This is a genomic window from Mesoflavibacter sp. CH_XMU1422-2 (assembly GCF_037029245.1).
In the GTDB taxonomy this organism is placed as follows: Bacteria; Bacteroidota; Bacteroidia; order Flavobacteriales; family Flavobacteriaceae; genus Mesoflavibacter; species Mesoflavibacter zeaxanthinifaciens.
This window is the reverse complement of sequence record NZ_JAYMEE010000059.1, coordinates 57,672-236,703: the sequence shown is the minus strand read 5'-3', so window position 1 is coordinate 236,703 and position 179,032 is coordinate 57,672. Positions and strand designations below refer to the sequence as shown.

General features: G+C 31.0%; 192 protein-coding genes, 7 tRNA genes, 1 other RNA gene and 2 pseudogenes (1 of these 202 running past the window's edge). 90 read left to right on the top strand and 112 right to left on the bottom strand.

Annotated features, from left to right (window positions below; translation table 11 throughout):
- The first annotated feature begins 498 nt into the window (after positions 1–498).
- The 5 genes from WA340_RS08820 to WA340_RS08800 all read left to right on the top strand — a co-directional run bounded on the left by WA340_RS08820 (position 499) and on the right by WA340_RS08800 (position 3,718).
- Positions 499–1,017 carry an SMI1/KNR4 family protein gene (locus WA340_RS08820; protein WP_336128560.1) on the top strand — a complete coding sequence of 173 codons (519 nt, stop codon included), beginning with the start codon at positions 499–501 and terminating at the stop codon, positions 1,015–1,017.
- A 142-nt stretch (positions 1,018–1,159) separates the two neighbouring features.
- Positions 1,160–1,840, top strand: coding sequence for a DUF6843 domain-containing protein (locus WA340_RS08815; protein WP_336128558.1), 681 nt, complete (start codon positions 1,160–1,162; stop codon positions 1,838–1,840).
- A 156-nt stretch (positions 1,841–1,996) separates the two neighbouring features.
- The gene (locus tag WA340_RS08810; RefSeq protein ID WP_336128557.1) at positions 1,997–2,614 is read left to right on the top strand and encodes a hypothetical protein; all 618 of its coding nucleotides are present in this window, start codon (positions 1,997–1,999) and stop codon (positions 2,612–2,614) included.
- A 210-nt stretch (positions 2,615–2,824) separates the two neighbouring features.
- On the top strand, positions 2,825–3,151 hold the full coding sequence (locus WA340_RS08805; protein WP_336128555.1) for a DMT family transporter: 327 nt from the start codon (positions 2,825–2,827) through the stop codon (positions 3,149–3,151).
- A 51-nt stretch (positions 3,152–3,202) separates the two neighbouring features.
- On the top strand, positions 3,203–3,718 hold the full coding sequence (locus tag WA340_RS08800; protein ID WP_336128553.1) for a hypothetical protein: 516 nt from the start codon (positions 3,203–3,205) through the stop codon (positions 3,716–3,718).
- A 212-nt stretch (positions 3,719–3,930) separates the two neighbouring features.
- Here WA340_RS08800 and WA340_RS08795 read toward each other — a convergent pair.
- Positions 3,931–4,266, bottom strand: a pseudogene (locus tag WA340_RS08795) (winged helix-turn-helix transcriptional regulator).
- A gap of 158 nt (positions 4,267–4,424) precedes the next feature.
- Here WA340_RS08795 and WA340_RS08790 point away from each other — a divergent pair.
- On the top strand, positions 4,425–4,949 hold the full coding sequence (locus tag WA340_RS08790) for a DUF421 domain-containing protein (protein WP_336128551.1): 525 nt from the start codon (positions 4,425–4,427) through the stop codon (positions 4,947–4,949).
- 75 nt (positions 4,950–5,024) lie between these two features.
- Here WA340_RS08790 and WA340_RS08785 read toward each other — a convergent pair whose 3' ends face one another.
- Positions 5,025–5,504 (bottom strand): Dps family protein, encoded by a 480-nt coding sequence (locus WA340_RS08785; protein ID WP_336128549.1) that lies wholly within the window; start codon positions 5,502–5,504, stop codon positions 5,025–5,027.
- Between the two features lie 106 nt (positions 5,505–5,610).
- On the opposite strand from WA340_RS08785, the gene WA340_RS08780 reads away from it, so the two are divergent.
- Positions 5,611–6,549 (top strand): LysR substrate-binding domain-containing protein, encoded by a 939-nt coding sequence (locus tag WA340_RS08780; RefSeq protein ID WP_336128547.1) that lies wholly within the window; start codon positions 5,611–5,613, stop codon positions 6,547–6,549.
- Between the two features lie 32 nt (positions 6,550–6,581).
- Here WA340_RS08780 and WA340_RS08775 read toward each other — a convergent pair whose 3' ends face one another.
- From WA340_RS08775 to WA340_RS08765, 3 genes are all read right to left on the bottom strand, one after another.
- Positions 6,582–6,779 carry a hypothetical protein gene (locus WA340_RS08775; RefSeq protein ID WP_336069887.1) on the bottom strand — a complete coding sequence of 66 codons (198 nt, stop codon included), beginning with the start codon at positions 6,777–6,779 and terminating at the stop codon, positions 6,582–6,584.
- 145 nt (positions 6,780–6,924) lie between these two features.
- Positions 6,925–7,722, bottom strand: a complete 798-nt coding sequence (locus WA340_RS08770) for a TIGR00266 family protein (protein WP_336128545.1) — start codon at positions 7,720–7,722, stop codon at positions 6,925–6,927.
- Between the two features lie 60 nt (positions 7,723–7,782).
- Complete coding sequence (locus WA340_RS08765) at positions 7,783–8,241, bottom strand: DUF4442 domain-containing protein (RefSeq protein WP_336069892.1); 459 nt, start codon at positions 8,239–8,241, stop codon at positions 7,783–7,785.
- A gap of 149 nt (positions 8,242–8,390) precedes the next feature.
- On the opposite strand from WA340_RS08765, the gene WA340_RS08760 reads away from it, so the two are divergent.
- The 4 genes from WA340_RS08760 (at position 8,391) to WA340_RS08745 (ending at position 12,226) form a co-directional block, all read left to right on the top strand.
- Positions 8,391–8,837 carry a DUF4870 domain-containing protein gene (locus WA340_RS08760; RefSeq protein WP_336128543.1) on the top strand — a complete coding sequence of 149 codons (447 nt, stop codon included), beginning with the start codon at positions 8,391–8,393 and terminating at the stop codon, positions 8,835–8,837.
- A gap of 191 nt (positions 8,838–9,028) precedes the next feature.
- Positions 9,029–9,370, top strand: a complete 342-nt coding sequence (locus tag WA340_RS08755; RefSeq protein WP_027880605.1) for a PadR family transcriptional regulator — start codon at positions 9,029–9,031, stop codon at positions 9,368–9,370.
- Positions 9,367–11,226, top strand: coding sequence for a PspC domain-containing protein (locus tag WA340_RS08750; protein ID WP_336128542.1), 1,860 nt, complete (start codon positions 9,367–9,369; stop codon positions 11,224–11,226). Before WA340_RS08755 ends, WA340_RS08750 begins: the two co-directional genes overlap by 4 nt.
- 181 nt (positions 11,227–11,407) lie before the next feature.
- On the top strand, positions 11,408–12,226 hold the full coding sequence (locus tag WA340_RS08745; protein WP_336128541.1) for a GIN domain-containing protein: 819 nt from the start codon (positions 11,408–11,410) through the stop codon (positions 12,224–12,226).
- Between the two features lie 69 nt (positions 12,227–12,295).
- Here WA340_RS08745 and trxB read toward each other — a convergent pair whose 3' ends face one another.
- On the bottom strand, positions 12,296–13,279 hold the full coding sequence (gene trxB / locus WA340_RS08740; protein WP_336128540.1) for a thioredoxin-disulfide reductase: 984 nt from the start codon (positions 13,277–13,279) through the stop codon (positions 12,296–12,298).
- A 164-nt stretch (positions 13,280–13,443) separates the two neighbouring features.
- Between trxB and WA340_RS08735 the strand changes: the two genes are divergently transcribed.
- A complete protein-coding gene (locus tag WA340_RS08735) occupies positions 13,444–13,872 on the top strand; it encodes an arsenate reductase family protein (RefSeq protein ID WP_244906259.1) in 429 nt (142 codons plus the stop codon).
- A gap of 68 nt (positions 13,873–13,940) precedes the next feature.
- Here WA340_RS08735 and WA340_RS08730 read toward each other — a convergent pair whose 3' ends face one another.
- From WA340_RS08730 to WA340_RS08700, 7 genes are all read right to left on the bottom strand, one after another.
- A complete protein-coding gene (locus WA340_RS08730; RefSeq protein ID WP_304141247.1) occupies positions 13,941–14,390 on the bottom strand; it encodes a ferritin-like domain-containing protein in 450 nt (149 codons plus the stop codon).
- A 20-nt stretch (positions 14,391–14,410) separates the two neighbouring features.
- A complete protein-coding gene (locus WA340_RS08725) occupies positions 14,411–14,572 on the bottom strand; it encodes a DUF1328 domain-containing protein (protein WP_081653208.1) in 162 nt (53 codons plus the stop codon).
- A gap of 166 nt (positions 14,573–14,738) precedes the next feature.
- Positions 14,739–15,827: a DNA topoisomerase IB gene (locus WA340_RS08720; protein ID WP_336128538.1), complete on the bottom strand. Its 1,089-nt coding sequence runs from the start codon at positions 15,825–15,827 to the stop codon at positions 14,739–14,741.
- Entirely contained in the window at positions 15,828–16,262 is a 435-nt protein-coding gene (locus tag WA340_RS08715) for a hemerythrin domain-containing protein (protein WP_027880612.1), read from the bottom strand.
- A gap of 12 nt (positions 16,263–16,274) precedes the next feature.
- Positions 16,275–16,478, bottom strand: coding sequence for a hypothetical protein (locus WA340_RS08710; protein ID WP_027880613.1), 204 nt, complete (start codon positions 16,476–16,478; stop codon positions 16,275–16,277).
- On the bottom strand, positions 16,478–16,825 hold the full coding sequence (locus tag WA340_RS08705) for a hypothetical protein (RefSeq protein WP_336128537.1): 348 nt from the start codon (positions 16,823–16,825) through the stop codon (positions 16,478–16,480). Before WA340_RS08705 ends, WA340_RS08710 begins: the two co-directional genes overlap by 1 nt.
- Position 16,826: 1 nt before the next feature.
- Positions 16,827–17,153 carry a YtxH domain-containing protein gene (locus WA340_RS08700; protein WP_027880615.1) on the bottom strand — a complete coding sequence of 109 codons (327 nt, stop codon included), beginning with the start codon at positions 17,151–17,153 and terminating at the stop codon, positions 16,827–16,829.
- 192 nt (positions 17,154–17,345) lie between these two features.
- On the opposite strand from WA340_RS08700, the gene WA340_RS08695 reads away from it, so the two are divergent.
- From WA340_RS08695 to WA340_RS08660, 8 genes are all read left to right on the top strand, one after another.
- Positions 17,346–18,710, top strand: a complete 1,365-nt coding sequence (locus tag WA340_RS08695; protein WP_336128536.1) for an NAD-dependent succinate-semialdehyde dehydrogenase — start codon at positions 17,346–17,348, stop codon at positions 18,708–18,710.
- A 139-nt stretch (positions 18,711–18,849) separates the two neighbouring features.
- Positions 18,850–19,578 (top strand): hypothetical protein, encoded by a 729-nt coding sequence (locus WA340_RS08690; protein WP_336128534.1) that lies wholly within the window; start codon positions 18,850–18,852, stop codon positions 19,576–19,578.
- Positions 19,579–19,581: 3 nt separating this feature from the next.
- Positions 19,582–20,466 (top strand): LysR family transcriptional regulator, encoded by an 885-nt coding sequence (locus WA340_RS08685; RefSeq protein WP_336128532.1) that lies wholly within the window; start codon positions 19,582–19,584, stop codon positions 20,464–20,466.
- 78 nt (positions 20,467–20,544) lie between these two features.
- Positions 20,545–21,465: a YeiH family protein gene (locus WA340_RS08680; RefSeq protein ID WP_336128531.1), complete on the top strand. Its 921-nt coding sequence runs from the start codon at positions 20,545–20,547 to the stop codon at positions 21,463–21,465.
- A gap of 70 nt (positions 21,466–21,535) precedes the next feature.
- Complete coding sequence (locus tag WA340_RS08675; protein WP_336128530.1) at positions 21,536–22,114, top strand: TetR/AcrR family transcriptional regulator; 579 nt, start codon at positions 21,536–21,538, stop codon at positions 22,112–22,114.
- Positions 22,115–22,123: 9 nt separating this feature from the next.
- Positions 22,124–22,756 carry a nitroreductase family protein gene (locus WA340_RS08670; protein ID WP_336128529.1) on the top strand — a complete coding sequence of 211 codons (633 nt, stop codon included), beginning with the start codon at positions 22,124–22,126 and terminating at the stop codon, positions 22,754–22,756.
- 19 nt (positions 22,757–22,775) lie between these two features.
- On the top strand, positions 22,776–23,933 hold the full coding sequence (locus tag WA340_RS08665) for an iron-containing alcohol dehydrogenase (protein ID WP_336128528.1): 1,158 nt from the start codon (positions 22,776–22,778) through the stop codon (positions 23,931–23,933).
- Between the two features lie 188 nt (positions 23,934–24,121).
- A complete protein-coding gene (locus tag WA340_RS08660) occupies positions 24,122–24,643 on the top strand; it encodes a 5' nucleotidase, NT5C type (protein ID WP_336128526.1) in 522 nt (173 codons plus the stop codon).
- 16 nt (positions 24,644–24,659) lie between these two features.
- On the opposite strand, the gene gloA2 is transcribed toward WA340_RS08660, so the two are convergent.
- From gloA2 to WA340_RS08625, 7 genes are all read right to left on the bottom strand, one after another.
- Positions 24,660–25,046, bottom strand: a complete 387-nt coding sequence (gene gloA2 / locus WA340_RS08655) for an SMU1112c/YaeR family gloxylase I-like metalloprotein (RefSeq protein WP_442920769.1) — start codon at positions 25,044–25,046, stop codon at positions 24,660–24,662.
- Positions 25,046–25,447, bottom strand: a complete 402-nt coding sequence (locus WA340_RS08650; RefSeq protein WP_336128525.1) for an OsmC family protein — start codon at positions 25,445–25,447, stop codon at positions 25,046–25,048. Before WA340_RS08650 ends, gloA2 begins: the two co-directional genes overlap by 1 nt.
- Positions 25,448–25,495: 48 nt before the next feature.
- A complete protein-coding gene (locus WA340_RS08645) occupies positions 25,496–26,461 on the bottom strand; it encodes a TIGR03571 family LLM class oxidoreductase (protein ID WP_336128524.1) in 966 nt (321 codons plus the stop codon).
- A 59-nt stretch (positions 26,462–26,520) separates the two neighbouring features.
- A complete protein-coding gene (locus tag WA340_RS08640) occupies positions 26,521–27,459 on the bottom strand; it encodes an aldo/keto reductase (protein ID WP_336128523.1) in 939 nt (312 codons plus the stop codon).
- A 3-nt stretch (positions 27,460–27,462) separates the two neighbouring features.
- Positions 27,463–28,668, bottom strand: a complete 1,206-nt coding sequence (locus WA340_RS08635; protein ID WP_336128522.1) for an MFS transporter — start codon at positions 28,666–28,668, stop codon at positions 27,463–27,465.
- A gap of 2 nt (positions 28,669–28,670) precedes the next feature.
- A complete protein-coding gene (locus WA340_RS08630; RefSeq protein ID WP_336128520.1) occupies positions 28,671–29,423 on the bottom strand; it encodes a type 1 glutamine amidotransferase domain-containing protein in 753 nt (250 codons plus the stop codon).
- A gap of 124 nt (positions 29,424–29,547) precedes the next feature.
- A complete protein-coding gene (locus tag WA340_RS08625; RefSeq protein ID WP_027880630.1) occupies positions 29,548–30,120 on the bottom strand; it encodes a Crp/Fnr family transcriptional regulator in 573 nt (190 codons plus the stop codon).
- Positions 30,121–30,312: 192 nt separating this feature from the next.
- Here WA340_RS08625 and WA340_RS08620 point away from each other — a divergent pair, with 192 nt between their 5' ends.
- From WA340_RS08620 to WA340_RS08610, 3 genes are all read left to right on the top strand, one after another.
- The gene (locus tag WA340_RS08620; protein ID WP_336128519.1) at positions 30,313–30,945 is read left to right on the top strand and encodes a transglutaminase-like domain-containing protein; all 633 of its coding nucleotides are present in this window, start codon (positions 30,313–30,315) and stop codon (positions 30,943–30,945) included.
- Between the two features lie 212 nt (positions 30,946–31,157).
- Positions 31,158–32,057 (top strand): EamA family transporter, encoded by a 900-nt coding sequence (locus tag WA340_RS08615; RefSeq protein ID WP_336128518.1) that lies wholly within the window; start codon positions 31,158–31,160, stop codon positions 32,055–32,057.
- Positions 32,058–32,397: 340 nt separating this feature from the next.
- Positions 32,398–33,048 carry a hypothetical protein gene (locus tag WA340_RS08610; protein WP_336128516.1) on the top strand — a complete coding sequence of 217 codons (651 nt, stop codon included), beginning with the start codon at positions 32,398–32,400 and terminating at the stop codon, positions 33,046–33,048.
- On the opposite strand, the gene WA340_RS08605 is transcribed toward WA340_RS08610, so the two are convergent.
- From WA340_RS08605 to WA340_RS08580, 6 genes are all read right to left on the bottom strand, one after another.
- Positions 33,038–34,153, bottom strand: coding sequence for an MBL fold metallo-hydrolase (locus WA340_RS08605; RefSeq protein ID WP_336128514.1), 1,116 nt, complete (start codon positions 34,151–34,153; stop codon positions 33,038–33,040). The genes WA340_RS08610 and WA340_RS08605 overlap by 11 nt on opposite strands.
- A gap of 22 nt (positions 34,154–34,175) precedes the next feature.
- Complete coding sequence (locus WA340_RS08600; protein WP_336128512.1) at positions 34,176–36,065, bottom strand: monovalent cation:proton antiporter-2 (CPA2) family protein; 1,890 nt, start codon at positions 36,063–36,065, stop codon at positions 34,176–34,178.
- Positions 36,066–36,068: 3 nt separating this feature from the next.
- Positions 36,069–36,662 (bottom strand): NAD(P)H-dependent oxidoreductase, encoded by a 594-nt coding sequence (locus WA340_RS08595; RefSeq protein ID WP_336128510.1) that lies wholly within the window; start codon positions 36,660–36,662, stop codon positions 36,069–36,071.
- Positions 36,663–36,929: 267 nt separating this feature from the next.
- Positions 36,930–37,760, bottom strand: coding sequence for a DUF4437 domain-containing protein (locus WA340_RS08590; protein WP_336128508.1), 831 nt, complete (start codon positions 37,758–37,760; stop codon positions 36,930–36,932).
- A 20-nt stretch (positions 37,761–37,780) separates the two neighbouring features.
- A complete protein-coding gene (nfsB, locus tag WA340_RS08585; RefSeq protein WP_336128506.1) occupies positions 37,781–38,440 on the bottom strand; it encodes an oxygen-insensitive NAD(P)H nitroreductase in 660 nt (219 codons plus the stop codon).
- 447 nt (positions 38,441–38,887) lie between these two features.
- A tRNA-Pro gene (locus tag WA340_RS08580) sits at positions 38,888–38,962 on the bottom strand.
- Positions 38,963–39,078: 116 nt separating this feature from the next.
- On the opposite strand from WA340_RS08580, the gene WA340_RS08575 reads away from it, so the two are divergent.
- The 15 genes from WA340_RS08575 (at position 39,079) to lepB (ending at position 54,683) form a co-directional block, all read left to right on the top strand.
- Entirely contained in the window at positions 39,079–40,185 is a 1,107-nt protein-coding gene (locus tag WA340_RS08575; RefSeq protein ID WP_336128504.1) for a PQQ-dependent sugar dehydrogenase, read from the top strand.
- Positions 40,182–40,595 carry a c-type cytochrome gene (locus WA340_RS08570; RefSeq protein WP_336128503.1) on the top strand — a complete coding sequence of 138 codons (414 nt, stop codon included), beginning with the start codon at positions 40,182–40,184 and terminating at the stop codon, positions 40,593–40,595. Before WA340_RS08575 ends, WA340_RS08570 begins: the two co-directional genes overlap by 4 nt.
- A gap of 44 nt (positions 40,596–40,639) precedes the next feature.
- The gene (gene udk, locus WA340_RS08565) at positions 40,640–41,248 is read left to right on the top strand and encodes a uridine kinase (protein WP_106676094.1); all 609 of its coding nucleotides are present in this window, start codon (positions 40,640–40,642) and stop codon (positions 41,246–41,248) included.
- A complete protein-coding gene (locus WA340_RS08560; protein ID WP_304144964.1) occupies positions 41,245–41,544 on the top strand; it encodes an FtsB family cell division protein in 300 nt (99 codons plus the stop codon). Before udk ends, WA340_RS08560 begins: the two co-directional genes overlap by 4 nt.
- Positions 41,537–42,868, top strand: coding sequence for a methylmalonyl-CoA mutase subunit beta (locus WA340_RS08555; protein WP_336128501.1), 1,332 nt, complete (start codon positions 41,537–41,539; stop codon positions 42,866–42,868). The genes WA340_RS08560 and WA340_RS08555 overlap by 8 nt, the downstream gene beginning before the upstream one ends.
- 19 nt (positions 42,869–42,887) lie before the next feature.
- Positions 42,888–43,589, top strand: a complete 702-nt coding sequence (locus tag WA340_RS08550) for a hypothetical protein (protein WP_336128499.1) — start codon at positions 42,888–42,890, stop codon at positions 43,587–43,589.
- A gap of 1 nt (position 43,590) precedes the next feature.
- A complete protein-coding gene (locus WA340_RS08545; RefSeq protein ID WP_336128497.1) occupies positions 43,591–44,241 on the top strand; it encodes a hypothetical protein in 651 nt (216 codons plus the stop codon).
- Positions 44,241–46,364, top strand: a complete 2,124-nt coding sequence (gene scpA, locus WA340_RS08540) for a methylmalonyl-CoA mutase (RefSeq protein WP_336128495.1) — start codon at positions 44,241–44,243, stop codon at positions 46,362–46,364. Before WA340_RS08545 ends, scpA begins: the two co-directional genes overlap by 1 nt.
- A 171-nt stretch (positions 46,365–46,535) precedes the next feature.
- On the top strand, positions 46,536–49,391 hold the full coding sequence (locus tag WA340_RS08535; protein ID WP_336128493.1) for a M16 family metallopeptidase: 2,856 nt from the start codon (positions 46,536–46,538) through the stop codon (positions 49,389–49,391).
- A gap of 134 nt (positions 49,392–49,525) precedes the next feature.
- Positions 49,526–50,290, top strand: a complete 765-nt coding sequence (locus WA340_RS08530) for a ParA family protein (protein WP_027880660.1) — start codon at positions 49,526–49,528, stop codon at positions 50,288–50,290.
- A gap of 3 nt (positions 50,291–50,293) precedes the next feature.
- Entirely contained in the window at positions 50,294–51,202 is a 909-nt protein-coding gene (locus WA340_RS08525; protein ID WP_027880661.1) for a ParB/RepB/Spo0J family partition protein, read from the top strand.
- The gene (locus WA340_RS08520) at positions 51,192–51,830 is read left to right on the top strand and encodes a DUF5683 domain-containing protein (RefSeq protein ID WP_336128491.1); all 639 of its coding nucleotides are present in this window, start codon (positions 51,192–51,194) and stop codon (positions 51,828–51,830) included. Before WA340_RS08525 ends, WA340_RS08520 begins: the two co-directional genes overlap by 11 nt.
- A 48-nt stretch (positions 51,831–51,878) precedes the next feature.
- Entirely contained in the window at positions 51,879–52,577 is a 699-nt protein-coding gene (gene dapB / locus WA340_RS08515; RefSeq protein WP_336128490.1) for a 4-hydroxy-tetrahydrodipicolinate reductase, read from the top strand.
- 20 nt (positions 52,578–52,597) lie between these two features.
- A complete protein-coding gene (locus WA340_RS08510; protein ID WP_336128489.1) occupies positions 52,598–52,960 on the top strand; it encodes a four helix bundle protein in 363 nt (120 codons plus the stop codon).
- Positions 52,961–52,991: 31 nt separating this feature from the next.
- Entirely contained in the window at positions 52,992–54,683 is a 1,692-nt protein-coding gene (gene lepB / locus WA340_RS08505; RefSeq protein WP_336128487.1) for a signal peptidase I, read from the top strand.
- A gap of 2 nt (positions 54,684–54,685) precedes the next feature.
- Here lepB and WA340_RS08500 read toward each other — a convergent pair whose 3' ends face one another.
- Positions 54,686–54,859, bottom strand: coding sequence for a hypothetical protein (locus tag WA340_RS08500; RefSeq protein ID WP_304144985.1), 174 nt, complete (start codon positions 54,857–54,859; stop codon positions 54,686–54,688).
- Between the two features lie 30 nt (positions 54,860–54,889).
- Here WA340_RS08500 and WA340_RS08495 point away from each other — a divergent pair, with 30 nt between their 5' ends.
- Both WA340_RS08495 and WA340_RS08490 read left to right on the top strand, forming a co-directional pair.
- On the top strand, positions 54,890–55,516 hold the full coding sequence (locus WA340_RS08495) for a WbqC family protein (protein ID WP_336128485.1): 627 nt from the start codon (positions 54,890–54,892) through the stop codon (positions 55,514–55,516).
- Positions 55,509–55,814 (top strand): DUF6122 family protein, encoded by a 306-nt coding sequence (locus WA340_RS08490; protein WP_336128483.1) that lies wholly within the window; start codon positions 55,509–55,511, stop codon positions 55,812–55,814. The genes WA340_RS08495 and WA340_RS08490 overlap by 8 nt, the downstream gene beginning before the upstream one ends.
- Here the strand turns inward: WA340_RS08490 and WA340_RS08485 are convergent.
- The 9 genes from WA340_RS08485 to WA340_RS08445 form a co-directional block, all read right to left on the bottom strand.
- Positions 55,811–56,785, bottom strand: coding sequence for an endonuclease/exonuclease/phosphatase family protein (locus WA340_RS08485; protein ID WP_317044600.1), 975 nt, complete (start codon positions 56,783–56,785; stop codon positions 55,811–55,813). The genes WA340_RS08490 and WA340_RS08485 overlap by 4 nt on opposite strands.
- Positions 56,786–56,875: 90 nt before the next feature.
- The gene (locus tag WA340_RS08480) at positions 56,876–57,238 is read right to left on the bottom strand and encodes a four helix bundle protein (protein ID WP_304144996.1); all 363 of its coding nucleotides are present in this window, start codon (positions 57,236–57,238) and stop codon (positions 56,876–56,878) included.
- A gap of 55 nt (positions 57,239–57,293) precedes the next feature.
- Complete coding sequence (locus WA340_RS08475; RefSeq protein WP_336128477.1) at positions 57,294–58,151, bottom strand: rhomboid family intramembrane serine protease; 858 nt, start codon at positions 58,149–58,151, stop codon at positions 57,294–57,296.
- Positions 58,152–58,976, bottom strand: coding sequence for a rhomboid family intramembrane serine protease (locus WA340_RS08470; protein WP_336128476.1), 825 nt, complete (start codon positions 58,974–58,976; stop codon positions 58,152–58,154).
- A 3-nt stretch (positions 58,977–58,979) separates the two neighbouring features.
- A complete protein-coding gene (mutL, locus tag WA340_RS08465) occupies positions 58,980–60,851 on the bottom strand; it encodes a DNA mismatch repair endonuclease MutL (protein WP_336128475.1) in 1,872 nt (623 codons plus the stop codon).
- 3 nt (positions 60,852–60,854) lie between these two features.
- A complete protein-coding gene (locus tag WA340_RS08460) occupies positions 60,855–61,136 on the bottom strand; it encodes a hypothetical protein (RefSeq protein ID WP_027880671.1) in 282 nt (93 codons plus the stop codon).
- A gap of 2 nt (positions 61,137–61,138) precedes the next feature.
- Positions 61,139–61,357: a hypothetical protein gene (locus tag WA340_RS08455; RefSeq protein ID WP_336128473.1), complete on the bottom strand. Its 219-nt coding sequence runs from the start codon at positions 61,355–61,357 to the stop codon at positions 61,139–61,141.
- Between the two features lie 198 nt (positions 61,358–61,555).
- Complete coding sequence (gene ribH, locus WA340_RS08450) at positions 61,556–62,035, bottom strand: 6,7-dimethyl-8-ribityllumazine synthase (protein WP_336128472.1); 480 nt, start codon at positions 62,033–62,035, stop codon at positions 61,556–61,558.
- A gap of 6 nt (positions 62,036–62,041) precedes the next feature.
- Complete coding sequence (locus WA340_RS08445; RefSeq protein WP_336128471.1) at positions 62,042–62,812, bottom strand: tetratricopeptide repeat protein; 771 nt, start codon at positions 62,810–62,812, stop codon at positions 62,042–62,044.
- A 134-nt stretch (positions 62,813–62,946) separates the two neighbouring features.
- Between WA340_RS08445 and recF the strand changes: the two genes are divergently transcribed.
- The 4 genes from recF (at position 62,947) to WA340_RS08425 (ending at position 65,050) form a co-directional block, all read left to right on the top strand.
- Positions 62,947–64,026, top strand: a complete 1,080-nt coding sequence (gene recF / locus WA340_RS08440; protein ID WP_027880675.1) for a DNA replication/repair protein RecF — start codon at positions 62,947–62,949, stop codon at positions 64,024–64,026.
- A gap of 10 nt (positions 64,027–64,036) precedes the next feature.
- A complete protein-coding gene (locus tag WA340_RS08435) occupies positions 64,037–64,450 on the top strand; it encodes a lipocalin family protein (protein WP_336128469.1) in 414 nt (137 codons plus the stop codon).
- Positions 64,450–64,746: a DUF721 domain-containing protein gene (locus WA340_RS08430; RefSeq protein WP_027880677.1), complete on the top strand. Its 297-nt coding sequence runs from the start codon at positions 64,450–64,452 to the stop codon at positions 64,744–64,746. Before WA340_RS08435 ends, WA340_RS08430 begins: the two co-directional genes overlap by 1 nt.
- 112 nt (positions 64,747–64,858) lie before the next feature.
- Positions 64,859–65,050, top strand: coding sequence for a cold-shock protein (locus WA340_RS08425; RefSeq protein WP_027880678.1), 192 nt, complete (start codon positions 64,859–64,861; stop codon positions 65,048–65,050).
- Between the two features lie 80 nt (positions 65,051–65,130).
- On the opposite strand, the gene WA340_RS08420 is transcribed toward WA340_RS08425, so the two are convergent.
- Positions 65,131–65,550 carry a nucleoside-diphosphate kinase gene (locus WA340_RS08420; protein ID WP_027880679.1) on the bottom strand — a complete coding sequence of 140 codons (420 nt, stop codon included), beginning with the start codon at positions 65,548–65,550 and terminating at the stop codon, positions 65,131–65,133.
- A 132-nt stretch (positions 65,551–65,682) separates the two neighbouring features.
- Here WA340_RS08420 and WA340_RS08415 point away from each other — a divergent pair, with 132 nt between their 5' ends.
- The 5 genes from WA340_RS08415 (at position 65,683) to WA340_RS08395 (ending at position 70,790) form a co-directional block, all read left to right on the top strand.
- Positions 65,683–66,702: a DHH family phosphoesterase gene (locus tag WA340_RS08415; RefSeq protein ID WP_336128467.1), complete on the top strand. Its 1,020-nt coding sequence runs from the start codon at positions 65,683–65,685 to the stop codon at positions 66,700–66,702.
- A complete protein-coding gene (gene gldI, locus WA340_RS08410; RefSeq protein ID WP_336128466.1) occupies positions 66,692–67,240 on the top strand; it encodes a gliding motility-associated peptidyl-prolyl isomerase GldI in 549 nt (182 codons plus the stop codon). The genes WA340_RS08415 and gldI overlap by 11 nt, the downstream gene beginning before the upstream one ends.
- Positions 67,241–67,272: 32 nt before the next feature.
- On the top strand, positions 67,273–68,457 hold the full coding sequence (locus WA340_RS08405) for a peptidylprolyl isomerase (RefSeq protein ID WP_336128464.1): 1,185 nt from the start codon (positions 67,273–67,275) through the stop codon (positions 68,455–68,457).
- A 233-nt stretch (positions 68,458–68,690) separates the two neighbouring features.
- Positions 68,691–70,064, top strand: coding sequence for a hypothetical protein (locus WA340_RS08400; protein WP_336128462.1), 1,374 nt, complete (start codon positions 68,691–68,693; stop codon positions 70,062–70,064).
- 9 nt (positions 70,065–70,073) lie between these two features.
- The gene (locus WA340_RS08395) at positions 70,074–70,790 is read left to right on the top strand and encodes a hypothetical protein (protein ID WP_336128461.1); all 717 of its coding nucleotides are present in this window, start codon (positions 70,074–70,076) and stop codon (positions 70,788–70,790) included.
- 192 nt (positions 70,791–70,982) lie between these two features.
- Here WA340_RS08395 and WA340_RS08390 read toward each other — a convergent pair whose 3' ends face one another.
- Positions 70,983–72,443: an aminoacyl-histidine dipeptidase gene (locus tag WA340_RS08390; protein WP_336128459.1), complete on the bottom strand. Its 1,461-nt coding sequence runs from the start codon at positions 72,441–72,443 to the stop codon at positions 70,983–70,985.
- Positions 72,444–72,858: 415 nt separating this feature from the next.
- Between WA340_RS08390 and WA340_RS08385 the strand changes: the two genes are divergently transcribed.
- The 3 genes from WA340_RS08385 to WA340_RS08375 all read left to right on the top strand — a co-directional run bounded on the left by WA340_RS08385 (position 72,859) and on the right by WA340_RS08375 (position 78,326).
- Complete coding sequence (locus tag WA340_RS08385; RefSeq protein ID WP_336128457.1) at positions 72,859–73,926, top strand: DUF3810 domain-containing protein; 1,068 nt, start codon at positions 72,859–72,861, stop codon at positions 73,924–73,926.
- 84 nt (positions 73,927–74,010) lie between these two features.
- Positions 74,011–76,995 (top strand): amidohydrolase family protein, encoded by a 2,985-nt coding sequence (locus WA340_RS08380; RefSeq protein WP_336128455.1) that lies wholly within the window; start codon positions 74,011–74,013, stop codon positions 76,993–76,995.
- Between the two features lie 35 nt (positions 76,996–77,030).
- Positions 77,031–78,326, top strand: coding sequence for an amidohydrolase family protein (locus tag WA340_RS08375; protein WP_336128454.1), 1,296 nt, complete (start codon positions 77,031–77,033; stop codon positions 78,324–78,326).
- Between the two features lie 30 nt (positions 78,327–78,356).
- Here the strand turns inward: WA340_RS08375 and WA340_RS08370 are convergent, their stop codons facing one another.
- Positions 78,357–79,163: a DUF6503 family protein gene (locus WA340_RS08370; protein WP_336128452.1), complete on the bottom strand. Its 807-nt coding sequence runs from the start codon at positions 79,161–79,163 to the stop codon at positions 78,357–78,359.
- Between the two features lie 78 nt (positions 79,164–79,241).
- On the opposite strand from WA340_RS08370, the gene WA340_RS08365 reads away from it, so the two are divergent.
- Genes WA340_RS08365 through WA340_RS08355 form a run of 3 tightly spaced genes read left to right on the top strand, consistent with a single transcriptional unit; the run spans position 79,242 to position 81,708 of the window.
- Positions 79,242–80,039 (top strand): TrmH family RNA methyltransferase, encoded by a 798-nt coding sequence (locus WA340_RS08365; protein WP_336128450.1) that lies wholly within the window; start codon positions 79,242–79,244, stop codon positions 80,037–80,039.
- Positions 80,040–80,048: 9 nt separating this feature from the next.
- Entirely contained in the window at positions 80,049–81,281 is a 1,233-nt protein-coding gene (locus tag WA340_RS08360; protein ID WP_336128448.1) for a M48 family metallopeptidase, read from the top strand.
- A 55-nt stretch (positions 81,282–81,336) separates the two neighbouring features.
- Positions 81,337–81,708, top strand: a complete 372-nt coding sequence (locus WA340_RS08355; RefSeq protein ID WP_336128446.1) for a VOC family protein — start codon at positions 81,337–81,339, stop codon at positions 81,706–81,708.
- A 3-nt stretch (positions 81,709–81,711) separates the two neighbouring features.
- Here WA340_RS08355 and WA340_RS08350 read toward each other — a convergent pair whose 3' ends face one another.
- Positions 81,712–82,377 (bottom strand): M15 family metallopeptidase, encoded by a 666-nt coding sequence (locus WA340_RS08350; RefSeq protein WP_336128444.1) that lies wholly within the window; start codon positions 82,375–82,377, stop codon positions 81,712–81,714.
- A gap of 43 nt (positions 82,378–82,420) precedes the next feature.
- Here WA340_RS08350 and WA340_RS08345 point away from each other — a divergent pair, with 43 nt between their 5' ends.
- The 6 genes from WA340_RS08345 (at position 82,421) to WA340_RS08320 (ending at position 88,133) form a co-directional block, all read left to right on the top strand.
- Positions 82,421–82,780, top strand: a complete 360-nt coding sequence (locus WA340_RS08345; RefSeq protein ID WP_106676017.1) for a DoxX family protein — start codon at positions 82,421–82,423, stop codon at positions 82,778–82,780.
- A 1-nt stretch (position 82,781) separates the two neighbouring features.
- Positions 82,782–83,375: an alpha-ketoglutarate-dependent dioxygenase AlkB family protein gene (locus WA340_RS08340; RefSeq protein WP_106676015.1), complete on the top strand. Its 594-nt coding sequence runs from the start codon at positions 82,782–82,784 to the stop codon at positions 83,373–83,375.
- A gap of 383 nt (positions 83,376–83,758) precedes the next feature.
- Positions 83,759–84,682, top strand: a complete 924-nt coding sequence (locus tag WA340_RS08335; protein WP_336128441.1) for an alpha/beta hydrolase — start codon at positions 83,759–83,761, stop codon at positions 84,680–84,682.
- A 12-nt stretch (positions 84,683–84,694) separates the two neighbouring features.
- Complete coding sequence (locus WA340_RS08330) at positions 84,695–85,375, top strand: hypothetical protein (protein ID WP_223077252.1); 681 nt, start codon at positions 84,695–84,697, stop codon at positions 85,373–85,375.
- 696 nt (positions 85,376–86,071) lie between these two features.
- A complete protein-coding gene (locus WA340_RS08325) occupies positions 86,072–87,382 on the top strand; it encodes a DUF819 family protein (protein ID WP_336128440.1) in 1,311 nt (436 codons plus the stop codon).
- Between the two features lie 49 nt (positions 87,383–87,431).
- Positions 87,432–88,133 carry a DUF4369 domain-containing protein gene (locus tag WA340_RS08320; protein WP_106676007.1) on the top strand — a complete coding sequence of 234 codons (702 nt, stop codon included), beginning with the start codon at positions 87,432–87,434 and terminating at the stop codon, positions 88,131–88,133.
- Between the two features lie 110 nt (positions 88,134–88,243).
- Here the strand turns inward: WA340_RS08320 and WA340_RS08315 are convergent.
- From WA340_RS08315 to WA340_RS08295, 5 genes and pseudogenes are all read right to left on the bottom strand, one after another.
- A tRNA-Thr gene (locus tag WA340_RS08315) sits at positions 88,244–88,317 on the bottom strand.
- 56 nt (positions 88,318–88,373) lie between these two features.
- Entirely contained in the window at positions 88,374–88,643 is a 270-nt protein-coding gene (locus tag WA340_RS08310; RefSeq protein ID WP_027880698.1) for a hypothetical protein, read from the bottom strand.
- Between the two features lie 86 nt (positions 88,644–88,729).
- Complete coding sequence (locus tag WA340_RS08305) at positions 88,730–89,140, bottom strand: 6-pyruvoyl trahydropterin synthase family protein (protein ID WP_336128437.1); 411 nt, start codon at positions 89,138–89,140, stop codon at positions 88,730–88,732.
- Positions 89,141–89,143: 3 nt separating this feature from the next.
- Entirely contained in the window at positions 89,144–89,662 is a 519-nt protein-coding gene (gene idi, locus WA340_RS08300) for an isopentenyl-diphosphate Delta-isomerase (protein ID WP_336128435.1), read from the bottom strand.
- Between the two features lie 139 nt (positions 89,663–89,801).
- Positions 89,802–89,921: pseudogene (locus WA340_RS08295) on the bottom strand (OmpA family protein); the annotation flags it as partial.
- Positions 89,922–90,079: 158 nt separating this feature from the next.
- Here WA340_RS08295 and WA340_RS08290 point away from each other — a divergent pair.
- Positions 90,080–91,669: a peptide chain release factor 3 gene (locus tag WA340_RS08290; RefSeq protein ID WP_304144001.1), complete on the top strand. Its 1,590-nt coding sequence runs from the start codon at positions 90,080–90,082 to the stop codon at positions 91,667–91,669.
- A gap of 199 nt (positions 91,670–91,868) precedes the next feature.
- Here WA340_RS08290 and WA340_RS08285 read toward each other — a convergent pair whose 3' ends face one another.
- The 27 genes from WA340_RS08285 to WA340_RS08155 form a co-directional block, all read right to left on the bottom strand.
- A complete protein-coding gene (locus WA340_RS08285) occupies positions 91,869–92,189 on the bottom strand; it encodes a DUF3467 domain-containing protein (RefSeq protein ID WP_027880460.1) in 321 nt (106 codons plus the stop codon).
- A gap of 89 nt (positions 92,190–92,278) precedes the next feature.
- Positions 92,279–96,580, bottom strand: a complete 4,302-nt coding sequence (gene rpoC / locus WA340_RS08280) for a DNA-directed RNA polymerase subunit beta' (protein ID WP_336128432.1) — start codon at positions 96,578–96,580, stop codon at positions 92,279–92,281.
- 74 nt (positions 96,581–96,654) lie between these two features.
- Positions 96,655–100,467, bottom strand: a complete 3,813-nt coding sequence (gene rpoB / locus WA340_RS08275; protein WP_336128562.1) for a DNA-directed RNA polymerase subunit beta — start codon at positions 100,465–100,467, stop codon at positions 96,655–96,657.
- A gap of 124 nt (positions 100,468–100,591) precedes the next feature.
- Complete coding sequence (gene rplL, locus WA340_RS08270) at positions 100,592–100,969, bottom strand: 50S ribosomal protein L7/L12 (protein WP_336128430.1); 378 nt, start codon at positions 100,967–100,969, stop codon at positions 100,592–100,594.
- A 60-nt stretch (positions 100,970–101,029) separates the two neighbouring features.
- Positions 101,030–101,551 (bottom strand): 50S ribosomal protein L10, encoded by a 522-nt coding sequence (gene rplJ / locus WA340_RS08265; protein ID WP_304144018.1) that lies wholly within the window; start codon positions 101,549–101,551, stop codon positions 101,030–101,032.
- A gap of 19 nt (positions 101,552–101,570) precedes the next feature.
- A complete protein-coding gene (gene rplA / locus WA340_RS08260; protein ID WP_027880455.1) occupies positions 101,571–102,260 on the bottom strand; it encodes a 50S ribosomal protein L1 in 690 nt (229 codons plus the stop codon).
- A 20-nt stretch (positions 102,261–102,280) separates the two neighbouring features.
- Positions 102,281–102,721 carry a 50S ribosomal protein L11 gene (gene rplK / locus WA340_RS08255; RefSeq protein WP_027880454.1) on the bottom strand — a complete coding sequence of 147 codons (441 nt, stop codon included), beginning with the start codon at positions 102,719–102,721 and terminating at the stop codon, positions 102,281–102,283.
- A gap of 66 nt (positions 102,722–102,787) precedes the next feature.
- Positions 102,788–103,342, bottom strand: a complete 555-nt coding sequence (gene nusG, locus WA340_RS08250) for a transcription termination/antitermination protein NusG (RefSeq protein ID WP_027880453.1) — start codon at positions 103,340–103,342, stop codon at positions 102,788–102,790.
- 6 nt (positions 103,343–103,348) lie between these two features.
- Positions 103,349–103,546, bottom strand: coding sequence for a preprotein translocase subunit SecE (gene secE, locus WA340_RS08245; protein WP_027880452.1), 198 nt, complete (start codon positions 103,544–103,546; stop codon positions 103,349–103,351).
- Between the two features lie 88 nt (positions 103,547–103,634).
- Positions 103,635–103,707: transfer RNA gene (locus WA340_RS08240), tRNA-Trp, on the bottom strand.
- Between the two features lie 62 nt (positions 103,708–103,769).
- Positions 103,770–104,957, bottom strand: a complete 1,188-nt coding sequence (gene tuf / locus WA340_RS08235; protein WP_027880451.1) for an elongation factor Tu — start codon at positions 104,955–104,957, stop codon at positions 103,770–103,772.
- A gap of 66 nt (positions 104,958–105,023) precedes the next feature.
- Positions 105,024–105,095 (bottom strand) — tRNA-Thr (locus WA340_RS08230).
- A gap of 11 nt (positions 105,096–105,106) precedes the next feature.
- Positions 105,107–105,179, bottom strand: a tRNA-Gly gene (locus tag WA340_RS08225).
- 34 nt (positions 105,180–105,213) lie between these two features.
- Positions 105,214–105,295, bottom strand: a tRNA-Tyr gene (locus tag WA340_RS08220).
- Between the two features lie 62 nt (positions 105,296–105,357).
- A tRNA-Thr gene (locus tag WA340_RS08215) sits at positions 105,358–105,431 on the bottom strand.
- Between the two features lie 100 nt (positions 105,432–105,531).
- Positions 105,532–105,834 carry a ribosome hibernation-promoting factor, HPF/YfiA family gene (gene hpf / locus WA340_RS08210; RefSeq protein ID WP_027880450.1) on the bottom strand — a complete coding sequence of 101 codons (303 nt, stop codon included), beginning with the start codon at positions 105,832–105,834 and terminating at the stop codon, positions 105,532–105,534.
- Positions 105,835–105,858: 24 nt separating this feature from the next.
- The gene (locus WA340_RS08205) at positions 105,859–106,752 is read right to left on the bottom strand and encodes a tyrosine-type recombinase/integrase (protein WP_336128427.1); all 894 of its coding nucleotides are present in this window, start codon (positions 106,750–106,752) and stop codon (positions 105,859–105,861) included.
- 99 nt (positions 106,753–106,851) lie between these two features.
- Positions 106,852–107,046, bottom strand: coding sequence for a 30S ribosomal protein S21 (gene rpsU, locus WA340_RS08200; RefSeq protein WP_027880448.1), 195 nt, complete (start codon positions 107,044–107,046; stop codon positions 106,852–106,854).
- A gap of 108 nt (positions 107,047–107,154) precedes the next feature.
- A complete protein-coding gene (locus WA340_RS08195) occupies positions 107,155–108,585 on the bottom strand; it encodes a carboxypeptidase-like regulatory domain-containing protein (RefSeq protein WP_336128425.1) in 1,431 nt (476 codons plus the stop codon).
- A gap of 14 nt (positions 108,586–108,599) precedes the next feature.
- The gene (locus tag WA340_RS08190; RefSeq protein ID WP_027880446.1) at positions 108,600–109,769 is read right to left on the bottom strand and encodes an acyl-CoA dehydrogenase family protein; all 1,170 of its coding nucleotides are present in this window, start codon (positions 109,767–109,769) and stop codon (positions 108,600–108,602) included.
- A 15-nt stretch (positions 109,770–109,784) separates the two neighbouring features.
- On the bottom strand, positions 109,785–110,672 hold the full coding sequence (locus WA340_RS08185; RefSeq protein ID WP_336128423.1) for a ComEA family DNA-binding protein: 888 nt from the start codon (positions 110,670–110,672) through the stop codon (positions 109,785–109,787).
- A 14-nt stretch (positions 110,673–110,686) separates the two neighbouring features.
- Entirely contained in the window at positions 110,687–112,324 is a 1,638-nt protein-coding gene (locus WA340_RS08180; RefSeq protein WP_106678972.1) for an alanine/glycine:cation symporter family protein, read from the bottom strand.
- Positions 112,325–112,417: 93 nt separating this feature from the next.
- Positions 112,418–113,443: a potassium channel family protein gene (locus WA340_RS08175; RefSeq protein WP_336128420.1), complete on the bottom strand. Its 1,026-nt coding sequence runs from the start codon at positions 113,441–113,443 to the stop codon at positions 112,418–112,420.
- A gap of 6 nt (positions 113,444–113,449) precedes the next feature.
- Complete coding sequence (locus tag WA340_RS08170) at positions 113,450–113,677, bottom strand: PspC domain-containing protein (protein ID WP_027880442.1); 228 nt, start codon at positions 113,675–113,677, stop codon at positions 113,450–113,452.
- A 72-nt stretch (positions 113,678–113,749) separates the two neighbouring features.
- Positions 113,750–115,021, bottom strand: a complete 1,272-nt coding sequence (locus tag WA340_RS08165) for a DUF2851 family protein (protein WP_336128419.1) — start codon at positions 115,019–115,021, stop codon at positions 113,750–113,752.
- A 217-nt stretch (positions 115,022–115,238) separates the two neighbouring features.
- Positions 115,239–116,219 carry a PLP-dependent cysteine synthase family protein gene (locus WA340_RS08160; protein WP_027880440.1) on the bottom strand — a complete coding sequence of 327 codons (981 nt, stop codon included), beginning with the start codon at positions 116,217–116,219 and terminating at the stop codon, positions 115,239–115,241.
- A 413-nt stretch (positions 116,220–116,632) separates the two neighbouring features.
- Positions 116,633–117,871, bottom strand: coding sequence for an ABC transporter permease (locus tag WA340_RS08155; RefSeq protein WP_336128417.1), 1,239 nt, complete (start codon positions 117,869–117,871; stop codon positions 116,633–116,635).
- A 1-nt stretch (position 117,872) separates the two neighbouring features.
- Between WA340_RS08155 and WA340_RS08150 the strand changes: the two genes are divergently transcribed.
- A complete protein-coding gene (locus WA340_RS08150; RefSeq protein ID WP_336128416.1) occupies positions 117,873–119,165 on the top strand; it encodes an exo-beta-N-acetylmuramidase NamZ family protein in 1,293 nt (430 codons plus the stop codon).
- On the opposite strand, the gene WA340_RS08145 is transcribed toward WA340_RS08150, so the two are convergent.
- The 4 genes from WA340_RS08145 to WA340_RS08130 all read right to left on the bottom strand — a co-directional run bounded on the left by WA340_RS08145 (position 119,162) and on the right by WA340_RS08130 (position 122,736).
- Positions 119,162–120,187: a hypothetical protein gene (locus tag WA340_RS08145; protein WP_336128415.1), complete on the bottom strand. Its 1,026-nt coding sequence runs from the start codon at positions 120,185–120,187 to the stop codon at positions 119,162–119,164. The two genes, WA340_RS08150 and WA340_RS08145, sit on opposite strands and share 4 nt — an antisense overlap.
- Before the next feature lie 264 nt (positions 120,188–120,451).
- On the bottom strand, positions 120,452–121,279 hold the full coding sequence (locus WA340_RS08140; RefSeq protein ID WP_336128413.1) for a sterol desaturase family protein: 828 nt from the start codon (positions 121,277–121,279) through the stop codon (positions 120,452–120,454).
- Positions 121,280–121,306: 27 nt separating this feature from the next.
- The gene (locus WA340_RS08135; protein WP_336128411.1) at positions 121,307–122,197 is read right to left on the bottom strand and encodes a hypothetical protein; all 891 of its coding nucleotides are present in this window, start codon (positions 122,195–122,197) and stop codon (positions 121,307–121,309) included.
- 44 nt (positions 122,198–122,241) lie between these two features.
- On the bottom strand, positions 122,242–122,736 hold the full coding sequence (locus WA340_RS08130; protein ID WP_336128409.1) for a YkgJ family cysteine cluster protein: 495 nt from the start codon (positions 122,734–122,736) through the stop codon (positions 122,242–122,244).
- Positions 122,737–122,798: 62 nt separating this feature from the next.
- Here WA340_RS08130 and WA340_RS08125 point away from each other — a divergent pair, with 62 nt between their 5' ends.
- Complete coding sequence (locus WA340_RS08125) at positions 122,799–123,497, top strand: class I SAM-dependent methyltransferase (RefSeq protein WP_336128407.1); 699 nt, start codon at positions 122,799–122,801, stop codon at positions 123,495–123,497.
- Here WA340_RS08125 and WA340_RS08120 read toward each other — a convergent pair.
- The 6 genes from WA340_RS08120 to WA340_RS08095 all read right to left on the bottom strand — a co-directional run bounded on the left by WA340_RS08120 (position 123,490) and on the right by WA340_RS08095 (position 132,056).
- Positions 123,490–124,197, bottom strand: coding sequence for a hypothetical protein (locus WA340_RS08120; protein ID WP_336128405.1), 708 nt, complete (start codon positions 124,195–124,197; stop codon positions 123,490–123,492). The two genes, WA340_RS08125 and WA340_RS08120, sit on opposite strands and share 8 nt — an antisense overlap.
- Before the next feature lie 8 nt (positions 124,198–124,205).
- Positions 124,206–124,733, bottom strand: coding sequence for a DUF2059 domain-containing protein (locus tag WA340_RS08115; protein WP_336128403.1), 528 nt, complete (start codon positions 124,731–124,733; stop codon positions 124,206–124,208).
- 47 nt (positions 124,734–124,780) lie between these two features.
- Positions 124,781–126,514: a TonB-dependent receptor gene (locus WA340_RS08110; RefSeq protein ID WP_336128402.1), complete on the bottom strand. Its 1,734-nt coding sequence runs from the start codon at positions 126,512–126,514 to the stop codon at positions 124,781–124,783.
- Positions 126,515–126,544: 30 nt separating this feature from the next.
- Positions 126,545–129,565: a tetratricopeptide repeat protein gene (locus WA340_RS08105; RefSeq protein WP_336128400.1), complete on the bottom strand. Its 3,021-nt coding sequence runs from the start codon at positions 129,563–129,565 to the stop codon at positions 126,545–126,547.
- Between the two features lie 102 nt (positions 129,566–129,667).
- A complete protein-coding gene (locus tag WA340_RS08100; RefSeq protein WP_336128399.1) occupies positions 129,668–130,786 on the bottom strand; it encodes a glycosyltransferase family 2 protein in 1,119 nt (372 codons plus the stop codon).
- A gap of 1 nt (position 130,787) precedes the next feature.
- Positions 130,788–132,056: a hypothetical protein gene (locus WA340_RS08095; protein ID WP_336128397.1), complete on the bottom strand. Its 1,269-nt coding sequence runs from the start codon at positions 132,054–132,056 to the stop codon at positions 130,788–130,790.
- Positions 132,057–132,163: 107 nt separating this feature from the next.
- Between WA340_RS08095 and WA340_RS08090 the strand changes: the two genes are divergently transcribed.
- The gene (locus WA340_RS08090) at positions 132,164–132,847 is read left to right on the top strand and encodes a cell division ATP-binding protein FtsE (RefSeq protein WP_336128395.1); all 684 of its coding nucleotides are present in this window, start codon (positions 132,164–132,166) and stop codon (positions 132,845–132,847) included.
- A 6-nt stretch (positions 132,848–132,853) separates the two neighbouring features.
- Entirely contained in the window at positions 132,854–133,741 is an 888-nt protein-coding gene (locus WA340_RS08085) for a glycosyltransferase family 2 protein (RefSeq protein WP_336128393.1), read from the top strand.
- Here the strand turns inward: WA340_RS08085 and WA340_RS08080 are convergent.
- Together WA340_RS08080 and WA340_RS08075 are read right to left on the bottom strand one after the other, a co-directional pair.
- A complete protein-coding gene (locus tag WA340_RS08080) occupies positions 133,738–134,148 on the bottom strand; it encodes a sugar 3,4-ketoisomerase (protein ID WP_336128391.1) in 411 nt (136 codons plus the stop codon). The two genes, WA340_RS08085 and WA340_RS08080, sit on opposite strands and share 4 nt — an antisense overlap.
- Positions 134,149–134,973 (bottom strand): glycosyltransferase family 2 protein, encoded by an 825-nt coding sequence (locus WA340_RS08075; protein ID WP_336128390.1) that lies wholly within the window; start codon positions 134,971–134,973, stop codon positions 134,149–134,151.
- A 38-nt stretch (positions 134,974–135,011) separates the two neighbouring features.
- Between WA340_RS08075 and WA340_RS08070 the strand changes: the two genes are divergently transcribed.
- Positions 135,012–136,154, top strand: coding sequence for a glycosyltransferase (locus WA340_RS08070; protein WP_336128389.1), 1,143 nt, complete (start codon positions 135,012–135,014; stop codon positions 136,152–136,154).
- On the opposite strand, the gene WA340_RS08065 is transcribed toward WA340_RS08070, so the two are convergent.
- The 5 genes from WA340_RS08065 to typA form a co-directional block, all read right to left on the bottom strand.
- On the bottom strand, positions 136,151–137,458 hold the full coding sequence (locus WA340_RS08065; RefSeq protein ID WP_336128387.1) for an O-antigen translocase: 1,308 nt from the start codon (positions 137,456–137,458) through the stop codon (positions 136,151–136,153). The two genes, WA340_RS08070 and WA340_RS08065, sit on opposite strands and share 4 nt — an antisense overlap.
- Positions 137,459–138,556: a DegT/DnrJ/EryC1/StrS family aminotransferase gene (locus tag WA340_RS08060; RefSeq protein WP_304144102.1), complete on the bottom strand. Its 1,098-nt coding sequence runs from the start codon at positions 138,554–138,556 to the stop codon at positions 137,459–137,461.
- A complete protein-coding gene (locus WA340_RS08055) occupies positions 138,549–139,394 on the bottom strand; it encodes a FemAB family protein (RefSeq protein WP_304144104.1) in 846 nt (281 codons plus the stop codon). Before WA340_RS08055 ends, WA340_RS08060 begins: the two co-directional genes overlap by 8 nt.
- Positions 139,395–139,763: 369 nt before the next feature.
- Positions 139,764–140,531 carry a nicotinamide mononucleotide transporter gene (locus WA340_RS08050; RefSeq protein WP_336128384.1) on the bottom strand — a complete coding sequence of 256 codons (768 nt, stop codon included), beginning with the start codon at positions 140,529–140,531 and terminating at the stop codon, positions 139,764–139,766.
- A 3-nt stretch (positions 140,532–140,534) separates the two neighbouring features.
- Positions 140,535–142,334, bottom strand: coding sequence for a translational GTPase TypA (gene typA / locus WA340_RS08045; RefSeq protein WP_336128382.1), 1,800 nt, complete (start codon positions 142,332–142,334; stop codon positions 140,535–140,537).
- 291 nt (positions 142,335–142,625) lie between these two features.
- Here typA and kdsA point away from each other — a divergent pair, with 291 nt between their 5' ends.
- Positions 142,626–143,444 (top strand): 3-deoxy-8-phosphooctulonate synthase, encoded by an 819-nt coding sequence (gene kdsA, locus WA340_RS08040; protein ID WP_336128380.1) that lies wholly within the window; start codon positions 142,626–142,628, stop codon positions 143,442–143,444.
- 225 nt (positions 143,445–143,669) lie between these two features.
- Here the strand turns inward: kdsA and WA340_RS08035 are convergent, their stop codons facing one another.
- The 4 genes from WA340_RS08035 to WA340_RS08020 all read right to left on the bottom strand — a co-directional run bounded on the left by WA340_RS08035 (position 143,670) and on the right by WA340_RS08020 (position 147,785).
- Positions 143,670–144,017: a DUF1801 domain-containing protein gene (locus WA340_RS08035; RefSeq protein WP_336128378.1), complete on the bottom strand. Its 348-nt coding sequence runs from the start codon at positions 144,015–144,017 to the stop codon at positions 143,670–143,672.
- 1 nt (position 144,018) lies between these two features.
- Entirely contained in the window at positions 144,019–144,387 is a 369-nt protein-coding gene (locus tag WA340_RS08030; protein ID WP_336128376.1) for a hypothetical protein, read from the bottom strand.
- 70 nt (positions 144,388–144,457) lie between these two features.
- Complete coding sequence (locus WA340_RS08025; protein WP_304145851.1) at positions 144,458–146,518, bottom strand: hypothetical protein; 2,061 nt, start codon at positions 146,516–146,518, stop codon at positions 144,458–144,460.
- Positions 146,519–146,579: 61 nt separating this feature from the next.
- Positions 146,580–147,785: an NAD(P)-dependent oxidoreductase gene (locus WA340_RS08020; protein ID WP_304145854.1), complete on the bottom strand. Its 1,206-nt coding sequence runs from the start codon at positions 147,783–147,785 to the stop codon at positions 146,580–146,582.
- A gap of 366 nt (positions 147,786–148,151) precedes the next feature.
- Between WA340_RS08020 and ssrA the strand changes: the two genes are divergently transcribed.
- Together ssrA and WA340_RS08010 are read left to right on the top strand one after the other, a co-directional pair.
- Positions 148,152–148,549: a transfer-messenger RNA gene (gene ssrA / locus WA340_RS08015) on the top strand.
- A gap of 121 nt (positions 148,550–148,670) precedes the next feature.
- Positions 148,671–148,868, top strand: coding sequence for a hypothetical protein (locus WA340_RS08010; RefSeq protein WP_336128373.1), 198 nt, complete (start codon positions 148,671–148,673; stop codon positions 148,866–148,868).
- A 350-nt stretch (positions 148,869–149,218) separates the two neighbouring features.
- On the opposite strand, the gene WA340_RS08005 is transcribed toward WA340_RS08010, so the two are convergent.
- The 5 genes from WA340_RS08005 to WA340_RS07985 all read right to left on the bottom strand — a co-directional run bounded on the left by WA340_RS08005 (position 149,219) and on the right by WA340_RS07985 (position 153,558).
- Positions 149,219–149,584, bottom strand: coding sequence for a hypothetical protein (locus tag WA340_RS08005; protein ID WP_336128371.1), 366 nt, complete (start codon positions 149,582–149,584; stop codon positions 149,219–149,221).
- A gap of 126 nt (positions 149,585–149,710) precedes the next feature.
- Complete coding sequence (locus tag WA340_RS08000; RefSeq protein ID WP_336128369.1) at positions 149,711–150,772, bottom strand: AAA family ATPase; 1,062 nt, start codon at positions 150,770–150,772, stop codon at positions 149,711–149,713.
- Positions 150,773–150,900: 128 nt separating this feature from the next.
- Positions 150,901–151,188, bottom strand: coding sequence for a helix-turn-helix domain-containing protein (locus WA340_RS07995; RefSeq protein WP_336128368.1), 288 nt, complete (start codon positions 151,186–151,188; stop codon positions 150,901–150,903).
- Positions 151,189–151,272: 84 nt separating this feature from the next.
- A complete protein-coding gene (locus tag WA340_RS07990; protein WP_336128366.1) occupies positions 151,273–152,289 on the bottom strand; it encodes a hypothetical protein in 1,017 nt (338 codons plus the stop codon).
- Positions 152,290–152,301: 12 nt separating this feature from the next.
- Positions 152,302–153,558: a tyrosine-type recombinase/integrase gene (locus tag WA340_RS07985; RefSeq protein ID WP_336128364.1), complete on the bottom strand. Its 1,257-nt coding sequence runs from the start codon at positions 153,556–153,558 to the stop codon at positions 152,302–152,304.
- A gap of 365 nt (positions 153,559–153,923) precedes the next feature.
- Between WA340_RS07985 and WA340_RS07980 the strand changes: the two genes are divergently transcribed.
- Positions 153,924–155,495 carry a tetratricopeptide repeat-containing sensor histidine kinase gene (locus WA340_RS07980; RefSeq protein ID WP_336128363.1) on the top strand — a complete coding sequence of 524 codons (1,572 nt, stop codon included), beginning with the start codon at positions 153,924–153,926 and terminating at the stop codon, positions 155,493–155,495.
- Between the two features lies 1 nt (position 155,496).
- Entirely contained in the window at positions 155,497–156,162 is a 666-nt protein-coding gene (locus WA340_RS07975; protein ID WP_336128362.1) for a response regulator, read from the top strand.
- A gap of 201 nt (positions 156,163–156,363) precedes the next feature.
- Here the strand turns inward: WA340_RS07975 and WA340_RS07970 are convergent, their stop codons facing one another.
- The 4 genes from WA340_RS07970 to WA340_RS07955 form a co-directional block, all read right to left on the bottom strand.
- Positions 156,364–156,741, bottom strand: a complete 378-nt coding sequence (locus tag WA340_RS07970) for a rhodanese-like domain-containing protein (RefSeq protein WP_336128361.1) — start codon at positions 156,739–156,741, stop codon at positions 156,364–156,366.
- A 14-nt stretch (positions 156,742–156,755) separates the two neighbouring features.
- Positions 156,756–157,064, bottom strand: coding sequence for a rhodanese-like domain-containing protein (locus WA340_RS07965; protein ID WP_027880392.1), 309 nt, complete (start codon positions 157,062–157,064; stop codon positions 156,756–156,758).
- 105 nt (positions 157,065–157,169) lie between these two features.
- A complete protein-coding gene (locus WA340_RS07960; protein ID WP_336128359.1) occupies positions 157,170–157,781 on the bottom strand; it encodes a thioredoxin family protein in 612 nt (203 codons plus the stop codon).
- Positions 157,782–157,786: 5 nt separating this feature from the next.
- Entirely contained in the window at positions 157,787–158,272 is a 486-nt protein-coding gene (locus WA340_RS07955; RefSeq protein ID WP_336128358.1) for a TlpA disulfide reductase family protein, read from the bottom strand.
- Positions 158,273–158,537: 265 nt separating this feature from the next.
- Here WA340_RS07955 and WA340_RS07950 point away from each other — a divergent pair, with 265 nt between their 5' ends.
- The 13 genes from WA340_RS07950 (at position 158,538) to WA340_RS07890 (ending at position 168,229) form a co-directional block, all read left to right on the top strand.
- Positions 158,538–159,935, top strand: a complete 1,398-nt coding sequence (locus WA340_RS07950; protein ID WP_336128356.1) for an anthranilate synthase component I family protein — start codon at positions 158,538–158,540, stop codon at positions 159,933–159,935.
- 18 nt (positions 159,936–159,953) lie between these two features.
- Entirely contained in the window at positions 159,954–160,520 is a 567-nt protein-coding gene (locus tag WA340_RS07945; RefSeq protein WP_336128354.1) for an anthranilate synthase component II, read from the top strand.
- Positions 160,521–160,665: 145 nt separating this feature from the next.
- Positions 160,666–161,658, top strand: a complete 993-nt coding sequence (trpD, locus tag WA340_RS07940; protein ID WP_223077318.1) for an anthranilate phosphoribosyltransferase — start codon at positions 160,666–160,668, stop codon at positions 161,656–161,658.
- Between the two features lie 49 nt (positions 161,659–161,707).
- Positions 161,708–162,493, top strand: a complete 786-nt coding sequence (gene trpC, locus WA340_RS07935; protein WP_336128353.1) for an indole-3-glycerol phosphate synthase TrpC — start codon at positions 161,708–161,710, stop codon at positions 162,491–162,493.
- A 126-nt stretch (positions 162,494–162,619) separates the two neighbouring features.
- Entirely contained in the window at positions 162,620–163,270 is a 651-nt protein-coding gene (locus WA340_RS07930; protein ID WP_336128351.1) for a phosphoribosylanthranilate isomerase, read from the top strand.
- Between the two features lie 196 nt (positions 163,271–163,466).
- Positions 163,467–164,648 carry a tryptophan synthase subunit beta gene (gene trpB / locus WA340_RS07925; RefSeq protein WP_336128349.1) on the top strand — a complete coding sequence of 394 codons (1,182 nt, stop codon included), beginning with the start codon at positions 163,467–163,469 and terminating at the stop codon, positions 164,646–164,648.
- Positions 164,649–164,787: 139 nt separating this feature from the next.
- The gene (locus WA340_RS07920) at positions 164,788–164,943 is read left to right on the top strand and encodes a hypothetical protein (protein ID WP_336128348.1); all 156 of its coding nucleotides are present in this window, start codon (positions 164,788–164,790) and stop codon (positions 164,941–164,943) included.
- A 136-nt stretch (positions 164,944–165,079) separates the two neighbouring features.
- Positions 165,080–165,844, top strand: a complete 765-nt coding sequence (gene trpA, locus WA340_RS07915) for a tryptophan synthase subunit alpha (protein WP_336128347.1) — start codon at positions 165,080–165,082, stop codon at positions 165,842–165,844.
- Positions 165,845–165,890: 46 nt separating this feature from the next.
- Positions 165,891–166,298: a DUF805 domain-containing protein gene (locus WA340_RS07910; RefSeq protein ID WP_027880382.1), complete on the top strand. Its 408-nt coding sequence runs from the start codon at positions 165,891–165,893 to the stop codon at positions 166,296–166,298.
- 140 nt (positions 166,299–166,438) lie between these two features.
- Positions 166,439–166,585, top strand: coding sequence for a hypothetical protein (locus tag WA340_RS07905; RefSeq protein WP_169558272.1), 147 nt, complete (start codon positions 166,439–166,441; stop codon positions 166,583–166,585).
- Positions 166,586–166,641: 56 nt separating this feature from the next.
- Entirely contained in the window at positions 166,642–166,866 is a 225-nt protein-coding gene (locus WA340_RS07900; protein WP_027880381.1) for a hypothetical protein, read from the top strand.
- Positions 166,856–167,311, top strand: coding sequence for a tRNA (cytidine(34)-2'-O)-methyltransferase (locus tag WA340_RS07895; RefSeq protein WP_223077326.1), 456 nt, complete (start codon positions 166,856–166,858; stop codon positions 167,309–167,311). Before WA340_RS07900 ends, WA340_RS07895 begins: the two co-directional genes overlap by 11 nt.
- A 3-nt stretch (positions 167,312–167,314) precedes the next feature.
- Positions 167,315–168,229: a YitT family protein gene (locus WA340_RS07890; RefSeq protein WP_336128342.1), complete on the top strand. Its 915-nt coding sequence runs from the start codon at positions 167,315–167,317 to the stop codon at positions 168,227–168,229.
- A gap of 62 nt (positions 168,230–168,291) precedes the next feature.
- On the opposite strand, the gene WA340_RS07885 is transcribed toward WA340_RS07890, so the two are convergent.
- The 5 genes from WA340_RS07885 to WA340_RS07865 all read right to left on the bottom strand — a co-directional run bounded on the left by WA340_RS07885 (position 168,292) and on the right by WA340_RS07865 (position 171,325).
- Positions 168,292–168,522, bottom strand: a complete 231-nt coding sequence (locus tag WA340_RS07885) for a VF530 family DNA-binding protein (protein ID WP_027880378.1) — start codon at positions 168,520–168,522, stop codon at positions 168,292–168,294.
- Positions 168,522–168,737 carry a DUF6500 family protein gene (locus WA340_RS07880; RefSeq protein WP_336128340.1) on the bottom strand — a complete coding sequence of 72 codons (216 nt, stop codon included), beginning with the start codon at positions 168,735–168,737 and terminating at the stop codon, positions 168,522–168,524. Before WA340_RS07880 ends, WA340_RS07885 begins: the two co-directional genes overlap by 1 nt.
- Complete coding sequence (locus WA340_RS07875; RefSeq protein WP_336128338.1) at positions 168,738–170,033, bottom strand: DEAD/DEAH box helicase; 1,296 nt, start codon at positions 170,031–170,033, stop codon at positions 168,738–168,740.
- A gap of 119 nt (positions 170,034–170,152) precedes the next feature.
- Complete coding sequence (locus tag WA340_RS07870) at positions 170,153–170,605, bottom strand: hypothetical protein (protein WP_336128337.1); 453 nt, start codon at positions 170,603–170,605, stop codon at positions 170,153–170,155.
- Positions 170,606–170,659: 54 nt separating this feature from the next.
- Positions 170,660–171,325 (bottom strand): uracil-DNA glycosylase family protein, encoded by a 666-nt coding sequence (locus WA340_RS07865; RefSeq protein WP_336128336.1) that lies wholly within the window; start codon positions 171,323–171,325, stop codon positions 170,660–170,662.
- Positions 171,326–171,388: 63 nt separating this feature from the next.
- On the opposite strand from WA340_RS07865, the gene WA340_RS07860 reads away from it, so the two are divergent.
- Positions 171,389–171,520, top strand: a complete 132-nt coding sequence (locus tag WA340_RS07860) for a 30S ribosomal protein THX (protein ID WP_106678850.1) — start codon at positions 171,389–171,391, stop codon at positions 171,518–171,520.
- Here WA340_RS07860 and WA340_RS07855 read toward each other — a convergent pair.
- The 4 genes from WA340_RS07855 to WA340_RS07840 form a co-directional block, all read right to left on the bottom strand.
- On the bottom strand, positions 171,517–171,855 hold the full coding sequence (locus WA340_RS07855; RefSeq protein ID WP_336128335.1) for a hypothetical protein: 339 nt from the start codon (positions 171,853–171,855) through the stop codon (positions 171,517–171,519). The genes WA340_RS07860 and WA340_RS07855 overlap by 4 nt on opposite strands.
- Entirely contained in the window at positions 171,812–172,570 is a 759-nt protein-coding gene (yaaA, locus tag WA340_RS07850) for a peroxide stress protein YaaA (RefSeq protein WP_336128333.1), read from the bottom strand. The genes WA340_RS07855 and yaaA overlap by 44 nt, the downstream gene beginning before the upstream one ends.
- 221 nt (positions 172,571–172,791) lie before the next feature.
- The gene (locus WA340_RS07845; protein ID WP_336128331.1) at positions 172,792–173,835 is read right to left on the bottom strand and encodes an RluA family pseudouridine synthase; all 1,044 of its coding nucleotides are present in this window, start codon (positions 173,833–173,835) and stop codon (positions 172,792–172,794) included.
- A 3-nt stretch (positions 173,836–173,838) separates the two neighbouring features.
- Positions 173,839–174,402: a PASTA domain-containing protein gene (locus tag WA340_RS07840; RefSeq protein ID WP_336128329.1), complete on the bottom strand. Its 564-nt coding sequence runs from the start codon at positions 174,400–174,402 to the stop codon at positions 173,839–173,841.
- Between the two features lie 136 nt (positions 174,403–174,538).
- Here WA340_RS07840 and WA340_RS07835 point away from each other — a divergent pair, with 136 nt between their 5' ends.
- Genes WA340_RS07835 through coaD form a run of 3 tightly spaced genes read left to right on the top strand, consistent with a single transcriptional unit; the run spans position 174,539 to position 176,408 of the window.
- Complete coding sequence (locus WA340_RS07835; RefSeq protein ID WP_336128328.1) at positions 174,539–175,513, top strand: D-alanine--D-alanine ligase; 975 nt, start codon at positions 174,539–174,541, stop codon at positions 175,511–175,513.
- Positions 175,514–175,549: 36 nt separating this feature from the next.
- Positions 175,550–175,909, top strand: a complete 360-nt coding sequence (locus tag WA340_RS07830; RefSeq protein ID WP_336128327.1) for a four helix bundle protein — start codon at positions 175,550–175,552, stop codon at positions 175,907–175,909.
- A 43-nt stretch (positions 175,910–175,952) separates the two neighbouring features.
- On the top strand, positions 175,953–176,408 hold the full coding sequence (gene coaD / locus WA340_RS07825) for a pantetheine-phosphate adenylyltransferase (RefSeq protein WP_336128325.1): 456 nt from the start codon (positions 175,953–175,955) through the stop codon (positions 176,406–176,408).
- Between the two features lie 106 nt (positions 176,409–176,514).
- Here coaD and WA340_RS07820 read toward each other — a convergent pair whose 3' ends face one another.
- Positions 176,515–178,176: a SulP family inorganic anion transporter gene (locus WA340_RS07820; protein WP_336128323.1), complete on the bottom strand. Its 1,662-nt coding sequence runs from the start codon at positions 178,174–178,176 to the stop codon at positions 176,515–176,517.
- 96 nt (positions 178,177–178,272) lie between these two features.
- Between WA340_RS07820 and WA340_RS07815 the strand changes: the two genes are divergently transcribed.
- Positions 178,273–179,032 carry the start of a M14 family metallopeptidase gene (locus WA340_RS07815; protein ID WP_336128322.1) on the top strand. The gene runs 977 nt beyond the window's last position, so the window shows 760 of its 1,737 coding nt (coding positions 1–760); it begins with the start codon at positions 178,273–178,275; the stop codon falls past the right edge of the window.

Here is a 179,032-nt window from a genome sequence, read left to right as displayed (position 1 = left end):
TTCATTGCAATTTTCTATCTTTCAGTCTTAATCGGAAAATCGTACCGATTTTCCGCAACTGAAATTTATACGCTAACGTTGGTTACAATAGCGGAATTAAAAACTAAACGTAAAAATCGTGCGAATTCCGAACTTTGAAAACAGCGGAACTTTGCGCAAAAAAATAACGGAAACTGAATTTAATACTCGAGACCGAAACGTAACGCTGAATTGAAAAATGTAAAACGGAACTATGCGCAGAAATCAACTTGAGCGGAATTTAAAAAACGTGAATTGATTACTGCTACTCTATCGAATTCCAAAATTGCGGAATCATAACGTGGAATTGAATAGCAGAACGCAAAACAAACTCTGAATGAACCTTAAAAAACTGAAATATAACTGTAACCAACAATGTATAAATTCATTGCAATTTTCTATCTTTCAGTCTCAATCGGAAAATCGTACCGATTTTCCGCAACTGAAATTTATACGCTAACGTTGTGGTTAATTTGAAAAATGAACAGTCTACTAAAACAAATATCAGAGAAAGCGATTGAATTAGCTGATTTTGAGTTTACTCAAGAGCAGACTGAAAATAAATGGTTAGGAACTAAACCAGCATCTGAAAACGAAATACAACTGACCGAAAAAAGACTCGGAATTGATTTTCCGACTGACTTTAAACAGTTTATGTCAATCACAAACGGATTTTCTGCACCAAACGATATCGAACCGACTTTTGAGCCGATTAATAAAATTGACTTTCTGAAAAACATTGACAGTTTTATAATAGAAGCTTATAGTTTAAACGGAATTGAAAATATCGGAATACAGCTTGAAAAAAGTATTATAGTTGGAGGAATAAATCAAGAACAGTACTTTCTTCTAATTCCGCCGAATTCAACAAATGAAAAGTGGAAATACTGGAAATTTGCAAATTGGCATCCTGGAGAAGAAGAACACGAAAATTTAGAAAGTTACTTTAAGGAAGTTTTGAGCTTTTTAAACGAAACAATAGAATCGGAAAAAAACTAACCACAACACCGTGTATAATTCATTGCTAGTTATAGCCTACTTACGAAAGTCCTCGCGGACTTTCTATCTGTGATTTATTTGCTAACTTTAGTGCTTAAAACACGCAACGAAATCATACACAAACACGTTGTGTACCATTTGAATGAACCAAAGAACTAACGACATACTTTTCTACATTGGAATTGCACTTTTATTAATTGGAGCATTCGGATTGACTTTTATGGCATTCTTTGCAACCATTGGATTGCCGATTTTCATTTTGGGAATAATTTTAATTTTGGTTAGTAAAAAAAAACTCAAAATCAAACTTTATTGGATTTTAGGAACTATAGCATCAATTATAATTTTTTGGCCAGTTTGGACAAAAATTAACACAATAAAACCTGAAACCTATCTAATTCCAGAAAATTATACAGGAAAAATTAAAATAGTTTACGGACTGGATTGCGGAATAGAACCAAAAATTGAAAATGGAAGAAAAATATTGGAAATTCCAAACGATGGAATCCTCTTTGTTAAATACAAATTTAAAAGTGGAATAATAGACCACGAATACTATTCGATTGACAAAAAGGGAGAAAAAATTAAACTTGAACATTACGAAAACTATAAAGACGGAACTAAAAATGTTCCAGGAATTGGATTAGGTGCGTCTGGAAATTATCCTGGAAAAATGCCAAACGGCGGATTTTCCTCTGAATCGCCTTTAACAGTTCATTATTCAGAATTTCAAGTTATTAGAGATACGATTGTCAAATATGACTTTAAAAAGGAACAGAAATTTGACTCAATTGTTCGCAGTCGAATTGAAAAATGTAAATAAAAAACGGTACACAACACCGGCTATAGTTCATTGCTTCTAACTTTCCTTTCGGAAAGTCCTCGCAATTTTGCTATCTTCGGTTTTCGGCGGACAAATCCTGCGGATTTATCCGCAACGAAACCATAGCCAAACCGTTGGCAAACATTACACAAAACGATGCGGAAATACAAAAATGTTGAATATACAAACCCATTTGAATTACTATTCTTACTTGGTTCAACAGTAGCCATCTTTTCTGTAATAATTTTCGTGTTGAATAGAGTTATGAGTTTTGGTCTAATAAAAGGAATCTTAGCTTTTGTTCTTGCTGGAATTTATTTCTATATCTTAAAAAAGAAGTTTATAGTAAAAATCTCAGATTTTGAATTAAAATCAAATCAGTTGGAATGGGATAATAAAAATGTTAATTTTAATGATTTAGAATATTATAAAATTCATTGGATAAAAGGAGCTGGAATAAAATTTAAGTTCAAAAATGGGAAAACCTTACGAATTAGCTCAAATGATAATTTTTGCAATTCTGAGCAATTCGTGAATTTATGCCAAAATATTGACTCAAAACTATTGAAATATAATAAATGGCATATAGAAAGAAAAAGGTCGTTTTTCGAATCTAAACAAGGATATTACTTTGCAGTAATTATGTCAATCTTTTGTGTGATTGGAACTATTTACAAATCATTGACAGATAAAAAAATTAATATTGAGAATTTTGCCTTAATTTTAGTTTCATTAGGAATTATTTGGAGTGGAGTTAAATGGAAAAGAAAATAACAATCTGCCAACAATGTATAACCGAAATTACAGCAAATTTGACAACCTCAAGATCTACTAGTAATAACTTATACCGCTACTAAATTAAAACAATATTAATCTTAAGTTATATTTCAAACTTATTCAACTTTTTAATTATATCTTTAAATAGATAGATCGAACAGATCAAATAACTAAATTTGAGATTTTAATAAAAAGAATTTAATTAAGATGAATTGGTTAGTATTAATTATTGCTGGACTTTTTGAAGTTGCTTTTGCTACTTGTTTAGGTAAAGCGAAAGAATCTACTGGTAACGAAACTACTTTGTGGTATATAGGTTTTTTGATTTGTCTTAGTATTAACATGTTTCTTCTTGTAAAAGCAACTCAACAAATACCTATTGGTACAGCATATGCGGTTTGGTCAGGAATTGGAGCTGTAGGAACTGTTCTGGTTGGAGTTGTAATTTTGAAAGAACCTGCTGCCTTTTGGCGATTGTTTTTTATTACTACTCTAATTGCTTCAATTATTGGACTAAAGCTTGTATCAAATTAAAAAAGCATTTACTAAAATCTATTTGTGTACTATAACAAAATAATTAAAATTATGAGTAAAAAGGAAGTGTTTTGGTTAATTGGATCATTGATTTTAGCTTTCATCTTTAACTATATGATTTATCATTTTACTAAGCTAAATAAAATAGCTGCTTTTAATCTAAATATCTACGATACATACTTTGTTATTCCTAAATATCTTATTATTTTTTTAATAGGAAATTCAATCCTGTTTTGCATTTATATAATACGCACAATTAAAAACCGTTTTAATAATATAACTTCTAATGTAATTTTAATGCTTTCTTCATTTTTACTAATAATAATTTTTAACAAATTAGGTGTTATTATAGAAAGCATTATACAACAAAATTCTGGTTGGACTATTTATCCTCCTTTAAGTTCAGGAATCGATATCAAACAAATTGAATTGGAGGCGAAACTTAAAACTAGCACTTTTAATACAATTTCTTATCTAATTTTAATCTTTCAAACTCTGTTTATTATTTTTCTAACATATTGTGGCTTTAAAACAGGTATTCGTTTTCAAAAGAATAAACAACAGTAACATAGCGTTATTTTAGGATATAAAAAAACTTTTACACAAAAAAGCAAAAGTGCTTTAGATATTAACTATTAGAAAGTTAAGGGATTATTTTTTTATTATTTTAAACTTTGTAGATTAGATAAATCTGCTACTATCACATCGATCAATACCTTAAAAGTAGTGTTATTACAGTTTTAAAATATGTAAATAATAAAACATAAACTAATTAAACATTATTCAGAATAATTTTCAACTACAAAATCTCCCCAATTAGCTATAGATTGTATTAACGGAATTAAAGTTTTTCAAAAGTCTGTCAAGTTGTATTCTGCTTTTAAAGGTGATTTTGATGTGTAAACAATTCTATTTATTAAACCATCTTCTTCTAAAGCTTTTAATTGTAAACTTAACGTCCTTTCTTTTACTGTTGGCATACTCTTTCTTAATTCATTATATCTTAATTTTTTATCTATAAGATGATAAAGTATAACGGTCTTCCATTTTCCGCCAATTATTCCCATAGTTAAACTTGCACAACAAGGATATTCATTACCTCTAAATTTGAGCATCTTAGGTTTTACATTTGCCATCATTTATAGTTTAAATTATTTGTACAAATTTACTAACTATAATTAAAAATGAAACTATAAAAATTATAGTGTTTTATAATTTTATTAAGCTTTATTAAAAGCTAAAATCCATAACTTTAGATAAAAATTTATAACTTATGGAATGGATTTACGATATTAAAGACCCTATTTGGCAAACTGTTGTAGGCAGTTTAATTATTTTTGTAGTTATCATAATAGTTACAAGAATAATTGGTTTAAGGTCTTTTGCTAAATTTACTGCTTACGATTTTGCATTTACTGTTGCTATAGGAAGTATAATATCTTCTACTTTAACATCTAGTACTAGCATTACTCATGGTGCAGTTGCTATTACAAGTCTTTTGGTATTAACCCTTATTTCTTCATATTTACAGAAAAAAATACCAAAATTTAGTGCTTTAATTTCAAACAAACCTTTATTACTAATGGATGGTAATACCATACTTTATAATAACTTAAAACATAGTAGAATTGAAAAATCACAACTAATAGCAAAACTTAGAGAAGCTAACGTTTTGGATTTTAACCAAGTAGAAGCAGTTGTTTTAGAATCTACTGGAGATATTTCTGTATTACATAAAACTAAAGAAGGTATAGATCTGAATAAACAACTATTAGATGGTGTTAGAAAGACACCTTAATTAATAGCTAACTTTTCATACAAAAAAAGCAGTCTTTTCAGACTGCTTTTTAATTGCTATTAATCAATTTTAGGACTAGATGCTTTTACCTAACCAAGCATTCATCATCCATACAGTTTTTTCTTGTTCGGTTATAAAATCACTCATCATAGAATTTGTTCCTTCATCATTAGCCTCATCAGAAGCATTTAAAATTTCTCTTTCAATTTGTAATAATTCAGTTAAAGAATTTACTATTAATTCTACTGCATTTTCATCTTTAGATATATTCTTACCTACCGGTACTTTTGCAACACTAGAATAATCTTCAAATGTATGTAAAGGAGTTTCCCCTAGTGTTAAAACACGTTCTGCAATTTCATCTACTTTAGCATTAGCATCTGTGTATAACTCCTCAAACTTCACATGTAAATCAAAAAAGTTTTTCCCTTTAATATTCCAGTGTATTCCTCTTAAATTCTGATAATATATTTGAAAATTAGCCAATAAATCATTTAATTGGTCAGCTAAATCTTTAGTTTTTGATGGGTCTAATCCAAGACTATTTAGTTTCATATTTTATAAGTTTTAATTTCTATTACAAATTTACTGCAAATTAAACGCTCTTAATTATAAATATTATTGATAGATTTTATATTTTTATAGCCTTAAACTATTAACAATGACAATTACTCAATTATCATATGTTTTGGCTGTAGCCGAACACCAAAATTTTACAAAAGCAGCTCAAAAATGCTTCGTAACCCAACCTACTTTAAGTATGCAAATTCAAAAATTAGAGGACGAACTTGACGTCTTAATTTTTGACCGAAGCAAAAAACCTATAGAGCTAACCGAAGTTGGTAAAAAACTAGTAACACAAGCTAGAAATATTGTTAACGAATCTAATAGAATACAGGATATTGTAGACCAAGAAAAAGGATTTGTTGGTGGCGAATTTAAACTTGGTATAATACCAACCGTAATGCCAACACTACTACCAATGTTTTTAAATAATTTTGTGAAAAAGTATCCAAAAGTTAAACTTAAAATTGAAGAGCTTACTACAGAAGAAATTATTACACGTATTAACGACGGTCACCTAGACGCCGCTATTGCTGCAACACCTTTAGAACAAGAAAGCATTAAAGAGCGTGTTTTATATTTTGAACCTTTTGTTGCTTACGTACCGCAAAACCATAGATTACATAACAATAAAAAACTAGAAACATCAGATCTTGATATAAATGATATGCTTTTGTTAGAAGATGGACATTGTTTTAGAGATGGTGTTATTAATTTATGTAAAGTATTTAAAAACCATAATGACGACAAATTTCAATTAGAAAGTGGTAGTATAGAAACTTTAATCAAATTATCTAATGAAGGTTTAGGCATGACATTACTACCTTATCTACACACTTTAGATTTACCGGAAAAATCAAAGCAAAATTTAAGGTTTTTTAATGAGCCTAGTCCAGCAAGAGAAGTTAGCTTAATCTATCATAAAAGCGAACTTAAAATGCAAATTATAGAAGCTTTACAAGACGTAATCTCTGGGATAGTTAGAGGCGCAATTGCGTTTCAAAATGTAGAAATTATTAGCCCTTTAGGGAAATAAAAAAAGCGACTTTATAAGTCGCTTTTTTCTATTTAAGGATTAAGATAAATTAAACATTGATTTAGTTTTGGGTTTTGCTTTACTAAAGAGTCTATGAATACTTTAAGCTCTTCAATTTCGTAAGGTAACAAACGCTCTAAAGCCTTTTGTACCTCTCTGCAAAACAACGTGGTGTCAAAACTAACTTTTTGAAGTACAGTTTTGGTGTACTCAAACATTGCTCTTGCCATAATTAATTTTAAGTTTTAGTTAATTAAAGGTAATGTTTTTTATAGGCGAACGGTTTAAAATTACAGATTAAATGTAGCAAAAAAATTGTTTCAAAACTTAAAACCTGTGAATTTTAACAGTTAAAAAGACGTTAAAATTAGAATTTTAAAATCTATTATCTCCACCAATAATATCACCTAAACCTCCTAAAATACTACCTTCACCTTTATCTTTTCCTCCTCGAGGTAAACTTGCTAAAACACGACCTGCTAACCTACTAAATGGTAGCGATTGTATATAAACTACACCTGGTCCTTTTAAGGTTGCAAAAAATAAACCTTCGCCACCAAAAATGGTGTTTTTTATACCACCAACAAACTCAATATCATAATCTACATCTTGTGTAAAACCTACAATACAACCAGTATCTACTCTTAACGTTTCACCTGGTTGCAATACTTTTCTAGCTAAAGTTCCGCCAGCATGTACAAACGCCATTCCGTCACCTTCTAACTTTTGCATAATAAAACCTTCTCCACCAAAAAGTCCGCGTCCTAAACGCTTAGAAAACTCAATACCAACACTTACACCTTTTGCTGCACATAAAAAAGCATCTTTTTGACAAATAAATTTACCACGATACTCCATTAAATCAATAGGCACTATTTTACCTGGATATGGTGAAGCAAAACTAACGTTACGTTTACCTTGTAATACATTGTAAAATGCTGTCATAAACAAACTTTCTCCAGTAAGTAGACGTTTTCCGGCACCAAATACTTTACCTAAAAAACCTTGATCTTTTTGAGATCCATCTCCAAAAATGGTTTCCATTTTTATTCCATCATCCATCATCATAAAGCTTCCCGCTTCTGCAATAACACCTTCGTTTGGATCTAATTCTATTTCTACATACTGCATTTCTTCTCCGTAAATGCGGTAGTCTATTTCATGTGAATTCATAGTTTTTTGATTTAATGATTAACAGCTATTGGTTGTAAGATTTGTAAAAATGTTACAATGTTATTTTGACTTTAATTTAATAGACCATTCAAAATCAAAAGTAGAAACCACTACTCCATCTTGATTTACACCTTGAGATTGCATCCAAACGGTTTGACCTTCGCCAGTTTTTATAGTTTGCGCTATAGCCTGATCTATTTTATTGCCATCATTACACGTAAAAGTTATTTTTCCTGTTGCTTTTTTAGTAAAAACTGCTTTGTTAGTAGTCACTAACATTGATATTTTTTGACCACTTTCTTGAATTTTTGCAATAACCAATGCGCCTGTAGAAAACTCTGCAGCCATACCTTGTACTGCCCAAAACATTGATTTAAAAGGGTTTTGATTAATCCATTTATGTTTTACTGTTACCTCACAACTTTGGTCAGAGATTGACTTTGTCCTTACACCACAAATATAGGCAGATGGCAGTTTAAACATTGTATAAGTATTTAGTTTGCTTGGTGTTAACTTCATAATATTATTTTTGGGTTTTTGGCTAAATTATTGAAAATAATCCACAACTCAACATGTTAATAAAATGTTAAATTATAGTACTTTGTATTGCATAATACCTTCTTTTAGATATATATTTGCATAAGAAACTATTATATACTTTTAAAATCATGCTTACTAATCACCAAAAAAATCTAGCAACTATAATACATTTATCGACATTTAGTCGCTTTATTATTCCGTTTGGAAATTTTATTGGACCAATTGTTTTATGGTTGACTAATAAAGAAAAATCTGATTTTATAGATACCCATGGTAAACAGGCTATTAATTTTCAGATTAGTATTTTACTATACACCATGATTTTAGGATTATTATTTGTACCGTTTTTCTTGTTTAATGTTTTTAGTCATTTAGATTTTTTTGAAATTAACATCTTTGACGGTTTACATATTAGTTTAAATGAACCTTCGCCTCTATTTATCTTAGGTGGTAGTTTAGGTTTTGTAGCAGTAATTGGTTTTATTTTAGAAATCATTTTTATAATAAACGCTAGTATAAAAGCTAAGGATGGCGAATTTTATCAATATCCGTTTAGCATTAATTTTATTAAATAAAACATGAAACGGTTTAAAAAACAAGATAGCAAGTTAGCCTGCGTTAGGGATTGAGCAATTGTTGGAGCACATCTTTGATTGCGACTTGCGAAAGCCCGACCCAATAGGGTAACGCGATAAAAAAGAATCATCAATTTAATCAAAAATAATCATCAAAAAATGAACAGTTTAACAATAAATCTCATAAAAATATGAAGATAGAAAATACAAAAGCACAAATGCGAAAAGGTGTGTTAGAATACTGCATACTGTCTGTCTTAAAGGATGAAGACGCTTACGTTGCAGAAATTTTAGACACTTTAAAAGACGCTAAGTTGTTAGTAGTTGAAGGGACAATTTACCCATTATTAACACGACTAAAAAACGCTGGCTTACTAAGCTACCGTTGGGAAGAGTCTACTTCTGGTCCGCCACGTAAATACTACGGACTAACAGAAACTGGACATATCTTTTTAAAAGAATTAACCCAAACTTGGGACGAATTACAAAATGCAGTTAACATAGTAACACAAATTAAATCAACTAAAAAATGAATAAAACAGTCAACATAAATTTAGCAGGTATATTTTTTCATATAGATGAAGATGCATACTTAAAATTACAGCGCTATCTTGAGGCTATAAAACGTTCATTTACAGACTCTCAAGGTTGCGAAGAAATTATATCGGATATTGAGGCTAGGATTTCGGAATTATTTACAGAACGTATGAAGACCGATAGACAAGTTATTGGTAACAAAGAAGTTGAAGAGGTTATTGCCATTATGGGACAACCTGAGGATTATCTTGTTGATGACGAGATTTTTGAAGACGAACCTTCTAGCAAAACTAAAAACACTTACAGATCTAGCAGTAGTAAAAAACTATACAGAGATACAGACAACTCCTATATTGGTGGTGTGTCTGCTGGTTTAGCCCATTACTTTGGTATTGACGCTATTTGGATACGTTTAATATGGATTTTACTTGTGTTTGGTGCTGGTACTGGTGTATTCTTGTACATTTTACTTTGGATTTTAGTACCTGAAGCTAAAACAACTGCAGAAAAGCTTACCATGACTGGTGAAGCTGTAAATATTAGTAACATTGAAAAAAAAATTCGTGACGGATTTGATAGCGTAAGCGAAAATGTTAAAAACATTGATTTTCAAAAACATGCCGATAAACTAAAAGAGGGTTTTGAGCATGCGTCGGATAACATTAGTGACTCTGTAAAACGCATACCTACAAATAAAATTAAAGACAATAGTAAATCTTTTTTTGACGGTTTAGGTAATCTTATTAAAGGTGTTTTTAAAATCTTTGCAAAAATCATAGGACTATTTATTGTCTTAGCAACCATTGCTGGTACTGTTGCTTTAACTATTGGATTAATTATAGGTTCTTTTTTTAACAGCAATGTGCATTTTTTAGACAATGATTTAATGGAATTATCTACCACTAGCGGAATGTCTTTTGAGCTATTATCAATCTTAATCTTTATTGTATCAGTTATTCCGCTTATATTTTTATTCTACTTAGGTTTAAAAATATTGGTTTCAAACTTAAAACCATTAAGCAACATTGCTAAGTTTACCTTATTAGGTTTATGGCTTTTATCTTTAATAGGAATGATTACCATTTTTATCAACCAAGGATTAAGCTATAGCGAAAAAGCACCAGTAATTATAAACGAGAAGATTGAAACTATTAAAAGCACTGACACTTTAGTTTTAACAATGAAGGGTAACGATAATTTTGCTGGAGATTATTATAGACGTTATCATAATTTTAGAACTGGTTTTGATGAAAACGGAGAAAAGGTAACTTTTTCTCAAGACATAAGAGTAAATATTAAATCTACAAGTGATAGTGTTGCAAAAATTAAAGTTTTTAAATCGTCTAGAGGAAGAACTTTTGAAAGAGCCAAAGAACGTGCAAAAACTATTGATTATAACTATAACATTAATGGTAATAAGTTAGAGTTAGATAATTATTTTTTAATACCAAATGCAGAAGCTAAACGTGATCAAAAAGTAGAAGTTACAGTTTACTTACCCGAAGGAAGCGTAATTTACAACAACCCTAATACAGAAAGTTTTATAAGCTACAGTAGTTTTGATGGCTATTTAAGAGAAAATACTGGTCATTATTTTAAAATAGAACAAAACAATGCAACGTGTTTAGATTGTCCTGAACAAGATGAAGATGAAGATGAATTAAAAATTAACGTAGACTTAGATGGAGAAACCTCTAAAATTAAATTTAATGAAGATGGTTTTGAAGCCAAAGGTGAAAACTTAAAAATCAAAATAAACGATACTGTTTTTGATGCAAGTACCAAAAATGTAAAAGTCATTATAGACGACAAAGAAGGTATAAACATCACAAACACTAAAAAAGAAAAATAACCATCAATCAATCAAAAAACATCAATTATGGTCGCATTAATCGAATATATAATTAACACCATTATAGATATTTTAGTCTAAAACAACCATTATTAACCACTAAAAGTAGCTACCATCTCAAACAAAATAAAGTTTGGGATGGTTTTTGTTTATATTTGTTCATAATAATATAATTTATAAAATGAATAAAACCTTACTTCTAATTTTATGCGCACTAATATCTACACTATCTCTTGCGCAAGAAAAAGTAAAAGGTAGCAGAGTATTATCTACCAACACAACAGACATTAACCCTTTTAACAGACTATTACTAACCGAAGATTTTGAGGTAAAACTTGTAAAAGCTGAAACTGCTGCTGTAAAAATTGTAACCGACGAAAATCTTCATGATTACATCCAAATCATCGATAAAGACAGTACACTTACCTTAAAAACAACAGCAAAATTAAGATTTAAAAAACAAGAAGTTACCGTATTTTATACAGATGTTTTAAATACTATTGAATTGAAGGAAGAAGCAGAAATATTCTCTGAAAATAGTCAAAAATTTAACGATTTAACTTTAGTTACTTCAGATAACTCTAGAGCTTTTTTAACTGTTGAATGTACAATGATTAAACACATAAATGAAGGTAAAGCAAGAAATAAATTAAACATTACTGCAGATAATGTTACTTTAGAATTAAATGGTGACAGTAAAATTGAAGCATTAATTAATGCTTCTAAAATTGAAGCAGACTTACTAGAAAGTGCAGATGCTCAAATAGAAGGAGACGCTAAAGACTTAGACTTAAACGTTGATAATTCTTCTGAATTTAACGGAGAAAAACTTAGCATTAAAGACATAAACATTACAACCCTTAATCGTGCAGAGGCTAAGGTAAATGCATCTAGAGACCTTAACATAAATGCTTCTGGCACTTCAGAAATTGAAATTTATGGTAGTCCAAAAATCAATATAGAATCTTTTGAGGATAACGCCATTTTGAAGAAAAAATAAATAACTATACTGAATAAAAAAAACCGAAGCTAATTGGCTTCGGTTTTTTTTATTTAAAAAGTATTTCTTTTAATAGTTTGTAGCTGTATTAACCTCAAAAGAAGCATCTTTAGCAGCTAGGTAACGCTCTGCATCTAATGCTGCCATACAACCAGTACCTGCAGCTGTTATAGCTTGTCTATATACATGATCTGCTGCATCTCCACTTACAAAAACACCTTCTACATTTGTTTTTGATGTTCCTGGTTTAGCATTAATAATGTAACCTGTTTCATCTAAATCTAAATAATCTTTAAAGATATCTGTATTAGGTTTATGCCCAATTGCTACAAAAAATCCTGTTGCAGGTATTTCTTGCTTTTCATTAGTTTGATTGTTAAACACTCTTACACCAGTTACAACTTGTCCATCTCCTAAAACCTCATTAGTCTCTGTGTTGTATAAAATTTCTATATTTTCTGTATTTTTTACACGTTCTGCCATGATTTTAGATGCTCTAAACTCGTCACGTCTTACTAACATGGTTACTTTTTTACAAAGTTTAGAAAGGTAATGTGCTTCTTCACAAGCGCTGTCTCCTGCTCCTACAATTACAACTTCTTGGTTACGGTAGAAAAATCCATCACAAACTGCACATGCAGAAACACCACCACCAAGTTTTAGATATTTCTGTTCAGATTCTAAACCTAAATATTTTGCACTTGCTCCAGTAGAAATTATTATAGTATCGCTATGTATTTCGGTTTCATCATTAACCCAAACTTTATGTACATCTCCAGAAAAATCTACTTTAGTAATCCATCCATTTCTAATATCTGTTCCAAAACGTTCTGCTTGTGCTTGTAGCTGTAACATCATTTCTGGACCTGTAATACCTTCTGGATAACCTGGGAAGTTTTCTACATCATTTGTAGTTGTTAATTGTCCACCAGGTTGGTTACCTTGGTATAAAACAGGATTCATATTTGCTCTAGCTGCATAAATTGCTGCTGTATAACCAGCAGGACCAGAACCTATTATTAAGCACTTAACTTTTTCTATATTATCTGACATATTTAATTTCATTTTTATTGTATAACAAAAGTAGTTTTTTTAATAAAAACCTTACGTAGAAGTTATTAAAAGTTATTATCTACAAATAAATATTGTTTATGTTTTGTTGTTTTTTACATTAATTTAAGACCCTTTTACGCTAATTATTACTAACTTACGGTGATATGAAAAATAAAAACCAAATGGGAGTGATAGCTACTAACAAAAACCAAAACATTTTAATTTACAGTTCAGAAAACAGTATTGGCAAACAAGCCTTAGCTTATCTTGAAGATAGCAAAAATAAAGTGTTTACTATTGATGTAACAAAAACTAAAGTTTCTGGTACACAATGGTTAGAAATATTTCAGAATTTAAAATTACATCCTAAAGATTTTGTTAATAAAGAACATCCTGATTTTACAAAAAAGTACGATAAGGATGCTAAGTTATCTAAACAAGATTGGATTAAAATTGTGCAAAATAGTCCTGTTGTAGTGACTAATCCGGTTTTAATTGTAAAAGATAATTTTTATAAAATAGAAACACCTTCTGATATTAGAAAATATTTAGATAATAGCTCTGAAGAAATTGACGAAAAAAAACACATATGATATTTATTTTGTTATCATAAAAAAAAGGTCTGAAAATATTCAGACCTTTTTCTTTTTCTATTTAATTATTATCTTAAATCTTCTAACGATTTGATATTTGATAATCCGTTAGTGATTGTTGTTTTCTGCTTTTCTAAGATGTTTTTTGTTGATATTGGTAGTGAAGTTTCGTTTATTACGTCTTCATACTCTTCTACAGCAGATTTTTCGCCTCTAATTGCTTCTTCTAACATAGATTCTTCATTATCTGAAGAAAACACTTTTTTTACATCCATCCAAGCTCTATGTGCATCTCCAATTAAACTTCCACCTTTATCTACCTCTTGATTAAAAGATTTAATTTCTCCTTTTAATTCATGACCAAACTCATAACGCTCTTGTGCTTTTTGATTAAAATAATTTTTTAAAGCGCTATTTTCTACATTTTCTGCAGCTTTTTTAAATCCTTTTTCTGCATCATATGTTTTTTCTAATAAGTTGTTTAGTTTACTTCCTACTTGCTCTGTGTAAGTTGCCATAATTTTTGATTTTTTAGTTGTTAGTTTTCTGTGATCTCTTTGTATAAAGAACCAATGAATAAAGCAACAAATAGAAAGAAACATAGTTTTGCTATAAAAGCTAAATTTCCTGCTATGTTACCAAATCCTAAGATGGCTGCAATAAATGCTAAAAATATAAAGAGAACAGTCCAACGTAACATGTTATACTTGTGATTAATTAATAGACTTGACTTTCAAATCTTATTATAAAGATAAGGGTTACATTAACCACAAACAGCCTGTTTAACAATGGTTTAATCTAAGTTTAACGGCTATTAACAGTAAAAAATCTAATTTAAGATGCCTTTAAGATTAAAGTTGTTTTTATTAAGATAATAGTTGTGTTGTGTATGACTTTAAAAGTTCTTTTAAAGCTTTTTCGGAAGAAGTGAAATATTCTGTTTCAAGTGATTGTTTTTTTGCTTTATTAAAAAACTGTTCTATACTTCTATCTTCATAACTACTAATTATTGCTGGATGTATATAATATTTTTTACAAACATTTCTTGTGTTTCCTAATTCTTTAGCAGCAATATCTATTGCTTTAAGTATATTTTTTTTGTTTTGGTTTTTATCATTTTCTGTTCCTAATTCTAACAACGATTCAAAAAATATTATAGATGCTGCCCATGTCCTAAAATCTTTTGCAGTAAAGATGGTACCGCTTATTTCTTTTAGATATTGGTTTAATAATGTGCTATCTATTTTTTGCTTGTTTCCTTCTTGATCGTAATACTGAAATAATTCCCAACCAGGAATTTCTTCACATTTATTAACAAGTCTAATTAATTTTTTATTTCTAATTGAAACTTTGTGCTCTTTTCCTTTTTTACCTACAAACTCAAATTGAATTTTATCTTTATAAGTATTAACGTGTCTTGATCTTAACGTGGTTAGTCCATAAGTTTTATTCTTTTTTGCATATTGACTGTTACCTATTCTTATATGTGTTTCTTCCATTAATTTTACAACTAATGCTAAAACCTTAGATTTTGTCCATTGTTTTTGATCTAAATCTTGGTCTACTTTTTTTCTAATATTGGGTAGATGGTTTGCAAACAAAACCATTTTGTAGTATTTGGTTTGGTTTCGTATTTCTTTCCATTTTTGATGGTATTTATACTGTTTTCTTTGTTTTGCATCTCTACCTACTGCCTGAAGATGTGTGTTTGAAAGTGAAGAAATTTTAACTTGCCGCCAAGCTGGTGGAATTACTAAACCTTCTATTCTTTTAAGTTGAGTTTGATCTGTCAAGTTTTTCCCTTTATATTTAAATATGAAGGTTTTATTTTCTTTTAATCTTTGAATATTTAGATATGAAGGATTGGTATAAACCAAATCAAATTCTTCTATAACCTTTTCTGGTTGTAAAAGAATTTGATTGTAAAGTTTTTTATTTATTGATGTGCTTTTCACCTATAAATTTTCTATCATGTAACTTCTATATTTTTTAGCTAAGTCTTCTTTTTGCGTTTGATTAAACACTTTCCCAGCTAATTGAAAGAATGAATGTTCTTCATCTTCTAGATGATGTTCTACTTTTTCTTTTAAATCTTTAGCATATTTTAACCAAGCTGAAGAGTCATAGTCCGTATCTTCTAGCTTTTCTATAAGTTCATCAATTTCATGATGTTCTGCAATACCATGTCTGGCTTTATCTTGCATCATATCATCACTTATCAATGGTTTATAAAAATGTCTTTCTTCTGCATCTGCATGCACTTCAAGCTCTTTTTTCAATTTCTTAAAAATTGTATCACGCTTTTTTGTATCACCTGTAGTTTGTACAAGTTGATCAAGTAATTCTCTTTGCGTATCGTGGTCTTTTCTAATAGATTCAAAAATATTCATATTAATAGCGGTTTATTTTATAATTTTTTTAATTAACATCATTATTCCTACTTTGGATGCCATTTTAAAACCTGTTTGTATCCAAGTGTAAGGCTGTAAAGTATCTTTAAAGTCGCTTTTTACAACCTTAAGTTCTTCCCAAGCAATTTGCTTTTCTAATTGTAATCTATGCAAGTCCCTTTTTATATCTTCTTGTGTTTTATATTGTGTTTTCATTAGTCAAAAAAGGTTTTTGAAAGTGATGCAATGACTTTGTTATTTATCCTACTTCTAAACATATAAAACAATACAGAAATAAGTATAAATATTGCACCAACTATTAGATAACCTAATGATACGCTACCTAAAGCTTTACCTATACCGATTGCTGCAGATATTGCTAAAAACAAAAGTCCAACTAAGATAAAAGCACCAACTACTACAGCTTTTACCAACAAGCTTACAGAAGATGTAAGTTGTTGGAAAATTTTAAGTCTGTAGTACTCGTGAGATTTTTTTAAAAACTCTTCACCTTTATCTACTGCTTGACTTGAGGTTTGGTTGATTTGTTCGAATACAGACATTTTATTTCTGTAATTTTTTATTTCTTTCTTTTAAATCTTTAAGCTTCTTTTCTAAAGTAGAAATAACATCATCTGCTTTGTAACTAGCGTCAGAAACCACACTTTCTAATTGTGCATCTAAAGTTGCTTTTTTTGTTGTTAATGTATTAGCTACTTGATCTTTTAAATCCATTGCACTAGTAGCAAGATTCTCTTTAGTAGCTATAGCTTCGTCTCTTAATTTTTTTCTAGTATTACTTCCTTTATCTGGCGCAAATAAGATTCCTAAAGTTGCTCCAATTGCTCCTCCTAATAATAATCCTAATGCTGAATTTGTGTTGTTGCTCATAATAATTTTTTTTGATTGTTAATATTAATTTGAAGTGAAACGTATCATTAACGCCTCATCTCAAAATTAATAAGTATTTATTGAAATATTCTTAATAAAAATTTAAATAAACTGATAAAAGTTTGTTAAAACACATTTCATTAAAACTATTTTTACGAATAATTCATAATTTTAACACAAATAAAATTTACTATGAAAAACTCAATTATAACATCAAATCCTTACAATCAAAAAGAACTTAAAACTTACAATTTTCATACAGATAATGAGTTAAAAATAATTCTTGATAATGCACAAAACACTTTTGAGAACTGGAAAACTAAAGAAATAAAAGAGCGTACAAACCTTTTACAAAATTTAGCAAACTTATTAGAAGACAAGAAAAAAACTTATGCAAAACTAATGACTAAAGAAATGGGAAAACCAATTTCTCAAAGCATTGCAGAAATAGAAAAATGTGTTTGGCTCTGCGATTTTTATATTACTAATGCAGAAGATTTTCTTGCAGACAGTATTATTGAAACAGACGCAAAAGAAAGTTTTATTAGTTATGATCCTTTAGGCGTAGTACTAGCGGTAATGCCTTGGAATTACCCATTTTGGCAAGTAATGCGTTTTGCTGTACCTTCACTTACAGCTGGTAACGTTGGCTTGCTTAAACATGCTTCTAATGTAACTAGTACAGCATTAGCAATTCAAGATTTATTTGAAGAAGCTGGTTACCCAAAAGGATGTTTTCAAACGCTGTTAGTTAACCACGATCAAATTGAAGATATTATTGAAAACGATATTGTTAAAGCGGTTACACTAACAGGAAGCGAACCTGCAGGAAGAAGCATAGCTGCTGTAGCTGGAAAAAATCTTAAAAAAACTGTTTTAGAATTAGGAGGAAATAATGCTTGTGTGGTTTTTGACGATGCTAATTTAGATAAACACATAGATACTATGGTTAAGGCTAGAATGCAAAATACTGGTCAAAGTTGTATTGCTGCTAAACGATTTATTGTATCTGAAAAAATTTATGATCAGTTTATAAGTCGTTTTAAAGATGAAGTTTCTAAGCTAAACTCTGGTGATCCTGAAGATTCAGATACTTTTATTGGCGTTATGGCTAGAGAAGACTTAGCTGAAGAATTAGAACAACAGGTTAATAAATCTATAGACTTGGGTGCTAATATAATTTTAGGCAATAAAAGAAATAAAGCTTATTATGAACCTACCATTATTACCGATGTGACTGAAGATATGCCTGTTTTTAAAGAAGAAACCTTTGGTCCTGTTGCTGCTGTAATTAAAGCAAAAGATAACGAACATGCAATTAAGTTAGCTGCAAACTCTAGATTTGGTTTAGGTACTATGATTTTTACTGAAAACACAGATAATATTTATAATTACATAGGAGATATACCAGATGGAGCATTATTTATTAATGATATGGTAAAATCTGATCCTAGATTACCATTTGGTGGTACAAAAGCTTCTGGATATGGAAGAGAGTTATCAAAAGAAGGAATTTTAGAGTTTGTCAACAAAAAAACTGTTTATATAAAAAAGTAAAGCGACTACTTAAAACTGTTATACTACATTTGTAGCTTTTATTCATTTTCAAAATTTTGAAATCCTGTGGAATATTTAATAGTTATAAAGCTTTTAGTTGCAGTATGTTTTGTTGTAGGCTTATCGTATTTAGCAGAAAATGTTAGTCCTAAAATTGCAGGAATTTTATCAGGTTATCCAACAGGATCTGCCATTACATTATTCTTTTTTTGGATTAGAAGAATCACCCGAATTTGCTGCCGAAAGTGCCATATTTAATATGGTAGGCCTTACAGCAGCTCTTACCTTTGTATATGTTTATTACAAAGCGTCATTATACTTTAAAACGTATAATATCCTTTGGTCTTCGGTTAGTGCTATTGCTGCATATTTATTAGTTGTTTGGATATTATCGTTTTTACAGCTAAACACTTACGTAGCTATTACAATTCCTGTAATATTCGCTTTACTTTACATTAGATTATTCAAGCAAATCGAAAATATTACCATTAGCCAAAAAGTAAAATTAAATTATCGTATTCTTTTTTTACGAGCTATTTGTGCGGCTTTAATAATTTTAACCATAACCAATGCACCAAAATATTTTGCATCTAACTGGTCAGGATTATTCTCAGCGTTTCCCACTACGCTTTTTCCGTTAATGCTTATTATTCATTTTACATATTCAAAAAAACACGTACATACCATTATAAAAAATGTACCTATTGGTATGTTTTCATTAATAATCTATTCGTTAACGGTATCTATAGTTTATCCAAAATTTGGTATATATTATGGTACATTAATAGGTTTTTTTACAGCAACGTTATATCTATTAGCATACAAAAAGGTTACTTCTATATTACAAAAAACCAAAATCATAAAGTAAGTTATGCAAACAAAACTACACATATTTAAAGTCGTTGCACAACATCTAAGCTTTACTAAAGCAGCAGAACAGCTACACATCTCTCAACCTGCAATTTCAAAAACTATAAGAAACCTAGAAGAGACATATAAAACATCTTTCTTTACAAGAAAAAGAAACTCAATAAATTTAACCAAAGAAGGAAAGTCTTTTTTAATTTATGTCAATAAGATTATAGAAATTTATAATCAAATAGACGAGCAATTTCTTTATAAGAATGAAACATTTCCGGAGACTATAAATTTAGGTGTAAGCACTACTCTATCCAATTATGTTTTACCAAAAACGATTGCTAAATTTAGAAATCAATTTCCTAATACAATTTTCAATATTATTAGCGACAATACAATTGCTATTGAAGACTTAATCCTAAAAGAGACTATTAATTTTGGAATTACCGAAGGACAAAGTTCTAATCCAAAACTGCACTATTCTAAATTTATAAAAGATGAAATTGTTTTAGTTACAAACACTAATAACACTTCATTTTCTAAAGGTATTATTACAAAAAACACTTTGGTAAATTTACCTATAGCACAACGTGAATCTGGATCTGGTACAAAGAGTATTATAGATTCAACGCTGAAAATCAACAATCTTAAATTAAATAATGTAGTTGTTACCTTTAATAGTACTCAAGCTATTAAAAATTATTTATATCATTCAGAAGATTACGCACTACTTTCTATAAATGCTGTTACAGAAGACTTAATAAGTAATAGACTAAAAGTAATAGACATTAAAGATTTTACTATAAATCGATGGTTTTACTTTGTAAAACGTACAGGATACATCTCAAAACAACTTGAAAACTTGGAACGTTTTATAAAAAACAGTCATAACTTTTAGTTATGCTTAATACCAAAATAATTTGGTGTTAAATTATAGCTTAACTCTAATTTTGTATCGTTAATAAAATTTAACGGTATGAAAAATAGCTTAGCAAAACTCACTTATTTATTTATAATAACACTTTCACTTTTAGGATATTTAAGCAGTTATTTAGCGCTTATATTAGGGTTTATTTTTGTCTTAATTTTTAATAATCCTTATAAGGCTTATAATGCCAAAGCAATACATTTATTATTAAAAATAGCTGTTGTAGGCTTAGGGTTTGGTATGTTTATTACAGAGACATTACAGACAACTAAAGATGGTTTTGGACTAACCGTATTTACAATTATTCTTACATTAAGTGTTGGTATTATTTGTACTAAACTTTTAAAAATAGATTTAAAACTAGGACATCTAATCACATCCGGAACAGCAATTTGTGGTGGTAGTGCTATAGCAGCAATTGCACCTACAATTAAAGCAAAACCTAAGACAATAAGTATGGCATTAGTTATTGTTTTTTTGCTTAACTCTATTGCCTTATTTGTATTTCCTGCTTTAGGACATTATTTTAATTTAACACAAGAGCAATTTGGACTTTGGTGTGCAGTTGCTATACATGATACCAGTTCGGTTGTTGGAGCGACAATTAACTATGGTGATGAAGCTTTAAGAATCGCAACTACCGTAAAACTATCCAGAACACTATGGATTATTCCTCTTGCTATCGTCTCATTGTTTGCTTTTAAAAACTCTAATAAAAAAATTAAATTCCCTTTATTTATTCTCGCCTTTATTGTAGCTATTATTTTAAACAGTTATCATCTTATCCCAGAAAACATTTCTAACAACATCGTTATTATTGCCAAACGTTTATTAATAACTACTTTGTTTCTTGTAGGTACTTCAATTTCAATAAAAGACATTAAACAAACAGGAAGCAAACCTCTTATTCTTGGTGTATTACTATGGATTTGCATTTCTGTATTTTCGCTTATTTATATCCTTAATTAATTAAACCTTTGTTAAAAAAATAAACGTTCATTTATTTTTTAAATATCTTTGCATTGTAGAATTAAAAGTAATGGCAAAACTTCAAAAAAGCATAGACAAACGTAACGCTTTAGTTAAGGCAACTATTGATTTGGTAAACAACAATGGTTTCCATGCTACACCTATGAGTAAGATTGCTAAAATGGCTAATGTATCGCCAGCAACGATCTATTTGTATTTTGAAAACAAACAAGATTTAGTAAATCAAACCTATATTGAAGTAAAAAGTGAATACACTAAATATGCGTTTAACGGTTATAATGCCAACGCACCTGTAAAAGAAGCCTTTAAATACATCTGGAATCGTATTGCAGATTTTAAGCTTAAGCAATGCGAACACGCTTTGTTTTTAGCTCAATGTGATAATACACCAATGATAGATGAAGCTAGCAGACAAGAAGGCATTAAACATTTACAACCGTTACTAGATTTATGGGCAAAAGGTAAAGCCGAAGGTATTATAAAACCATATTCAGACTATATTTTATATGCCTACGCTATAAACCCGTTAGCTTTTTTAATGTTATCTCAAAAACGTGGCGCAATTACTTTAGATGATACACTAATTAAAAATGCTTTTGAAGCAGCTTGGAACAGTATAAAAAAATAAAAACAACCTATGGAATTATTAGATAAATTAAATTGGAGATATGCCGCTAAGGCTATGAACGGTAAAGCCGTACCAGAAGAAAAAGTAGAACGTATTTTAGAAGCTGCACGATTAGCACCAACATCTAGTGGTTTACAACCTTTCGAAATTTTTGTAGTAAAAAAACAAGACATTAAAGAACAAATTAAACCAATAGCTTGGAACCAAAGAGTTATTACAGAGTGCTCTCACCTACTCGTTTTTGCTGCTTGGGACACCTATACTGCAGATCGCATAAATTACATGTTCGATCTAACCAACGATATTCGTGGTTTTAAAAATGAAGGTTGGGAAAATTACCGTCAAATGTTACTAAACGCATATCCGCAAAAAGACGAAGAAGAAAACTTTAATCACGCGGCAAAACAGGCCTACATTGCATTTTCTCAAGCAATCGCAGCTGCTGCTTTTGAAGGTGTAGATGCAACACCAATTGAAGGTTTTGATCCTGAAGCTGTAGATAAAATTTTAGGCTTACGCGAAAAAGGCTTACGTAGTGCAGTATTGTTACCGCTTGGTTATAGAGAAGAAGAAAATGATTGGTTGGTAAATCTTGTAAAGGTTAGAAAACCTATGGAAGATTTAGTAACCGTAATTGACTAATTAAAAAAAGAGAAAGAAAATGAACAATTTTGAATTTAAAAATCCTACCAAAATCATTTTTGGAAAGGATTCAATAGAAAAACTAAAAAATCAAATACCACAAGATGCCAAAGTATTAATGCTTTATGGTGGCGGTAGTATTAAAAAAAATGGCATTTACGATAAAGTAAAAACCGCTTTAGCTAATGTAGATGTTACCGAGTTTGGTGGTATTCCTGCAAATCCAGAATATGATATTTTAATGAACGCTTTAAAAGTCATTAAAGAAGAAAACATCACCTATTTATTAGCAGTTGGTGGCGGTTCTGTAATTGATGGAACAAAATTTTTATCGGCTGCAGCAGTTTACGACGGTGACACACCTTGGGATATTTTAATAAATAAAGTACGTACAGAAAAAGGGATGCCATTTGGTACTGTATTAACCTTACCTGCTACAGGTTCTGAAATGAATTCTGGCGCAGTTATTACCAGAGAAGAAACTAAAGAAAAATTAGCTATGGGCGGACCTGGTTTATTTCCGCAGTTTTCAATATTAGATCCTTCGGTAATTACTTCTATTCCACAACGTCAATTGGCAAACGGAATAACAGATGCCTTTACACACGTATTAGAACAATACATGACCTATCCTATTGGTGCGTTATTACAAGATAGATTTGCCGAAAGTATTATGCAAACCTTAGTAGAAGTTGCTCCAAAAGTATTAGAAGACCCAACAGATTTTAAAGCGGCTTCTAACTTTATGTGGAGTTGTACTATGGCACTAAACGGACTTATACAACAAGGCGTTCCTACAGATTGGGCTATCCATATGATGGGACACGAATTAACCGCTTTATTTGGTATTGATCACGCCAGAACATTAGCAGTAATTACACCTAGCCATTACAAATATAATTTTGAAGCTAAGAAAGAAAAATTAGCTCAATACGCAGAACGTGTTTGGAATGTAACTGAAGGAAGCATTGATGATAAAGCTTATGCTGCTATTGAAAAAACCGAAGCGTTTTTCCATCAATTAGGTATAGATACTAAATTATCTGATTACACAGATAAGTATGAAGGTACTGCTGAAGAAATTGAAAAACGTTTTGAAGATCGTGGCTGGAAACTTGGTGAAAAACAAGAATTATTACCAGCAGATGCCAAGAAAATAGTAACTATGGCATACTAAATTAAAACATTAAAAAGTTTGATTATATAGCGAAACAGAGATTTAAAGTCATTTTAAATCTCTGTTTTTTTATTAATTATTACAAATATTTACAAAACAGTATTAAACTGTTAAGACTTAATTAAATATAAGGCTTGTATTTGTCAGTCTTTATTAACCTTTGTTGCTTTGTAAAAAATATTAAAACTATGACAATTTTTGTAGATATGGACGATGTACTTGCCGATACTTACGGTAAGCACATAGAACTATACAATAAAGAACACAAACAAGAGCTTTCTCTTGCACATATTAAATCTGGCGAAGTATGGCACAACGTACCAGAAATACATCAAAAAAGTATTTTACAACACGCTTACCAAGAAGGATTTTTTAGAGATTTAGAGCCTATAAAAGATGCTATCCAAGTTATGGAAGCGTTATATAACAAGCACGAAGTGTATATCGCTACTGCTGCGACTCAGTTTCCAAATTCATTAAAGGAAAAAAGTGATTGGCTAGACCAACACATGCCATTTATTACTTGGCAGCACAGAATAATGTGTGGACACAAATTTATATTAAAAGGTGATTTACTAATAGACGATCGTACTTACAATTTAGAAAAATTTGATGGTGATACATTATTATTTAACTCACCACATAATATTAACGATACTGGATATACCAGAGTATCAAGTTGGCTAGAAATTGCAGAACGTTTGTTATAATACAAATTAATAAAAGTTAAATTTCATACAGCTCAATAGGTAAATTGTCAGGATAATTAAAGAACGTAAATTTCTTGTTGGTAAAAGGATCTATTCTAACACCTTCATGAGTAATATTTTTGGAATCTAAGTATTGTAAACTTTCCTCTAAATTATTTACACCAAAAGCAATATGACGTAATCCTGTCGCTTCTGGTTGTGATACGCGTTTTGGCGGATTAGGAAACGAAAACAACTCTATTACATATTGATTGTTTAATGCTAAATCTAACTTGTAGGAATCTCGTTCTTTACGATAAACTTCATTTTTTATGCTAAAACCAAGAATGTCTGTATAAAATGCTTTTGACATTTCGTAATTTGAACAGATTATGGCAACATGATGAACGGACTGTAACTGCATTATTTTATTTGCTTAATATTACCTGTTATAGTACAAACATCTTTAACTGTATTGTAAATAGTGCCAAATTTTTCAATATTTTTTTTAAGTAAATTTAAGTTTAGATCTTCATCTTTACTGTAAATTTTTAGCTCATAAGAAATATTATCCATTCGCGGTGGTTTTTCTAAGCGCGTCGCTGTAATTTCAATTTCTGCACGTTCATATTCAAAATGCATAAACTGAGAAAAACGTTCTATATTTTTTAAAATGCAAGCAGATAATGACGATAAAAATAATTCTGCCGGATTTGGTAAAGAAAGATCAGTTTCTGAGGTTATACCGAAATCTATAGATGAAGATTTTACAGTAATAGTAGCTTTTTGATTAGCTATTGAAAATGCTTGACTTTTATATTTCATACGTAAAATTAAAAAACGGCTTAAGAACCTTCTTAAACCGCTATGAAATTAATGTATAAATTCTGGAAGCACAACTTTTTCAATTTTTGAAATCGCCTCATCCAAAGGTGTATCTGATTTTCGTAAATGTAATGCTATGTGGTTTACACCTGCCTCTTCGTAGGCTTTTAATAATTCGGTTAAATGATTAATACCAATTGCACCACCAAATCGATGTGGTTTAAATGTGGCATCATCATCTTGTAACAGATTTAAATGAAATGCCGAAATATAAGGTTTGCAAGCCTGATCTGTATCGTATAACGCTTCGCACCATCGTTTACGGTTTAAATAGGTTTCTTCTGGTGTTCTTGGATAATTAAACCAACCATTAGCATTTTTGGCAATCCACTCGAGACTTTGTCCGGAATATCCTGCAACAACTAGCGGAATCTGATGTTTTGGTTTTGGGTACACCTCAACACCTTTATTTAAAAATGGATATATGGTAGATAAATCGCTGTTGGTTTTCCAAGCCTCTTGCATAATATTAAGATGATCTCTAAACAATTTTGGTCGCTCTTGATAATCTATGCCATACATAGGAAACTCAACAGGTCTATCACCCAAACCCAAGCCTAAAATAAGTCGGCTATCACTTAGATGTTCTATCGTAGCGGTTGCTTTTGCTAGTTTTATAGGTTGATGTAATGGTGAAACTATTGCAGCTGTACCTAACAACACATTTTTAGTAGCGGCAGATAAATATCCTAAATAACTTAAGGTGTCAAATAACTGTGCGCCATCACCAAAATTAGGATCGTAAACGGGTACTTCTCTTATCCAAACTGCAGCAAAACCAGTCTTATCAATTTGTTTAACGTACTGCAAATGCTTGCTTATATCTGGCACGCCAAACGGTCTACCATCTTCCTTTCTTTTTTTATCGCCTTCTAAAGACCAGTCGTTATCTAACGGAAACTCAATACCAAGTGTCATTTTACCTGGTGTATATAGTTTATCAAAATTTTTCATAGCATTTTTTTTGAATTCAATAACATCAGGTAACTACACAGCTACCTGATGTTGTTTTGTTAAGCATTCCAGATGCTGTCTGCGGTATACGGACCGTTTTCAACTTCCCAAAACGTACCATCTATAAAACGATGATGTTTATCTAAAGCTTCAATACGTTTCATATCGTCTTCTTGCAATTCAAAATGAATGGTGTCAAAGTTTTCTTGTAGACGTTTTGGGTTAACCGATTTTGGTATTACCGAAACACCACGTTGTATATCCCAAGCCAAAAGTACTTGTGCGGCAGTCATGCTATTAGCAGTTGCGATGTCGTTAATAGTCTTGTTTTTCAACAGATTTAAATCGTCATCACCATTTGCACCAGAACCAATTGGCGCATAAGCCGTCATGTGAATGCGATGTGCTTTAGCAAATTCTAACAGTTTGTTTTGTTGTAAAAACGGATGCACTTCTACCTGAAGCATTTCGGGTAAATGTTTAGCATGATCAATAACATCTGTTAAATCATTTTGGTTGAAATTACTCATCCCAATATGCTTGGTTAAGCCTTGCTCTAAAGCATCTTCCATACCTTTCCAAGTGTCTGTAAGCGGTTTGTCTTCAAGCGGAATAAATTCTTCTGCTGTTTTAGGAAACTCAACACCTTTTTTAAAGGCAACTGGCCAATGGATTAGGTATAAATCTAAATACTCTAACTGTAAATCGTTTAAGGTGTTTTGTAACGCCGGAATAACGTTTTCTCTTCCATGAGAATCGTTCCATAATTTTGAAGTAATCCATAAGTCTTCACGTGTAACAATACCTTCTTTAATAGCATCTGTGATAGCGTTTCCTACTTCTTTTTCGTTACCATATACTGATGCACAATCAATATGTCTATATCCAATTTTTATAGCTTCGTATACCGATGTGTACACTTCGTTAGGTTCTGATCTAAAGGTACCAAGACCTAAAATCGGCATTTCATCGTTATTTCTAAATTGTAAGGTTTTCATGTTCTAAAGTTTTTCTTTTTTGTATAAAATCAAAGTGATTAAAAAGCCGACTATTACTAAAATACTACCTACCCAAGGTGTTGCACCAACACCAAGCGAAGATTCGACAATAAGTCCGCCAACATAAGCACCAATTGCAATACCTACATTAAAGGCTGCTATATTTAAAGCAGATGAAACATCTTCGGTACCTGGTAAATATTTTTCAGACATTTTTACCACATACAATTGTAAAGCAGGCACGTTAGAAAAAGCTAATATGCCCATAAAAAATAGTGTAACTACTGACCATATTTGACTTGTTGCAGTGAAGTATAAAACCACAAGTACAATAGCCTGAAGTGCAAACATTATTAAAAGAGCTTTACCTGGCTTTTTGTTAGATACTTTACCGCCAATAACATTTCCTAACGCTATTGCGATACCGTAAACTAGTAATAAAACACTCGTCATATTTGCTGAAAAACCAGTAACTTCTTCTAATAATGGTGCTAAATAAGTAAAGGTTACAAAAGTACCACCATAGCCTAAAGCTGTAATAGCAAGGACCAATAAAATAGAACGGTTTTTAAGTACTTTTAACTGATCTACAATACGAAGTGGTTTTGATGTTTTAATCGACGCTGGTACCAAAAAGTAACTTGCTACTACACCAGTAATTCCTAAAATAGCAACACCTATAAAGGTGGCACGCCACCCGAAATTTTGCCCAATATATGTTCCCAAGGGTACACCAGTAACGATTGCTACAGTTAAACCTGCAAACATTATAGAAATGGCAGAAGCACGCTTATCTTCTGGTACTAAACTAGCCGCAATAGTTGAGCCTATTGAAAAGAACACACCATGCGCAAAACCAGTTAATATTCTTGCTAAAATTAGTAAGATAAAACTTGGCGCAATAGCTGCTAATCCGTTACCAATTATAAACAATAGCATTATAGCAATTAACAGTCGTTTTCTTGCGATCTGGCTTGTTAAAGCTGTTAATACTGGCGCACCAATTGCAACACCAACTGCGTATAGACTCACTAATAAACCTGCAGAGGATATTGAGGTGTTTAAATCGTTTGCTACTGTTGGCAGTAAGCCAACAATAACAAACTCTGTAGTTCCTATACCAAATGCACTTATGGTTAATGCCCATAATGCAGCAGGTAAACTTTTACGTTTAGATTTAGTTTTTAGAATTGCTGTTTGCGTTTCCATTTTTAGTGTTTATCCTCTAAAAGTTCTACAATTTTTTCTGCTGTTAATTTTGCAGAAGCAGGATTTTGACCTGTTACTAAACGTTCATCTACGCTTACTTTTTCTTGCCACATAGCTGCTTTATCTACAGTCGCACCACGTTCAATAAGTTTGTCTTCTAATAAAAATGGTACCACATTCTCTAATTTTACATTAGCTTCTTCTTCATTTGTAAATACGCTTACCGTTTTACCTTCAACTAAATAATTACCATTAGATAATTTAATATTTACCAAAGCCGAAGGACCATGACAAACAGCTGCTATAATACCGTCGTTTTCATAAATTTTTGCAGCAATTTTTGCTAGCTTTTTATTGTTTGGAAAATCCCACATCGTACCATGTCCACCAGCATAATAAATGGCATCGTAATCTTTAGCTTTTACTTTTGAAACTTTTAATGTGTTTTGAAGTTTATTCTGAAATGTTGAATCATTCCAATATTTATTATTCACTTCATCTTTAAGATCGAAACCATCTACTGGTGGATTACCGCCTTCTGGACTTACTAAGGTGATTTCATAATTATTAGCTTCAAAAACCTCGTAAGCATGGGTAACTTCACTTAAATAATAACCTGTGTCTTTACCTGTATCACCTAATTCTTGATGACTAGAAAGCACCATTAATACGCTTGGTTTGTCTTGTTTTGTTTGTGCTATTAAGGCAATGCTAAAAAGCAAAGCAATTGCTGAGAAATAAAATCTTGTTTTCATTGTTTTGTTTTTTGGTTTAAAATTCTGATACAAAATTCAATGAAAAGCACTATTTGCGCGAGGATGTATGTCACGATTTTAAAGTGATGTATCGCAACAAAAAAATGTGATGTATATCACTTTTTTAACCTTTAAAGCGACTTAAGGTTTCTCTAGATACACCTAAATAGGCTGCAATCAGTTTTTTAGGTACGCGCTGTACTAATTTTGGAAGTTTAAATAATAAAGCGTCGTAACGTTCTTCGGCTGTTTGTGTTAATAAAGACAGGATACGCTGCTGCAAACCAATAAATCCGTAATTAGATTTTATTCGGAAGAAATTTGCCATAGCAGGAATTTTTTGACAAATGGTTTCACGACTTTCTAGAGACAGACAGAAAAACTCAGAATCTTCAATACAATCTACAAAAATTGTAGCCGGTATTTGATGCTGAAATGCGTAGTAGTCGCTAACCCAATAGTCTTCCATAGCAAACTGAAGAATGTGCTCGCTACCTTTTTCATCTACAGCATAAGATTTTATTAGTCCGTTGATAATCCAAAATTCACAATCTACAGGTTGTCCTGTTTGTATTAAAAACTGGTGTTTTTTAAGTTTTTTATGTTCAAAATGAGGTGCAATAAAATTCCACTCTTCATCAGTAAGTGTTACAATTTCTTCAAAGTGTTGTTTTAAGAGTTGGTATTTGTCTTGCATGCTGTAAAAATAGAAATTATAAAGTTACAATTCTGCATGCCTCAAACTCTATTTCATTATAGCTATCTTGAGTCCATTGGCTTAAACCTTTTAAAATTAGTTTCCACTTATTTAATATAACATTCATCGTGTGAACTAAAGAACATACTTTTGGATTATGCTGTAAGAGGCGAATTGTTATAAATTTGTAATATGAATTACACCGAAAAAACATATTACTACGATTACGACAGTCCTGTCATAAAAGATATTATAAAAGACGTCGAACATTTAAGCTCTCAACAAGATATTATAGAACAATTGTATCTAAAAGTTAGAGATGGTTGGCGTTATTTACCTTTTAATATTGGTTTAACAAAAGCGCATTTTAAAGCCAGTAATATTGCAAAAAAACCAGATGGACATTGTATTGATAAAGCCATTTTATACATTGCTTGTTTACGCGCCTTCAATATTCCTGCAAGGTTACATTTAGCTAAAGTATCTAACCACATTGCAACAGAACGTTTAGAAAAAGTGATTGGCACTAACGAGCTGGCACCTCATGGTTTGGTAGATGTATTTTATAATGGCAACTGGGTTAAATGTTCGCCTGCGTTTAATAAAGAACTATGTGCTATTTACAATGTAGATGTTTTAGATTTTAATGGTACCGAAGATGCAGTGTTGCAAGAATACAATAAAGACAATCATAAATTTATGACCTACATTGAAGATTATGGTCATTTTGAAGATGTGCCATTAGATTTTATAAGGGACACATTTAAATCGAATTACCCTAGTCTTTATGAAAGATTTAAAGATCATGATCATATTGTAATTTAAAACAAATATGGTTTGCAATCATAACTAAGTCAATATTAGCATTTTTTTTTACCTTTTTAGATAAAATTACCTATTAAATAATTACATCTACCATCCTAATCATCAGAAGATTTCTTAAATACGAAGAATATCCCTGTGTTTTGTAGTGTATAAGATAAAAAACTTTTTTAAGAAAGGTTTAAACATTGTAAAAACTTATATTCGCGCCCATTATGTGGATGTATTTAGGGCTTTTAGCAGCACTTTTTTTAGGTTTACACAACTTGTGTAAAAAACATGCGGTACGCGGTAACGAATCTTTTCCTGTATTACTAGGTACGGTAACTAGCGGATTTATATTTATTGCCACTTTCTATGTATTATCTGTTTTTTATCCAGAGTATGCACAGCAACATGGCTATAATTTTCAAAATATATCTTGGTCTCAACACGGGTTTATAGTAATAAAGTCTTTAATAATGGCTGGATCATGGCTTCTAGCCTATCAAGCTTTAAAACATTTACCCATTACTATTGTCACACCAATTAGGTCTGCTGGTCCTTTTTTCACATTTATTGGTGCTATTTTTATATATAAAGAAGCACCTAATCTTTATCAATGGATTGGCTTTTTTCTAATTATTTTTTCAGTGCTTCTTTATTCTAAAATAGGGAAAAAGGAAGGTATTGTTTTTAAGAAAAATAAATACATTTTCGCTATTATTGGTGCCACATTTTTAGGTGCTAGTAGCGGTTTATATGATAAATTTTTAATTCAGAGTTTAAATTTAAATCCACAAACATTACAATTTTGGTTTTGCTTTTACACCATTATTATTTTAATATTAATCTTAAGCATAACTTGGTTTCCTTATAAGCATAAACGAGCTGCTTTTAAATTTAGGTGGAGCATAATTGCTGTAGGTGTTTTACTTCAAGCTGCAGATTATTTTTATTTTAAAGCTCTACAAGATCCAGAAGCATTAATTATGCTTCTTTCTGCAATAAAACGAAGCCAAATTCTGATTGCTGTTTTGGTAGGAGGCATCATTTTTAAAGAACAAAATAAACGAAAAAAACTAGTGCCTCTTTTTGGGATTTTACTTGGTGTATTTTTAATATTATACGCTTAAACGTTATTTATTAATTATTCTAGAAGTTAGTTAAAAATAATCATTTTAGTTGCATATTCTAAACACTATAACAGGCTTATAGAGATCTTACATTTTAACTTTAATTTGATTACAAAAAAGTTTGAACACTTTAATTTATAGCAATTTAGAATGTTTCTATGCAAAATTATTTAAGAAAACCTTAATCTTTTTAAATAACATTAGTAACTTACATGAATGTAGACTTTAATAAATTGTTTAGGAAAAATTATTTTCATTAACATATAAAACCTTGAGCTTTTTAAATCAAAAGATATTAAACAAAATATCTATTATAAATGTATTTATAATAGTTTGTTTTATGGCCTCTATTTTTTTAAGTCTATTTAAAGAAAAAGACTCTTTAATTTACACTTTACCCTTAACAGTTATATGTTTATTAATTAAATATATTTCTGTTAAAAACACTAAAACACACATACTTTATGCACTAAGTTTAGTTTGTGTTATAATTGCTGATGTATTGATTTTTTCTAATTTTAAAACCAATTTTATCTACATAACCCTTTTAAATGGGTTGTTTTTATTATGTAATCTAGCTGTTTTAAAACGCTATTTACATGAGCAGAAAATAAAAAAAATTTTAACGCCTTCTGTTTTAATTAGTGTTGCGCTTGTGGCTTATGTGTTTTTTTATGTGCTTCGATTATTAATTGAAACATTACCCAACAATCAAGTATTTTTTGCGTTTTGTACAATGTCTTTTTTTGCAGCTTTTTTTATAGTTATAGCTCTTATTTATTTAAGTCAATTATACCAAAATGGACTAATTTTACTAATTGCAGGTATTTCTTATTTCTTTCAAATGTTTTTTAGTTTGATTAATGAATTTTTACATTATGATAAGATATTTACAACTCTTATAGTAATAAGCCATATAGTTGCTTTGTTTTTACTTACTGAATTCATTTCTGTTACAAAGCCTACAGATACTCAAATCTCTATTGATTAACTTGAAACCAAAATGGTTTATTTCCTGACGTATCAGTGTTTTTTGTATAAATAACACCTCCAATTTTGGGTACAATAAAATTTAATTTTGATTGTTCTGCAGATGTAATAAAACGCTCTACAGGATCTGTCCATGAATGCATTGCAAGTTTAAATGCGCCCCAATGTATTGGCATTACTTTTTTCGCATTTACATCCAAGCCTGCTTGAACGGTTTCTTCAGGAAACATATGTATGTCTGGCCACATTTCGTTGTACTGACCACATTCTATCATAGCGAAGTCAAACGGACCGTACTTCTTGCCTATTTCTTTAAAATGATCGGCATAACCACTATCGCCACTAAAGAAAATATTGTCATTTTTAGATTGAATTACCCACGACGACCATAGTGTTTTTGCCCTATCGGATAATCCGCGACCAGAAAAATGTTGCGCTGGTGTACACACAAATTTTAAATCGTTAAACGTAATTTCTTCCCACCAATCGAGTTCTGTAATTTTGTTTTTATCAACCTTCCATTCAAGTAAATGTGCACCAACGCCAAGTGGCATATAAAAGTGACCGACTTTATCTTTTAAAGCCTTTATCGATTCGTAATCTAAATGATCGTAATGATCGTGAGAAATTAGTACGGCATCAATTTTTGGTAATTGTTTTATGGTAATAGGTAATTCTTCAGAAAAACGCTTACTTCCTAAAGTTGGATGTGGCGCAGGAACGCTGCTTAACATAGGGTCTATTAAAATAGTTTTACCTTGTGTTTGTAGTAAAAATGTTGAATGCCCGAACCAAACTAAGCGTGTATCACCGTTGTAATTAGCAATATTTAAAGAATCAATTTTTACTGAAGTTAAATCGTGTTCTGGCTTTGTATTTGGTTGACTTTTAAAAAAACCCATTAAGGCCTTACCCATATCTTTTAAACTCATATCGAGTTTAACATCTTTGGTGTTTTTAAATACACCATCCTTATAATTTTTTGAAGTTTTATAACTTTCAATTGCTTCTTTAGATGGTTTTCCTCCAAATTGAGGACTAAATTGTAAAAATAACACTACAACCAATGCGATTGCAGCAACAACTATTACGATGCTTAACACCATTCGTTTTAAAAATTTTAAAAGTTTACGCTTCACTAGATTTTTCTAATTGCTTTCTAATATGTTCGCTATCCCAATGATTATCATAAGCTACAATACCACGTTTAAAGTCATCTTCAAGCAATTTTTCTTGCTGTTCTATTTCTTTTCTCGCCATAAACACATAATCTTCTTCTCGCTTAGGTTCAGAAGCTAACCGCCTTAAACTGGCTTCATCATACTTAATAAAATTCTGTACTTGACGATTTAAAGTATATTTTCTAAACCCTAATTTATTAAGTGCATCACTCGCCAACGCTAAAGATGTATCTAAAGTTTCACGGTAAATATTAATTACATCCAGATTTAATAACTCGTAAGCATCGTAACGGTTTTTAGTACGCACCAACATCTCAACATGCGGATATTTTTCTTTTACAATTTTACTAATGGCTTTGGCTACAGAAACTTTGTTTGTGGCACAAATAAGTAATTTAGCTTCGGCAATTCCTGCGGATTCTAACAAATCTTCGCGTGTGGCATCACCATAATACACTTCAAATCCCATTTTACGAAGGAAATCGACACGGTTAGAATCGAAATCTAAAATAGTAGCTTCTACACCATGAGAACGCAAAAATCGTCCAACCGTACTACCAAAATGTCCAAAACCAACTAAAATTACTTTTTGCGATTTAGCAATATGATCCATTGGTCGTTTTATAGATTCTTTAGTACCTACTTTTGGAAGAATTAACCGCTCATTGATCACTGCTAAAATTGGTGTTAACGACATAGATACTGCAGTTATTACTAGCATCATATCCATTTGTTCTTGCTCTAAAATATTAAGCTGAAAGGCGAACGATAACAATACAAATGCAAACTCACCTACTTGAGCTAAACTAAAAGTTAACAGCACATTTTGATCGAGTTTTAATTTGAAAATACGCCCAGTAATGAAAAGTACCAATGCTTTTATAGCAATAATAGCGATTAAAATACCACCAATTGTTAACGGACTGTTCGCAATTACCACAAAATTAATAGAGGCACCAACCGCCATAAAAAAGAGTCCGAGTAGTAGATTTTTAAAAGGTTCTAGCGTGCTTTCTAACTCGTGTTTAAATTCACTAGTTGATAATACCACACCACCTAAAAAGGCACCTAATGCAGGGCTTAAGCCTACAAATTCCATTAAATATGAAATCCCAAATACTATTAAAAACGCAGCTGCAATTAACAACTCTCTAACACCTGTTTGTGCTACTTTACGTAGCATTGGAACCACTATAAAACGACCAGCCAAAACAATAAGGACTACCGAAAATATAATTGCTAAAGTTTGTAATCCTATAGGTAAACTTTGAATTAAACTTGATGCCGAATGTGACGCCTCATTACTCGCATGTTCCGAAGAGTTACTTAATAACGGTAAAGCACCAATCATAAATATGACGATGATATCTTGAAATAATAAGATGGAAAACGAGCTTGAACCAAAGGTGGTATTCATTAATCCTTTTTCCTTTATAGTTTGCAAAGCAATTGCGGTTGATGACAGTGCTACAGCCATACCAATAGCGAGTGCAACCTGCCATTCGTAACCTAAAAATGCAAAGAACACATAAGTTAGACCAACTGTTAATGCCACTTGTATACCACCCATACCAAGTATGGATTTTCGCATGTTCCAGAAGTTTTTTGGTTCAATTTCTAGACCAATTAAAAACAGCATTACTACAACGCCAAACTCAGCAAAGTGTAAAATATCTTCGCCTTCTTCACCTATAAACCCGAACACATAAGGACCAATAAGAACACCAGCTAATAAATATCCAATTACCGAACTTAATCCCAATCGCTTTGCTATCGATACACAAATAATGGCACCAGCAAGAAAAACAATTGCTTCAAATAATAAACTTCCAGACATATGTTACGCGGTTAAAATTTCTAAATCGTTAAGAAAAGAACAATTGGATAGCTGCGTTGCCTTAAAATCAACTTGTAGCAAATCTATTAATTGTTCGTACTGGTTGGCGTAATTCAATAAATCTTCTTCAGATAAATGGTGCGTACCCATAACAGCAAAAGGTGGTAAATAATTCATACCACACAATGTAGCAGTTTGTTCAAAAGGTCTTAAAAATTCATTAATGGTGTAGGTATTATAGCCTTCTGTACAATACACTTCGCGAGATCCACCAGTAGTAATAACATTAAAAACGGTTTTATTTTGCAGTACTTTTCCGTGTGGACCGTATGCCCAATTAAACTCTAGAACTAAATCTTTCCATTGCTTTAAAATGGCTGGACTACTGTACCAATACAACGGATGATGCCAAATAACAATATCGTGTTGAAGTAGTAACTCTTGTTCTTGTTGCACATTAATATGAAAGTTGGGATAATGCTCATACAAATCGTGAAATGTTACGTGCGCCTTATCTTTTAATCGGTCGATGAGTGTTGCATTGACTCTTGATTTTTCAAATTTGGGATGTGCGAAAAGAATGAGTACTTTTTTCATTGGCTATTTTTGGTTGACTTTTAAACTTTAGTTGCTAATTATGCTTTCTGTTAAAGTTACTAATAATTTCATTTTGAATTCATCATATACATCAGGATACGCATTATTGTAACTTCCCTTATCATTGTCAAAATATGTGCCTTATTGGTTTTTATGACGTTCTGACATCATATTAATTTGATAGTGTTATAAAAAAAAGCCACACAGAATGTATTTTACATTTGGTGGCTTTTTCTGCTATTAATCAATCAAACTAAACTATAAGGTTTATTTTATTTTGAATTTACCATTTGAGCGAATGTAAATAACTGTTTCAACATCAGTTTTTAAACCTGGTGAAGCTTTTTCTTCTGCACCAAAATAAGAACCTGGTTCCAGCACATTTACGTCATCTTTTTTAGAAAATTGATGCGTTACTTTACCAGAAATAACCACAGCTCTAAAGTTTGGACTTAAGTTTTTAATTTTACCCTTGAAACCAGCTGGTAATTTTAAAAGAGTAGCACGCAGTTGATTTTTTTCGTGACTTCCCCATAAAAAAGCAGTTTCTACATTACTTTTTTCTGAAACCCATTCAATATCATTAGCGTTTAACCAAACTAAATTTGTTTTATCAACGTTCACTGGTTTTTCGCCATTATCAAACGCTTCCGATGTTGGTTTTACTAAATACGGTCCTTCTTGAATATCTAAAAACGCCATATTATCTTCAGCATCTGCAGCTGTAATATGTGCTTCGCCAGCAGGCTGTTGCCAATATGATCCGGCTGGCAACCATTGTTTTTCGGCATTTTCATCATCATTATGTAACAATCCTTTTATTACCACACCACGATAGGTTATGTTATGAATATGTGGTGGTGATGAAAATCCTTTTTTAAATTTAACTAAAAAACCTGCAGGCTCGTTTTTAGTACGGTCGCCCCAAAGCTTTCCTGCAGCGGGACTTTTGTCGCCACGTAATGGATTTAGCCAGCCCCATTCTACATTGTCTGCAGTAACAACTTCGTTTTTAGATTTTCTAGCATCTGTTGTCGGTGTTTGGGCTAATACTTTAGTCGCAACCAATAACAAAACAGCTATTATAATTTTTTTCATCACTATGGTTTTAATATGATCTATATTTCAGTGAAAATTTCACTTTCTGGTAATCTAGATTTTGGTGTTTTATCTGTAGAATTAAAGTCAGAATCTGCTCTATAGCCTATAGAAACAGCTACTAAAGCTGTGTAACCTTTTTCTCTTAACCGAAATTCTTCATCTAAAGCTTTTACATCAATACCTTCCATAGGTGTGGCATCAATTCCTAAACTCGCAACACCCAACAAAAAGCTACCGATGTTAAGGTATACTTGCTTTTCCATCCAATGATTTAAATCTTTTAAATCGTATTTATGTATGTCTGCAAATGTTTTAACAGCACCTATAAATCCGTTTTTTATGTCTTCATTTGGGAATCGTCCATTTTTATCATCTACATCTGCAATGTGTTTGTAATAATCTTCATCTGCATCTGTTTTTGCACAAAAAAGCACTACAGCTGAAGCATTAGTTACTTTAGGTTCGTTAAAATGGAAAAAACCTTGTGTTCCTTTTGCTATACGTGCTTTTCCTTCTTCAGTTTCAGCAATAATAAAATGCCAAGGTTGTAAGTTTACACTTGAAGCGCTCATTATTAATAAGCTTTTTACTTGATACATATCTTCTTTAGATATTTTTTTTGTTGGATCAAATTCTTTAGTAGTGTATCTCCAGTTAAGTGTTTCTTTTAAGTTCATTTGTTTATTTTTTGTGTTGATTCCTAATAATACTATAAAAAGTATAGTGCAAATGTAATTATAGTATGTAATGCGTACAATAACGGTCAAAAATGATAGTATGTTTTGTTATAGTAAAAAAACATGTAACCATAGCAATATCAACACATTCAACCGAATGTTAAATTTACTATAAAAAGTATAGTTGTAATATTATTAAGATTTCATTTAAAAAAATTAAAATCTTATTTCAACAAAATCAATTATGATTAAATATAATCTATATCAAATAGTCTTATAAGAAGAAATGACTATCTACTACAACAATTTAATAATGTAATTAATAAACTTGAGATCCATCTATAAGATTAATGGATGCTTTAATGTTATTTTTTATTTTTTAAAACACTTCAAGGGGAATTTAAAATAAAAAAAGCCTGAATATAAATATTCAGGCTTTAGTTTTTGTCGGGGTGGCAGGATTCGAACCTGCGACCTCCGCGTCCCAAACGCGGCGCGATAACCGGGCTACGCTACACCCCGAAAATGATTATCTTTTCAAAACATAAATTTTGTTTTGAGGGTGCAAATATAGTAGTTTTCATCAATTTAAAAACATTTTTTATTATTAAATTGTAAATTCATAAAAAAAAATGAAAATGAAATTCAAATTCGGTCCATTTATTATAATAATTATAGCCTCCTTTTTTGCTTGTGCACAAGACAAAAACCCTATAAACACAAAACATTCATATGAGGTAATTGTAAAAGACCTCAACAATCCCTGGGCATTTACTTTTCTTACTGATGAGTCAATGCTTATTAATGAAAAAGATGGTCGAATCATTCATTTTAAAAACAATAAGAAGACTGAAATTAAAAATCCACCAAAAGTATATTTAAGAGGTCAAGGTGGATTGTTAGATATTGAGCTACATCCTAATTATAAAAATAACGGATGGATTTACTTTTCTTTTGCTTCTTCTGATGGTGACGAAAATGGAGGAAACACTTCAATAATGCGTGCAAAAATTAAAAACGACAGTTTAATTAATAAAGAAATACTTTATAAAGCTGTACCAAATACTACAAAAGGACAACATTTTGGATCTAGAATTGTCTTTAAAGATGGCTACTTATTTTTTAGCATCGGAGAGCGCGGAGAAAGAGATATCAATCCTCAAGATCTAACTAGAGATGGCGGTAAAATTTATAGACTAAATGACGACGGAAGTATACCTAAAGATAATCCTTTTGTTGATACTAAAAATGCTAAAACCGCTATTTGGTCCTACGGACATCGTAATCCTCAAGGCATGAAAATTAACCCTTTTACTAACGAAATTTGGTCTCATGAACATGGACCACGCGGTGGTGACGAGATTAATATCATTAAAAAAGGTGCTAATTACGGTTGGCCAATTATTACTTACGGTATCAACTATTCTGGAACAACAATTACAGACCAAACCAAAAAAGAAGGCATGCAACAACCTTTACATTATTGGGATCCATCCATTGCTCCTTCTGGTATGGCATTTATTAATAGTGATAAATATGGAGATTGGAAAGGTAGTTTATTAGTAGGCTCTCTTAAATTTCAGTATTTAGACTTATGTACACTTGAAAAAGGAAAAGTCATTAAAGAGCAACGTCTTTTAGATGGTTTAGGTCGTGTAAGATCTGTAGAACAAGGTCCAGATGGTTATATCTATGTTGACATAGAAAACTTAGGTATTGTAAAATTAAAAAGAGATAAAGAATGAAAAAAACAGGACTAATTCTAGTTGCTTCATTATTAATAATAAGCTGCAAATCTTCAGATAAAAAAGCTAGCCCAGAATTAAAATCTTCTATTGCCCAAGGAGAAAAAGTATATCAAAATTTCTGTATAAACTGTCATATGGCTAATGGGGAAGGGATTGAAGGCGCATATCCGCCATTAGCAAATTCTGATTATTTAGAAAACAATTTAGAAGCTAGTATCAAAGGAATAAAAAACGGTATGAAAGGTAAAATTACAGTAAACGGAAAAACCTACAATAACGTTATGACTCCAATGGGTTTAAATAACCAAGAAGTAGCAGATGTGACTAACTATATTTTAAATAATTGGGGCAACAATAGTGACACATTAATTACAGGTAAAGAAGTTTCTAAAATACTACTTAAATAAGGTTGTAAATTCTTAAATTTGAACCTTAAAATTAAATAAAAACAATGCTAATTATAGGAATTGCTGGCGGAACAGGCTGCGGTAAAACAACAGTAGTTAATCAAATATTAAATGAATTACCTGAAGGCGAAGTAGGTGTAATATCTCAAGACTCATATTACAAAGACACTACTCACCTATCTTTTGACGAACGTGTTAAAATTAATTTTGATCATCCACGATCAATAGATTTTGAACTTTTAGAGCAACACTTAAAAGAATTAAGAGCTGGTAATGCCATAAACCAACCCGTATATTCTTTTATAAAACATAATCGTACAGGCGATGTTATTGTAACAAAACCTCGTAAAGTAATGATTGTTGAAGGGATTTTAATCCTTTCTCATCCAGAAATTAGAGAGCATTTTGATATCAAAATATTTGTTCATGCAGATAGTGACGAGCGTTTAATAAGACGACTAAAAAGAGATATAAAAGATCGTGGTCGTGATATAGACGAAGTATTATCACGTTACCAAAACACGTTAAAACCAATGCATCAACAGTTTATAGAACCAATGAAAGAGTATGCAGATATTATTATACCTAATAACAGATATAATACAGTTGCAGTAGACATAGTAAAAACAATAATTAACGAACGCTTAGTTTGAAATACTTAAAAAACATATACATTTTAATACTTGTTGTTTTTGTAATATGGATGGTGTTTTTTGACACCAATTCGTTAATTATACACAGTCAATATAATTCTGAAATTGACGATCTAGAAGCAGAAAAAGAATACTACAAAAAAGAAATACAAAAAGACAAAAAAGCAATAGAAGAATTAAGTCGTGAAGAAGGTATAGAAACCTTTGCACGAGAACAATACTACATGAAGCGAGACAATGAAGATATTTATATAATAGAATATCAAGACAGCCTAAAAACTAAAGAAGATGAGTAAAAAACTATTTTCAGATTTTGAACCAGTTTCTGCAAAAGCTTGGAAACAAAAAATACAGGTAGACTTAAAAGGAGCAGACTATAATGACACTTTAGTTTGGCAAACTAACGATGGTATAAATGTAAAACCATTTTACCATCAAGACACTTTAGAAAACACTTTATACATAAAACCACAAACTTGGTCTATTGGTCAAATTATATTTGCTCAAAACGCAGATGCAGCTAATAAAAAAGCAATAAATGCAATTGAAAAAGGCGCAGAAACTATAAAATTTATTATTCCTAATAATAAAGTTTCAATTTCAGAATTAATCAATAATATTGATTTACACGCTACAAACATTCAATTAGAGTTATTGTTTTTAGATCAAAACTGGATTTCAAATATTGATCAAAACATAAGTATTCAAGTAGATCCAATTCATCAATTAGTAAAAACTGGTAATTGGTTTTCTAATCTTGACAAAGATCTTGCAGCCATTAAAGATACAGTAGCACATACAGGCTGTTTAACTATAGATACTACAACCTATCAAAACGGTGGTGCAAATAACGTACAACAAATAGCCTACACTATTTTACATGCTAATGAATATTTTAATATCGTAGATGTTTCAACCATAAAAAAGGTGATTTTTAATGTTGCTGTTGGTACAAATTATTTTTTCGAAATTGCAAAACTAAGAGCGCTTAGAGCTTTATTTGACAGTATTGTTTCAGAATATAATATCTCTGCAACATGCATTATAAATGCAATTCCTTCAAAAAGAAACAAAACTATATACGATTATAATACAAACATGCTTCGTACAACAACAGAATGCATGAGTGCTGTCCTTGGCGGTGCTAATACTGTTTTTAATTTACCATATGATGCAATTTACCATAAAGACAACGCTTTTGGAGAAAGAATAGCACGAAACCAATTATTAGTATTAAAAAACGAAAGCTATTTTAATGCTGTTAACAACCCATCAGATGGTAGTTACTACATAGAAAGTTTAACAAATCAACTTGCAGAAAATAGTCTAGATCTTTTTAAAGATATTGAAGCTAACGGAGGATTGTTAAAACAATTAAAAGAAGGCACTATTCAGAAAAAAATAAAAGAAAGCGCCGCAAAAGAACAACAACAATTTGATGAACAAAAAATCATTCTTTTAGGTACCAATAAACATCCTAATAAAGAAGATAAAATGAAAAACGATTTAGAGTTATTTCCTTTTGTAAAAACCAATCCTGTTAAGACTTTAATAGAACCTATAATTGAAAAGCGTTTAGCAGAAAAACTAGAACAAGAACGATTAAAAACCGAAGAATAAACAACAAAACTAAAAAAACATGAACACACGTATTTTAAAAACTGTATTTGTATTTTTTATCGTATTAAACTTTAGCTGCAAACAAGATAACACCGAAGCTACGTTAGCAGAGTATAAATATGCAGAAAAACCAGAAACTATTAGCTGTGATCCTGCAAATGATAAGCTATTAAAAGAAGCGTTATATAGCTTTGAAAAAGATATTTTAAACCAATATGACCCAAACGGTAAAAATAAATTAAGAGCATACAGAGCTTTTGTAAATAATGCTATTTCTAATCGTGTAAAACCAGAGAACATGATGTCTTCGCACACAAAAGCTATTTTTGATGTATTAAAAACAAAATCAGATTTATGGCAAGAAGGAGCTTTAAACTATAATAGCGATTTGGTTAAATGTCTATCTCAAAACATGCAAGATCAAAGCTTAAAAACAACCTTTAACGCACTTGTAAGCACCAATAGCATGAATTACAAATTATTTGGTCCTGCATTAAGAAGTAACACATCTTACACCAGAGACGCTTATTTACAAACCTTTATAGCTTTAGATTATTACTACTCTAAGATGTTTGATTTAGATTTCTCCAAAATTAATTTAGAATTTAACGACACTAAACAAGAAGCTAATAACAAAATAGATTTTAATAAAACACCTCTTAATCTACCTAAAAAAAATAACGTAAAAAAAGCAGACGATCACGCTGGGCACAATCATTAATATGAACTTAAAAAAAATAACATATTTAATATTAATAAGTCTAGTAATTACCTCTTGCATAAACAATGTTACAGAGGTAAGCAACTGGTTAATGGTAGATAGTTCTAATATAGAAACTATAGAAGGCAGCTACCATAAGCTAGATAAAGATCCTGTTAGAATATACTTACCAAGTGTTTTTAAAAGGAAAAGTGGTGTAGAATTCGAGAAAATTTTAGACAGCATCTCTACAGACAAGAATAGTCTAAAACTTGAATATGCCAGACTAAAACAATTAAGAGAAATAGAAGGTAATTTTTATATCTATTTTGATAAAAGCACATTCTCTACTTACACAATTAACACTTTACCTTACATGCCGCTTCAAAGACAAGACGCAAAATTTTTGTTAGGCATCATAAGTCAGTCAAATAGAGAAAATGAAAACAATCTAGATTTAAAATACACAAAGGTCACTGCTAAATATGATAATTCTGTTGGACCACAAATATTTAAATCTATCTTTAAAGTAGAAGACACTAAGTCAATGGACAATCCGACCTTTTACAATTCTACTTATATAGTTTCTTACAACAACAAAACGGTTTTTATTCAATTAAGCACACCTTTTGAAGCTAACTTTGATCCGTTTTTACAAAAAATGATATTATAATGTCAAGAAAAAATCTTCAACATATAACGCTTAAAACTCAAGAAAACATAAAAGTAGACCAACAAATTTCTACTTTTAATACTGCAGAAGACATTCCTGTAAAATCTACTTACGCTAAGTCAGATACTAAGGATTTAGAACACTTAAATTTTGTTGCAGGAATAGCACCAAATCTTCGCGGACCATACAGCACAATGTATGTACGCAGACCTTGGACTATTCGCCAATACGCAGGTTTTAGCACCGCTGAAGAGAGTAATGCATTTTACAGAAGAAATCTTGAAGCTGGTCAAAAAGGTCTTTCAGTTGCTTTCGATTTAGCGACGCATCGTGGTTACGATTCTGATCACGAACGTGTAGTTGGAGACGTAGGTAAAGCTGGTGTAGCAATTGATAGCGTTGAAGATATGAAGGTTTTATTTGATCAAATTCCGTTAGATAAAATGTCTGTATCTATGACCATGAATGGTGCTGTATTACCAATCATGGCATTTTATATAGTTGCAGCCGAAGAACAAGGCGTAAAACCAGAACAATTAGCAGGAACCATTCAAAATGATATTCTAAAGGAATTTATGGTGCGTAACACTTACATTTACCCTCCAACACCTTCTATGAAAATCATTTCAGATATTTTTGAATATACTAGTCAGAATATGCCAAAGTTCAATAGTATTAGTATCTCTGGTTACCACATGCAAGAAGCTGGCGCAACTTGCGATATCGAATTAGCATATACACTTGCAGACGGATTAGAATATATTAGAAAAGGATTAGATGCAGGAATGGATATAGATACTTTTGCTCCAAGATTATCCTTCTTCTGGGCTATTGGTATGAATCATTTTATGGAAATTGCTAAAATGAGAGCTGCGAGAATGCTTTGGGCTAAATTAGTAAAGCAATTCAACCCAAAAAACTCAAAATCGCTAGCATTACGTACACATTGTCAAACTAGCGGATGGAGTTTAACTGAACAAGATCCATTCAACAATGTAGCAAGAACAACTATCGAAGCTGCAGCTGCTGCTTTTGGAGGCACACAAAGTTTACATACAAATGCATTAGATGAAGCAATAGCGTTACCAACAGATTTTTCAGCAAGAATTGCACGTAATACGCAGATTTTCTTACAAGAAGAAACACATATTACAAAAACTGTAGATCCTTGGGCAGGAAGTTATTACGTTGAAAAATTAACACATGATATTGCCGAAAAAGCTTGGGATTTAATACAAGAAGTAGAAGATCTTGGCGGTATGACAAAAGCTATAGAAGCTGGTATACCAAAACTACGTATTGAAGAAGCTGCTGCGCGTAAACAAGCAAGAATAGATTCTGGTCAAGATATTATTGTTGGCGTAAACAAGTACCAATTAGAGCAAGAAGATCCTTTACATATATTAGAAGTAGATAATCAAACGGTAAGACTTCAACAAATAGAAAGTATAAATAAAATTAAAGCAACTCGTAATACTGAAAAAGTAAAAGAAGCTTTAGAAAATTTAACCAATGCTGCAAAAACAGGTCAAGAAAATTTATTAGCTTTAGCAGTAATAGCAGCAAGAGAACGTGCTACTTTAGGTGAAATTAGTGATGCTTTAGAAACCGTTTTTGGACGCTATAAAGCCAATATAAAATCATTTTCAGGTGTGTATAGTAAAGAGATAAAAGACGACAGTAGCTTTAAAAAAGCTAGAGCATTAGCAGATACTTTTGCTGAGCAAGAAGGACGTAGACCACGTATTATGATTGCTAAAATGGGACAAGATGGTCATGATCGTGGTGCAAAAGTTGTAGCTACTGGTTACGCAGATGTTGGTTTTGATGTAGATATAGGTCCATTATTTCAAACACCTCAAGAAGCGGCAAAACAAGCAGTAGAAAATGATGTACATATTTTAGGTGTATCAAGTTTGGCTGCAGGACATAAAACTTTAGTTCCGCAGGTTATTGAAGAACTTAAAAAATATGGTCGAGAAGATATTATGGTAATTGTTGGAGGCGTTATCCCTAAACAAGATTATCAATATCTATTTGATGCTGGTGCTGTAGCCGTTTTTGGACCAGGAACAAAAATTAGCGACGCAGCTATTAAGATTTTAGAAATCTTGATAGATTAATTATAAAAAGAGCCACTAAAAAAGTGGCTTTTTTTTTATAATAAATTGAAATTCTTTCCGTTAGCTTATTGAATAAATTTTCAGTTTTAACATAAATTTCAACATTTAGTTAAACATAAATTTTATTTTTATAAACCATTCCTTACAAATTATTAATTAAAACAATCAAAAATGAAAAAATCACTATCAATTTTCACAATGGTGTTGTTTGTATTAACAGGTACTATTAAATTAAATGGGCAAACTGTTACTAAAACATCACCTAAAACAAATCAAACTTCAACATTTAATTCCACAGAAAAAATCCCTTTCAATCCAGAAGTAAAAAAAGGAGTTTTAAGTAATGGGTTAACTTATTATATTAAAAACAATGGTAAACCAGAAAACAAAGTAGAACTTAGACTTGTAGTTAAAGCTGGTTCTATTCTAGAAAATGAAGACCAAAGAGGTTTAGCTCATTTTATGGAGCACATGAACTTTAACGGAACCAAAAATTTTAAAAAGAACGAACTTGTTGATTACCTTCAAAGTATAGGAGTAAAATTTGGTGCTCACTTAAACGCATATACTAGTTTTGACGAAACCGTTTACATGCTTCCAATACCAAGTGATGATCCTGAAAAATTAGAAAAAGGATTTCAAATATTAGAAGATTGGGCACATAACGCGCTATTAACAGAAAAAGATATTGATGAAGAAAGAGGTGTTGTTTTAGAAGAATTTAGATTAGGTCAAGGTGCAGATGAAAGAATGATGCAAAACTACCTACCAAAATTAATGTATGGTTCTAAATACGCAGAAAGATTACCTATTGGAACAAAAGAAAATCTTGAAAATTTTAACTACGAAAGCTTAAGACGCTATTATAAAGATTGGTATAGACCAGATTTAATGGCTGTAATAGCTGTTGGAGATATTGATGTAGAAACTTTAGAAAATAAAATCAAATCTCATTTTGGAGGAATAAAAAATCCGGACACACCAAAACCTAGAGAAGTTTTTTACGTTCCTAATCATGATGAAACTTTTGTAGCTATAGAAACCGACAAAGAAGCTTCATTTTCTCAGGTTAGAGTACTTTTTAAAGATGAAGGCAATAGCAAAGAAGATGAAACTTTAGAAGAATTTAGACACTCTATTGTAGAATCACTTTTTTCTCAAATGATTAATAATCGTTTAGACGAACTTAGAAACAGTGAAAATCCACCATTTGTTTACGGGTATTCTTTTCATGGAGGTACATGGGCAGACACTAAAGACGCTTATCAATCTTTTGCTATGACAAGTCCAGATGGACAATTAAAAGCATTAAAAGTATTACTTGAAGAAAACGAAAGAGTAAAAAAATACGGATTTGGCCAAGGTGAATTTGAAAGAGCCAAAAAAGATTTAATCGCTAGATTAGAAAAATCTTTTAAAGACAAAGATAAAACTGAATCTAACAGAGTTTTAGGAGAATACATAAGAAACTTTTTGGTTAACGAGCCAATGCCAGGTATAGAATGGGAATACAACTTTCATAAAGAACAACTACCTACAATAAAACTAAATGAAGTAAATCAATTAATTTCTAACTATATAAAAGACACTAACAGAGTTGTAGTTTTAACAGGTCCTGATAAAGAAGATATTAAAAAAGTAACAGAAAAAGAAGTAAGAGATTTATTAGAAACCGTTAAAAACGAAGACATAAAACCTTACGAAGACAAAGAAGTAGCTTCTTCTTTAATTACAAATTTACCTCCAAAAGGTTCTATTGTAAAAGAAACACAAAATAACAAATTAGGTACCACTACCCTAACCTTAAGTAACGGCGCAACGGTTACTTTCAAAAAAACAGACTTTAAAAACGACGAAATTTTATTTGATGCCTTCAGTTTTGGTGGTAGCTCATTATATTCTGATGAAGATTACTTAGAAACAGTATTTGCTAACAATGGATTAACAGATGCTGGCGTTAATGGATTTAGCAAAGTAGATTTAGGAAAAATGATGTCAGGAAAAATTGTAAATGTAAGACCAAGAGTTGGTGGTATTACAGAAGAAATTTCAGGATCTTCAACACCAAAAGATTTTGAAGAATTGTTTCAGCTAACACATTTATATTTTACAGCATTAAATAAAGACGAAAAAGCTTTTGCTTCATATATAAATAAACAAAAAGCCTTTATTGGCAATATGTTATCAAGTCCGCAATTCTATTTTCAAGATCAATATTCTAAATTTGTATACGGCGCAAACCCAAGATATTCCGGTTTTCCAACACCAGAAAAATTAGATCAAGCTAATTATGATTTAGCTTACCAAAAGTTTAAAGAACGTTTTGCAAACGCAGGAGATTTTAAATTTTACTTTGTAGGGAACATTGATGAAAACAAAATAAAGGAATATTCAGAAAAATATTTAGCTAACTTACCATCAACAGGTAAAGAAGAGACTTATAACACAACAGATTTTAGACCACTTAGTGGATCGCATACTAAAATTGTAGAAAAAGGTACAGACCCAAAAAGTTCTGTTAGAATTGTGTATCAAGGTGAAACAACTTATGACGCAAAAGAAGATTATGCATTAAGTAGTTTAGGTGAAATTTTAACCATAAAACTAATCGAAAAACTACGTGAAGAAGAAGGCGGAGTTTATGGTGTTGGAGCTAGAGGAAATATTAATAAAATTCCTTACGGATGGTACAGCTTTAGTATTAGTTTTCCTTGTGGACCAGAAAATGTAGAAAAGCTTAAAAACGCAGCTATTGCTGAAGTTGAAAAAATTGTAGCTAACGGACCTACAGAAGAGGATTTAGCCAAAGTAAAAGAAGCACAGTTATTAGAAAGAAAAGAAGATTTAAAAGAAAACAGATTCTGGTTAAGACTTCTTAAAAATGCAGATTATGAAGATAAAGACGTAAACAAAGTCTTAGAGTATGAAAATACGGTAAATAACCTTAGTAAAGCAGACATTCAAAATGTTGCTAAAAAGTATCTTACAAACGGTTATATTTTAGGTATTCATAACCCAGAAAAATAAACAAATCCAACATTAACAAAAAAGAGGTTGCAAAGTTAAATTTGCTACCTCTTTTTTTTATTTATGTTATCAACAAAGGTTTTTATTCCTCATAAATAATTGTATTTTTACCGTTACAAAAACCAAATTGATTAATGGGTAAAATTATAGCAATTGCCAATCAAAAAGGTGGTGTTGGTAAGACAACTACCTCTGTAAACTTAGCCGCCTCTTTAGGTGTTTTAGAAAAAAAAGTTTTACTTATAGATGCAGATCCACAAGCTAATGCCACATCTGGATTAGGTATTGATGTAGAGTCTGTAGAAATTGGTACATATCAAATTTTAGAACACACTAATACAGCAAAAGAAGCTGCAATACCTACAGAAACTCCAAACCTAGACATAATACCAGCTCATATTGACCTTGTTGCTATCGAAATTGAATTAGTAGATAAAGACCAACGTGAATATATGCTTAAGAAAGCTCTTGAAGAGATAAAGGACCAATATGATTATATACTAATAGATTGCGCTCCTTCTTTAGGACTATTAACCCTTAATGCGCTAACTGCTGCAGATGCAGTAATTATTCCAATTCAGTGCGAATATTTTGCATTAGAAGGTTTAGGAAAACTATTAAACACTATTAAAAGTGTACAGAAAATACATAACAAAAATCTTGATATAGAAGGTTTACTGTTAACCATGTACGATTCGCGTTTAAGACTGTCTAATCAAGTCGTAGACGAAGTCCAAAAACACTTTAACGATATGGTATTTAGTACCATCATACAGAGAAATGTTAAACTAAGTGAAGCACCAAGTTACGGTGAAAACATTATTAATTACGACGCATCAAGTAAAGGTGCTAGCAATTACTTAAGTTTAGCTAAAGAAATTATTACAAAAAACTCCTAATTTATGGCGAAAGCAACTAAGAAACAGGCTTTAGGACGCGGACTTTCAGCATTACTGAAAGATCCAGAGAACGATATTCAATCTGCAAAAGACAAAAACGCAGACAAAGTTATAGGTAATATTGTCGAATTAGAATTAGATCAAATTGAAATGAATCCATTTCAACCACGTACTAATTTTAATGAAGAATCGCTGCGCGAATTAGCCTCGTCTATTAGAGAATTAGGTGTTATCCAACCTATTACAGTTAGAAAATTAGGCTTTGAAAAATACCAGTTAGTTTCTGGTGAAAGACGTTTTAGAGCATCAAAATTAGTTGGTTTAGAAACTGTTCCTGCGTACATAAGAATAGCTAACGATCAAGAAAGTCTAGAAATGGCATTGGTAGAAAACATCCAACGTCAAGACTTAGACCCAATAGAAATTGCTTTATCTTATCAACGTTTAATAGACGAAATTAACCTTACACAAGAGCAAATGAGTGAACGTGTAGGAAAAAAACGAAGCACCATTGCTAATTACTTACGTCTTTTAAAGTTAGATCCGATTATCCAAACAGGTATGCGCGACGGATTTTTATCTATGGGACATGGACGTGCTATTATAAATATTGAAGATCAAAATATTCAACTTGAAATCTACGAAAAGATTTTAAGTGACAAACTTTCTGTAAGACAAACCGAAAATTTAGTTCGTAATTATAATCAAACTAGCGAAGTAAAAGTTCCTGCAAAACCTACAAAAGAAGAATTACCAAAATATGTTAAAAAAGGCATCACTGCTTTTTCAGAATACTTTGGACATAAAATTGACGTTAAAGTCTCTAGCAATGGAAAAGGAAAAATCACTATTCCTTTTCATTCTGAAGAAGATTTTAACCGTATAAAAAAGCTAGTCCAAGGTGATAAATAAGCAACATATTATTACACTTCTTTGTGTTATTTTTTGCTGTATTCTTCAAGCACAAGAAGATAACAGCAATAAAAAAGCAGACACAACAAAAACCAACAAATTACCTAAAGGATTAAAGGAAAAGGACGATATAGCTTTAGCAGACTCTAGTAAAGTAAAAAAAGTTAAGCTTCCAAGAGAATATGACCCTTTAGCACCTTCTCGTGCTGCATTTTATTCTGCAATTTTACCAGGATTAGGACAAGCTTATAACGGTAAATACTGGAAAGTACCTATTGTTGTAGGGGCAATAACTACAGGTATTTTATTTTACGATCATAATAACAAACAATACAATCGTGTTAGAGATGCTTACAAGAGAAGACTTGCAGGTTTTACAGATGACGAGTTTTATGGTAGACTAACAGATGATGCACTAAGAGATGCACAACAAACATTTAGACGTAATAAAGAATTATCTTTATTAATTACATTTGGTCTTTATGCTCTAAATATTGTAGACGCAAATATAGACGCTCATTTATTACAATATAACATAGACGAAAACTTAAGTTTAAAGCCGCATTACAAACTAAATGATATTGATAATCAAGGAGATTTAGGCTTAACACTAAACTTTAAATTTTAACTTCTTATAAATTGAAGCTAATTTTAGTTTCATTTAAATACATAAAAAATGAAAATCGCATTATTAGGCTATGGTAGAATGGGTCAAGCTATTGAGCAAATTGCCATAAACCGAGGACATGATATTGTAATAAAAACAAGTAGTAATACAGGTTACAATATTAAAGAAGCAGATGTTGCTATAGATTTTAGTATTCCTAATGCTGCTTTTAATAATATTTCAAACTGTCTAAATAATGATGTGCCTGTAATCTCAGGTACAACAGGTTGGTTAGATAAATATAATGACGCTGTTTCGCTGTGCGAAAAAAATAAAGGGGCATTTATATATGCTTCAAACTTTAGCTTAGGTGTAAACATTTTTTTTGAACTAAATGAAATTTTAGCAAAAATGATGACTAAACTAGATGACTACAAGGTAGATATCGAAGAAATTCATCATACAAAAAAATTAGACGCACCAAGTGGTACTGCTATAACTTTAGCAGAAGGCGTAATAAAAAATCACAGTCAATATTCTAATTGGAAATTAGACGAAAGTACAGAAAACATACTTCCAATAACTGCAAAACGTATTCCTGATGTTCCTGGCACACACATTATTACTTATAAAAGTGATATTGACACCATAAAAATTGAACACGAAGCACACAGTAGACAAGGTTTTGCTTTAGGTGCTGTTATCGCTGCCGAGTGGATTATTGGTAAAACAGGTGTTTTTACTATGAAAGATGTGCTTTCTCTATAATGATTAATGCAGAATGAATAATGACTAAAGATTTAAAAGATAGAACAAAAAACTTTACGCATAGATGCATTAAACTATCTTTAAGTCTACCCGATAGCTATTTAGGAAATCACATTAAAAAACAGTTGATAAGATGCTCTACATCTGTAGCTCCAAATTACAGAGCTACCTGTATAGCTCAATCAAAAAAAGCTTTTATATCAAAAATTAGTATTGTTATAGAAGAAATAGATGAAAGTAATTTTTGGATTCAATTTTCTATAGATGAAAATTTAATTACTTTAGAAAAATGTAAATCTTTGTTAAAAGAGTCTGATGAGCTAACAAGAATTTTTATTTCATCTAGAAAAACTGCAAATTTGAACATTAATACTAATCAATAATAATTAGACATTAGTCAATAAAACTTAAATTATGAGTGGAACTCAGTGGATTATATTTTTCTTTATCATTCAACTTTTACACGGTTTAGCGACTTGGAAGTTATATATAAAAGCAGGAAGAAAAGCATGGGAAGCATTTGTACCTGTTTACAATGCTGTTATCTTAATGAAGATTATAAACAGACCTTGGTGGTGGACAATCCTTTTATTTTTACCAATAGTAAACCTTATCCTGTTTCCAGTAATTTGGGTAGAAACAGCAAGAAGTTTTAACAAAAACAGCACTCAAGATACTTTTTTAGCCATTATTTTATTAGGGTTTTATAACTTCTATTTAAGTTATGGCGCAAAGGACTTAAAATACAGAGAAAACAGAAGTCTACATCCTTTAACCGAACTTGGTGACTGGGTAAGTTCTATTTTATTTGCAGTTGTCGCTGCTACAATCGTTCACACTTATTTTATTCAGCCTTTTGTAATTCCTACTTCGTCTTTAGAAAAAACTTTATTGGTTGGTGATTTCTTATTTGTTAGTAAAGTAAATTATGGCGCGCGTACACCACAAACTACAGTTGCTGTGCCAATGATACACGATGCTGTTCCAGGAACTACAGTTCCTTCATACATAAAAAAACCACAATTACCATATTTTAGATTACCAGCTTTAGAAGAGATAGAACGTAACGACATTGTTGTTTTTAACTGGCCTGTAGATACGCTGGTAAATATTAATAATCCTTACGGAGAAGTTAGATACAAACCTGTAGACAAAAAGACCAATTATGTAAAACGTTGTGTGGGATTGCCTGGTGACTCTTTATCTATCAAAGAAGGTTATGTTTATATTAACGGAAAGAAAAACGAATTACCTGACAGAGCTAAACTTCAGTTTTTTTATACTGTAATTTTAAAAAACAACGTTTCACAAGAATTCTTAGATCAGTACGGAATTACAGAATACACAAGAGTATTTCAACTTAAAAAATCAATTTTTGAGAATGAAAAAGTTCAACAATACATCAAAGCAAACGGTATTAATTTAACCGTTGTTTCAGATGATGGCGACATGGTTGCTTTTAAAGGCAATGTGTCTCAAGACATGTATGATAAATTAAAAATTAATTTTTCTGATAAAGCATTAAACATTAATCTTACAGAAGAATTAGCTACAAAAATTAAGAGCAATCCTAATGTAGTTTCGCTTAAAAAAGATTTATCAACACAACCGGAAAATGATATTTTCCCGCGTACGCCAGAATATAGTTGGAATAAAGATGAATTTGGCCCAATTTACATTCCACAAGCAGGAAAGACAGTCGACTTAAATTTAGAGGTTTTACCGCTTTACAAACGCATAATTACTGCTTATGAAGGTAATACTGTAGATGTAAAAGGTAATCAAATTTTAATTAATGGTGAAGTTGCAAATACCTATACTTTTAAACAAGATTATTATTGGATGATGGGTGATAACAGACACAATAGTCAGGATGCAAGAATGTGGGGCTATGTACCATTTGACCACGTGGTTGGAAAACCTGTTTTTGTTTGGATGAGTTGGGATAGCAACGGTAAAGGATTAGACAAAATACGTTGGAACAGATTATTTACTACCGTTGGTGGCGAAGGTAAACCAACATCGTATTTTATTCCATTTTTAGTGGTATTAGGAGGTATTTTTGCATTTAATAAATTTAGAAAACGTAAGAAGAAAACAGCTTAAGTTTAGTTCATGCTTTTTTGTTCATCAAACCTTTTTTCAATTTGTTCAACAGGGTCTTTTTTTGACCTAAAACCACGATTCATACCAGAACCTATGTAGTCTTTTAACGGTTTATCAACATTTGGCAATATCAAATTTCTAAACCAGTTATTTATTGTTTTTAAAAATGAAATCATAATTTAAAAGTACAAAAAACGCATTAACAAATGAAAGCACTTCTTCATCCAACATATTTCCCTAGTATTGCACAATGTGTTGCTATTGCTAAAGCTGAAGATTTAGTGTTTGAAAAACATGATAATTTTCAAAAACAAACGTACCGTAACCGCACATATATTTATGGCGCAAATGGCAAATTACAGTTAAGCATTCCTATAATTCATAGTCATAAAAACAGACAACTATATAAGGATGTAAAAATTAGTAATACAGAAAAATGGCAACAAATACATTGGAAAAGTCTTGAAGCTGCTTATCGTACGTCTCCTTTTTTTGAATATTATGAAGATGAATTTATTCCGCTTTTCGAAAAACGTCACGAGTTTATTTATGATTTCAATTTAAAATGTTTTGAAGTTGTTAGCGATTGTCTTCAGTTAGATTTGGATATTACTTATACTGAAAGTTATCAAACAGAACATGATAATTTAAAAGACTTTAGATCACTTGTCAACGCCAGAAAAGAGCCTGATTTCAACTTTGAAAACTACAGACAAGTCTTTTTTGATAAATGTGGATATATAGATAATTTAAGTGTATTAGACTTATTGTTTAATGAAGGAACAAACGCTTTAACTTATTTAGAAAACCAAGAATTACCAACGCATGTATAAGCCAATTATACATTACGGAATTCATTTTTTATTACCGTTAATCGTTGCGCTTTTTCTTTTTAAAAACCAATGGAAAAAAGCCTATGTTATTATGATTTTAGGTATGCTAATCGATTTAGACCATTTATTAGCAACACCTATTTTTGCACCTAACAGATGTAGCATTAACTTTCATCCGCTTCACTCCTATTATGCTATTGCTATTTACATACTACTTCTAATCCCCAAAAAAACACGCTTAATTGGATTAGGCTTAGCTATACATATCTTAGCAGATAGTGTAGACTGTTTACTTTAGTTATCTTTTAAGCTTAATCTTGTCATTATAGGATAATGATCAGAATACTCTACATCAAAAGTCTTAAAACTATCTACTTCAAAACTTTGGTCTGCTAGAATAAAATCGATTCTTAAAGGGAAAAACTTAAAATCGTAAGTACGTCCAAAACCATTACCTTGCTCTTTAAAAGTATCTTTTAAATCGCCTTTTACTTGATTGTATATATAAGAAAAAGCAGAGTTATTAAAATCTCCAGAAATAATCATTTTGTAAGGAGAGTTAGATTTATGTTTCAAAAATAATTCGGCTTGAGTTTGTTGCTTTTTAAAAGTTTCACCTATACCGTTAAAAATTTTTTCACCTTCTTCTTGAGTTAAATTTTCTGCTTTAGTATTAAGTCGTAAAGATTGAAAATGTACATTATAAACTCTAACTGTATCTTTATCTTTTACAATATCTGCAAAAATGGCATTATTAGCAGTATTAGGAAAATTAATTGATCCAGAATTAATTATTGGATATTGAGAAAAAATAGCTTGACCATATTTTGTTTTTTTACCCTCTAATTTTTCAAATTTATATTTAAAAAAAGATAAATCTACAGATTGATGTGGATGAAACTCTTGTATACACAACACATCTGGTTGCTCTTTTTTTACAAAATTAGTCAGCTTAGTTTGGATGTCTTTTTCTGCTATCCAATCGTAAAGATTAAATAAGCGTACATTATAATTCATCACAGATAGACTACTTTCTATATTTTTTTCGGAGTTTGAAAACTTATAAAAGGAACCAAATAATAGATAACCAATAGCTATAACTAGTAAAGAAAGTATGAGTTGCTTTTTGACTTTAAACAACCAATACACAAAAAATAATACGTTCAATAAAATTAAAAAAGGAACACCTAAACTTAGCACAGAAAGTGTAGCAAATGTTTTTGGAGGTACATGAGGTAAAATATAAGATAACAATAGTAGAAAAGCCACAATAGAATTGAGGAAAAAAACGATTTTTTCAAAAAATTTCAACTTTTTCATACTTTTAAGTCAGATGTTTTATGACCGTTGACAGTTGTTTTAATCTGACAATGTTTTACGAAAAGCTAATAACATATTCATAAGATGAAACGAAGTCTTATAATATTCTTCAAATTTTTTTTCTTTAAAATAATGTCTTCTTTTAGCTTTGTGTAAACAAGTGATAACTTCAGCTAAAGAACGAATTGCATAACCTATAAACCTATTTTGTTCAGGATTGGATTGTCCTATTGAACCTTCAGCTATATTTAAAGCAATTGAATCTGATGCTCTTCTTAATTGTGACGAAAGATTATAAATTTCATGTTGAGGAAAGCCGTTAGAAACTGAATTCATTTCTTCTCCAAAATCCATTGACATTTGCCAAATTTTTAGCTTTTCAAATTTAAATTTCGCATCCATAAATTGAATCTTAATTAGATTATCATCCGTCTTAAGTCATCTGTCATACAACTTACTATTTTCCTGCTCTAAAAAGAAAATCTTTCTCTTCTTTAGTCAGACTATCGTAACCACTTTTACTTATTTTATCTAGAATAGTATCTATTTTCTTTTGTGTGTTTAGCTCGTTAAATTCCTTTTTATCATAACCAGCTACTTTACTTTTTGTTTTATGAACGGTTTTTAAGTTTGATTTATTATTTGGCTTAAACCAACTAGCTATATTATCCATAAAACGACCAAAACCTGCGCCTATATCATTGCCTTTTTCTAATTGTTTTGCATAAACAAAACCTAGTAAAGCTCCTCCTAAATGTGCTAAACTTCCACCTGCGTTACTACCAAACAAACCTATAATATCAAAAGCTACAAATGCTACAGCTATCCACCATAATTTTAAATTGAAAGTAAAAAATCTTATATTTTTATCGGGTAAATAAGTGCTTATAAAAATTAATAATGCACTAACGCCACCAGAAGCACCAATTAGATAAGCATTTGCTGAAAAAAAACTAGAAAAAACATTATAACCAAATAAAAAGGCTAAACCACCTACAATTATTCCTAAAAAATAAATATTAAGCGCCATTTTAGGATTGAATAAGTTCATAAATATTCTTCCTAAAAGGTACAACCAAAGCATATTAAAAATCATATGAAATAAACCAAAATGCACAAATCCATAAGTAAAGATTGTCCACGGTTTATATAATACATCATAAAAATCGCTTTGTAGTCTTAACCATTTAAAAACACTAGGAACAATAGGATTTAATATTAATGCAAGCAAAAAGATAATCACATTAATGACTATAACTTTTTCTAGCACATTAAGCCTAGCGTATTTATATTTTAATTGATCTATTTGACTCATTTATCTATCCCAACGATTTTGATTAAATTGATTTTTCTTCCAATACCACATAATAAAAAATCCGACTAAAGCACCACCAACATGCGCTAAATATGCGGTATTACTTGGACTAAAAAATGATTGTCCTGTAACAGCAGATATCACATCTAAAATAATTATCCCGGGAATAAAATATTTAGCTTTTATAGGAATTGGTAAGAAAATCATCATTAGCTCTGCATTTGGATTCATCATACCAAATGCTGCTAAAATCCCCATTATACAACCTGATGCTCCAACCATTGTACTGTTATTAATAAGTACATTTGTTTCAAAAAAAGTTTTAAAGGTGCTATCTGATAATAATGATGAAATATTATGTTCATCCATATATGGTATTATTTGCTCTTGTAATAAAGCACCTTTAAACTGTCTTCCTTCTAAAATATTAAAATTAATAATATCTGAAATAACTTCTTTTGAAAATCCTGCTTCTAATAATTGATTATAAGCGGGTAAATAATCCCAATAATATCCTGCTAACTGAAACAATGCAGCTCCTAAACCTGCAGAAAAATAGATAAACAAGAACTTATTTCTTCCTAAGCGATATTCTACGGGAGAACCAAACATCCATAACGCAAACATATTAAAAAAGATATGTCCAATACTACCGTGCATGAACATATGTGTTACTATTTGCCAAGGCTTAAAACCATCACTTGCAGGAAAATGAAGCGCAAACCATTCATAAAAAGCTTCGCCGCCACCAACAGTAACCGTTCCAATGAAAAAAATTACATTGATAATTATAAGGTGTTTTACGGTATCTGAAATTCTCATCATAACTTACATAAATTTCTTTTCAAGTTCATCTACTGTCATCGTAATAAACGTTGTTTTATTGGTCGGTGACACACTTGGTTCTTTACAAGCAAACAGCCTGTTTACTAAGTGTTCTTGCTCTGTATTTGTTAAGGTTTGTCCTGTTTTTATAGCTAAACTTTTTGCCATAGATTTTGCTAACATATCCGCTGCCGAAAAATGACTATCTGGCACTTCGTTTTCTACATCACTTATTAGCTGCTCTAAGATTATAGACACTTCGCTTTCTGGCACATTTACAGGTACGCCTGTAATCACTACAATTTCATCTTTAACATGTGTAAAGACAAATCCTGTAGCTTCTAAATCTTCTTGTAGTTGTTGAATTAATTGAATTTCTTGCTTAGAAAAATGTAATTCTAACGGAAATAATAACTGCTGACTTACGCCTTCTTTTACAGTTATATTTTGAAGGTATTCTTCATACAATACACGTTGATGTGCCTTATGCTGGTCTATAACCAACATACCCGATTTTATTGTACTTATTATAAACTTATTATTAAGCTGATATGTGGTTTGCTTATGTTCAACTTCATTTTCGTTGTCAAAAATTGAAGCGGTTTCTGGTTCGCTTTCAAAAGTTACTTCGCTAAAATTTGAAGCCGATTGATTGCCTTTAGATTCTAATCCAACATACAAACTTTCCCAAGATGTTCCTCTATCTTTTTTAAATGAAGGTGAAGTTGAAAATGAAGATGCAGATGAAGACGATTTGCTAGTAACAACTTCATCTTTAAAGGGATTAAAACTACTATCTACCTCAACTGAAGGTGCAGATTTTTGTTGATAATTATAAGGCGTATCTAAGTTGGCATCGCGTTCAAAATCTAAAACTGGTGCAATATTAAACTGTCCCAAACTATGCTTTACTGCAGATCTTAAGATGGCGTACAATGTATGCTCATCGTCAAATTTAATCTCTGTTTTTGTTGGGTGAATATTAATATCTATGGTTTGCGGATTTACCGTTAAGTTTAAAAAATAACTTGGTTGCGCACCATCTTTAAGCAAACCTTCAAACGCTGAATTTATAGCATGATTTAAATAAGCGCTTTTAATAAAACGATTATTTACAAAGAAAAACTGCTCATTACGACTTTTCTTGGCAAATTCTGGTTTACCTACAAATCCAGAAATGGTTAGTACCTCTGTAGCTTCTTCTACAGGCACTAATTTTTCGTTGGTTTTAGTCCCAAAAATATTAACTATACGCTGTCTATAATTGCTTTCTGGAAGATTAAATGTTTCGCTTCCATTATGAAACATAGAAAATGTTATACTTGGATGCGCTAATGCCACACGATGAAACTCGTCTATCACATGACGTAATTCGACAGCATTAGATTTTAAAAAATTTCGTCGTGCAGGAATATTAAAAAATAAGTTTTTTACAGCTAACGATGTTCCTTTTGGTGTTACGACTACATCTTGACTTTTAACTTCGCTACCTTCAATTTCTATACAAGTACCAAGCTCGTCATCTTCCTGTTTTGTTTTTAGCTCAACATGTGCAATTGCAGCGATACTAGCTAAAGCTTCGCCACGAAACCCTTTAGTATTTAATTGAAATAAGTCTTCTGCATTTCGGATTTTTGATGTAGCATGACGCTCAAAACTCAATCTAGCGTCGGTTGCACTCATGCCTTTTCCGTTATCGATAACTTGTATTAATGTTTTACCAGCATCTTTTACAATTAATTTTATTATTGTTGCTCCAGCATCAATTGCGTTTTCTAAAAGCTCTTTTACGACAGATGCAGGACGTTGTACTACTTCTCCTGCAGCAATTTGATTAGCAACATGATCTGGTAATAATTGAATGATATCTGCCATATTTTAATTTGGGAAGAAAATGGATAGGTCAAAACCAATAATCAATAAAAATAAAAACACTAAGACTGCAACAATTATCAAAATGCGTCTATTTGCAGCTTGATCTGGGTTATGTTTTAACTCGTCTATTGCGTTATTAAATTTTTGTTTTATGTTTTTGTTATCACCTACCGTTGTTCTAAAATCGTCAAATTTGTGTTTTATTTCATATGGGCTTCCTTCACCTTTATAATATCTTGGTGTGTAACTAAACTTTTTATTTTTTCGTCTTGTTAGAAGTCCCATAATTATTTAATTTTTGTGTCTAAGTAATACATTAAGATAGCAATAAATACTAAAAGTCCTATTAAAAGGAACAAGGTATTACTCTTTTTTCTTCCAGAAATAGAAGGTCTTGCCTCGCTCCAACTAGATTTCATACTTTCTTTTAATTGCGAAGCAGAATCGTTGTCTTTATTAAAACGAGATTTGTAAGTAAATGTTTTATTTTTTCTTTGACCAAACAATGCTAAATGGTATTACTAGTAAATTCAAATTTACTGAAAATACTAGAGATTGCTGGTTAGAGAATGCTAAAAATTGTTAACAAAAGGGAATAGTTAGCAATTAGCAATTAGCAATTAGCAATTAGCAATATTAAACAAACTATCATTGACTACACACTAAATACTGAAAACTCAATAATCAATACTCTATACCGAAATCTAAGCGTTCTCCCTTAATTGTGCCATTTTTAAGGCAGCTACAGCAGCTTCTACACCTTTATTACCATGTTTACCGCCAGAACGGTCAATTGCTTGTTGCATATTATTATCTGTAAGTACACAGAAAATTACAGGTGTTTCGTGCTGTACATTTAGATCTTTAATCCCTTGTGATACAGCATCACATACAAAGTCAAAATGCTTTGTCTCGCCTTGTATAACACTACCAATTGCAATAACAGTGTTAACCATTTGCTCTTGCATTTTTTTACTTCCGTAAATTAGCTCATAGCTACCTGGCACATGCCAAACTAAAATGTTGTCTGGTGTAACACCATGTTCTAAAAGTGTGTCTTTTGCTCCTTTTAAGAGACCTTCGGTAATATTGTCGTTCCATTCTGAAACAACAATCCCAAACCGAAATTGCTTTCCGTTTGGGATTGATGCTTTATCGTAAGCTGATAAATCTGTTGTTGCCATATTTTTTTATTTTGACATCGCTTGTGCTTTTCCTATAAATACTTCTGAGTTTTTAGCTTCAGGAGCATCTGGATAGTTATCTTTAATTTTGTTAAATAAGTCTAATGCTTTAGAAGTATTACCCATATTTAAAGCTGTTACACCTGCTTTATATAAAAACGTTGGTGTAGTAAATTCGTTTTGACGTAAGTTAGCTGCTTTTAAATAATAGTCTAAAGCCTGCTCTTCTTGGTTTAATTGCATAAACGCATCACCTATTGCTCCTTTAGCCATTGGCGCTAAAGCTTCGTCTTCACTTTTAAAATCGTCTAAGTAAGCAATTGCTTTTTCGTAGTCTTTTAAATTTAAGTATGCCATACCTGCATAGTAGTTTGCTAAGTTACCAGCATCTGTACCACTATATTGATCTACAATATCTGTTAATCCTAACTTACCTTCTCCTCCACTTAAAGCTAAATTGTATAAAGAGTCTTTATTTGCTGTAGCTGTTACAGCATCATTAAAATACTTTTTTGCTTGGTACATTTCATTCATAGCAGTTGCTTGTTTTGGTTTTGCTACAAATTGTTGGTAACCTAAGTACCCTAAAACTAAAGCAGCTACAACACCAATTACAATAAAAATGTTCTTTTGGTTTTTCTCTACAAACTCTTCTGCTTTGTTAGCAGACTCATCTAAAGTATTAAATACTTCTGCTGTTGTAGATTCTTCTTCTACTTCTATTTCTTTTTCAACTTTCGTCTTAGGTTTGTATCCTCTTTTCTTATACGTTGCCATACTTCGTTTTATTATTGCGCACAAAAATATAATTTTTCTTCATAAATAAAAGTCTATTTATTTGATATTTTTCAATAATTTGCACTTCTTATTGTGGTAACACTATTTAGCACACTTTTTTTTATATTATATCCATGATTTTAAAATCACTTTCGCTTTTAAATTATAAGAATTTTGACACCAAAACTTTTGAGTTTGACACTACTATTAATTGTCTTGTTGGTAATAATGGTGTAGGAAAAACTAATGTTTTAGATGCTATCTATCATCTTTCTTTTGGCAAAAGCTATTTTAATCCGGTCTCTTCACAGAATATTAGACATGATGAAGATTTTTTTGTTATAAATGGCGAATATGATAAAGATAATAAAACCGAAAACATTGTTGTTAGCTTAAAAAAAGGACAAAAAAAAGTTATAAAACGCAACACAAAAGCTTATGATAAATTTAGTGATCATATTGGCTTTTTACCTCTTGTAATTATTTCGCCAGCAGATAGAGATTTAATAATTGAGGGCAGCGATACCAGAAGAAAATTTATTGACAGTGTAATTAGTCAAAATGATAAAAACTACTTAAGTCATTTAATAAACTACAATAAAGTATTGGCGCAACGTAATTCGTTATTAAAATATTTTGCTGCTAACCATACGTATAACCAAGACACTATTGATGTGTATAACGAACAGTTAAACACTTATGGAACAGAAATTTTTGAAAAACGTAAAGCATTTTTAAAATCCTTTGTCCCTATTTTTAAAGAACGCTATAAAGCCATTAGCGATAATAACGAAGCTATAGATTTAGATTACAAAAGCCATCTTTTTGATGATGATTTAAATACACTTTTACGCCAAAACATAAATAAAGATAAAGCTTTACAATACACAAGTGTTGGTGTACACAAAGACGATTTAATATTTAATATTGATGATCATCCTATAAAAAAGTTTGGTAGTCAAGGACAGCAAAAATCTTTTTTAATTGCATTAAAACTAGCACAATTTGATAGTATAAAAGCCGAAAGTGGTAGTAATCCAATATTACTTTTAGATGATATTTTTGATAAGTTAGACGAAACTAGAGTTGCTCAAATTATTAAGCTAGTTGATGACGAAAATTTTGGTCAGATTTTTATAAGTGATACACACGCAGATCGTACAGAAAATGTAGTAAAACAAGTACATCAAAGCTATAAAATATTTAAACTATAATTTTTTAAAAATGAAAAAATTAATCTTTATATTCATTTTAGCAATCTTTAGTTGCTCTAAAGACAAAACACAATTCACTAATAATTTAGAAGGTTATTGGGAAATAAAAGAAGTAAAACTAAATAATGGAGTAGAAAAACAATATACTGTTAACGAAACTATTGATTATATAGAAATCACATCAGACTCTTCTGGATTTAGAAAAAAAATGAAACCTGAGTTTGATGGTACTTTTAAAACTTCAAAAAACTCAGAAACTTTCACTTTCAAAATAGAAAACGACAGTTTTAACTTACATTACAAAACACCATACCATAACTGGAAAGAAACTATTTTAGATATTTCTAAAGATGAAATGAAAGTAATAAACCAAAGCAAAGACGTATATTTATATAAACGTTACACACCAATAAAAATTCAATAATGGCCAAACGAAATAACGATATATTAAACCTACAAGATGTCTTAAAAGAATTTGTTACAGAAAATAAACTAGAAACTGGTTTAGACAAAGTACAAGTTAGAGAAGCCTGGATAAAACTTATGGGTAATGGTATTAACAACTACACTACAAATATTCAATTAAAAAGAGACACACTATATATACAATTAAGCTCTAGTGCCTTAAGAGAAGAACTAAGCTACGGAAAAGAAAAAATCATAAATCTAATTAATGAAGAGCTAGGTAAAAATATAGTTAATAAAATAGTACTCAGATAATTGAAAAATTTTTATCGTTTTTTTTATTTTTTTGAAAAATTTTAAAAATAACGTTGAGTTAATATTATAAACTCTATCTTTGACACATTATTAACAAATTTTTTTTATTACAATGGCTCAAGGCACAGTAAAATTTTTCAATGATTCTAAAGGTTATGGTTTTATAACTGAAGAAGGATCTAACAAAGACCATTTCGTTCACATCTCAGGTCTAATTGACGAAGTTAGAGAAGGAGATGAAGTAGAATTTGATCTACAAGAAGGACGTAAAGGTATGAACGCAGTAAATGTAAAAGTAGTATAATATATATTTTCTATTTAAACGATTACAAAAAAAGCCTTTCTAATTTAGAAAGGCTTTTTTAGTTATATATGTTTTATTATTTAAAACATTTCTCTTCCAGAAAAATGAAAAGCACCTTCAATAGCTGCGTTCTCATCACTATCACTACCGTGTACTGCATTTTCTCCTATAGACTCTGCGTACATTTTTCTAATAGTTCCTTCTGCAGCTTCTGCTGGATTAGTAGCACCTATTAAAGTTCTAAAGTCTTCTACTGCGTTATCTTTTTCTAAAATAGCAGCTACAATAGGACCACGTGTCATATACTCTACTAACTCACCAAAGAAAGGTCTTTCTTTGTGTATAGCATAAAATGCTTCTGCATCTTGCTTAGTCATGTGTGTTAATTTCATTGCTACGATTCTAAATCCTGAAGCATTAATTTTTTCTAAAATTGCGCCAATGTGTCCTTTTTCTACAGCATCTGGCTTAAGCATTGTAAATGTTCTATTAGTTGCCATTTTATTGTTTTAGTTTTAATTTCAACTTTTAATAACAAACCTATTTTCAGCTTGTTAATTTTGTGCAAAAGTAAGGCATTTATTAAGAAAAACAACAAATTCAATTATTAAAAAATTGTATATTCGTGCGCTATGACAAAACAAGATATTTCTGAAATTAAATCGCTTTTAGCTTCGCCTAAAAAAATAGTTATTGTAACTCACAAAAATCCTGATGGAGACGCTATTGGCTCTAGCTTGGCGTTATTTCATTACTTAACAAAAATCAATCATTTTGTAACTGTTATTACACCTAATGATTACCCAGATTTTTTAAAATGGGTTCCTGGTCAAGACTTAATTTTAAAGTTTGATTCGCAAAACAGTCAATCTGTAGAAGCTTTAAATAACGCAGATATTATCTTCACTTTAGATTTTAATGCCTTTCATAGAGCTGGAGATATGGAAAATACGCTTGCAGAAAATGAGTCGTTAAAAATTATGATAGATCATCATCAACAACCAGATCCGTACGCAAAGTATACATATAGTGATGTAAGTATGAGTTCTACCTGCGAGATGATTTATAATTTTATTGAAATGTTAGGAGATTTAGACCATTTAGATAGCAATATGGCAACAGCTATTTATTTAGGTATAATGACAGATACTGGTTCTTTCAGATTCAATTCAACAACTAGCAGAACACACCGCGTTATCGCAGATTTAATCGATAAAGGTGCTGAAAATACTTTTATTCATAATCAAGTTTATGACACCAATAGTTATAACCGTTTGCAGCTATTAGGTTGTGCGTTAAGTAACTTAAAAGTATTGCCAGAATATAGAGCTGCTTATATAACGTTGACACTAAGCGAACTTCAAAAATTTGATTACAAAAAAGGCGATACAGAAGGATTTGTAAATTACGCTTTATCATTAAATAATATTGTTTTAGCTGCTATTTTTATAGAAGACGCACAACAAAATATTGTAAAGATTTCTTTACGCTCTAAAGGAGATTTCTCTGTAAATTTAATGTCTAGATCTCATTTTGAAGGTGGCGGACATACTAATGCTGCTGGCGGAAAAAGTGATTTACCAATTAAGGAAACTGTTGAAAAATTTATTAGTATATTACCACAATACAAATCGGCATTAAATGAAGCTTAATCTTTATATATTTATCTTTTTTGGACTGCTTATTACAGCTTGCAAAAGTCCTGAAGCGCGCAAACCAATTACTGTGTCTTCTGGAAGTTTTATAGACCAATCTGTTGCACGTAATAAAGCTTTAAACCAAAAAGAAATTGAAAAAATAGAAACCATAATAGCCAATCAACCTGATAAAGAATTTAAAAATTCAGGAAACGGTTTTTGGTACTATTACAATACAAAAGTTGAAAACGATAGTTTGCAAACACCAGGTTTTGGCGATATAATTAACTTCAATTACAATGTAAAAACCTTAGATAGCAATCTTATTTACACTAAAGAAGAAATAAAAACGCAAAACTACGCTATGGATCAAGAAGAAATTTTTACTGGTCTTCGCGAAGGTTTAAAACTTCTAAAAGAAGGAGAAACTGCTACATTTTTATTCCCTTCGCAAAAAGCATATGGTTATTATGGAGACGAACACAAAATAGGTATTAACACACCTATTATGTGTCAAGTAACCGTAAATAAAATCACTAAAAATCAAGACTAAACCAAATAACAATGAACCTAATAAAAAAACAAATGAAATTTTTACTTATCGCTTTTATTGCCAGCTTTTCGGCAATGTCGTGTCAAGACAAATATCCTGATTTACCAGACGGACTTTACGCCGAGTTTAAGACCAACAAAGGTACTATGGTTGCAAAATTATTTTATGACAAAGTACCTGTTACAGTTGCTAACTTTGTAGGTCTTGCAGAAGGAACTCATCCAAAATTAGCAGATTCTTTAAAAGGAAAACCATTTTATAACGGTATTACTTTTCATAGAGTTATGGATAAATTTATGATACAAGGTGGCGACCCAACGGGAACTGGTATGGGAAGCGCAGGTTTTAAATTTTATAGCGAATTTGATACAAGTCTAAGTCACGATAAAGCAGGTATTTTATCTATGGCTAACTCTGGTGGGTTAAACACAAATGGTAGCCAATTTTTTATTACCGAAGTACCAAAAACTAATCTTGATGCTTTTTATGCAGACGGAAGTTTTAAAAACTGTAACATGCCAAGAACAAGCTGTCATGCAGTGTTTGGAGAATTAGTAAAAGGAATAGAAGTACAAGATACCATATCTAATGTAAAAACAGTACAAACAAAACCTGTAGATCCTGTTATTATTGAAGAGTTAAATATTATAAGAAAAGGTGCCGATGCAAAAGCATTTGACGCAGCAAAAGTATTTACCGAAAAAGAACCTTTATTACCTCAACGCTTAGAAGAGCAACAAGCTGCTATGCAAGAAAAAATTAAAGAGCAAGCAAAAATAGCTGGTAAAGCCTTTATCGAGAAAAATAAAGATATGGAAGGTGAAGTTATAGAGTCGCCTACTGGATTAGTGATGATTTTAAACAAAGCCAAAGGTGGTGTAACACCAAAAAGCACCGATAATGTCTTAATCCAAAGTACAGGTTACTTTGAAAACGGAAACTTATTTTACACCACAGATGCAGAAGTAGCAAAAGCTACAAACACCTATAACGAACAAGCAGATAAAGCTGGTGCTTACCAACCTTTCCCTATGATTTATAACGAGTCTGCTACATTGGTACCAGGTTTTAGAGAAGCTATGCTAAAAATGAACATTGGCGATAAAGCCCGTATTTTTGTACCAAGTTATTTAGGGTACGGACCAAACGGACGTGCGCCACGTATACCGCCAAATGCTAATTTAGTATTTGATTTAGAAATTGTTGGTATTAAATAAATACCACTAAAACATAAAATAAAAACCACCTTTTTGGGTGGTTTTTTTATAAATATACGTAGACCTACGTATTGATTTTCTTAAATAAAAATGCTAACTTCGTTTAACAATCGATAACGCGAATTGGAAACTCGCTTTATCTTTACATTGTGGTTAATATGGCTAAAACGAAAGTCAAATAATTACAACTGATAAACATTTTTTAATTATTAACTTTAAATTAATTATAACCTATGGAAAAAATCAAAAACTATTTAAAATTAGGCATTTTTCTTATTTGCCTATCTCTCTTCTTATGGAATTGTACTCTAGATGAGAAAAACAATGACTTCTCAAAAAAAGAAAATCAAATCACTTCTATTAACACTGTTTCCTTTGAAGATGCTATTTTTTCTTTTAACTCTAAAAAGGGAAAAACACAAAATACAAACGCTAGATTAAACGAAGACGTGTTTACCGTAACTCCAGATTGGAATTCTTTACAATATACAGATGCAGCTTATACAGATGCAGACTTAACTACTGCCAACTCTTCTATTAATAGAGATGGTAATTATCAAAGTCAACTTCATTTTATTAATGTCAATAATGTAATAAAAAGTGTTGTGTTTACCATATATAAAGATAATATTGATAATAATGGCAATGTTATTGATGGTAGAATATTCTTTAATGACTTAAACGGTAGGTTTTTAGATGGATATGTTATCGAAAACGGTTTATTTACAGAAAGATACGTTGTACAATCTCAAACCCAACAAGCAAGTTTATTTCCTTTTATGCTTTTACAGGAATCAAATCAAGACGATTGTTGGAATACAGATAACTTAGATATGTTTGGTAGTGGCGTTTTAGACACTGTAGATTTAGGAAGTGTATCCTTAACAACTACTGGTAATGAAGATGGTGGCGGTACAGAAGTAACTGGCGGTTATAGTGATAGCTATAATTGGTATTATTCTTCTGGTACTAGTGGCGGTGATACAACTCTTGGTAACTATCTTAACAATGCTTCTGGCGGTAATACTTTACCTTCTGGTCAAGGAGGTACTGGGCTTTCTTCTGGACAGATTAATACTGCTGCTAGCGCTGTTTTAATTGCTATGCCAATTCAACCTGATGAAGATGGTAGTTGTCCACAAGGTTACACATTAAATCCCATTACTGGTGTATGTGAATTTAAAAATATTTGGACTGATGATGAGAGTGCTCACAGAAATTTATTATGTGGTAATTACACATTTACCTCAGTAGGCAATGCATCAGTAGCTAATATATCAGGATTAGGTGTAACTTTAACCCAAGGATATGTAAGTCTTTTAAGTACTGAATTCACACAAAGTCTTTGTGTTACAATACCTAATACTATTCCTGCTCATGCTTCTGGGATTTTCAACAATGCATGGAATTTAACTATGGCGGAATTATTATCATATTTAAATTTAACACATCCCTATTCAAATCCGACTGAAATAGAGATTAAAAATATTATAATGGAGTTCTTGAATCAAAATATCAAAATTTCATCAAGTAATGTTTTAGCTTCTGTTTCACAAAATCCGTGTTTAGGTTCTATACCAACAACTGTAGCTACTTATTGCCCATAATTAAACTTTATGAAATACACTTATCAGAATTATAAAAAAATTAATAAAAACGAATTATTTTTAACTTATCCAAGATTATTCACTTTATTAAACTCATATTATCCTTTAGGTATAAGAGCAATGAATCCTGATTACAATGAGTATATTGGATTTAAAAAGCTTCAAAAATTAATTTTAACTAGTCTTAAAAATTCAAATAGTAATAAACCTAAATGGGCAAATGAATTTTTAGAAAAAGTTAAAAAAATAACTAATTGTGAAGTTATAGATACAACTTATGGTAATTCTCCTAATTATAGTGGGGAAATAATTATAGAAACATCAGAAAATTGTAGATATACAACGAAAATGATTTTTTTTGTTAGCTTTATAAATAATTATTATTCTATCCAAATAATAAAAACTGATAAACTTGTTAATTTTGAGAGTGAATTTTCACCAAATAAAACAGGGATTGGCATTCTTGAAATAGTTGTTTCTCCAACAGAAAAAAGAAACAAAAAATTATTTATAAACCTTGATAATTTGATTCGTTCAGAATTTAAAGACGCTATTTTTCTTCCTTTTAAATTTGATTTGATTAAACTTGAAGAATTTGAAACTCCTTTAAATATTACAATTGATTTTAGTAGCCCTATTAGTTCTGGCTTTTTTAATAAAGGTAATATTTTAAACGAAAAAACAAATATAATTGGTGATGTAAACTATAAACTTGAAATAATTTAATACTAACCACAACAATGTATAACCGCAATTACGGCGGATTCGACTACGTCCGAATCCACTCGGAATTGCTAACGTCAGTGCTTAACCGAAAAGTTTGCGTATATTAACCCGTAACTGACGGTTATACGAGACCGTTAAACGAAACAAAAAAAGCCCAGCAAAAACTGGGCTTTTTAATTACTATATACTTTCCTATTTCTTTGGGATGTCTTTTAAAATTTCTAACACAAATTTCCAATATTTTTGTGCAGAGCTAATTTGCGCTCGTTCATCTGGACTATGTGCGCCTTTAATGTTTGGTCCAAAACTAATCATTTCCATATCTGGGTAATTTTGTCCTAAAATACCACACTCTAATCCTGCATGGCATGCTGCAACGTGTGGTTTTTCGTTGTTTAAACGCTCGTAAACATTGGTAACCACTTTTAAGATAGATGCGTCCATATTTGGTGTCCAACCTGGATAATCTCCAGAAAACTCTACTTCGCAACCTGTTAATTCAAACGTTGCGCGTAAAGTATTAGCTAAATCTAATTTAGAACTCTCTACAGAGCTACGTGTTAAACACGCAATTTCTATCTCGCCATCTTTTATAGTTACTCGTGCAATATTATTAGACGTTTCTACTAATTCTGGTATATCTGCACTCATGCGGTATACGCCATTTAAAGCCGCATAAATTGCTCTTGTTACACCTTCTTGCACACCTAAATCCATAATTTTTTCTGGCGTCTCAGTTTTAGTGACTAAAATCTCTAAATCTGGCTCCATGGTTTTAAGTTCCTTTTTTATGGTATTGGCTTGCTCTTTCATTTCAGCTAAAAAAGCGTCTTCATGTATAGCATCTATTGCAATAATAGCCTTACTCTCTCGTGGTATAGCGTTGCGTAAACTTCCGCCTTCAATTTGAGAGATACGTAAACCAAAGTTTTCAAAACCGTCAAATAACACACGGTTCATAATTTTATTGGCGTTACCTAAACCTTCATGTATTTGCATTCCTGAATGTCCGCCTTGCAATCCTTTTACCTCAACTTGATAACCGGTTTTAAATTCTGGTGTTTCTTCTTCATCATAAGTGCGTCTTGCAGTAACATCTACGCCACCAGCACAACCAACACCAATTTCGTCATCTTCTTCGGTGTCTAAATTCAATAAAATATCACCAGTTAATAATCCGCCTTTTAATCCCATTGCGCCAGTCATACCAGTTTCTTCATCAATGGTAAATAAAGCTTCTATTGCTGGATGTGGTATATCTGTACTTTCTAAAATAGCCATAATGGTGGCAACACCTAAACCGTTATCTGCACCAAGTGTTGTTCCTTTTGCTTTTACCCAATCTCCATCTACATACATATCGATACCTTGCGTATCAAAATCAAAAACGGTATCGTTATTTTTTTGATGTACCATATCTAAATGCGATTGCATTACAATGGTTACACGATCTTCCATTCCTGCTGTTGCTGGCTTTTTGATAATTACGTTTCCTACTTCGTCTTCTATAGTTTCTAAACCTAGCTTAGCTCCAAAATCTTTCATAAATTGTATAACGCGTTCTTCTTTTTTAGAAGGTCTTGGTACAGCGTTTAAATCGGCAAATTTATTCCATAATACTTTAGGCTCTAAGGCTCTTACGTCTTGACTCATATTTTTATTTTTATTGAAACACAAAAATACAAAATGCACTATGGATTAATTACTTTTTTAAGTTGAAATTATGAGATTCTTCGCTGCGCTCTGAATGACAAGAAAAAAACATCCACATTGCTTTTGTCATTCTGAAGGAGGAACGACTGATGAATCTCTTATGATTAATATTAATTAAAAAGATTCTTCGCCTTCATTTCGACTGCGCTCAATGTGACAACTCTGAATGACAAAAAGAAACCTTTTAAATAATCACTAACCTTAGTCGCTACTCCTGATGGAAGTGGCATCCTTTTTTATTTGGTCAGTGAGCGTAGTCGAAGTGATCAAATAAAAAAGATATAACGGACAGCAGGAACTAACCTTTTAAAAAAACCTGAACGATTGGTCCTAATTTTATTTATTTTTGATGTCTATGCGAAAACACACCAAATTAATTTTAACAGGATTAATTGTACCTACCTACATTTTGGTGCAACTTGCCAAACGTTTTCCTGAATTTGTAGACCTTTATTACAGCGATGGTTTATATCCGTTTTTATCTAAATGTTTTAGATATGTTTTGGGTTGGCTACCGTTTAGTTTTGGTGATTTTGTTTATGGCGTTGGCTTAATCTTAATACTTAGATGGTTAGTTTTAAATAGAAAACGCATTTATAAAGACACCGTAAAATGGTTGTTAGATGTTGGTGCTGTTTTGGGTGTTGTGTATTTTGCGTTTCATTTACTTTGGGGATTTAATTATTATCGTAATCCTTTACACAAAAACTTAGGTTTGGAAGACGATTACACTACAGAACAACTACTTTCTGTCGCCAAAAAACTTATTGAAAAATCCAACAGTTTACAGTTGCAACTTGCTAAAAACGACACTGTAAAAGTCATTTTACCTTACACTAAAACAGAAATTTTAAAACAAACTCCAAATGGTTATAAAGTGTTGGAGAAAGAATTTCCGCATTTAGAATACCATCCAAAAAGTTTAAAAACATCGATATTTAGTTTACCGCTAACTTATATGGGCTTTAGCGGATATTTGAATCCGCTAACTAACGAAGCACAAGTAGATTATTTAATTCCGGAGTATAAATTCCCAACTACTTCTGCACACGAGATTGCACACCAATTAGGTTATGCTTTAGAAAACGAAGCTAATTTTATGGGATTTTTAGCATCTGTAAACAATCCAGATATTTATTTTAAATATTGCGGTTACACCTTTGGATTAAGACACTGCTTAAGAGAAGTCTACAAACGTAATCCTGATACTTATTTTGAATTGGTTGAAACCATAAACCCAGGTATTATCAAAAACTACCAAGAAGTACAAGACTTTTGGAATGGCTATAAAAACCCATCAGAAATTTTCTTTAAAAGCACATACACCACTTATCTAAAAGCCAATAACCAAGCAAAAGGTATGGAAAGCTACAGCTACGTAGTGGCGCTATTGGTTAACTACTTAGAGAATAAAACGCTTTAAAAAGTTAAAATTTACACTTCATTTTGAATGGGCTGCTTTAAGACTTATCTTTAGTCTCTTTAAGACTTTAAACTAACTAATCTTATGAGAAAAATCCTAAGCTTTTTAGGACTATTGTTGTGTAGTTATTCCTTTGCACAAGAGTATATTCCTAAAAATGATGGTGTAAAAACTAACACCTCTAATTACACAGCATTTACAAATGCTAAAATCTATATTACTCCAACACAAATTGTAGATAATGGTACACTTTTAATTAAAGACGGAAAAGTAGTTGCTAGTGGTAATAATGTATCTGTCCCAAAAAATGCAATAACTGTAGATGTAAGCGGTAAAACTATTTATCCTTCTTTTATTGAAACGTACAGCGATTTTGGGATGAAACCTGTTGAAAACGCTTCAAGCAATAGACAATCACCTCAATACGATGCAAGTCGTGATGGTTTTTATTGGAACGATCACATAAGACCTGACCAAAACGCTTTAGACTTTTTTGACTTTGATAGTAAAAAGGCAGAAAAATTTAGAAAAGCTGGTTTTGGTGTTGTCAACTCTCACATTGACGACGGAATTATCCAAGGTACTGGCGTATTAGTTACATTAGCGCCAGAAGGTAGTGATGCCACAAGATTATTAGACGAAAAACTAGGTCAGTTTTACGGTACTTCAAAAAGTAAAACATCACGTCAAATGTACCCAACATCTTTAATGGGTACTATGGCATTATTAAGACAAGTAAATCTTGACGCAGATTGGTACGCAAAAGGAAATATAAAAGAGAAAGATCGTGCTTTAGAAGCCTTTAATGCTAATAAAAATGAAATTCAAATTCTAAATGCTTCTAGCAAAGAAAATGTACTTCGTTTTGATAAAATCGGTGATCAATTTAATACTCAATATATTTTTATTGCTGGCGGTGATGAATACGAATGGATTAAAGACATCAAAGCAACAAACGCACAATTTATCGTACCTGTAAGTTTTCCAGATGCATATGACATGGAAGATCCACTAATGGCTAGTTCGGTTAGTTTAGCTGATTTGAAAGCATGGAATCAAGCTCCTTCAAATCCTAAAGTATTAGCAGATAACAATATTACTTTTGCTTTTACAACTCATGATTTAAAAGAAGAAAAAGACTTATTGGCTAATCTTCAAAAAGCTATAGAATATGGTTTAGATAAAACTAAAGCATTAGAAGCTTTAACAACTATTCCTGCGCAAATCATAGGCAAATCTACTCAATTAGGTCATTTAAAAACTGGCGCTTATGCTAACTTTTTAATCACTTCCGGAGATATTTTTGATAAAGAAACAACCATTTATCAAAACTGGGTAACTGGTGTTAAAGACGAAATAACACCAATGGACACCAAAGACTTACGTGGAGATTACACGTTTAAATTAAATAACACAGATTACGAGTTATCAATCTCTGGTGATATAGAAAAACTGAAGTCTAAAGTAAAAACTGAAGATAAAGAGTTAGGTTCTAAAATTAACTTTTCTAACGAATGGTTAACACTAACTTTTTCTACAATTGATACAACTAAACAAGAGTTTGTAAGAGTTGTTTCAAAAATTTCAGGTTCAGAAAACATAAAAGGAAAAGCTATTTTCCCTAACGGAAAAGAATTTGCTTTTAACGCTACTAAAAAAGCTTCAGAAAAAGCTGAAGAGAAAAAAAGCGATAAAGACGAAGATAAAGAGAGTGAAACGCCAAAACTATTCCCTGTTACATATCCTAACATGGCTTACGGTTTTACTAGCCTACCTCAACAAGAAACTATTTTATTTAAAAACGCAACGGTTTGGACTAATGAAGCTGAAGGTATTTTAGAACAAACAGACGTTTTAATTAAAAACGGAAAAATTTCTAAAATCGGTAAAAATCTTAGCGCTGGTAATGCAACAATTGTAGATGCTACAGGAAAGCATTTAACATCTGGAATTATTGACGAACATTCGCATATTGCAACTTCAAGCGTTAATGAAGCTGGTCATAATAGCACTGCAGAAGTAAGTATAGAAGACGTTTTAGATGCAGAAGACATTAATATTTACCGCAACCTTTCTGGAGGCGTTACATCTATCCAAGTACTTCACGGTTCTGCAAATCCAATTGGTGGTCGTTCGGCAATTATTAAATTAAAATGGGGAGAAACTCCAGAAAACTTAATTTACACAAACACTCCAAAATTCATCAAGTTTGCTTTAGGTGAAAATGTAAAGCAAAGTAATTGGGGCGATGATAGTAGAAACAGATTTCCACAAACCAGAATGGGTGTTGAGCAAGTTTATATGGATTATTTCCAAAGAGCAAAAGAATATGATGCGTTAAAGAAAAGTGGTAAACCTTACCGAAAAGATATCGAGTTAGAAACACTTGCTGAAATTTTAAATAAAGAACGTTTCATTTCTTGTCACTCTTACGTTCAAAGTGAAATTAATATGCTAATGAAAGTTGCAGAAAGATTCAACTTCAACATTAATACCTTCACACATATTTTAGAAGGTTACAAAGTAGCCGATAAAATGGTAGAACACGGTGTTGGCGGATCTACGTTTAGCGATTGGTGGGCATATAAATATGAGGTTAACGATGCTATTCCTTTTAACGCACCAATCATGCACAATGCTGGTGTAACGGTTGCTATTAATAGTGATGATGCCGAAATGTCTAGACGTTTAAATCAAGAAGCTGCAAAAAGTGTAAAATACGGAGATATTAGCGAAGAAGACGCTTGGAAGTTCGTGACTTTAAACCCAGCAAAATTATTACACATTGATGATCGTGTAGGAAGTATAAAAGTTGGTAAAGATGCAGATGTGGTTTTATGGTCAGATCATCCGTTATCTATTTATGCTAAAGCAGAAAAAACAATTATTGACGGTACAGTTTATTTTGATATAGAACGTGATGCACAACTTCGTGAAGCAATGGAAAAAGAAAAAAATGAATTAACCACTATGATGCTTCAAGCAAAACACAAAGGGTTAAAGACAAAACCAATAGAGAAAAAAGAAAAAGAATTATTACACTGTGACTCTGTAGAACATCAGTTTTAAAAAAGGACAACGTGTATAATCAAAACGTATAAAAAATGAAAAAACTAAATATATTAATCCTAACACTTTTGGTGAGTCTTTATGGTTTAGCACAGCAAACACCAGCACCAAAACAAACAAATGCTTACACTATAGAAGGTGCTACCTTGCATATGGGTAACGGTAATGTGATTAAAAATTCTTTAATCATGTTTGACAACGGAAAAATTACTTTTGTTGGTAGTGCTATGATGAAAATAGCCAGACAAGGCGAAGTTATAGACGCAAAAGGCAAACATGTATATCCTGGTTTTATTGCTCCTAATTCTACATTAGGTTTAGTAGAAGTAGATGCTGTAAGAGCTAGTGATGATGAAGATGAAATCGGAGCTATGAATCCACATGTACGAAGCATTATTGCTTACAACACCGAATCTAAAGTTGTAGAATCTATGCGTCCAAACGGTATTTTAATGGCGCAAATTACACCACGTGGCGGACGTATTTCTGGAACGTCAAGCATTGTACAATTAGATGCTTGGAATTGGGAAGATGCGATCATCAAAGAAGATGATGGTATTCATCTAAATTGGCCAAGAGCATATTCGCGCGGTCGTTGGTGGTTAGGAGAACCAATGGTTTTAACCGAAAACAAAAATTACAGCAAAGAAGTAGACGAATTAAAAAACTATTTTGCAGAAAACAAAGCCTATCAAGCGGGTAATACATCTCCAAAAGATATTCCTTTTGATGCTTTACAAGGTTTAATTAATGGTAATAAAACGCTTTATGTACATGTAGATAACGAAAAAGGAATTACAGACGCCATCAATTTTGCGAAAGCGCAAAACATTAAAAAGACCGTAATTGTTGGTGGTTACGAAGCTAACAACGTAACAGATTTATTAAAAGAAAATAATGTTCCTGTGCTTTTACAACGTGTACACTCGTTACCAAATAGCGGTGATGACGATTATGATTTACCATACAAATTAGCTACGCAATTGGTTGAAGCTGGTGTTTTAGTTGGATTAGAAAATGCTGGTGATATGGAACGTATGAACACTAGAAACTTACCATTTTTAGCAGGTACTACTGTTGCTTACGGATTAACTAAAGAACAAGCTTTAAGTTTAATCACTTACAACACTGCAAAGATTTTGGGTATTGATGATACTGTTGGATCTTTAGAAGTTGGTAAAGATGCTACACTATTTATTAGTGAAGGTGATGCTTTAGATATGCGTACTAACAAACTAACTAAAGCCTTTATACAAGGTAGAGATATTAGTCTTGAAACACACCAAACAGAATTAGCCAAACGCTACTCTGAAAAATATAAAAACCAATAATAAAAAAAGCGAGCTAAATGCTCGCTTTTTTTATTCTACTATTGTAGCAATTTCTGGTGCTTTAAAAGTCGCTTTTGGAACAGCTTGTTTTGTTAATTTAACGTCTATAAATTGTGTTGTTCCCATTGGTTCTGTTGGCAAATTATTTTTGTATTTGTAACGCACCATTTCAGCAGGTAATAAGATACCATTTACATCTTGCCATTTGCTATATTTTCTAAAATGAAATTCGGTAGTATCAATACCAGGTATAAAGTTTACGGTATATCCTAACCATTCCATTACGTAAGTTTCTGGGTTGTAATACACAATATATTGATCTTCTGGTGTTTCTCCTACTCCATTTTCATAAGTAAATTTAATACCAGGATATGTTTTTCCTTCAAAAGTTAATGGTTCTGCATCGCTAATGTTAATACCATCATCTCCAAACACAAAAGGCATTGCATAAAAGTAAAACATCAAATTATAATAATATTTTGGGTCGTAACCTTTGTACTCGCCTTCTTTATTATTTACATACCAAGTTTTTGTACCATCATGTCCAATCACAAAATCAGGATGTGTTATTAAAGCTTCTCTAGTTTTTAAGTTGGTTAAGGTTACTTCATTTCCGTTAGGTTTTGGCATTGTAAATTCTAAGGATTTCATTTGATTCCAAAGATCAATTCCACCATGCGCATCAAAAATTTTAGTTAATGTTTCAGGGTAAATTGAAGTTGTAACATCTAATTCTTCTTTTTTGTAATCAGTAGTAATCTCAGTTTCTTTTTTTGTTTGTTCTTTACAGTTAAAAAGAAAAACAGCAAGGGTAAGTAATAAGAAGGTTTGTTTCATGTTTATGGTTTTAGTGTTAATTTACAGTAGGTCGGTATATTGTTACAATACTTACATTTTTTAAATTACTTTTGTGTTATGACTTACAAACAAATTTCTAGCACACAAAACCAATTAATAAAACAAATTGTTTTATTAAAAGAAAAATCTAGAGAACGTCGTAAATCTGGACTTTTTGTTGTTGAAGGTTTACGCGAAATACAATTAACACTACATGGACATTACGATATAGAAACCCTTTTGTTTTATCCTGAAATTTGTCCAGAAGACAGTTTACCTAGGCTAAACGATTCTACTCAAATCATTGAAATCTCTAAAGACGTTTATCAAAAAATAGCACATAGAGATACAACTGAAGGTATTGTAGCGATTGCTAAAAGTAAATCGCATCAATTAGACAACTTGAAACTAAACAATAAAAATCCATTAATTTTAATTGCAGAAGCGCCAGAAAAACCTGGTAATATTGGTGCGTTGTTACGTACCGCAGATGCTTCAAACGTAGATGCTTTTATTTTAGCAAATCCAAAAACAGATTTGTACAATCCAAACATTATTAGATCTAGTGTTGGTTGCGTATTTACTAATACCATTGCGACTGGTAATACAAAAGATATTATCGCATTTTTAAAGTCAAATAACATCAATATTTACAGTGCTATTTTGCAGGATGCAGCATATTACCATCAACAAGATTTCACTAAAGCCAGTGCTATTGTTGTTGGTACAGAAGCAGATGGATTAAGTCAAGCTTGGCGCGAAGCTTCAACACAAAACATCATTATCCCAATGAGTGGAAAAATAGACTCTATGAATGTTTCTGTTGCTGCTGGAATTTTAGTTTTTGAAGCTAAAAGACAAAGAGATTTTATTTAAAATATTATCATGAATCACACTACCCTATTCTATATCATCATCGCCATAATAAGCATTAATTTTATTATTGATAAAATTTTAGATGCGCTTAACGCGAAACATTATAAAGATCAATTACCTGAAGAGTTACAAGATGTTTATGATGAAGACGAGTATAAAAAATCGCAACGCTACAAAGCTACAAACTATCGTTTTGGGATATTAACGTCTACATTTTCTTTTGTGCTAACGTTGGCGTTTTTCTTTTTAGACGGTTTTGCTTTTGTTGACCAATTAGCTAGACAAATTACAGACCATAATATTTTGGTAACGCTTATCTTTTTTGGAATCATAATGATAGGTAGTGATATTTTGACCACGCCATTTTCTTATTACAAAACCTTTGTGATTGAAGAACAATTTGGGTTTAATAAAACTACTAAAAAAACCTTTATTTTAGATAAAATTAAAGGTTGGTTAATGACCATAATTGTTGGCGGAATCATACTAGGCATCATCACATGGTTTTATCACACAACTAAAGATTTATTCTGGATTTATGCTTGGATTTTAGTATCTGTTTTCACCATTTTTATCAACCTATTTTATTCGCGATTAATTGTTCCTGTTTTTAATAAACAAACACCTTTAGAAGACGGAAGTTTGCGTAATTCTATTTCTAAATATGCTGAAAGTGTTGGCTTTAATCTAGATAAGATTTTTATCATTGATGGTTCTAAACGAAGCACAAAAGCTAATGCCTATTTTTCTGGTTTTGGTAACGAAAAACGTGTAACACTTTACGATACTTTAGTTAATGATTTAGATGAAGACGAAGTCGTTGCAGTTCTAGCACACGAAGTTGGTCATTACAAGAAAAAACATATTATTTTCAATTTAATTTCTTCTATTTTGCTAACAGGTTTCACACTTTTTATATTGTCTTTATTAATTGATAATCCAATGCTTTCTGAAGCTTTAGGCGTACAAGAAACAAGCTTTCATATCGGGTTAATTGCTTTTGGTATTTTATATAGTCCGCTTTCTGAAATTACAGGATTAATCATGAATTGGTTTTCTAGAAAGTTTGAATACCAAGCAGATGACTACGCAAAAAACACCTACAAAGCAGAGCCTTTAATAACTTCACTTAAAAAGTTATCTAAAAACAGTTTAAGTAATTTAACACCTCATCCTGCGTACGTGTTTATGCATTATTCGCATCCTACATTGTTAGAAAGAATTAAGAATTTAAAACAGTAACCCAATTTTGATAAAAATTACCTATCTTCAAAACTTCATTTTAAAAAATTAGATAATGAAACTTGGCGCATTTTCAGTTAGTCTAGCTGTAAAAGACATACATAAATCAAAAGCATTTTATGAAAAATTAGGCTTTACGCCTTTTGCTGGAGAGATAGAAAAAAATTATTTAATCATGAAAAATGGTAATGCGCTTGTAGGATTGTTTCAAGACATGTTTGATAAAAACATATTAACTTTTAATCCTGGTTGGGACGAAAGTGCTAATAAACTTGAAGACTTTACAGATGTAAGAGATATCCAGAAACACATCAAATCTTATCAAATACCTTTAATTACAGAAGCTGACGAAAGCAGTTCTGGTCCAGCAAGTTTTGTGATCTTAGATCCTGATGGTAATCCTGTTTTGATTGATCAGCACGTCTAAAAACTATTCTACTAAAAAATCAAAATATTGGTTTTTAAACGGTTCATTTCTTAATGTAAAATGCCACCATTCTTTCGGGTAATTTCTAAAACCGTTTTTAAGCATAACATTTTGTAAACGTTGTCTGTTAGCGATTTGTTTTTCGGTTAAATTAGTATTGCTTACCCAAGATTCTGGTCCAAAAAAATCAAAAGGAGATCCCATATCTAGTTCTTCACCAGTTTCTAAATTCACGATAGTTACATCTAAAGTGCTACCACTACTGTGCCTAGATTTTGATGCAATGTAACCTTCTTTAAATAAATTACGCTTATTTACTTTTGGGTAATAATGCATTTTCATCATTGTATCATTAACTTGTTTTGCCCAACGAACAAAATGGTTAACTGCGCGTTGTGGTCTGTAAGCATCAAAAACTTTTAAAGTTAAACCTTCTGTTTTTAAATCGGCTTGTACTTTTTTTAAAGCGTCTACTGTTTGTGCTGTAGTAATCACAACTTCGTTTACATAACCATCTATTTGTTCTCCAACAAAATTATTATCATAACAATAACGTAATTCAACTTTTAAATTAGGTAAACTATCTTGCGCATATACAAAGCCTTTAGGTAGTTGGGCAAAAGTGAGTTGAGTTATAAAATATAATAAAAGAGTTAGGCTAAATTTCATGATAAATAAATTATAGTTTAAATTTATAAAATAAAACGTTACTATGATTTATCCTTGGCATCTTTACGCTATGGCGTGTATGTATATTTTGGCTGGAATAATGCATTTTGTAAAACCTAAAATGTATATGCGCATTATGCCTAAGTATATTCCTAATCACAAATTAATGGTGTTACTTAGTGGTGTTGCCGAAATTATTCTTGGTGCAACGCTATGCTTTCCTTCAACAAAAAACACAGCTATTTATGGTATTATTTTAATGTTAGCTGTTTTTTTTACTGTTCATTTCTATATGCTTTCTAATGAAAAAGCTAGTGCAGGTTTACCAAAATGGGTTTTAATTTTACGCATTCCATTACAATTCTTTTTAATGTATTGGGCATATTTTTATTTACAATTTTAAAATGCTTTTTCCTGAAGACATATTATTAGATTTACCAGATTCTGACATTAAATACTATCCAGACTTTTTTAATAAAGAAGAAGCAGACGCCTATTTTAATTCGCTTTTAAAACACATAAATTGGCAACAAGATGATATAACTGTTTTTGGAAAAACCTACAAACAACCTAGACTAACTGCGCTTTTTGGCAACAATGGTAAGCCTTACAGCTATTCAAATATTACAATGCATCCGCATGTTTTTACAGAAGAACTACAGCAAATAAAAGATAAAGTCGAAACTAAAGTTAACACAAAATTTACCACGTGTCTTGCTAATTTATACCGAAACGGAAACGACAGTAATGGCTGGCATGCAGATAATGAAAAAGAATTAGGAAAAAATCCAATAATTGCTTCTGTTAGTTTTGGAGCAGAACGATACTTTCATTTAAAACATAGACATGATAAATCTTTAAAACAAAAACTATTACTTCAGCATGGTAGTTTACTTTTAATGCAAGGCAAAACCCAACACCATTGGTTACATCAAATTGCAAAAACTAAAAAAGATATTGGTCAGAGAATAAATCTAACCTTTAGAATTATTAAATAGAAATTATTAAAAACAAAAGAGTCAAGGTCCCTCAACCTTGACTCTATGCTATTTGGCATCTTATATATTGGTCAGATTTAGGGTCTCTATATCTAATCAAGATGCAAATATTAATTAATTAATCCATTGAACTAAAAAGTATGTAATTCTTAGTACGTATCAAACATAATATTATTTCGTTTTCAAATAGTTTAAAAACACAAATATTCGATGAAATGCACTTAATTTTAACATTTATCGATTAAAAACACAAAACAAAGGATTAAAAACACTATTTAAAATTATTAATTCGATAACTATCGATAAAATAAATTCAGTTATTTTTGTACATGTTAACACTATAAATTGGCATCTTTTTTGACAATTTTTAATTAAAAAATAATATGAAGTTTTTAGTTCTTTTTATTTCGCTTTGTTTTAGCTCTTCTCTTCTTGCACAAGAATCTAATTTTACAAAACAAGACATTTCTGTAAATAAACATATAGATGGTACATTATTAACACCAAACAATGTCAAAAAGCCTAATTTAGCTATTATAATTGCAGGATCTGGACCTACCGACAGAGATGGTAATCAAAATTTTTTAAAAAATAACAGCTTAAAAAAATTAGCTGTAAATCTTACCAATAACAATATTGCTACATACAGATATGATAAACGTATTGTTAAACAATTAAAATCTAACAATTTAGATAAAAATATAATTTTTGATCATTTTGTTACAGACGCAAAATCTGTAATAGACTATTTTAAAAGCACTAAAAACTTTAATAAAATTTATGTTATTGGGCACAGTCAAGGTAGCTTAGTTGGTATGCTAGCTGCTAAGGACCGTGCAGATGGTTTTATATCTTTAGCAGGTGCTGGACAAAGTATTGATCAAGTTATTATAGAACAAGTCAATAAAACAGCACCTAATTTTACAGAAGATACTAAACGTATATTTAAAACTTTAAAAGAAGGTAAAACAACTACAGATTATCCTATGGCATTATCTTCTATATTTAATATCGAAATCCAAAAGTTTATGATAAATTGGATGAAATATAATCCAACAGAAGTCTTAAGTACTTTAAACATACCTATTTTAGTTATAAACGGAACTAAAGATTTACAGGTAAGTGAAACTGAAGCTAAACTTTTAAAAGAAGCTAATAAAGATGCTACTTTAAAAATAATAGAAAATATGAATCACGTACTTGTTACTATAGATGGTGATGATCTAGAAAATTCAAAATCATATGCAGAAACCCAAAGACCTATTGCAGAAGGATTAATTAATACCATTTCAAATTTTATTAAATAGTATATAAACAAGTTGAAAAAAGTACTACAATTAATATTTTTAGTCATTGGATTAGTATCTTGCAAAGCTCAAGAGATTGACGGAATATGGATGTCAATTGACGATAGAGTTATTGATGAACATTATTCTTTTTCTTCAGGAATGTGGGGAATGATTATCAATTTTGATAAATCTGAAATTAAAGCTGTTCTTTCCGATTCTACATATAAATTCGAAAAAAGGCATAAAGAAATAAAAATCGTACACAATATTGACTCCATTGTGTATCCTTATAAAGTTTTAAAAAAAGATTCTATAGAAATTGAAATTGTAAAAAACACAATAACGGTCTTTAAACGATTAAACTTCGATTATCCTCTTGAATCAAGCAAATCAGAAATCGTTAATTTTTTGACTGATAATTGTGTTAGGAAATTCGGCGATTCGATTAAAATTAAATTTTCAAAAAACTATCATCCTTTAGACAAGAACAAAGAACTCCGAATGACAGAAACTATCTGGAATAATAGCCGACCATTAGTAGGAAACTGGAGTATTGGAGAAATTAATAAAAACTTCTTTATATTCATAAGTATCGAAGACACAACAGAGGAAAACATTTATCAAATAACCTCAATAAGCGCAAATACAATAAAACTAAAACCTATAAAAGAAAATTATTACGAATTAACTGAATTAAAAAACTGTTTATAACAACGTGTATAATTAATTGCGGCTGAACTTCCTATCGGAATTTAAATCTTATTAATTTTTTGGTTTACTACGAAAAATGACTGCGTCCATTTCCGCAACTAACCATACACCAACGATAAATACACTTCATACCTAAATAGAAAAAGCATCCTAAAAAGGATGCTTTTTCATACTAACCAACCAAAAATATAAGTAATCATTACTCGTTAATTAAGGTAACCACACCTTTTACTAAGTCTTCATAAATAATTACATATTATATAAATCAAATGCTGTGCCAAACTTTATTTTAACATAAAATAGAAAAAGCACCTCAAAATGAGATGCTTTTTCGTACTAACCAACCAAAAATATGAATAATCTTTGCTATTTAATTATGGTAACCACACCATAATTACGTCTTCACAAATATTACATATATTTAGTCTATATAATACTGATTTCCTTACAATTAGAATTCAAAAGTTTTGTTAAAGTTTATTACATAGAAAAAGCACCTCAAAGAGAGATGCTTTTTCATACTAACCAACCAAAAATATGAGTAATCATTACTCGTTAGATCAGGTAACCACACCTTTACCAAGTCATCATAATTAATTACACTTTAAATAAAACAAATGCTATGCCAAACTTTATTTTAAGTCCTTTTTATTACAATTTTATTTGATTATTTTGCGATAACTATAAAACTAAACTATGAACGAACCATTATTTACAAACGATACTATCGTTTTTGGAATATTAATGTTAGCACTTGGTGCTATTTTTTACACAGAGTCTTTAAAAGGTGGCTTTTGGGAGAAATTTTATAAAATAGTTCCTGGGTTATTTATGGCTTATATGCTTCCTGCTGTTTTAACTACTGTAGGTTTAATTGCTCCAGAATGGGAAACCACTAATACAGACACTGGTGAAATAACAAAACATAGCACAAATCTATATTATGTTGCAAGTAGATACCTTTTACCAGCTGCTTTGGTTTTAATGACTTTAAGTATTGATTTAAAAGGAGTCTTTAATTTAGGTTGGAAAGCTCTAATCATGTTTTTTACAGGTACAATAGGTATTGTAATTGGAGGTCCTATAGCTATTTTATTGATTTCTGCTTTTTCTCCAGAAACTGTTGGTGGTGTTGGTCCAGATGCTGTTTGGAGAGGATTATCAACCCTTGCAGGAAGCTGGATTGGTGGCGGAGCTAACCAAACTGCTATGCTAGAAATTTACGGTTATAATCAAAAACTTTATGGCGGAATGGTCTTTGTAGATATTGTTGTTGCTAATTTATGGATGGCGCTTCTTTTAATAGGAATAGGAAAAAGAAACGCTATTAACAAATGGTTAAAAGCAGATACATCTTCTATTGAATCCTTAAAAGAAAAAATGTCTTCTTTTACAGATAGCGTAAAACGTAATCCTTCTTTAACAGATTTAATGCTAATGGCTGCAATCGCTTTTGGTACTGTTAGTGTTGCCCATTTATTTGCAGGTATTTTAGCTCCTTTTTTCAAAAACATTGTTGATGGTATAGAAAACCAAACTTTAAAAAATGTATTTACCTTTTTAGACAGTTCTTTTTTCTGGATGATAAGTATTTCAACTATAATTGCCATTTTACTTTCTTTTACAAAAGCTAGAAATTATGAAGGTGCAGGCGCTAGTAAATTTGGTAGTTTATTTATCTATATTTTAGTAGCAAGTATTGGTATGAAAATGGATTTAACCTTAATATTTGACAATGTTGGTTTAATTGCAATTGGATTAGTTTGGATGTCTATTCATGCGCTACTTTTAATTTTTGTAGCAAAAATTATTAAAGCACCTTACTTTTTCCTAGCTGTAGGTAGTCAAGCAAATGTTGGTGGTGCTGCATCGGCACCTATTGTTGCTTCTGCTTTTCATCCATCATTAGCTACAGTTGGTGTACTATTAGCTGTTTTTGGTTATGCAGTTGGTACTATAGCTGCAATTGGCTGTACAATTTTAATGCAATTAGCTTCTGCTGGTTAGTATTTTTGTGATTTTTATAAGATATTTGCCCACTAAAAATTAAATAAAAATGAAAAAAATCTTAGTACTACTTCTTGTAACACTTATTTTTTCTTGCGGTGAAAGCGGAAAAAAACTTACTGTTGAAGCTACCGTTAAAGGTTTAAAAAAAGGTACTGTTTACCTAAAAAAAGTAATTGATACAACTTTAGTTACTGTAGATTCTGTAACTGTAAATGGCGATTCTAACTTTACATTACAAACAGAGATTGATGAGCCAGAAGTATTTCATTTGTATTTAGATAAAAACTCTAAAGAAAATGATCGTATATCTTTCTTTGGAGATAAAGGTGTAACCAAAATTTACACCAAATTAGAAAACTTTAATTTTTACGCTAAAATTGAAGGTTCTAAACAACAAGAACTTTACCAAGAGTATCTAGAAATGATGAATAAAATAAACAACAAAAACTTAGATGTTTTTAAAGAAAATCTAGATGCTTTAAAAAATAAAGATTCTGCTGCTATAAAGAAAACAGAAAAGGCTTTAGAAGGCTTTACAAAAAGAAAATATTTATATGCTGTTAATTTTGCTATTAATAATAAAGATAGTGAAGTTGCTCCTTATATAGCTTTATCTGAAATTTATGATGCTAGATTAAACTTACTAGATACGATTAATAAAGTACTAACACCTGAGATTAAAAACTCTAAATATGGTAAGCAGTTAGAAGACTATATAAGTAAACGAAAAGCTGAAGAAACTAAATAAAATTACATAAATAATTAAAAAAGCCATTCAAAATTGAATGGCTTTTTTTATGATTAAATATCAACTTTTATTAATAAAAAAAGCTTCTCATTTTATTGAGAAGCTTTTAGAGCCGATGGAGGGACTCGAACCCACGACCTGCTGATTACAAATCAGCTGCTCTAGCCAGCTGAGCTACATCGGCAAAGCGAGTGCAAATATAATTTGAGAAATGATATTTGCAAACTTTTTTTTAAAAAATTATCCTAATTTGTTAATTCTTTCTATTAACGCTCTACCTTTGTCTTCTAGTTCTTGTTGAATACCTTTAAAGTGAACTTTCTTATTTTCAACATCTTTAGCGTTTACTTTTGCTATTAACTCGTCAAAAGTTGTTATTGCATCATCAATAATTTTTTCACTTTCTTTTGTGTCTTTATCTGTATTTGCATATTCCCAGATATAAACTGCTTCAATAATATCTCCTAAAACGTAATTAATGTCTTTTTTTAGGTCTCTTTTATTTGCCATGATAATTAAAATTTAATTTGCGCAAAGCTACATATAAAGTTTATTATCTTCACTATATAACTTAGTTTTTGATAGTTTTATTCTAATTATTTTGAAGGATAAGTTACATAATTGCGTGGCGTTTCGTACAAAGTAACTTGTAGTTTAAATTTTGGATCTAATTTGGCTTTAATTTTATTATAAACTACGACAACTATATTTTCTGCTGTTGGATTTAAGTTTTTAAATTCTGGTACGTCTACATTTAGATTTTTATGATCAAAAGCATCTTCTACTTCTTCTTTAATGATATCTTTTAAGATTTTCATATCAATTACATAACCTGTTTCGGGATCAATATCTCCTGTTACATGTGCAATTAGCTCGTAATTATGACCATGAAAGCTTGGGTTATTACATTTACCAAATACGTCATTATTTTTGTCTTCTGTCCAGTCTTTTCTATACAGCCTATGTGCGGCATTAAAATGTGCTTTTCTGCTAACGGTTACTTTCATTGATTAATGCTTTATAAATTCGTAAAACTTTTCAAAAATAATTTTAAACCATGCGGTATATAGTTCTGGATGCAGTTCTATATCTCGCTTTACTTCGTCTAAAGACATCCATTTCCAAGCTTCGACTTCATCTTTATTAATGTTTGGCTCATCATTGTAATATCCAACCATAATGTGGTCAAATTCGTGCTCTGTAAGCCCGTTTTCAAAAGGTGCTTTATAGATAAACGATGTTTTTTCTTCTAACTCTGTTACAAAGCCCATTTCTTCCATTAAACGTCTTTTTCCTGCTGCTATGTTACTTTCGCCTTCACGTTGGTGACTGCAACAAGTATTGGTCCATAAACCTGGTGTATGGTATTTTGTTAATGCGCGTTGTTGCAACATTAACTGGTTTTTATCATTAAATACAAATACTGAAAACGCTCTATGTAGCAATGCTTTTTCATGTGCTTCCATTTTAGGCATTAATCCTATTTGCTCGTCTTTTTCGTTTACTAAAATTACTTTTTCTTCTGCCATCTTATTTTTTAAGTCTAACAAATTTACAAAATACGAAATTTGTTCTGAGTCCTTTTAGGCAATATTTAGTAATATAATTTTAGAGCATAAAAAAAGTGCTTCTCTTAAGAAGCACTTTTTTTATATTTTATTTTATGTTTTAATTGCTAGTAACAATAAACATACTTCTTCTGTTTTGTTGATGCTCTTCTTCTGAACATTTTACACCGTTAGAACAACGGTTTACTAATTTTGTCTCTCCATATCCTCTACCTGATATGATAAAATGCATTTTCTTCTATTAAAGGAAAATTCCTACAAAAAGAATGTTTACTCAATACCTTTGATATTGTTTTAATTAAAACAATATTTGACTTAGCCTACACATACTATTAAAATGTAAATAATAGCTATATATTTGCGCAAATTAAATTTTCAATGAAGTTTAAAGAAGAAATCAACAGAAGAAGGACCTTTGGTATTATCTCTCATCCTGATGCAGGAAAAACTACACTTACAGAAAAATTATTACTTTTTGGTGGTGCTATTCAAGAAGCAGGAGCTGTAAAAAGTAATAAAATAAAAAAAGGTGCTACAAGTGATTTTATGGAAATTGAACGCCAAAGAGGTATATCTGTAGCAACTTCTGTATTAGCTTTTGAGTACAATGGTATCAAAATTAATATTTTAGACACACCAGGTCATAAAGATTTTGCTGAAGACACATACCGAACACTTACTGCTGTAGACAGTGTAATTGTAGTTATAGACGTAGCTAAAGGTGTTGAGGAACAAACAGAAAAATTAGTTGAAGTATGTAGAATGCGTAATATACCAATGATTGTTTTTATCAATAAATTAGATAGAGAAGGTAAAGACGCTTTTGAATTATTAGATGAAATAGAACAAAAACTTAAATTAAAAGTTATACCGCTGAGTTTTCCTATAGGAATGGGTTATGAATTTAAAGGTATATATAACATTTGGGAACAAAATATTAACTTATTTAGTGGTGATAACAGAAAGAACATTGAAGAAACAATAGAAATTTCCGATATCAATTCTTCTGAAGTTAATAGCTTAATTGGTGATAAATCTGCCGAAACTTTAAGAGAAGAGTTAGAATTAGTTGAAGGTATTTATCCTAGTTTTGATAGAGAAGAATACCTTAATGGTAATTTACAACCTGTATTTTTTGGTTCTGCTTTAAATAACTTTGGTGTTAGAGAATTACTAGATTGTTTTGTAGATATAGCTCCAAAACCTAGAGCAAAAAACAGTGAAGAACGCTTAGTTAAACCAGATGAGAAGCAATTTACCGGTTTTGTCTTTAAAATTCATGCTAATATGGACCCTAAGCACAGAGACCGACTTGCATTTATAAAAATTGTTTCTGGTGAGTTTAAGAGAAATACTCCATACTTACACGTTAGAAATAATAAGAAAATGAAATTTTCTAGCCCTAATGCATTTTTTGCTGAAAAAAAAGAAATAGTAGATGTTTCTTATCCTGGTGATATTGTAGGATTACACGATACAGGAAACTTTAAAATTGGTGATACACTAACAGAAGGAGAAATTATAAACTATAAAGGAATACCAAGCTTTTCTCCAGAACATTTTAGATATATCAATAACGCAGACCCTTTAAAATCTAAACAATTATATAAAGGTATAGATCAATTAATGGATGAAGGTGTTGCTCAATTATTTACATTAGAATTGAATGGAAGAAAAGTAATTGGTACCGTTGGAGCACTTCAATATGAAGTGATTCAATATCGATTAGAACATGAATACGGAGCTAAATGTACCTATGAAAATTTAAATGTATATAAAGCATGTTGGGTAGATCCAGAAGATCCTAAAAATGATGAATACAAAGATTTCTTAAGAGTTAAGCAACGTTTTCTTGCAAAAGATAAACAAGGTCAACTAGTGTTTTTAGCAGACTCTGCTTTTTCTCTTCAAATGACAGAACAAAAATACCCTAGTATAAAATTTCATTATGTTTCAGAATTCAAATAACTAAAAAATCAATTTTAAGTTATTTTAAGAGATTATAATCAAAAAGATATATAATTACATTCTAATTTAGAATTTCAGCATAAAAATCTCATTAAAAAAACTTGAATTCCCCAAATAGATAAGTTAAACTTATTAAAAATTCGATTAAATATAACAAAAATCTATAAATAAAAAATCCCATCTAAATGATGGGATTTTTTTATGCTTGACCTGTTGGACCAAAATTTAATGGAATTGGTGGTTGCTCATAATCTTTAATTTCTCCATGAGCTTTTTCAAATCTATTTACATTATCACCTAAAGCTTTTAATAATCGTTTAGCATGTTGTGGTGTTAATATAATTCTAGATTTTACTTTACTTTTTGGTGTCCCTGGCATAATGCTTACAAAATCAATTACAAATTCTGATACTGAATGATTTATTATTGCAAGATTAGAATAGGTTCCTTCTGCAACTTTTTCATCTAACTCAATATTAATTTGTCCTTGTTTTTGCTTATTGTCTTTATTGTCTGACATGTTATTTTAATTTAAATAAAGAATCCTGCACAAGGCAGGATTCTTATAATTATTATAATTTATTTTAAATGATGTTTTATTTTAAGCAATTAGTTAAAGTTAACCTCTTGTTTAGCTTTCATCATTTGATCAAATTCTTCTTTAGATCCAACTATAATGTTATCATAAGATCTCATACCTGTTCCTGCTGGTATACGATGACCTACAATTACATTTTCTTTAAGACCTTCTAAAGTATCAACTTTTCCGCTTACTGCTGCCTCATTAAGAACTTTTGTTGTTTCTTGGAACGATGCTGCTGAAATAAACGACTTAGTTTGAAGTGATGCTCTTGTAATACCTTGTAAGATAGGTGTTGCTGTAGCAGGTCTAGCGTCTCTAGCTACAACTAACTTTTTATCTTCACGTTTAAGTATAGAATTTTCGTCTCTTAATTGGAAAGCAGATACTATCTGACCTTCTTTTAAGTTTGTAGAATCTCCTGCATCTTCAACTACTTTCATTCCAAAGATTTCATCATTTTCTTCGATAAAGTCTGATTTATGAATTAATTGATTTTCTAAGAATATTGTGTCTCCAGAGTCAATAATTCTAACTTTACGCATCATTTGTCTTACAACAACCTCAAAATGCTTATCATTAATTTTTACTCCTTGTAAACGGTAAACTTCTTGTACTTCATTAACTAAGTATTGTTGTACTGCAGAAGGACCTTTAATATTTAAGATATCGTTAGGTGTTACAGAACCATCAGATAACGGCATACCTGCTTTTACAAAGTCATTTTCTTGTACTAAGATTTGGTTAGATAATTTAACCAAATACTTCTTAATATCTCCTAATTTAGACTCTACAATAATCTCGCGGTTACCTCTTTTAATTTTACCAAAAGATACAACACCGTCAATTTCACTAACCACAGCTGGGTTAGAAGGGTTACGTGCTTCGAATAATTCTGTTACACGTGGTAAACCTCCTGTAATATCACCTGCTTTAGCAGATTTACGTGGTATCTTAACTAAGATTTTTCCAACCTTAATTTTCTCACCATCGTCAATCATAATGTGTGCTCCTACTGGTAAATTGTAAGAACGGATTGCTTCACCTTTACTATCTTCGATAATAAGTGTTGGTATTAATTTTTTGTTTCTTGATTCAGAAATTACTTTTTCTTGGAAACCTGTTTGCTCATCAATTTCTACTTGATAAGTAACACCTTGCTCGATATTTTCATATCTAACTTTTCCAGCAAATTCTGAAATAATTACACCGTTATATGGATCCCAAGAACAAACTACATCTCCTTTACTTAACTTATCTCCACTTTTAATAAAGATATGTGACCCGTAAGGAATATTATTTGTACTTAAAACAATACCTGTCTTTTTATCAACAAGCTTAAGTTCTGATGTACGAGAGATTACAACATCTACTTCGTTACCTTCATTATCTGTACCTTTTACTGTTTTAAGGTCATCAATTTCGGCTACACCATCAAACTTAACTATTAATTTATTTTCTTCTGAAATGTTTCCTGCAATACCTCCTACGTGGAAAGTACGAAGTGTTAACTGTGTTCCTGGCTCTCCAATAGACTGCGCTGCTACAACACCTACAGCTTCACCACGTTGAACCATTTTGTTGGTTGCTAGGTTACGACCGTAACATTGTGCACAAATACCTTTCTTAGCCTCACATGTTAATGGTGAACGTACTTCTATAGACTCTATAGGTGATTTTTCTATTTTATCAGCAATTACTTCATCAATTAATTGACCAGCTTCTACTAACACTTCTTCTGTTAATGGATCATAAACATCATTTAATGATACACGCCCAACAATTCTTTCACCTAAACTTTCTACAACTTCGTCATTCTTTTTAAGTGGTGCAACTTCTACACCTCTTAAAGTACCACAATCTTCACTATTTACAATAACGTCTTGAGATACATCTACTAAACGACGAGTTAAGTAACCTGCATCGGCTGTTTTAAGTGCGGTATCGGCAAGACCTTTACGAGCACCGTGAGTAGAGATAAAGTATTCTAAAATTGAAAGTCCTTCTTTAAAGTTAGAAAGAATTGGGTTTTCAATAATCTCTCCACCACCAGCGTTAGATTTTTTAGGTTTAGCCATTAACCCACGCATACCGGTTAACTGACGAATTTGCTCTTTAGATCCACGAGCTCCAGAATCAAGCATCATGTATACAGAGTTAAACCCTTGTTGGTCTTCTCTAATGCGTTTCATAGATAATTCTGTTAACTCGGCATTGGTAGATGTCCACTCGTCAATTACTTGGTTATAACGTTCGTTATTAGTAATTAATCCCATGTTATAGTTACCTGTAATAACATCTACTTTTTTGTTTGCAGCATCAATCATTTCTTGCTTTTCAGCAGGAATAATGATATCTCCTAAACTGAAAGATAAACCACCTCTAAAGGCAAAGTTGTATCCTAAAGTTTTTATTTCATCTAAGAACTGAGCTGTTTCTGGTACGCTAGTAACTTTTAAGATATTACCAATGATATCTCTTAAAGCTTTCTTTGTTAATACCGTGTTTATATAACCTGCAGCAGCTGGTACTTTTTCATTAAAAAGTACACGACCAACTGTAGTTTCAATAATTTGTGGTACTAACTCTCCAGCTTCATTAAAATCGATTGCTCTAACTTTAATTCCTGCGTTTAAGTCAACACGCTTTTCATTGTAAGCAATAGTCACTTCTTCTGCTGAATAAAAAGTTAAACCTTCTCCTTTTATTTGAACTTCTGGAGTAGATTTACGCTCTTTAGTCATATAATATAAACCAAGAACCATATCCTGAGATGGTACAGTAACTGGCGAACCGTTTGCAGGGTTTAAGATATTATGAGACGCTAACATAAGTAATTGCGCTTCAAGAATAGCTTCTGGACCTAATGGTAAGTGAACCGCCATTTGATCACCATCAAAATCGGCATTAAATGCAGTACACACTAATGGGTGTAACTGTATAGCTTTACCTTCTATTAATTTAGGTTGGAAAGCCTGAATACCAAGTCTGTGAAGCGTAGGAGCACGGTTTAAAAGTACTGGATGTCCTTTTAAAACATTTTCTAAAATATCCCATACTACTGGCTCTTTTTTATCTATAATTTTCTTTGCAGACTTTACAGTTTTTACAATTCCTCTCTCAATTAATTTTCTAATTACGAAAGGCTTGTATAACTCTGCTGCCATATTTTTAGGAAGACCACATTCAAATAATTTTAATTCTGGTCCTACAACAATTACAGAACGTGCTGAATAATCTACACGTTTACCAAGTAAGTTTTGACGGAAACGTCCTTGCTTACCTTTTAAAGAATCTGATAAAGATTTTAATGGTCTGTTAGAGTCTGTTTTTACAGCAGAAGATTTACGTGTGTTATCAAATAATGAATCTACAGATTCTTGTAACATACGTTTCTCATTACGTAAAATTACTTCAGGAGCTTTAATTTCTACTAATCGCTTTAAACGGTTGTTACGTATAATTACACGACGGTATAAATCATTTAAATCTGAAGTTGCAAAACGTCCTCCATCTAATGGTACTAATGGTCTTAATTCTGGTGGAATTACTGGTACCACCTTCATTATCATCCATTCTGGACGATTTTCTCTATTTTCATTAGATTCACGTAAAGCTTCAACAACTTGTAAACGTTTTAAAGCTTCTGTCTTACGTTGTTTAGAAGTTTCATTATTTGCTTTATGTCTTAACTCATAAGATAAAGCATCTAAGTCTATTCTTGATAATAATTCTATTAAACACTCTGCTCCCATTTTAGCTATAAACTTATTAGGGTCTGTGTCTTCTAAATAGTTATTATCTTGAGGAAGTGTTTCTAAAATATTTAAATACTCTTCTTCTGTTAAGAAGTCCATTTTTTGTAATGGTTCTCCTTCTTCATTTTTAGCATTACCTGGTTGAATTACTACGTAACGTTCGTAGTAAATAATCATGTCTAATTTTTTAGATGGTAATCCTAATAAATATCCTATTTTATTAGGTAAAGAACGGAAGTACCAAATATGAGCTACTGGTACTACTAAATTAATGTGCCCTACACGGTCACGACGTACTTTCTTTTCTGTTACTTCTACACCACATCGGTCACATACAATACCTTTGTAACGAATACGTTTATATTTACCACAAGCACACTCGTAATCCTTTACAGGACCAAAAATACGCTCGCAAAATAAACCATCTCTTTCTGGTTTATGAGTACGATAATTGATAGTTTCTGGTTTTAAAACTTCACCTCTAGACTCTGCTAAAATAGACTCTGGTGATGCTAAACCAATTGAGATTTTATTAAATCTCTTTACTGTATTCTTATCTTGTTTTCTAGCCATAATTTCTTATAGTATTCAGTCTCCAGCTTTCAGTATGTAGATAAACTACATACTGATTACTGACTACTATTTTTTTATTCTTCTAATCTAATGTCTAACCCTAAACCTTTTAATTCGTGCATTAATACGTTAAAAGATTCTGGTAATCCTGGTTCTGGCATAGCTTCTCCTTTTACGATTGCCTCGTAGGTTTTAGCTCTTCCGACCACGTCATCAGATTTTACTGTCAAGATTTCTCTAAGTGTACTTGATGCACCATATGCCTCTAGTGCCCAAACTTCCATCTCTCCAAAACGCTGACCTCCAAATTGTGCTTTACCACCTAATGGTTGTTGTGTAATTAAAGAGTAAGGTCCGATTGAACGTGCATGCATCTTATCATCAACCATGTGACCTAACTTAAGCATATAGATTACACCAACTGTTGCTGGTTGGTCAAAACGGTCTCCAGTTCCTCCATCATATAAATATGTATGTCCAAATCTTGGGATACCTGCTTCGTCTGTAAGCTCATTAATTTGATCTAATGTAGCACCGTCAAAGATTGGTGTAGCAAACTTTTTACCTAAATCTTGTCCTGCCCAACCAAGTACTGTTTCATAAATCTGACCAATGTTCATACGAGAAGGTACTCCTAATGGATTAAGAACGATATCTACAGGTGTTCCATCTTCTAAGAAAGGCATATCTTCTTGACGTACAATACGAGCAACAATACCTTTGTTACCATGTCGTCCTGCCATCTTATCTCCTACTTTTAGTTTACGTTTTTTAGCAATGTAAACTTTAGCTAGTTTGATAATTCCTGATGGAAGTTCATCTCCAACAGAGATAGTAAACTTCTCTCTTCTTAATGCACCTTGTAAATCATTTTCCTTAATCTTGTAGTTATGAATTAAGTCTGCTACTAATTTATTTGTATGCTCATCTGTTGTCCATGTACCACTTGTTAAATGAGTGTAGTCATCAACAGCGTTTAACATTTTAAGAGTAAACTTTTTACCTTTAGGTAAAACTTCCTCTCCTAAATCATTGTATATACCTTGAGATGTTTTTCCTCCAACAATTGTAAAAAGTTTATCAACTAAAACAGATTGTAACTCATCAAACTTAGTAGCATATAACGTTTCTAATTTTGCTATATCCTCTTTGTCTTGAGCTCTTTTACGCTTATCTTTAATTGCTCTAGAGAACAACTTCTTATTAATCACAACACCATGTAATGATGGTGATGCTTTTAGAGAAGCATCTTTTACATCTCCAGCTTTATCACCAAAAATAGCACGTAAAAGTTTTTCTTCTGGAGTTGGATCTGATTCACCTTTAGGAGTAATTTTTCCAATTAAAATATCTCCAGGTTTAACTTCTGCTCCAACGCGAATCATACCATTTTCATCTAAATCTTTAGTAGCCTCTTCTGAAACATTTGGTATGTCATTAGTTAACTCTTCGTTACCTAATTTTGTATCTCTAACTTCTAGAGAATATTCATCAATATGTATAGATGTAAATATATCTTCACGAACTACTTTTTCAGAAATCACAATCGCATCCTCAAAGTTATACCCTTTCCAAGGCATAAAGGCAACTTTCATGTTTCTACCTAAAGCTAATTCCCCTTTTTCAGTAGCATAACCTTCACTTAGTACTTGTCCTTTAACAACTTTATCTCCCTTTCTTACGATTGGTTTTAAGTTAATTGAAGTACCTTGGTTAGTTTTTCTAAACTTGATTAAAGGGTAAGATTTAACATCACTATCAAAACTTACTTTAGCTTCGTCTTCTGTACGTTCGTATTTAATTACTATTTCATTAGCGTCTACATATTCTACAACACCATTTCCTTCTGCATTAATTAATACACGAGAATCTGATGCTACCTGCTTTTCAAGACCTGTTCCTACGATAGGAGATTGAGGTCTTAATAATGGTACTGCTTGACGCATCATGTTTGATCCCATCAATGCACGGTTGGCATCATCGTGCTCTAAGAATGGAATTAAAGATGCCGAAATAGAAGAAATTTGGTTAGGCGCTACATCTGTATAATGGATTTCTTTTGGATCCATTACCGGGAAATCTCCTTCCATACGAGCAATTACTTTGTCGTGAAGGATCTTACCATTGTCATCAACTTTTACAGTTGCTTGAGCGATTAATTTTTCTTCTTCTTCTTCTGCACTTAAATATATTGGATTACCTTTGATATCTACTACTCCGTCTTCAACTTTTCTGTAAGGCGTTTCAATGAATCCCATAGAATTCACTTTTGCATACACTGAAAGTGATGAAATTAATCCAATGTTTGGACCTTCAGGAGTTTCAATAGGACAAAGTCTTCCATAGTGAGTATAGTGAACGTCACGTACCTCGAAACCTGCTCTCTCACGAGATAAACCTCCTGGTCCTAATGCAGATAAACGACGTTTGTGAGTAATCTCTGCTAATGGGTTTGTTTGATCCATAAACTGAGATAACTGGTTGGTACCAAAGAATGAATTAATTACTGAAGATAACGTCTTAGCATTAATTAAGTCTATTGGAGTAAACACTTCGTTATCACGTACATTCATACGCTCACGAATGGTACGAGCCATACGTGCTAAACCAACACCAAACTGAGATGATAATTGTTCTCCTACTGTACGTACACGACGATTTGATAAGTGATCAATATCATCAATCTCTGCTTTAGAGTTGATTAACTCGATTAAATATTTAATAATGGTAATGATATCTTCTTTAGTAAGAACTTGTTTGTCCATACCAATATCAAGACCTAATTTTTTGTTCATTCTATAACGACCTACTTCACCTAAAGAGTAACGTTGGTCAGAGAAGAATAATTTGTCAATAATACCACGTGCAGTTTCCTCATCTGGCGGTTCTGCATTACGTAATTGACGGTAAATATGTTCAACAGCTTCTTTTTCAGAATTTGTTGGATCTTTTTGAAGTGTATTATGAATAATAGCGTAATCTCCTTGTTGAGATGTTTCTTTATGTAAAAGAATAGTTTTTACTCCAACTTCAAGGATTTCTTCTATATTATCTTTATCTAATTCTGTATCACGATCTAAAACAATTTCGTTACGCTCAATAGAAACAACTTCCCCTGTATCTTCATCAACGAAATCTTCGTGCCATGTATTAAGTACACGTGCTGCTAACTTACGTCCTAAAACTTTTTTAAGTCCAGATTTAGAAACTTTAACTTCTTCTGCAAGATCAAAAATTTCTAATATATCTTTATCACGCTCAAAACCGATAGCTCTAAAAAGAGTAGTTACAGGTAACTTTTTCTTTCTATCGATGTACGCATACATTACTTGGTTAATATCTGTTGCAAATTCAATCCAAGAACCTTTGAAAGGTATAACTCTTGCTGAATATAATTTTGTTCCATTGGCATGGAAAGATTGACCAAAGAACACACCTGGTGATCTGTGTAATTGAGATACTACTACACGTTCTGCTCCGTTGATAACAAATGTACCACTAGGAGTCATGTAAGGTATTGTTCCTAAATACACATCTTGAACTATGGTTTCAAAATCTTCATGTTCAGGATCTGTACAATATAACTTTAACCTTGCTTTTAAAGGAACGCTATAAGTTAATCCTCTTTCTATACACTCTTCAATAGTGTATCTTGGTGGATCTATAAAGTAATCTAAAAATTCTAAAACAAATTGATTACGTGTGTCTGTAATTGGAAAGTTTTCTAGGAAGGTATTATATAAACCTTCATCACCTCTTTCTTCAGATTTAGTTTCTAACTGGAAAAAATCCTGAAAGGATTTAATCTGAATATCCATAAAGTCTGGGTATTCAGTTCTATTTATAATAGAAGAGAAATTTAATCTTTCAGCTTGTGTTACTAACATCAATGGACGAAATTTTGATTAAAAAAAATTGTTTGTATATAGTTAATCACTATATACGACAAATGGTTTAGGTCTAAGAGACAACTCTCCAGACCTAAACCTTTGTAAAATTTAAGTGTTAAGCTTACTTAAGCTCAACCTCTGCTCCTGCTTCTTCTAATGAAGATTTTAAGCCTTCAGCTTCGTCTTTAGAAACTCCTTCTTTGATGTTACTTGGTGCACCATCAACTAATTCTTTAGCTTCTTTTAATCCTAAACCAGTTAATTCTTTAACTAATTTTACAACTGCTAGCTTAGATGCTCCAGCTGCTTTAAGAACTACGTCGAATTCTGATTTTTCTTCTGCAGCTTCTCCACCACCAGCAGCAGGACCACCAGCAACAGCTACTGCAGCAGCAGCAGGTTCTATACCGTATTCATCTTTTAAAATAGTAGCTAACTCGTTTACTTCTTTTACTGTTAAGTTAACTAATTGTTCTGCGAAATCTTTTAAATCTGCCATTTTTCTATCGTTTTAATAATTTTTTAATTTAATATATAATTGTAAAAGTGCGTACTTTTTTTAACCTTCTCTTTCAGATAAGGTCTTAACTAAACCAGATAATGTGTTTCCACCAGATTTAAGAGCTGAAATAACATTTTTAGCTGGAGATTGTAATAATCCAATGATATCTCCTATTAATTCTTCTCTTGACTTGATGTCTACTAAAGCATCTAACTGGTCGTCTCCTAAGTAAATTGCTTCTTCTATAAAAGCACCTTTTAATAAAGGCTTTTCAGACTTTTTTCTGAAAGCTTTAATTACTTTAGCAGGAGCGTTTCCTGTTTCAGAATACATTACCGAAGTGTTACCCTTTAAAGTAGATGGTAAGTCTCCAAAATCCTTATCTGAAGCTTCCATTGCTTTTTCAAGTAATGTATTTTTCACTACTGCTAACTTTACGTTTGCTTTAAAACAAGCACGACGTAAATCTGAAGTAGCACCTGCATTTAATCCAGAAATATCTGCAATATAGATATTAGCGTTATCAGCTAATTGTGCAGTTAAGTCTTGAATTACTTGTGATTTTTCTTCTCTTGTCATAATAAAAGTTTTTAACTACTTAACCTATTTTAGTATCTATTGCAATACTTGGGCTCATGGTACTTGACATGTAAATACTTTTTACATAAGTACCTTTAGCTGCAGTTGGCTTAAGTTTAATTAATGTTGTTAATAATTCGTTTGCATTACCTGCAATTTTATCTGCACTAAATGATGCTTTACCTATTGATGCATGAACAATACCAGTTTTATCAACTCTAAAGTCTATCTTACCAGCCTTTACTTCTGTTACAGCTTTTGCTATATCCATAGTAACAGTTCCTGTTTTTGGGTTAGGCATTAAACCTCTTGGTCCTAATACACGACCTAAAGGTCCTAATTTACCCATAACGCTAGGCATTGTAATAATTACGTCTACGTCTGTCCAACCACTTTTGATTTTATCAAGGTATTCATCTAAACCAACGTAATCTGCACCTGCTTCTTTAGCTTCTTCTTCTTTGTCTGGTGTAACTAATGCTAATACTTTAACATCTTTACCTGTTCCGTGAGGAAGAGATACAACACCTCTAACCATTTGATTAGCTTTTCTAGGATCTACTCCTAATCTAACAGCTAAATCTACAGAAGCATCAAACTTGGTGTTTGTTATTTCTTTTACTAAAGCTGAAGCTTCTTCTAAAGAATATAATCTATCCTTTTCTATTTTTGCTTGAGCTTCTTTTTGTTTTCTTGTTAATCTTGCCATTTTCTTAAAATCTTTTTAGGTTAATTTGGTGCATCTCCACCTTTAACAGTTATACCCATAGATCTTGCAGTACCAGCAATCATTTTCATTGCAGAATCTAATGTAAACGCATTTAAATCTTGCATTTTATCTTCTGCAATAGTTCTGATTTGATCCCAAGAAACTTTTGCTACTTTTCTTACATGAGGTTCTCCTGAACCTTTTTTTACTTTGGCCGCTTCTAATAATTGAACTGCTGCAGGTGGTGTTTTGATTACAAAGTCAAAAGACTTGTCTTTGTAAACGGAAATCACCACTGGTAATACTTTACCAGCTTTATCTTGGGTTCTTGCGTTAAACTGCTTACAGAACTCCATGATATTAACTCCAGCAGCACCTAAAGCGGGTCCAACCGGCGGCGATGGGTTCGCTGCGCCTCCCCTTACTTGTAGTTTAACTACTTTTCCTAATTCTTTTGCCATTTTGAATAATTTAGTTTCATACTCACTTTTTGGAAGCAATGAGTACTTTCCTTAGTGTAACAATTATTATATTTTTTCAACTTGCATGTAGCTTAACTCTAATGGTGTTTTTCTTCCAAATATTTTCACCATTACTTCAAGCTTACGCTTTTCTTCGTTAATTTTTTCTATAGTACCATCAAAACCATTAAATGGTCCATCAATTACTTTTACTGTCTCTCCTACTACATAAGGTATAGCTACATTTACATCTGTATCAACAGTTAACTCATCAACTTTACCTAACATTCGGTTTACTTCAGATTGCCTTAATGGTAATGGATCACCACCTTTTGTAGCTCCTAAAAAACCAATTACATTTGTAACGGATTTAATAATATGAGGTACTTCACCAGAAAGGTTAGCTTTAATCATAATGTAACCGCTGAAATAAACTTTTTCTTTATTTATTTTTTTTCCGTTACGTATCTGAACTACCTTTTCTGTAGGCACTAATACTTGTTCAACATAATCTTGTAGTCCTAGTCTTGCAATTTCGTTTTCAATATAAGTTTTAACCTTATTTTCTTGTCCACTAACTGCTCTTACAACATACCATTTTTTTTCTCCAACTTCAGCCATTATATCTTATCCGTTTATTAGATTAAAGTATAAACTTATTACTTTACTAAAAACCGTATCTACTCCCCAAATAGCTAGTGAAAAGATGATTGAAAAAACAGCCACTAGAATAGTTAAACTTTGAGCTTCTGCCCATGGTGTCCAACTGACATTATTCTTTAGTTCTGTAAATGATTCTTTTATGTAATTTACCACTCCAGCCATAATTTTATTTATTTATGTCTCTTCTTAAAAGAGTAGACATTTTAATTTTTAAGCTCAAATAAAACCTTAAAAGATTCTATTTATTTTGCACGGGTTGAGAGACTCGAACTCCCGACACCTGGTTTTGGAGACCAGTGCTCTACCAACTGAGCTAAACCCGTTAATATAAATCAAGGCGCTTCGAAAAACGAAGCACCTTAATTTTATTTTAGCAGACTAAAACTTAATCTAAAATTTCAGTTACCTGACCAGCACCAACTGTTCTACCTCCTTCACGGATAGCGAAACGTAAACCTACGTTCATTGCAATTGGTTGAATTAACTCAACAGTGATAGTTAAGTTATCTCCTGGCATTACCATCTCTACTCCATCAGGAAGAGAAATTGTTCCTGTCACGTCAGTTGTACGTACATAGAATTGAGGACGATAGTTATTATGGAATGGAGTGTGACGTCCACCTTCTTCTTTCTTAAGAATATAAACCTCAGCTTTAAATTTAGCGTGTGGTGTTACAGATCCAGGCTTAGTGATTACCATACCTCTAGAGATTTGAGTTTTTTCAATACCTCTTAATAAGATACCTGCATTATCACCAGCTTCACCTCTATCTAATATTTGACGGAACATTTCGATACCTGTAATAGTAGAAGTTAATTTTTCAGCACCCATACCAATAATTTCTACAGGATCTCCTGTTTGAGCAACACCTGTCTCAATACGACCAGTTGCTACTGTACCACGACCCGTAATAGAGAATACATCCTCGATTGGCATTAAGAAAGGCTTATCCATATCACGAACAGGCTCTTCAATCCACTCATCTACTGCATTCATTAATTCCATTACAGTATCAACCCACTTTTGCTCACCATTAAGTGCACCTAAAGCAGAACCAGAAATTACAGGTCCATTATCTCCATCATACTCATAGAAAGATAATAACTCTCTAACTTCCATATCAACTAACTCTAAAAGCTCAGCATCATCCACCATATCTACTTTGTTTAAGAAAACAACGATACGAGGAATACCAACCTGACGACCTAATAAGATGTGCTCACGAGTTTGTGGCATAGGACCATCTGTTGCAGCAACCACTAAGATAGCACCATCCATTTGCGCAGCACCAGTTACCATGTTTTTTACGTAATCGGCGTGACCTGGACAGTCAACGTGTGCGTAGTGACGCTTTTCTGTTTGATATTCTACGTGAGAAGTATTAATTGTAATACCTCTTTCTTTTTCTTCTGGAGCGTTATCGATAGTATCGAAATCTCTTGATTCTGATAAACCTGCATCAGCTAATACTTTAGTAATAGCAGCAGTTAAAGTTGTTTTACCGTGATCTACGTGTCCAATAGTACCAATATTTAAGTGTGGTTTTGAACGATCAAAAGTTGCCTTTGCCATGTTTTAATAATTTAATCTTAGTTATATAATAATATTAGTGTATTCTAATTTTCTGTTTAAATATAGAGCCAATGACGGGATTTGAACCCGTGACCTCTTCCTTACCAAGGAAACGCTCTACCCCTGAGCTACACCGGCTTAAATATTAGAGCGGGAGACCGGGTTCGAACCGGCGACATTCAGCTTGGAAGGCTGACGCTCTACCAACTGAGCTACTCCCGCAATTATTTAAAATCCTTAATCAAGTTTAAAAAAGTGGGGAGAGCAGGATTCGAACCTGCGAAGACATAGTCAGCAGATTTACAGTCTGCCCTCGTTGGCCGCTTGAGTATCTCCCCAATTTAAACTTTTCACTCTTTATATGAACGTAAAAACTTTTATTAAGCTTTCTATCTAAACGAGCCGATGGAGGGACTCGAACCCACGACCTGCTGATTACAAATCAGCTGCTCTAGCCAGCTGAGCTACATCGGCTTTTTAACTTTTTTTACACTACAAAAAAAGCCCGCTATTTCTAACGGACTGCAAATGTATATATTTATTTTTTTATTCAAAACATTTTTTGAGAAATATTTTAAAAATGTGCTCTTAATTTTTCTTTTCGCTTTTGAAGTTGTCTTTTTAAAGAAGAAATTGCTGTATCTACTCCTTCTTCAAATGTTTTACATTGTTTTTTTACCACTAAACTATCTCCTGGTATATTTATTTTGGCTTCAAATATTTTATTTGATTTATTATTTGTGTTTTCAACTTTTAAATAGACATCTGTCTGTATGACTTTGTCATAAAATTGTTCTAGCTTATTCATTCTTCTTTGAATAAATTCTAATAATTGTGGTTTTGCGTTAAAGTTAACTGCTTGCGTGTTTACCTCCATGAGAATTAATTTTTGGTTAAACAATTAGTCCTTTTTACTTCTTGGATGTGCTTTCGCGTAAACTTTTTTTAGCTCTGCAATACTATTATGTGTATATACCTGTGTTGCTGCTAATGACGAATGCCCTAAAAGTTCTTTTACCGCATTAAGCTCTGCTCCTTGATTTAAAAGGTGCGTTGCAAATGAATGCCTGAGTATATGTGGACTTTTTTTTACTTTGCTTGAAGCTAGACTAAAGTACTCATTGATTATTCTATAAACAAGTGTTTCGTATAATTTAACACCTTTAACTGTTAATAGTAAGTAATCTTCATCTTCTATCTTCTCTAAAGACTTTCGTTTTTCTAAATACGTTTTTATACTATCTACAAGCATATTTAATAACGGAATGACACGCTCCTTATTTCTTTTACCAAGTATTTTAACAATTTTACTCTCTAAGTCTATGTTTTTTACCTTGATATTAATAAGTTCTATCCTTCTTATTCCTGTTGCGTAAAAAAGTTCGATAATAAGCTTGTTTCTTACACCTTCAAAACTATCTGCGTGACTTATTTTATTTAATACAGAATTTATTTCTTCTTCAGAAAAAGGCATTTGCACTTTTTTACTTGTTTTTAAGGCTTTGTGCTTTGCTAATGGATTAGTTTTAATGTATTCTGTTTTTATTAAAAATTTGAAAAAACTATTTAAGGATGAAATTTTTCGGTTAATACTTCTGTTAGAAATATTTTGATTGACCATTTGTATAATCCATGATCTTATTTGAGCGTAGTTAACTTCTTTTAGGTTTTCATTTTTATATTCTTCTTTTAAAAAATCTAGAAACGATTGTATGTCTTTACCATAAGCTTTTATGGTAAGCTCTGAGTAGTTTTTTTCGAGTAGTAAATAATCTAGAAATGATTGTAATAACATACGCTTGAGGATGAAATATAAATATACACTTTTAATTTTTGAACATAAAAAAATCCCACTTTATTTAAGTGGGATTTAATTTGTTTTGACTTAGAAAAATTAGATTGACTCTTGATCTCTTAGTCTTTGAATATATTGTGCTTTTTGAACTTGTGCTCTTTTAACAACTGAAGGCTTTTCGAATTGTTTACGCTCGTATAAAGCTTTACGCGCTCCTGTTCTGTCAAACTTACGCTTGTAACGTTTTAACGCTCTTTCTATATTCTCTCCGTCTTTTAATGGAATTATTAACATAGTGTCTTAACCTCCTCTCTTTTAAAATTTTGGTGTGCAAATATAGAAAGTATTTTAAATATTTCAACTTTAATTAAAAAATATTTTAATTACCTTAATTGTTGTCTTTTAATTTTTATTATAAAGTGAAGATCTTTTAGTTAAATCCTTGATAAGCTGCTCATCTTCTTCACTTTCTAATAAGGTATTGTAATTATCCCAAAATGATTTATGATAAGGTTTTTTTGCAAAAATATCTGGATCCCAATTTGATGTATTTACTTGCGATAGTTTTTCTTCGTCTAAAATTATTTCGGTAAATAATATTTCTTGCACTGTGTAATAAAAACGTTCTTCTTTGTTGTAACGTTCTTGCTCTTCTTCAGTTAAATTTTGATCATTCTTTAAACCTACGTTAACCAGTTTTGGTGTTTCGTAATAAATGTAGTTTGGATACATCTTGTCTTGATATTCCATATAACTAATCACTAATTTATGGTTGGTCTGTGTATCAAATAATCTTTTACTTCGTGTTTTTTGAGCTGGAGATGCTGCTACTAAATCGTATTCTATCTTTTTTATTGCAAAATTATCCCAGTAGATGTATATCCATCCTTTGGCATTGTAACCTTCGTTAAAAATACCTTCGGTATCTAAACCAACATACTCTCTTGATTTATCTATTTGTATTTTATAAATCTTACGTTCGTTATCTACTAATATGGTATCTAATCTAAATTTGTGCGTAGATAGTACATCTTCTCCAAATAAGGCGTCTGGACTTTTTGAGTTTCTTACTAAATTCAACTTACCTTTAAATAAACCTTCTAGCCCGTTTACTCTGGTATCATTCCATTTAATTGCTTTAACAAGAGATGATGTTTTTATAGTGTCTCTTCTTAAGTTTTTAGGTTTTAAATTAACGTTTGCATTATACTTTAGATATGTTGAGTACGCAAATAGACTATCTACATCTCTTAAATCGTAACTTTTTCTTACTTCGTCTACGTTTATTTTAAGATTATCCGTTTCGCCATTAACGTACGTTGTATCGTCATAAACAGTAATCGCACTTTCGATTAGCCATTTAAATTGTTTTTTATTTCGCTCTTTATGTCTTAAGAATCCTTTTTGAAGATACGCTTGTGATGGAAAATTTCTATCCAAACGCTCTAAAGCACGAAGCACAATACTATCACCTGTTTTTGGTCTTGGCGTTGCGTTTAACACCACTTCTTCTAAAGTAGCGACATCTTCTTCAAGAAAAACTTCAAATGAATTATCAAACTCCTCTACAGGTACTTTGTAACTTTTAAAACCTATTGAAGAAATTACTAAAGTGTCTTTAGCCATTTCTTGTGGTACTAAAAGTACAAACTTACCATCTGCGTTGGTTACTGTACCTATAGTTGTATTTTGAACGTAAACACTGGCATTTTCTATAGGCAATAAGTTAACAAAGTCTACTACTTTGTTTTTAAGCTCGTGCTGAGAAAAAGCTGAAACAGTTATTAAAAATAAAAATAATTTAAAACAATGTTTCAAGTAAGATAATTTCATATGATAGACTATTTTTACTTTGTAGCTGGTTTATAGTCTTTACCGTCTATAACCATTTTAGCTATTATTTCTCTTAATATTTCAGACGTTCCACCTCCAATTGGTCCTAAACGACTATCACGGAACAATCTTGCTAAAGGATATTCTTCCATATAACCATAACCACCTAAAAACTGTAAACAATCGTAAATAGCATCGTCTGCAACTTTAGTGGATTTTAATTTAGACATTGTTGCTTCTTTAACTACATATTCTCCTTTATCTAATCTAAAAGCAATATTGTAATTAAACGTCTTACATAATTCTAACTCTGTATAATGATCCGCAATTTTATGTCTTAATGCTTGAAATCTATCTATTGTCTTACCAAATGCTTCACGGTTTGACATGTACTCTAACGTATACTCTAAAGCATACTGTGTTCTTGCATGTGCATTTACACCCATAATTAAACGCTCTAAAGCAAAGTGCTGCATAATATATGGGAAGCCTTTATTTTCTTCACCCATTAAATTTGATGCAGGAATGGTTACATTATCAAACGCAATCTCTCCAGTATCTGATGCTCTCCAACCTAATTTATCTAATTTGGTTGCAGATACACCTGGCGTATCTCTGTCTATTAAAAATATGCTAATACCTTTATTGCCTAATTCAGGATTTGTTTTTGCCGCAACAATCAAATAATCACTGTAAATTCCATTAGTAATAAAGGTTTTAGAACCGTTAATAACATAATTATCTCCTTTTTTTATAGCTGTTGTTCTCATTCCTGCTACATCACTTCCGCCAAAAGGTTCTGTAATACATAAACAACCAATCATATCTCCAGCAATACTTCCAGATAGATATTTTTCTTTAATTGCTTCGCTTCCTTCTGCATTAAGGTGTGTCATAGCTAGGTAAGCGTGCGCCCAAATAGCTGCTGCAAAGCCTGCTGAGTTTATACGTTGTAACTCTTCTAAAAGGATAATCATATAGAAAATATCTAAATCTAATCCGCCGTACTTTTCAGGATAACTAATCCCTAAAAAGCCCATTTCGCCAAATTTATTCCAGATAAATCGCTCTATAGTTCCTGTTTTTTCCCATTTTTCGATATGTGGAACAACTTCTTTTTGTAAAAAATCGCGTAAACTGTTTCTAAATAATTGATGCTCTTCAGTGAAGTACATACTCTCCATAGCTTGTTAGTTTTTTTAATTGAGCTGTAAAGATAACTTAATTATATCAAATTTTTTAAGCGGAAAACCTTTAACTTTTTTCAAATCTTCTAAGCTAGAAAAACCATCGCGCAATGTTCTTTGTTCTATAATATTGTAAGCCACTTCGTAATCAATATATTTAATCGTCACTAACTGATCTCTTGTTGCTTTGTTGAGAGAAATTTTATTTATTTTTCTTGGAGTTTTAACCTCAAAATCAAGCTTGATATTTTCTATAACTTCTGTCGACAAACCATAAACTTCTGTAAGCTCTATCAAATCATAAAACCCATTTATTTTAGTTCTGTACTTTATTATTCTTGCAGAAAGTGCTTCTCCAACACCATAAACTTTTTGAAGCTGACTTGCGGTTGCTATGTTAATGTCTATTTTTTGCTCTGAAGTTTTTTCTTTCGCTTTCGCGGAAAAGTTTTGCGTATATTTTTTTGGTTTTGGATTAGTGACCCAATCTGGAAATTTAAAATAGGGAGAAATTTGATCTAATAAAGAATCTGAAACTTTAGTTACTTTTTGAAATTGTGTTGTAGAATTAATCCATTGATCCTGTTTCCTAAACTCTAAAAGCCTATTAATTTCATCTTGAGACATTCCTAAAGTGTAACCTTTATAATCAGTTATAAAATTTGGATTAAAAGGATAAATTTTAGGTTTACGGTTTTCAACTTCAACCTGTTTTAATGAGTCAATTTGATTGATAAAAGCAATTAACTCCTTATTGTTTTGTGTAGAAACAACTTCAGTTTTAAAGACATATTCAGAACCAAAATGAATAAACAACTGAATAATTATAATAAGAAGTAACAATAAAAAAATCCCATTTCGTTGTTGATTAGAAAACGTGAAATGGGATTTGATATTCATTTTAATATATTTTTTTACATTTCGTCTACCAAGTCTGTTGCTCCATCTTCTAAAGCGTCTTCCTTTTTATTGATAGCATTCATGTATTTTTTAAGTTCTTTTCTAATTAATGGTGATAGCATAACTACACCAATAATATTTGGCACTACCATTGCAAAAATCATTGCATCAGAAAAGTCTATTACTGCTCCTAAACTTATAGATGCACCTACAACTACAAAGAATAAAAATAAGATTTTATAGATTAAATCTGTTATTTTTCCTTTTCCAAAAAGATAAGCCCAACCTTGCATACCATAATAAGACCAAGAAATCATCGTACTAAAGGCAAATAAAATTACCGCAATTGTAAGTACAATCGAGAAGTGAGGAATTACCGTATCAAATGCTGTTGCTGTAATCTCTACACCTTCTTTTACCTCTACACCATATTGCATAAATGTACCACTAATAGCAGAAGAATCGCCTCCAAAGTTTGTAATGATAATTACTAAAGCTGTCATTGTACAAATTACTACTGTATCTACAAAAGGTTCTAATAAAGCAACGATACCTTCACTTGCAGGATATTTTGTACGTACAGCCGAGTGTGCAATTGCTGCAGAACCAACTCCAGCTTCATTAGAAAATGCACCACGACGTACACCTTGTATCATAACACCAATTAAACCACCTGCTATTCCTAATCCAGAAAATGCACCTTCAAAGATTAAAGCAAAAGCATCGTCTATTAAAGTGAAGTTGGCAAATAAAATTATTAATGCTGCTAACACATAAATACCAGCCATAAATGGTACAACTTTTTCTGTAACAGAGGCAATACGTTTAATTCCTCCAATAATAACAACTGCCACTAATGCAGCCATTACTATACCAAAGTACATACCTGCATTATCACCAGTTAAACCAAATAATTTTGTAAACTGTGCTGCTGCTTGGTTAGCCTGAAACATATTACCGCCTCCAAAAGATCCACCGATAACAAAAATTGCAAAAATAGCTGCTAATACTTTACCAACTCCTCCAGCTCCTTTTTCTTTTAAACCTTTAGATAAATAATACATTGGTCCACCGTAAACAGTTCCGTCTTCTCCTACGTCTCTATACTTTACACCTAATGTACATTCTGCAAATTTTGAAGCCATCCCTAAAAGACCTGCCACAATCATCCAAAACGTTGCTCCTGGTCCACCTATAGATAAAGCTACTGCTACACCTGCAATATTACCTAATCCTACTGTAGCAGACAATGCTGCTGTTAATGCTTGGAAGTGAGATACTTCTCCATCTGCCCCATCGTCTTTTATTGTTTCAAAAACATTTCCTCCTGGTGTTTGATCTCCGTAAAGTTTATCAACTCCATGTTTTTCGATGTCTTCGTATTTACCTTGAACAACTTTTACTGCTGTTTTAAACCCAGTAATATTGATAAATTTGAAATATATAGTAAAGAATAATGCTCCTCCAACTAGCACAAATAAAACCCACGGAATTTGAATATCATCTGTAAAAGGTATTTCTGCAAATATGCCTTCTACAAACCAGCCTGTATATTCTTTAAATACAGCGTCAAATTTTTCTGCAGTACTATCTTGTGCAAATGTGATTATTGGTATAATCAAAGTAAAAATTGAAAGAAGATATTTCTTCATAATTATTTTAAATTGTTAGTTATAAGTTTAGTTAAAGTTAGCAAGATGCAAAAAAATGATGAATTTTTAAAACATATGCTGTTAAATCAGTAGTTAGTCTAACTTGTATAGTGTGTTTAATTTATTGATTTGTTCTGGTCTTCCTAGTACTATTATTTTTGAGTTTGGCATTAACTTTTGGTCTGCTTCTGGGTTAACAATATACTCTCCATGCTCACCTTTGTAACCTATTACTGTACAACCTGTTTTGTGACGCAGGTCTAAATCTTTTATTGTTCTTGCTTGTTTTGATACATCATAAAGCTTTTCTACTTTAATTTCTTCTATATTTATGTTTGTTTCTCCAACAATAGCTAGATTATCTATAAACTCTATTAAATCTGGAACTACAACTAAAGACGCCATATGATCTCCTCCTATTCTATCTGGTAAGATTACATTGTTAGCTCCTGCTAATTTTAATTTTTCATAAGATGTCTCTTGAGATGCACGACTAATTATATGTAAGTCTTTTTTTATTTGTCTTGCTGAAAGTACAACAAATAAATTATCGGCATCGTTTGGCAGTGCTGATATTAACGTACTAGCACGGTCTATCCCTGCTTGATGCAAAACCTCATCTTCATTAGCATTACCTAAAATAAATGACATATTTTCATCTTGAAATTTGTCTATTATATCTTTATCTTTTTCTATAATAACAAAAGGCTTATTGTAAGCTAGCAATTTAGTTGCAGCTTGTTTTCCGTTTCGTCCATAACCACAAATAATAATATGATTAGACAGTGCATCAATTTTTTTCTGCATTTTCTTTTGTTTTAATTCTTCAATATTATTTCGGCTTAAAATATATTCGGTAATAACAGTAATAGCATACCCAACAATAATCACACTTGTTAAAATTAAAAACATTGTGAATATTTTTGATACATCATCTAAAGGTTGTACTTCTCCAAAACCTACCGTGGTAATAGTAATTACCGTCATGTACATTGCATCTACCCAACTATAATCTGACATGAATTTAAACCCTAAAACACCGACTATTAATAATATTACTAATAGTAAAACTGCTGTATAAACTTTTGATCTAAAAAGCTGAATAATTGGGTTAGTCATAATTTTTTATAGGTCAAAGACTGAAGTCCTTTTGGTATAAATAAGATCTTTTACGCGCATCCAAAACGCTAAGAATAAATACAATGCAAACCCAAAACCTAGAGTTACAAAAGCTAAGTACATAAAACTAGTTCGTACTACCTTAGCGCGAATACCTAATCGGTCAGCGATACGTTGACAAACATGATAACCTCTTTTTTGAAAATATAATAATGGCTTGTAAGATATTTGCATACCGCAAGTTAATTAATTTTAAGCTTTGTTTCTATATTTATTTTAAACAATTACTTATGATTGTAATATAAGTTAGTTGGTTAATAAAGTATTACCCACTGCGCATTGTAAACATTTATTTTTATTACAATATTCATTTTTAAGCTGAAGTAATGCTTGACTATGTAATGCTGAAGTTGCTTTTACATTTAACGAATCAAATTTATCGATAATACTATTTTTTTCTGCTGAAACTTGAGATAATAATTGTGTCAACTTTTCATCTATATCTTTTCCTTGTTGTTTCGCGTAGCAAAATTTAAGCGGAACAATCGTATTTATGATAAGTAAATCTATAAATGAAGTACTGATTTTTTTGCTGACTTTTTTTGAAACTTTTCCAAACGTATAATGCGTGTCCCAATACTCTGAAGTGCTTACTTTAAAAATATCATAAATATCTTCTTTAGTTTTACAGTCTATAATTTTTGAAAATAAATTTTTGTGCTGTGTATACAAATTAGCTAATTGCGACCAACGAATTGTCGGAAAATTAGGTGGACGCAACCTAAAAAACTGCATTGGTAGCACATTACTATTTTTTAACCCAAACTTTTGAGATAAAAACATATAATCTTTCTTCAACTTTAAAAAGTAAGCGTCTTGTACATCTTTTTCTAACAAACCTGCTTGTCCAAAAAATAAAGCTTCTAAATTTTGAAAACTGTTTTGCTGCTTCATCACTACCGAAAAATCAAAACTGTTTGCAACGCTTAAAAAGGCTTCTCCGTTAATTTTTAGACCAAAATTTTTAGCTAAAAGTTTAAATAATACTGCTTCCCAATTATTTTTAGATTGTTCTAAAACAACATTTATAACCTTTGCTTTTTGTTCTAAACGTTCAAAAAACAACCGTTCTAACCAGTTGTTTAATATAAAATCTGATATTTGATTTATTTCATTTTCGCAATTAATCCAAGTAGATTTACTATTAAATAATTTTTGATAATTATTTAATGCAGATAAATGCACGTACTTTTTAAGCTCTAAAGTAGGTATGGCTGTATTATCTTTTCTAAACACATCTGTATCATGTTGCCAAACTACATGTAAAATAACATTATCATAGTTTAAATCTACCTCATGGTTATGTACAAACCAGTCGCTAGATTTTATATGGATCTCTACATTTCCTGCCCAAAGTTGATCACCTATTGTTATTTGTGCATTAAAAAAGTCTGGTCCAGCATTATGGTTATGTGTTCCAAAACTTTTGATAGATACTGCTTCACCATTAGTAGTTTGAAGATTAGTTGACTCAAACTTTTTGTATTTCCAGAGGTAGTGTAGAAAGTCTTCTTGCATGCTTTGAAAATACGAATTTATTTTAAGTATTGAATTAATTGTCAATACTTAAAAAATTTCATAAAAAAACTCACAGCTAACCACTGTGAGTTTTTTTATCATATCGAACGAAAAAGAGATATCTAATTCGCAACTATGTTATTGTTATTTCTCCTTTTAGTCTAAATGAATTTGGATAATTTTACTTTAAAAGATTTCTGCTTTCGCAGGAATGGTTTTATTCAATATAACCTTTTTCGCGCATCCAATCGTCATTAAACATTTTTCCAACGTATCTACTTCCGTGATCATGAAATAAAACCACAACTACATCTTCTGGTTTAAAATGTTCTTTTAATTGTAGCACACCTTTTATTGCTGCTCCTGCACTATTACCTAAAAACATACCTTCTTCTTTGGCTAGTCTTTGTGTATAAACTGCTGCATCTTTATCGGTTACTTTTGTAAACCCATCGATGATGCTAAAATCTACATTTTCTGGTAAAATATCTTCACCAATACCTTCGGTTACGTAAGGATAGATTTCGTTTTCATCAAAGATTCCTGTTTCGTGATATTTTTTAAATACACTTCCGTAGGTATCTACTCCCCAAACTTTAACATTTGGATTTTGTTCTTTTAAATATTTTCCTACTCCAGAAATAGTACCGCCAGTACCTACACCAACCACAAAGTGTGTTACTTTACCTTCGGTTTGTTGCCAGATTTCTGGACCTGTACTTTCGTAATGTGCTTTTGCGTTACTTGGGTTATCGTATTGATTAACGTACCAACTATTTTCTATCTCTGTGCTTAATCGTTTTGATACTGAGTAATACGAACGTGGATCATCTGGTTCTACCGCAGTTGGACAAACTACAACTTCTGCACCTACAGCTTTTAAGATATCTACCTTTTCTTTACTTTGCTTATCTGCCATTACAAAAATACATTTGTATCCTTTTACAATAGCTGCTAATGCTAATCCCATACCTGTATTACCAGAAGTACCTTCTATAATTGTTCCTCCTGGTTTTAAGCGTCCGTCTGCTTCTGCATCTTCTATCATTTTAAGCGCCATACGATCTTTTACCGAATTACCTGGGTTAAATGTTTCGTATTTTGAAAGGACTAAACATGGTAATGCTTCGGTTAGCTTATTTATTTTTACTAATGGCGTGTTACCTATGGTTTCTAATATGTTGTTTGCGTAGTTCATTTGTTGTTTTTTGCGAGTGCAAAAGTACGGAATTGTTTTAGAATTAAAAGAAGTCCTTATGTTCATTTTGTATTGATACAAAACGAACCAAAAAATCATACCAAAATTAGGAAATTGCTAAAGCACCATTCATTTTCGGAATTTCGTGCTTCATGCTACGCATGGCATCTACGTTCCTTCATTCATTATTTCTGAATTTTGACAGGGAATTACATTATTATTTTGATAATAAATTTTGATTTAGGACTAACTCTTGCGGTTAAAAACGACCAATAGTGTTTACCCGTACTTCGACTACGCTCTGTATTTCACGTTAGCGATAGTAGTGGTTAGCTTTTGGCGAGGCGCGCATCGAGCCAAAACTAGTAACGGATAGCGCGACCCTTGTGGTAACGCCCAAAAAAATTTGAAATTTACTCGAAACTAATGGCTTTTACCGGTGAAATTTTTGACACTATTACCGATGGGATAATTAACATGAGTAAGCATAATACAAAAGTACCGATGTTAAGTGCGATAATGTACCCGATATTGAAATAAATTGGAACTGTTGAAACGTAATATGTTTTTGGATCAAGTGGAATTAAACCAAAATATTTTTGAAATAACAATAGGCTAATACCTATTAAATTTCCCCAAAATAATCCTTTTAAAATTAAGTAGGTTGCGTTGTATAAAAATATTTTTCGGATGCTTAAATTACTACTTCCTAATGCTTTTAAAATGCCTATCATTTGTGTGCGTTCTAAAATTAGTACTAGCAATGCGGTAATCATATTTATTCCTGCTACCAAAATCATGATACCTATAATGGCGTATGTGTTTTTATCAAAAATGGAAATCCACTCGAAAATTACAGGATGCATTTGGTCTACGGTTACTGCATTGAGTAAGGTTGGTACTTCTTCTCTTATTGCATTTCCGGTAGTTTCTAATTGATCAAAATCTTTGATAAACACCTCAAAACGTCCAACTTGATTATCATCCCATTTATTGAGTCTTTGTATATGTGTAATATCGCCAACAACATATAATTGATCAAATTCTTTTAATCCTGAATTGTATATACCTACAATTTGAAACGTTACAATGTTTGGCGGTCTTGAGGTATCTTCTTTTAAGAAATAGGTATTGAATTTATCACCTACTTTAAACTGTAATCGGTTTGCTAAATATTCTGAAATTAGAATTTGGTCATTCCATTTTTCTTTAGGAAAATCTGGTAGCTTCCCTTCTACTAAAAACTCTTCAAAATATTGCCAGTCGTAATCTTTACCAACACCTTTTAAAACAACATATTCAAAATCGTCTTCTAGCCTAATTATTCCTGATTTTGTTGCTGTTGCTTGTATATGTGTTACTTCTGGAACTACTGAAAATTTTGGGTAAAAATCTTGCTTTGTCGTTATTGGGCTCTGACTTTCTTGAGAGTTATTATTATCATATCTTTCTATAACTGCATGACCTTCAAAAGCAACTACTTTTTCTCTAATCTTTTTTTGTAAGCCAATACCAGTAGCAATAGCAATTAACATTACAATCATACCTAGGATTATGGCTAAAATTCCTATTTTTATAATTGGCGCCGAAATACTACTTTTATACGCCTTACTATCAATAATGCGTTTAGCTATAAAAAACTCGAGATTCAATATGATATTTTCTTTTAATTGGTGTAAAAATACAGTTTTATTATTTGTTTTAACACTATTTGCTTGTGGTAATCAAACAAAAAAAAGTTTAACTCACGCAGAAAAAACAGTTATTAAAACTGAAGCTGACACTGCAACTGAGACATCTAATCCCTTAGTACTTGGTGTTAATAGAACTAATTTATATTTACCGTTATTAAAAGGGAAACGTGTTGGAATTGTTGCTAATCAAACTTCTGAAATTACTTTTTTACAACGCGCAGTTGTAGATGAAAGTACAATGGGAAGTAAAAAAGTAACACAACATTTAGTCGATTACCTAAAAGATTATATGAGGGTTAATGTAACAACTGTTTTTGCACCAGAACATGGTTTTAGAGGTCAAGCAGATGCTGGTGAAGTTGTTAAGGACGGCATAGATACTAAAACTGGTTTACCTATTATTTCTTTATACGGCAATAACAAAAAGCCAACCGCAAATCAGTTAAAAGATATTGATGTTATTATTTTTGATATTCAAGATGTTGGCGCTCGTTTTTACACTTACATTTCTACATTACACTATGTTATGGAGGCTTGTGCTGAAAACAACATAAAAGTGATTGTTTTAGATCGACCAAACCCAAATGGGCATTATGTTGATGGTCCTATTTTAGAACCTGAATATAAAAGTTTTGTTGGCATGCATCCTGTACCAATTGTTCACGGATTAACTATTGGTGAATATGCTAAAATGGTAAACGGAGAAGGTTGGCTAAACAACAACATTACATGTGACTTAACAGTTATACCTATGGATAATTACACTCGTGATTTAGAGTATGATCTACCTGTTAAACCATCTCCAAACCTACCAAATGCAAAATCAATTAATCTTTATCCTAGTTTGTGTTTTTTTGAAGGTACTAATGTTAGCGCTGGTCGTGGTACAGATATGCAATTTCAAATTTATGGATCACCAGATTTACCTAAAACAGACTTTACTTTTACACCAAAATCTAATGATGGCGCAAAATACCCAAAACATGAAAATAAGGTTTGTAACGGTTACGATTTAAGAAATTATAAAATACTTGACAAAATAGATTTAAGCTTTATAATAAACGCTTACAATGCAACTAAAAACAAAGAAAGCTTTTTCTTAAAAAATAATTTTATAGACAAGTTAGCTGGAACCAACAAATTACAGAAACAAATTAAAGCAGGTTGGACTGAAGAAAAAATAAAAGCCACTTGGCAAAGTGGCTTAGAAGATTATTTGATTAAAAGAAAACCCTATTTAATTTATAATTAATCGTTATAAGGTTTACCGTTTGGCCTTAAGTTTTCCCTACGATACTCTTCTCTTGTCTGAACATCTACAGATTTATCATTAACAAGAGTCAAATTATATTTTACCTTTTTGGGTTTTACTGTATTGCTAGCTAATTTTTGTAGAGACTGTTCTTTTGCCTGCTTACTTTTTTCTAATTGAGCTAACATTACTCTTTTAGACGCTTCTATTTCTGCTCTTTTTGCTTCTTCTTCTCTTTGTCTTGCTTCTGCAATTCTTTTCTTTTCTGCTTCTTCTTTTAGCTTTTTTCGGTTCTCTTCAGCTAGTTTTAATTCTTCTTGATGTTTTAAAGCTTTTCGTTTTGCTAACTCGTCTTCTTTTTTAGCTTCGGCTATTGCTATTTCTTCTCTCTTTTGTTTTGCAGCTCTTTCTTCTTGTAATTTTATAAGATTTGCTTTAGCTATTACTCTTTCTTTTTCTAAAAGCGCTTCTCTCTCTTTTTTTATTCTATCACGTTCAAAAATTTCTTTATCTGATAGCTGATTTTTAGTATTTATATTATTATTACTTGCTAAACGTGTATCTTTATTAGTGCTTTTTGATAAAGGCTTTATGAATCTTTTTTCTTGTTCTTCTTGAGATAAGCTAGATCGTAAGATACTTTCTTCTAGATCTGTAATAGAATTGTCTACAGCTAAAATTTCTTTTTGCCTTACTATATCAAAAGCAATAATCATGTCTTCTCTATACACAGCAATAGTATATCTTCCTTTTGCTAAGTGGTGCAATGGTATTTTAGCACTTTTATTATCTAAATCTACCTTAACGGTCTCTTTTTGAGCATGACTTAAAAAGCTTACTCTTAGAATTGATTTATCACTTGTCATCAAAATAGTATCTCCTACTTTATTTAAATCATGTTTTAAACCTAAAGCAGAGCTATTTTTATTTTTATGAATAAGCGTAAATTTTTCTTGAGCAGTTACAGAAAAAGTCAGCACAAATAAAGCTGCGAATAGTAATGTTTTTTGTAGGTATTTCATCTTTATATTTTTAACGTAATGCTAAAAATCAATTGCTAAGGGAAGCCAAATGTATATTGAAAAAAACTTACTAAGTTAGTTTCAATATTAAAAATATGAGAAATTAGTCAAAAAGCACAAATTACTCGATTAACAACCAATTTAACTGATAATCAATAATTTATGTATGGAATTTAATGCGAAACAGATAAAAATGTAATGTTTTATTTAATTTATTAGGATAAAATCAACAAAATGAAAAAATAATTGAAATTTACACAAAAACTAATCTGTTGTAGGCTTTCTGTATTTGTGAAAAGGTTGCTTTAAAAGATGAATTAAACTACCATTTTCTTCCTCATTAGGAAAGGTATCTACACCATATACAATATCTTCTCGGTTCATGTACATATAAGTACCAAAAAGTCTATCCCAAATAGAAAAAATATTACCGTAGTTAGAATCTGTATATGGTAATTTATAATGATGATGAATCTTATGCATATCTGGAGAAATAAACACGTAACTAATTAATTTATCTACACGCTTAGACATTTTGATATTAGCATGTGTAAACTGCGTAGCAACAAGTGACATTGACTGATACAAAAACACTATTGCTATTGGCGTACCAACTATAAATACACCTGCAAGTGTAAATGCAAATCTTATAATACTTTCTATTGGATGATGTCTATTTGCTGTGGTTGTATCTACATTATGATCAGAATGATGTACAAGATGTACCATCCAAAGTGGTTTTACTTTATGCTCTACATAATGTGCTAAGTAAGCTCCAAAAAAGTCTAAAAATAAAACTCCTAATAGCGCGTATAACCATAAAGGCATTTCTGGTAACCAATTGATGATCCCAAAGTTATTTTCTTTCACCCAAAAAGATGTGAAAATTAATAATCCTGCTAATGTAAAATTAATAATAACCGTTGTAAGTGTAAAAAATAGGTTAGGCAATGCATGCTTCCATTTTTTGTATTTAAAATTAAAAAGTGGCAACATACCTTCTAATATCCAAAAAAGCGTAATACCACCAACTAACAACGCACTTCTGTGTGTTGATGGTATAGCCTCGAAGTAGTTTAAAAGTGTTTCCATAACTAACTACAAGATATAAAATAAAGTTTATTTTGTAATAAACTTTATTTTATTCAAATCATTTTGAGTGACTTGATCTTGCCATTTTAAGGATTCTTCTATTTTACCTATACCTTTTAATGAAGCATATTGTAAAAAGGCATATAGTGATTTATTAATTTTATCTATACTAGTCTCATTTGTCTTTTTTAAAGCACGGTAAACTTTACGATGTCTACCTAAGATTAAATCTTTATTTAAGTCTAATAATTCTATTTTTTGAGTTAAAGCAGATTTATTATCAAAATTACTTTTTTCTAACAATGTCTTAGCTTCATTCATATAAATATCAGATAAATTAACAATCTCTTTTTTAACGTCGTCTTTAGCATAAGTTGCAAAATCTAAATATTTAACTGCGAGTCTAAATGCAGACGAAAATGACTTGTTTTCAAAATAACCTGTCATTTCAGATTTTAAAAATGATAAGTTTAACGCATAGCTTCTAATCAGTCTAGTAAGGTTTAAAATACCGTATTCATCTTGAAAACCTGTGTTAATTATATTTCCATTTGGATCCATAACTTTTAAAAAGTCATCATTAAAACGGTCTTTATACTTGTAGTTTTTATCGGTTAAATATTCTGCTGCAAGATCATCATAATTACTCTCACTAATTATGACTGGCACAAAATATTCCCAAACTAATTTGTTTGCGTTTTCATCTTCAAATAGCTTTACCTCGTACTTAATACCTTTATTGTCTTCTATCAAAACAGGATAAGCATAACTTGCAGAGTTTTCCCAAACTGCTAAAATCATCTTATCTTCCATTAAAGCCAATCTTTTAGCAAATTTAAAAGAGGTTAACCATTCTTGCGACCAAGAAAAACTAGTTACAAAAACACATAATAATAAAGCAAATACACTTTTTTTCATAGAATTAAATTTAGACCATTAATGCACAAAAACCAAACCAAATGTTATAGATTAATACGTTTTTTCATAGCTTCAACTATATTATAAGCTGCAGGACAAATGGCTACATTTTTCATTGTTAAATTTGATATTTGCTGAAACTTTTTTCTATCCGTATGCGGAAACTCGGCACAAGCTTTGGGTCTAACATCATAAATAGAACAATAATTATCGGCACCTAAAAACGTACACGGTACGCTTTGCAATACATAATCATTATCTTCATCAATACGCAAATACGTGTCGATAAATTGTTGTGGTTTCATTTTAAAATACTTAGCAATACGCTCTACATCCTTATTAGTAAATAATGGACCTGTTGTTTTACAACAATTAGCACATTCTAAACAATCTGTACGGTCAAATTCTTCTTCATGCAACTCTTGCATGATATAATCTAATTTTTTTGGTGGTTTCATTTTTAGCTTTGTAAAAAAGGTTTTGTTTTCCTTATGCTTATCTTTGGCAAGCTTTGGAAGTTTATTTATAAACTCTTGCATTCTGCAAAAATACTATTTTACCACTATGTTTTCGCTTTCGCGGAAATGAAAATTAAAACTAAATGAAAGACCTTTTTGGAAAAGCTTTATTAGATTATTATAACGGTAACTACACCGAAGACATTATAACCTCAACAAACATTTCTGATGAGGACGAGTTACCGCTTCCTTATCTTTTTAGAAGTTTTAAAGACATGCCTAAACTAGAGCAAAAAGCACTAAAATTAGCAAAAGGTAAAACGCTTGATGTTGGTTGTGGCGCAGGTAGCCATAGTTTGTATTTACAACAAAAAGATATTAAAGTTAAAGCAATTGATATCTCTGAAGGCGCTGTAAAAGTCGCAAAACAAAGAGGCGTTTTAAATATTGAACACAAATCTATTTTAGATGAAACCGAAACTTTTGATACTATTCTTTTACTTATGAATGGCACTGGTATTTTTCAAACCTTAAATCAAGTGTCTAAACACCTATTACACTTAAAATCTATTTTAAATAAAAATGGACAAATCTTAATTGATTCTAGTGATATAAAATATATGTACTTAGATGAAGATGGCGGATTTTGGCACGATATGAATGCTAATTATTATGGCGAATTAGATTATTACATTTCTTATAAAGGTGAAAAAGAAACACCAATGAAGTGGCTTTACCTAGACTTTAATTTATTGGATACCGCATGCAAAGCTGTTGGTTTAAAATGCGAAATGCTCGCTGAAGGCGAGCATTATGATTATTTGGCTAAAATTTTTATTTAGTCTTCCATACTAAAACTCTTAATTTAAAATTATCATCAACTAAAGACTTCACATTACTTCTTAATTTTAAATTAAACCTATTTTTAAAATAACTCATTATTTTTTCATCAAATTTATCGCCTAGTCCTTTTTTTACTGTTATCTTGTTTACACTTGAAAGATTATTGTCAAAAGCAACTTCATATAGACCATAATCATTATCAAACTCATAATATTTTGATCGACTAAAATCTGACTGAAAAAAAGACAGATTACTTTCATAAAAACTTAAAGACTCTAAATTTTCCTTTCGTAGATTGTTTAAGATTTTCAATTTACTTAAATCATCTTTAGCTCTCCTGTTTTTTAAATTAACTGAAGGATTACATTCACTGATAATTAATTTATTTTCTTCAGATATATTAATATAAAAAAGCCATTCTGAATCTTTTTTTGGGTTTGGTATTGGACAAATCCCACTTGGTTCTGAGAAATAAATTATATTTGAATTGTACTTAAAATTTATTTTTTCTAAAAATTCAACCTCTATTTTTTTTGCTTGTTTAGAATTACTATGATACTCTAACACCTTAACTACTTTAGCTGTAAAAATATTATCAAAACTATTAAGTTTAGTACTTAATGTTCCGTAACTACAACTACAAGCATAGCTAACCACTGAAAAAAGGAATAGCCCTATTGTTAAAGTATTAACTTTCATAAAATCACTTAAAGATTATAACCTTTTTCTGATAATTTAGAAATTACACCTTGGTATAAATCTTTACTCCACATTTCAGAAATATTACTCATAGACGCATTCATAGAGTCCTGTGAGTTTACAATTTTCTGTCCTGTTTCGCTTGCATAAAATTCTTTTAAAACCACTTTATCACCTTCTGACAACTCTTCTGGTTTAAACATGTTTTGTCCTGCTTTGGTTGCATATAATGCATTCATATTTTTTACATCTTCATGCGTAAAATGTGCGCGATAAGCAGACACAATCATTTGAGCTAACTCATCCATTGCATCTGTTTTTTCTGCTTTTATTTCTGTCCATACTTTTGCTGGTACGTTTTGAGACTCAAATTGCTCTTCTAACATTGTAAACATTTGGTCTACTACATTTTCATAATAAGCAATGGTACCATTACTTTTTATGCATTTTTTTACGTCTTCGCTATAGGCATCAACTTGCGCAAAACCTAAATTTGCTACTACTAAAAAGCAAATAAGAGTGATTATATTTTTCATTTTAAAGGTTTATTGTTATTTCAAATTTAACAATTATTATGCCAATACTAATTAAAATCAAACTTATAAGTCGCACCAGCTAAAATCTGAATACCTTGTACTGGTGTGTTTTGCCACTTATTATAGTTTTGAGACGCCATATTATTTGCCTTTAAAAATGCAGACCATCTATCGGTAATGTGATAACCCACATGTGCATTAGCATCAAAATAACTATCTAAAGTTACTACTTGATTTGTTGGTGGAGCTAATAGACTTGGCACAAATAATAAATCTTTACGCTCTCCAACATAAAATAAGTTAGCGCCTGCAAACCAATGTTCGTCTATTTGGTAATCTAAAAATAAAGACGCTTCAATATCTGGTAGGTTCCATGCTTCTTCTTCATTTTTAACATCATACGTAAAATATTCGGCTTTTAATCCTAAGCTAAAGTTTCTGTTTACGTCTACATTTACTTCACCTGCAACGCTAAACGTGTTTACATTATCATAAGTTACTCCAAAAGAATTTCCGTAAGTATATGGTTGGTCTGTTGCCAACACATCATTATTTACAAATAAAGCTTTGTTTTTTTCGGCTTGATATCTTCCGCTAATCGTATAACTTGTATTACTAGATAATTTTCCTCTTAATCCTCCAAATGCATTGTATTGCTGATCTGTAGGAACAATAAATAAATTTGGTGACACAAACGGATTTTCTTGCGCAAAATCATGATAGTTATTTTGTATTAATCCTCCTTTTACTCCTGCAAACACGATTAAAATTTCGTCTACTAATTTATAACTTGCTGCAATATCTGGATAGATAAAAAACTTACTATCACTTGCTTCAGTATTATTAAAATAAACTGCTTTTAAACCTAAATCTACCGTTAGATCGTCTTGCTTAAGTTGTAATTTTGGATTGACACCAACTTGAAAATTACCATAGTTTAATTCGGTTGGCGAATAGTAATCGCGATCAAAACTTCCGCTTAAATAATCTACAAAAACACCTGTATTTATATCTAAATCTTGAATGGTTACTGTACCGTTTACATCGGCTTTAAATCTATTTTCTCCAGAACTGTAATCATCTCCAAAACGTCTAAACAACACACTTCCATCATTAACAATTGCATCTTCAAAATTAATATCACCACCAACATGAGCTGTGTAATAAGAATGACCAACGTCCAATCCATCTGCTGTTGTCTGATCATATAATGGTTGCTGTAAACCATACCAATTATAGGTTTGATATTGAAATCCGCCTAAAGCAGACCAGGTAAAGTCTCTATTTCTATTAGTATAGCTTAAATTTAATTTAGAATCTGAAAAACCACTATCTGTCAACACATCTTCCACATCGCCTTGAGACGATTGATGTGCAATATGAGCACTTACAGACTGATCACGACCAATTGCATGATTTAAAAACACTTCTCCAACAATAGTTGTGTAAGTCCCAACACCTAAACTAGCATAGTTATCGTATAATTTCACTTTTTTTGCTTTGTCAACAACTGCTGCTTTACCTTTTGCAGGTGTAAATGTAGATGCTACAGGAAACGAAAAAATATTGTATTGCACTTCTTTTTTTGCACCAGTTTCGGTATCATCTAACGTTGGTGTTTCTTTTACTTTAAATGCGTCAGAAACGGTTGGTGTATATGGCTTTATAACATCTATAACATCTGTATTAATAGTGTCTTGATCTCTTTCTTGAGAAAATAACATTACGGTTGTTATCAACGATAAAAACAGTAATATGATTTGCTTTTTGTTATTAAACATAATTTAGTTTTATTGAATTATGATTGTATCTTAATCTTCGGTAATTACAGAAGAATTTGTTTTAGCTTCTTCAGCTTTTATAGTTGCTAATTCGGCTTCGGCTTCTGTCTTTACATCTTCAAAGTTGCTGAAGTTTTTAATCACACTTTCTAAAATGTAAGTCGCTTGAAACGCATCGCCTAAAGCATAAAAATTCTTTGCCATAACGATTAACCCTTTTGCTCCGTAATATTTATAACCCGAATAATCTTTAGCTAATCGCTGTGCTACTGCATTAGACGCTTCATAGTTGCCTTCTTTGTTTTTAAAATAAGCACTGTAGTACAAAGCTTCTGCAGCTGTCTCACCAGTTGCGGTTTCTTCAACTTTTTGATATGCTGTTTTAGCTTTAGCTTCATTATTTGTTTTAATTGCAGAACGTGCAATGATGACGTAAGCATCGCTTTTAATTTTGTTATCTAAATTGTTGTTAGCAAGTACTTTTTCCGCGTAAGCTACAGCTTGACTAAATTGCTCTAGCTGGTAATTGGCTTGCATTAAATTAGACTGCGCAAACAGAGAATTTTGCGGAAAATTAGATTCGGCTTCCAAACGCTTTAACGTTGGTATTGCTGCATTCCAATCTTTTTGATCTAACTGAATTTGAGACAAACGTAGCAATGCTTCTTCCGTAAATTCGCTTTGTGATTGGTTTACAACATATTCAAAATGTGGTTTTGCATTATCTGTTAAGTCCTTTTTAAAATACATTTGCGCCAAATAGAAATGTGCAGAGTTAGCATGTAATCCATTAGGAAATTGGTTTAAATAGTTATTAAACTGCTTAATCGCTGCATTGGTATTGTTGTCTAAAAATTGTTTTTCGGCAGCTTCGTAAGTGTCGTTATCTAAATCGGCATCGGTAACTTCTACATAATCCAAAGTACTTACCCAAGCCGCATAAGCATCTACCTGACCTAAGTCTATGTAAATTAATCGTGCAGTAGAAACTGCTTGATTGGCTTCTGCCGAATTTGGATAATTCTCTGCCACAGCTTTTAACTTAGTCAATGCACGTTGATTATCACTTTTATTGTAAAACACTAATCCTTGACGTAATTGTGCTTTGCTGTTAAACGGACTTGTTTTGTATTCTGAAATTAGGCGATCAAAGGTCTGAATTGCTTTAGCATCGTCACCAGATTTTACATAAGAATCTCCTAACGCATACATCGCATCATCACGTAATTTTGAATTTTTATAGGTTGAAATAAATTGCTCTAACTCACTTCTTTTTTTAGCATCTTGACTAATGTAACCATAACTCATCGCCTTTTGAAAGAACGCATAATCGTTTTCTAATTGTCCAACAGCAATTGCTTTTTCGTAAGCCGAAATAGCATCTGTATAACGACTTGATACAAAATAACCATCGGCTAAACGCAAGTAAGCATCATTCAATCTTACTTTATCTTCTTTGTGTTTTGAGATAAAACTGTTGAAATACTGTGTCGCTTCACTATACTTTTTCTGTTTAAAATAGGTGTAAGCAATGTTGTAATCTAAGTTAGTATATTCAGTAGTTGAAGGCGCTTCAGCTTGTTGTTCAAACTGTTTAAAACCAATTAAAGCTTCGTTGTAATCACTTAAATTGTAATCGGTTTCGGCATTCCAAAACGTTGCGCGAGCCGTAAAGGTTTGGTCTTGTTGCTCGCTTAAAGATTTTTCAAAAAGGTCTTTTGCGTCTTGGTAATTTCCTTCATTATACAATTCTAAACCACGATAAAACGCTACTTTTTGATACGCTACTTTGCTTTCAAAACTCTTTTTGTTTTTTAATAATTCTAACGCTTCTTTGTAGTTTTTAGAGGTGATGTAAGAGTCTATTAAAAGTGCTTCTATTTCATCTTTATATTGCGTATCAGGATATTTTTCTAAATAACCTGTCAATACTTGTGGTACCGATTGGTAAGCGTTACCAATCTCGTAACTAATTTTAGCATAATTTAACCAAGCATCTTCCTGGATTTTTAAATCGTAATCCATTTGAGATGCATTTCTAAAAGCGTTTAATGCTTCTTGCTTTTTACCAACATGCACGTAACTTTCACCTAAATGATAATAAGCATTTTGGGCAACGCTATTATTTGCGCTTACTATTTTATTAAATTCTGAAATCGCACTATCGTAATCCTTTTGCTTGTAATAAGCGTAACCTAATTGGTAATAATCGGTATTGCTCCACTTACCTTTTCTACCTTGGTATTCTTTTAAATACGGAATGGCTTCGCTGTATTTTTCTAGGTTGAAATAGCTTTCGCCTATAATTTTATTAAGTTCTGAAATTTCATTTCTATCACTAGTTGGTAATTTTTCTTTGGCTAACTCTATCGCTTTTTCAAACTTACCTAGTTTAAAGTTTAAATCTGCTTGATAATAACTTAGCTTTTCTTTGTATTTTTCTTCATCACTAACTTGATCAAAATACTTGTTGGCGCTATCATAATCATCACCTTGATAAGACATGAAACCAAGATAGTATTTTGCTTGAGAGCCATATTTTTGTGAAGTCTCTACACGCGTTAAATACTTTTTAGCATCGTTATAATTTTTGGTAACAAATGAAGCGTAACCATTATTAAAATTGAATTTTTCTCGGTCTGCTCGACTCATAGACGCTTCATCTACTTTATCATACCATTTTTGTGCGTAGGCGTATTTTCCGTTTTCAAAATAATAATCGGCTACATCTAAAAAGGCTGTGTTTTTTTTGGTACTTGTTGGATAATTTTCAACAAAATTTTCCATCATTGCATCTGCACCTTGTTGGTTTAATCTAATTGCAGAATTAGCAATATAGAAAGCACAATCGCTTTCGATATTTGGATTATCGGTTTGCTTTTTAACCTGACTAAACAAGGTTTGCGCTGCTAAATATTGTTGATTATTAAATAGTTGAAGTGCTTTTTGATAATCGGTTAAAGAACTTGTATAAATGGCGGTTTGTTGCGCCATCATCACTACCGAAAATAGAAAAACCACTAAAAAGGTGAGCTGTTTTTTTACTAACATTGACACGTTTTTTAAATTGTAAATCAAAGATAAATTAATCTAATAGCTTAACGTTAGATTTAACTAATAATTATAAACGGAGTTATTAAATGTAGACTTTAGCTAATCCTTTTTATCTACTAAACCAAGTATACTAAAGAAAAAGCTAAACAAAATTAGTTGTACACCAAGCGCTGTGAAAATTGCTGAAGGAATTAAGAGTTTTAACTCTTCGAAAGAAGAAGTTTCTGCTAAAAAGCAATAGATTAAACTTGCGCTTCCGCCAAGAATCATTAAAAATCCAACTAACAAACCTTTCTCTAAAGTAAAATATTTAAATAGGTTATTATAGTTTTTTCCTCTTGGAATTAGGTTTTGATTTGTAGCATAAATCTTTGTTAGCGCATAAAATAATATAAACTGAAACCCGATGAGTATTAATGAAGACGAAACCGGCAACCATTTTATTAAGTTATCTTCTGGCTTAACCACTAAATAAACTGTAGCAATTAAGTCTATTAATAATAATAACAACCCAGGAAAAAGAAACAACCATTTTGGACTGTACAGCAATAAAAAACGAAGGTGACGCCATCCATCTGGAAATGTTCTTAAATGCGCTTTACGTGTTCTTCCTGCTGGAAAAACTGTGGTTGGCACTTCGGTTATTTTAAGATTTAACATTGAGGCTTTTACAACAATTTCTGAAGCAAACTCCATTCCTGTAGATTTTAAATCTAGTGTTTGGTATGCTTTTTTATTAATACCTCGTAAACCACAATGAAAGTCGTTTATTTTAGTTTTAAAAAATAAATTTCCAATAAAACTCAGTACTGGATTACCTAAATACCGATGTAAAAAAGGCATTGAGTTTTCAATTTTTTCGCCTTTAAAACGATTACCCATTACCAAGTCATAACCTTCGCGCAGTTTTTTTACAAAAGGCATTAGGTTTTCTAAATCATGACTATCGTCTGTATCTGCAGTAATTACATATTTACCTTGGGCTGCTTCAATCGCGCCTCTTGACGCACTACCATAACCTTTTTCTTTTACATCTACCACTGTAGCGCCTAAAGCCAATGCTAATTTTTGAGAACCATCTGTGCTTCCGTTATCACCAATAACAACTTCTCCAGAAATATTGTTTTCTTTTAAAAAATGTAATGCTTTTGTTATACAATTTTCTATGGTTTCAGCTTCATTTAAACATGGCATTACTATGGATAACTCTACAGACATCTTATGCTTTTTTAATTTTAGAATCTAATATTAAAATAAATGCTACTAATAAAACCCAATCAAAATAAAAAGTATACCTATAAATTGAATGTACTACCATTGCGATGATTATTCCGTTTAAAACTTTTAAAGTTATTGCTATTCCTAAAAACAACATCGTATTATCTTTAAAAAACATGATGCAATATAAGAGTAATAATCCTAAAGCAAGACACATTTGTATACCGCCAAATCCTTTAATAAAGCTTTTTACAACCATTCTTACCCATGTTTTAAAGTTTGCTTTTAATAAAGGCAAAAACATACTAGATGTCATTTGGTCTACCTTGTATTGCTGTTCTAAATAATTATACCCTTGCGTGCCATAATAATCCATGTTAGCCTGATGAATTGAAGCGTTACAAATTTTTGAAAAGTTGTTCTCAAAAAAAAGATAATCATCTACATATTTGGTTTGTATAGCTTGGTTTCTTGTTATTTTTTTATCTAACATTAAATCGTATGTTCTATTAAAAAAAGCTTTTTCTTCAGGATTAGAAAATAGATTTTTATCTTCCGCATTAGCGATATAAAAAGGATTTGTTATAAAATGCACATAGGTCATAGCATAACCTTTAAATTCACCTATAACTATTTTATTATAAGTCTTTTCTAAAAGACTACTTAAAAAAGGTGTTGCTAATGTTAAGCATAAAACAATGATTCCTTTTTTATAATTTTTAGAATGAAAAGCAACATAAATAAATGCTAAAACTATTAATGGCAAAAAAGCTAAAAATTGTCCTCTTGTAAATAGTAAAACAAAAAAAACGGCAATTAGTTTGTAAGAATTCTTGAGTGTTTTATTAGATAATAATTTAAAAATTTCAGCAATAAAAATTAAAATTAAAGGAAACACTATAGCTTCAGAAAGCACTCTATTTACAGATAAATAAAAGTACAACCCATTTATTAAAATTGAAAACTGGATTAATAAAATTCCTACTGCTGATAGATTGATTTTTGATTTGATTGACTTTAATAAATAATTAATAGCAAATACAAAAAATAAATACTGTAAGACTAAAACTGGCACCTCATAATAATCGCCAAAAACAGTCGTTGTCAGTTTTAAGAACAGACTATAAACAGGCGACCTGTTAATTTGCATATCTAAAAACGCATAACTATCTGGATAAAAAATAGCACCAGTTATTAAGACTTTTAAAAGTCCTAAAACAAAAATTATGAGATAAATTATACGGTATTTGGTAGGCAGTAATTTTATCATTTTTTGTAAAAAGGACTAAGGTAATGCTTTAAGATTAATATCAAAACCTTTTAATAGGCTGTGACGTAAAATTTTGTTTACTTTGTTATAAATAATTAAAATCGAATATGAGTCAAACCGTTTTAGAATTAAAAGACGCTAGTATTTTTCAAGGAGAAAGTTTAGTATTATCTGATGTTAATTTACAAGTCAACAAAGGTGATTTTGTTTATTTAATAGGAAAAACTGGATCTGGAAAAAGTAGTTTTATGAAAACGCTTTATGGTGATTTAAAACTAACTCAAGGTGAAGGTCATATTGTAGATTTTAATTTACGTACGCTTAAAGAAAAAGAAATTCCTTTTTTAAGACGAAAGCTTGGTATTGTTTTTCAAGATTTTAAATTACTAACCGACAGAACCATAAATGACAATTTAACCTTTGTTTTAAAAGCAACAGGCTGGAAAGATAAAGATAAAATGAAAGAACGTATAGAAACCGTTTTGGATAAAGTTGGTATGAAAACTAAAGGTTTTAAGTTTCCGCACGAATTATCTGGAGGAGAACAACAACGTATTGCAATAGCAAGAGCATTATTAAACGAGCCAGAATTAATACTAGCAGATGAGCCAACTGGTAATTTAGATCCACAAACAAGTATTGAGGTAATGGAAGTGCTACAAGATATTAACAAAAACGGAAACACTATTTTAATGGCGACCCATGACTATGCTTTACTTTTAAAATACCCAAGCAAGACTTTAAAATGTGATGACAATAAGGTATTTGAAGTTGTACAACGTAAAAGTTAAAATTTTATGTTATCCATTTTAATACCAACTTACAATTACTACATCTACGATTTGGTATTAAACATTCATGAAAAATGTTTAAAAGCAAACATTGACTTTGAAATTATCTGCTTAGACGATCACTCTGATTCAGATTTTACTAAAGCAAACAAAAAGATTGAAAAACTAACAAGTTGTTACTATAAAATAAGCTCCGAAAACAAAGGAAGAGTTGCTACAAGAGAGCATTTAGCAAAATTAGCCAAAAATAAATGGCTTTTGTTTTTAGACGCAGATGTTATACCTAAAAACGATAACTTTATAACTAAGTATCTAAACTACATAGATCAAGATTACAAAGCTATTTTTGGTGGTTTTTATTACGATGAAAACAGCTATAAAAAGCATCTTTTAAGATGGAAATATGGTAAAAAAAAGGAAGAAGTAACTGCCCATAAAAGAAATTTAAATCCATATAAGGTCATAATTTCAGCAAACCTTTTAATAGTGAAGGACACTTATCTGTCTTTATCAAAACAAGTAAAAACAAATACTTATGGCGGTGATTTAATCTTTGCTACTTTACTAAAAGAGCAAAATATAAAAACTCTACATATTGACAATGAAGTTATCCATTTAGGACTTGAGGATAACAGTTCCTTTTTAAAGAAACAAAAAGACGCAGTAAAGTTGCTGTATGACTCAGTTGAAAAAAGAGAAATAACCAAGCATGATAATAGTTTACTTAAGACACATTCTAGAATAAAAAAAATATATTTAAACCGTCTTTTTAGTTGGTTTTACAAATCATGCAATGGTATAATAGAAAAACAGCTACTAAGTAATAAGCCTAACATTTTTTTATTACAACTACTAAAGCTAAGTTATTTTAGTTTTTTATATCAAAAAAATTAATCTTTAAAAGACAAAAAATCATTATAATCTCTAATATAGTCTTCTTCATCAAACACATCTGAAGCTAACACCAAACACACAGATCCAGATGAAAAATCTTGCAACTCTCTCCAAATTCCTTTAGGTATTAATAAGCCTTTATTTGGTTTATTTAATATTATTGAGCGTTTACTTTTACCATCATCAAGAGTCACCTCAAAGCTTCCGCTTAATGCTATAAGTAACTCTAACTGTTCTTTATGTGCATGCCCACCACGATAAGCATCACTTGGCACATCATATAAGTAATATACGCGTTTTATATCAAAAGGAATGGTATCTTTTTCTACGACAGAAAGGTTACCTCTAACATCTTTAATTTTGGGTATTTCAACTAATTTTACTGAATTAATTGTAGTATGCTCCATTTACTCTTTTTTTGATTGTAAAATGATTTTATAATAATTAATAGCATTATAACCTATACGATGTTTTTTAACAAATTCATTAGGCTTTATTTGTTGTTTTTTTAGCATTAATATTAAATATCTAATTAATTTTAAATATGCAAATCGTTTAGAATATTTATAAAACAGCGCTGCTCTGGCTGCTATTACGCGATCACTTCCCCCAAAACGCCCAGAACTTTCATAAGGATGTTGTACTATAACTTTCGGTATAAATCCTATTTTAAGATTAGCTTTATACAAGCTTCTTAACCAGATAAATTCTTCTGCAATTTCAAAAATACTTCCTAAACCAAAATTGGTGTCAAATTTTATTTTTGTCTCAATTACTTTATGATTTTTAAATGCTATTGTGACGGAGTTTGCTTTTACTAAACTTTTATAATTATGCTGTTTTTGTAAATTATATTTTTTAGCAAGTTTTCCTTCAAAATCAGACATCATAAATGTTAACACATCAAAATTTTTGTTTGTATTAAAAGCATTTTTAATAATGTTATCAAAATTTTCAACATATTTTATATCATCATCTGCTATTAAACAAATATCTGCTTTTGTATTTTTAAGTGCTAGGTTTCTGCTTTTAGACAGCCCTTTTTCATATGAATTAACAACTCTTATATTATCATATTTTGAAGTTAACTCTTGCCCTTTTTCTGTTTGATTAATTATTAAAATATTATAATTACCAAAGTCTTTAGGAAACATAGGTTTCAAAAAGTCAAGATTGCTTCTTTTCATTGTAGAAATAAGAATTTCTAAACTTAATGTATCTTGACTAATCATAAATATATTTTAATACTTTTGGCGTAAAGATATAATAAATGAACATTTTATTGGTTGGCGAATTTAGCAGATTACATAACTCTTTGAAAGAAGGTTTAGAAAAATCAGGTCACAATGTAACTTTAATTGGAAGTGGTGATGGTTTTAAAGGTTTTAATGTTGATATAGACGTAAGTTCCAAAATAAAAAAATCAAAAACATTAAGCCTTATTAATTCTATGTTTATAAGGTTTTTTAATCTTGATTTTATTAAACTTGAAAACGCTTTTTACTACAACCAAAAAATCAACCAATTAAAAGGTTTTGATGTTATACAGTTAATAAATGAAGATGCTTTATTTACTTACCCTAAATTTCAAATTAAATTTTTAGACAAACTATTTTCTCAAAATAAAGATGCTTTTCTATTATGTTGTGGTAATGATTACATATCTGTCAAATATGCTTTAGATGGTAAGTTAAAACATTCTTCCATGACTTCATATTTAGAAGACCAGTCACAAAAGAAAAGATTTATATACGCTTTAAAATACATAACACCACCATATAAAAAACTACATCATTTCATTTATAAAAACACTAAAGGCGTCATAGCTTCTGATATGGATTATCATATCCCATTAAAAAATCATCCGCATTACTTAGGCTTAATCCCAAACCCAATTAATGTTGATAAAATTGAATACATCCCTATAAAAACTAATGATAAAATCAATATTTTTCATGGTATTAACAGTCATTCTTCTATAAAAAAAGGTAACAAATTCTTTACTGAAGCTTTATTTATTATTAAGAAAAAATATGAAGACAATGTAAATATCATTGAAACTACTAATCTACCTTATAAAGAATACATAAACATTTACAACAACGCTCATATTTTATTAGACCAAATTTATGCTTACGACCAAGGTTACAATGCTTTAGAAGCTATGGCAAAAGGTAAAGTTGTGTTTACTGGCGCAGAACAAGAATGGCTAGACCATTATAATTTAGAAGAAGATACTGTTGCTATAAACGCTTTACCTGATGTAAATTATTTAGTTAAAAAATTAGAATGGTTAATAGAAAATCCTGATCAAATTAATAAGATTTCTAAAAATGCTAGACAGTTTATTGAAACACATCATGATTATAAAGAAGTTGCAAAACAATACTTAGCAACTTGGCAAAATAATTAATCTTCTTCCTGTTTCTCTGGGATTATACCAAATAAAGAAGAATAAAAAATCATCAAGATAATCCCGTAATACAGCACATAAGTTACAAAGTGAGCCATATTTGCACCAACAACTCCAAACTCATCAATCAAATATTGACTTGTAAAGTATAATGTAGTGACAGAAAAAGCTTCTGTAATAATATAATGCCAAAACATACGCTTAGCTAAAAACTGGTAAGCGATAACAATAGACAGTACTTTTACAAAATCACCTAAAAGTTGCCAAAAAAACAGGTCTTCTACAGGTTGAAACTCTTCAGTTAAAACAATTAAAACAATAAAGTGTCTTAAAAAGTAAATAATAATAAGACCTAATCCAAAAATCGGAATTATAGTTTTATAAAAGCTAAACACTTCTTTTCTAAAGTCTTTAATAGTGTCAATTTCAGAAAAACGAGGTAAAATATATAGAGACAAAAGTGTACTAACAAACATTAAATAGTAGTTAGATATTCTATTCATCGCTTCCCAATGTCCAGCACTTTCTACTCCTACATTATCTATAATATAATTTCTTATAAATAATGCTACTAAAGGTAAAATAATGGCAGAAAACAAAGCCATTCCGGAATATGAACTTAGCTTTTTAGTTAACTTTAAACTAAACTTACTAGCTTTAATTAAAGGCGCAAAGTTTTGTCTATTAATAATTCCTACAAGCGTAATTAAAAAGATTATAGACTCTGCAATAGCAACAGCTGTTAAACCACCATCTATTCCATCTTTCCAAATTAAAAGAATAGTAATAATGGCTCCTAAAATCTGACCAAAAATGTTGAATATTATTAAATATTTATATTTAGAAAAACCATTCATTATAGCAAAAGCCAACATGTTTAATGCATAAAAAGGTAGTGCTAATGCTAAAATTTTTATTATGTATGTGTAGTTATTATAGGCTTTAAAAATGAAGTCGTTTATGTACTCTGCATTATAATAAATTAAAAAACTTAGTAAAAGAGTAGAGATAAAACCTAAATAAAAAACCGTAGATAGTATTTTAGAAAGTTTTGTCCTGTCATGTTTATGTTGTGCTATATATTTAACAACACCTTTGTATAGACCTAAAATAGATATAGACTGTACAGAACCAACAAAATTACGAAGGTTACCCACTAGCGCCATACCTTCGGCACCAATAAAAATAGCCATAAACTTTGACGTTAAAAATCCAGCTATAATTTTAACAATCACAGATACTGAATTAAGTGAAGCTACTTTTAATAAAACATTATTATTAATATAGTTTAATACTTTTTTCAATTAGTAATCATTAAGGGTTCTAATAACTTGATCTACTTCTTTTTGAGTCATCACAGGACTAATAGGTAGACTAACACAAGTTTCGTGAATTTTTTCTGTTATCGGAAATTTCAAACTATTTAATCGATAAAGCGCTTTTTGTTGGTGAGGAGCTGTAGGATAATGTATAGCCGACTCTATTTTGTTAGCTTTTAAATAATTAACAAAATCCTGACGATTATTTACTAAAACAACAAATAAATGAAACACGTGGTTTGAGGAGTAATCATAAAACGGTAATTTGATTTTAGGATTGTTGATTTCAGACAAATAACGCTTTGCTATCTCTTGACGTCTTAAATTATCTGCATCTAATTGTTTTAATTTAGTTGAAAGAAACAATGCCTGTATTTCATCCAAACGACTGTTACTTCCTACTAATTCGTTAACATATTTAGCTGAAGACCCGTAATTTCTTAACTTGAAAATCACCTTCGCTAATTCTTCATTATTTGTAGTAACAGCACCAGCATCTCCTAATGCGCCAAGATTTTTTGAAGGGTAAAAACTAAATGCTGCAGCATCTGCTAAATTGCCTGCTTTTTTTGAATCTGCTGTTGCACCATGAGCTTGCGCAGCATCTTCAATAACTAATAAATTTTTATCATTAGCCAGTTTATTTATAGAATTCATATCGCACAACTGCCCGTAAAGATGAACGACTAAAATTGCTTTTGTTTTAGTTGAAATATGCTTATCTATTTCTAATACATCAATATTAAAAGTTTTTGCGTCTGGCTCTACTAAAACTGGAGTTAAACCGGCGTTTATTATAGATATAATGCTTGCTATATAAGTATTTGCAGGAACAATTACTTCATCGTTTGGTTGAAGCAAACCTAACTCTAGATAGCCTTTAAAAATCAATTCTAAAGCGTCTAAACCGTTACCTGTTCCTATACAATATTGCGTACCACAATAGGTAGCAAATTCGGTTTCAAACTGTTTTACTCCTTCACCAAGAATATACCAACCGCTTTGTAAAAAAGCCTCAAACTTTGTTTTAAATTCGGTTTCAAAACGTGCGTTTATTTTATGTAAGTCTAGAAAATTAATCATCAAACTCTAAATTAATTATTGACTGTTCAAATATCGTACAACCTAATTCCTCCTTCTGCTTCTTTAAGCCAGGATTATACCCTAAAGGTGTTTTTGCAAACGCTGTACCCATAGAAAAACTTTGCTTACCTTCTTTTTGATACAAATTGATTAAGTGTATAAAAAGATAATCCAATGCTCGATATTTTTCTCCTAGAGATGTAGTTGCTCCATATTGTGATTTTACAACATGGTCTTTTTCAAAAATAGTTATACCTGCTAATAAAATATTATCTAAATAAATATTAAATTGTTTTATGTTATCAGGAAATAGATTAGATAAATATTTAATTTCAGAAAGTGAATGAACTGGTTGTGCTTGGTGTTTTTCTCTTAATCTAGGAATTAAAACATCATTCCAAAACCGGTCAAATTGATTTGATTTATCTATTATAAAATGATGCTTATTGTTCCTGTACTTTTTTAATTTATTTTTATGTATCGTTAACTTTTTAGTTAAATCTACTGCAAAAACCATTTTAGTCTCTTCTACCTGTTCATTAAAACAAGTAATAATTTCATTATAGAGATGTTTTTGTTTGTAATAAAATTCAGGAATTAATTTAATCTTTAAAGACTTAAAATTTTGGCTTTTAAAAAATACACGGACCTGACTTATAATTTTTACTAAACTATTGATGTCATTAACACTTCCACAAAACACAAATCCTCCATAAGTTAATCCCTGATGAGAAAACAGCTTATCTTCTACTCTATTTGCTGGTAAAACTGCGACTAACTTTTCTTCTTTAAATACCATTAAAGAATAGTCTTCAAATCGGTCTTTATGATAATCCATAAAGTGACGATTAAAAAGAAATGTGCCATTTTTGGATTGACTTATAAAGTCATTCCAAAGTTTAAGATGTGACGCTGAATATTTATGTACTGAATAAATAAAGTAACTGTTTTTACAGCTTTGAAAGTACTAAATTTTCTTGAAAAACGCATAATAAAAGTTAACACAAAAAATTGCTGCGTTTGCTATAATTATAGGCAAACCAACTCTAACAGTTGGTAACATAAACCCATAAATTATAAATAATGTACAACCAATCATGTTAACAATTCTTAGTCGTTTTACATTTTTCATTGTAAATGAAAGTAAGACAAAAAAAGAGGCAAAATAGCCTATGTATTCTGTTAAAGTTATACCGAATAATTCCATTTATTTTTCTTTTATGTTTTGAACATCTCCATTAAGATGCCAATCAAAATAGGTTAAAATAGCATTGCTTAAATAAAACACATATTTGATAACATTAGCTAAATTACCTTGAATAAAATTCTTTACTATTTGTGCAAAATTATAAAATGTCCAGACTAAAAAGGACTGTTTGTATTTAAAAACAATACCTACATTTCCTATAATAGAAATTCCAAAAATAATTGCAATTGTATGTTTAAAAATTGGATTGGTTATTGTTGTACCAAACCAATAAAATCCTAAATATACAAGACTATACGAAATTATAAATGCTACAAAAAATAATATCCAATACCTAAAATCTGCATTTTTAATACGTTCGCCTTCATACCATTTTTTTGTAGACAGTAACGCTAATCCAAAGGTTAAAGGATAAGTTATTATGGCTGAATGATTGCCAAATAAATAATCTATAACTCCAGAATTTATAGTCGTAAAAATCCAAATTACGTTACCTATATTACTTTGTCTAACTAAAAAACGTGTAGCTAATAAAGAAAATGCCGCACCAATAATTGATAAAATTCCTATCGGGAAAGCACCTTTTTCTATATAACTCCATAAACTAGAAAAAGGTATCCCAAAACGGATACCTCCTTCATAATATATAGTTTCATGAAAATTTCTGTAAAGTGTAATACTAACTACCAAAACTACTCCAAGTACATCTATATATTTAGAGTGTACAATGCGTCTAAGCAAAGGGTTTGATATGGTAGTATTGGTCACTTTTTACAAAGCTTTATTACGCTTACGTTCTACTTCTTTTAGTAAAATTTTACGTAATCGTAAGTGGTTTGGTGTTACCTCTACATACTCATCTTTTTGTATGTATTCTAAAGCTTCTTCTAAAGAAAACTTAATTGCAGGTACAATCTTAGCTTTATCGTCTGCTCCAGCACTACGTACGTTACTTAACTTTTTAGTTTTTGTAACGTTTACAGTCATATCATCTTGACGCGAGTTTTCTCCAATAACTTGACCTTCGTAAATATCTTCTCCTGGATCTACAAAAAACTTACCTCTATCTTGTAATTTATCAATAGAATAAGGAATAGCTTGACCGTTTTCCATAGATACTAAAGATCCGTTTTGTCTTTCTGGAATACCACCTTTTACTGGTTGATATTCTTTAAAACGGTGTGCCATAATAGCTTCTCCTGCAGTTGCTGTTAATAATTGGTTACGTAAACCGATGATACCTCTTGACGGAATGATAAACTCGCAAACCATACGGTCTCCTTTAGCTTCCATACTCATCATTTCGCCTTTACGCATCGTTACAAGCTCTACTGCTTTACCAGAAACTGTTTCAGGTAAATCGATAGTCATTTCTTCAACTGGCTCACATTTTACACCATCAATTTCTTTAATGATTACTTGTGGCTGACCAATTTGTAACTCATAACCTTCACGACGCATCGTTTCGATTAAAACCGATAAGTGTAATACACCACGACCAAAGACCATAAATTTATCGGCACTATCAGTTTCTTGTACACGTAAGGCTAAGTTTTTTTCTAACTCTTTTGTTAAACGATCTTTAATATGTCTTGACGTTACAAACTTTCCGTCTTTACCAAAGAAAGGCGAATCGTTAATAGTAAATAACATACTCATTGTTGGCTCGTCAATTGCTATAGTTTTTAATCCTTCAGGATTTTCAAAATCGGCAACCGTATCACCAATTTCAAAACCATCAAGACCAACAATAGCACAAATATCTCCAGTTTGTACTTGATCTACTTTTATACGACCTAAACCTTCAAAGACATGTAATTCTTTAATTCTATTTTTTACCATAGAACCATCACGTTTTACTAACGTAATTTGTTGGTTTACTTTTAAGTCGCCACGTGTTAAACGTCCAATAGCAATACGACCAGTAAAGCTAGAGTAATCTAAAGACGTGATTAACATTTGTGTAGTTCCTTCTTCAATTTTTGGTTCAGGAATATGCTCGATAACCATATCTAATAATGGTTCGATGTTTTCTGTTTGTTGCTTCCAATCTTCACTCATCCAGTTGTTCTTTGCAGAACCATAAACTGTCGGGAAGTCTAATTGCCACTCTTCTGCACCAAGTTCAAACATTAAGTCAAACACTTTTTCGTGTACCTCATCTGGCGTACAATTTTCTTTGTCTACTTTGTTTACAACTACGCAAGGTTTTAACCCTAAATCAATAGCTTTTTGAAGTACAAAACGCGTTTGAGGCATTGGTCCTTCAAAAGCATCAACTAATAAAAGTACACCATCTGCCATGTTTAAAACACGTTCTACTTCACCTCCAAAATCGGCGTGACCAGGTGTATCAATAATATTAATTTTAGTGTCTTTATAAGTAACCGATACGTTTTTAGAAGTAATCGTAATTCCACGTTCACGCTCTAAATCGTTATTATCCAAAATTAAATCACCAGTATTTTCGTTTTCTCTAAATAACTGACAGTGATACATAATTTTATCAACCAGCGTTGTTTTACCGTGGTCTACGTGCGCAATAATTGCAATGTTTTTAATCTTAGCCATAAATAGTGCCTTATTTTAAGCGTGCAAAGGTAGGTATAAATTATATATATTCAACACTTTATTTTTTAATTGGGCATTACCCTTTGTAACAACGCCTATTTTTAGAGTAAAACAAAGATTATTAATAAGTTACAAAGGGTCGCGCTTTCAGAAGTCGCAATCAAAGATGTGCTCCAACAATTCTTCAATCGCTAATGCAAGTGTTTGCCAAGATTATTTATTTCAACTAAAAATAAAAGCCTATTTATTTCAGTCATTAATAGTATCTTTGTAGCATCTAAAACTATAATAATGACACTTCAAGATATACCTAAAATCAAACATACAGATAGTAATAACTTCTTTTTACTTTGTGGTCCATGCGCAATTGAAGGCGAAGACATGGCTTACCGCATTGCCGAAAAAGTAATTAGCATTACCGATAAACTAAATATACCTTACGTATTTAAAGGTAGTTTTAAAAAAGCAAATCGTAGTCGTATTGATAGTTTTACAGGTATTGGTGATGAAAACGCATTAGAAATCCTTGCTAAAGTGTCTGAAAAATTTGATGTACCTACCATTACAGATATACATGAAGTTAGCGATGCTGCAAAAGCAGCACAATACGTAGATGTATTACAAATCCCAGCGTTTTTAGTACGTCAAACCGATTTGGTTGTTGCTGCTGCAAAAACAGGAAAAGTAGTCAATCTTAAAAAAGGACAATTTATGAGTCCTGAAGCGATGAAACACGCTGTACAAAAAGTAAAGGATGCAGGAAGTGACAAAGCTTGGATTACCGATCGTGGTACTATGTTTGGTTACCAAGATATGATTGTAGATTTTAGAGGTATTCCTACAATGAAACACTATGCGCCTGTAGTTTTAGACGTTACACATTCTTTACAACAACCTAACCAAAGTGCAGGTGTTACTGGCGGACGACCAGATATGATCGAAACTATTGCGCGTGCTGGCGTTGTAAATAATGTAGATGGTTTATTTATCGAAACACATTTTGATCCAGCTAACGCAAAAAGCGATGGAGCAAACATGCTACACTTAGATAATTTAGAAGGTTTACTAACTAATTTGGTAGCGATTAGAAAGTTGGTGCAGAGTTTTTAATTAGTGACACCAATTACACGAATTATCACTAATTATATTTCTAATATAGTTGTTTATAAAACTACGTCAGTTCGAGTGTATTTTATGCAATTTTATATGGAATAAAAAATATATCGAGAACTTTAAGTTTATACTTCTCGATACAATTTTACTTAGCTACTCTTCGTAAAATCACTCGAAGTGATGATAATGAATATTACCTTTGATGATAGAGCTATTTGTTTTTCAATACAATTCACTAGCAGCTTTCAATACATCAATAAAAACATTGTCATTTATAGCATCTAAAGACGTATATCTAAGTGACATCATTTTTTTACGATTTTCGGTAATTTGATGTTCTTGGTGTATTTTAATTTGTGGTCCTTTTACAAAACCAACATCTACAAATTGCTTTTTATGACTGGCATTGAAATAACAAAAAGGCTTTCCTTTTAAGTAGTAAAATGGGATTTTATATTTAAATTTTAATTCTATTTCTGGTAAAGTGTGTTCTACTAAAATTTGTAAATGCAATAAAATAGCCCGAAAATGTTCGGGCTGATTTAATATATATTGTTCGGCAGGATTCATTTTAGAATATCGCTAAAATACCAATCACTAATAAAACAATTCCGATAATCGCTTTAAAAGGCATTAACTTGTCTGATAATTTTCTTAATGAATTTTCAAATGCAGGCGCTTTACCAAATACGTGTGTAAGTAGCAAAATACCACCAAGAATACTTACAATACCATACAAACTAAAATGACCTCCAAATAGTCTTAACAATGGTATTACAACTAATGCGCCACCAATTATAGTTTGAAAAGGCGCTAAAACACCTGCGATTTTGTTAAAAAAGTTACTTTCTCCATCCCATTTATCTAATGTTGACAGACCAAGCAAAATTCCTCCAGTAATGTTTGCTATTATTAATAGTAAACCCAATAATTCACTCATATCTTTGTTTTTTTAGTTAGATTTAAATTTAATAAAAAAGTGAATTAGACACTAATTTTTATTTTCAAATTTAAAAATCTGTAGCATCGTTTGGATCAGTTCCATTTATAGCTTCATCGCCATCATTAACACCATCTCCATCGGTATCTGGATTGTTTGGATCTGTGATGTTTCCGTTAGGATTAGCTGTAGATTGACCGTTATCGATACCGGTTAGCTCTTCACAATCAAACAAGCCATCATTATCAGAATCTATAAATGTTGGAGGACCTAACAAGTAAAACATTCCGTTTGTTGATACTTGATTTGATACTGTATTTTCAACTCTTACATATAAAACTGTTAGTCCGCTAGAATTTGAAAATGGAGTTGCAATAGGATTAACGTTAGCATCTGCATCTGCTTGAGTTTCATGAAAAGTTATGTTTGAGTTTATGTAATTATCATTAAACTGTTCTAAATCGTAAGTCAATCCATCGCAATCTTCTGAGAACCATTCTGCGCTATAAACAGCTACATCTTGAGGATCTAAATAATCAGGAACATTGTCTCCGTCGCTATCTTGATCCATTGGATTTGTATTACTTCCGTAAACCTCATCTGCAGTGTTTATTCCATCACCATCATCATCTTGGTCTTGATAATCTGGTATACCATCTTGGTCAGTATCATCATCTAATAAATTTCCGTTTCCATTAATATCTTCATCTATATCATAAACACCATCATTGTCAAAATCTCCTAAAGTGATACAGGTTGATGTTGTTCCTAAATCTGTATTTGCTGTGAAATTTCCAGTTAAAACATCAGTTTCTTGTCCTCCAGCCACATCTACTACATTTATTATATATGCGCTATCTGAGGCACAATAACTAATACTTTCGTTTACTGTCCCGTCTGTAATTGGTATAACTTGTGCATTGTTACCATTTACTAACTGCATGTAACCGTTAGTAATTGGGTTACCATCGCAATCATTAAACATTCCGGTAAGTGTAGTTAATTGTTCTGTTGAGTTTGTTACTGTTACTGTAACGGTATCATCTGCAGAAAATGGTCCTACTGTTGTTGTAAACACATCACAACCATAATTAGGAACGGTTAAAGTTAATGCTTCGTTTGCTGCTACTAAACCACAAACTTCTCCGTTACTATTTGTATATCCTCCTGAAGTTGAATTCCATGTAGTTGTTTGTAGCGTTAATTGCGCATTTAGACTTGGTAGTGGATTACCATTTATATCTTGTAATATTATACAAGTTTGAACAACATCAAAAGGTGCGTCGCAATTCCAGAAACTAAAATGCGATACTTCACCTACGTATTCGTTATCAACTAAGGCAGCTTCTCCTTCTTCTACCCAATATCCATTTTGCTCATCAAAATACCACAACGGTATTGTTGCTGGTGGATTTGTTGCATTAGTTGGCACGGGAACAGTTATAGTTGCTGTACTACTAGATGCTATGTTTAAATCTTCACCGTTTTCTCCAATTAGTTCTACAGCAATCATACCGTAAGTTTCTAAAGCTCTTAAATTACCTGCTGTATCTTGAGCTATTAACATACCTGGCATTTGTAGATTCATATCTTCTTCATCTGGATTTAAATGTCTTAACACGACATCTACATTACCTTGATATGCAAATCCTGTTGAAGTTTCAAAATTACCATCAAAATCAACTTTGGTTCCGTTTGGTAAATCAATTGTTATAGCTTGACCAGAAACTATTGTTGCATTTGGTGTAGCTTCTAACAACATTATTTTAACTTGATTAACACCTTCTGTTGGCACTAATGCTCTAGAACCAGAAATATACCCTTGTTTTGATGCTCTTATGTACGCAAAACTCTCATATACAGAAACATTATTAACAGCAAAAACACCATTAACGTCTGTTATTGCAAATCCGCTACCTAAAGTAATGTTTGCTCCTATGATTGGCTCATTATTTTCATCAACAACACGACCTATAAAGTCTGCTGAAATTTGTGATCCAAAATTAGCAAAGAAAGGATTATCAGATAACCCATCTTCTTGTTGTTGGTTGATAGGTATATTATTATCCTTTTCACAAGAAACTACTAAAAAAAGGAATACTAAGGTGTAAATTAGTTTTGAAAATTTCATACTTAAAACATTGAATACCAAACTAAAGGTAAATTAAAATAATTACAAAAGAGAATTAACCTTATTCTTTTCCTTCTACATAATCTTGTAGATACGCATAACGTTTGGTTAACTTTCCGTTTTCCGTCATTTTTGCTCGTTTTAAAACACCATTTTTATCGCTATTAAAAAATGCAGGTATCACGTATTTTAAAAACATCTCTCCAAAACCTTCACTTGCGTCTTTTGGTAATTCACAAGGTAAATTATCTACAGCCATAACGGTAATTGCTCCTTTTGCATTGTATGGTACTTCATTTTCTGTTTTAGGATCGTAACCATAAAATGGATCTGCAATTGTTGAAGGTCTTATTGTACTAGCAACTGGTCCGTCAATATCACAAGACACATCTGCTACTAAATTGATTTTAAAATCTGGATGTTTAGCATCTTCTCTTGTAAATAAATAAGGTGCGCCATCACCATAAAAATGACCTGCTATAAAAAAATCGGTTACCTTAGCGTAAGGCATAAAGTTACTTATGTAACCGCTTGGATCTTTATAAAACTCTGGCCTACTTCCTACCTTACCATCTTTGCGTTTGTTATATTCCATAACGTCTATCATACAATAAACAGGCTCTGTAAAATCTGACGTTAAGTATAACGCATCACTTACTTCTTTGATTTTTAAATGGTCTAAAATTTCTTTTGCGCCCTTTGCTACTTTACCTGTTCCAGAAAGCACAATCTTTATGTTTGGTAATTTTATTTTATCAAGCTCTGCTTTTACCTCATCTAAATCTTTTAAGTGTTCTACCTTTGGTAGTTCAAACAAACCATCACGTAATCCTAAAGCCCTAAACCCATTGTAAGCGCCAACTAATCCTGCGTAGCGACCAAAACCTATTAATCGTGCTCCGCTTTCTTTAACGATGGTTTCGTGATCGTATAGCTCGATATTTTTTTCTAAAATGGCTTTTAGCAACTTACGGTTATAAGGTTGCTTTTTTATAGTATGACTGAAGAAAAAATATTTTTTATTAGGAATTAATGCCTCTAAAGGCACTTCTTTTACACCTAACATAACGTCTGCTTCTGAGACATCTTGAGTTACTGTAAATCCTAAATCTGAATAGTCTTTATCTGGAAAAACCCTAATATCTGAAGCCTCTACTACTACGTTTGCTTCTGGAAAATTATCTTTTAGTATTTTTAAATCTTTTGGTGAAAATACAACGCGTCTATCTGGTGGATTTTTACGTTCTTTTATTATTGCGAATTTCATGTATTACATTTTAATCCTGCTAAAATACCTTTATTATTAAGCTTTAGCAAATGAAATTTTTATAGTAAATATGACATTTTTTCTTAAGTTTTTTATAAATGTGTGTTGGTATATTTTTTGATACATTATTTTTAGTAAATTCGCAGTCCTTTACTTTAAAAGGTTTTTAAAACTAACTTTTGGTTTAGGACCGCGTTAAGGATTGAGGTATTGTTGGAGCACATCTATGATTGCGACTACCGAAAGCCTGACGCACTTTTGCCATTAAAAGCAAAAGTGGGTAACGCTAAAATTATCGATGAGATCCCAAGTACAGTTTGGGATAATTCAATGACGTAAATTAAAAATTTACTATTTCATTATTTTGGGGTCGACTGGTTTTGACAGCGAGATTAATTAAATGGTAAGCACGTCGTGTAACGACTATGAAACACGTAAAACGCTAGGTCAACTTTTTAAACGGCGAGAATAACTACGCTTTAGCTGCCTAATCTGAATTATAGTAAGATTACGCCTAGGCTTACAAGGTAAGCAAGCTAAATGTCTCTGGAAAGCCTTGATTGGCGGCGTTCCTTTTTGAGGCATCGTAAAAGTCAAAATAGATTTGGTAGCGCTTTGATGCCAATTCGAAACTTTAAAAAGATAAGCAGTAACTAGGTTGTCTTTAACCAGGTTGCTGATGAAAACACAAGAAAAGACTAAACGTGTAGAAAGCTATTTGGTTACTTGTTTGGACGAGAGTTCGATTCTCTCCGACTCCACAAAAAACCCTGTAAAGTATTGATTTTACAGGGTTTTATTTTTTAGTCGATAATTCAGTCGATAATATTACCTTTTATTTTATTAGTTAAAACACTACTTTTATTATTTACAAATAATAATATTATGGAGGATACAATAAAAGAAAGAATTACATTTCATAAAAAAGCTATACAAATCACTTACCAGAGAAATGAACTTATTTTAGAATGTACAAAACAAAAAAAAGAAATAGAGCGTCTTAATGATCAAGTTAACAAACAAAACGAATATATAAATAAACTCTTAATAGATTTCGAATATATTTGTAAGTCAAAAACATAGATAATTAAAATAGAAAATCCGTTGGGTTATAAAATAGCAGTAATGTTAAAAACAATCTGCGTTTACCAACGGACAAAACAAAGATATAACAAAACCGCACAAAACACAAAAAGTGTTAAAACCAAACAAACAACAGCAAACAAACAACAGCAAACAAAAGTATGTTACTGTGTTTTTATGAATAAACAAAATGTTATTAAAGAAGTATTATCTAACAAACAGTAAACACAAACAGCGTTACAAACAACATAACACAAGTTCTGCAAACAAACAACAGCATAAAATTGTGGACACTATCCCATTAACTTTACACACTTTTTGAGATACTACCAAATTTTAATTCTTTCATTTTATTTAGTTAAATCTATTTTCTGTAATTCATACCTATTTCCTTTGTTATTCCCTTTAAAAAAAACCAATCTAAACCCTGGAATAATGACCTTATATCTTTCTTTTTCATTTCTATAACTCATTTTAGCTTCCAAAAGAGCATTTTGTACTGCATTGCGGATTTCTGAATATGTATTTTTATAAATTGGTGTACTGAGAAATATATATTTTTCCACTGATCCATTTTTAATTTTGATTTTTTGTTCTATTTGCCAACTTTCACAAATAATATTTTTTTTCATTAACTCAATTATACTATTAGAAATGCTACTTATCATCCAATCGCTTCTTTTGGATTTAATTATTTTATCTTCTAATTTTTCCATTTTTTTAAAATATTATTGAATTGTTTGTTGGTAGTTTTTTTATAACCAACAAATCATTTTTTTTAAAGAGGAATAGAAATGGTTGGTTGGTATGGATGTATATACATATAACCAACCAACCATTTATTAAATTTTTAATTTGTATGGCTTATGTGTGCCTTCCTGAAAAACTAAATTATTGTCTTTATAATAGTTTAAAAACTCTTTACACTTGTCATCTCCATTAGGTATATCTTCTATATCAAGACTCCATTTAATTCTTGAAATCAAATCTTTTCTAGCTAATTCTGTCTGATCTATATCAAAAGCATTAAATAGAATTTTTTTATGTGTTTCAAGTGAAATATCCTTAGGATCGGTGCGCTTTATTGTTCCTGGAGATGTAGGAATAAAATCTACAAAATATGGCAACCCCTGCTTATCAACACTAAAGCTTAAAGGATTAATATCAATCCCTCGACTATGAGAAGGAAAGACTTTAGAAACTTCTCCGTCTTTTTCAACGTCTAATACTGTTTGCGCTTTTTGATAGATAAGACTACCTAAATGACCTTTTGCGTTATTATCACCTTTATTTTGATGAACAATAGTTATTATATGAATGTTTAAGTCGTAAGTCCATTTCATAAATTTACTTATAACTTTAATGGCTTCATCCTCGTTATTATACCCAACAATTAAATCTGCTATACCATCAATCACAACCATTTTAATATTTGATTGATTATAAATAACATCTTCTATAATCTTAATGCGCTCTTTAGGAGAGTTTGGTCTAAGGCAATAACAATGATAAAATTCGTTACAGTCTTTAGAATCAACTAATTCAACAACACGTTTAGCTACTTTTTGTGTATCATATTTACTTTGCTCTGTATCAAAATGAATTACATTTGTTTTAGGTATTTCTGTTTTTATTCTTTGGTTTTTCCCATGAATATCAATAGCTGCTGCAATAAGCATTGAAATAAAAAATGTTTTTCTGCTTTTTGATTTACCAGTAACACAAGAAAAGTTACCTAGTGAACCAAATGAAATATCATCGATAGACAAAACTGAAGGTTCTCTTTCGATTTTTTCATTTACATCTATTTTTGCGCTTCTAGTTAACTCCTTGATAGAATTAGATGTAGTGATATTTAAGTCTTTATCTATACTAGATAAAGTTATATTTTTCGTATCTTGCATGCTCTAAATAATCATTTTACAAAACCCTAACACATTGTTGCTAAAGTGTTAGGGTTTTTTTGTTTTAATTTTTGTTTTTTGTTTGCTTGGATTAATAATGCGGTAAATTTTTATGTTAGTAGAAGTGTTTATCTCTTATAATTAAGAGATTTTACATCAATCAAAGCCTGTTCTAAATCAATTCTTTTTATTACAAGTTTGCGACCTAATTTAGATGCCGGTATTTTACCAGACTTAATGTATGCGTAAATTGTTTGGGTGGTTACTCCTATTTCTTCAGCAGCTTCTTCTGGAGTAATTTTTTCTTGTTGTTTTTTTTCTGCTAAAGACTTTACGTTTCTGCTTAACTCTTTAACCTCATTATATAGGTTTTTAAAATCCGAAGGAGAAACATTTTGTAATACAATACCTTCCATATATTGAACATTTTAATTGTTAATAATGGTAAAAGTATTATTAAAAGCTACTGCTAATTATAGATAGTAACTACGTAGTAGGTACTATGAGTTATTTTTAGATATGTTAATTTCTTTTTCAGCTAATTCTCTAACTTCTTTTATTGTAAGTAATGATAAAATATTTTCAATTTTTTTATATCTATTCTTTTTTAGCCTTTCATATTCACGCCCATAAATTTCATTATAGTTTTGTTGAATATTTTTCCAATTAGCACCAAATTTTTCAGAAAGCTCTTTATAACCTTTTTCAGAAGGGAATACTTCTTTTGTAAATGAAGTGTTAGATGCTGTATGATAATACGCGTAATAAGCAATCTCTAATGCAGATAGGTTTTGATTTATATCATTGCTATTTAGGTTGGATATTTTATCTTTTATTAACTCTAGTAAAGCGGTTGTCTCATACAGTTTTTTATATTCTTCAATAAGATCAAAAATCTCATCTTCTGTACTTTCCATGTTTTCTGTAAGAATGAAAGTAAAAAAATCGTTCAATAAGTGATTTTGAGAAGATTTGTCTTCATGTTTAGTAATAAATTGCTTAAATGTAGCAGTATAAGATGTTGTTAAATATTTTACGATAAACAACGGACTAACATCAAAACTTAATGTTGCATATTGGTCATACGTCATTCCATGGTATCCTTCTTCAGTAAAAAGTAAATGGTCCTGATAATTAACACCTTTATAAATCCTAGAATATTCTGTTTTAAGGTATTTTATTTTTTCTTCTTTATCAAAAAATGCATTTAAAGTATTGTCTATCTCTTCGAAAGCATGCAAAGGATCTGATTCAACTAACACTTTAAGTGAAAGTAATGAAAAAAGTTCTTTTTTAAAGTTTGGGTGCAATTTGTAGCAGTATGAGTTAAAAACAATAGGAAACGTAAAAGATATTGAAGATGAACCAAAAACTCGATGAGTTTCATCAAGTACAATTACATTTTTTTCTAATAAAATTTTAATTACCGTAAGGTCAATAGGTATTAAGTTTGCACCGTTTAGCATTCCTAAATACTTTATATCTATATCATTATCTAAAAAATCACATTTAAGCATAATTAAGACTTTTTAATCTTTATTGGTCATACTTCCAAAAGCATTATTAATTGCATCATGTTTAGCAATATTATCAACTTTATAATACGTATTGAAGGTTTTTAGGTCTCGATGACCTGACATTTCCATTATAGTTTTATCTGCTACTCCTTTATTTTTTAATATAGTTACAAAGCTGCGTCTTGCGGTATGTGTCGATACGCGTTTATAAAAGGGTTTTGATAATATTTTGTGTTCTCTGTTTTTTGTGCGACTATACTCAACATCAAATGTAAATTCAGCATTTTTAAAAATTTCTTTAATAAACTGATTTTGCTTTTGATTACTAATTAATGGTAATTGAAATTCATATTTTTCTAAAATACTTTTACTAACTTCAAATAAAGGGATTTCTCTTACTTCTTTAGCAACATCTTTTTCCTCCTTAATTAAGATTGAATTTTCAGTTACAGTACGTTTATTTATTCTTTTTAACTCTCCATACCTAAGTCCTGTTAAACATTGAAACACAAAAACATCTTTAACTTTTTCTAAAGCTAGAGACTTTGTTTGGTATGTGTGAATTTCATTTACTTGATCTAAATTTAATGCAATTTCTTTAGTGATAACTCTTTCAGGTTTTTTAAAATCTATAAAAGCACTGTTATAAGTGTATTTATTTTTTAATGCCCAAAACATAAATGTTTTAAATAGCCCAAGGTTTCTGGCAAATGTATTGGTACTATGGTCTAAAACTCTGTAACAAAAATCTTTAAATTCAGTATCAAAATTATTATTTATTGTACTAAAAGTAAGCTTGTATTTTTTATATTTTTCGAAGTGAATTAAATGATTTTTTATATTAATATATCTCTTATTAGTTGCTTGTTTCCATTCTTTTCTTTTATTTTTTTCCTCCATAAATTCATCATAAGCATCAAAAAAACTATTATTCTTTTTAGAAATTTTTTTAAACTCTAAATCAAAAGCATCACGTAATATTTTTGAGGTAAATTCTTCATTGATTTTTGAATACAATGCCTTAGTTTCTTCAAATTTCTGAGTATACCTTAATAGTTGAGTATTTACAGTTAAATTGTTAGGTGCTTTATGTTTTCCTTTTAAATAAGGCTGTCTATAATCAAAATCCCAATTTACAGGAGCTATTGTTTCTCCTGTAGAATAAACAAACTTCTTTTTCTCCTTATTAAAATGACATGTGAAGTAGATTAAAGATGGCTTTTCTCCTTTCTGGTTTTGAGGATTTTTTAAGTAAAACGAATGCTTCATAAAAGTTCAAAAATAAGTTTAAATACTGGGTGACAAAATAGGTGACAAAATAGGTGACAAAATAGTTATAATTAATTATAAAGTTAAAATACTAAACAATAATAAACTCCTTTATTTATTAGTAAAAATAGTATTTAATATACTTTTTTCATTATAGTTAAATATATAGATTCAATATTCTCCGACTCCACAGAAAACCCTGTAAATTACTGATTTGCAGGGTTTTAATTTTTTTTTAAGACAACAACTTACACTGAAAGAAATTTCTTAAAAATAATATTACCGTTTTACTGGTATTGTTATATTTTTGATTTATGAATAATAAATCACTATTAACATTATTTTCTTTTTTCGCTTGCTACTTTATGAGTATTAAAATAGCATTTAGTAAAACTGAAATAGATAGTCTACAGTTTTATATTGAAAAAATAACCTCGATAAACTCTAACAAAGATCTTTTTGATGCTTACAACTACTTGTCTAAAGAGAAAGATAAAAGATCTGATTTAGACAAAACTTATATTTATTACAATCTTTCTAAAATTGACTACACTTTAGGCTTTTACTATGATAGCGAATATAATGCTGTACAAGCTTTAAAAATTATTGATAAAATTGCCGACTCTGACTTTAAAACAAGCTATAAAAAAAGTCTTTACACATTATTAGGTAAAATTTATAAAGCGTTAAACTTTAATGATCAAGCATTAAATTTTTATAACAACTCGCTTAAAATTGCTAATACCACTAAAGATAGTGTTGTCATTTACAATAATATTGCAACAACATACAAGGCTAATAAAGATTTTAAAAAGGCTAACAACATCTTACTGAAAGCTAAAGAGTTATTACCTAAAATTAATGATCAAACCGAGGTAGCTAGAATACTTGATAACCTTGGAGCTATTAAGACTATTTTACAAGATCCAGAAGCTTATACTTATCTAAAAAAATCACTAAAAATACGTCAGAAACTTAAAGATTATTCACAATTATACCCTAGCTATAAAAGTCATTTTAATTATTACTTTAGCAAGAATAATATCGATTCAGCAAAAAAATATAGTGACTTAGCTTACGATATATCCAGATTAATTAATAGTCCTTCTTATCAAATAGATGCTATTAAATTAAAACTTAAAACCGACAACAATGTTAACATTAATGAGTTTTTAAAACTTACAGACAGTTTAGAAAAAGTAAGAAACATAAATAAAAATCAATACTCACTTTTAAAGTATAATGTAAATAAAAGCTTACTAGAAACTGAAAAACAAAAAAGCCAAAAAACCATCTACAAGTTTAGCTTAATCTTTACAATAATACTAGTTGTATTATTCTTGTATTTATTAAACATAAGACACAAAAAACAAAAATTAGAGCAAATCTACCAAACTGAAACCAACATCTCTAAAAGAATACATGATGAAGTAGCAAACGACATTTATAAATATATGATTGTTTTAAATGAAAACAAATTAGATAAACAGCTACAATTAGACACCATAGAAGACATATACTACAAGACTAGAGATATTTCTAAAGAAATTAATGTAATAAATGAAAAATCTAATTTTAAAGACGAATTAAAAGATCTCTTTTCAAGCTACTCTAACAACCAATGTAAAGTTGTAAGTAATGGTTTTTCTGATATTGAATGGAACAAAATAAACAAACATAAAAAAATAACTATTTACAGCGTATTACAAGAGCTTTTAACTAACACAAAAAAACATAGTCAAGCTAATTTAGTAGTAATTAAAATTAATACAAACCGTAAAAAACTAGAACTTCAATATACAGATAATGGTATTGGTACTAATCTAAATTTTAAAAATGGTTTGAAGAATACGGAAAACCGTATAAATACTTTAAAAGGAACTATTACTTTTGATACTAAACCAAATAATGGTTTTAAAGCACAAATTATAATTTAAAATGTTCAAAAAAGTTTTAATTTCTGATGACTTAGATAGTATTAGCCAAGGTGTTTTAAATACGCTTGAAAGTTTAAATATTAGCAATATAGATAAAACACTTTATTGTGATGATGCGTATTTAAAATTAAAAAAAGGATATCTAGACAAAAACCCTTATCAATTATTTATTACAGACTTATCTTTTATTGCAGATCATCGTGAACAAAAATTTAATTCTGGTAAAGATTTAATTAATACATTAACCCAAGAACATCCTGATTTAAAAATTATAGTTTATAGTATTGAAGATAGACTAGAAAATGTAAAACAACTTTATTCTAATAATAAAGTAAGTGCTTACGTATGTAAAGGAAGAAATGGCTTGAAAGACTTAAAAGATGCCATATTGCAATTGTATAACAATAAAACTTACTTATCACCATCAATATCAGATCGATTAAAATCTAAAAATCATTTAGAAATAACAAATTATGATATCGAGTTATTAAAACTCTTGTCTGTAGGTTTATCTCAAGATGAAATTAGCACTAAGTTTAAACAGAAAAACATATCGCCTAGTAGTTTAAGTTCTATAGAAAAGAAAATAAACAAACTTAAATTACACTTCAATGCTCAAAACACAATACACTTAGTATCAATAACAAAGGATACTGGTCTAATTTAATTTATTCAACTTACGGATTACCGTAAAATTATTTTAAACTATTAAGTTAGCTTTACACCATAGATAATGTTTTGGGAGAAGCCATTATCTTAAGTTAGCTAATTGTTGAGTTAAATTTATTTTTTTGGCTATTAATCATTTTATTAAATTTATTAAATCTCAACAAAAAAAAGCCTTACATTTCTGTAAGGCTTTTTATTTTTATTTCTCTTCGTGGCTTAACCATTTACTGTATCCACCTTTAAAATCATAAATTTTAACAAAACCTAGCGACTTCATTTTTTCTGCACATTTGGCACTTCTACCTCCCATATGACAATAGACCAATACTGGTTTATTTTTATCTAACTGTTGTATATCTGCCTCAAAAGTTGGTGATAAAAAATTGATGTTTTGTGCTGTTGCAATATGTCCTGCATCATACTCTTCTGGAGTCCTTACATCTATTAACTGTACATCTTCCATATTAAGATATGTTTGCATCTCTTCTTGAGACACAACTTCTATTTCTCCTTCGGTTACTGTTTTACAGCTTACAACTGCAATTAATAACACAAATAAAATTAAAGCTTTTTTCATACTAAAAAGTTTATCTATTCTACGTCTCCTGTCCATTCTAATATACCTCCTAATAAATTATAAGCATTATCAAAACCTAATTGATTCATAATATTACAGGCTTTTTCACTACGTGCTCCTGACCTACAATACACATAGTAGTTTTTTGATTTATCAAGCTCTTCTAGTTGATATACAAATCCTTGCCCTTTATAAATATCTATATTAATTGAATTTGGTATTTTCTTTTCTGCAACTTCAGCTTCTGTTCTTACGTCTAATATTACTGCATTATCATCTGCATTGAGCTGCTCTGTCCAATCTTTTTGAGATAAATTTGCCATCTTTTAAATATTTTTTTTCAAAATTAAGATTTCTAAGTTATATAGACGTAAAAAAAACCGGAATGTTACATTTCGGGTCTTAACTTTAAATAATATTATAAGCTTTTATACTTTTATAGTACAACCAATAGCTTTTGTTTCCTTAACTTTAATTTCATTTCCTGATAGTAATGCGTTAACTGCATCTTCTACATATTTAGTTTTTACTGCATTTGCATCTTGAAAATTATCATCTATTGCTCCAATATATTTAACAACATTTCCTTTTTTAGTTTTTTGTAAAACATACACATGTGGTGTTTTAGTGGCTCCATATTGTGGATAAATCTTTTGTCCTTTATCAATTAGATACGGAAATGTAAAACCTTTTTCTTTGGCTCTTTTTTGCATTGCTTCCATGTTATCTCCTGGTTTTACATCTGTATTATTTGGCATAATTGCAATAACAGGGTAACCTTTACTTGCATACTTTTTATTTAAAGCTTCAATTCTGTCTTCATAAGCTACTGCATAAGGACACGTATTACAGGTAAAAGTTACAATAAATCCCTTTGCTTCATTAAAATCTGAAAGAGACACCATAGATCCGTCTATATTTTCTAATTTAAAATCTGTTGCAATGTCACCTATTTTATAACCTTCTTTAGGTTTAATTGTAAAAGCACTAATTGTGAGCACTAATACAAATAATGTTAATAATTTCTGTGTTGTTTTCATGAGAGTTATTTTAAAAATCTATTTAGTGTTCTTTCTAATTCATCATACTCAAAAGCTTGCTCAAAAAATTCTCGTTTATTAGAATTATATATTAATGTAGCTGGTATTGCTCCAGACCAATCTTTATTTACTTTTGGAATCCAATAATTAGAATCCATATCATTTAAAGCATAAAGCTCTGACTGTAATTGTTTTTCGTTTATAAAGTTTTTAAGCTTTGTATCAAAATGCTTAGGAAAATCTAAACTAACCAAAACAACCTCTACATTTTTGTCTTTATATTGTTTATTGATCCTTTCAAAATAAGGTAATTCTTTTACGCATGGCGCACACCAAGTTGCCCAAAAATTAACTACATAAGTCTTATTATCCTGTTTGTTTAGTACTTTTTCTAAACCGTTATAATCAACTTCTGTAAATGTTATTTCTTTACTTTCTTCTTTACAAGAAACCATTAATAAAACCACTAAAATTGGCAATATGTATCTCATTAAATCTAAATTTTAGAATAAAAATAATAATCACCTATGTGTTATTTTTAAGTTTTAACAAATAATTAATTGCTGATTATATTTGAAAACTAAAATTTCATTTTTATATTTACACCGTAAATAAAACACATGAACACAATTTTAAATCATACTTGGTGGTGGAACTTCAAGATTTCAATCTTCGTGAAGTAAACCCTTAGTATATTTAATTTAAAAATATTTTAAAAGGCTTGTCATTCACGACAAGCCTTTTTTTTTTATCATTATGAAAACATTTAGCTTATACACTCATTACAAAAAAATCTTAGCAGATACGATAACACCCGTTAGTATCTATTTAAAAATTCGTGATAAATATCCAAATAGTATCCTATTAGAAAGTAGCGATTACCACGCTAACGATAACAGTTTTTCCTACATCTGTTTTAATCCAATAGCCTCTATTAAAGTAGATGACAAAGCGATTACACAAACTTTTCCTGACGGAAGTGTTATGAGTAACAGAGTAAGAAATGTAACTCAAATGATACATAAGTTTACTAAACGGTTTAAAGTCAATTCAGAAACAGATTTTAAGTTTATCAACAATGGTATTTTTGGTTACACTGCCTATGATGCTGTAAAACATTTTGAAGATGTTTCTATTAGTAAAAAACCAAATTCTTTAGATATACCTGATATTTACTATGCGGTTTACCAAAACATCATAGCCATAAATCATTTTAAAAATGAAGCATATATTTTTGCTCATTGTTTTGAGACAGATAATAATATAGATGAAGTTTTACAATTAATAAGCTCTAAAAATTATGCTACATATAAATTTAACACAGAATCTGAAATAAAGTCTAACCTAACAGATGAGGACTACAAAAATCACGTAGAGTTAGCTAAAAAACATTGTGCAAGAGGTGATGTGTTTCAGTTAGTGTTATCTAAAAAATTCTCTCAAAGCTTTAAAGGTGATGAGTTTAATGTCTATCGTGCATTAAGAAGCATTAATCCTTCTCCGTATTTGTTTTATTTTGACTACGGAAATTTTAAAATCTTCGGAAGCTCTCCAGAAGCACAACTAGTAGTTAATAACGGTCAAGCCGAAATACATCCAATTGCTGGCACATTTAAAAGAACAGGTAATGATGAAGAAGACCAAAAGCTAGCTAAAAAATTAGCAGAAGACGCTAAAGAAAATGCAGAACATGTCATGCTAGTTGATTTAGCAAGAAACGATTTAAGCAGACACGGAAGCGAAGTAAAAGTAGAAACTTACAGAGAAGCGCAATTCTTTTCGCACGTTATACATTTAGTAAGTAAAGTTACAGGTAAAGTTCACAAAAACACAGCGACAATGCAAGTTGTTGCAGATACTTTTCCTGCAGGCACGTTAAGCGGCGCTCCAAAACATAAAGCTTTACAACTTATAGAAAAATATGAAAAAACAAGTCGTGCATTTTATGGAGGTGCAATTGGTTTTATGGATTTTAAAGGTAACTACAATCACGCCATTATGATACGTACATTTATGAGCAAAGACCATAACCTACATTGGCAAGCTGGCGCAGGAATTGTATCTAAATCCAATCCAGAAAACGAATTACAAGAAGTTTACAACAAACTAGGAGCCTTAACAAAAGCAATTGATTTAGCAGAACAAATTAATTAATCCTAAATCTAAAAAAACATGAAAAAAGTATTAGTTATAGATAATTACGACAGTTTTACATACAACTTAGTACATTATTTAGAAGACCTTAACTGCAATGTTACCGTAAAAAGAAACGACAAACTTACTATAGATTTTGTAGAGCAATTTGATAAAATAGTATTGTCGCCTGGTCCAGGTATTCCTGAAGAGGCTGGTTTATTAAAAGAAATCATAAAAACTTATGCGCCTACAAAAAGTATTTTTGGTGTTTGCTTAGGGCAACAAGCAATTGCTGAAGTTTTCGGGGGACAATTAATTAATCTAAACGATGTGTATCATGGTGTATCTACAAAAGTAACAATTACTGTAGATGACGAATCATTGTTTAACGGATTAGAAAAAAATATTGAAGTAGGACGATATCACTCTTGGGTTGTAGACAACAATTTACCAGAAAGTTTAGAAGCAACATCTTTTGATGAAAACGGACAAATCATGTCCCTTCGTCATAAAATTTATGATGTAAAAGGTGTGCAATACCATCCTGAAAGTGTACTAACTCCTTACGGAAAGAAAATTTTAGAAAATTGGTTGAAAAGTTAGTTAGCAGTTAGCAGTTAGCAGTTAGCAAAAAAGTAATAAATATTGAATTGAAAATATAACATAAAAATTAATGTCATTCAGAACGAAGTGAAGAATCTCAAAAAAAATACTTCGACAAGCTCAGTATGACAATTAGGTAATAAAAATGAAACACATATTAAACCGATTAATAAACCACGAAAGCATCTCTAGCGAAGAAGCAAAACAAGTATTAGTAAATATTTCAGAAGGTCTTTACAACAAAAGTCAAATAGCTTCTTTTTTAACTGTTTACATGATGAGAAGCATTACTTTAGAAGAGCTGCAAGGTTTTCGTGATGCGCTTTTAGAATTGTGTATACCTGTAGATCTTTCAGATTTTAACGCTATAGATTTATGCGGTACTGGTGGTGATGGTAAAAACACATTTAACATATCAACATTATCCTCTTTTATTACAGCAGGAGCAGGAGTTAAAGTTGCAAAGCACGGTAATTATGGTGTATCATCTGCTTCAGGTTCTTCCAATGTTTTAGAAAAACTAGGAGTGCATTTTACCAACAATGAAGATGTTTTAAAACGCTGTATTGACCAAGCTGGTATTTGTGTTATGCATGCGCCTTTATTTCATCCAGCTATGAAAAACGTAGGCCCAATAAGAAAAGAGTTAGGCGTAAAAACGTTCTTTAACATGCTTGGTCCAATGGTAAATCCAGCGTTTCCTAAAAATCAAATGGTTGGTGTATTTAATCTAGAATTACAACGCCTATATGGTTACCTATACCAACAAACCGATAAAAACTACAGCATAGTTCATGCAATAGATGGTTATGATGAAATCTCACTGACAGGAAAAACAAAAATCATTACTAACCAATCTGAAGTTATTTTAGACCCAAGCGACTTAAATATAGAACAAATTGAAGCTTCAGAAATTTTTGGTGGTAATACTGTTGAAGACGCTGCTAGAATTTTCAAAAAAGTAATTTCAGGAAAAGGCACAAAAGCGCAAAACGATGTTGTTTGTGCTAATGCAGGTCTTGCTATAGCTACAGTTAAGCAAATTTCTCATCAGGAAGGATTTAAACTTGCCAAAGAAAGTCTTGGTACAGGTGAAGCAAAACGCAGCTTACAAAAATTAATAGAATTAAGTTATTAATAGATATCATATCAAGAAGTTTTAAAAGACCAATAAAATTGTAATGAAAATGAACATCTTAGATAAAATTACAGCAGATAAACGTAAAGAAGTCGATTTAAAAAAATCACTTATTTCAGCCAAACAATTAGAAGAATCGTTTCTATTCCAAAGACAAACCATTTCATTAACAGAAAGATTAAAAAATAGCGCTTCAGGTATCATTGCAGAACATAAACGCCGTTCACCTTCTAAAGCAACTATAAATCAAGATTTAAACGTTCAAGATGTTGCAAAAGGTTACGAAAACGCTGGTGTTTGTGGTATGTCTGTACTAACCGACGGTAAATATTTTGGCGGTAGTTTAGACGATCTAATTCTTGCTAGAGCAAGTAGTAATTTACCACTACTTAGAAAAGAATTTATAATTGACCAATATCAAATTATAGAAGCAAAAGCTTATGGTGCAGATGTTATTTTACTAATTGCTGCAATACTTTCTAAAGAAGAAATCAAGCAGTTTTCAACACTTGCTAAACAATTAAATTTAGATGTTTTATTAGAAGTTCATAATGAAGAAGAATTACACAAATCCATCATGCCAAGTATTGATATGTTAGGCGTAAACAACCGAAATTTAAAAACTTTTGAAGTCTCTCTTGAAACTAGTAAACTGTTAAGCGAAATTATTCCTAATGATTTTGTAAAAGTATCTGAAAGCGGAATAAGCACTGTTGAAGCCATTAAAGATTTAAAGCAATATGGCTACAAAGGTTTTTTAATTGGTGAAAACTTTATGAAAACAGACAATCCGGGAGAAAATGCAAAAGTGTTTATTGAAGAATTAAATAGATAATTGTCATGTCGAACGCATGTGAGACATCTCATCATGATGTAATTTCTCAATCGCTTTGCTCACGTCGAAATGACCATAAATAGTAATTAAATAATAGATTCCTGCCTACGCAGGAATGACAAGAATATGAAACTAAAAGTTTGCGGAATGAAATACCAAGACAACATTAATCAAGTTGCTGCTTTGCAACTTGATTATTTGGGTTTCATTTTTTACGAAAAATCAAGTCGTTTTTTTGAAGGTGTTATTCCTAAGTTACCAAAAACAGTAAAAAAAGTTGGTGTATTTGTAGATGCTAGTTTAGAGTTTATTTTGAGTAAAATTGAAACACATCAATTAAACGTTATCCAATTACATGGACAAGAAACACCTGAATTTTGTAAAGAATTAAAAACACATTGTCATTCAGAACAAAGCGAAAATTCTATAAAAATCATCAAAGTCTTTTCAATAAAAGACCATTTTGATTTTTCAGTATTACAACCTTTTGAAAACATTTGTGACTATTTTTTATTCGATACAAAAGGAAAATTACCTGGCGGAAATGGATACACATTTAATTGGGACGTATTAAAAAACTATCCTTCAACAACACCTTATTTTTTAAGTGGTGGCATAGGATTAGATGAAGTAGAAACTATTTTGTCTTTCCTACAAAAAAAGGAATCCAAATATTGTCACGCTATTGACGTGAATAGCAAATTTGAAATTACACCTGGTTTAAAAGATATTGAAGCATTAGAAAAATTTAAGAGCAGCATGTCATTCCGCACTTGATGCGGAATCTATTTCAAACTGAATAAAAGAAATGTAAAATTAAAAAGATTCCTAACTACGTAGGAATGACACAAAAAAACAAATTGGTCACTTCGAGTGATTTTTGAGAAACGAAAAAATTGTAACGAGAAGCAAAAGGTCTTGATACAATTCTGATAAATCGGAATTAATTGACCTGACGATAAAATAAAATACTATGAATTACAACATTAACGAAAAAGGATATTACGGAGATTTTGGCGGTGCATTTATCCCAGAAATGCTCTATCCAAACGTAGAAGAATTACGTCAAAATTACTTAAACATCATGGCAGAACCTTCTTTTAAAGCAGAGTTTGACCAATTATTAAAAGATTATGTTGGTCGTCCTTCGCCTTTATATTTTGCCAAACGTCTTTCAAAAAAATACAAAACTAAAATCTATTTAAAGCGCGAAGACTTAAATCATACTGGTGCACATAAAATTAACAATACCATTGGTCAAATTTTAATGGCAAAACGACTAGGTAAAAACCGTATTATTGCCGAAACTGGCGCTGGACAACATGGTGTAGCAACAGCAACAGTTTGCGCACTTATGGGTATAGAATGTATTGTTTATATGGGTGAAATTGATATCGCACGTCAAGCACCAAACGTAGCACGTATGAAAATGCTTGGCGCAACAGTAATACCTGCAACCTCTGGAAGCAAAACCTTAAAAGACGCTACAAATGAAGCTATTAGAGATTGGATTAATAATCCTGTAGACACACATTATATTATTGGAAGTGTTGTTGGTCCGCATCCGTATCCTGATATGGTAGCAAAGTTTCAAGCAGTAGTTTCAGAAGAAATTAAATTTCAACTAAAAGACAAAGAAGGGACCGAAAATCCAGACTACGTTATTGCTTGTGTTGGTGGCGGTAGTAATGCTGCTGGCACGTATTACCATTATTTAAATAATGAAAACGTAAAACTTATCGCTGTAGAAGCTGCTGGTTTAGGCGTAGATTCTGGCGAAAGTGCTGCAACATCTGTATTAGGAAAAGAAGGCATCATTCATGGTAGTAAAACCTTATTAATGCAAACCAACGATGGTCAAATTACCGAGCCTTATTCTATTTCAGCAGGATTAGATTACCCTGGTGTTGGACCAATGCATGCGCATTTGTATAAAACAGGACGTGCCGAGTTTATTTCGATTACAGATGATCAAGCCATGCAAGCTGGTTTAAAATTGTGCAAATTAGAAGGTATTATTCCTGCTATAGAAACATCTCATGCATTAGGTGTTTTCGAACAAAAAACGTTTAAACCAAACGATATTGTTGTAGTAAGTTTATCTGGTCGTGGTGATAAGGATTTAGAGACTTACATTAAACATTTTAAACTATAACGTCATGCTGAACTTGTTTCAGCATCTCACTAATCATGAAATTTAGCTACACATATATCATGACCAATAAATACAGAACGACTTTTAAGTTGGTGTCACTAATGATTTACATAAAAGAATAGTCGAACATCAAAATGGAATGGGTTCAGAATTCACAAAAAAATACAATCTTAAAGATTTAATATATTTTGAAAAATTCAGCAACATCAATCAAGCTATTTCACGAGAAAAACAATTAAAAAACTGGCGAAAAGACTGGAAATTAAATTTAATAAATAAAAAAATCCAAATCTAGAATCTATCAATATATAATGAGAACCTGAAACAAGTTCAGGTTGACGAAAACTTAAATAAAAGTCACTCTCAACTTGTTCTCCCAGTAATTAAAAACCTAAAAATAGATTCCCGCTTAAAGAGGAATAACATATAACATGAACAAAATAAACCAAAAACTAAACGAAGACAAAAAACTTTTGTCTATATACTTTACAGCAGGTTATCCAAACTTAAATGATACCGTTACAATAATAGAAAATCTAGAAAAAAGCGGTGTAGATATGATAGAAATTGGATTACCTTTTAGTGATCCTTTAGCAGATGGACCAACCATACAAGCAAGCTCTACAGAAGCTCTAAAAAATGGAATGACTACAGAAGTGCTTTTTAAGCAATTAAAAGATGTAAGAAATACCGTTTCTATTCCATTAATTATCATGGGGTATTTTAATCCGATGTTGCAATATGGTGTTGAGGCTTTTTGTAAAAAATGTCAAGAAATTGGTATAGATGGATTAATAATTCCTGATTTGCCAGTAGATGTGTATAACGAACAATACAAAAGTACTTTTGAAAAGTACGGATTAATAAATGTATTTTTAATTACACCTCAAACCTCAAAAGAGCGTATTAAATTTATAGATTCTATTTCAAACGGATTTATTTATATGGTTAGTAGCGCGAGTGTTACAGGAAGCAGTAAAGGTTTTGGTGATACGCAAACCAATTATTTTAAGCGCATTGCAGATATGCAACTTAACAATCCGCAAATCGTTGGTTTCGGAATTAATAACAACGATACTTTTACTCAAGCCACAACTTATGCTAAAGGAGCTATTATTGGAAGTGCGTTTATAAAACATTTATCAAATAACGGTGTTAACAAAATAGAAAACTTCATCAGCTCTGTAAGAAAATAAAACATATATTTGGTTATTAATCACTAACCAATTAAAATATTTCATTATGGAATGGTATTTAAAAGTCGTAAGAGATAATTACGCAAATTTTGAAGGAAGAGCAAGACGTCAAGAGTATTGGATGTTTGTCTTATTTAATTTTTTATTTATAGTAGCTATTGCTTTAGTTTCTGGTGTACTATCAGGTCTATTAGAAGCTCCTGGTTTTATGTTTTTATACCTTATCTATGTTTTAGCAGTGTTTATCCCTAGTTTAGCTGTAGCTGTAAGACGATTACATGATGTTGGAAAAAGCGGATGGTTTTATCTAATTAGTTTAATACCATTAATTGGTGGGATTTGGTTATTAATTCTTTTTGTTACAGAAGGAGATAAAGGTCCTAATCAATATGGTCCAGATCCTAAAGCTCCAAACTCTGAAGAAATTAATGAGATTGGTCAAGTAAATGACTAAAATATTTCTAAATCATAAAAAAGCCTGCATAAGTTATGCAGGCTTTTTTATTAACATCTTAAAAGAATTGTTTAACAACGATTTATGAAAATTTCTCATTGTTTTTCTTAAATTATAATTGAACAAAAAAAAGAAAAATTATGGGAATTATAGCCGACAGAAAATTAAAACGAACAAAAGAACAAACCAATCCAACTAATCCGACAGGAAACACAAAGTTGGAAACAAACGATTTTGATATTGATGAAAAAACAATCAAAAATCAGCAAAATAAAACAAACAGTTAATCTGTAAATATTTATATTTAAAGCCTATTCTTAAAAGATAGAATAGGCTTTTTTTTATGAAATTACTTAATGATTTTCGTTTAATAATACTACTCTGCTTAACGCTTGGTTTAGCTCCTTTTTTTCCTGAGCCTCATCTTTGGGGAAAACTAAAATGGATTGCTGGTGGTGCAAATGGCATGCTGCTGATGGATTGGTTTGACGTTGTATTACATGGATTTCCTTGGGTACTTTTAATTAGAATTTTCATCTTAAAAATCAATAAAAAGAATGTCGCTTAATATTGTTTTAATAGAACCTGAAATACCAAATAACACAGGAAACATTGGTAGATTAGCGTTAGGATCTGGTAGTAAATTACACTTGGTCAAACCCTTTGGTTTTGAACTTACAGACAAACGTTTAAAACGTGCTGGTTTAGATTATTGGCAGCACTTAGATGTTATTTATTATGATAACATAGATGATTTTTTCTCTAAAAACAAAAACAAAAACATGGCTTTTTTATCTGCACACGGAAAGAAAACCCATTGGGATATCCCATTTGAAGAGGATTTGTTTTTGGTCTTCGGAAAAGAATCGGTTGGTTTACCTAAATCTTTAATAGAAAAAGAAGCTAATAATTTATATAAAATACCACTTCATAGCCAACATATTAGAAGTCTAAATATTGCTAATGCTGTTAGTATTGTAGTTTATGAAGGATTAAGACAGTTAAACCATTAAAATATGATACCTAAAACCTCTAATGTTTTTAATTTTTTTTCAGAATATTTTCAAATCCTATTGGGTATTGTTCTTGCTAGTATTGGCTTAAAAGCATTTTTATTACCAAACGGATTTATGGATGGTGGCGTAACTGGTATAGCTTTATTAATTAATAAACTAATAAACATTAATATCTCTATATTATTGATTGTTTTTAGTATTCCGTTTTTAATTATAGGGTATTTTACTGTGTCTAAAAGAATTATTTTAAAATCTATTATTAGCATTATTGGATTAGCTCTTTTTATTCACTTTGAAAACTTTGAAATTATCACAGAAGATAAATTTTTAATTTCCATATTTGGCGGTTTGTTTCTTGGCGCAGGTATTGGTATTGCAATTAGAAATGGTGCTGTACTTGATGGATCAGAAATTTTAGGCATATTTATTAATGATAGGTTTGGCATTAGTATAGGAAAAGTTATTCTTGTTTTTAATATTATCTTATTTTCTATTACTGCTTTTGTAATTTCTAAAGAAATTGCGATGTACTCTATTCTAACCTACATTGTCACTGCAAAAGTTACAGATTTGGTTATTGAAGGTTTTGAAGATTTTATTGGTGTTACCATTGTATCAACCCATTATGAGAAAATAAAAGTTGCAATCATTAATGAACTAGGAGCAGGAATGACTATTTATAAAGGTCAAAAAGGATTTGGCAGTAAAGGCAAAACTGAAGATTTTGATATTATACATACCATTATAAACCGTATAGATATAAAAAAAATGTATCGAATAGTTACTAGTATTGATAAAGAAGCGTTTATTGTAGAGTTTGATGTAAACAATGTAAAAGGTGGTGTCTTACGTCGTTATTTAGCTAAAAAAAGCAAAAAGCTAGACAAAAACTTAACTAAAAATAATCTTTTCTAAGCGTTTTAGTAAATAACGTTTTTACAACAGCTATTTTATAATTACCAATTTCTTGCTTGTATTTATTTAGGATTATTATGCTTCAAATAATTTAAATACATCGCTTCTACTTTTGCTCTTGCCCAAGGTGTACGACGCAAAAACTTTAAACTAGATTTAATTGAAGGATTGCTAATAAAGCAATTGATCTTAATAACATGTCCCATGTATTCCCAACCATAATGTGCTTGTAAGTCGGTTACAATTTTTTCTAGTTTTATACCGTGTAGTGGATTATTAGGTTGATTTTCCATTAGATATTTTCTACTAACCCTTTTATTTTTATAGCTTTTTCAAAATGATCTAATTTATGAATTTTAATCCACCAAGTAGCTGCTTCCATCAACAATTCTGGATTATCATTTTTATTTTTAAAAAACGCATAAAATGAAACACCAACATTTTCACCTTTTGTTTTAATTTTCTGGTCACAAACTTTAATAATCTTTTCTTTTAAAACAGGTGTCATTTAGTTGTTATTTTTTCTATTAGAATTTCTGTTTTTATTACGATTTCTTTGTCTTCTTCCTGAGTTTGAAGTTGTGCTTTTTCTTTCGCCTTTAGGCTTATTAGAATTATTGCTTTTTGATCTTCTATTTTGTCCTGGTCTAATCGGAGCAGTAGACGCATTTGGATCTGGCTCAAAACCTTCTAAAATCTCGACTGGTAACTTTTCGCCTATTAATTTTTCTATATCTTTTAAAAATGTAGTTTCGTCTGCACTTACTAGGCTAATAGCTTGCCCATCTGCTCCTGCTCTACCTGTACGTCCAATACGGTGTACGTAATCTTCTGAAATATTAGGGATTTCAAAATTTATTACATGTGGTAATAACGGTATATCTAAACCACGCGCAGCAATATCTGTTGCAACAAGCACATTAATACTTCCGCTTTTAAAGCCTTCTAAAGCTTTGGTACGCGCGCCTTGACTTTTATTTCCGTGGATTGCTGCTGCTTTTATACCAACTTGATCCATTTTTTTACACAATTTATTGGCGCCATGTTTGGTTCTTGTAAATACTAAAACTTGCTTCCAGTTTCCATCTTTAATTAGTTTGATAACCAAGCCTGTTTTTTTACCTTTTGCAACACGATATACTTTTTGCGAAATAGCCTCTACAGTTGTATTTTCTGGAGTTGCTTCAACTTGAATAGGATTGTTTAAAATTCCGTTAGCCAGTTTTTTAATGTCTTTAGAAAATGTTGCCGAAAACATCAGGTTTTGACGTTTATCTGGCATAAATTTCATGACACGTTCAATATCTCTTAAAAAACCCATATCTAACATGCGATCCGCTTCATCTAGAACAAAAATTTCTACACGTTTTATAGACAATTCATTTTGATTAATTAGATCCAGTAATCGTCCTGGTGTTGCTACCAAAACGTCTACACCTTTTCTAATTGTGGCTATTTGTGGTTTTTGGTTGACTCCACCAAAAATTACTGCACTACGCAAATTTAAAAACTCGCTATATTCCTTTACATTGGTATAGACTTGAGCTGCAAGCTCTCTGGTTGGTGTTAAAATTAACGCACGAATTGGTCTAAATTTCTTTTTAGGATTTTCTGATAGAATATGTAATAACGGCAATGTAAATCCTGCTGTTTTACCTGTTCCTGTTTGTGCCGAAGCCAAAACATCATCACCTTGTAATATTGGCGGTATTGCTTTTGATTGTATTGGACTTGGTGTAGTGTATCCTTTTTTACTAATTGCTTTTAGTATGGCTTCGGATAGCCCTAAAGATTGAAATGACATAAATAATGTTTGTGAGATAAACACTATTTAATTAGGATATCTCTTTAATTAGCTGCGAATGTACGGCTAATAAATGGCTTTACACTTTTATTAGTAAATCTTTGTGTTTAAAAGCAATCTTATTTTTTACCCATAGAATAGAAAATGAAAGCATAAACACATTTTGATTTGTTTTCTAAAAAGTCTTCTACTTCTTTCTCCAATTCGGCTTCATTTTCTTTAAAATTACCTTTTTTAGTAAACTCATTAAGTTCATTGCAAACTTCAATATCAGCAATAGACTGATCAAAATTTTGAAGTTTTTTGGCATCACTCATTATTTTTTCAGACTCTTCTGGATGCTCTTCGATGTAGGTTGCAAATCTCTTTTGAGCTTCTTCACTTCCTAATACTTCTGAATTTATAATCATACGCTTAATTTCAAGATGCATATCGTCCATCAAAGTATTTATGCAATCACACATTAAATCACCAAATTTTTCAGCATCAGAAACACTGGAATCTGTTTGTGCTTTTGTAGAAAAACTAATAAATAAAACACTTAACAATAGAAGAAAAATAGATTTTTTCATAATAAGTAATAGGTTTAGATAGACTTCTAAAATAGTATATTTATTTAGATAGACCTAAAAAAACTCTTGATACTGCATCACTCTAAAATCAAAAGTGTTGAATTTTGGGTTTTTAGCTTTTAGTTGTTTATACAATGGATTACTACCTATTGCACGGTTAGCACTACCTGAAGATGATGTTAGCGATACGGTTTTTATTATTCTATTTTCTGAATCAATTGGTATTTTAAATTGATGAATCCTGGGTATTTCATTAGAGACTAGTTCTAATTTTATTTTGTATTCTTTTATATGTCTTCTGAAAAAATACTCTGGTCCATTTTTACTATTACCACCAGTAAAAAGTATAGTTTCTATATTTGGAAATTGTATAAGGCAATCTATAACATCTCTTAATTTAACATTAGACATTCCTAAATCCGAAGCATCTATTTTTTCACGTTCGCAACTTTCAACGATATCACAAACGCCTATTTTGTGCTTTATTAAAAAGTCTTTTCGTTGGTCTATAGCTTCTTGAGAATTATCAAATCGTAAATTTAAATCGTGAATTTTATCAATATACAACCAAAGCGAGTTATAATAACTACCGTAACAAAAATCTACATCTTTTACTAGCAAATCTCCTGTACTAAATCTTGGCGGCGGTAATGTTCCTACAATCAGCTTTTTAGTATCTTTCTTAATGAACGGCTGATATGGATGATGGTGTTTAAACACTTAATAATCTTGTTATTCTTTTATATTTTTTGTATGTTAAGAGTAGAAAAATACAATTAAATTATGGGAAAAGGAGATAAAAAATCTAAACGCGGTAAAATACACAGAGGCACCTTTGGTGTTAGACGACCAAGAATAAAAAAACGTGTAAGACCTGAAACTAAAATTAATGTAGACAAAAAAGCAAAAGCTTAAATTTTAAATTTTTCGCCTAACTTTTTACCTATAATATAAGCCCCAAAAACGGCTAATAGTAGCATTGCTATATTAAAAAAAACGTACAAACCGTATAAAAATATATTGTCTTGAGAGTTAAAACAGAAGGAATCTGTTAGGCAAACTTCCACTTTATCTTCGTATAAAAATGGTAATAAATAACTAATTGCAAGCATTATAATAACTGCCCAAAATAAATAAGTTACATTCTTACTTTTTGCAGGCTTACCTGTTGGTTTAAAAACGTTGCGTTCTTGTTCTGTACGTTTGTTATCTTGTAAAGACCAAGTGATTTTCTTCTGAGAGTTTTCCATCAAATTGATAGTTATCGTAATTAAACTTCTTTAAATCGTCTAAAGTTTTTGCATTTGTATCAATAATATATCTAGCCATTAAACCACGTGCTTCTTTAGCAAAAAATGAAATTATTTTAAGCTTACCGTTCTTAAATTCTTTAAACGTAATATCTATTACTGGTACTTTTAATGCCTTTTTATCTATTGCTTTAAAATATTCGTTTGAGGCTAAATTAATAAACAATTCGTCATCTTCTAACTCTTCATTTAAAGCAGTTACGATGTCTTTTTTCCAGAATTCATATAAATCTTTTTTGCTTCCTACTTTTAATTTAGTTCCCATTTCTAAACGGTAAGGTTGCATTAAATCTAATGGTTTTAAAACTCCGTAAAGCCCAGATAAGATTCTGATGGTATTTTGTGCTAAATCTATCTTGTCCTTTGGTATTGTATAAGCATCTAATCCTTTGTAAACATCACCATTAAAAGCATACATTGCTGGTCTAGCGTTATCTTTTGTAAAAGGAACTGAAAACTCTTGATTACGTTGGTAATTTAAATCTGCTAACTTATCACTTATACTCAATAGCTTTGATAAAGACTTTGGGCTTTTTGCTTTTAGTGCTTTATTTAACTTTAAAGATTGCTCTAAAAATTGTGGCTGAGTGGTTTTATTTGTTGGTAATTGGGTTTCAAAATCTAATGACTTTGCTGGTGATAATACTAGTTTCATAAATCTATCTTTTTCTGATACTAAATTACAAATTGTTACTGCGTTATAAAAGCTGAATAGATAGTAATTTTAAATAGGTCTATTCTGTTTTATTATTGGGTTTGAGTAAGCGCGTTAGCGATAGTAACGACATCCTTTTTTTGCTGCTTTTACTTTAGGGTTAAGCTTTAATCATTTGCAAAAAAAGATATAGTGAATAGCGCGACCCTTGTGGTAACGCCCTAATTATTTTCTATGTGTTTGGAGTAACCTTTCCATTTTTCTATACAATCTTGCATGTCTTGTGGTATTGGCGTGTCAAAACTCATAAATTCGTTTTTTGTTGGATGCATAAATCCTAAGGTTTTGGCATGTAAGGCTTGACGTGGTAATACTTTAAAACAGTTCTCTACAAATTGTTTGTATTTGGTAAAGGTTGTGCCTTTTAAGATTAGGTTTCCGCCGTAACGCTCGTCATTAAATAAGGTATGCCCTATATGCTTCATGTGTACGCGTATTTGGTGCGTACGTCCGGTTTCTAATTTGCAGCTTACTAGTGTAACATAACCTAATCGCTCTAAAACTTTGTAGTGCGTTACTGCTGGTTTTCCTTTATCGGCTTCATCGTCCAAGAATACGGTATTTTGTAATCGGTTTTTTGGATGTCTTCCTATGTTACCTTCTATTGTACCTTGGTCTTCTTCTATGTTTCCCCAAACTATTGCAACATACTCACGCTCGCTAGTTTTGGCTTTAAATTGAGCAGTAAGATGCGCCATAGCATGTTCGGTTTTTGCAACCACTAACAATCCTGATGTATCTTTATCTATACGATGTACTAATCCTGGTCTTTCGCTTGAATTGTTTGGTAAATTATCAAAATGAAAAATTAGTGCGTTAATTAATGTTCCGGAATAATTACCATGTCCTGGATGTACAACCATGCCTGCTGGTTTGTTAACGACTAATAATTGATCATCTTCATAAACGATGTCTAATGGTATATCTTCTGCAACCAATAAGTTTTCATGTGGCGGATGTTGAAATAATACGCGTACCTGATCATTTGGTTTTACCTTGTAATTGGATTTTACTGGTGTGCCATTTACAAAGATGCTTCCGTTTTTTGCGGCATCTTGTATCTTGTTTCGGGTAGCGTTTTCCACTTTATTCATTAACCATTTATCAATACGTAAAGGCGATTGTCCTTTATCTGCGGTAAACGAATAATGCTCGTAAAGATCGTCGTTATCTTCTTCTGGTAATTCTGGTGTGTAATCGTCCATAGATTAATTGCTGTTTGGTCGATTTCCGTTTCCTAAAACTAAATCTATTGAAGCTGTTTTTGGCAATTTTGTTCCTGGTTCTAAAACGTCTCCTTTATAACGCATACCTAAAACCATATCTTTAGCAATATTGTCTATATAGGTTTTCTTTCCTACTTTAAAACCTAAAGCTTCTAAAGTTGGTTGCGCTTGTCTAAATGTACGCTGGCGCAAATCTGGAACAGCTACTTTACGATACCCAGAAGGATTTAAGGTAATGTAAATTTTACGGTTTTCTTTAACTTGAGCATTTGGTTTTGGGTCTTGTTCTATAACTGCAAATTTTGGGTAGTTTGGATTAAAATTAGCAGAGTCTTGAATTTGCATTACCAAATTATTTTGTTCTAATTCTATTTTAGCGACCTCAATAGATTTTCCTGTTAAGTCAGGTACAGTCTCAAATGTACCGTGATTTGTGGTCATGTTTAACCATTTAAGCAACAAAAAAACAATTACTACAACTGCTACAATAGCAATTACAATTTGCTTTAAAAATTCTTTACTTTTTATAAAACCAATAAAACTCATTTAGTAAAATTTATGTAGACAAATATATAAAAACAAAAAGGTTTTCCTTCGGATTAAAATAAATGATATTTTTACACAACGAATATTTTTTAGGATTATTGAAAACCTTAGAGTATTTCGATATAATTTAGACTAAATGAAAAAAAACATAGCCATTATTATGGGCGGATATTCTAGCGAATATCAAATCTCAATAAAAAGCGGAAACGTAGTTTACAACACGCTTGATAAAGAAAAGTTTAATGCGTATCGCATTCATATTTTTAAAGACAAATGGGTTTTTGTAGATGAAGATGACAAGGAATATCCAATTGATAAAAACGACTTTTCTTTCACTAAAGACAATACAAAAATCACGTTTGATTGTGTTTTTAACGCTATACATGGTAGTCCCGGAGAAGATGGCTTTATGCAAGGTTATTTTAACTTACTAGACATTAAGCACACTAGTTGCGGTATGTACCAAGCTGCGATAACTTTTAATAAACGTGATTGTTTAAGTATTTTAAAACCTTACGGAATTTTAACTGCAGAAAGCTATTTTTTAAATGCTGGTGATACTGTTAATGAAGACGAAATTATTAGTAAAGTTGGCTTACCTTGTTTTGTAAAGGCTAACAAAGCTGGTAGTAGCTTTGGAATTACCAAAGTGCATAAAAAAGAGGATTTACAAAACGCAATTGAGGTTGCTTTTAAAGAAGATGACGAAATTATTATCGAATCTTTTTTAGATGGAACCGAAGTATCGGTTGGTGTTATTACCTATAAAGGAGACACCAAAGTCTTACCAATAACCGAAATTGTTAGCGAAAATGACTTTTTTGATTACGAAGCCAAATACTTAGGCAAATCTCAAGAAATTACACCTGCTAGAATTACAAAAGAACAAGAAGAAATTGTTACGAAAACCGCTAAGAAGGTTTATGAGGTTTTAAAAATGAAAGGTTTTTCTAGAAGTGAATTTATATTTAAAAACAATCAACCGCATCTATTAGAAGTAAATACAGTACCTGGATTAACTAACGAAAGTATTTTACCTCAACAAGCTGCTGCTGCAGGTATTAGTTTACAAGAGTTGTTTACTAATGCTATTGAAGAAGCTTTACTTTAAATTGAAACAGGAAATATAGAAACACGAATCACGAATATGAGAAGGCATAATTTTAAGAATTTACAGATTTGGCAAGAAAGCATTAATCTTATAACTGATAATTATAACTTCACAACTACACTTCCTAAAGATGAAAAGTTTGGATTAATTAGTCAATTAAATAGAAGTTGTGTTTCTATTGCCTCAAATATAGCAGAAGGCACAAGTAAACGAAGTAATAAACATTTTATCAAATATCTTGAAGATAGTTTAGGCTCTGCTTACGAATGGGAAACACAAATAATTATTTGTAAAAATCTTAATTTTATCACTGAAGAAAAATTTGATGATTTTGAAAATAGAATTAAAAAAATTCAACAAAAAATATCCAACTTTATTGATAAACTAGATAATTGATTATCTTGTTTCCTGTATCAAATAATCTTGATTCAAAAAAAATATGAGACGCGCACTTTTTCCTGGGTCGTTTGATCCAATAACTAATGGACATTACGATATTATCAAACGTGGTATTAAGTTATTTGATGAAGTAGTTGTTGCTATTGGTGTAAACTCTTCAAAAAAATATATGTTTTCTTTAGAGGAACGAAAACAATTTATTGAAGAGGCTTTTAAAGACGAACCCAAAATAAAAGTAGTTACTTATAAAGGACTTACAGTTGATTTTTGCAAAGAGATTGATGCCGATTTTATCTTACGTGGCTTACGTAATCCAGCAGATTTTGAATTTGAAAAAGCAATTGCCCATACAAATCGTAAACTTTCTACGATAGAAACTGTATTCTTACTAACTGCAGCTAGAACAAGTTTTATATCGTCTTCTATTGTTAGAGATGTCATTAAAAATAACGGAGATTATACTAAACTAGTACCTAAAAGTGTACGAGTAAAATAGTTGACGTTAGAAGTTGGATGACGGATGACGGATGACCTAAGTTGAAAAAGTGGCACTAAAAGAACTTTAAATACTTTAGACACTTAAAACTTTAAGTATTTATATCCTAAAACTTATATTCTGATAAAGGTTTAGGAAATTTCTCTGGATCTTCTGCTAAATGATATCTTGGATCATCAATAGCTTCGACTACAACTTCTCTAAATTTTGGACTTGCCTTATACATCAATATTTTACAATCTTCACTAAGGTGTTTTAATCTAATTTGTTTGCCTTCTGCTTCGTACTTTTCAACTAAATTAAAAATAGCTTCTAAAGCAGAATGGTCACTAATTCTTGACTCTACAAAGTCAATTTCAACTTTATCAGGATCATTTTTCACGTCAAATTTTTCATTAAATGCAGAGATACTTCCAAAAAATAATGGTCCCCAAATTTCGTAAACTTTAGTTCCGTCGGCTTTCATTCTTTTTCTAGCTCTAATTCGCTTTGCGTTTTCCCAAGCAAAAGCTAATGCCGAAATGATTACACCAACAAATACTGCTACTGCTAGATCTACAAAAACAGTTACTAAAGACACAGTGATTAAAACAAAAGCATCAGATTTAGGTATTTTCTTTAATATTCTAAAACTTGACCATGCAAATGTTTCGATAACCATCATAAACATGACACCAACTAATGCTGCAATTGGCACCATTTCTATTAACTTATCTGCAAATAGAACAAATGACAATAATGTAAGCGCCATCATTATACCAGATAATCTTCCTCTACCTCCTGAATTAATATTGATAACAGTTTGACCAATCATACCGCAACCACCAGTTGCTCCAAATAAACCAGAAACTATATTTCCTGCGCCTTGTGCAATACACTCTCTATTACCATTACCTCTAGTTTCAGTTAATTCGTCTACAAGATTCATAGTCATTAAAGTTTCTATTAATCCAACAGAAGCTGCTAAAAATGCAGGTAATGCTATAAATTTTAATGTATCTAGATTGAATGGTAATTTTTCCCACAACTCCATATTTGGAGTCGGAAATTCTCCTTTTAATCCAGTTCCGCCACCTTCAATTATATAAGAACCAACAGTTGGTACATCAATATTAAAACCAATTACTATTAAGCTAGTTACAATTATTGCTGTTAATGCAGCTGGTAATTTTTTAGTAAGCTTTGGAAGTGACCAAATAATTCCCATAGTTAATAACACTAAAGCTATCATAGTATACAATTCTGTTCCATCCATAAAAGTGCTAACATAACGTTTAACACCTTCATCAGAAACTTGTAAACTCTTATGGCTAAACATTTTCACTTGAGCTATAAAAATGACGATAGAAAGTCCGTTTACAAATCCCATCATAACAGGATGAGGTATTAGTCTAACAAATTTTCCTAGTTTAAAAACGCCTGCAAAAATTTGTATTAAACCCATTAAGACGACACAAGCCATAAGGTAGAAAAAACCCATATTTTCTATAGGCGTATCCATTAACATTCCTTTAGTGTGTCCTTCTGCAATCATAGATACAAATATTACAGCTACAGCACCTGCTGCACCAGAAATTAATCCTGGTCTACCACCAAAAATTGCAGTAATTAAACCTATAATAAATGCACCAGATAGTGCCATTAACGGATCTATTTGTGCAACAAAAGCAAATGCAACTACTTCTGGTATCATTGCTAAAGAAACTGTAATACCTGCTAATACATCATCTTTAGCATTAGGAACTATTTTTCTAATAAACTCTGTCATTGTCTTGGCTTTTAAGCTTGCAAAAGTACATCTAATTACAAAAAACACAAGCCTATATATTATATTTGTAGTAATTAGATTTAAATAATCGCTTTTATGAAAAAAATCGCTCTGCTTTTTTTAGTTGGTTTTATTTATTTTTCTTGTGAAGAAGATAAAACACCAAATTTTACTACTGTTTTTGAAACCTCTAATGGAACTAAAACTCCGACTTACAACGAAGTTATTGAGTTTTATAAACAATTAGCCGATAGTTACTCAAAAGTCCATATTCAAGCAATTGGTGAAACTGATAGCGGAGAACCATTACACCTTGTTACATTAAATCCTGATAGTAATTTTAATTTTGAAAGTATAAAAAAAGACAAGCGTATCATTTTAATCAATAATGGTATACATCCAGGAGAATCTGATGGTATTGATGCTACCATGCTTTTATTTAGAGATCTTGTACAAGATAAAATAAAGATGCCTAAAAATGTGGTATTAGCAACAATACCTATTTACAACATTGGAGGTAGCTTAAACAGAAACAGCACTACAAGAACCAACCAAAACGGACCAGAAGAATATGGTTTTAGAGGTAATGCTCGTAATTTTGATTTAAATAGAGATTTTATAAAAGCAGATAGTAAAAATGCAAAAGCTTTTGCTAAAATTTTTCATTTGGTAAAACCTGATATTTTTATTGACAATCATGTTAGTAATGGTGCAGACTACCAATATACACTTACTCATTTATTTACACAACACAACAAATTAGATGGAGAGTTAGGCAAGTATCTACACAATACTATTCAACCAGAATTAGAGCAGAGACTTGCTAAAAAAAATTGGGATATTACTCCATACGTTA

Excerpts from the sequence above, each read along its gene's own strand:
- WA340_RS08820 (WP_336128560.1), top strand. The coding sequence starts at position 499 with ATGAACAGTCTACTAAAACAAATATCAGAGAAAGCGATTGAATTAGCT.
- WA340_RS08815 (WP_336128558.1), top strand. The coding sequence starts at position 1,160 with ATGAACCAAAGAACTAACGACATACTTTTCTACATTGGAATTGCACTT.
- WA340_RS08810 (WP_336128557.1), top strand. The coding sequence starts at position 1,997 with ATGCGGAAATACAAAAATGTTGAATATACAAACCCATTTGAATTACTA.
- WA340_RS08805 (WP_336128555.1), top strand. The coding sequence starts at position 2,825 with ATGAATTGGTTAGTATTAATTATTGCTGGACTTTTTGAAGTTGCTTTT.
- WA340_RS08800 (WP_336128553.1), top strand. The coding sequence starts at position 3,203 with ATGAGTAAAAAGGAAGTGTTTTGGTTAATTGGATCATTGATTTTAGCT.
- WA340_RS08790 (WP_336128551.1), top strand. The coding sequence starts at position 4,425 with ATGGAATGGATTTACGATATTAAAGACCCTATTTGGCAAACTGTTGTA.
- WA340_RS08785 (WP_336128549.1), bottom strand. The coding sequence starts at position 5,504 with ATGAAACTAAATAGTCTTGGATTAGACCCATCAAAAACTAAAGATTTA.
- WA340_RS08780 (WP_336128547.1), top strand. The coding sequence starts at position 5,611 with ATGACAATTACTCAATTATCATATGTTTTGGCTGTAGCCGAACACCAA.
- WA340_RS08775 (WP_336069887.1), bottom strand. The coding sequence starts at position 6,779 with ATGGCAAGAGCAATGTTTGAGTACACCAAAACTGTACTTCAAAAAGTT.
- WA340_RS08770 (WP_336128545.1), bottom strand. The coding sequence starts at position 7,722 with ATGAATTCACATGAAATAGACTACCGCATTTACGGAGAAGAAATGCAG.
- WA340_RS08765 (WP_336069892.1), bottom strand. The coding sequence starts at position 8,241 with ATGAAGTTAACACCAAGCAAACTAAATACTTATACAATGTTTAAACTG.
- WA340_RS08760 (WP_336128543.1), top strand. The coding sequence starts at position 8,391 with ATGCTTACTAATCACCAAAAAAATCTAGCAACTATAATACATTTATCG.
- WA340_RS08755 (WP_027880605.1), top strand. The coding sequence starts at position 9,029 with ATGAAGATAGAAAATACAAAAGCACAAATGCGAAAAGGTGTGTTAGAA.
- WA340_RS08750 (WP_336128542.1), top strand. The coding sequence starts at position 9,367 with ATGAATAAAACAGTCAACATAAATTTAGCAGGTATATTTTTTCATATA.
- WA340_RS08745 (WP_336128541.1), top strand. The coding sequence starts at position 11,408 with ATGAATAAAACCTTACTTCTAATTTTATGCGCACTAATATCTACACTA.
- trxB (WP_336128540.1), bottom strand. The coding sequence starts at position 13,279 with ATGTCAGATAATATAGAAAAAGTTAAGTGCTTAATAATAGGTTCTGGT.
- WA340_RS08735 (WP_244906259.1), top strand. The coding sequence starts at position 13,444 with ATGAAAAATAAAAACCAAATGGGAGTGATAGCTACTAACAAAAACCAA.
- WA340_RS08730 (WP_304141247.1), bottom strand. The coding sequence starts at position 14,390 with ATGGCAACTTACACAGAGCAAGTAGGAAGTAAACTAAACAACTTATTA.
- WA340_RS08725 (WP_081653208.1), bottom strand. The coding sequence starts at position 14,572 with ATGTTACGTTGGACTGTTCTCTTTATATTTTTAGCATTTATTGCAGCC.
- WA340_RS08715 (WP_027880612.1), bottom strand. The coding sequence starts at position 16,262 with ATGAATATTTTTGAATCTATTAGAAAAGACCACGATACGCAAAGAGAA.
- WA340_RS08710 (WP_027880613.1), bottom strand. The coding sequence starts at position 16,478 with ATGAAAACACAATATAAAACACAAGAAGATATAAAAAGGGACTTGCAT.
- WA340_RS08705 (WP_336128537.1), bottom strand. The coding sequence starts at position 16,825 with ATGTCTGTATTCGAACAAATCAACCAAACCTCAAGTCAAGCAGTAGAT.
- WA340_RS08700 (WP_027880615.1), bottom strand. The coding sequence starts at position 17,153 with ATGAGCAACAACACAAATTCAGCATTAGGATTATTATTAGGAGGAGCA.
- WA340_RS08695 (WP_336128536.1), top strand. The coding sequence starts at position 17,346 with ATGAAAAACTCAATTATAACATCAAATCCTTACAATCAAAAAGAACTT.
- WA340_RS08690 (WP_336128534.1), top strand. The coding sequence starts at position 18,850 with ATGTTAGTCCTAAAATTGCAGGAATTTTATCAGGTTATCCAACAGGAT.
- WA340_RS08685 (WP_336128532.1), top strand. The coding sequence starts at position 19,582 with ATGCAAACAAAACTACACATATTTAAAGTCGTTGCACAACATCTAAGC.
- WA340_RS08680 (WP_336128531.1), top strand. The coding sequence starts at position 20,545 with ATGAAAAATAGCTTAGCAAAACTCACTTATTTATTTATAATAACACTT.
- WA340_RS08675 (WP_336128530.1), top strand. The coding sequence starts at position 21,536 with ATGGCAAAACTTCAAAAAAGCATAGACAAACGTAACGCTTTAGTTAAG.
- WA340_RS08670 (WP_336128529.1), top strand. The coding sequence starts at position 22,124 with ATGGAATTATTAGATAAATTAAATTGGAGATATGCCGCTAAGGCTATG.
- WA340_RS08665 (WP_336128528.1), top strand. The coding sequence starts at position 22,776 with ATGAACAATTTTGAATTTAAAAATCCTACCAAAATCATTTTTGGAAAG.
- WA340_RS08660 (WP_336128526.1), top strand. The coding sequence starts at position 24,122 with ATGACAATTTTTGTAGATATGGACGATGTACTTGCCGATACTTACGGT.
- gloA2 (WP_442920769.1), bottom strand. The coding sequence starts at position 25,046 with ATGCAGTTACAGTCCGTTCATCATGTTGCCATAATCTGTTCAAATTAC.
- WA340_RS08650 (WP_336128525.1), bottom strand. The coding sequence starts at position 25,447 with ATGAAATATAAAAGTCAAGCATTTTCAATAGCTAATCAAAAAGCTACT.
- WA340_RS08645 (WP_336128524.1), bottom strand. The coding sequence starts at position 26,461 with ATGAAAAATTTTGATAAACTATATACACCAGGTAAAATGACACTTGGT.
- WA340_RS08640 (WP_336128523.1), bottom strand. The coding sequence starts at position 27,459 with ATGAAAACCTTACAATTTAGAAATAACGATGAAATGCCGATTTTAGGT.
- WA340_RS08635 (WP_336128522.1), bottom strand. The coding sequence starts at position 28,668 with ATGGAAACGCAAACAGCAATTCTAAAAACTAAATCTAAACGTAAAAGT.
- WA340_RS08630 (WP_336128520.1), bottom strand. The coding sequence starts at position 29,423 with ATGAAAACAAGATTTTATTTCTCAGCAATTGCTTTGCTTTTTAGCATT.
- WA340_RS08625 (WP_027880630.1), bottom strand. The coding sequence starts at position 30,120 with ATGCAAGACAAATACCAACTCTTAAAACAACACTTTGAAGAAATTGTA.
- WA340_RS08620 (WP_336128519.1), top strand. The coding sequence starts at position 30,313 with ATGAATTACACCGAAAAAACATATTACTACGATTACGACAGTCCTGTC.
- WA340_RS08615 (WP_336128518.1), top strand. The coding sequence starts at position 31,158 with ATGTGGATGTATTTAGGGCTTTTAGCAGCACTTTTTTTAGGTTTACAC.
- WA340_RS08610 (WP_336128516.1), top strand. The coding sequence starts at position 32,398 with ATGGCCTCTATTTTTTTAAGTCTATTTAAAGAAAAAGACTCTTTAATT.
- WA340_RS08605 (WP_336128514.1), bottom strand. The coding sequence starts at position 34,153 with ATGGTGTTAAGCATCGTAATAGTTGTTGCTGCAATCGCATTGGTTGTA.
- WA340_RS08600 (WP_336128512.1), bottom strand. The coding sequence starts at position 36,065 with ATGTCTGGAAGTTTATTATTTGAAGCAATTGTTTTTCTTGCTGGTGCC.
- WA340_RS08595 (WP_336128510.1), bottom strand. The coding sequence starts at position 36,662 with ATGAAAAAAGTACTCATTCTTTTCGCACATCCCAAATTTGAAAAATCA.
- WA340_RS08590 (WP_336128508.1), bottom strand. The coding sequence starts at position 37,760 with ATGAAAAAAATTATAATAGCTGTTTTGTTATTGGTTGCGACTAAAGTA.
- nfsB (WP_336128506.1), bottom strand. The coding sequence starts at position 38,440 with ATGAACTTAAAAGAAACACTTAACTGGAGATACACTACTAAAGAATTT.
- WA340_RS08575 (WP_336128504.1), top strand. The coding sequence starts at position 39,079 with ATGAAATTCAAATTCGGTCCATTTATTATAATAATTATAGCCTCCTTT.
- WA340_RS08570 (WP_336128503.1), top strand. The coding sequence starts at position 40,182 with ATGAAAAAAACAGGACTAATTCTAGTTGCTTCATTATTAATAATAAGC.
- udk (WP_106676094.1), top strand. The coding sequence starts at position 40,640 with ATGCTAATTATAGGAATTGCTGGCGGAACAGGCTGCGGTAAAACAACA.
- WA340_RS08555 (WP_336128501.1), top strand. The coding sequence starts at position 41,537 with ATGAGTAAAAAACTATTTTCAGATTTTGAACCAGTTTCTGCAAAAGCT.
- WA340_RS08550 (WP_336128499.1), top strand. The coding sequence starts at position 42,888 with ATGAACACACGTATTTTAAAAACTGTATTTGTATTTTTTATCGTATTA.
- WA340_RS08545 (WP_336128497.1), top strand. The coding sequence starts at position 43,591 with ATGAACTTAAAAAAAATAACATATTTAATATTAATAAGTCTAGTAATT.
- scpA (WP_336128495.1), top strand. The coding sequence starts at position 44,241 with ATGTCAAGAAAAAATCTTCAACATATAACGCTTAAAACTCAAGAAAAC.
- WA340_RS08535 (WP_336128493.1), top strand. The coding sequence starts at position 46,536 with ATGAAAAAATCACTATCAATTTTCACAATGGTGTTGTTTGTATTAACA.
- WA340_RS08530 (WP_027880660.1), top strand. The coding sequence starts at position 49,526 with ATGGGTAAAATTATAGCAATTGCCAATCAAAAAGGTGGTGTTGGTAAG.
- WA340_RS08525 (WP_027880661.1), top strand. The coding sequence starts at position 50,294 with ATGGCGAAAGCAACTAAGAAACAGGCTTTAGGACGCGGACTTTCAGCA.
- dapB (WP_336128490.1), top strand. The coding sequence starts at position 51,879 with ATGAAAATCGCATTATTAGGCTATGGTAGAATGGGTCAAGCTATTGAG.
- WA340_RS08510 (WP_336128489.1), top strand. The coding sequence starts at position 52,598 with ATGACTAAAGATTTAAAAGATAGAACAAAAAACTTTACGCATAGATGC.
- lepB (WP_336128487.1), top strand. The coding sequence starts at position 52,992 with ATGAGTGGAACTCAGTGGATTATATTTTTCTTTATCATTCAACTTTTA.
- WA340_RS08500 (WP_304144985.1), bottom strand. The coding sequence starts at position 54,859 with ATGATTTCATTTTTAAAAACAATAAATAACTGGTTTAGAAATTTGATA.
- WA340_RS08495 (WP_336128485.1), top strand. The coding sequence starts at position 54,890 with ATGAAAGCACTTCTTCATCCAACATATTTCCCTAGTATTGCACAATGT.
- WA340_RS08490 (WP_336128483.1), top strand. The coding sequence starts at position 55,509 with ATGTATAAGCCAATTATACATTACGGAATTCATTTTTTATTACCGTTA.
- WA340_RS08480 (WP_304144996.1), bottom strand. The coding sequence starts at position 57,238 with ATGGATGCGAAATTTAAATTTGAAAAGCTAAAAATTTGGCAAATGTCA.
- WA340_RS08475 (WP_336128477.1), bottom strand. The coding sequence starts at position 58,151 with ATGAGTCAAATAGATCAATTAAAATATAAATACGCTAGGCTTAATGTG.
- WA340_RS08470 (WP_336128476.1), bottom strand. The coding sequence starts at position 58,976 with ATGATGAGAATTTCAGATACCGTAAAACACCTTATAATTATCAATGTA.
- mutL (WP_336128475.1), bottom strand. The coding sequence starts at position 60,851 with ATGGCAGATATCATTCAATTATTACCAGATCATGTTGCTAATCAAATT.
- WA340_RS08460 (WP_027880671.1), bottom strand. The coding sequence starts at position 61,136 with ATGGGACTTCTAACAAGACGAAAAAATAAAAAGTTTAGTTACACACCA.
- ribH (WP_336128472.1), bottom strand. The coding sequence starts at position 62,035 with ATGGCAACAACAGATTTATCAGCTTACGATAAAGCATCAATCCCAAAC.
- WA340_RS08445 (WP_336128471.1), bottom strand. The coding sequence starts at position 62,812 with ATGGCAACGTATAAGAAAAGAGGATACAAACCTAAGACGAAAGTTGAA.
- recF (WP_027880675.1), top strand. The coding sequence starts at position 62,947 with ATGATTTTAAAATCACTTTCGCTTTTAAATTATAAGAATTTTGACACC.
- WA340_RS08435 (WP_336128469.1), top strand. The coding sequence starts at position 64,037 with ATGAAAAAATTAATCTTTATATTCATTTTAGCAATCTTTAGTTGCTCT.
- WA340_RS08430 (WP_027880677.1), top strand. The coding sequence starts at position 64,450 with ATGGCCAAACGAAATAACGATATATTAAACCTACAAGATGTCTTAAAA.
- WA340_RS08425 (WP_027880678.1), top strand. The coding sequence starts at position 64,859 with ATGGCTCAAGGCACAGTAAAATTTTTCAATGATTCTAAAGGTTATGGT.
- WA340_RS08420 (WP_027880679.1), bottom strand. The coding sequence starts at position 65,550 with ATGGCAACTAATAGAACATTTACAATGCTTAAGCCAGATGCTGTAGAA.
- WA340_RS08415 (WP_336128467.1), top strand. The coding sequence starts at position 65,683 with ATGACAAAACAAGATATTTCTGAAATTAAATCGCTTTTAGCTTCGCCT.
- gldI (WP_336128466.1), top strand. The coding sequence starts at position 66,692 with ATGAAGCTTAATCTTTATATATTTATCTTTTTTGGACTGCTTATTACA.
- WA340_RS08405 (WP_336128464.1), top strand. The coding sequence starts at position 67,273 with ATGAAATTTTTACTTATCGCTTTTATTGCCAGCTTTTCGGCAATGTCG.
- WA340_RS08400 (WP_336128462.1), top strand. The coding sequence starts at position 68,691 with ATGGAAAAAATCAAAAACTATTTAAAATTAGGCATTTTTCTTATTTGC.
- WA340_RS08395 (WP_336128461.1), top strand. The coding sequence starts at position 70,074 with ATGAAATACACTTATCAGAATTATAAAAAAATTAATAAAAACGAATTA.
- WA340_RS08390 (WP_336128459.1), bottom strand. The coding sequence starts at position 72,443 with ATGAGTCAAGACGTAAGAGCCTTAGAGCCTAAAGTATTATGGAATAAA.
- WA340_RS08385 (WP_336128457.1), top strand. The coding sequence starts at position 72,859 with ATGCGAAAACACACCAAATTAATTTTAACAGGATTAATTGTACCTACC.
- WA340_RS08380 (WP_336128455.1), top strand. The coding sequence starts at position 74,011 with ATGAGAAAAATCCTAAGCTTTTTAGGACTATTGTTGTGTAGTTATTCC.
- WA340_RS08375 (WP_336128454.1), top strand. The coding sequence starts at position 77,031 with ATGAAAAAACTAAATATATTAATCCTAACACTTTTGGTGAGTCTTTAT.
- WA340_RS08370 (WP_336128452.1), bottom strand. The coding sequence starts at position 79,163 with ATGAAACAAACCTTCTTATTACTTACCCTTGCTGTTTTTCTTTTTAAC.
- WA340_RS08365 (WP_336128450.1), top strand. The coding sequence starts at position 79,242 with ATGACTTACAAACAAATTTCTAGCACACAAAACCAATTAATAAAACAA.
- WA340_RS08360 (WP_336128448.1), top strand. The coding sequence starts at position 80,049 with ATGAATCACACTACCCTATTCTATATCATCATCGCCATAATAAGCATT.
- WA340_RS08355 (WP_336128446.1), top strand. The coding sequence starts at position 81,337 with ATGAAACTTGGCGCATTTTCAGTTAGTCTAGCTGTAAAAGACATACAT.
- WA340_RS08350 (WP_336128444.1), bottom strand. The coding sequence starts at position 82,377 with ATGAAATTTAGCCTAACTCTTTTATTATATTTTATAACTCAACTCACT.
- WA340_RS08345 (WP_106676017.1), top strand. The coding sequence starts at position 82,421 with ATGATTTATCCTTGGCATCTTTACGCTATGGCGTGTATGTATATTTTG.
- WA340_RS08340 (WP_106676015.1), top strand. The coding sequence starts at position 82,782 with ATGCTTTTTCCTGAAGACATATTATTAGATTTACCAGATTCTGACATT.
- WA340_RS08335 (WP_336128441.1), top strand. The coding sequence starts at position 83,759 with ATGAAGTTTTTAGTTCTTTTTATTTCGCTTTGTTTTAGCTCTTCTCTT.
- WA340_RS08325 (WP_336128440.1), top strand. The coding sequence starts at position 86,072 with ATGAACGAACCATTATTTACAAACGATACTATCGTTTTTGGAATATTA.
- WA340_RS08320 (WP_106676007.1), top strand. The coding sequence starts at position 87,432 with ATGAAAAAAATCTTAGTACTACTTCTTGTAACACTTATTTTTTCTTGC.
- WA340_RS08310 (WP_027880698.1), bottom strand. The coding sequence starts at position 88,643 with ATGGCAAATAAAAGAGACCTAAAAAAAGACATTAATTACGTTTTAGGA.
- WA340_RS08305 (WP_336128437.1), bottom strand. The coding sequence starts at position 89,140 with ATGAAAGTAACCGTTAGCAGAAAAGCACATTTTAATGCCGCACATAGG.
- idi (WP_336128435.1), bottom strand. The coding sequence starts at position 89,662 with ATGGCAGAAGAAAAAGTAATTTTAGTAAACGAAAAAGACGAGCAAATA.
- WA340_RS08290 (WP_304144001.1), top strand. The coding sequence starts at position 90,080 with ATGAAGTTTAAAGAAGAAATCAACAGAAGAAGGACCTTTGGTATTATC.
- WA340_RS08285 (WP_027880460.1), bottom strand. The coding sequence starts at position 92,189 with ATGTCAGACAATAAAGACAATAAGCAAAAACAAGGACAAATTAATATT.
- rpoC (WP_336128432.1), bottom strand. The coding sequence starts at position 96,580 with ATGGCTAGAAAACAAGATAAGAATACAGTAAAGAGATTTAATAAAATC.
- rpoB (WP_336128562.1), bottom strand. The coding sequence starts at position 100,467 with ATGTTAGTAACACAAGCTGAAAGATTAAATTTCTCTTCTATTATAAAT.
- rplL (WP_336128430.1), bottom strand. The coding sequence starts at position 100,969 with ATGGCAGATTTAAAAGATTTCGCAGAACAATTAGTTAACTTAACAGTA.
- rplJ (WP_304144018.1), bottom strand. The coding sequence starts at position 101,551 with ATGACAAGAGAAGAAAAATCACAAGTAATTCAAGACTTAACTGCACAA.
- rplA (WP_027880455.1), bottom strand. The coding sequence starts at position 102,260 with ATGGCAAGATTAACAAGAAAACAAAAAGAAGCTCAAGCAAAAATAGAA.
- rplK (WP_027880454.1), bottom strand. The coding sequence starts at position 102,721 with ATGGCAAAAGAATTAGGAAAAGTAGTTAAACTACAAGTAAGGGGAGGC.
- nusG (WP_027880453.1), bottom strand. The coding sequence starts at position 103,342 with ATGGCTGAAGTTGGAGAAAAAAAATGGTATGTTGTAAGAGCAGTTAGT.
- secE (WP_027880452.1), bottom strand. The coding sequence starts at position 103,546 with ATGGCTGGAGTGGTAAATTACATAAAAGAATCATTTACAGAACTAAAG.
- tuf (WP_027880451.1), bottom strand. The coding sequence starts at position 104,957 with ATGGCAAAGGCAACTTTTGATCGTTCAAAACCACACTTAAATATTGGT.
- hpf (WP_027880450.1), bottom strand. The coding sequence starts at position 105,834 with ATGGAGGTAAACACGCAAGCAGTTAACTTTAACGCAAAACCACAATTA.
- WA340_RS08205 (WP_336128427.1), bottom strand. The coding sequence starts at position 106,752 with ATGTTATTACAATCATTTCTAGATTATTTACTACTCGAAAAAAACTAC.
- rpsU (WP_027880448.1), bottom strand. The coding sequence starts at position 107,046 with ATGTTAATAATTCCATTAAAAGACGGAGAGAATATAGAAAGAGCGTTA.
- WA340_RS08195 (WP_336128425.1), bottom strand. The coding sequence starts at position 108,585 with ATGAAATTATCTTACTTGAAACATTGTTTTAAATTATTTTTATTTTTA.
- WA340_RS08190 (WP_027880446.1), bottom strand. The coding sequence starts at position 109,769 with ATGGAGAGTATGTACTTCACTGAAGAGCATCAATTATTTAGAAACAGT.
- WA340_RS08185 (WP_336128423.1), bottom strand. The coding sequence starts at position 110,672 with ATGAATATCAAATCCCATTTCACGTTTTCTAATCAACAACGAAATGGG.
- WA340_RS08180 (WP_106678972.1), bottom strand. The coding sequence starts at position 112,324 with ATGAAGAAATATCTTCTTTCAATTTTTACTTTGATTATACCAATAATC.
- WA340_RS08175 (WP_336128420.1), bottom strand. The coding sequence starts at position 113,443 with ATGACTAACCCAATTATTCAGCTTTTTAGATCAAAAGTTTATACAGCA.
- WA340_RS08170 (WP_027880442.1), bottom strand. The coding sequence starts at position 113,677 with ATGCAAATATCTTACAAGCCATTATTATATTTTCAAAAAAGAGGTTAT.
- WA340_RS08165 (WP_336128419.1), bottom strand. The coding sequence starts at position 115,021 with ATGCAAGAAGACTTTCTACACTACCTCTGGAAATACAAAAAGTTTGAG.
- WA340_RS08160 (WP_027880440.1), bottom strand. The coding sequence starts at position 116,219 with ATGAACTACGCAAACAACATATTAGAAACCATAGGTAACACGCCATTA.
- WA340_RS08150 (WP_336128416.1), top strand. The coding sequence starts at position 117,873 with ATGATATTTTCTTTTAATTGGTGTAAAAATACAGTTTTATTATTTGTT.
- WA340_RS08145 (WP_336128415.1), bottom strand. The coding sequence starts at position 120,187 with ATGAAATACCTACAAAAAACATTACTATTCGCAGCTTTATTTGTGCTG.
- WA340_RS08140 (WP_336128413.1), bottom strand. The coding sequence starts at position 121,279 with ATGGAAACACTTTTAAACTACTTCGAGGCTATACCATCAACACACAGA.
- WA340_RS08135 (WP_336128411.1), bottom strand. The coding sequence starts at position 122,197 with ATGAAAAAAAGTGTATTTGCTTTATTATTATGTGTTTTTGTAACTAGT.
- WA340_RS08130 (WP_336128409.1), bottom strand. The coding sequence starts at position 122,736 with ATGCAAGAGTTTATAAATAAACTTCCAAAGCTTGCCAAAGATAAGCAT.
- WA340_RS08125 (WP_336128407.1), top strand. The coding sequence starts at position 122,799 with ATGAAAGACCTTTTTGGAAAAGCTTTATTAGATTATTATAACGGTAAC.
- WA340_RS08120 (WP_336128405.1), bottom strand. The coding sequence starts at position 124,197 with ATGAAAGTTAATACTTTAACAATAGGGCTATTCCTTTTTTCAGTGGTT.
- WA340_RS08115 (WP_336128403.1), bottom strand. The coding sequence starts at position 124,733 with ATGAAAAATATAATCACTCTTATTTGCTTTTTAGTAGTAGCAAATTTA.
- WA340_RS08110 (WP_336128402.1), bottom strand. The coding sequence starts at position 126,514 with ATGTTTAATAACAAAAAGCAAATCATATTACTGTTTTTATCGTTGATA.
- WA340_RS08105 (WP_336128400.1), bottom strand. The coding sequence starts at position 129,565 with ATGTTAGTAAAAAAACAGCTCACCTTTTTAGTGGTTTTTCTATTTTCG.
- WA340_RS08100 (WP_336128399.1), bottom strand. The coding sequence starts at position 130,786 with ATGTCTGTAGAGTTATCCATAGTAATGCCATGTTTAAATGAAGCTGAA.
- WA340_RS08095 (WP_336128397.1), bottom strand. The coding sequence starts at position 132,056 with ATGATAAAATTACTGCCTACCAAATACCGTATAATTTATCTCATAATT.
- WA340_RS08090 (WP_336128395.1), top strand. The coding sequence starts at position 132,164 with ATGAGTCAAACCGTTTTAGAATTAAAAGACGCTAGTATTTTTCAAGGA.
- WA340_RS08085 (WP_336128393.1), top strand. The coding sequence starts at position 132,854 with ATGTTATCCATTTTAATACCAACTTACAATTACTACATCTACGATTTG.
- WA340_RS08080 (WP_336128391.1), bottom strand. The coding sequence starts at position 134,148 with ATGGAGCATACTACAATTAATTCAGTAAAATTAGTTGAAATACCCAAA.
- WA340_RS08075 (WP_336128390.1), bottom strand. The coding sequence starts at position 134,973 with ATGATTAGTCAAGATACATTAAGTTTAGAAATTCTTATTTCTACAATG.
- WA340_RS08070 (WP_336128389.1), top strand. The coding sequence starts at position 135,012 with ATGAACATTTTATTGGTTGGCGAATTTAGCAGATTACATAACTCTTTG.
- WA340_RS08060 (WP_304144102.1), bottom strand. The coding sequence starts at position 138,556 with ATGATTAATTTTCTAGACTTACATAAAATAAACGCACGTTTTGAAACC.
- WA340_RS08055 (WP_304144104.1), bottom strand. The coding sequence starts at position 139,394 with ATGGATTATCATAAAGACCGATTTGAAGACTATTCTTTAATGGTATTT.
- typA (WP_336128382.1), bottom strand. The coding sequence starts at position 142,334 with ATGGCTAAGATTAAAAACATTGCAATTATTGCGCACGTAGACCACGGT.
- kdsA (WP_336128380.1), top strand. The coding sequence starts at position 142,626 with ATGACACTTCAAGATATACCTAAAATCAAACATACAGATAGTAATAAC.
- WA340_RS08035 (WP_336128378.1), bottom strand. The coding sequence starts at position 144,017 with ATGAATCCTGCCGAACAATATATATTAAATCAGCCCGAACATTTTCGG.
- WA340_RS08030 (WP_336128376.1), bottom strand. The coding sequence starts at position 144,387 with ATGAGTGAATTATTGGGTTTACTATTAATAATAGCAAACATTACTGGA.
- WA340_RS08025 (WP_304145851.1), bottom strand. The coding sequence starts at position 146,518 with ATGAAATTTTCAAAACTAATTTACACCTTAGTATTCCTTTTTTTAGTA.
- WA340_RS08020 (WP_304145854.1), bottom strand. The coding sequence starts at position 147,785 with ATGAAATTCGCAATAATAAAAGAACGTAAAAATCCACCAGATAGACGC.
- WA340_RS08010 (WP_336128373.1), top strand. The coding sequence starts at position 148,671 with ATGGAGGATACAATAAAAGAAAGAATTACATTTCATAAAAAAGCTATA.
- WA340_RS08005 (WP_336128371.1), bottom strand. The coding sequence starts at position 149,584 with ATGGAAAAATTAGAAGATAAAATAATTAAATCCAAAAGAAGCGATTGG.
- WA340_RS08000 (WP_336128369.1), bottom strand. The coding sequence starts at position 150,772 with ATGCAAGATACGAAAAATATAACTTTATCTAGTATAGATAAAGACTTA.
- WA340_RS07995 (WP_336128368.1), bottom strand. The coding sequence starts at position 151,188 with ATGGAAGGTATTGTATTACAAAATGTTTCTCCTTCGGATTTTAAAAAC.
- WA340_RS07990 (WP_336128366.1), bottom strand. The coding sequence starts at position 152,289 with ATGCTTAAATGTGATTTTTTAGATAATGATATAGATATAAAGTATTTA.
- WA340_RS07985 (WP_336128364.1), bottom strand. The coding sequence starts at position 153,558 with ATGAAGCATTCGTTTTACTTAAAAAATCCTCAAAACCAGAAAGGAGAA.
- WA340_RS07980 (WP_336128363.1), top strand. The coding sequence starts at position 153,924 with ATGAGTATTAAAATAGCATTTAGTAAAACTGAAATAGATAGTCTACAG.
- WA340_RS07975 (WP_336128362.1), top strand. The coding sequence starts at position 155,497 with ATGTTCAAAAAAGTTTTAATTTCTGATGACTTAGATAGTATTAGCCAA.
- WA340_RS07970 (WP_336128361.1), bottom strand. The coding sequence starts at position 156,741 with ATGAAAAAAGCTTTAATTTTATTTGTGTTATTAATTGCAGTTGTAAGC.
- WA340_RS07965 (WP_027880392.1), bottom strand. The coding sequence starts at position 157,064 with ATGGCAAATTTATCTCAAAAAGATTGGACAGAGCAGCTCAATGCAGAT.
- WA340_RS07960 (WP_336128359.1), bottom strand. The coding sequence starts at position 157,781 with ATGAAAACAACACAGAAATTATTAACATTATTTGTATTAGTGCTCACA.
- WA340_RS07955 (WP_336128358.1), bottom strand. The coding sequence starts at position 158,272 with ATGAGATACATATTGCCAATTTTAGTGGTTTTATTAATGGTTTCTTGT.
- WA340_RS07950 (WP_336128356.1), top strand. The coding sequence starts at position 158,538 with ATGAAAACATTTAGCTTATACACTCATTACAAAAAAATCTTAGCAGAT.
- WA340_RS07945 (WP_336128354.1), top strand. The coding sequence starts at position 159,954 with ATGAAAAAAGTATTAGTTATAGATAATTACGACAGTTTTACATACAAC.
- trpD (WP_223077318.1), top strand. The coding sequence starts at position 160,666 with ATGAAACACATATTAAACCGATTAATAAACCACGAAAGCATCTCTAGC.
- trpC (WP_336128353.1), top strand. The coding sequence starts at position 161,708 with ATGAACATCTTAGATAAAATTACAGCAGATAAACGTAAAGAAGTCGAT.
- WA340_RS07930 (WP_336128351.1), top strand. The coding sequence starts at position 162,620 with ATGAAACTAAAAGTTTGCGGAATGAAATACCAAGACAACATTAATCAA.
- trpB (WP_336128349.1), top strand. The coding sequence starts at position 163,467 with ATGAATTACAACATTAACGAAAAAGGATATTACGGAGATTTTGGCGGT.
- WA340_RS07920 (WP_336128348.1), top strand. The coding sequence starts at position 164,788 with ATGGGTTCAGAATTCACAAAAAAATACAATCTTAAAGATTTAATATAT.
- trpA (WP_336128347.1), top strand. The coding sequence starts at position 165,080 with ATGAACAAAATAAACCAAAAACTAAACGAAGACAAAAAACTTTTGTCT.
- WA340_RS07910 (WP_027880382.1), top strand. The coding sequence starts at position 165,891 with ATGGAATGGTATTTAAAAGTCGTAAGAGATAATTACGCAAATTTTGAA.
- WA340_RS07905 (WP_169558272.1), top strand. The coding sequence starts at position 166,439 with ATGGGAATTATAGCCGACAGAAAATTAAAACGAACAAAAGAACAAACC.
- WA340_RS07900 (WP_027880381.1), top strand. The coding sequence starts at position 166,642 with ATGAAATTACTTAATGATTTTCGTTTAATAATACTACTCTGCTTAACG.
- WA340_RS07895 (WP_223077326.1), top strand. The coding sequence starts at position 166,856 with ATGTCGCTTAATATTGTTTTAATAGAACCTGAAATACCAAATAACACA.
- WA340_RS07890 (WP_336128342.1), top strand. The coding sequence starts at position 167,315 with ATGATACCTAAAACCTCTAATGTTTTTAATTTTTTTTCAGAATATTTT.
- WA340_RS07885 (WP_027880378.1), bottom strand. The coding sequence starts at position 168,522 with ATGGAAAATCAACCTAATAATCCACTACACGGTATAAAACTAGAAAAA.
- WA340_RS07880 (WP_336128340.1), bottom strand. The coding sequence starts at position 168,737 with ATGACACCTGTTTTAAAAGAAAAGATTATTAAAGTTTGTGACCAGAAA.
- WA340_RS07875 (WP_336128338.1), bottom strand. The coding sequence starts at position 170,033 with ATGTCATTTCAATCTTTAGGGCTATCCGAAGCCATACTAAAAGCAATT.
- WA340_RS07870 (WP_336128337.1), bottom strand. The coding sequence starts at position 170,605 with ATGAAAAAATCTATTTTTCTTCTATTGTTAAGTGTTTTATTTATTAGT.
- WA340_RS07860 (WP_106678850.1), top strand. The coding sequence starts at position 171,389 with ATGGGAAAAGGAGATAAAAAATCTAAACGCGGTAAAATACACAGAGGC.
- WA340_RS07855 (WP_336128335.1), bottom strand. The coding sequence starts at position 171,855 with ATGGAAAACTCTCAGAAGAAAATCACTTGGTCTTTACAAGATAACAAA.
- yaaA (WP_336128333.1), bottom strand. The coding sequence starts at position 172,570 with ATGAAACTAGTATTATCACCAGCAAAGTCATTAGATTTTGAAACCCAA.
- WA340_RS07845 (WP_336128331.1), bottom strand. The coding sequence starts at position 173,835 with ATGGACGATTACACACCAGAATTACCAGAAGAAGATAACGACGATCTT.
- WA340_RS07840 (WP_336128329.1), bottom strand. The coding sequence starts at position 174,402 with ATGAGTTTTATTGGTTTTATAAAAAGTAAAGAATTTTTAAAGCAAATT.
- WA340_RS07835 (WP_336128328.1), top strand. The coding sequence starts at position 174,539 with ATGAAAAAAAACATAGCCATTATTATGGGCGGATATTCTAGCGAATAT.
- WA340_RS07830 (WP_336128327.1), top strand. The coding sequence starts at position 175,550 with ATGAGAAGGCATAATTTTAAGAATTTACAGATTTGGCAAGAAAGCATT.
- coaD (WP_336128325.1), top strand. The coding sequence starts at position 175,953 with ATGAGACGCGCACTTTTTCCTGGGTCGTTTGATCCAATAACTAATGGA.
- WA340_RS07820 (WP_336128323.1), bottom strand. The coding sequence starts at position 178,176 with ATGACAGAGTTTATTAGAAAAATAGTTCCTAATGCTAAAGATGATGTA.